201 protein-coding genes and 2 tRNA genes (2 of these 203 only partly in view) are annotated in these 230686 nt (G+C 33.2%); 87 read left to right on the forward strand and 116 right to left on the reverse strand.

Features of this window, described 5'->3' with window-relative positions; genetic code table 11:
• Both WN975_RS17135 and leuS read right to left on the reverse strand, forming a co-directional pair.
• Positions 1–467, reverse strand: the 5' portion of a protein-coding gene (locus tag WN975_RS17135; RefSeq protein WP_337967566.1) for an alpha/beta hydrolase. It extends 382 nt beyond the left edge of the window; the window shows 467 of its 849 coding nt (coding positions 1–467); its start codon is at positions 465–467; the stop codon falls past the left edge of the window.
• 353 nt (positions 468–820) lie between these two features.
• A complete protein-coding gene (gene leuS / locus WN975_RS17140; protein WP_337967567.1) occupies positions 821–3688 on the reverse strand; it encodes a leucine--tRNA ligase in 2868 nt (955 codons plus the stop codon).
• Positions 3689–3958: 270 nt separating this feature from the next.
• Here leuS and WN975_RS17145 point away from each other — a divergent pair, with 270 nt between their 5' ends.
• The 7 genes from WN975_RS17145 to truB all read left to right on the forward strand — a co-directional run bounded on the left by WN975_RS17145 (position 3959) and on the right by truB (position 10915).
• Complete coding sequence (locus WN975_RS17145; RefSeq protein ID WP_337967568.1) at positions 3959–4306, forward strand: LysR family transcriptional regulator; 348 nt, start codon at positions 3959–3961, stop codon at positions 4304–4306.
• A 255-nt stretch (positions 4307–4561) separates the two neighbouring features.
• The gene (locus WN975_RS17150) at positions 4562–7123 is read left to right on the forward strand and encodes a TonB-dependent receptor (protein ID WP_337967569.1); all 2562 of its coding nucleotides are present in this window, start codon (positions 4562–4564) and stop codon (positions 7121–7123) included.
• Between the two features lie 19 nt (positions 7124–7142).
• Entirely contained in the window at positions 7143–7733 is a 591-nt protein-coding gene (locus WN975_RS17155; RefSeq protein ID WP_337967570.1) for a molybdopterin-dependent oxidoreductase, read from the forward strand.
• A 368-nt stretch (positions 7734–8101) separates the two neighbouring features.
• Entirely contained in the window at positions 8102–8977 is an 876-nt protein-coding gene (locus WN975_RS17160) for a permease-like cell division protein FtsX (RefSeq protein WP_099709724.1), read from the forward strand.
• 74 nt (positions 8978–9051) lie between these two features.
• Positions 9052–9306, forward strand: coding sequence for a DUF3098 domain-containing protein (locus WN975_RS17165; RefSeq protein ID WP_121328675.1), 255 nt, complete (start codon positions 9052–9054; stop codon positions 9304–9306).
• A gap of 107 nt (positions 9307–9413) precedes the next feature.
• Positions 9414–10220: an undecaprenyl-diphosphate phosphatase gene (locus WN975_RS17170; RefSeq protein WP_337967571.1), complete on the forward strand. Its 807-nt coding sequence runs from the start codon at positions 9414–9416 to the stop codon at positions 10218–10220.
• Complete coding sequence (gene truB, locus WN975_RS17175) at positions 10220–10915, forward strand: tRNA pseudouridine(55) synthase TruB (protein WP_121328673.1); 696 nt, start codon at positions 10220–10222, stop codon at positions 10913–10915. Before WN975_RS17170 ends, truB begins: the two co-directional genes overlap by 1 nt.
• A gap of 378 nt (positions 10916–11293) precedes the next feature.
• On the opposite strand, the gene WN975_RS17180 is transcribed toward truB, so the two are convergent.
• Positions 11294–11911, reverse strand: coding sequence for a thioredoxin family protein (locus WN975_RS17180; protein WP_337967572.1), 618 nt, complete (start codon positions 11909–11911; stop codon positions 11294–11296).
• Positions 11912–12102: 191 nt separating this feature from the next.
• On the opposite strand from WN975_RS17180, the gene pyrH reads away from it, so the two are divergent.
• The 3 genes from pyrH (at position 12103) to WN975_RS17195 (ending at position 16129) form a co-directional block, all read left to right on the forward strand.
• The gene (gene pyrH / locus WN975_RS17185; RefSeq protein ID WP_099709729.1) at positions 12103–12810 is read left to right on the forward strand and encodes a UMP kinase; all 708 of its coding nucleotides are present in this window, start codon (positions 12103–12105) and stop codon (positions 12808–12810) included.
• 140 nt (positions 12811–12950) lie between these two features.
• A complete protein-coding gene (gene frr / locus WN975_RS17190; RefSeq protein ID WP_099709730.1) occupies positions 12951–13514 on the forward strand; it encodes a ribosome recycling factor in 564 nt (187 codons plus the stop codon).
• A gap of 119 nt (positions 13515–13633) precedes the next feature.
• Complete coding sequence (locus WN975_RS17195) at positions 13634–16129, forward strand: DUF5686 family protein (protein WP_337967573.1); 2496 nt, start codon at positions 13634–13636, stop codon at positions 16127–16129.
• A 62-nt stretch (positions 16130–16191) separates the two neighbouring features.
• Here WN975_RS17195 and WN975_RS17200 read toward each other — a convergent pair whose 3' ends face one another.
• From WN975_RS17200 to WN975_RS17215, 4 genes are all read right to left on the reverse strand, one after another.
• Positions 16192–17673, reverse strand: a complete 1482-nt coding sequence (locus tag WN975_RS17200) for a serine hydrolase domain-containing protein (protein WP_337967574.1) — start codon at positions 17671–17673, stop codon at positions 16192–16194.
• 156 nt (positions 17674–17829) lie between these two features.
• A complete protein-coding gene (locus WN975_RS17205) occupies positions 17830–18972 on the reverse strand; it encodes a helix-turn-helix domain-containing protein (protein ID WP_337967575.1) in 1143 nt (380 codons plus the stop codon).
• 292 nt (positions 18973–19264) lie between these two features.
• Positions 19265–19513: a GIY-YIG nuclease family protein gene (locus WN975_RS17210; protein WP_337967576.1), complete on the reverse strand. Its 249-nt coding sequence runs from the start codon at positions 19511–19513 to the stop codon at positions 19265–19267.
• 69 nt (positions 19514–19582) lie between these two features.
• Positions 19583–19656 (reverse strand) — tRNA-Ala (locus WN975_RS17215).
• Between the two features lie 188 nt (positions 19657–19844).
• Between WN975_RS17215 and WN975_RS17220 the strand changes: the two genes are divergently transcribed.
• The 4 genes from WN975_RS17220 to WN975_RS17235 all read left to right on the forward strand — a co-directional run bounded on the left by WN975_RS17220 (position 19845) and on the right by WN975_RS17235 (position 22185).
• A complete protein-coding gene (locus WN975_RS17220) occupies positions 19845–20609 on the forward strand; it encodes an enoyl-CoA hydratase/isomerase family protein (RefSeq protein WP_337967577.1) in 765 nt (254 codons plus the stop codon).
• Between the two features lie 84 nt (positions 20610–20693).
• A complete protein-coding gene (locus tag WN975_RS17225) occupies positions 20694–20870 on the forward strand; it encodes a hypothetical protein (protein WP_165877235.1) in 177 nt (58 codons plus the stop codon).
• Positions 20871–20901: 31 nt separating this feature from the next.
• Positions 20902–21354, forward strand: coding sequence for a 6-carboxytetrahydropterin synthase (locus WN975_RS17230; protein WP_337967578.1), 453 nt, complete (start codon positions 20902–20904; stop codon positions 21352–21354).
• A gap of 87 nt (positions 21355–21441) precedes the next feature.
• Positions 21442–22185: a UDP-2,3-diacylglucosamine diphosphatase gene (locus tag WN975_RS17235; protein WP_337967579.1), complete on the forward strand. Its 744-nt coding sequence runs from the start codon at positions 21442–21444 to the stop codon at positions 22183–22185.
• Here the strand turns inward: WN975_RS17235 and WN975_RS17240 are convergent, their stop codons facing one another.
• The 9 genes from WN975_RS17240 to WN975_RS17280 all read right to left on the reverse strand — a co-directional run bounded on the left by WN975_RS17240 (position 22186) and on the right by WN975_RS17280 (position 30961).
• A complete protein-coding gene (locus WN975_RS17240; RefSeq protein WP_337967580.1) occupies positions 22186–23397 on the reverse strand; it encodes a cytochrome c3 family protein in 1212 nt (403 codons plus the stop codon).
• A gap of 83 nt (positions 23398–23480) precedes the next feature.
• Positions 23481–23837 carry a hypothetical protein gene (locus WN975_RS17245; protein WP_099709738.1) on the reverse strand — a complete coding sequence of 119 codons (357 nt, stop codon included), beginning with the start codon at positions 23835–23837 and terminating at the stop codon, positions 23481–23483.
• A 161-nt stretch (positions 23838–23998) separates the two neighbouring features.
• Entirely contained in the window at positions 23999–24919 is a 921-nt protein-coding gene (locus tag WN975_RS17250; RefSeq protein WP_337967581.1) for an alpha/beta hydrolase, read from the reverse strand.
• Between the two features lie 12 nt (positions 24920–24931).
• Positions 24932–25513: a hypothetical protein gene (locus WN975_RS17255; RefSeq protein WP_337967582.1), complete on the reverse strand. Its 582-nt coding sequence runs from the start codon at positions 25511–25513 to the stop codon at positions 24932–24934.
• Entirely contained in the window at positions 25514–26794 is a 1281-nt protein-coding gene (locus tag WN975_RS17260) for an MFS transporter (RefSeq protein WP_099709741.1), read from the reverse strand.
• Positions 26784–28484 (reverse strand): single-stranded-DNA-specific exonuclease RecJ, encoded by a 1701-nt coding sequence (gene recJ / locus WN975_RS17265; RefSeq protein ID WP_337967583.1) that lies wholly within the window; start codon positions 28482–28484, stop codon positions 26784–26786. The genes WN975_RS17260 and recJ overlap by 11 nt, the downstream gene beginning before the upstream one ends.
• A gap of 179 nt (positions 28485–28663) precedes the next feature.
• Complete coding sequence (locus WN975_RS17270; RefSeq protein ID WP_337967584.1) at positions 28664–29008, reverse strand: HopJ type III effector protein; 345 nt, start codon at positions 29006–29008, stop codon at positions 28664–28666.
• Between the two features lie 102 nt (positions 29009–29110).
• Positions 29111–29839 (reverse strand): 16S rRNA (cytidine(1402)-2'-O)-methyltransferase, encoded by a 729-nt coding sequence (gene rsmI, locus WN975_RS17275; protein WP_337967585.1) that lies wholly within the window; start codon positions 29837–29839, stop codon positions 29111–29113.
• Positions 29840–29941: 102 nt separating this feature from the next.
• Positions 29942–30961, reverse strand: a complete 1020-nt coding sequence (locus tag WN975_RS17280) for a hypothetical protein (protein WP_337967586.1) — start codon at positions 30959–30961, stop codon at positions 29942–29944.
• A gap of 236 nt (positions 30962–31197) precedes the next feature.
• On the opposite strand from WN975_RS17280, the gene WN975_RS17285 reads away from it, so the two are divergent.
• On the forward strand, positions 31198–31788 hold the full coding sequence (locus WN975_RS17285) for a thymidine kinase (RefSeq protein WP_121328652.1): 591 nt from the start codon (positions 31198–31200) through the stop codon (positions 31786–31788).
• Positions 31789–31823: 35 nt separating this feature from the next.
• On the forward strand, positions 31824–32252 hold the full coding sequence (locus WN975_RS17290) for a hypothetical protein (protein ID WP_337967587.1): 429 nt from the start codon (positions 31824–31826) through the stop codon (positions 32250–32252).
• Between the two features lie 585 nt (positions 32253–32837).
• Here WN975_RS17290 and rpoN read toward each other — a convergent pair.
• From rpoN to WN975_RS17305, 3 genes are all read right to left on the reverse strand, one after another.
• Positions 32838–34298 (reverse strand): RNA polymerase factor sigma-54, encoded by a 1461-nt coding sequence (gene rpoN, locus WN975_RS17295; protein ID WP_089353249.1) that lies wholly within the window; start codon positions 34296–34298, stop codon positions 32838–32840.
• A 128-nt stretch (positions 34299–34426) separates the two neighbouring features.
• Positions 34427–35872 carry an asparagine--tRNA ligase gene (asnS, locus tag WN975_RS17300; RefSeq protein ID WP_099709748.1) on the reverse strand — a complete coding sequence of 482 codons (1446 nt, stop codon included), beginning with the start codon at positions 35870–35872 and terminating at the stop codon, positions 34427–34429.
• A gap of 379 nt (positions 35873–36251) precedes the next feature.
• Positions 36252–38618: an MMPL family transporter gene (locus tag WN975_RS17305; RefSeq protein WP_337967588.1), complete on the reverse strand. Its 2367-nt coding sequence runs from the start codon at positions 38616–38618 to the stop codon at positions 36252–36254.
• Between the two features lie 178 nt (positions 38619–38796).
• Between WN975_RS17305 and WN975_RS17310 the strand changes: the two genes are divergently transcribed.
• From WN975_RS17310 to WN975_RS17325, 4 genes are all read left to right on the forward strand, one after another.
• Positions 38797–39126, forward strand: coding sequence for a multidrug efflux SMR transporter (locus tag WN975_RS17310; RefSeq protein ID WP_121328650.1), 330 nt, complete (start codon positions 38797–38799; stop codon positions 39124–39126).
• 273 nt (positions 39127–39399) lie between these two features.
• Complete coding sequence (locus tag WN975_RS17315; RefSeq protein WP_099709751.1) at positions 39400–40158, forward strand: histidine kinase; 759 nt, start codon at positions 39400–39402, stop codon at positions 40156–40158.
• Positions 40121–40840, forward strand: coding sequence for a response regulator transcription factor (locus tag WN975_RS17320; RefSeq protein ID WP_337967589.1), 720 nt, complete (start codon positions 40121–40123; stop codon positions 40838–40840). Before WN975_RS17315 ends, WN975_RS17320 begins: the two co-directional genes overlap by 38 nt.
• Before the next feature lie 365 nt (positions 40841–41205).
• On the forward strand, positions 41206–43476 hold the full coding sequence (locus WN975_RS17325; RefSeq protein WP_337967590.1) for a cation:proton antiporter: 2271 nt from the start codon (positions 41206–41208) through the stop codon (positions 43474–43476).
• A gap of 280 nt (positions 43477–43756) precedes the next feature.
• On the opposite strand, the gene WN975_RS17330 is transcribed toward WN975_RS17325, so the two are convergent.
• The 4 genes from WN975_RS17330 to WN975_RS17345 are packed head-to-tail and all read right to left on the reverse strand — an operon-like array spanning position 43757 to position 51598.
• Positions 43757–44716, reverse strand: a complete 960-nt coding sequence (locus WN975_RS17330; protein ID WP_337967591.1) for a lipid A deacylase LpxR family protein — start codon at positions 44714–44716, stop codon at positions 43757–43759.
• Entirely contained in the window at positions 44706–45488 is a 783-nt protein-coding gene (gene mtgA, locus WN975_RS17335; RefSeq protein ID WP_337969002.1) for a monofunctional biosynthetic peptidoglycan transglycosylase, read from the reverse strand. The genes WN975_RS17330 and mtgA overlap by 11 nt, the downstream gene beginning before the upstream one ends.
• Positions 45489–45543: 55 nt before the next feature.
• Positions 45544–50436: a T9SS type A sorting domain-containing protein gene (locus WN975_RS17340; RefSeq protein WP_337967592.1), complete on the reverse strand. Its 4893-nt coding sequence runs from the start codon at positions 50434–50436 to the stop codon at positions 45544–45546.
• Positions 50437–50485: 49 nt separating this feature from the next.
• Entirely contained in the window at positions 50486–51598 is a 1113-nt protein-coding gene (locus tag WN975_RS17345; RefSeq protein WP_337967593.1) for an FAD-dependent oxidoreductase, read from the reverse strand.
• A gap of 374 nt (positions 51599–51972) precedes the next feature.
• Between WN975_RS17345 and WN975_RS17350 the strand changes: the two genes are divergently transcribed.
• Together WN975_RS17350 and WN975_RS17355 are read left to right on the forward strand one after the other, a co-directional pair.
• Positions 51973–53874, forward strand: coding sequence for a S9 family peptidase (locus tag WN975_RS17350; protein WP_337967594.1), 1902 nt, complete (start codon positions 51973–51975; stop codon positions 53872–53874).
• A gap of 178 nt (positions 53875–54052) precedes the next feature.
• A complete protein-coding gene (locus WN975_RS17355; protein WP_337967595.1) occupies positions 54053–56491 on the forward strand; it encodes an ATP-binding protein in 2439 nt (812 codons plus the stop codon).
• Here WN975_RS17355 and WN975_RS17360 read toward each other — a convergent pair.
• The 12 genes from WN975_RS17360 to pdxA form a co-directional block, all read right to left on the reverse strand.
• Positions 56488–57831 carry a sigma-54 dependent transcriptional regulator gene (locus tag WN975_RS17360; RefSeq protein WP_337967596.1) on the reverse strand — a complete coding sequence of 448 codons (1344 nt, stop codon included), beginning with the start codon at positions 57829–57831 and terminating at the stop codon, positions 56488–56490. The genes WN975_RS17355 and WN975_RS17360 overlap by 4 nt on opposite strands.
• A gap of 128 nt (positions 57832–57959) precedes the next feature.
• Positions 57960–58256 carry a hypothetical protein gene (locus WN975_RS17365; RefSeq protein WP_099709760.1) on the reverse strand — a complete coding sequence of 99 codons (297 nt, stop codon included), beginning with the start codon at positions 58254–58256 and terminating at the stop codon, positions 57960–57962.
• Between the two features lie 14 nt (positions 58257–58270).
• The gene (locus WN975_RS17370; protein WP_099709761.1) at positions 58271–58567 is read right to left on the reverse strand and encodes a PepSY-like domain-containing protein; all 297 of its coding nucleotides are present in this window, start codon (positions 58565–58567) and stop codon (positions 58271–58273) included.
• Positions 58568–58595: 28 nt separating this feature from the next.
• Positions 58596–58886 carry a hypothetical protein gene (locus WN975_RS17375; RefSeq protein ID WP_337967597.1) on the reverse strand — a complete coding sequence of 97 codons (291 nt, stop codon included), beginning with the start codon at positions 58884–58886 and terminating at the stop codon, positions 58596–58598.
• Between the two features lie 34 nt (positions 58887–58920).
• The gene (locus WN975_RS17380; RefSeq protein WP_337967598.1) at positions 58921–59217 is read right to left on the reverse strand and encodes a hypothetical protein; all 297 of its coding nucleotides are present in this window, start codon (positions 59215–59217) and stop codon (positions 58921–58923) included.
• Between the two features lie 85 nt (positions 59218–59302).
• The gene (locus tag WN975_RS17385) at positions 59303–59599 is read right to left on the reverse strand and encodes a hypothetical protein (protein ID WP_337967599.1); all 297 of its coding nucleotides are present in this window, start codon (positions 59597–59599) and stop codon (positions 59303–59305) included.
• A gap of 544 nt (positions 59600–60143) precedes the next feature.
• On the reverse strand, positions 60144–61490 hold the full coding sequence (gene accC / locus WN975_RS17390; protein ID WP_026983588.1) for an acetyl-CoA carboxylase biotin carboxylase subunit: 1347 nt from the start codon (positions 61488–61490) through the stop codon (positions 60144–60146).
• Positions 61491–61600: 110 nt separating this feature from the next.
• The gene (accB, locus tag WN975_RS17395; RefSeq protein WP_099709765.1) at positions 61601–62089 is read right to left on the reverse strand and encodes an acetyl-CoA carboxylase biotin carboxyl carrier protein; all 489 of its coding nucleotides are present in this window, start codon (positions 62087–62089) and stop codon (positions 61601–61603) included.
• 23 nt (positions 62090–62112) lie between these two features.
• Positions 62113–63111: a beta-ketoacyl-ACP synthase III gene (locus WN975_RS17400; RefSeq protein WP_121328627.1), complete on the reverse strand. Its 999-nt coding sequence runs from the start codon at positions 63109–63111 to the stop codon at positions 62113–62115.
• A gap of 173 nt (positions 63112–63284) precedes the next feature.
• Positions 63285–63479, reverse strand: a complete 195-nt coding sequence (rpmF, locus tag WN975_RS17405) for a 50S ribosomal protein L32 (protein ID WP_007137315.1) — start codon at positions 63477–63479, stop codon at positions 63285–63287.
• A 9-nt stretch (positions 63480–63488) separates the two neighbouring features.
• Positions 63489–64031 (reverse strand): DUF177 domain-containing protein, encoded by a 543-nt coding sequence (locus tag WN975_RS17410; protein WP_121330022.1) that lies wholly within the window; start codon positions 64029–64031, stop codon positions 63489–63491.
• Positions 64032–64137: 106 nt separating this feature from the next.
• Positions 64138–65187 (reverse strand): 4-hydroxythreonine-4-phosphate dehydrogenase PdxA, encoded by a 1050-nt coding sequence (gene pdxA, locus WN975_RS17415; protein ID WP_337967600.1) that lies wholly within the window; start codon positions 65185–65187, stop codon positions 64138–64140.
• A 57-nt stretch (positions 65188–65244) separates the two neighbouring features.
• On the opposite strand from pdxA, the gene WN975_RS17420 reads away from it, so the two are divergent.
• Positions 65245–65835 (forward strand): riboflavin synthase, encoded by a 591-nt coding sequence (locus WN975_RS17420; protein ID WP_337967601.1) that lies wholly within the window; start codon positions 65245–65247, stop codon positions 65833–65835.
• Positions 65836–65870: 35 nt separating this feature from the next.
• Here the strand turns inward: WN975_RS17420 and WN975_RS17425 are convergent, their stop codons facing one another.
• From WN975_RS17425 to WN975_RS17445, 5 genes are all read right to left on the reverse strand, one after another.
• Entirely contained in the window at positions 65871–66119 is a 249-nt protein-coding gene (locus WN975_RS17425) for a hypothetical protein (protein ID WP_337967602.1), read from the reverse strand.
• Between the two features lie 175 nt (positions 66120–66294).
• Positions 66295–66368, reverse strand: a tRNA-Ile gene (locus tag WN975_RS17430).
• Between the two features lie 148 nt (positions 66369–66516).
• A complete protein-coding gene (gene mce / locus WN975_RS17435; protein WP_099709771.1) occupies positions 66517–66921 on the reverse strand; it encodes a methylmalonyl-CoA epimerase in 405 nt (134 codons plus the stop codon).
• Positions 66922–66953: 32 nt separating this feature from the next.
• Positions 66954–69329 (reverse strand): hypothetical protein, encoded by a 2376-nt coding sequence (locus WN975_RS17440; protein ID WP_337967603.1) that lies wholly within the window; start codon positions 69327–69329, stop codon positions 66954–66956.
• A complete protein-coding gene (locus tag WN975_RS17445; RefSeq protein WP_337967604.1) occupies positions 69289–70293 on the reverse strand; it encodes a hypothetical protein in 1005 nt (334 codons plus the stop codon). The genes WN975_RS17440 and WN975_RS17445 overlap by 41 nt, the downstream gene beginning before the upstream one ends.
• A gap of 170 nt (positions 70294–70463) precedes the next feature.
• Between WN975_RS17445 and WN975_RS17450 the strand changes: the two genes are divergently transcribed.
• Positions 70464–72152, forward strand: coding sequence for an Ig-like domain-containing protein (locus WN975_RS17450; protein WP_337967605.1), 1689 nt, complete (start codon positions 70464–70466; stop codon positions 72150–72152).
• Here the strand turns inward: WN975_RS17450 and WN975_RS17455 are convergent.
• The gene (locus WN975_RS17455; protein ID WP_337967606.1) at positions 72149–72916 is read right to left on the reverse strand and encodes an amidohydrolase; all 768 of its coding nucleotides are present in this window, start codon (positions 72914–72916) and stop codon (positions 72149–72151) included. The two genes, WN975_RS17450 and WN975_RS17455, sit on opposite strands and share 4 nt — an antisense overlap.
• 233 nt (positions 72917–73149) lie before the next feature.
• Here WN975_RS17455 and WN975_RS17460 point away from each other — a divergent pair, with 233 nt between their 5' ends.
• From WN975_RS17460 to WN975_RS17495, 8 genes are all read left to right on the forward strand, one after another.
• A complete protein-coding gene (locus WN975_RS17460; RefSeq protein WP_337967607.1) occupies positions 73150–76305 on the forward strand; it encodes a SusC/RagA family TonB-linked outer membrane protein in 3156 nt (1051 codons plus the stop codon).
• A 33-nt stretch (positions 76306–76338) separates the two neighbouring features.
• Positions 76339–77868, forward strand: a complete 1530-nt coding sequence (locus tag WN975_RS17465) for a SusD/RagB family nutrient-binding outer membrane lipoprotein (RefSeq protein ID WP_337967608.1) — start codon at positions 76339–76341, stop codon at positions 77866–77868.
• 200 nt (positions 77869–78068) lie between these two features.
• Positions 78069–79388, forward strand: a complete 1320-nt coding sequence (locus tag WN975_RS17470; protein ID WP_099709778.1) for a gluconate:H+ symporter — start codon at positions 78069–78071, stop codon at positions 79386–79388.
• Positions 79389–79392: 4 nt separating this feature from the next.
• On the forward strand, positions 79393–79860 hold the full coding sequence (locus WN975_RS17475; protein WP_337967609.1) for a RidA family protein: 468 nt from the start codon (positions 79393–79395) through the stop codon (positions 79858–79860).
• Between the two features lie 362 nt (positions 79861–80222).
• Positions 80223–81251 carry a sugar kinase gene (locus WN975_RS17480; RefSeq protein WP_337967610.1) on the forward strand — a complete coding sequence of 343 codons (1029 nt, stop codon included), beginning with the start codon at positions 80223–80225 and terminating at the stop codon, positions 81249–81251.
• A gap of 9 nt (positions 81252–81260) precedes the next feature.
• Entirely contained in the window at positions 81261–81908 is a 648-nt protein-coding gene (locus WN975_RS17485) for an aldolase (RefSeq protein WP_337967611.1), read from the forward strand.
• A gap of 4 nt (positions 81909–81912) precedes the next feature.
• Positions 81913–83028, forward strand: coding sequence for a D-TA family PLP-dependent enzyme (locus WN975_RS17490; RefSeq protein ID WP_337967612.1), 1116 nt, complete (start codon positions 81913–81915; stop codon positions 83026–83028).
• A gap of 129 nt (positions 83029–83157) precedes the next feature.
• The gene (locus WN975_RS17495) at positions 83158–84228 is read left to right on the forward strand and encodes a membrane dipeptidase (protein ID WP_337967613.1); all 1071 of its coding nucleotides are present in this window, start codon (positions 83158–83160) and stop codon (positions 84226–84228) included.
• On the opposite strand, the gene WN975_RS17500 is transcribed toward WN975_RS17495, so the two are convergent.
• Positions 84225–85004, reverse strand: coding sequence for a DeoR/GlpR family DNA-binding transcription regulator (locus tag WN975_RS17500; protein WP_099709781.1), 780 nt, complete (start codon positions 85002–85004; stop codon positions 84225–84227). The genes WN975_RS17495 and WN975_RS17500 overlap by 4 nt on opposite strands.
• A 188-nt stretch (positions 85005–85192) precedes the next feature.
• Here WN975_RS17500 and WN975_RS17505 point away from each other — a divergent pair, with 188 nt between their 5' ends.
• Positions 85193–87496 (forward strand): family 20 glycosylhydrolase, encoded by a 2304-nt coding sequence (locus tag WN975_RS17505; protein WP_337967614.1) that lies wholly within the window; start codon positions 85193–85195, stop codon positions 87494–87496.
• Positions 87497–87561: 65 nt separating this feature from the next.
• Here WN975_RS17505 and WN975_RS17510 read toward each other — a convergent pair whose 3' ends face one another.
• From WN975_RS17510 to WN975_RS17520, 3 genes are all read right to left on the reverse strand, one after another.
• A complete protein-coding gene (locus WN975_RS17510; RefSeq protein WP_083692564.1) occupies positions 87562–88308 on the reverse strand; it encodes a succinate dehydrogenase/fumarate reductase iron-sulfur subunit in 747 nt (248 codons plus the stop codon).
• A 77-nt stretch (positions 88309–88385) separates the two neighbouring features.
• Positions 88386–90386: a fumarate reductase/succinate dehydrogenase flavoprotein subunit gene (locus WN975_RS17515; RefSeq protein ID WP_337967615.1), complete on the reverse strand. Its 2001-nt coding sequence runs from the start codon at positions 90384–90386 to the stop codon at positions 88386–88388.
• Between the two features lie 11 nt (positions 90387–90397).
• Positions 90398–91063, reverse strand: coding sequence for a succinate dehydrogenase cytochrome b subunit (locus WN975_RS17520; protein WP_337967616.1), 666 nt, complete (start codon positions 91061–91063; stop codon positions 90398–90400).
• Positions 91064–91384: 321 nt separating this feature from the next.
• Here WN975_RS17520 and WN975_RS17525 point away from each other — a divergent pair, with 321 nt between their 5' ends.
• Positions 91385–92746 (forward strand): hydroxymethylglutaryl-CoA synthase, encoded by a 1362-nt coding sequence (locus tag WN975_RS17525; protein ID WP_337967617.1) that lies wholly within the window; start codon positions 91385–91387, stop codon positions 92744–92746.
• Between the two features lie 85 nt (positions 92747–92831).
• Here the strand turns inward: WN975_RS17525 and WN975_RS17530 are convergent, their stop codons facing one another.
• The 5 genes from WN975_RS17530 to WN975_RS17550 form a co-directional block, all read right to left on the reverse strand.
• Positions 92832–94136, reverse strand: a complete 1305-nt coding sequence (locus tag WN975_RS17530; RefSeq protein ID WP_337967618.1) for a hypothetical protein — start codon at positions 94134–94136, stop codon at positions 92832–92834.
• Positions 94137–94352: 216 nt separating this feature from the next.
• The gene (locus tag WN975_RS17535) at positions 94353–94532 is read right to left on the reverse strand and encodes a hypothetical protein (RefSeq protein WP_337967619.1); all 180 of its coding nucleotides are present in this window, start codon (positions 94530–94532) and stop codon (positions 94353–94355) included.
• A gap of 71 nt (positions 94533–94603) precedes the next feature.
• A complete protein-coding gene (locus WN975_RS17540; RefSeq protein ID WP_337967620.1) occupies positions 94604–94975 on the reverse strand; it encodes a hypothetical protein in 372 nt (123 codons plus the stop codon).
• A 69-nt stretch (positions 94976–95044) separates the two neighbouring features.
• Positions 95045–95617 (reverse strand): hypothetical protein, encoded by a 573-nt coding sequence (locus WN975_RS17545; protein WP_337967621.1) that lies wholly within the window; start codon positions 95615–95617, stop codon positions 95045–95047.
• Between the two features lie 101 nt (positions 95618–95718).
• On the reverse strand, positions 95719–96459 hold the full coding sequence (locus tag WN975_RS17550; protein WP_337967622.1) for a LytTR family DNA-binding domain-containing protein: 741 nt from the start codon (positions 96457–96459) through the stop codon (positions 95719–95721).
• A 217-nt stretch (positions 96460–96676) separates the two neighbouring features.
• Between WN975_RS17550 and WN975_RS17555 the strand changes: the two genes are divergently transcribed.
• Positions 96677–96946, forward strand: coding sequence for a hypothetical protein (locus WN975_RS17555; RefSeq protein ID WP_337967623.1), 270 nt, complete (start codon positions 96677–96679; stop codon positions 96944–96946).
• A gap of 86 nt (positions 96947–97032) precedes the next feature.
• Entirely contained in the window at positions 97033–97230 is a 198-nt protein-coding gene (locus WN975_RS17560) for a hypothetical protein (protein WP_337967624.1), read from the forward strand.
• An 83-nt stretch (positions 97231–97313) separates the two neighbouring features.
• On the opposite strand, the gene WN975_RS17565 is transcribed toward WN975_RS17560, so the two are convergent.
• The 6 genes from WN975_RS17565 to WN975_RS17590 all read right to left on the reverse strand — a co-directional run bounded on the left by WN975_RS17565 (position 97314) and on the right by WN975_RS17590 (position 101343).
• A complete protein-coding gene (locus tag WN975_RS17565; RefSeq protein WP_337967625.1) occupies positions 97314–97751 on the reverse strand; it encodes a GNAT family N-acetyltransferase in 438 nt (145 codons plus the stop codon).
• Between the two features lie 24 nt (positions 97752–97775).
• Positions 97776–98153, reverse strand: coding sequence for a nuclear transport factor 2 family protein (locus WN975_RS17570; RefSeq protein WP_337967626.1), 378 nt, complete (start codon positions 98151–98153; stop codon positions 97776–97778).
• Positions 98154–98166: 13 nt separating this feature from the next.
• Positions 98167–99525, reverse strand: coding sequence for a polymer-forming cytoskeletal protein (locus WN975_RS17575; protein WP_337967627.1), 1359 nt, complete (start codon positions 99523–99525; stop codon positions 98167–98169).
• Positions 99526–99669: 144 nt separating this feature from the next.
• Entirely contained in the window at positions 99670–100251 is a 582-nt protein-coding gene (locus tag WN975_RS17580; protein ID WP_337967628.1) for a hypothetical protein, read from the reverse strand.
• 7 nt (positions 100252–100258) lie between these two features.
• Positions 100259–100840: a hypothetical protein gene (locus WN975_RS17585; RefSeq protein ID WP_337967629.1), complete on the reverse strand. Its 582-nt coding sequence runs from the start codon at positions 100838–100840 to the stop codon at positions 100259–100261.
• 44 nt (positions 100841–100884) lie between these two features.
• A complete protein-coding gene (locus tag WN975_RS17590; RefSeq protein WP_337967630.1) occupies positions 100885–101343 on the reverse strand; it encodes a GNAT family N-acetyltransferase in 459 nt (152 codons plus the stop codon).
• Positions 101344–101558: 215 nt separating this feature from the next.
• Here WN975_RS17590 and WN975_RS17595 point away from each other — a divergent pair, with 215 nt between their 5' ends.
• A complete protein-coding gene (locus WN975_RS17595) occupies positions 101559–101975 on the forward strand; it encodes a helix-turn-helix transcriptional regulator (RefSeq protein WP_337967631.1) in 417 nt (138 codons plus the stop codon).
• Between the two features lie 121 nt (positions 101976–102096).
• Here the strand turns inward: WN975_RS17595 and WN975_RS17600 are convergent, their stop codons facing one another.
• Positions 102097–102921, reverse strand: a complete 825-nt coding sequence (locus WN975_RS17600; protein WP_337967632.1) for a hypothetical protein — start codon at positions 102919–102921, stop codon at positions 102097–102099.
• A gap of 927 nt (positions 102922–103848) precedes the next feature.
• Between WN975_RS17600 and WN975_RS17605 the strand changes: the two genes are divergently transcribed.
• Positions 103849–105141 carry an aminopeptidase P family protein gene (locus WN975_RS17605; RefSeq protein WP_099709805.1) on the forward strand — a complete coding sequence of 431 codons (1293 nt, stop codon included), beginning with the start codon at positions 103849–103851 and terminating at the stop codon, positions 105139–105141.
• A gap of 7 nt (positions 105142–105148) precedes the next feature.
• Positions 105149–106048 (forward strand): alpha/beta fold hydrolase, encoded by a 900-nt coding sequence (locus WN975_RS17610; protein WP_337967633.1) that lies wholly within the window; start codon positions 105149–105151, stop codon positions 106046–106048.
• A 58-nt stretch (positions 106049–106106) separates the two neighbouring features.
• On the opposite strand, the gene WN975_RS17615 is transcribed toward WN975_RS17610, so the two are convergent.
• Positions 106107–106625: a ferritin gene (locus tag WN975_RS17615; protein WP_099709807.1), complete on the reverse strand. Its 519-nt coding sequence runs from the start codon at positions 106623–106625 to the stop codon at positions 106107–106109.
• Positions 106626–106713: 88 nt separating this feature from the next.
• Positions 106714–107070 carry a hypothetical protein gene (locus tag WN975_RS17620; RefSeq protein WP_337967634.1) on the reverse strand — a complete coding sequence of 119 codons (357 nt, stop codon included), beginning with the start codon at positions 107068–107070 and terminating at the stop codon, positions 106714–106716.
• Between the two features lie 177 nt (positions 107071–107247).
• Between WN975_RS17620 and WN975_RS17625 the strand changes: the two genes are divergently transcribed.
• Entirely contained in the window at positions 107248–108051 is an 804-nt protein-coding gene (locus WN975_RS17625; RefSeq protein ID WP_337967635.1) for a TIGR00266 family protein, read from the forward strand.
• Positions 108052–108184: 133 nt separating this feature from the next.
• Complete coding sequence (locus tag WN975_RS17630; protein WP_337967636.1) at positions 108185–108961, forward strand: alpha/beta hydrolase; 777 nt, start codon at positions 108185–108187, stop codon at positions 108959–108961.
• A 68-nt stretch (positions 108962–109029) separates the two neighbouring features.
• On the opposite strand, the gene WN975_RS17635 is transcribed toward WN975_RS17630, so the two are convergent.
• Together WN975_RS17635 and WN975_RS17640 are read right to left on the reverse strand one after the other, a co-directional pair.
• Positions 109030–109404 (reverse strand): hypothetical protein, encoded by a 375-nt coding sequence (locus WN975_RS17635; RefSeq protein WP_337967637.1) that lies wholly within the window; start codon positions 109402–109404, stop codon positions 109030–109032.
• A gap of 19 nt (positions 109405–109423) precedes the next feature.
• Complete coding sequence (locus tag WN975_RS17640) at positions 109424–109744, reverse strand: hypothetical protein (protein ID WP_337967638.1); 321 nt, start codon at positions 109742–109744, stop codon at positions 109424–109426.
• Positions 109745–110031: 287 nt separating this feature from the next.
• Here WN975_RS17640 and WN975_RS17645 point away from each other — a divergent pair, with 287 nt between their 5' ends.
• The gene (locus WN975_RS17645; RefSeq protein WP_337967639.1) at positions 110032–110175 is read left to right on the forward strand and encodes a hypothetical protein; all 144 of its coding nucleotides are present in this window, start codon (positions 110032–110034) and stop codon (positions 110173–110175) included.
• Positions 110176–110182: 7 nt separating this feature from the next.
• On the opposite strand, the gene WN975_RS17650 is transcribed toward WN975_RS17645, so the two are convergent.
• From WN975_RS17650 to WN975_RS17680, 7 genes are all read right to left on the reverse strand, one after another.
• A complete protein-coding gene (locus WN975_RS17650; RefSeq protein WP_337967640.1) occupies positions 110183–110857 on the reverse strand; it encodes an ATP-binding cassette domain-containing protein in 675 nt (224 codons plus the stop codon).
• Between the two features lie 292 nt (positions 110858–111149).
• Entirely contained in the window at positions 111150–113915 is a 2766-nt protein-coding gene (locus WN975_RS17655; protein WP_337967641.1) for a PD-(D/E)XK nuclease family protein, read from the reverse strand.
• Positions 113916–113978: 63 nt separating this feature from the next.
• Positions 113979–115430 (reverse strand): OmpA family protein, encoded by a 1452-nt coding sequence (locus WN975_RS17660; protein WP_337967642.1) that lies wholly within the window; start codon positions 115428–115430, stop codon positions 113979–113981.
• A 113-nt stretch (positions 115431–115543) separates the two neighbouring features.
• Complete coding sequence (gene kbl / locus WN975_RS17665; RefSeq protein ID WP_337967643.1) at positions 115544–116737, reverse strand: glycine C-acetyltransferase; 1194 nt, start codon at positions 116735–116737, stop codon at positions 115544–115546.
• An 81-nt stretch (positions 116738–116818) separates the two neighbouring features.
• Positions 116819–119974: a UvrD-helicase domain-containing protein gene (locus WN975_RS17670; protein ID WP_337967644.1), complete on the reverse strand. Its 3156-nt coding sequence runs from the start codon at positions 119972–119974 to the stop codon at positions 116819–116821.
• A 143-nt stretch (positions 119975–120117) separates the two neighbouring features.
• Positions 120118–120717: a lipoprotein signal peptidase gene (locus tag WN975_RS17675; RefSeq protein ID WP_099709819.1), complete on the reverse strand. Its 600-nt coding sequence runs from the start codon at positions 120715–120717 to the stop codon at positions 120118–120120.
• A gap of 121 nt (positions 120718–120838) precedes the next feature.
• Positions 120839–121054 carry a hypothetical protein gene (locus tag WN975_RS17680; RefSeq protein ID WP_337967645.1) on the reverse strand — a complete coding sequence of 72 codons (216 nt, stop codon included), beginning with the start codon at positions 121052–121054 and terminating at the stop codon, positions 120839–120841.
• A gap of 180 nt (positions 121055–121234) precedes the next feature.
• On the opposite strand from WN975_RS17680, the gene WN975_RS17685 reads away from it, so the two are divergent.
• Positions 121235–121591, forward strand: coding sequence for a roadblock/LC7 domain-containing protein (locus tag WN975_RS17685; RefSeq protein ID WP_099709821.1), 357 nt, complete (start codon positions 121235–121237; stop codon positions 121589–121591).
• Between the two features lie 34 nt (positions 121592–121625).
• On the forward strand, positions 121626–122006 hold the full coding sequence (locus WN975_RS17690) for a hypothetical protein (RefSeq protein WP_099709822.1): 381 nt from the start codon (positions 121626–121628) through the stop codon (positions 122004–122006).
• A gap of 249 nt (positions 122007–122255) precedes the next feature.
• Here WN975_RS17690 and WN975_RS17695 read toward each other — a convergent pair whose 3' ends face one another.
• The 7 genes from WN975_RS17695 to gdhA form a co-directional block, all read right to left on the reverse strand.
• A complete protein-coding gene (locus tag WN975_RS17695; protein WP_089352199.1) occupies positions 122256–122636 on the reverse strand; it encodes a TraR/DksA C4-type zinc finger protein in 381 nt (126 codons plus the stop codon).
• Positions 122637–122646: 10 nt separating this feature from the next.
• Complete coding sequence (ileS, locus tag WN975_RS17700; RefSeq protein ID WP_337967646.1) at positions 122647–126066, reverse strand: isoleucine--tRNA ligase; 3420 nt, start codon at positions 126064–126066, stop codon at positions 122647–122649.
• A gap of 203 nt (positions 126067–126269) precedes the next feature.
• Positions 126270–128189: a hypothetical protein gene (locus tag WN975_RS17705; protein WP_337967647.1), complete on the reverse strand. Its 1920-nt coding sequence runs from the start codon at positions 128187–128189 to the stop codon at positions 126270–126272.
• A gap of 56 nt (positions 128190–128245) precedes the next feature.
• The gene (locus tag WN975_RS17710) at positions 128246–130138 is read right to left on the reverse strand and encodes a PQQ-binding-like beta-propeller repeat protein (RefSeq protein ID WP_337967648.1); all 1893 of its coding nucleotides are present in this window, start codon (positions 130136–130138) and stop codon (positions 128246–128248) included.
• A gap of 129 nt (positions 130139–130267) precedes the next feature.
• The gene (gene recO / locus WN975_RS17715) at positions 130268–130981 is read right to left on the reverse strand and encodes a DNA repair protein RecO (protein WP_337967649.1); all 714 of its coding nucleotides are present in this window, start codon (positions 130979–130981) and stop codon (positions 130268–130270) included.
• A 121-nt stretch (positions 130982–131102) separates the two neighbouring features.
• Positions 131103–133385, reverse strand: a complete 2283-nt coding sequence (locus WN975_RS17720) for a T9SS type A sorting domain-containing protein (RefSeq protein WP_337967650.1) — start codon at positions 133383–133385, stop codon at positions 131103–131105.
• A gap of 224 nt (positions 133386–133609) precedes the next feature.
• Positions 133610–134953, reverse strand: coding sequence for an NADP-specific glutamate dehydrogenase (gdhA, locus tag WN975_RS17725; RefSeq protein WP_337967651.1), 1344 nt, complete (start codon positions 134951–134953; stop codon positions 133610–133612).
• A 301-nt stretch (positions 134954–135254) separates the two neighbouring features.
• On the opposite strand from gdhA, the gene WN975_RS17730 reads away from it, so the two are divergent.
• Positions 135255–136046: a glutamate dehydrogenase gene (locus WN975_RS17730; protein ID WP_337967652.1), complete on the forward strand. Its 792-nt coding sequence runs from the start codon at positions 135255–135257 to the stop codon at positions 136044–136046.
• 82 nt (positions 136047–136128) lie between these two features.
• Here WN975_RS17730 and WN975_RS17735 read toward each other — a convergent pair whose 3' ends face one another.
• Entirely contained in the window at positions 136129–137271 is a 1143-nt protein-coding gene (locus WN975_RS17735) for a cystathionine gamma-synthase (protein ID WP_337967653.1), read from the reverse strand.
• Between the two features lie 105 nt (positions 137272–137376).
• On the opposite strand from WN975_RS17735, the gene WN975_RS17740 reads away from it, so the two are divergent.
• The 3 genes from WN975_RS17740 to WN975_RS17750 all read left to right on the forward strand — a co-directional run bounded on the left by WN975_RS17740 (position 137377) and on the right by WN975_RS17750 (position 138999).
• Positions 137377–138120, forward strand: a complete 744-nt coding sequence (locus tag WN975_RS17740) for a DUF4163 domain-containing protein (RefSeq protein WP_337967654.1) — start codon at positions 137377–137379, stop codon at positions 138118–138120.
• Between the two features lie 83 nt (positions 138121–138203).
• On the forward strand, positions 138204–138680 hold the full coding sequence (locus WN975_RS17745; protein ID WP_337967655.1) for a hypothetical protein: 477 nt from the start codon (positions 138204–138206) through the stop codon (positions 138678–138680).
• A 10-nt stretch (positions 138681–138690) separates the two neighbouring features.
• Positions 138691–138999, forward strand: coding sequence for a hypothetical protein (locus tag WN975_RS17750; RefSeq protein WP_337967656.1), 309 nt, complete (start codon positions 138691–138693; stop codon positions 138997–138999).
• Positions 139000–139091: 92 nt separating this feature from the next.
• On the opposite strand, the gene WN975_RS17755 is transcribed toward WN975_RS17750, so the two are convergent.
• The 3 genes from WN975_RS17755 to WN975_RS17765 form a co-directional block, all read right to left on the reverse strand.
• Positions 139092–140243: an ATP-binding protein gene (locus tag WN975_RS17755; RefSeq protein ID WP_337967657.1), complete on the reverse strand. Its 1152-nt coding sequence runs from the start codon at positions 140241–140243 to the stop codon at positions 139092–139094.
• Between the two features lie 111 nt (positions 140244–140354).
• On the reverse strand, positions 140355–141110 hold the full coding sequence (locus tag WN975_RS17760; protein ID WP_337967658.1) for an SDR family NAD(P)-dependent oxidoreductase: 756 nt from the start codon (positions 141108–141110) through the stop codon (positions 140355–140357).
• A gap of 151 nt (positions 141111–141261) precedes the next feature.
• On the reverse strand, positions 141262–142137 hold the full coding sequence (locus tag WN975_RS17765) for an aldo/keto reductase (RefSeq protein WP_337967659.1): 876 nt from the start codon (positions 142135–142137) through the stop codon (positions 141262–141264).
• Between the two features lie 223 nt (positions 142138–142360).
• On the opposite strand from WN975_RS17765, the gene WN975_RS17770 reads away from it, so the two are divergent.
• From WN975_RS17770 to WN975_RS17805, 8 genes are all read left to right on the forward strand, one after another.
• Entirely contained in the window at positions 142361–143365 is a 1005-nt protein-coding gene (locus WN975_RS17770; protein ID WP_007807095.1) for a MoxR family ATPase, read from the forward strand.
• A gap of 82 nt (positions 143366–143447) precedes the next feature.
• Positions 143448–144311, forward strand: a complete 864-nt coding sequence (locus WN975_RS17775; protein WP_099709836.1) for a DUF58 domain-containing protein — start codon at positions 143448–143450, stop codon at positions 144309–144311.
• A 159-nt stretch (positions 144312–144470) separates the two neighbouring features.
• Positions 144471–146105: a hypothetical protein gene (locus tag WN975_RS17780; protein ID WP_337967660.1), complete on the forward strand. Its 1635-nt coding sequence runs from the start codon at positions 144471–144473 to the stop codon at positions 146103–146105.
• Positions 146105–147106, forward strand: a complete 1002-nt coding sequence (locus WN975_RS17785; protein ID WP_337967661.1) for a VWA domain-containing protein — start codon at positions 146105–146107, stop codon at positions 147104–147106. The genes WN975_RS17780 and WN975_RS17785 overlap by 1 nt, the downstream gene beginning before the upstream one ends.
• Before the next feature lie 76 nt (positions 147107–147182).
• Positions 147183–148217 carry a VWA domain-containing protein gene (locus WN975_RS17790; RefSeq protein WP_337967662.1) on the forward strand — a complete coding sequence of 345 codons (1035 nt, stop codon included), beginning with the start codon at positions 147183–147185 and terminating at the stop codon, positions 148215–148217.
• Between the two features lie 43 nt (positions 148218–148260).
• A complete protein-coding gene (locus WN975_RS17795; RefSeq protein ID WP_337967663.1) occupies positions 148261–149031 on the forward strand; it encodes a tetratricopeptide repeat protein in 771 nt (256 codons plus the stop codon).
• A 104-nt stretch (positions 149032–149135) separates the two neighbouring features.
• Positions 149136–150890 carry a BatD family protein gene (locus WN975_RS17800; protein ID WP_337967664.1) on the forward strand — a complete coding sequence of 585 codons (1755 nt, stop codon included), beginning with the start codon at positions 149136–149138 and terminating at the stop codon, positions 150888–150890.
• A 58-nt stretch (positions 150891–150948) separates the two neighbouring features.
• Positions 150949–151695, forward strand: a complete 747-nt coding sequence (locus WN975_RS17805; RefSeq protein ID WP_337967665.1) for a tetratricopeptide repeat protein — start codon at positions 150949–150951, stop codon at positions 151693–151695.
• An 82-nt stretch (positions 151696–151777) separates the two neighbouring features.
• Here the strand turns inward: WN975_RS17805 and WN975_RS17810 are convergent, their stop codons facing one another.
• From WN975_RS17810 to WN975_RS17820, 3 genes are all read right to left on the reverse strand, one after another.
• On the reverse strand, positions 151778–153319 hold the full coding sequence (locus tag WN975_RS17810) for a VWA domain-containing protein (protein ID WP_338140822.1): 1542 nt from the start codon (positions 153317–153319) through the stop codon (positions 151778–151780).
• Between the two features lie 310 nt (positions 153320–153629).
• Positions 153630–154199: a 5-formyltetrahydrofolate cyclo-ligase gene (locus WN975_RS17815; protein ID WP_337967666.1), complete on the reverse strand. Its 570-nt coding sequence runs from the start codon at positions 154197–154199 to the stop codon at positions 153630–153632.
• Positions 154186–155166 carry a succinylglutamate desuccinylase/aspartoacylase family protein gene (locus tag WN975_RS17820; protein ID WP_099709844.1) on the reverse strand — a complete coding sequence of 327 codons (981 nt, stop codon included), beginning with the start codon at positions 155164–155166 and terminating at the stop codon, positions 154186–154188. Before WN975_RS17820 ends, WN975_RS17815 begins: the two co-directional genes overlap by 14 nt.
• A gap of 136 nt (positions 155167–155302) precedes the next feature.
• Between WN975_RS17820 and uvrC the strand changes: the two genes are divergently transcribed.
• From uvrC to WN975_RS17915, 19 genes are all read left to right on the forward strand, one after another.
• Complete coding sequence (uvrC, locus tag WN975_RS17825) at positions 155303–157096, forward strand: excinuclease ABC subunit UvrC (RefSeq protein ID WP_337967667.1); 1794 nt, start codon at positions 155303–155305, stop codon at positions 157094–157096.
• 5 nt (positions 157097–157101) lie between these two features.
• A complete protein-coding gene (locus tag WN975_RS17830) occupies positions 157102–159459 on the forward strand; it encodes a patatin-like phospholipase family protein (RefSeq protein ID WP_337967668.1) in 2358 nt (785 codons plus the stop codon).
• Positions 159460–159776: 317 nt separating this feature from the next.
• The gene (locus WN975_RS17835) at positions 159777–160934 is read left to right on the forward strand and encodes a homogentisate 1,2-dioxygenase (protein WP_099709846.1); all 1158 of its coding nucleotides are present in this window, start codon (positions 159777–159779) and stop codon (positions 160932–160934) included.
• A 201-nt stretch (positions 160935–161135) separates the two neighbouring features.
• A complete protein-coding gene (locus tag WN975_RS17840) occupies positions 161136–161495 on the forward strand; it encodes a four helix bundle protein (protein WP_337967669.1) in 360 nt (119 codons plus the stop codon).
• A 93-nt stretch (positions 161496–161588) separates the two neighbouring features.
• On the forward strand, positions 161589–162749 hold the full coding sequence (gene hppD, locus WN975_RS17845; protein ID WP_099709847.1) for a 4-hydroxyphenylpyruvate dioxygenase: 1161 nt from the start codon (positions 161589–161591) through the stop codon (positions 162747–162749).
• Positions 162750–163048: 299 nt separating this feature from the next.
• Positions 163049–163819 carry a DUF3108 domain-containing protein gene (locus tag WN975_RS17850; protein WP_337967670.1) on the forward strand — a complete coding sequence of 257 codons (771 nt, stop codon included), beginning with the start codon at positions 163049–163051 and terminating at the stop codon, positions 163817–163819.
• On the forward strand, positions 163819–164760 hold the full coding sequence (locus tag WN975_RS17855) for a tryptophan 2,3-dioxygenase family protein (RefSeq protein WP_337967671.1): 942 nt from the start codon (positions 163819–163821) through the stop codon (positions 164758–164760). Before WN975_RS17850 ends, WN975_RS17855 begins: the two co-directional genes overlap by 1 nt.
• A 21-nt stretch (positions 164761–164781) precedes the next feature.
• Positions 164782–166002: a peptidoglycan DD-metalloendopeptidase family protein gene (locus WN975_RS17860; protein WP_337967672.1), complete on the forward strand. Its 1221-nt coding sequence runs from the start codon at positions 164782–164784 to the stop codon at positions 166000–166002.
• A 37-nt stretch (positions 166003–166039) separates the two neighbouring features.
• Positions 166040–166660, forward strand: a complete 621-nt coding sequence (locus tag WN975_RS17865) for a hypothetical protein (protein WP_337967673.1) — start codon at positions 166040–166042, stop codon at positions 166658–166660.
• A 47-nt stretch (positions 166661–166707) separates the two neighbouring features.
• Entirely contained in the window at positions 166708–167034 is a 327-nt protein-coding gene (locus WN975_RS17870; RefSeq protein WP_337967674.1) for a hypothetical protein, read from the forward strand.
• A gap of 122 nt (positions 167035–167156) precedes the next feature.
• On the forward strand, positions 167157–168800 hold the full coding sequence (gene pgi / locus WN975_RS17875; RefSeq protein ID WP_337967675.1) for a glucose-6-phosphate isomerase: 1644 nt from the start codon (positions 167157–167159) through the stop codon (positions 168798–168800).
• A gap of 332 nt (positions 168801–169132) precedes the next feature.
• Positions 169133–171943, forward strand: a complete 2811-nt coding sequence (locus WN975_RS17880) for a TonB-dependent receptor (protein ID WP_338140823.1) — start codon at positions 169133–169135, stop codon at positions 171941–171943.
• A gap of 105 nt (positions 171944–172048) precedes the next feature.
• The gene (locus tag WN975_RS17885; protein ID WP_337967677.1) at positions 172049–172471 is read left to right on the forward strand and encodes a hypothetical protein; all 423 of its coding nucleotides are present in this window, start codon (positions 172049–172051) and stop codon (positions 172469–172471) included.
• A gap of 90 nt (positions 172472–172561) precedes the next feature.
• Positions 172562–173056 (forward strand): septal ring lytic transglycosylase RlpA family protein, encoded by a 495-nt coding sequence (locus WN975_RS17890; protein ID WP_337967678.1) that lies wholly within the window; start codon positions 172562–172564, stop codon positions 173054–173056.
• Between the two features lie 217 nt (positions 173057–173273).
• Positions 173274–174020, forward strand: coding sequence for a nucleotidyltransferase domain-containing protein (locus WN975_RS17895; protein WP_337967679.1), 747 nt, complete (start codon positions 173274–173276; stop codon positions 174018–174020).
• 48 nt (positions 174021–174068) lie between these two features.
• Positions 174069–174359 carry a hypothetical protein gene (locus tag WN975_RS17900; protein ID WP_337967680.1) on the forward strand — a complete coding sequence of 97 codons (291 nt, stop codon included), beginning with the start codon at positions 174069–174071 and terminating at the stop codon, positions 174357–174359.
• A gap of 74 nt (positions 174360–174433) precedes the next feature.
• The gene (locus tag WN975_RS17905; protein ID WP_337967681.1) at positions 174434–175591 is read left to right on the forward strand and encodes a lanthionine synthetase LanC family protein; all 1158 of its coding nucleotides are present in this window, start codon (positions 174434–174436) and stop codon (positions 175589–175591) included.
• 70 nt (positions 175592–175661) lie between these two features.
• Positions 175662–177893, forward strand: coding sequence for a lantibiotic dehydratase family protein (locus WN975_RS17910; RefSeq protein WP_337967682.1), 2232 nt, complete (start codon positions 175662–175664; stop codon positions 177891–177893).
• A 5-nt stretch (positions 177894–177898) separates the two neighbouring features.
• Positions 177899–178771 carry a thiopeptide-type bacteriocin biosynthesis protein gene (locus WN975_RS17915; RefSeq protein ID WP_337967683.1) on the forward strand — a complete coding sequence of 291 codons (873 nt, stop codon included), beginning with the start codon at positions 177899–177901 and terminating at the stop codon, positions 178769–178771.
• Between the two features lie 76 nt (positions 178772–178847).
• Here the strand turns inward: WN975_RS17915 and WN975_RS17920 are convergent, their stop codons facing one another.
• A complete protein-coding gene (locus WN975_RS17920) occupies positions 178848–179303 on the reverse strand; it encodes a DinB family protein (protein ID WP_337967684.1) in 456 nt (151 codons plus the stop codon).
• A gap of 78 nt (positions 179304–179381) precedes the next feature.
• Here WN975_RS17920 and WN975_RS17925 point away from each other — a divergent pair, with 78 nt between their 5' ends.
• The 5 genes from WN975_RS17925 (at position 179382) to nadD (ending at position 182704) form a co-directional block, all read left to right on the forward strand.
• On the forward strand, positions 179382–179735 hold the full coding sequence (locus tag WN975_RS17925; RefSeq protein ID WP_099709866.1) for an ArsC/Spx/MgsR family protein: 354 nt from the start codon (positions 179382–179384) through the stop codon (positions 179733–179735).
• Between the two features lie 292 nt (positions 179736–180027).
• Positions 180028–180888 carry a YicC/YloC family endoribonuclease gene (locus tag WN975_RS17930; RefSeq protein ID WP_089352238.1) on the forward strand — a complete coding sequence of 287 codons (861 nt, stop codon included), beginning with the start codon at positions 180028–180030 and terminating at the stop codon, positions 180886–180888.
• A gap of 91 nt (positions 180889–180979) precedes the next feature.
• On the forward strand, positions 180980–181555 hold the full coding sequence (gmk, locus tag WN975_RS17935) for a guanylate kinase (RefSeq protein ID WP_099709867.1): 576 nt from the start codon (positions 180980–180982) through the stop codon (positions 181553–181555).
• Between the two features lie 74 nt (positions 181556–181629).
• Positions 181630–182052, forward strand: a complete 423-nt coding sequence (locus WN975_RS17940) for a DoxX family protein (protein ID WP_337967685.1) — start codon at positions 181630–181632, stop codon at positions 182050–182052.
• A gap of 70 nt (positions 182053–182122) precedes the next feature.
• The gene (gene nadD / locus WN975_RS17945; protein WP_099709869.1) at positions 182123–182704 is read left to right on the forward strand and encodes a nicotinate (nicotinamide) nucleotide adenylyltransferase; all 582 of its coding nucleotides are present in this window, start codon (positions 182123–182125) and stop codon (positions 182702–182704) included.
• Between the two features lie 680 nt (positions 182705–183384).
• Here nadD and WN975_RS17950 read toward each other — a convergent pair.
• From WN975_RS17950 to WN975_RS18025, 16 genes are all read right to left on the reverse strand, one after another.
• Entirely contained in the window at positions 183385–184854 is a 1470-nt protein-coding gene (locus WN975_RS17950) for a nicotinate phosphoribosyltransferase (protein WP_337967686.1), read from the reverse strand.
• 6 nt (positions 184855–184860) lie between these two features.
• Entirely contained in the window at positions 184861–185313 is a 453-nt protein-coding gene (locus WN975_RS17955; RefSeq protein WP_337967687.1) for a nucleoside 2-deoxyribosyltransferase domain-containing protein, read from the reverse strand.
• Between the two features lie 4 nt (positions 185314–185317).
• Entirely contained in the window at positions 185318–186049 is a 732-nt protein-coding gene (locus WN975_RS17960; protein ID WP_337969003.1) for a metallophosphoesterase family protein, read from the reverse strand.
• A gap of 33 nt (positions 186050–186082) precedes the next feature.
• Entirely contained in the window at positions 186083–186685 is a 603-nt protein-coding gene (locus WN975_RS17965) for a macro domain-containing protein (protein ID WP_337967688.1), read from the reverse strand.
• Positions 186686–186808: 123 nt separating this feature from the next.
• The gene (locus tag WN975_RS17970; RefSeq protein WP_337967689.1) at positions 186809–187363 is read right to left on the reverse strand and encodes a 2OG-Fe(II) oxygenase; all 555 of its coding nucleotides are present in this window, start codon (positions 187361–187363) and stop codon (positions 186809–186811) included.
• A gap of 15 nt (positions 187364–187378) precedes the next feature.
• Positions 187379–188218: an ADP-ribosylglycohydrolase family protein gene (locus tag WN975_RS17975; protein WP_337967690.1), complete on the reverse strand. Its 840-nt coding sequence runs from the start codon at positions 188216–188218 to the stop codon at positions 187379–187381.
• A gap of 42 nt (positions 188219–188260) precedes the next feature.
• A complete protein-coding gene (locus WN975_RS17980; protein ID WP_337967691.1) occupies positions 188261–188815 on the reverse strand; it encodes an RNA 2'-phosphotransferase in 555 nt (184 codons plus the stop codon).
• Positions 188808–189455, reverse strand: a complete 648-nt coding sequence (locus WN975_RS17985; protein ID WP_337967692.1) for a DUF4291 domain-containing protein — start codon at positions 189453–189455, stop codon at positions 188808–188810. Before WN975_RS17985 ends, WN975_RS17980 begins: the two co-directional genes overlap by 8 nt.
• A gap of 70 nt (positions 189456–189525) precedes the next feature.
• Positions 189526–189996 carry a macro domain-containing protein gene (locus WN975_RS17990; RefSeq protein ID WP_337967693.1) on the reverse strand — a complete coding sequence of 157 codons (471 nt, stop codon included), beginning with the start codon at positions 189994–189996 and terminating at the stop codon, positions 189526–189528.
• A 106-nt stretch (positions 189997–190102) separates the two neighbouring features.
• A complete protein-coding gene (locus tag WN975_RS17995) occupies positions 190103–191044 on the reverse strand; it encodes an ADP-ribosylglycohydrolase family protein (protein ID WP_337967694.1) in 942 nt (313 codons plus the stop codon).
• Positions 191045–191051: 7 nt separating this feature from the next.
• Positions 191052–191579: an NADAR family protein gene (locus WN975_RS18000; RefSeq protein WP_337967695.1), complete on the reverse strand. Its 528-nt coding sequence runs from the start codon at positions 191577–191579 to the stop codon at positions 191052–191054.
• Between the two features lie 76 nt (positions 191580–191655).
• Positions 191656–192486: a TIGR02452 family protein gene (locus WN975_RS18005; RefSeq protein ID WP_337967696.1), complete on the reverse strand. Its 831-nt coding sequence runs from the start codon at positions 192484–192486 to the stop codon at positions 191656–191658.
• Entirely contained in the window at positions 192483–193310 is an 828-nt protein-coding gene (gene prs, locus WN975_RS18010; protein WP_337967697.1) for a ribose-phosphate diphosphokinase, read from the reverse strand. Before prs ends, WN975_RS18005 begins: the two co-directional genes overlap by 4 nt.
• A gap of 75 nt (positions 193311–193385) precedes the next feature.
• Positions 193386–194078: an NUDIX domain-containing protein gene (locus WN975_RS18015; protein WP_337967698.1), complete on the reverse strand. Its 693-nt coding sequence runs from the start codon at positions 194076–194078 to the stop codon at positions 193386–193388.
• Between the two features lie 111 nt (positions 194079–194189).
• Positions 194190–194561, reverse strand: a complete 372-nt coding sequence (locus tag WN975_RS18020; protein WP_337967699.1) for a PKD domain-containing protein — start codon at positions 194559–194561, stop codon at positions 194190–194192.
• Between the two features lie 121 nt (positions 194562–194682).
• Positions 194683–195588 (reverse strand): LysR family transcriptional regulator, encoded by a 906-nt coding sequence (locus WN975_RS18025; protein WP_099709880.1) that lies wholly within the window; start codon positions 195586–195588, stop codon positions 194683–194685.
• Positions 195589–195673: 85 nt separating this feature from the next.
• Between WN975_RS18025 and WN975_RS18030 the strand changes: the two genes are divergently transcribed.
• From WN975_RS18030 to WN975_RS18040, 3 genes are all read left to right on the forward strand, one after another.
• On the forward strand, positions 195674–196438 hold the full coding sequence (locus WN975_RS18030) for a type 1 glutamine amidotransferase domain-containing protein (protein ID WP_337967700.1): 765 nt from the start codon (positions 195674–195676) through the stop codon (positions 196436–196438).
• Between the two features lie 94 nt (positions 196439–196532).
• Positions 196533–197690 carry an iron-containing alcohol dehydrogenase gene (locus WN975_RS18035; protein WP_337967701.1) on the forward strand — a complete coding sequence of 386 codons (1158 nt, stop codon included), beginning with the start codon at positions 196533–196535 and terminating at the stop codon, positions 197688–197690.
• Positions 197691–198039: 349 nt separating this feature from the next.
• Positions 198040–199035, forward strand: coding sequence for an NAD(P)H-dependent glycerol-3-phosphate dehydrogenase (locus WN975_RS18040; RefSeq protein ID WP_337967702.1), 996 nt, complete (start codon positions 198040–198042; stop codon positions 199033–199035).
• Positions 199036–199115: 80 nt separating this feature from the next.
• Here WN975_RS18040 and WN975_RS18045 read toward each other — a convergent pair whose 3' ends face one another.
• The 5 genes from WN975_RS18045 to WN975_RS18065 all read right to left on the reverse strand — a co-directional run bounded on the left by WN975_RS18045 (position 199116) and on the right by WN975_RS18065 (position 201958).
• Positions 199116–199370 carry a hypothetical protein gene (locus WN975_RS18045; protein ID WP_337967703.1) on the reverse strand — a complete coding sequence of 85 codons (255 nt, stop codon included), beginning with the start codon at positions 199368–199370 and terminating at the stop codon, positions 199116–199118.
• A 19-nt stretch (positions 199371–199389) separates the two neighbouring features.
• Complete coding sequence (locus WN975_RS18050; protein ID WP_099709883.1) at positions 199390–199797, reverse strand: hypothetical protein; 408 nt, start codon at positions 199795–199797, stop codon at positions 199390–199392.
• Between the two features lie 78 nt (positions 199798–199875).
• Positions 199876–200895: a phenylalanine--tRNA ligase subunit alpha gene (gene pheS, locus WN975_RS18055; protein ID WP_099709884.1), complete on the reverse strand. Its 1020-nt coding sequence runs from the start codon at positions 200893–200895 to the stop codon at positions 199876–199878.
• A gap of 99 nt (positions 200896–200994) precedes the next feature.
• Positions 200995–201522, reverse strand: coding sequence for a hypothetical protein (locus WN975_RS18060; protein WP_337967704.1), 528 nt, complete (start codon positions 201520–201522; stop codon positions 200995–200997).
• 79 nt (positions 201523–201601) lie between these two features.
• Positions 201602–201958: a hypothetical protein gene (locus WN975_RS18065; RefSeq protein ID WP_337967705.1), complete on the reverse strand. Its 357-nt coding sequence runs from the start codon at positions 201956–201958 to the stop codon at positions 201602–201604.
• A 340-nt stretch (positions 201959–202298) separates the two neighbouring features.
• On the opposite strand from WN975_RS18065, the gene WN975_RS18070 reads away from it, so the two are divergent.
• The 4 genes from WN975_RS18070 to WN975_RS18085 all read left to right on the forward strand — a co-directional run bounded on the left by WN975_RS18070 (position 202299) and on the right by WN975_RS18085 (position 206086).
• On the forward strand, positions 202299–202865 hold the full coding sequence (locus WN975_RS18070; RefSeq protein WP_337967706.1) for a CvpA family protein: 567 nt from the start codon (positions 202299–202301) through the stop codon (positions 202863–202865).
• A 154-nt stretch (positions 202866–203019) separates the two neighbouring features.
• Positions 203020–204120, forward strand: a complete 1101-nt coding sequence (locus tag WN975_RS18075) for a helix-turn-helix domain-containing protein (RefSeq protein ID WP_337967707.1) — start codon at positions 203020–203022, stop codon at positions 204118–204120.
• Between the two features lie 294 nt (positions 204121–204414).
• Positions 204415–205407 carry an alpha/beta hydrolase gene (locus WN975_RS18080; RefSeq protein ID WP_337967708.1) on the forward strand — a complete coding sequence of 331 codons (993 nt, stop codon included), beginning with the start codon at positions 204415–204417 and terminating at the stop codon, positions 205405–205407.
• Between the two features lie 7 nt (positions 205408–205414).
• Positions 205415–206086: a hypothetical protein gene (locus WN975_RS18085; RefSeq protein WP_337967709.1), complete on the forward strand. Its 672-nt coding sequence runs from the start codon at positions 205415–205417 to the stop codon at positions 206084–206086.
• Positions 206087–206193: 107 nt separating this feature from the next.
• Here the strand turns inward: WN975_RS18085 and WN975_RS18090 are convergent, their stop codons facing one another.
• The 12 genes from WN975_RS18090 to WN975_RS18145 all read right to left on the reverse strand — a co-directional run.
• The gene (locus WN975_RS18090) at positions 206194–208623 is read right to left on the reverse strand and encodes a glycoside hydrolase family 95 protein (protein WP_337967710.1); all 2430 of its coding nucleotides are present in this window, start codon (positions 208621–208623) and stop codon (positions 206194–206196) included.
• A 510-nt stretch (positions 208624–209133) separates the two neighbouring features.
• Complete coding sequence (locus tag WN975_RS18095; protein WP_337967711.1) at positions 209134–210636, reverse strand: family 43 glycosylhydrolase; 1503 nt, start codon at positions 210634–210636, stop codon at positions 209134–209136.
• A gap of 6 nt (positions 210637–210642) precedes the next feature.
• Positions 210643–212589, reverse strand: a complete 1947-nt coding sequence (locus WN975_RS18100; RefSeq protein WP_337967712.1) for a sialate O-acetylesterase — start codon at positions 212587–212589, stop codon at positions 210643–210645.
• A 105-nt stretch (positions 212590–212694) separates the two neighbouring features.
• Positions 212695–214206 (reverse strand): cellulase family glycosylhydrolase, encoded by a 1512-nt coding sequence (locus WN975_RS18105; protein ID WP_337967713.1) that lies wholly within the window; start codon positions 214204–214206, stop codon positions 212695–212697.
• A 13-nt stretch (positions 214207–214219) separates the two neighbouring features.
• Positions 214220–216469: a glycoside hydrolase family 3 C-terminal domain-containing protein gene (locus WN975_RS18110; RefSeq protein ID WP_337967714.1), complete on the reverse strand. Its 2250-nt coding sequence runs from the start codon at positions 216467–216469 to the stop codon at positions 214220–214222.
• A 45-nt stretch (positions 216470–216514) separates the two neighbouring features.
• Positions 216515–218095 (reverse strand): glycoside hydrolase, encoded by a 1581-nt coding sequence (locus WN975_RS18115; protein ID WP_337967715.1) that lies wholly within the window; start codon positions 218093–218095, stop codon positions 216515–216517.
• 5 nt (positions 218096–218100) lie between these two features.
• Positions 218101–220257 (reverse strand): glycoside hydrolase family 3 C-terminal domain-containing protein, encoded by a 2157-nt coding sequence (locus WN975_RS18120; protein WP_337967716.1) that lies wholly within the window; start codon positions 220255–220257, stop codon positions 218101–218103.
• Between the two features lie 158 nt (positions 220258–220415).
• Positions 220416–222422 (reverse strand): glycoside hydrolase family 97 protein, encoded by a 2007-nt coding sequence (locus WN975_RS18125; protein WP_337967717.1) that lies wholly within the window; start codon positions 222420–222422, stop codon positions 220416–220418.
• A gap of 435 nt (positions 222423–222857) precedes the next feature.
• On the reverse strand, positions 222858–225257 hold the full coding sequence (locus tag WN975_RS18130; protein ID WP_337967718.1) for a glycoside hydrolase family 31 protein: 2400 nt from the start codon (positions 225255–225257) through the stop codon (positions 222858–222860).
• Between the two features lie 123 nt (positions 225258–225380).
• Positions 225381–227870 carry a glycoside hydrolase family 2 TIM barrel-domain containing protein gene (locus tag WN975_RS18135; RefSeq protein WP_337967719.1) on the reverse strand — a complete coding sequence of 830 codons (2490 nt, stop codon included), beginning with the start codon at positions 227868–227870 and terminating at the stop codon, positions 225381–225383.
• A 129-nt stretch (positions 227871–227999) separates the two neighbouring features.
• A complete protein-coding gene (locus WN975_RS18140; RefSeq protein ID WP_337967720.1) occupies positions 228000–229370 on the reverse strand; it encodes a hypothetical protein in 1371 nt (456 codons plus the stop codon).
• A gap of 22 nt (positions 229371–229392) precedes the next feature.
• A protein-coding gene (locus WN975_RS18145) for a RagB/SusD family nutrient uptake outer membrane protein (protein WP_337967721.1) crosses the window boundary here: on the reverse strand, positions 229393–230686 show its 3' portion. It continues 281 nt past the right edge of the window; only the last 1294 of its 1575 coding nucleotides appear in the window; its start codon lies beyond the right edge, outside the window; the stop codon is at positions 229393–229395.

Here is a 230686-nt window from a genome sequence, read left to right on the forward strand (position 1 = left end):
CAATCATTATTTTCTTTTGCTTCAAAAGAAGGATCCATCAGTGCGCTTAAACATGGTAATGCATCTACAACAATAATTTTACTAATCAAATCCGGATAATCTGCAGCAATTGCCAATGCTAATCCGCCGCCCATACTGTGACCGATTACAATTGGTTTTTCAATTTTATTATCTTTTATATAATTGGCAATTTCGTTTTCCCAATTTTTGAATGTTGCGTTTCCTTGTGGTTTTACTCCGGCAAAACCTGCCATTGTAAGTGTATAACAAGTATAATCTTTTTCGAAGTTAACTTTTGTTTCTTTCCAAACATCTCCGGAAGAAGCAAATCCGGGAATGAATACAATAGCTTTTTTTCCTTTTCCGGTTTTAGTAACCTCAAACGGATATTGTTTTGTTTGTGCAAATACATTTAAACATAATGCTGAAAATAATAAGGCGATAACCAAGATGATATACTTTTTCATTTTTAATAGTTTTAAGTTGTTAAATGATTTAATTCGCCTTTTGGATACGAGCGCTTTTAAAATGTTACAACTAAAATGAAAAAATTAATAAAAAAGTTTAAAACCTCAGGAGTTATGGATGTTTTTTAACCGCAAAGTGCGCGAAGATTTACGCAAAGTACGCAAGGTTTTCCTCAACATTGTCATTGCGAGGAACGAAGCAACCACACTACAATAAGACACAAAGCTTGATCCAACAAGTGAGATTGCTTCGTTCCTCGCAAAGACACAAAATGAGGTAATTATAAAAAAAATTCCAAACCCCAATCGTAAAATTGGAATTTGGATTTTTAAATATTGGAATTTTAAAATTATTAACCTACCAGGTTAATGATTTTACCAGGAACAATAATTACTTTATTTGGTGTTTTACCATCTAATTGTTTTTGTGTTCTTTCGTCTTTCATGATGATTTCTTCGATTTGTTCTTTGGTTAAATCCAAAGGCAATTCGATTGTGAAACGCATTTTTCCGTTGAAAGAAACTGGATATTCTTTATTGGTTTCAACCAAATGTTTAGCTTCAAAAATCGGGAAAGGAACTTCAGAAATAGAAGTTGTGTTTCCTAATTGCGACCATAATTCCTCAGCAATATGTGGCGCGTAAGGCGAAACCAAAATTGCTAAAGGTTCTAAGATTGCTCTTGAATGACAATTTTGAGTTGACAATTCATTCACACAAATCATAAATTGAGAAACTGATGTATTAAAAGAGAAACTCTCAATATCTTCAGCTACTTTTTTGATCGTTTTGTGTAATGATTTTAAGTTGTCTTTTGTTGGTTCGTCGTTATTTACAATTAAACCGTTATTTTCATCAAAATACAATCTCCATAATTTTTTCAAGAAACCAAATACTCCAGAAATTCCAGCAGTATTCCAAGGTTTAGCTTGTTCCAATGGTCCTAAAAACATTTCGTACAAACGTAATGTATCAGCTCCATATTCATTACAAATATCATCTGGAGTAACTACGTTATAATATGATTTCGACATTTTTTCGACTTCACGACCTACAACATACTTTCCGTTTTCATCTAAAATAAATTCTGCAGTATTAAAATCTTCTCTCCAAGCTTTGAATTTTTCGATATTTAATTCATCTGAAGAATTCACAAAATGAACATCAACGCGAATTGGCTGTACATTTTGACCTTCAATTTTATTTTTAGATACAAAAGTATTCGTTCCTTCCAATCTGTAAACATAAGCTGTCGTTCCCAAAATCATTCCCTGATTAATCAGTTTTTTGAATGGTTCTTCAGTTGGAGCAAAACCTTTGTCTTTTAAGAATTTATTCCAAAAACGAGAATACAATAAATGTCCGGTTGCATGTTCGCTTCCTCCAATATACAAATCAACGCTTTCCCAATATGCTAAAGCTTCTTTGCTTGCAAATTCGTTTTCGTTATGTGCATCCATGTAACGCATCCAATACCATGAACTTCCCGCCCAACCTGGCATTGTGTTCAATTCTAATGGAAAAATCGTTGCATGATCTACTAAATCTGTATTGACAACTTTATTATTTTTTGTGTCCCAAGCCCAAACAGCTGCGTTTCCTAACGGAGGCAAACCATCTTCGGTTGGTAAATATTTCTCTACTTCAGGCAAGATAATTGGCAAATGCTGCGCATCAATCATCTTTGGCAAACCATTTACATAATAAACCGGAAAAGGTTCTCCCCAATAACGCTGACGAGAAAAAACAGCATCGCGCAAGCGGTAATTTATTTTTCCGCTTCCTTGTCCTATTTTCTCTAAAGCCGTAATTGCAGCCTGAGTTGCTTCTTTATAATTTAATCCGTTTAAGAAATCAGAATTTGCGATTTCGACATTATCTTTAGAACCATAAGCTGCTTCAGAAATATCAACGTTTGCAAAAATATTCTTGATTTCCTGCATTCCTTTTTCGGCTTTAAAGAAATTAGCAAAAGCATAATCTCTTTCGTCTCCACAAGGAACCGCCATTACAGCACCAGTTCCATAACCTGCCAAAACGTAATCTCCAATCCAAACCGGAATTGCTTCTTTTGTAAAAGGATGTTCTGCATAAGCTCCGGTAAATACTCCCGAAATAGTTTTTACATCGGCCATACGCTCACGCTCTGAACGTTTTGCTGTTTTTTCGATATAAGCTTCAACTGCTTCTTTTTGTTCCGGAGTTGTAATTTTAGCAACCAAATCATGCTCTGGCGCCAAAGTCATAAAAGTTACGCCATAGATTGTATCAGGACGAGTTGTGAAAACTTCGATTACTTCATCATGATCTTTCACATTAAATTTCACTAAAGCACCAACAGATTTTCCAATCCAGTTTCTTTGTGATTCTTTTATAGATTCGCTCCAGTCGATATCATTTAAACCTTGCAACAAACGTTCTGCATAAGCAGAAATTCGCATGCTCCATTGTGTCATTTTTTTACGAATAACAGGATATCCACCTCGCTCAGAAACTCCGTTTACAATTTCGTCATTTGCCAAAACAGTTCCTAAACCAGGACACCAGTTTACTTCTGTTTCTGCCAAATAAGTCATTCTGTATTGCAAAAGGATTTTCTCTTTTTGATCTTCAGAATAAGAATTCCATTCAGCTGCAGTAAAAATTGCAACATTATCGTCGCAAACTGCTTCAACTAACTCGTTTCCTTCTCCTTCAAAAACTTTTACAAGCTCTGAAATTTCAAAAGCCTGTCCTTGTTTTTTGCAATACCAGGAATTAAATAATTGGATAAAAATCCATTGTGTATGTTTGTAATAATCAGGATTTGAAGTTCTCACTTCGCGGCTCCAATCAAATGAAAAACCAATTTTATCTAATTGCTTTCTATATCCGGCAATTTGTTTTCCTTCTTTATCAACTCCACCGTCAATATTTACGCGTGTTGTATCTTCAGGACGTTGCCCGGTTTGTATTGCATATTGTTCAGCAGGCAATCCAAAACTGTCGTATCCCATTGGGTGCAAAACATTGAATCCCTGATGTCTTTTGAAACGAGAATATACATCTGAAGCAATATAACCCAGCGGATGCCCAACGTGAAGTCCTGCTCCTGACGGATAAGGAAACATGTCTAAAACATAATGCTTCGGTTTTTCAGAATTATTACTTGCAGCAAAAGTTTGGTTTTCAGCCCAATATTTTTGCCATTTCTCTTCGATTTCGTTTGGATTGTATTTCATTTCTAAGGTTCAAAGGTTCAGAGTGACAAAGGTTCAAAGGTTTATCACCGAATTAAGTTTGCAAATTTACATTTATTACAGATTGTACCAAAGCTATTTCGTTGACAAACAAATAAAATAACAAAATACTTATTTTTAATTAAGTAAAAATACTTATATTTGTATTTTAATACGTAGGCGAAATGTTCTTTCGATTTTAAACAATCACGATAATGAAAGAATATTTTTACGTAAAAATAGCTATTTTTACATGTTCATAAACAGAATCAAATGAGTAATACTAAAAAATATTCAATTGAAGTTCGCCTTTGGATTGAAGAAACTGAAGGTCCATTTTTAGGAATTGGAAAAATCTGGTTGCTCGAAAATATTCGGAAAACGGGATCTATTACAAACGCTGCAAAAGAAATGAAAATGGCTTACAGACAAGCCTGGCAATTAGTTGAAGAAATGAATCAACGCGCCGAAAGTCCTTTGGTAGAAAAATTACTTGGCGGAAAAGGCGGCGGCGGCGCAAAACTGACAGAAGCCGGAGAAAAAGCAATAACCATTTTCTATGAAGTCGAAAAACGCATTAAAGATTTTGCTTTAAAAGAAACCCAGAATTTGAAATTTTAAAAAGATTAAGTTTTGCAAAGATTTATTTTAATTATGAATCTATTAATGCATGATTTTAGTCATATTTTATATTTAAAAATTACGTTTGTTTTGTGAAATAGAAATGGATATTTTTTATTTCCGAAAGAAAAAGAATCAAAAAGCAGTATTCCCAAAAAAACACATTGATTTTCTTTATAAAATAAATTAACCAAAAACCAACCTTTTAACCATCAGTATTCATTTTAAAACATACTGAAAAAATTTATTCTAATTATGAAGTTACAACTTTACATATTACTGCTTTTTATAAGTTTTAAAAGCTTTTCTCAAGCAAAAGATTCTATAAAAGATCCCGATAACATTAAAAAAGAAGAATTAAATGAAGTCGTAATTACAGCTTCACGCAGATCCGAAAAAATAATGCGTTCTCCTATAAGTATCGAGCAATTAAAATCGGCGGAAGCCAAAAAAATGGGTTCGCCAAGTATTTATGAAGCGCTTGAAAATGTAAAAGGAGTTCAGATTATAACACCAAGTTTGGGTTTTAAAGTGATTAATACGAGAGGTTTTGCTAACTCAACAAACGTTCGTTTTGCACAATTGGTTGACGGAATTGATAATCAGGCGCCACATTTGGGCGCTCCAATTGCCAACGCACTTGGCGCAAATGATCTCGATATTGACAAAATAGAAATTATTCCGGGAACTGCGGCGGCTTTGTACGGAATGAACGCCATTAATGGTTTGGCAAATATTCAGACCAAAAATCCTTTTGAATATCAAGGTATCAGTATTCAGCAATTGACTGGCGTAAATCATATTGGAAATATTGATCGGTTTTCACCGAAATTATATTCGCAATTTAATTTGCGTATTGCAAAAGCTTTCAATGAAAAATTAGCTTTCAAAATAAATGCTTCAGCTACCGGAGGAACAGATTGGGTTGCAGATGACAGAACTGATTTGGCTCCAAATGCAAATGCTTCAACCAATTTATATGGAGCAAATAATCCGGCTTACGACGAAGTGAATGGTTATGGAAATGAATCGGCAAACAGAAAAACCCTGAACTTAAACGGTAAAAATTATGTTGTTGCCAGAACTGGTTATCGCGAAACTGATATTTCTGATTATGATATTAAAAACTACAAGGCTGACGTTGGGTTTTATTTCCGACCAAAACAAGGAAACGAATTAGCAGTAACTTATAAAACGGCCTTAATCAATACGATTTATCAACGTTCAAATCGTTTTAGATTAGACAATTATACTTTAAATCAATTTGCGGTTGATTATCATACGCCAATTTTCCAGGTAAAAGCTTATGCAACAACCGAAAATACCGGAGATTCATACAACATGCGTTCATTGGCAGAAAATATGGATCGCGCTTATAAATCTGACGATAAATGGTTTGCAGATTATTCAACAGCTTATAAAAACGCCATTACAAATGGAGCTTCTGTAGCTGATGCACACAAAATTGCCAGAACATCATCTGATCAAGGAAGATTTCAGCCTGGAACTCCTGCTTATGAAGAAAAGAAAAACGAATTGGTCAATATAAACAATTGGGATATTGGCGCCGCTTTACGCGTAAAATCGACTTTGGTTCACGGCGAAGGATTAATTAATTGGGACAAAGCTTTCTCTTCTTTTTTCGAAAAAATAGAAACAAAATTATTGAGTGGTTTTGATTACAGAAACTACATTATTGTTCCTGACGGAAACTATTTTATCAATCCTGTAAGTGCTTCTAAAAACTTAACGTATCAAAAAACAGGCGCTTTTACACAGTTAACTAAAGATTTCTTTCAGGAAAAATTACGTTTAGGAGCCACAATAAGAATGGACAAATCGGATTATTTTGATGTGAAATTTACTCCGCAATTTACAGCGGTTTATTCGCCAAAAGAAACTATTAGCTTGAGAGCGTCTTATCAAAACGGATATCGTTTTCCGAGTATTTTCGAAGGCTTTTCAAATGTAAATAGCGGCGGCGTTAAACGTGTTGGCGGATTACGAATTATGTCCGATGGTATTTTTGAAAACTCTTATACCAAAGCTTCGATCGATAAATTTCAGTCGCAGGTAAATAGCGATGTAAATACTCTTGGAATAACTCAGGCGCAAGCCATTGAAAAGAATAAAAATACGATTCAAAAAAATCCGTACACTTATCTGCAACCGGAATTTGTAAAATCTTTCGAATTTGGTTTTAAAGCAATTACATTAAATAAAAATCTTTTTATCGATGCTGATTTTTATTACAACTCTTATAAAAATTTCATTGCTCAAGTCGAAGCCAGTATTCCAAATACAACAGATCCTGATAAGATTCCGACAGCTTTATATTCAAAAAACACGCAAAATAGATATCGTTTATGGACTAATTCTAAAAGTAAAATTTATAATTACGGAGGAAGTTTAGGTTTGAAATATCGAATCGACGAAACTTTCACAGCGCTAACAAATTTAACGTACACCAAACTTGACAGAACTGACGATAAAGATGGCTTAGAAGACGGTTTTAATACTCCCGAATTTAATGTAAACGGAACTTTAATTGCTCAAAATATCTGGCGAAATCTTGGCGCAAGTGCAACAGCACGATATCAGACTAATTTTGATTATGTATCTTTTTTGGTTTCAGGAACTGTTCCTGCTTATTGGTCAATGGATGCGCAGGTAAATTATAATTTTAGAAAAACGGGTTTGACAACTAAATTAGGAGGAACCAATATTCTAAACAAACCTTATACTTCAATACTTGGCGGACCATCAATTGGCGGATTATATTATTTATCTTTAGTTTGGGAATCTAAGAAAATCTAAAAAAACAAACCTTCTTCATATGAAAACAAAAAACTATTTCTTCGTTCTCTTCATTGCATTTACTTGTGTAATGTGTAATTCTTCAAAAAAAGAAGATAAAATTATTATCGAAAAAACTACTTCTACAGAAAAAGAACATCATCACGCACTTTCTGCCGCTGATAGTCTAAAGCTTGTAAATCATGAAATCGAAGTAAAAGGCGATGTTGAATTTCCGCTACATTTAACGGTTGATTCTTTGCAAAAAATGAAAGTTGCCACAATTTCAAATTTCAAAATAATTGGAAAAGATGGTTCTGTAAAAAAAGACGATAAAATTTGTAAAGGTGTTCTATTGAAAGATATTTTAGAGAAAGCCAAAATCAAACAAAACGGTCATAAAGATCGAAATTTCTATATTGTCGCAAGAGCTTCAGACGATTATAAAGCGACATTTTCGTGGGCAGAAATTTTCAATAATCCAACCGGAGAAAACACTTATGTTCTTTTTGAAGAAAACGGAAAACCGGTTAAAAATGGAGAAATGATTTTGATTTGTAAAAACGATATTAAAACTGGGCCACGTCATGTTTATTGGCTCAAAACTATTGAAGTTTATAAGGTCAAATAGCTTTTTTTAAGATACAAAGGTTCAAAGCAACATAGGCTCAAAGACTTTGTGTTTAAAAATTTTAACCGCAAAGCACGCAAAGTTTTTTTTTGCTGTGGATTACAATTAGTAAACACAAAGTTCGCAAAGCTTTATCAACAAAAAGCTTTGCGAACTTTGCGTTAGTATAAAACAATCTATAAAAAAATCTTTGCGTGCTTTGCGGTTAAATCAAATTTCAAAGCTCAAAATCGCAAAAGTTCAAAGCTACAAAGGGTTTTAATGTTGATTCTTTTGATCTTTAATTGTACATTTATGGGATAAAAGTTCGTTATTAACTTTAAATAAAGAAATACTTTATTATTTTTACCACATAATTTAAGCAAACTATGAGTTCTAACTTTGATAAATTTCAAAAGCGCAGGTTAATTTCCTCTTATTTTTCGGTTGTATTAAGTGTTTTCTTGGTTTTATTCCTTTTGGGAGTACTAGGATTATTCATTATCAATTCTAAAAAATTGGCAAATGATTTTAAAGAAAAAATCGCAATGACGGTTTTCTTTAAAAATGAAGCCAATGATAGTGTGATAAAAGCATTCAACACTGAATTAAAAAGGGCGCCTTTTGCAAGATCTTATGCTTATGTTTCTAAAGAAAAAGCTGCAAAAGAGCACACAGATATCATTGGAGAAGATTTCTTAACCTTTTTGGGAGAAAATCCATTATTGAATTCATATGACATTCACTTAAAAGCTGATTATGTTGAAAGAGATAGTATTTCGAAAATCGAAAGCACTCTGAGACAAAACACCATGATTGAAGATATTGTTTATGACAAACAATTGGTAAATCTGGTAAACGACAACATCAAAAAAGTAAGTATGTGGATTTTGATTATAAGCGGTTTCCTTGCGATAATTGCGGTTTTATTAATCAATAGTTCATTACGTTTATCAATTCACTCCAATCGTTTTATCATTAAAACCATGCAAATGGTTGGCGCAACAAAATCGTTTATCCGTAAACCTTTTGTAATGCGTAGCGTAAAATTAGGAATGTTAGGTGCCGGATTAGCTATCATCGCTTTAATTGCACTTTTACTTTATGTAGAATCAAATTTCCCGGGATTAGGAATCTTAGAAGATAAAGCATTAATTGGATTGGTATTATTAGCTGTATTTGGTTTAGGTGTTTTAATTACCTGGGTAAGTACACACTTTGCAACACAACGTTTCTTGAATTTAAGAACTGACGATTTATACTAATTTCAGATTTTAGATTAAAATATAAACTCATATAAAATAGAGGATAAGATCGCTTCGTTCCTCGCAATGACAAAATGAAAAACAATACTAATACTACAGAACAACCGCAAAAACAAGAATTCCTTTTTGACGGTATCAACTACAAAATTCTTTTAATTGGAATTGGAGTTATCGCCTTAGGTTTCATCCTAATGTCTGGCGGAGGAAGCGATAATCCGAATGTTTTTAATGAAGATGTTTTTAGTTTTAGACGTATTCGTTTAGCTCCAACAACTGTTTTGATTGGTTTTGGAATCACTATTTATTCTATTTTCAAAAAATCTAAATAGACTTTCTTTAGACTGCTTAGACAACTTAGATCTTTAGATTATTAGATTAATCTCTTTAAAAAAGTCTGACATTTAAGAAGTTTAATTAATCTAACAATCTAAATTAAATGAATACATTACAAGCTATCATTCTAGCCATTATTGAAGGAATTACAGAATTTTTACCTGTTTCTTCAACTGGTCACATGGTTATTGCGTCTTCCTTTATGGGAATTGCAAAAGACGATTTTACAAAACTTTTCGAAATAGTGATTCAATTGGCAGCAATTTTATCTGTTGTCGTTATCTATTGGAAAAAATTCTTTGACTTTAGCAGAATACAATTTTACATCAAATTAATTATTGCCGTTATTCCAGCTTTAATTATTGGTGGGCTTTTCAAAAAACATATTGAAGCAATGTTAGAAACGCCTATTTTTATTGCAGTTATACTTTTACTAGGTGGAGTTATTTTGATTTTTGTAGATAAATGGTTTACGAATCCGACTATAAATGATGACGTAGAAATAAGCAATAAAAAAGCTTTTTTAATTGGCTGCTATCAAACACTAGCCGTTATTTTTCCAGGATTAAGCCGAAGTGCTGCAACAATAATTGGTGGAATGCAACAAGGATTAACCCGAAAAACAGCAGCAGAATTTTCATTTTTCCTAGCTGTTCCAACGATGATGGCTGCAACCGTAAAAAGCATTTATGATGTTTATAAAGATTCCCCAGAAGTTTTAAGTACAGATAATTTAGGAATATTAGCTATCGGAAACATTGTTGCTTTTATAGTAGCTTACGCGTCAATAAAATTTTTCATTGGATTTCTAACTAAAAATGGCTTTAAATTTTTCGGATATTATCGTATAATTCTTGGTATTGCATTATTGATAATTCACTTTTTCATACACCCTTTATCAGTAAGCTAATGACACCTGAAGAATATTTAGAAGGACAAGTTTTATTGATTGACAAACCTTTAAAATGGAGTTCGTTTCAAGCTGTCAATAAATTAAAATACCTTTTGATTAATAAAGTTGGACTTCCAAAAAAGTTCAAAATTGGTCACGCCGGAACTTTAGATCCTTTGGCAACCGGATTATTATTGATTTGTACAGGAAAATTTACCAAAAGAATTTCGGAACTTCAAGGTCAAGCCAAAGAATATACGGGAACTTTTTATATTGGAGCCACTACTCCATCTTATGATTTGGAAACTGAAATCGATGAGACTTTTCCAACTTCTCATATTGATGAAGCTTTAATTCACGAAACGGTAAAACAATTTCTAGGCGAAATTGATCAAAAACCACCTATTTTTTCTGCGATTAAAAAAGATGGCGTTCGTTTATACGAACATGCCCGCGCAGGAGAAACGGTAGAAATTGCAAGCAGAAAAACAACCATACACGAATTTGAAATTACCCGAATTGCATTACCCGAAATTGATTTTAGAGTAGTTTGCAGTAAAGGAACTTATATTCGCTCTCTGGCTTTTGATTTTGGAAAAGCGATGAATTCAGGTTCGCACTTAACGGTTTTACGCCGAACTAAAATTGGCGATTATGACGTAAAAAATGCAATTGATATTACTTTATTTGAAGAAAGTCTGAATCTGAAATAAAAAAACAAAAGCACATTACAAAATAAGACAATAGTATAATGTGCTCACTTCTTAACTAAAGTACAGTTATTCCACGCTTGACCCTTTTGGAATTAATAGTGAGGTATGTTTTTTCCGCCAAACAATAAACCTGAAATAAAATCGTAAAACTTGTCGAATAACTTTTTCATGATAGTGTATTTTTAATTGTTAGATATTAAATAAACACCAATAAAAAGAGCAAGTCAAATAGTAAATAGTAGAAGTGGGATTATATCAGCAAGTTACAAAATATTTATCCCACAGAAAAACATTTTAATACATTTTTTACTGTCAAAATACTTATTTTCAGTCAATTGCCCGAAAAATATAGCGTTTCAACGATTTTTTTTCTATAAATTATAATCGATTATATTTGATATTCTCCATTATTTCAACCAATTCTTTCTGAACAGAAACTCCTTTATCTGCCAAATACCATAATTGTAAGTCGGTTTTGATTTTTTCGTCAATAACTCCAAACTCTTTTTTATAGTTTGTGATTAATTCAGTTGCGCCTTTTGGTCTTGGTCCCCAATCTGCACGAACAATTCCGGCTTCTTTACAAATTACGATAAGTTTTGGTATCGCTCTTCCGCCATTCGTTAGATAATGATTCATTAAATCGTCATTCTGATCGCGAAGTACAATTCTAAGATCTATCTTTTTATTCGATTCATGCGCCATTTTCTCAATAATAGGTAATATTTGAGCAGCGTCGCCACACCAACCTTCAGATATTACGAGCCAAATGTAATGGTTGTCTAAGTTTTGTAGTTTTGAAATTACTTCTTCAGAAATCTTGATTGTTTTTTCTAACCGATTCATTCTGACTTCATTCAGGCTTGTATAATGCGTTAAACTTTCAGATTGTTCGCTTCCTGTTGATTTTCCTTCAGACAATAAATCAGTAACTAATTTTCTATATTCTGCATAAGAATAACTGTGGAATAATGCTTTGGCTACAATACTTTTCATACCTGTTTCGTTTTGAATATGATAAATTTACAAATTAAAAGTAAACGCAAGAATGACATTTATCAGATTCAACTGAAATAAATTACAAAAGCTTTATTTCCTTAAAAAGAAAAGAGCAATTAATTTTTTGTAAACATTATTTTTAAAAATCAGAATATGTCTATATTTGCACAAATTAACGCAACACAAACATGAAATATAAAAGAATTCTTCTAAAACTTAGCGGCGAAGCCTTAATGGGTGATTTACAATACGGAATTGACCCTAAAAGATTAGCCGAATATGCTGAAGAAATTAAGCAAATTCACAGTAAAGGAGTAGAAATTGCTATTGTTATTGGAGGAGGAAATATTTTTAGAGGCGTTGCAGGTGCAAGCGCAGGTATGGATAGAGTACAAGGCGATTATATGGGAATGCTTGCAACCGTAATTAACGGAATGGCTTTACAAGGCGCACTTGAAGACAGAGGAATGAAAACGCGTTTACAAACTGCTTTGAAAATGGAATCTATTGCAGAACCATATATTAAAAGAAGAGCAGATCGTCACCTTGAAAAAGGAAGAATCGTAATTTTTGGAGCCGGAACCGGAAATCCATATTTCACAACTGATACTGCAGCGGTTTTAAGAGGAATCGAAATCAATGCTGATGTAATCCTAAAAGGAACTCGTGTTGATGGTGTTTACGATTGTGATCCGGAGAAAAATGCTTCGGCAGTAAAATTTGATTTCATTTCGTTTGACGATGTTCTTAAAAAAGGACTTAACGTAATGGATACAACTGCTTTCACTCTAAGCCAGGAAAACAAATTGCCAATCGTTGTTTTTGATATGAACAAAATTGGTAACCTTTTGAAAATCTGTGAAGGCGAAAACATAGGAACAGTAGTTAACGTATAAACTGCTTTGATTGTTAGATTTCTATAAATTTTGACAATCATTTTACATTCAAAAAAAAAACAAAAAAACATATTAGTTAGTAAATTAGAGGAATCATTTTTTAAAAACGAATCGTCTAAAAATCTAAAAATCTAAAAAAAATGACTGAAGAAATAGAATTTATATTAGATAGTACAGAAGAATCAATGAATGGTTCTATTGCGCATTTAGAGAAAGAATTCCTTAATATTCGTGCAGGAAAAGCTTCTCCGGCAATGTTAGGAAGTGTTTTTGTAGATTACTACGGTTCTGCAACACCACTTTCGCAAGTGTCAAAAATTAGCGTTCCTGATGCAAGAACAATTACTTTACAGCCTTTTGAAAAAAATATGCTGCAGGTTATTGAAAAAGCAATTATGATTGCAAACATTGGTTTTAACCCAATGAATAATGGTGATGTAATTATCATCAGCGTTCCGCCTTTGACAGAAGAACGTCGTAGAGATCTTGCTAAACAAGCAAAATCTGAGGCTGAAGATGCAAAAATTGGTGTTCGTAACGTACGTAAAGATGCAAATACTGACATTAAAAAATTAGAAAAAGAAGGAACTTCAGAAGATATCTGTAAATCTGCAGAAGAAGAAGTTCAGAACTTAACGAATACTTATATCAAAAAAATTGACGAATTGTTAGCAGCAAAAGAAGCTGAAATCATGAAAGTATAATTTTTGTAACAACAAATTAAAAATCCGTTTGGTTAAAATACTACCAGACGGATTTTTTTATTCTTATTTTTGCATACCAAAAATGCATTGTTTTCGTTTTTGAATCTATAATCTCCTTTATGAAACTATTTTGTTTTTTGACTTTGTTCTTCACGCTTAGCATTCAGGCGCAATTTCAAATAAACGGAATTGTAACAGATTCCAACAACAAGCCTCTTCCTTTTGCTACAATTACAACTTCAGACAACATTAACACAATTACAGATGTTGATGGAAAATTTGATTTTAAAATAGCCGAAAAAACAACCACTTTTGCTGTTTCATACATTGGTTTTCAAACTAAAATCATTGCCATTATAGCAAACAAAAAATTTTATGCCATCTCGCTTTCGCAAAAAACAGATGATTTAAAAGAAGTTGTTGTTTCTAATGAAAATCCTGCTTTGACCATTATAAAAAAGGTTATCGCCAATAAAAACAAAAACAATCCGCAAAAAAGGCTCAATAGTTTTGAATATAAAACCTATAACAAACTTATTGTAACTGCCAATCCGGATTCTATCGATGGCAGAATTGATTCTTCTGCAGCTTATAAAGATTTAAATAAAAAAGAAATCAACATCGATTCATCCGATTATAAGTTTAAAGAAATTATAAGCAAACAGCATTTATTTCAAACCGAAAAAGTTTCTCAATATCAATTTGGAGATCATAAACTCAAAGAAACTGTTCTGGGAACCAAAATTGCAGGTTTTAAACAGCCTATTTATGAAATCATAGCATTCAATTTGCAATCAATTTCTATTTATGATTCGAAATATGAATTGTTTGAAACCAAATACGAAAACCCGATTTCGAACAGCGCAACTTCAAATTACAATTATAAATTACTGGATACGGTAAACATAAAAGGTCGCGAGACTTATATGATTTACTTTAAAAACAAACAAAAAAGAAGATCATCAGGTTTAGAAGGTGTTTTGTATATCGATCAGGAAAATTTTGCTGTCGCCAAAGCTGTAATGCGAATAAAAGGCGTTCTGGACATTAGCGGAATTCATGAATTTGAATATGTTCCAGAAGAAAAAATCTGGTTTCAAAGCAACACGACTTTCAAAATCGTAAAAGGAAAGAATGATGATGATATTAAAATTTTAGGCGGAACTATTCAGTTTGATGGTGACGTTGAAGATAATTTTGAACCGAGAAAAAAATCGGCTTCTGATTTTACCTATTTACTTTCTGAAAGTAATAATTTCGACATTCATTACAACACAACCAATCCTATAAAAAATCCGGCGCTTTATATCGAAATAAAGGACGATGCGAGCAAAAAACCGGAAGAATTCTGGAATACTTATCGAAAAGAAAGTTTGGACTTAAAAAGCCAAAAAACATACTTATTATTAGACAGTCTTTCTGTTAAGAAAAGAATCGAAAAACGTTTAGGTCTCGGACGAAAAATTATCAACGGTTATTTCCCAATTGGACCTGTTGATTTGGATTTGAAAAAAATAATCAGTTATAATAATTACGAAGGTTTTCGTCTTGGTTTAGGCGGAATCACGAATGATCGTTTTTCTAAAAATTTCAGAATCGAAGGATATTCGGCTTACGGAACCAAAGATGGCGAAGTTAAATACAGTATAGGTTCCGGAGTTTTACTTGACAAAAGTACCAATACCTGGATAAACGGATCGTATACAGATGATGTTCGGGAGATTGCGAGTACCGTTTTTGCAGTTGATAAACGTGTCTTTAAAATTTACGATCCACGACCAATCAACATTAGTACTTTTTACCAATACAGTAGCTGGAAAGCGAATGTTCAGACTAAAATTATTCCGAAAACCGAAGCTATTTTAGAATTATCCCGAACTTTTGTTCAGCCCGAATTTGATTATCTTTTTAATCTAAACGGAAAATTATACTCCAACTATATCATGACTACGGCAATGGTTTCGATAGTTTGGGCGCCTTTTAGTGATTTCATGCAAACACCAACCGGAAGAAATGAATCTGAAAAAAGATTTCCTAGATTTACTTTTCAGTACACACAATCACTGCCAAATGTTCTGGAAAACGATTTTAACTTTGGCAAAATAGATTTCAAAACGGAGTATGAAAAAAAATATCTAAACGGTCAAAAAACCAGTTTACTTCTTCAAGGAGGTTACGCAATGGGCGATGTTCCAATTACGCACTTGTACAACACAATGCCGAATAACCTTACCAAAGAAACCGTTATTCAGCGTATTACTTTTGCAGGTAGAAACAGTTTTGAAACCATGTATTTTAATGAGTTTTTCTCAAGCCAATATATATTTTTCCAAATCAAACATGGCTTTGACCGAATTACAATATTCAAAAAAGTACGTCCATCTTTAGTTTTAGTAACCAGAATGGCGTGGGGAAATATGGAAAATCCGCAACAACATGTTGGACCAACGTACAAAACCCTAGACAAAGGTTTCTTTGAATCCGGAATTGAATTAAACAAGATTTTTAAAGGTTTTGGTCTCGGCGGATTTTATCGCTATGGTCCAAATCAACTCTTAAAATTTGAAGATAATATTGCTGTCAAAATATCTTATGTTCTTGATTTAGGATTGTAGTATAAAAATAACCTTTGTCAAAGTTTAAAACTTTGACAAAGGTGAAAATCTAAAGAATCTTGCTAGCTTTTTGTAACTTCTTTTTTATCATTAAGTTGAACTTCAGTCTCCATATTACCTCTTATCAAGATTACAGAACTTGGTTTTCCGTTACTGAAATTGATTTTCAATAAGTTTGGATAATCTACAATTCTAAATAATCCGTTTTTAAGATACACCAACTCATTATCATTTTTCCCTTTAAAATGTTCCAATAACATCGATTCAACATAAAGGCGATTATTCTTTTCTACGATTTTAGTTTCTACTCCTTGTCCATAAAGAAAATCATCATAAGTCCCAATTAATTTTTCTTTTAGACTTGCAGGGATTTCCTGAATTTCCTCATTAGATATCTTATTATTCCAGTCCATTAAAGTCAAAAGCTTTCTTTGAGTGCTTGCCATTACAGGAAAACGATTCGGTTTTTCGCCATTGGTTAAAAACGCAAAACCGTTTCCGTCTGTCATCGTAGCAAAAATGCTTCCTCCAACTCCTGTATTTGAACCATTGCATATAAACCATTCGTAATTATTGTAACCAAAAGACTTTTGCCATCCGTAACTCCATCCGCCAACAGCATCTTTTAAGGCCGTTACTTCTGTTACTTTTTTTGCAACATCATAAGAAATCACTTTATTGTTTTTATTGCGCAAAGCATTTTGCATTTCAATAGCAATCTTAGCCAAATCAGTTGGCGTAGACCACATTCCTGATGGCCCAACTTGTGGCGTGATTGGCAAACCTGTTCTAATAACCTTTTCGTTTTCATCGTGAACAAGCGCTACATTTGTTGGAAATCCTTTTTCATTTGGCTGTATCATTGTAGTATTTTTTAAACCAAGAGGTGAAAAAATATACTGTTTTACTAATTCCTGGATAGGCTTCTTAAAAGTATCTTCTAATGCCATTTGAACAATCACATAACCTCCACCACTATATGACCAACCTGTTCCTGGCGTGAACAAAAATTCAATTTCTTTATCATAACGCGGAATTTGCCCTAAAAGGCTTTGTTTTATTGTTGGGATTGTATCACCTTCGTAGTAATCTGCAAATCCGCCTTGAGTTGTACCAGCCGTATGATTAAGAAATTGTCTCCAGGTTGGACTATTGTTTTCGGTAAATTTACTCTTTGGCAAATGCCAGCGTTTTAAATAACCACCTATCGGATCACCTAAATTAAGCAATCCTTTTTCTTCAAGTATAAAACAAAGAAGCGCAGTTATTGGTTTTGAAATAGAAGCTGTAGAAAAAGCAGTATTCTTGTCTATTTTCTCTTTTGAATCTATTGATTTAACACCAAATTGGTTTGAATAGACTATTTCGTAGTTTTCAAAAACAACAAGACTAAATCCAGCAAGTTTGTATTTTTCTAGTTGCTTATCAATATTTAAACTGTCCGTTAGAAAGCTATAATCTCTTTCTTTTGATACTGTTTTTTTGTTTGTCTGAGCACTTGCAACGGTTACTATAAGAAGTAATAAATAAATAGTGGTTTTCATCGTATCGTAATTTTTAGGTTAAAAATTTATTTCGATACAAAGATGTGGGAGAAACGAAACCTGTGCGACCGAATAAACTTAGTCGAACGCATTTGTCTTGAAAAATAAGTATGAATAATTAGAACTACGAGTACGAGTAATTACAAAATGTTGATTTTAAGCACTTTTTCGATAAACAGTTGGAGTATCTCCGGTATGTTTTTTAAAAGCAGTATTAAAAGAAGATTTCGAATTAAAACCTACTTCGTATAAAATTTCTAAAACTGTCATCTTACTTTTTGTAGAATCTTTTAAAATTTCCATAGCTTCTTCGATACGATACGTATTCACAAAATCATAAAAATGTTGCTGTAGTTTATGATTAATTAAAAGCGATAAATCACGAACAGGAATTTGGATAGTTGCAGAAACATCCTGAATTGTTAAAGAAGGATCTAGAAATGGTTTTTCTTCGGCCATATATTGCTGCAATTTCAACAACTCTTCAGAATATTCTTTTTCATTTACAGTTGATTCCTCTTTATTTTTTTCTTCTAAAACAATATCCGAAACCAGTTTTAATTTTGAATCAATACTTCGAAATAAACCAGGATTATTTAATGCTTTAAATAAGTACCAACAAACTATAAATAGCTGAAATACCAAAAGACCAATTTTTATCCATTCAGAAATATAAGGATAATCAGAGAACTTGAAAACATTTTTTAAAAGAGCAACGGAATACAAAATAGTTAGCACAACTGTAAACTGAAACAACCAATTATAAGAACTAATACTTGTACCTGCACAATTTTCGAGATATAGTTTCTTAGCTTTTCTTAAAACCATAAAAACAGCAATGATATAGGCAATTAGCTGAACATGTATAAGAATATGATTGAACTGAATCTCAACCATACTTTGATAATTCTTAATAAAATTAATTTTAGAAGCTTCATCTACGGCATAAAAACGAGGTATCATAATTGCATTTGCAATTACAAACGGAAGCAAATGCAATAAGTGTTTTGGCTTAAGCTTAAAATCCGAATAACAAACAGATAATACATATAGATAAAAAACAGGAATTTGCAAGAAAGCAAACAAACCTCTTATCATTCCAAAATTAGAAGGTTTATCAATTATTAAATCAAATAAAGTTTGACTGGTATCTATTGCGCATAATATTAAAAAAGCAGCAAAAAGATAATTACTTATCTTATGCTTTGTCTTAACTGCAAACAAAAAAAATGCAAGAAATAATGATATAAACAAGGAAACTACAGTTACAATAACCAATAAATCAATCTTAACATTCATTATATTCTTTTGGTATTATTTAGGGTTTACAAATAACTATGACGTTCTTAAATACAAAACAAAGATGCGATCGTCTATTCAAAAATAACAAAATATTCGTTGGTTATACAATTGTATTTGAAGGTTTAAATAAATTTGATTTCTTTATTTAAAAAAAACAATCGGACATAAAAAAAGCCTATAAATAAAAATCCCCAAACAGAAAGTTGATCTGTTTGGGGATTTTTTGTTGAAAATGTTTGTGGAGAATACCGGATTCGAACCGGTCACCCTCCCGATGCATCGGGATACTCTAGCCTTTTGTCTCGATTAGATTTTCAATATATTTTCTGCTTTTCATTTTTTTGATTTTCAATTCCCGTTGACAAGCTTCGCTTCGAGTAAGAAAAGTTTCGAAATATTTTAATTCCCAATCTTTTGCTACTTTAGTATATTTACTTCTGCTATTCAAATGATCTTGTAAACGTTGTTCAATATCTTGACATGAACCAACATAGTATTTATTAATCGTATTTGAGTACAAAATATAAGTAAAAAACATAGGTGTTATAAATTAAAATACCCAAACAGAAATTGATCTGTTTGGGTATTTTTTTGTTGAAAATATTTGTGGAGAATACCGGATTCGAACCGGTCACCCCTTGCCTGCCAGGCAAGTACTCTAGCCAAATGAGCTAATCCCCCTTTTTTATGACTTTAGAATTTGCATTCGAACCGTTACCTTCCCGATTGCATCGGGACACTCTAGCCAAATGAGCTAATCCCCCAAAGCGTTAGCAAATAAAGTCAATTAATTATCAAAAAACAAATTTCAAATCGCTTCAGGTAAAAATAGTTGCCAAAACCGTAACTTTACGATCAAATCAATTTTTATGAGTTCAGAAAATCAAAACGGTTCTTTACAAACCACTTTAAATAATGCAATTGCAACAGTACAATTTGGTCATCCGGCCAGTAATTCTTTTCCTCGCGAACTATTAAATCGCTTAACGGCAGAGATTAGTTTATTGAGTAAAAAAGAATCGGTTTCGGTTATTGTTTTGCAAAGCGAAGGTTCGAAAGTATTTTGTTCAGGTGCTTCTTTTGATGAACTTCTTGCAGTAGAAAATGAAGAACAAGGGAAAGAATTCTTCTCAGGATTTGCTCATTTGCTAAACGCAATGCGCTCTTGTTCTAAAATTATTATTGGTCGCGTTCAAGGTAAAGCTGTTGGCGGTGGAGTTGGTATTATTTCGGCTTGTGATTATGTTTTGGCTACGCCGGAAAGCGCTATAAAATTATCTGAATTAGCAATTGGAATTGGTCCGTTTGTAATTGAACCGGCTGTTACCCGAAAAATTGGAAAAACGGCAATGACCGAAATGACGCTTGCTGCACACGAATGGAAATCGGCAAACTGGGCGCTTCAAAACGGACTTTATGCATCGCTTCATAATGCAGAAGAATTGGATATTGAAGTCGAGAAATTCGCCCAAAAACTAAGTTCATACAATCCGGAAGCTTTATTCGAAATGAAAAAAATTATCTGGGAAGGAACAGAACATTGGCAATCGTTACTTCTTGAACGTGCTGCAATTACAGGAAAATTAGTTTTATCCGATTTCAGCAGAAATGCTTTGACACAATTTAAGAAGTAAAGTTTTCAGTTTGCGGCAACTTTGTCAAAGTTTAAAACTTTGACAAAGTTCTAGGTACTTTAAAAAAATTAAAATTTCACTAATATGTATATCATTTCATTATTCCAGAAAGTCGATGTTGCAGAGAAACTTAAGACCGCTCCGGACAGCAGTTATCAAATTGGTGTATTGATTGGATCATTTCTTCCTTTTGTAGTTTTAGTAGGAATTGCTTACTGGATGTATAACCGTGCTAAAAAAAGAGATAAAAACGGTTATTAATTCGTAAATTTGCAACCTAAAATTCAAATCGATGAGTAATATCAGAATTACAAAACAATTTAGTTTCGAAACCGGTCACGCCTTATATGGTTACGACGGAAAATGCAAAAACGTTCACGGCCACAGTTATAAATTGTCGGTTACCGTGATTGGTTCGCCAATTATGGATCGATCAAATGTAAAATTCGGAATGGTAATTGATTTTTCGGATCTAAAGAAAATTGTAAAAGAAGAAATCGTTGATCAGTTTGATCATGCAACGGTTTTTAACGAAACAACTCCGCATATCGAATTGGCAAATGAATTAAAAAATCGTGGCCATCACGTTATCTTAGTTGATTATCAGCCTACAAGCGAAAACATGGTTGTAGATTTTGCTGACAGAATCATTGCGCGTTTACCAAAAGATATTTCTCTTTTTTCACTAAAACTTCAGGAAACAGAATCTTCATTTGCAGAATGGTACGCATCTGATAATATCTAAAATTAAATCCCAATCCTTCGACTTCGCTCAGGATGACAATGAATTTAAAGTCTAATATTCTAAGAAGTCTAACAATCTAATAATCTAATGAAAAAAGTATATTTCGCTTCTGATCAGCATTTTGGAGCTCCAACTCCTGAATTGAGTTTGCCACGCGAACAAAAATTTGTAGCTTGGTTAGATGTTGTAAAACAAGATGCAGAAGCTATTTTTTTATTAGGAGATTTATTTGACTTTTGGTTCGAATACAAAACGGTTGTTCCTAAAGGATTTGTTCGTGTATTAGGAAAACTAGCAGAACTTCGTGATAGCGGAATTCCGATTTACTTTTTTGTGGGAAATCATGATTTATGGATGAATGATTATTTTCAAACCGAATTGAATATTCCTGTTTATCACGATAATAAAGAATTTACTTTTAACGGAAAAACGTTCCTAATTGGTCATGGCGACGGAAAAGGTCCTGGCGATAAAGGTTATAAAAGAATGAAAAAGGTATTTACAAATCCGTTTTCAAAATGGCTTTTCCGTTGGTTACATCCGGATGTTGGCGTGAGTTTAGCACAATATTTATCGGTTAAAAACAAACTGATTTCAGGCGACGAAGATGTAAAATTCTTAGGCGAAGAAAACGAATGGCTAGTTTTGTATGCAAAACGTAAACTCGAAACCAAACATTATAATTATTTCATTTTCGGACACCGCCATTTACCAATGATTATTCCTGTTGGAGAAGAATCTAAATATGTAAATCTGGGTGACTGGATTGGCTATTTTACCTATGGAGTTTTTGACGGAGAAACTTTTGAACTTCAAAAATTCGAACAATAATTACTTTTTATTCGTTGGATAAATTCCAATTTTGTGTGTTCTCAAGATATAATTCGACATTTGTTTCGTGTTCGAAAGCTGGAATTTAATTGCGCCAGATGATTGTTTAGGCATATGACATTCAACGCAATTACTAGCCAATAAACTTCCTGACATCGTTTTTAAAGTCGTTTCATTGTGCTTGAAATCCTGATGACAACTCATGCATATTTTAGAATAAGAAGCCAGATTCTTAGAAGCATTTTCATGCGGATTGTGGCATGTAATACAATCCATTTTTTCACTTTTGACAAAACATTTGCTTTGCGACATCAAACGAAATTGATTTCCGTGTACATCAAATTTTGCTGTATCGGTAATACTCCGAGTTTCTCTGTAAAAGTCAGATAAAACACTTCCGGGTTTAAAATCAAAACGAGATTTTATTTTCATTCCGTCATTTCCGGCGTGACAAAGCGCGCACGCATCGAGTTTTTGTTGTCGGTTTAATGTTTTATAACTTGTTATACTATTTGCAACTTTTACGTTTGGATTTTTAATATGAAATTCAGCATGCGCTTTCGCTGGACCGTGGCAACGCTCGCAATCAATTCCGTAAACGATGGTTTTACGATCAATAATATCTTCAACATCCATAGACATGAAGTTTTTTTCTGTCGATTTCTGTCCAACATTTCGGCTGCTAATATTTGAAGCGTGACAAGAATAACAATCCTTCATCACCATTCGATCAAAATAAGGTTTATCAGCAGGAAATCCAGGACTTGTTGCCCAATTATTTATAGAATTATAATAAGAAACAGGTAATTCATAAGTATTATTCTCACGCCAGTAAACTGAAGTCTGTGCATGTTTAACACCAAAAACGATCTCAAAACGATGCGCTTCGACTTCTTTTCCGTTTTTATACAAAACCTGATAAAGACTATCATTGCGTTGCTCCATCACCAATTTGGTATTCTTATCATAGATAAAAACATGATTTTTTGCATCAAAATCACCCAGAACATTCCCTAAAATTGCAGGAGCAGTTGCTTTAAAATGAGAACTTTGCAAAGCCATGTCATATTGAGTTTTATGACAATCAATGCAACTTTCAGAACCTGCGTAATCAGTACCGCGAGGATCAATATATTCATCAGATTTGTTTGTGCAATTTGACAGAAAAACTGCTAAAACAAGTATAGCAAAAAGAATGCGTGTTTTTTTCATTGCTGTAAATATACTTTTTTTTGTATAAAATCAAAATATATTTCAATAATGAAAAATTGTTGTTAAAATATTTAGAATGTTTCTTAATTCATCCCAACTCCATAAACATATTCATCTAAATCAATTCGGAATAAAGAACCTTCAACCAAATCTTTTATCGATTTTAATTCTGTCATTGAAACTGCCAAATCTATAGAAGAACAAGGTGTTTTCAATAAAAATTTATGGCATGAATATTTTAATTCGCAAGCTTCGCAACAAGCATTTTCAATCATACTATCTTCAATTAAATCACAAAAATGATTCAATTCCTGAACTGTAAAATAAAACCCAGTTTCCTTAAATACTAACTGAACTTTATCTAATATAGTTTCATTTTGCTTTTTCCAGTAAAAAGCTATGCCGAAGTTATTATGATATATTTGCTCTATTTCTCTCATCGTAAATCGTTTTATTCCAACAAATATAAATATTATTTATATTAATTCTAAATAAAAAAATCATAAAAAAGATAAAAATTTAGGCAATTTAGATGCAATAAACTCATTTATACATAACTGAATTAAAATTCTCTTATACCATCTATAGTTTCTATAAAGATTTACTTATACCAATGCTTAATTTTAGATAAAAACTCTTGTTGTTGATCAACGAACAAATAGTGAGAACAATTATTCAAAAAGGCAAAATTATTTTTACCAACCAAATCTTTAATTGAAGTAATTTGTGCCGATGAAAAAATCCCATCGTCTTTACCATAAATTGCATAAATAGAAATTCCTTCAGCCTTTATCTTTTTTAAAGATGATCTTGTGTCGATATTATTTTGCTTTTCGTTTTGGTAAAAAAGTAAAGGAGCATTTTTATTTCGAATATTAGTTTTAAAAAATTCACTTGCTTCGTAATCCGCATATAACTTTTTTGATTCTTTGGTTGGCTTTGGTATTTTAAAATAATTATTATCACTTGCCAGATCAAAACAATGTTTTCTATATCCTGCCGAATTTTTGTCGAGTTTTTCTACGTAAAATATTTTATTAAGGTTTTTAGAATCCGCAATTTTTAAATATTTATTCTTCAAAGAATTTAAAATGTGATCATACGTTTCTTGCTGCGAAAATAAAGCTCCTGCCAAAATAAGCTTACTCACATTCTGAGGATATTTTTCGGTATAAAGCGTTGCAACCAATCCGCCAAAACTATGTGCAAGAAGAGTGGCTTTCTTTAAATCATACTTTTTATAAATGGCATTTAAATCCTGAAAAGCTTCTGCATAAGTAAATTTTGCATCAGGATCTGAAGATCTTCCCTCACCTCTTCGATCGTAAACAATTACATAAAACCCAAGATTAGCCAGTTTTTGAGCCGTTGTGCCTTCAAATAAAGTCGAATTACCACTTGGTCCTCCGTGAATAAAAATGATGCATTTATCTTTTTTATTTCCGTATGTTTTGATGTAGAGAGTTTGTCCGTTTGCAAAAAAGGATATTGCTAAAACGAAAACAAGAAGAAATGATTTCATCTATTTGAAAAGTTAGTGTTTTAAAACGGCATAAATAGTAGTATCCTTTGTGATGTAACCATCTTTTACTTCATCATAATCTTTTAAAACAAGATGCATTTGCAAAATATTATCCTGAATTTTAACGCCTTCTTTTTTAAAATAAAGATCGCTTTCAAATTGAAATTCACCAATCTTTCTTTCGAACAAAAAATACTTTTTTTCGATGACTTCATATTTACAGCACATTCCTAAAAGACCTTGAAATTTTGTGTTGATTTGAATTTGATCATTCTCAAATCTGGTATCATTTGGAACAAAGAAAAAAAGAAAAGCAGATCCTAAAATAGCACCAAAAATCCCATCAATTAACCAACTTATAAAAATCAAAAAAGGTGAAAAGATATAAATAGAAAAATATAAAGCTCTTTTTTTAAAAGGCTTCACATAATAAAAGAACAAAATACAGGCTGAAACATAAAATAGAATTTTAAGAATTAGGCGTAAATTAGCAATTAAGCCAATTTCGAAAACAGCATTAATTATAAAATTGATTAAAAGTATAATAAATGTTACCGCATGAATCCTTAAAAATATCTTTTTGAATTTGTTCATTTATTCCATATTCTGATGATCATCCATATCTTTCTTAAGATCTAATTTTCTAAATGTTGGTGATTTTAATGCCGTTACAATGACAGTTAAAAGAGTAATACTTCCTCCAAAAACAACAGAAGTTACAGTTCCCATTAATTTAGCAGTTGCACCACTTTCAAAAGCACCTAATTCATTAGAAGATCCCACAAAAATTGAATTTACAGCGCCAACTCTTCCACGCATATGATCTGGAGTTTTAAGTTGTAAAATCGTTTGACGAATTACTACAGAAATTCCGTCAGCAAGACCGCTCAAAAATAAGGCAAAAACCGAAAGCCAGAATGAAGTAGAAAGTCCAAATAAGATGATCGATAATCCGAAAACAAATATGGCAATTAAAAGTTTTTTTCCTGCATTTTTATATAAAGGCACATAAGCAGAAACGAGCATCGTAATGAAAGCTCCTACTGCAGGCGCAGCTCTTAATATACCAAAACCTTCGGCTCCGACTTTTAAAATATCCTGTGCAAAAACTGGCAATAATGCTACAGCTCCACCAAAAAGTACTGCAATCATATCAAGCGATAAAGCGCCTAAAACAATTTGGTTTTTAAAGACAAAATTCAAACCTTCTGCAAGACTATCTTTTATCGATTCTCCAATCTTTGGATTTGTAATTGGTTTTTTACTAATTTGTGATAAGGCAATTAAGGAAAGAATTGAGAATCCAAAAACCAGACACATTGACCAGTGAACGCCAATCCAGTTAATTGAGAATCCTGCTAAAGCCGGTCCCATAACGGCTCCGATTTGCCAAACCGAACTACTCCAAGTAGCAGCATTTGGATATGCTTTTTTAGGAATAATCAACGATAGAAGAGAGAAAATAGTTGGCCCAAGAAAAGCTCTGACTAATCCGCCTAAAAAAACTAATGTATAAATTGAATATAAAACTATAGTTGGAGATAAATCGCCGACAACTTTTGGCCAGGTCAATAAAAACAATCCAAAGCTAATTACAGAAAATCCCAGAATACATTTTACTAATAATCCCTTCTTTTCCTTTTGATCGACAATATGTCCGGCAAATAAAGCCATACCAACGGCGGGAATAACTTCCATTAAACCAATAATTCCAAGTGAAAGTGGGTTTTTAGTCAAACTGTAAACTTCCCATTCGATCACGATAAATTGCATCGCCCAGGCAAAAACCATAGCAAAACGCAATAATAAAAAAACATTAAATTCTCTGTAGCGCAATGCCTGATAAGGATCTCGCTTTTCTGTTTTATTCGTCATTTGTTCTAATATCTTTTAGCATAAGTTGAGTCGAAACGGTTCCGTTCCACTCGTTTTCAGCCAATGAATACGCTAGCTGAAAAGTATTTTGATTTTTTGTAATGTCTAATTTTTTTCCAAGTCCAAAACCTATTGCAGCAATTCCATCTGAATTATATTGCTTCACAAAAAGTCTCAAATGCTCTTCCTCTGCGCCTAAAGTTTTGGCATAACCTGTATCTTTCACCTCTTTGGTCATAAAAACAGGCGTCATATTCAGAGGTCCAAAAGGTTCAAATTGTTTTAAAATTCGAATTAACTTTGGAGTAATATCTGTAAAGTTAATTTCGGCATCTACTTCTATTTCCGGCGTTCGCATTTCGGGCAAAATAGTTTCCTGTACTTGTTTTTCAAATGCATCTTTGAAGGTTTTATAATTCTCCGCTTTCAAAGTCATTCCTGCCGCATACATATGTCCTCCAAATTGCTCTAAATGCTCAGAACAAGCATCAAGAGCATTGTAAACATCAAATCCTTTGACAGATCTGGCAGAAGCGGCATATTTATCACCACTTTTAGTAAAAACTAAAGTCGGACGATAATAAGTCTCAATAAGTCGTGAAGCTACAATTCCGATAACGCCTTTGTGCCAGTCTTCCTGAAAAACAACTGTCGAAAATCGATCTTGTTCGTTATTAGTCAGGATTTGCTGAAAAGCTTCTTTGGTAATTTGTTTGTCCAAATCTTTTCGATCTGAATTGTATTGTTCTATTTCTGAAGCAAATTGTTGCGCTTGTTCAAAATTGAATTCTGTTAATAATTCAACTGCATGATTACCGTGTTTAATTCTTCCGGCAGCATTTATTCGAGGAGAAATAATAAAAACAACATCGGTAATATCAAGGGTTTTCTTTTTTACCTGATGTACCAAAGCTTTAATTCCCGGTCTTGGATCTGAATTAATAACTTGCAATCCGTAATAAGCCAAAACTCTGTTTTCGCCTGTTATCGGTACAATATCCGCAGCAATTGCTGTTGCAACTAAATCCAGATACGGAATTAAATCTTCGATCGTTTCGTTTCTATTTGTTCCTAAAGCCTGAATTAATTTAAAACCAACGCCACAACCACATAATTCATCATAAGGATATGAGCAATCTTCTCTTTTTGGATCTAAAATCGCAACCGCATCGGGAAGAAATTCTCCTGGTCTGTGGTGATCACAAATAATAAAGTCGATGTTTTTTTCTTTCGCATAAGCGATATGATCAATGGATTTAATACCACAATCGAGCGCGATAATTAAAGAAAATCCGTTATCATCGGCAAAGTCAATCCCTTTAAAAGAAATCCCATAACCTTCCAGATAACGATCCGGAATATAAGTGGCAATATTAGGATAATGCGATTTTAGATACGCCGAAACCAAAGAAACTGCCGTTGTTCCATCTACATCGTAATCGCCAAAAACCAAAATGTTTTCCTGATTTTTAATCGCCAATTCAATTCGGGAAACGGCTTTATCCATGTCTTTCATCAGGAACGGATCATGAAGATGTTCTAGTGAAGGACGAAAGAAATTCTTGGCATCTTCAAAAGTTTCAATGCCACGCTGAATCAAAAGTGTTGCTACAAAATCTTCTACATTCAAGGCTTGCGCCAAATGTTTGATTTTATCTTGAGAAGGTCTTGTTTTTAATGTCCAACGCATTTTTTTATTGTAGATTTTTGATCTTAGATTTTAGACTGAAAAAATCTGAAATCGTTTAATCTATAGTAGAAATATTCTGTTTTTATCTTTGTCAAAGTTTAAAACTTTGACAAAGATTTTTTGTATTTTAAAATAAGCAGACTTCAGGAAACCTAAAATCTACACTCTAAAATCTAAAATTATTTTGCTTCTAAAGCGTTTCCTTCAAACTTAACTCCGTCCCAACCTAAGTTGATGAAGTTTCTAATGTTTTGGTGATTTGTTCCGTTTGGATCGCCTAAAACTTCTTCAAAATAAAAAGCTCCAAAACAAGCTAAAGTTTCTTCTTTGCTTAAGTTTTGCAATTTCGCGAAAGAAAATAATTTGCAAGAACCTGAGTTTTCTCCGGCAGCATTATGTTGTGTTCCGTTTTGAAAAGCTGTTGGCGTGAAGTTGTAATTTTCTTCGATTACAGCAATAGTTTCAGGAAATGTTATTTCGGTTGGAGTTTGTTTTAGTTTTTCTAAAAAGGCTTGTATGCTCATGATTTTTATTTTTTTTGCCACGAATTTCACTAATTGAACACGAATTTTAATTTAAGTTCGAGCTCTAATTCGGGAAATTAGTGAAATTCGTGGCGAAAATTATTATTCTTCTATTTCTTCTTCATCCTTCGAAAACTTACTTTTCTTAGGTTCTTTTGTTATTGTTTTTCCGGCAACGACTACTACAATTTCGCCTCGTGGCGCTGTTTTTTCAAAATGGGCTAAAACTTCTCTTGCTGTTCCACGTACGTTTTCTTCGTGTAGTTTTGATAATTCGCGTGAAACACAAACTTGTCTGTCTTCGCCAAAATACTGAATAAACTCAGCTAAAGTTTTAACGAGTTTATGTGGCGAAACGTATAAAATCATTGTTCGGGTTTCTTCGGCTAAAGCCAAAAATCGAGTTTGACGTCCTTTTTTATCAGGCAGGAAACCTTCGAAAATAAATTTGTCGTTTGGTAATCCGCTGTTTACTAAAGCAGGAACAAAAGCTGTTGCACCAGGCAAACATTCGACTTCAATTTTATTTTCGACACAAGCGCGCGTCAATAAAAATCCAGGATCTGAAATCGCCGGAGTTCCCGCATCCGAAATCAAGGCAATAGTTTCACCAGCTTTCAAACGCGCAATTAAATTTTCGGTTGTTTTGTGTTCGTTGTGCATATGATGGCTGTGCATGTGTGTGCCAATTTCAAAATGCTTCAACAATTTTCCACTCGTTCTGGTATCTTCCGCCAAGATCAAATCGACTTCTTTCAAAATCCGAATGGCACGAAAAGTCATGTCTTCAAGATTGCCAATTGGCGTTGGAACGATATATAATTTAGACATAATAAGTTTAATATTTAAACACAGATTGCACGAATTAACACGAATGTTTAAAGTGCTAAAATTTCACAAAAATGAATTAGTGTTAATCTGTGAAATTCGTGTTTATGAGAATTTTTTCTCTACAATTCCTAAGAAGCGTTCTGCGTAATCGTCTTTTCCAACCCAATTATTATAATCCGGTTTCACCATATTTTCTATAAAATCTAATGCTTCAGTATAAGAATCAAAAGTCAGTAATTGGTTTAAAACGCGGCTGTAATCTTCAGAACTATTTCCGAAAAGATTCTTGGTAAAAGCAATTCGGTCATTTAAATCAATATGAAAACCTTTTGCCAGTTTTTCATTCAAAGTAACCACTTTTGGTTCCGCCGGAGTTTCTAAAACTACGGTTTCTACAATTTTCTTCTCTTTAAATTCGCTGATTACCGGAGTTGGCGAAACGGCTTCAAAACTGTCTACTTTTACAAATTCAGCATCAGCATAATTGATTCCGAAATCTTCAAATAAGATAGAAACAGGTTCTGGTTTTGTCGTAACTTCTACCTTTTCCTCTACTTTGTCTTCTATTTTATCCTCTATTTTCGCTTCTTCTCTATCTAATTCAAAAGCTGGAATAAAATTCGGAATTGGTTTTAGATCGCTAATTGTTGTAAAAGAAATTTCTTCAAATGAAGCTTTCTCTTCTTTCACAGGTTCAGCTTCTTTAATTGCTTCAAGTTCCTCTATTTTTTCAATAACAGGTTCTTCTATAACTTCCTCTTCAACTTCTTCAATTGGTTCCGGAGCTGTTTCTATTGAAGTTTCAGCAATTATTTCTTCAACAATTACAGGTTCAGCGATTTTTTCTTCTGCAATTTCTTCTGCCACAATTGGAGTTTCAATTACAGCTTCTACCGTAGCGACATCTTCTTTTTCGAAGATTGCTTCAACTTCAGCACTAATTTCACTATGCGTGATTGTTGGTTTTACAGTATCAAAGTTTTCGTCTACAAACTTCAACACCGCTAATTTTTCATATAATTTCTGTGTTTCAAGATACAATTGATTGATATCGGATTTATTTTTAAGCTTTAAAATTCGATGTGCAATGCTGATTAAATCGGCTTCCAATTTTTTTTTCATAACTGTTGAAATTATAGTGAATAGGGTATTTTAGTATATTTTGTATTCGAATGTTTTTATTCTGGGATGAAATTCGCAGAACTATTTTTTATTTCTGTTAATAAGCGTTTGCGAATCTCCGATTTGATAAAAATTTTCTACTTTTGAAAAAACGTAAAACATCAAAATTTTGCGTCAATTTATTACCAGTACAAAGTAATAAAAACTATTCATTTTTAAAGGTAGAAAAATACAAAATGTTTCTCGAAAATACAGTAAATCACAAAGAACAATTTGGTTGGATTGAAGTTATTTGTGGATCAATGTTTTCGGGTAAAACCGAGGAGTTAATCCGCAGATTAAAACGCGCCCAATTTGCCAAACAAAGAGTCGAAATCTTTAAACCTGCCATTGATACCCGCTATCATGACGAAATGGTGGTATCGCATGATTCCAACGAAATTCGTTCAACTCCGGTTCCCGCCGCGGCAAATATTTCTATTTTAGCACAAGGTTGCGACGTTGTTGGTATTGACGAAGCTCAGTTTTTTGATGACGAAATTGTTACGGTTTGTAATGATCTTGCTAATCAGGGAATTCGTGTGATAGTTGCAGGGCTTGATATGGATTTTAAAGGAAATCCTTTTGGACCAATGCCAGCGCTTATGGCAACAGCCGAGTATGTGACTAAAGTTCACGCCGTTTGCACCAGAACAGGAAATCTTGCCAATTACAGTTTCCGTAAAACCGATAATGATAAATTAGTAATGCTTGGCGAAACCGAAGAATATGAGCCATTAAGTCGCGCTGCATATTATAATGCCATGAAAAAGATTCAGGATAAATAAAAGTTGCTTTTCCTTCACAACAAAACAAACTACAAATGCAGAAACCTACAACAAAAAAGAATTTAATTATTTTAGTAATAAGTGCAATTGTAGCATTATCATTGGTTTTTGTCTTTTATTATTCTTTTAAAGAACCTGTTACTGACAAAGAAATGGTCGAATTAGTAGCGAAGTACAACAAGAATTGTCCTTTAGTTATTCAGGAAGGAATACGTCTCGACAATGTTACTTTGCCAAAAGATAAAATCGTTCAATACAATTTGACTTTACTCAATGTTGAAAAAGAAACTGCAGAAATCGAAACGATAAAGAAAAATATCGAAGAAAGTCTTCTTAGCACCGTTAAAGCAAATCCAGGACTTCAAACATTTCGAGATAATAATTTCACCTTGATTTATAATTATGATGATAAAAAGGAAAATTATTTGTTTGAGATCACGATAACGCCTGAACAATATAAATAATTTAGAAGTTCCATTATAACAACAAACCCAACAGATTTAAAAAATCTGTTGGGTTTGTTTTTTAAAAAAGATTGGTCATTCCGTAGGAATGTTTCATCGGTAGACATTTAAATTGGTGGATAAAAATACGTTCCGTTAGGAACGTTTGATCGGTAGTAGTTTGAATAATCGAATGGATATTTTGTGGTTAATTCCATGAAAAAACAAGTGTCCCTACAGGACACGATTCGGGAATCGTAATATTTTTTTTTCTACCGATCAAATATTCCTACGGAATAATAAATGATACAACAATTCTATTATTGCTATCTTAAAAAAACTACATCTAAACTGGACTAAAGTCCAGCTCTACAATATAAATCGTTCCTTCGGAACTTTAAAGAACCTTTGGCTCGAACTATTTTTTGGGGCAAAACTTTAATCCGTTTAATATGCGATTTCATGCAAAAAAATCAATTCGATACGTTTCGAATTCATTTAGTTTAATATAGAAAAATGTATAAAAAAAACCGACAGGTTTTTGAAACCTGTCGGGGTTGTTCTTTTAAATGAACTTATATTTCTTATATGGCTTAAAAAAGAAACCTAAATTTTCTTTCTCATTCTTGCTACCGGAATATCAAGTTGTTCACGATATTTTGCAATTGTTCTTCTAGCAATTGGATATCCTTTTTCTTTTAAGATTTCTGCCAATTGATCATCAGGTAAAGGCTTCTTTTTATCTTCTTCTTCGATTGTATTCTGAAGAATTTTTTTGATTTCTAAAGTCGAAACATCTTCACCCTGATCATTTTTCATGGCTTCAGAGAAAAACTCTTTAATTAATTTTGTTCCGTATGGTGTTTCAACATATTTACTATTGGCAACACGCGAAATCGTCGAAATATCCAAACCAACCATATCCGCAATGTCTTTTAAGATCATTGGTTTTAGTTTCGTTTCATCGCCGTCTAAAAAGTATTCTTCCTGATAATGCATAATTGCATTCATGGTTACAAAAAGAGTTTCCTGACGTTGTCTTATCGCGTCGATAAACCATTTTGCCGAATCCAGTTTCTGTTTGATAAACTGAACCGCATCTTTTTGTGCCGACGATTTATCACGTGAATCTTTATACGTCTGCATCATTTCCTGATAATCTTTAGAAACGTGCAAAGACGGAGCATTTCTTCCGTTTAAGGTCAATTCTAATTCTCCATCAACAATTCTGATGGCGAAATCAGGAACTACATTTTCTGTTACTTTGTTGTTTCCTGTATAAGATCCGCCCGGTTTTGGATTTAGTCTTTCGATTTCGTGAATCGCTTTTTTAAGCTGTTCATTCGAAACCCCGTATTTTTGAAGCAGTTTATCGTAATGTTTTTTGGTAAAAGCATCAAACTGATTTTCGATAATATCGATTGCTAAATCAACATATTCTGTTGGCGTTTTGTGTTTCAATTGCAACAATAAACATTCCTGTAAATCACGCGCTCCAACTCCCGAAGGTTCTAGTTCATGAATCACCTGAAGCATTTTTTCGACCATTTTCTCATCCGTATAAATACCTTGAGTGAAAGCCATATCATCTACAATATCCGGAACGCTTCTGCGGATATAACCCATATCATCAATACTTCCAACAAGGAATTCAGCGATTTCGCGCTCTTCATCATTCAAAATAAAAGTATTCAACTGATTGATTAAATCCTGATGAAAACTTATCGGAGAAGCAAAAGGCGTTTCTCTTTCTTCATCTTCACTATAATTATTCACCTGAGTTTTATAATCCGGAGTATCATCGTCGCTTAAATATTCGTCGATATTAATGTCGTCTGCTTCGATTCTGTCAGATTCTGCATCATCATAATCGTCATAGTCTTCATTTGCGAATTCATCAGCTTCGTATTCTTCTTCTTTTCCAGCTTCTAATGCCGGATTTTCGTTCATTTCTTCTAATAAACGTTGCTCAAAAGCTTGCGTAGGCAATTGAATTAACTTCATCAGCTGAATTTGCTGTGGAGATAATTTTTGGGATAATTTTAAATTTAAAAATTGCTTTAGCATATAAAAAGGTGCTAAGATGCTAAGTTCCTAAGGCTCTGAGCATCTTATATTGACGAATTAATTCGATTTAAATTATTTATATTTTAAAAACTTAGAACCTTAGTACCTCAGTTCCTTAGAATCTCAGATTAAAACTCAGCACTTCCAGGAGTTCTTGGGAAAGGAATTACGTCTCTAATATTTGTCATTCCAGTTACAAACAATACCAAACGCTCAAATCCTAAACCGAAACCTGCGTGAGTTGCTGATCCAAATCTTCTGGTATCTAAATACCATGATAATTCTTCTTCGTCTATTTCTAAGGCTTTCATTTTTTCGATCAAAACGTCATAACGCTCTTCTCTTTCAGAACCACCAACGATTTCTCCAATTCCAGGGAAAAGGATATCCATTGCACGAACAGTTTCTTTTCCAGGTTCTGTATTATCGTTCAAACGCATGTAAAACGCTTTGATATTTGCTGGGTAATCATATAAAATTACCGGACATTTAAAGTGTTTTTCCACTAAATAACGCTCGTGTTCTGATTGTAAATCAGCTCCCCATTCGTTAATCAAATAGCTGAATTTTTTCTTTTTATTTGGAGTCGAATCTCTCAAAATATCAATTGCTTCAGTATAAGAAACACGTTTGAAGTTGTTCTCCAATACGAAGTTTAGTTTCTCTAACAAAGCCATTTCGCTTCTGTCAGCCTGAGGTTTTGATTTTTCTTCTTCAAGAAGTCTTCCTTCTAAAAACGCCAAATCATCTTTACAATTGTCTAAAGCATATTTAATTACGTACTGAATAAAATCTTCAGCCAAATCCATGTTATCATCAAGATCGTTGAAAGCAACTTCCGGCTCGATCATCCAAAATTCTGCAAGGTGACGAGAAGTATTAGAATTTTCTGCTCTAAAAGTTGGTCCAAAAGTATAAATCTGACCCAAAGCCATTGCAAAAGTTTCCCCTTCTAATTGTCCCGAAACCGTTAAGTTCGTATGTTTTCCGAAGAAATCTTTTTTGAAATCAATTTCTCCCTCTTCCGTTTTTGGCAAGTTATCCAAAGGAAGTGAAGTTACCTGAAACATTTCTCCGGCACCTTCAGCATCAGCTCCAGTAATAATTGGAGTGTTTACATACACGAAACCTTTTTCCTGAAAATATTTATGAACCGCAAATGACAATACCGAACGTACACGCATAATTGCTCCAAAAGCATTAGTACGAACACGTAAATGTGCATTCTCACGTAAAAATTCTAAAGAGTGTTTTTTAGGCTGCATTGGGAATTTCTCCGCATCAGAATCTCCAAGGATTTCAAGTTTGTTCACCTGAATTTCATATTTCTGACCTGCACCTTTACTTTCAACCAAAGTTCCAATTACAGAAACTGCAGCTCCGGTCGTGATTCTTTTTAAAGTTTCTTCCGGTGTATTTTCAAAATCAACAACACATTGTATATTATTAATGGTAGAACCGTCATTAAGAGCGATGAACTGATTATTTCTAAAAGTTCTCACCCACCCTTTTGCATTAACCTCCTGAAGCGTCGTCGTACTGTTTAATAAGTCTTTAACTTTTGTGTGTTTCATTTTATATATAATATTGAAATTAAATTATTTGTTGTGTAATAACTGCAAATATAAACGATAATAATTAAAATTAGAAGCTGTTTCCTGCTATCCGCTATATCTTTTTCTTACTAAAGAAGTAAGAAAAAGGATACCGCTGCTATCAGGGCTAGGGTTTTCGTTTTTAATAAGAAGCAATTGTTTCTTATTTTTTGTCCTTGCGAGGAACGAAGCAATCACACTAACAAAATAATTAGTTGATTTAGCAAATGAGATTGCTTCGTTCCTCGCAAGGACTAAACTTTGTGTAAAAAGAATATTGTCTATCAATCTTTGTCAAAGTTTTGAACTTTGACAAAGATTCAAACTATCAATTCGTGCTAATTAGTGTAATTCGTGTTTACCCTTCCAAATTCTCCAAATCCTCTTTCTTAGCCTTCTTCTTTTCAAAAGTCAAAACTAAGGCCGGTAAAACCAATAGATTTGCAAACATTGCAAACGCCAAAGTACAAGAAATTAATCCTCCAAGCGCAATTGTTCCGCTAAAGCTTGAAAGCGTGAAAGTAGCAAATCCTAAAATTAAAACTACCGAAGTATAAAAAGTACTAATTCCAGTTTCTCTCAAAGCGCTGAAAACAGATCTTTTGACTTTTCCGTTGCTTTGAATCAAATCGTGTTTGTACTTCGCCATAAACTGAATCGCATTATCAACCGAGATTCCAAACGCAATACTGAATACTAAAATTGTCGAAGGTTTCAACGGAATTCCAAAATAACCCATCAATCCGGACGTAATACAAAGCGGTAAAATATTCGTAATTACCGATGCCATTACCATTTTGAACGATCTGAATAAATAAAGCATCAAAATGGCAATTACCAAAATGGCAAAAATCAACGATTCTATTAAGTTGTCAACCAAATATGATGTCCCTTTCTGGAAAACCAATGCTTTTCCGGTAATGGTAACTTCGTAACGATCTTTTGGAAAAATTTCAGCAATTTTTGAATGCAGTTTTTTCTCCACTTTCGCCATTTCATCCGTACCAATATCTCTCATAAAAGTGGTGATTCGGGCATATTGTCCAGTCGAATCAACGTAACTTTTCATTAAATTGTCTTTGCTGTTTTTTGTTGCATTTTTAGCATACGACAAAATAAAAGCCTGTTCTTGCGAAGTTGGTAATTGGTAATATTCCGGATTTCCGTTATAAAAAGCCTGTTTCGAATATTTGACCAAATTCACAATAGAAACCGGTTTTGACAATTCAGGAAGACTTGCAATTGTATTTTGCAATTCATCCATTTTGCGCATCGTCGACAATTTCATAACACCTTTTTTATGTTTGGTGTCAATCATAATTTCGAGAGGCATTACACCGTTAAACTCTTTTTCGTAGAATAAAATATCTTTAAAGAAAGAAGCACTTTTTGGCATTTCGCCAATTAAACTTCCTGAAACTTTCATTTGAGAAACTCCAATAACACTAAAAACCAATAACAAACCATAAATCGTATAAATTACTTTTCGCTTGTTTTTTACCACATTTTCGACAAAATCCAATAAAGTCGAAATATAGGTTTTAGTCAAATGGTATAAATGTTTTTCTCCAGGAACATCCATAAAACTGTATACAATTGGCACAATTAAAAGCGTCAATAAATAAACCGAAATCACATTTATCGAAGTCACTAAACCAAACTCAAAAAGCAGGTCGTTTCCTGTAATCATGAATGTTGCAAAACCAATCGCCGTTGTTAAATTCGTCATTAAAGTCGAAACTCCAATTTTAGAAATAATACGTTGCAAAGCCTTTGCCTGATTGTTGTGCAGTTTAATTTCCTGCTGGTATTTATTGATCAGGAAAATACAATTCGTAATCCCAATTACGATAATCAATGGCGGAATAATAGCCGTTAAAATCGTGATTTTATAATGAAATAATCCGAGTGTTCCAAAAGACCAGATTACACCAACAATTAAAATACAAATCGAAATAAATGTCGCTCTGAAAGAACGAAAAAAGAAAAAGAAAATCAATGAAACCGTAAATAAAGCCGCGCCAATAAAGAGCCCGATTTCACCTTTCATATTATCAGCATTGATTGTTCTGATGTATGGCATTCCCGAAACTTTCAAATCGATTCCGGTAGTTTTTTCGAATTTATCGATTTTTGGAACCAGATTTTCAAGGATAAAAGTTTTTCTTTCAGCTGTATTTACAAGCTCTTTATTGATATAAATTGCTGAACGAATACTTCCGCTTTCTTTATTGAAAAGCAAACCTTCGTAAAAAGGTAAATTATGAAATAAATCGTATTGTATCTTTTTTAAATACTCAGGATCCGTCGCTTTACTTTGATTGATAAACGGCTCGAGAACAAATTTTTCGTTAACGGTATCTTTTTCTAATTTTTTCAAATCATTTAAAGACACAACCAAATCTACTTCTTTAGAATTCTTTAAACCTGTCATTAATTCATTCCAGGCAGCATAATTTTTAGGCGTGAAAAATTTCGGATCCTGAAACCCAATTACTACTAAATTTCCTTCTTCACCAAATTTACTTAGGAACTTTTGATAATCTTTATTTGCAGTATGATTTTTAGGAAGCAAATTTGCTTCAGTATAAGTCATAGCAAGGTTTTTCCATTGATAACCAAGGAAAATTGTCAAGGCCGAAACCCCAACGAGTATCGCAATTCTATTTTTAAGTATGATTCTGGCCAGTTTTTCCCAAAATCCAACTTGTACAGCGTTTTTCATAAATTCTTTAAAATGGATGCAAATGTAGTGAAAAGTGCTCGAAATCATAAATAATCAGTTCGTTTTTACTGTTTGTTAACATAATTGATATTGTGATTTTTAGGAAAAATTAGATGATTTGTACAATCCTACGTTAGCTTTTCTCATATTTGTACTTAATTTAAAAAAGGAATGGAAAATGAATTGGATTTTATTAATAATTGCAGGACTTTTTGAAGTTGGATTCGCTTCTTGTTTAGGCAAAGCCAAAGAAACAACAGGAATTCTATCAACTTACTGGATGATTGGTTTTTTTGTTTGTCTTTCGATAAGTATGCTTTTATTATACAAAGCCACTCAGGTTTTACCAATTGGAACCGCTTATGCCGTTTGGACAGGAATTGGCGCCGTTGGAACTGTTTTGGTTGGAATTTTAATTTTTAAAGAACCGGCAACTTTCTGGAGAATATTTTTTCTTTCGACTTTAATCGCTTCAATTATTGGGTTGAAGTTTGTTTCTAGTCATTAAAGAATGTTGGCCCGCGGATTTTACGGATAAAACGGATTTACACTGATTGGTTTATTTTAATTAAATAAAAAAAATGTTCTCGCAGATTTTGCAGATTAAGCAGATATTATAATTCGTGGAATTCTTGGCAAAAAAAATAGCACACGGATTTCGCTGATTAAGCGGATTTAAGCAGATAATTTTATTTATTGAAATAGTATAAAAAGAAAATCTGTAACAACCCGTTTAATCTGTAAAATCCGTGGGCAAAAAAACTTTTAACTTTACATAACAATGCAAGACAACACAATAACTTTTATATTTCTGGCAATTCTTTTATTGCTAATCGCTATTATCTGCTTTTTGTTTTATCAATTGATGCAATTCAAAAAAGCAAAAGATGATGCCGAAAAAAGTTTTTATGCGCTCGAAATGAAAGTTAACGATTTGCAGTTAGAAACTTTAGAATCAAAACTGAATCCGCATTTGTTTAAGAATATTCTAAACTCAATTCAATCGCATGCTTATCAAACGTATTTTGCATTGGATAAATTGGCGAATGTTTTGGACTATATTTTATACGAAAGCAAAAAGAAATTTGTCACAGCAAAAGAGGAAATTGATTTTGCTTTGAATCTTATCGAAATCAATAAAATCAAGATTAGTCCACTTTTTGAATTAAAGATCAAAACCAACATTAATAAAGACGATAAATTATACGAGCAACCTTTATTGGCGCCTTTAATTTCTATTGATTTAATCGAAAATGCCTTTAAACACGCTGATTTGCAAAGTGCCGATGCTTTTATTTCGGTGGTTTTTGAGTTTAGAGACAATAGCTTTTTTATGACAGTTTCGAATAAAATTTCGGATAAAAAAGTATTAAAAAAAGAACGAAGCGGTTTTGGTCACGCTACTTTAGAGCACAGATTACGCATCATATATAAGAATAATTTCAAACTCGATAAATTTGTCGAAAACGACATTTATATTGCTCATCTAAAAATAGATTTACTTGAATACAAAACTGAAATGCTTGCTTCTGGACGATGAGTTACCGGGATTAATGTACCTGAAAATGCTTTGCGAACAAATTCCGGAAGTCGAAATCGTAAAGACATTCAATAATCCAGAAAAACTCCTTGCAGAAATTCCCAATCTCGATTTTGATTTACTGATTTCAGATATCGAAATGCCGGGAATGGACGGTTTGCATCTGGCAGAAATGCTGAATAATAAATTGGTTATTTTTTGCACTGCTTATAAAGAATACGCCGCCGATGCCTTTAATATCGACGCAGTAGATTACATCACAAAACCGGTAAAACTGGAACGTTTGCAAAAAGCAATCTCAAAAGCTTTTGAACGTTTTGACAAACCTGATTCGTCCAAAAAATTCATTCAGTTAAATACTGACAAAGGAAAAACCTTATTGTATTTTAATCAGATTCAGTATATCAAAACTGCTATTAGTGATAGTCGCGATAAAACAGTTCTCCTGACTGACGGAAGTTTTCTAAACCTGAAAAACGTCAAATTCGACACGCTTTTAAACGAATTACCTGACGCTGATTTTTGCCGAATAAACAAAAAAGAAATTGTCGCTGTAAAAGCAATTAAATTCTTCAATCATAACGAAATTGTTTTATATCATTTAGAAAAAAATGAAAAAAACAGTACTTTAATTTTAAGCGAAACCTATCGTTCTGATTTTTTAAAAAAGGTGAAACTTTAGAAATTTTAACACATAGAAACATAGATTTGATGCGCTGAAAAAAGGCGTTTCACTTATCTAAATACACAGAGTATGGTATGTAAAAGAAATGTGTTTATTTTTGCATTCTTTTTGAGAAGTAAAATCTATGTTTCTATGTGTTGAAAATGACTTTTAAATTATACTCAATATTTGTCAGGCTGAGCGAAATCGAAGCCCTTTTTTTCACAATTAGCTTTCGACTTCCCTCAGGAAAACAATCATTTTCATAACTTATTACAAAGTTTTTCGGACTTGTTACATACATTGAAAATTAGGTTTAAAATTCCTTTTTCACTTAATTCTCAGTTCTGATATTTGCAGCATTAAAATCTAAAAAACGAGTTATGAATAACATAAAAAACTCCTTATTTTACATTACAGTTATTGGCGGTTTTACAGCTCTCATATATTGGGTAATTTCAAAAGGTGCCGCTCTGGAAGTAGGACGCGGAATCGTACATAAACAAATAGCAAGTAATCACTGGAATGATTTTCTTCATTCTATGGTCGAAAACCTGCAACATCCTTTAGCAATTTTATTGGCTCAGATCGTTACTATTATTTTGGTTGCACGTTTATTCGGGTGGTTTTTTAGAAAAATAGGACAACCGTCTGTAATTGGCGAAATGATTGCCGGAATCGTTCTTGGACCATCATTGGTCGGGATGTATTTTCCGGAATTCTCACACGCTTTATTTCCAAAAGAATCTTTAGGAAACCTACAGTTTTTAAGTCAGATTGGTTTAATTCTTTTCATGTTCGTGATTGGAATGGAACTAGATTTGAAAGTATTAAAAAACAAAGCACACGATGCTGTGGTAATTAGTCACGCCAGTATTGTAATTCCGTTTGCGTTGGGATTAACTCTGGCTTATTTTATCTATCATACTTTTGCTCCCGTTGGCGTTGAGTTTGCTTCTTTTGGATTATTTATGGGAATCGCAATGAGTATTACTGCTTTTCCGGTTCTCGCGAGAATTGTACAGGAACGCGGCATGCAAAAAACAAAATTAGGAACCATTGCCATAACTTGTGCTGCTGCCGATGATATTACAGCTTGGTGTATTCTTGCCGTTGTAATTGCTATTGTAAAAGCAGGTTCATTTACAAGTGCTTTATATGTAATAGGTTTGGCTATTTTATATGTAATTGTAATGCTAAAAATAGTTCGCCCTTTCTTAAAACGTGTTGGAGATTTAAATTCAACTCGCGAAAGTTTGAACAAACCGGTTGTGGCGATCTTTTTCATCACACTTTTATTTTCTGCTTACGCTTCTGAATTAATCGGAATTCATGCTTTATTTGGTGCTTTCTTAGCCGGAGCAATTATGCCGGAAAACAACAAATTCAGAAATATTTTTATCGAAAAAGTTGAAGACGTTGCAATCATCGTTTTATTGCCTTTATTCTTTGTATTTACAGGTTTACGTACACAAATAGGTTTATTGAATGATCCTTATTTATGGAAAGTAACCGGAGTAATTATTGCCGTTGCCGTAGTTGGAAAATTCTTTGGAAGTGCTTTTGCCGCAAAATTTGTCGGACAAAGCTGGAAAGACAGTTTAGCCATTGGAGCTTTAATGAATACCAGAGGTTTAATGGAATTGGTAGTTCTAAATATTGGTTATGATTTAGGAGTTTTATCTACAGAAATTTTTACCATGATGGTTATTATGGCTTTGGTAACTACTTTTATGACCGGTCCCGCGCTTGATTTTATCGGATTTATTTTTAAAGATAAAATGACTGCAGTTCCTCATGAAATTGGAAACAAAAGCAAATACAAAATCCTGCTTTCTTTTGCAACGCCTGAAAAAGGAAAGAAACTACTTTTGATCGCAAATAGTTTAGTCAAAAAACAAGGAGACAATTCGATTGTAACTGCGATGCATCTTTCTCTAAGTACCGAAATACATTCGTTTGACGTTAAAGATCACGAGCGAAAAATGCTGGTTCCGGTTATTGAAGAATCAGAACGATTGAATCAAAATATGTTAAGCGTTTTTAAAGTAACCAATGATATTGACACTGATATTATTGACACGGCAAATCAAGGCGAATACGATTTATTGTTAGTTGGTTTAGGTCAGTCTATTTTTGACGGAACTTTACTGGGAAAAATCCTTGGTTTCACAACCCGAATCGTAAATCCGGATCGTTTAATTGATAAGTTTACAGGAAAAGAAGGTTTGTTCGAAAACTCTCCTTTTGACGAAAGAACGCGTCATATAATTGCAAAAAGCAAAATGCCTGTCGGAATTTTTATTGATAAAGATCTGGAAGAAGTAAATCAGGTTTTCATGCCAATTTTCAGTAAAGAAGATGCTTTTTTAATAGAATATGCTAAAAAGTTAATCAATAATAATGGTTCGCAAATTACAGTTCTTGACGCAAGCGGCGAAGTAAAAAGTACTCGCGATATTCAGGAAACAATTCGCTCGATAGAACAAATTGCGCCAAATCATATTATGATTATGCACGACAGAACTCTAAAAAAGGAATTTTTAGAAAGTCAAAACTTGATGATTATAAGTCTTGAAAGCTGGAAAAAACTAATAGAATCTCAAAGTACATGGTTAAACAACACGCCATCCGTTTTGATCTTGAAACCATAAACGGAAAATAAATTCCAATATTTTAAATCCCAAATTCTAAATCTGTTTTGATTGGAATTTGGGATTTTTGATTTTTAATATTGATTTACTTTGCGCTTCCAACGGATTAAAATCCGTTGCTACAAAATAGATCATTCCTTCGGAATTTTTATTCAGAGAGTTCCAAAGGAACAAAACATATTGTAGGGATGGATTTTAATCCATCCAACGCAATCATAATCACAATCCATAAAACCTCAGCACCTTAGCACCTTAGTATCTTAGAACCTTTAAAAAAAAACTACTTCAACAAATATCCCAATCGAATCGATCCGAAAAAATAACCTGCGCTTGTATTTGTAATTTCGTTAGGTTCTACTTCTCTGCCTCGGTAAATAAAGGAATAGGATAAATTCCAATTGTTATGGCGGTATTTTAGTCCAAATTCGGCATTGAAACGCCAATGCGTTATATCAAATGTTAACGGACTTGTATTGTTGAACATGCTTCCCTGAATCGTTGCGTCGTAAAATTGGTAATTAACACTTGGAATAGCATAAAAATAAAACTCCCGAATATTATATTGCGGTTCTGAACTTACAGAAGCATCGTACATATTTGAATCGTAAATTGGCAATAATCTCTTAAAACCAATTCGGGCTAGAAATCCTGCGGAAACTCCCGTAAAAATAGTTCCCAAATTACCTTCTGACTGAAAATGAAGATCTACAAAATCATTGTGTTTATTTGGAAACAATTTCTTTGAATATAAAGCGTGCGCCTGAGCGCCAAAAGCATTATGAAGTTGATTTTCCCAACCATAAACTGTTTTGTAACCTATAAGATGATGGAAACTTTCTTGCGTTTGTCTTCCAAAAGCATTTGGCCCCATAAAACCCAATTGAAAATCAGTTTTTAAAACCGACTCACTTTTATAAAAAAAACTTCGTCCGGCTTCGGCAAAAAGATAAGCGGTAAACGGACGATCATTTTCACCTACGGCTTCTGCATTAATAAATCTTGGATTATAGATATATTGCCCAATGCGAAACTCGGTTATCTTTTTATTGATTTTTTCGTTATTATTCTCCGACAGAAAACGGTAGAAAAGCTCTAAACCGTTGGTATAATACATATCATTTTTTGATGATGTGTATAAATCATTATCGGTAATAAGACCAATTTCTTTTGTTTTTGCCTGTCCAAAAATCAAAGTCGATGACAATATCAGAAATGCAAAAAGGACTTTTTTATTTCGCATTATAATTTATTTTTCCAACAGCACGCATTTCACGAACGATTCTTTCTTTACGTCTGTTGATATAACTTGAAGATCCTGTTGCTTTAAACTTTCTCGGATTTGGTAATATTGCAGCAATTCCGGCAGCTTGCATTGGCGTTAAGCTCGAAGCATCTCTACGATACCAATGTTCTGTTGCAGCGTATGCGCCGTAAACGCCATCGCCCATTTCGATACTATTCAGATAAACTTCCATGATGCGTTCTTTACCCCAGATAATTTCGATCAAAACAGTAAAATAAGCTTCCAAACCTTTTCGCAAATAACTTTTTCCCTGCCATAAAAAAACATTTTTGGCGGTTTGTTGCGAGATCGTACTTCCGCCTCGAATTCGGCGTCCGCGTTCGTTGCTTTTATATGCTTTTTGCAATGCTTTAAAATCGAATCCGTTGTGGGTTAAAAAAGTTCCGTCTTCACTTGCAATCACGGCTTTCTGAAGATTCATCGAAATCTTTTCGATTGGTTCCCAGTCGTGATCAAAATAAACTTCCTTTCCATCCAATTTATTTTCGATGGCACGAATGATCATTAAAGGCGTAAACGGGACCGGAACATATTTAAAAAATACGACGGACGCAATCGAAAGTCCAAAAAACCACAAACAAGCTTTTATTAAAAACCATTTCACTTTTTCACCAAAAGAACGATTCGTCTTATTCGTCTTCTTTGAAACTGGTTTTGGTTTACTTGCTGTTGTTGCTTTTTTTGGTGCTGGTTTTTTGGTTGCCATTATATTAAATCTGCTAATTCTATTTTCTAAAAGTAGTCTTAACAATTCAGTTATACTACTATTTTTTTATCACTTTAAAAGTTTCTTTTTTATCATCTTGTTTTAAAACGACCAAATAAACTCCTGTCGAATAATTTTTAAGATCGACTGTTATTTTTGCATCTGAATATTTACTTTCAAAAAGCAATTGTCCGTTTAGATTATAAACTTCTAAATTCGAAATTATCGAATTACTTTCTATATTTAAAATATTTTCGATTGGATTTGGATAATATTTAAAATCTGTAATCTTATTCTCCACAACTGACAAGCTTTCTACTGTTTTTGCAAAGCTCAAATTGTCTAATAATGCTGTGTCTTCATAAGCCGTTTTCCCGATATGCTGGAACGAAATTCTAATTTCTGAACCAACATAAGGGGTTAAATCAAACATATATTTCTGAAATTTATCTTCTTTCTTTGTTACCGGTTTAATGATATCTCCCAACACGTTTCCATTTACAATAACTCTAAACATAGACTCATTATTATGATCAGCAAATCTTTGTTTCAATTCAAAACTCATAAATAAAGTAGTGGCATTTTTAGCATCAACTTTAGTGTTTATTTTCGAAATATTACTTTGATTCAATTCCCAAATCGAAGTTGAATTTTCATTCATTTTTGCAGAATTTGAAGCACTTGGAGCCGTCAACCACGCATTTCCTGTTGAAGCCTTACTCATTACAACCACTTTATTCGCAGCCGATTGATCATCAAAACCTATTTCGGAACTTGCATCAAACGTATCTTCAAGAATAATATCATCTGTTATTCCTTTTTCAAAATCATAAACTGTCGAATTTTTATTTCCGTCAACGGATACTTTATATCCTTCTTTTAATTCAAAATTATCAGCCAATAAATTTGGTGAACCTGAATTTGAGAAATCCATTAAAAAACTATAATCTCCAGAAACGATCGGTGTAAAATAAGACACTAACTCACTATAATGATATTCTGTAAGTCTGCCAGTTCCTCCCAATCTGGTTTCCATATTATAGGCATTTTGTCCTCTTCCTACAGATAATCCAATTCCTTGTGTTCTGTATTCGTAACTATTTCTGCCTTGTACACTAAATTTATAAGTTGTTCCCGCTTCCAAGTGAAACATCGGAGCCATAAAATCAGTCCAAAATTCTCCTTTTACATAGAGATAACTATGATCGTCAAAACCATCTCGCAAATAATCCGGACTATAATTGCTGTATGTTTCTTCTTGAGCTTTATTTTCGAGAGTTAAATTCCCATGTAATAATTTGAAACAATCCGGAAGTACATTATTTCCGTAAGCACTTAAATTGCTAAATTTCTCGATCCAAGGTAAAGTTTTAACACTGCAAGTTGTTTCAATTTTCTTTGGCCCAACCACTATTGAATTTCCGGAATCACATTTCGTTTTTAGATAAAACTGATAAGAAATTCCAGCCTGTAAATTCGAAACTTTTATTTCGTTTGCGGTTGTATTTAAAATAGTTCCCGTTCCCGGCGTAAATCCTGTTACGCCATATTCTATTTCAACTTTTTCTGCAACTGCATTTTTTGAAGTCCAATTTATCTGAACTGAACTATTATTGATATTTGAAAAAACAACATCTATTGGTTCATAACAAGACAAAGTTTGATTATAATTAAAATCATCAATCAAGACTCTGTTGGTTCCACTCCATTGATCATCATTCTGTTTAAACATAAATGCAATCTGTTTATTTGAACCTCTGTATTCAGAAAAATCAATATTTACTTCTTTTCCATACTTTGGTAAATTTCTTAATTCTTCTAATAAAATAGTTTGATAAGGCTCGAATGTCGAAGCATCCAGCGGATTTTTTATAGTTCCAATTACCAAATCTCCCGCTTTTACATTATTACTGTTTAATTGTGCATTAAGCCAAAATTTAATTTTCTTGTCTTTATCGAAATCTTCCAAATATGGCGAAACTAAAAGTGCATCAGCAGGATTATTTTGCAGATAAAAAACATTTGGAGCACTATTAATATTGGTTAAATAATATTCTAAAAGTTGCGTATCCATATAGCTGTTTTTAGTCCAGCAAAAACCAGGAATTTCGTTACGAATCTGATATTGATCGAAGTTTTCTACAAAAGGAGCTTTTTCGGTACAGCCAATTTTAAAAGTATAACGGCTTGACCAATCACTTGCAATCGCAGCTTCGCAATAAGATCTTACTCGGCAATCGTAAATTCCCTGCGCTAAACCAGTCAAATTTGCCGGGTTTGTTTTTACATTTACAATTGTTCCAGATCCATCGACAAATCCTTTTGGTCCGTATTCAATATCCCAACTTTCAGATGGTTTTTTGGTGTTATTATCTCTCCAATCTAAAGTTGCAGTATCAATTCCCGATTGTCTTGCGCCTAATAATCCCGGTTTTGTACATTCGTTTTGATTGTATTCGAAATCATCAATATAAAAATCAGTCAGTCGAACATTTACTTTACTTTGTTTGAAAGCAATAAACTTATCTGTTCCGTAATAATCAGAAAACTCTATTTCGTATTTTATGTTTTTCTCCAGATTTTCAACCGGAATAGTAATTACTCGATAAGGCGTAAAAGTATTGTAGTCTTCCGGATCTGACATTGTACCAACGATCAACTCTGCTGTAGCTTGTGAACTTTGTTGTCTTGTTGCCATCCAAAAACTGATTTTTTTGTAATGGTCAAAATCTTTTAATCTCGGCGAAACAAGAACTATTTTATCTGAATTACCTTCTGTTTTTGGTTCCCCGGGAAAAAGTACATCAGGTGCATTCAACAAAGCAATAGATCTCAAACCACTATGCACTAAATAATTTGGCTTCGATTGTTTTACCGAAGCTATAAAATCATTCTTGGTATAATAACTTTCCACTGTAAAATTAGGCACAATTCTAGTCCAACATCCTATTTTTTCGAAAGCTAAAGTTTCAAAATCCTCTTTGTATCCAACCGTCATTCCCTCGCATTTGGTTCTGAAATAACCTCTATCTGACCATCCGCTGTAATCATTTCCACATTTATTGCGCACATAAAAATCATACTCGACGTCGTCTAAAACATTTTCGGTAATTTTAAAAGGAAATGAAGTTGCCGTTACAACAGTTCCACTTCCGTGTGCAAAACCTTTTGGTCCGTATTCAACTTGCCATTCTGTTGCAGGTTTGTAATTATCCCACGTTACAGTTGCAAAATCATAACCATAATTAAGTGTTCTTGGATTAAGCGGCTCTAAACAAGATGGCGTTTTTTCATATACAAAATCATCAATGCTAAATACTGATCCCGCTTCATTATTATCTCTTATAGCGATATAATGATGATTGTTACTTTTTTGATAATTGTCTAAATAAACCGTATGTTCTTTCCAAGCCGATGATTTATTTAAGTTCGCCAATTCATTCATTTCTGATGGCAAAATTGTTTTCAGAGGAATAAACGTACTTGCATCTTTAGGATCTGACATTGTACCAATAGTTATCGAAGCTGTATTGTATTTGTAACTATCACTGTAGGATATAAGACTAAATTTTATTCTTTTATCAGCATCCAGATCCGCAATATATGGCGTGATTAAATAGGCTTTATCAATATTTAATTTCCCTACAAAAGTTGACATTAAAACTGTTGCGGTACCAGTTTTGGCTGCAGGTTTTTTGGGCCAGTCCGGATCTTGCAAACTGCTTTGAACTAAAAGATTGTTTGAAATTACGCTCCAACAAGGATCAATATAATTTGTTCCTTCAAAAGATGTACTGTAATTATCCGAAATAACGGTACAAGGTGTTTTGAAAGTAATCGTTTTTGTCCAATTCGAAAATAAATCGTCGATACAATTCGCTCGTACTTTTACCTCATATTCCGTATTTCCAACCAAATTGGTTAACGTAAAAGGACTGCTTTGGATATTAATAATTTCAGTTGTATGCTTAAGAACATTGGTTAAACTTACCTGAAAATTATTCTGATTAGGAGCATCAAAACTTATTTGAGCTGTCTTTTGCTCCACATTGGTTACCGAAAAATTAGTCTGATCAAAACAATCTGAGGCTTTTTCGTAACTAAAATCATCTATGTAAACCTCATTATTTCCACTGTAATTTTTTCTCTTAAAGAAGAAGACCACATATTGATCTGTGCCTTTATAATTATTAAAATAAATGGTCTGTTGCTGCCAGCCACTACCTGTTTTTACTTCGACCGGATTAAGTAAATGAAAAGTATTATAATCATTAGGATCTGTCATTGTACCAACCAATAACTCTGTATCTGAAGCATATCCATAGGTCCAGAATTTTATTTTTCTGTCTGTTGCCAAATCATTAAACTTAGGAGAAATAAAAGCAATGTGAGAGTTCGTCTGATAATTATAATTTGACATAAACGCACATGAACCCGCTGCACCACTTGAACTATGATTTTCATTTGTAGCAAGACCTACATATGCAGAACTTGTAGAATTGCCATAGATCAAACCTCGCCATTCCAGATTTGTTTCCTTTTGATTATCGAAATTAGTGGTATATCCCACCGAAAAAACTTTATCGCTTGTAGCAAATATCGTTTTTGGCTGCGACCAATCTGTCCAGATAAGGGCATTATTTACCAAACGATTTTCTCTAACTCTAAAATCATAACCTTTTAAAGGATCGAGTTTAAAATTGTAATATGGCCAGCCAGAAACCGTTATGGTTTTACCTTGACCAGTTTTAAATCCTATTGGGCCATATTCAAATTGCCATTCATAAGTTGCTGTAAAATTATAATCCTTATAATCGACCGTAACTTCGCCAATTAGTGATACTGTAACCTCAAAATTTGCATCAAAAGCATTGGTTTCCGGTTTGTTATTTGCTCGTAAAAAAAATAAGTTAAAAAAAGAAAAAAGAACAATTAATGTAGTTTTTTGCATGTTTTGGATTGGTTTTGGTTTAATTATTTTGGTTCTGTTACTTTATATTTTATACTAAATCTGCTAATTCTGTTCCTATTAAACTTCCAATTGCTACGCCCATTCCGCCAAGACGAACTCCGCAAAACACGTTTTGTGACAATTGTGTAACAACAGGATTTTTACTATTTCCTACTCCCATAATTCCGCTCCAGCGATGCGCAATCCTGAAATCCTGATTGGGTAAAATTATATTCTTAAGTAAGTCTTCGAGTTTATTTTGGATGATTTCGGTCTGGCCGAATTCAGTTGTATTTTCAGTTTCAAAGTCCAGATTTCTTCCGCCTCCAAGCAAGATTCTGTCATCTATATTTCTGAAATAATAATATCCTTTATCTAAATGAAAAGTCCCTTTTATGTCTAAACCCGGAATTGGTTCTGTAATTAAAACTTGCGCTCTTGCAGGCTGAACGGCGCCTTTTGTCAAAGTATTTGCAAAACCATTTGTAGCAAAAAGCATTTTATTTGATTTAAAACTGAAATCATTCAAAACTATTTCGACCTGATTGCCTAAATCAGAATATGCTGTAACTATTTGTTGATTGAGAATTAAAATATTATCCGAAACGGCTTGTCGCAACAATTCCTGCATCATATTTCCGGTATCGATTTGGGCTTCAAACGGATTAAAAACTAAGTAATCCTGAATATCTCCAAACCCGAATCTATCTGTTTCTTTGGTAAAAACATCGGCTTTGAAAAGTGGCTTTAGAATTTCGTTTATAAAAGGTAATTTCGAAATGCATTCGCTAAAACCAAGTTCGTCATCTTTCAAAAACAATTCATATCCGCCGTGAGGTTTAAAATCAATTGCAGAATCTCCTAATCTTTTTCGGAGTAATTGCAAACCTTTCCAACGTTTCTCGATAAGATTGATAACATCTTCTTCTGAATGTGTTTTTAAATCTTCCATAATTTCAGAAAGACTTCCAAAACAGGCAAAACCGGCATTTTTAGTGCTCGCGCCTTGTGGCAGCATTCCTTTTTCTAACACTAGAATTTTTGCAGTTGGGAATCTTTCGCGTAAGCGCAATGCTGCGTGCAATCCTACAATTCCGCTTCCAACGATTGTATAGTCAACATTGGTAAACCAGTTTTTAAGTTCCCAGTAACTTAATTCCATTTGTTAAATTTTTTATAAAAATAATATTTTTTTAACCATATTAGTATTATAAGTTAATTTAAATTTTCACGTATTTAACTCTCTGTCAAGCTTAATTAAATAGAAGTTTTTTTTAACCATATAAGTGATGTAAGATAATTTAAGCTTAACGTATTAAACTTTTTGTCACGCTCAACCAAATGAACTTTTTCTAAACCATATAAGTGATATAAGATAATTTAAGCTTTGCGCATTAAACTCTTTATCAGACTGAGCGAACTTAATTGTGATTCCCAATTAAATGAACTTAAATCACTTACATGGTTTAAATCTTTTAACATTTAGTTGCTGAAATATATTTGTACTTTTAGCTCCACGAATATTAGAATTTTATTATGAAAAAAGTATTATTTACAACCTTAATAATGATGAGTTTAAACGCCATTGGACAGAATGTAATGTCTCCTGAATTGTTATGGAAATTAGGAAGAGTGAGTACTCTTGGTCTTTCAAAAGATGCAAAAAATGTTGTTTTTAAAGTTTCTACTCCTTCTGTAGAAGAAAACAAATCGCATTCTAAATTTTATATTGTACCTGTAAATGGTGGAAACGCAACTGAAATTAAGGATACAAAAGAAATTTTGGCCGATAAAAACATTTCGCCTGACGGAAAATTTTTAGTGTATAATGAAGAGGTGAAAATCGACAAAGTTTTAGGTAAAGATTTTTATCCAAAGTTAGACAAATCAGAAGTTCAGATTTATGACGGTTTAGATTATCGTCATTGGGATACTTGGAACGAAGGTAAATTTAACCACGTTTTTTATAAAGAAAACAAAGATGGCGCAACTGGAATTGACATCTTAAAAGGTGAAAATTTCGATTCTCCGCAAAAACCTTTTGGTGGCGACGAAGATTATATCTGGTCTCCTGACGGAAAAAGTATCTTGTATGTTTGCAAGAAAAAAGCAGGAACACAATATGCGATTTCTACAAACACTGATATTTATGAGTACAATTTAGAGACTCAAAAAACAGTAAACAGAACCGAAGGTAATTTGGGTTACGACACTGCTCCGCAATTTTCTCCAACAGGAAACCTGACTTGGTTGCAAATGAAACGTGACGGTTATGAAGCGGATAAAAATGATATTATTGTTGAGTTTAAAGGTATCAAAACAAACTTAACGGCAAATTGGGACGGAACTGTAGATAATTTTATCTGGAGTAAAGATGGTAAAAATGTATTTTTTGTTGCTCCGGTTGATGGTACAAAACAACTTTTTACGGTAAACTTTCCAGGATTAACAAGAATTGCAATTCAGGTTCGTCAATTGACAAACGGAGATTTTGATGTTAATGATTTAGTTGGTTTTGCTGGCGACGATATTATCGTTACCAGAAATGACATGAATCATGCTCCGGAGATTTTTTCTTATAATTTGAAGAAAAACACCTGGAAACAATTGTCTAATGTAAACACCGAAACATACAAAACTATAGCGGTTAGCAAAACCGAAAAACGTTATGTTACAACTACTGACGGCAAAAAAATGTTGGTTTGGGTGATTTTACCTCCAAATTTTGATGCTTCAAAAAAATATCCAACTTTATTATTTTGCCAGGGCGGACCACAATCTGCGTTGACACAATCGTATTCTTTCCGTTGGAATTTTCAATTAATGGCTGCTAAAGGCTATGTTGTTGTTGCACCAAACCGTCGCGGAATGCCTGGACATGGTGTTGAATGGAACGAGCAAATTAGTAAAGATTGGGGCGGACAGGTTATGGACGATTACCTTTCTGCAATTGACGATGTGTCTAAAGAAAACTATGTTGACAAATCTCGTTTAGGTTGCGTTGGTGCAAGTTACGGAGGATATTCAGTGTTTTATTTAGCTGGAATTCATAAAAACCGTTTCAAAACTTTTATCGCTCACGATGGTGTTTTCAACACGGTAAGTATGTTGGGAACTACTGAAGAAGTTTTCTTTAACAACTGGGATTTTGGTGGCGCTTATTGGGAAAAAGACAATGCTGTGGCTCAAAAAGCGTATACTACTTTTAATCCTGCAACTTTAGTTCAAAACTGGAACAAACCTATTTTAATTGTTCAGGGTGGAAAAGATTTCCGTGTGCCAATTGGACAAGGACAAGAGGCTTTTCAGGCTGCTCAATTAAGAGGAATCAAGAGCCGTTTGGTTTATTTCCCTGATGAAAATCACTGGGTTTTAAAACCACAAAATGCTCAGGTTTGGCAAGGTGAATTTTTTAAATGGTTAGAAGAAACACTTTAACTAAACAAATTACAATAAAAAAAGCCGCGGATTTTATATAATCTGCGGCTTTTTTGTTTTTCAGAAGTTTGAATTATGTAAGACATTAGCATTAATTTATCTTTTTAAAACAGTTTTTTTTAAATAAATTGCAGTTGATTACATAATAAAAGAACTTCCAAATCCTACTAATACATTTATGGAGAGCAAAAAAAGTTACACAGCGTTAAAAGTCCTCTTCAGTTATGTTGCATTATTGGCTTTGGTTGTTACTGTGGGATGGTTTTTATATTCTGAAAATGTAGTTTATAATAAATTAGAAGATAAAATTGCATTCGAAAAAACCAAAATATTAAGAGTTAGTAAATTATTCTCTAATGTCTATAAAACAGAAAGTCTTGCCAGAAAAACAATTCAGACAAACTCTGAAGAAGATTTCAAAAGTTATCTCGTTGAAACTGATTCTTTAAGATCCCGAATCGATACTTTAAAACAAATTGTTACAACTCAATATCAAAAAACATTATTAGATAGTGTTACTTATTACTTGTCTGAAAAAACCAAAAACATTCAACAATTAAAAACGATAAAAAACAAAGCTGACGACGAAGTTTCTGTAAATACTGCAATTGATGAAATTACAAAAATGGAGTTTAAACTTCGGAAATTAGAACTTCAGGATTTCACTAAAAACCCAAACCAATTAGGAAGTTATCAAAAAAATGTACTTCAGAAATATGTTGATTATCTCAATCAAAATATTCCTGACGATAGTACAAACACATTAAGTAAACAAGCTTCGGATTCTATTTTGGCGAATTCGAAAAAGCTTTTGAGCTCTGTAAAATTGAGAGCCGAAAAGAAAAAGGAATCTCTGAATTTTCAGGAAAATAAATTATTAAAGAATGAAATTGCAATCTCTGAACAACTTCGAAAAGTTCTTCGAATTATCGAAAGAGAAATCATTATCAACTCGATAAAAAATAACTCCTTAAAAGAAAAATCTCTTAAAAAAGTCAACGAAATTGTAACGGCTTCGGCTATTATTGGTTTGGTATTGACTTTATTTTTCTCTATTTTAATTGTGAGCGATTACTCTAAATCGCAATTGTATAAAAAACAGCTTGAAATCGCCAATTTTAAAACTAAAAACCTGCTTAAAAGTCGCGAACAATTAATTTCAACAGTTAGTCATGATTTAAAAACGCCGTTGAGTACAATTGTAGGTTATTCGGAGCTTTTGGGCAATTCTGATGTCAATACGAAACAGTCTTATTTCATTAAAAACATCAAAAATTCTTCTGAATATATTACACAATTGGTTCAGGATTTACTGGATTTTTCTCAGATTGAAGCCGGAAAAATTTCGATAGAAAAAGTTCCATTTCTCTTGCCTGAAATTATCGATGAAGTTGCCAAAAGTATTCAGACAGTTTACAAACAAAAGAATATCGATCTTATTATTAATGTCGACGAAAAACTGAATTCAAGAATTGTTGGTGATCCATTTCGATTGAAACAAATTCTGAGCAATATTATTGGAAACGCTTATAAATTTACGGAAGAAGGTTTTATAAAAATCAGCGCTTATATTAGTGAAGAAAACTTTTTTACGATTACAATTGAAGACACGGGAATTGGAATTGAAAAATCGAATCAGAAATTAGTTTTTGAAGAATTTGCTCAGGCGAATGAAGGTATCGAAAAAAAATACGGAGGAACTGGTTTAGGCTTATCTATCTGTCAGAAGATAATCTCTATTTTAGGTGGAAATTTACAGCTTGAAAGTACTTTTGGAAAAGGAAGTACTTTTGAAATTCAACTTCCATTATTATTTGATACTAGTCAAAATTCTATTTCTGATGTTAAAAAAACAATTTCGGGAGATATTAAAAAACAAACTTTTATTGTTCTTGATGACGATATTAATCTTCTGAATTTAACTAGCGGTGTTTTAAGACAGGAAGGTCATAATGTTCTATCTTTTAATAGTGCGATTAAAGCTCTTGAAGCAATTAAAAGTACTTCTTTTGACTTTGTGATTACAGATATTCAAATGCCGGAAATGGATGGTTTTGCTTTTCTTGAAAAATTAAAAAATTCAGGAAATGCAACTTATAAAAATCAGCCTGTAATTGCGTTAACCGGAAGAACTGATTTAGATTTTTCGGTTTATTCTAACGCCGGATTTACAACCGTAATTAAGAAACCATATTCGCCTAAAGTATTATTGGAAACGATTGGTCATATTCTTAAAAATGACGAATTGCCTAATACTGAAATCATAGGAAATGACGAAAATACTTCGTCGCAATTGTATTCGTTAAAAACGCTGAATGAATTTCTGGGGAACGACAATGAAGCTTTGAAAGAAGTTATAAAGTCGTTTATAGAAAGTAGCGTCGAAAATCTAACTTTTCTGGAGAATGCAATTAATGAAGAAAACAGAGATGAAATCAAGTCAATTGCGCACAGAATCGCTCCAATGTTCAAACAAATTGAAGCACGAGAAATTGGTGATATTCTAAAAAAACTGGAGAAAAACGATTTTGAAATTTCCGAAATGAAAAGCGTTTTTAATGATTTACAAGAAAAAACCAATTCACTTTTTGAAGTCTTAAAACAAGAAGTTCTTTAATCGATATTATATTGCTTCAATTTATTGTAAAGTGTCTTTCTGGTAATCTTTAATAATTTTGCCGCTTCAGATTTATTATTCTTTGCTTTTGACAAGGCGTGAATAATTGCTTCTTTTTCGTTTTCGGATAATGAAAAATTACCGTTGCCATTTTGTTGCTTTTGAATCTGAAAAAATTCTACCGGTAAAACATCGCTTTCAATATAATCTCCCTGAGATAAAAGTGTCGCACGTTTAACGCAATTTTGTAATTCACGTAAATTTCCAGGCCAATTGTAATTTTGGAAAATCGTAACGACTTCCGGAGAGAATCCAATAATATCTTTATTCAATTGCTGATTGGCTTTTTCCAGAAAATAGTCTGCAAAAACCATCAAATCTTCGTCACGATCTTTTAATGATGGAGAAAGAATTGAAAATTCATTGATTCTATGATATAAATCTTCTCTAAAATCGCCGTTTTTTACTGCTTCGCGCAAATCTTCGTTTGTTGCAGTAATAATCCTTATATCGACGTTAATTTCTTTGTTGCTTCCAACTGGTTTTATTTTTCGCTCCTGAAGTGCTCTCAATAACTGAATTTGATTTTCGTACGAAAGGTTTCCTATTTCATCTAAAAATATAGTTCCTCCATTTGCTGCTTCAAAATAACCAATCTTATCACTTATTGCGCCTGTAAAAGATCCTTTTAAATGTCCGAAAAATTCACTTGCCGCCAATTCTTTCGGAATCGCTCCACAATCGACTGCAATAAAATTATTGTTTTTTCTGGTACTTTGCTGATGAATACTTTTGGCAATAATTTCTTTTCCTGTTCCGCTTTCGCCAATAATCAAAACCGACATATCCGTAGGACTTACCAAATGAATATGATCCAATAATTTTTTTGAAGCGACAGAAATTCCTTTTACAAATTCATTTTCTGCTGCAACCGGCTTTTTATTTGATTTCTTTTCTTTTACGGGAGTTTCTTCAACTTCAGAATTTTGCAATGCATTAGTAATAACGAGCAAAACCTCATCTGGATTAAATGGTTTCGAAATATAATCTGCAGCACCGTTTTTAATCGCTTTTACGGCTGTATTAACATCTGAATAACCTGTCATGAGAATAACAGGAATATGAGGGTGAGAAATTTTAAATTCGGACATAAGTCCAATACCATCAGAATCAGGCAAACGAAGATCTGTCAAAATCAAATCAAAGGATTCGTTTTTGATTGCTATTTTGGCTTCTGCAGCTGAGAAAGCTATAGTTACTTCGAATGCTTTTTTTACTAGAAATTTCTCTAATAATTTACAAAACGAAATATCATCTTCTATCAGTAATATCTTTGGCATTTGTTTTTAGGGACTTTTTTGCTAAAATAATACTAATAAAATTGTCTTTTCACAAAATTATGCAAAAAAAAAGAGATTGCTCGAAGCAATCTCTTTTTCACCAAAAACATAAATCTAATTTCACCTAATTATATCTTCAACCAGTTGCCATTGACATCTGAGTACACAGTAGCCTTTTGGTCACCAACCGATATTTCTAATTTGTATTCTTTCTTTTCGTTAACAAACGCTTTGTCCAGTTTTGCACCTGGATAAGCAGTTTGTAAAGCGGTTTTTACAGCAGCGGGTACAGCATCTGCACTAACTTCAGTATATTCGGCTTGAATAGAAATAGTCATTTTTGCTTGTTCAGGAGTTGTCGGTGTACTTGCGTAAATTGACAAACTTCCCAGAACGATCGCTGCTGATAAGATTAACTTTTTCATAGTGCTCTTTTTAATTATTTTTTAATGATGTTTCCTGAAGCATCTGTAAATACAGTATACTTTTTGTCTCCGCTTGAAATTTCAAGTTTGTATTGATTCTTGTCGTTTTTGTACGCTTTTTCAAGTTTCGTGTTCGGAAAAGATTTTTCGATAGTCGATTTTACAGCTGCCGGAACAGCATCAGCAGCTACTTCAGTATATTCGTCCTGAATAGTTACTGATTGCGTCATTGAAGTTTTTACAGCAGGCGTGGTTGCCTGAACTGATAATCCTCCTAAAATGATTGCTGCAGATAAGATTAGCTTTTTCATAATAAATAGTTTTTATAGTTAGTTTAAATTATTTCTTAAGAATGTTCCCTGAAGCGTCTGTATAAACTATAGATTTTTCGCCTCGAACAGTAATTTCAACTTTATACTCTTTTTTTGAATTTACATATGCTTTTTCCAGTTTTACACCTGGATATGCATTGTCAAGAGCTGTTTTTATTGCTGCCGGAACAGCGTCTACTTCTTTATAATCATCCTGAACATTTACTGATCGTAGCACTGTGTTGGTTACGATACTATTTCCTGCTTGCATTGACAAACTTCCTAAAACGATAGCTGCCGATAAGATTAACTTTTTCATAGTGATATTTTTTAAGGGTTAGCCCTGATTTTTATTATTTTTTGATCCAAGATCCATCTGCGTTCGCATAAAGAGAACCTACTTTGTCTCCTACTGTAACACTTAATTTATATTCTGAACTTGCATTTTTGAATGCTTTTGATAGAATTGCGTCCGGATATGCTTTTTTAAGAGCATCAGTTACTGCAACTGGAACTTCTTCTAACTTAATTTCAGTGTATTCCTCTTGAATTGAGATTGTTTTTACGATTGTATTTGAAATTGGAGAAGTTGATGCAAATGATGTTAAACCTCCCAAAACGATTGCGGCTGATAAAAATAAATTTTTCATGATAGTTGTAATTTAGTGTTGTTAATTTGAGTCTGATATTGCTAATTTGAATCTTCACGAGAATCGATTTAGATTAATTATTTGATTATTTTTTAATCCAAGATCCATCTGCATTAGCAAAAAGATTTCCTACTTTGTCACCAACTGTTACGTCTAATTTATATTCTGATTTTTCGTTTTTATATGCTTTTGTAATAACTGCTGTTGGATATGCTTTTTTCAAAGCTTCTGCAATTGGAGCTGGTAATTCTTCCAATTTAATTTCTGTGTATTCGTCTGAAACTACAATAGATTTTACAATAGTATTTGTTATTGGAGCTGTTGAAGCGAATGAAGTTAAACCTCCTAAAACAATTGCGGCTGATAAAAATAGATTTTTCATAATAGTATATTTTAATTATTTAATAGTTTGTTTACGCTTTAGGTAATGAAATTATTATGCCGTTACTTAAATATGACGTGCCAAAACCATTAAATCCTTATAAAACAAGACTTTAATTAAAAATTACTATTGTTTAAAATTACAAAAAAGTGTGTAATGTGTTCGAAAAGTGTGTAAAAAATATACACTAAAAGTGTATACATGATGTATTTAACAATAAAACCCGATAAGATTTAAAGTGTATCAGGTCAGTTTACAAAATAATCATTCCGTAGGAATGTCTCGTTGGTAGATTAGATTTTGTTCATGGCGATACGTTCCGTAGGAACCTTTGATTAGCAGAAACAGATTCCGTTGTGATTAATTTCAATGAAACAAGTGTCCTTACAGGACACAACGCAAAAAATTGTATTATTTTTTTTTCTACCGATCAAATATTCCTGCGGAATATTAAATAGCTTAACATACAATTTGATATCGACTAGATAAACGACAAAACCATATATAACAAAAAAGGCTGTCAAAATTGACAGCCTTTTTATAATTATTCTATTGGATTCATTTTAAAAGTATCCATAAATGCAGTTGTATAATCTCCTGCAATATATCTTGGATCATCCATTAATTGTCTATGGAAAGGTATTGTAGTTTTCACACCTTCGATAACGAATTCATCAAGAGCTCTACGCATTTTACTAATAGCTTCTTCACGAGATTGTGCTGTAGTAATTAACTTAGCGATCATTGAATCGTAATTTGGCGGAATACTATAGCCTGAATAAACGTGAGTATCTAAACGAACTCCGTGTCCACCTGGCATATGAAGCGTAGTAATTTTTCCTGGTGAAGGGCGAAAATCGTTATAAGGATCTTCAGCATTAATACGACATTCGATTGCGTGTAATTGTGGTAAATAGTTTTTTCCTGAAATTGGAATTCCGGCAGCAACCATAATTTGCTCACGAATCAAATCATAATCAATAACTTGTTCTGTGATTGGGTGCTCAACCTGAATACGTGTATTCATTTCCATGAAATAGAAGTTTCTGTGTTTGTCCACTAAAAACTCTACTGTTCCAGCTCCTTCGTACTTAATGAATTCCGCCGCTTTTACAGCAGCTTCTCCCATTGCAGCACGCAATTCGTCTGTCATGAATGGTGAAGGTGTTTCTTCAGTTAATTTTTGATGACGACGTTGTACTGAACAGTCTCTTTCAGAAAGGTGACATGCTTTTCCGTATGAATCTCCAACAACCTGAATTTCGATATGACGTGGCTCTTCGATAAGTTTCTCCATGTACATTCCGTCATTTCCAAATGCAGCAGCAGCTTCCTGACGTGCACTTTCCCATGCTTTCAATAATTCATCTTCTTTCCATACAGCACGCATTCCTTTTCCACCACCACCAGCGGTAGCTTTAAGCATAACTGGGTAACCAAATTCTTTAGCTAATTTTTGTGTTTGTTCGAAAGATTCTAATAATCCGTCAGAACCTGGTACACATGGAACTCCTGCAGCTTTCATTGTAGCTTTTGCAGAAGCTTTATCTCCCATTTTATCAATCATTTCAGGAGCGGCACCAATAAATTTGATTCCGTGCTCTTGACAAATTTTTGAGAATTTAGCATTCTCAGAAAGAAATCCATATCCTGGATGTATTGCGTCTGCGTTTGTAATTTCTGCAGCAGCAATAATATTTGACATTTTCAAATACGATAAGTTACTTGGAGGGGGACCAATACAAACCGCTTCATCAGCAAACTTAACATGTAAACTCTCCGCATCGGCTGTAGAGTAAACTGCTACAGTTTTGATTCCCATTTCCTTACATGTACGAATTACACGAAGTGCAATTTCTCCTCTATTCGCAATTAATATTTTTTTAAACATCTTATTTTAATTAGATAATTAGACAATTTGATAATTAGATAATTTTAGATGATTAACAAAATTTCGATTGTGAATCCTTCTAAAATCTAAAATCTAAAATCTAAATTTATTTATGATGGATCAACTAAGAATAAAGGTTGGTCAAATTCTACAGGAGACATATCGTCAACAAGAATTTTTACAATTTTACCTGAAACTTCTGATTCAATTTCGTTGAATAATTTCATTGCTTCAATTACACAAAGAACATCACCTTTTGCAATAGTACTTCCTACTTCAGTGAAAACTGGTTTGTCCGGAGATGGTTTTCTATAAAAAGTTCCAATAATTGGAGATTTTATAGTAATGAATTTAGAATCTTCAGCTGGAGCTGCCGCTTCACTATTTACATTTACAACAACCGGAGCAGTTTGTTGTGGAGCAACTGCTTGAGGCAACGCAGCCTGAGCTGGCAATTGTTGTACATAAGTCGTTTCAGTTACATTTCCTTCTAAAGTAGTTCTGATAGTGATTTTTACATCATCCATTTCTAACTTTACTTCTGCAACTCCCGAATTTGCTACAAATTTAATTAGGTTTTGAATTTCTTTTAAATCCATAATGATTTGATTTTAGTTTTAATTTATTTCTTATCGTAAGCCCATTTTAGGTAAATAGATCCCCAAGTGAATCCACCACCAAAAGCAGCAAAAATAATATTATCTCCTTTTTTAAGTAGGTGTTCAAAGTCATTTAACACTAAAGGCAAGGTTGCTGAAGTGGTATTGCCATATTTTTCAATATTCACTAATACTTTTGAATCTTCAAGCTCCATTCTGCTAGCAGTAGCATCTATAATACGTCTATTAGCCTGATGTGGCACTAACCAGTTAACATCTTCATTAGTCAAATTGTTTCTTTTTAGAATCAATTCGCTTGCATCAGCCATATTGGTAACAGCAAATTTAAAAACGGTTTTTCCGTCCTGAACAATATTGTGTAATTTATTTTTTACGGTCTCTTCAGTAGTTGGTATTAGAGAACCTCCGGCAGATATTTTAAGAAAATCGCGTCCTACACCATCGCTTCGTAAGTATTCGTCTTGTAAGCCTAAGCCTTCATAATTTGGTTCGAATAAAACAGCTCCTGCTCCATCTCCAAAAATAATACAAGTTGCTCTGTCTGTATAATCTACAATTGATGACATTTTATCAGCACCAATTAATAATACTTTTTTGTATCGTCCTGACTGCACATAAGCTGCAGCAGTAGACATACCATATAAGAAACTTGAGCACGCCGCTTGCAAATCATATGCAAATGCATTTGTGGCGCCAATTTGTGTTGCAACAAAAACTCCTGTAGAAGCCACAGGCATATCTGCAGTAGCTGTTGCCATTATAATCATATCAATCTCTAACGGATCAATATTAGCTTTTGCTATTAAATCCTGTGCTGCTTTTATAGCAAGAAACGATGTTCCTTTATCAGCATCTTTAAGAATTCTTCTTTCTTTAATTCCGGTACGAGTAGTAATCCATTCGTCATTGGTATCGACCATTGTTTCTAAAACCTTGTTCGAAAGTACAAAGTCTGGAACGTATCCTCCAACAGCGGTAATTGCGGCTGTGATTGTATTCATTATATTCTATTATTTCGTTTCAAACACATAGTATTTGAAAAATTTTTAAAAGACTTGAAAATTACAAAAAAAAACGAAATGAATTTGTATGCATTTTCTTAAAAAAAGAAAATTATAACCAACAAAAAAAACTCTCACTATGTGAGAGTTCTAGTATCATTTACGAAAACGTATTAAGCAACCGCTACAGATTTATCGATAACAACTTGCCCTCTGTAATACATTTTACCTTCATGCCAGTAAGCTCTGTGGTATAAATGTGCTTCTCCAGTAATAGGACATGTAGCGATTTGAGCTACAGTAGCTTTATAATGTGTTCTTCTCTTATCTCTTCTTGTTTTCGAGATTTTTCTCTTAGGATGTGCCATTTTACTATATTATTTATCCGTTAATAGTTTCTTTAATTTGTCCCAACGCGGGTCAATATCTTCTTCTTGTTTACTCTCTTCTTTTACTTCTTTGACTTTTAACTCATTCAGTTTTGATAAAGCTTCACTTTGTAAAGTTCCGTCTTTTACTCCTGGATGAACTCGTTTTAGCGGTACCGAAAGTGCAATCATTTCATAAATGTACTGTATTACATCTATTTCATGCTCTCCGTGTGGCAGGATCAACAACTCTTCGTTATCATTATTGAATTCATCTCCAAAACGAACAATTAATTTCATTTTCCCTTTTATAGGAAGATCAAAATCTTCGCCTGTTAGATCACAAGGCACATTTACAGTTCCTTTGTGTTTGAATTCCAACTCTAACATGTTGCTTTTCTTATCTAAAACTAAACCTACTTTGATATCCGAACTTTGAAATTCGTCGTAATCAAAGTTCTCAAAGAACGTGTTACTTATTTGATACTCAAAATGGTGTTTTCCTAGTTTTAATCCTATGAAAGGAATTAAAAATTCTTTTGTTTTGCTCATTTCAACATCAATTTGACCAATCGCTATCTAAAACTCAGATACCTGAATTGGGGTGCAAAGATATAAAATTATTATAAAACTAATAATCTTATTCACCTTTTTTTGTTTATAACTGTTTTTCTTTTATTTTAAGAGGTTTTTTACTAATCTCCTCATACTGATTACGCGAGTTAAAAATATCAATCGCAAGATAAACTGCTTCTTTAAATGAATTAAAATCTGCCATGTCTTTTCCAGCAATATCGTAGGCTGTACCGTGATCCGGCGAAGTTCTTACTTTATTTAAACCTGCTGTATAATTAACTCCTTTTCCAAAAGACAAAGTCTTAAAAGGAATTAACCCCTGATCGTGATAAGTTGCTACAATCGCATCATATTTTTCATATTGACCGCTTCCAAAAAATCCATCTGCAGGAAATGGTCCAAAAACCATTGTTCCGGCATCAAATATTTTCTTTAAAGTAGGCTTCAAAATCAAATCGTCTTCTTTTCCTATAACACCGCCATCTCCAGCATGTGGATTTAATCCTAAAACCGCAATTTTTGGTTTTACAATACTAAAATCCTGAATTAAAGATTTTCTAACGGTTTCGATTTTTCTTGTAATCAATTTTTCTGTCAAATGCGATGAAACTTCACTTAACGGAACATGATCTGTCAATAAACCAACTCTTAGATTATCCTGCACCATCATCATTAATGCATTTCCTTCTAATTCCTGATCCAGATAATCTGTATGTCCCGGAAATTTAAATCCTTCTGACTGAATATTATATTTATTTATTGGAGCTGTAACAAGTACATCAATCGTACCTTCTTTCAAAGCTTTGGTTGCAGCCACAAAAGACTTTATTGCATATTCTCCAATTTTCTCATCATTTTTACCCAAATTAATATCGACACCTTCTTTCCAAAGGTTAAATACATTTACTTTTCCCGGTAAAACCTGATCTAATTTATCAACGCCATGAAATTGAACTGTCGAAGTAAAGCTTTTCTTAACGAAAGAAAGTATTTTGGCGTTTGCAAAAATAACTGGCGTACACATTTCTAACATACGTGAATCCTCGAATGTTTTAAGTATAACTTCGCTTCCAATACCGTTTAAATCTCCAATTGAAATTCCAACAATTATATTTTCTGCTTTTTTATTCATGAGCTCAGCTTATTTATTACTAATTTTGATGTGCAAATTTAGTAAAATAAAACAACAATGTTTACAGGAATTATAGAAACCCTAGGAAGGATTCACGAAATACAGAAAGAGCAAGGTAATCTTCACATAACTGTTGATTCTTCTATCACAAATGAATTAAAAATTGACCAAAGTGTTTCGCACAACGGAATATGCTTAACGGTCGTAGCAATAAAAGATTCGTTTTATACCGTAACCGCTATTGACGAAACTATTTTGAAAACAAATATTGGAGACTGGAAAACCGGAGATATTGTAAATCTGGAAAGAGGAATGAAGCTTGGAGATCGTCTTGACGGACATATTGTTCAAGGTCACGTAGACCAAACTGGAACCTGCATCAAAATCGAAGAAGCAAACGGAAGCTGGAATTACACTTTTGAATACGACAAAAACCTCAGCAACATTACTATAGAAAAAGGTTCTATAACTGTTAACGGAGTTAGCCTTACAGTTGTAAATTCTAAAACAAATGAATTTAGTGTCTCAATTATTCCTTATACGTATGAACATACCAATTTTAAGGATTTTAAAACTGGAACTAAAATAAACTTAGAATTTGATGTAGTAGGAAAATACATTTCGAGACTTTATTCAATAAACAAATAAATCCCTACAATATTTTACATAAAAAAGGCTTCAATTTACATTGAAGCCTTTTTTATTTTATTTCTATATATAAATACCGTTCCTAACGCTAATCCAGCAACCATCAAAAAAACAAGATCCTGATTAATTGGCGCACCATCTACAACTGGCGTACCCGGATCGTCCTGGACTGTATTTGTTTCAGCTCCTCTAGCTGTTGGCGCAGGCATATCCTTTGGCCCAGCATAAGTAAAATCGACCATTAGCAAAACAATAGCTAAAAAAATAGTTCTTATTATTTTCATAATTTTAACATGCTCTAAAACAAGCACAATATATTAAGTTAGACTTGGGGTCTTTTGTTGAAAATTCGCACAAAACCATGGTTTACAGCGACATTCCTTGACAAATGTATAAGTTTTTTGCACAAATACAATGTTTAAAACAAAAAAAAGCCTCATAAAATTATGAGGCTTTTTGTGGTCCCACCTGGGCTCGAACCAGGGACCACCTGATTATGAGTCAGGTGCTCTAACCAGCTGAGCTATAGGACCGGTTTGAGGATGCAATATTACTACTATTTTTCATTCACTCCAAATATTTTGAGACATGATTTGTATTTAATTTCAAATAATAACTGGTCTCAACAAAAAATTAATTGATTTTCAATGTCTTATTTAAAAATAAAATTTTCAAATTTCTTTACTGAATTTCCTGACAAAGCTCAACTAAGACTCCATTTGTGTTTTTTGGATGCAAAAAAACAACCAATTTATTGTCCGCTCCTTTTTTAGGCACTTCATTAATCAATACAAAACCTTCGTTTTTCAATCGTTCAATTTCTGCATATATATCTGTTACGTCAAAAGCAATATGATGAATACCTTCTCCTTTTTTTTCTAAAAACTTAGCAATTGGACTTTCGGGATTTGTTGCCATCAAAAGTTCAATTTTATTTGTACCTGTTTGAAAAAAAGAAGTCAGAACACCTTCACTTTCTACTTTTTCTTCTTTATAGGACGGAACTCCCAAAAGTTTTTCGAACAATACATTTGCATCGTCCATATTTTTTACCGCAATTCCTATATGTTCTATTTTATTTACCATCTCTTTAATATATATTAAGACACCTTTTTAGTTTATTGATTGATATACGTATTAAAATAACCACATTCTGCTATTACATCCTGATAATACTTCGTATCCGAATAGTCTTTTTTCAATGCTTTGAAACCATTCCAAGCAGCAAAATTGACTTTATCATCTTCAACACTCCACCAATTCGTTACATTACTATACTTATTATTATAAAATTCGTTTCGTTCGCATTTTGACAATAAGTAAACACATTTTGCTTTTTGTTCTTTTGTAGTTGCCGCTTCAAATGCTTTTTGATAATACATTTTTGGAAGATCACAATTCGTAATCATCTTTTTCATCGAATCTCTAAAAGAATACGGACTAGAACCATAACCTACAATACTTATTTCGTAAAAAGTTCTGCCGTTTCCAAAATGAGTAATATTATAGAATGCATTTCCTAGCAATAAACTATTCGTAAAAACATCTTCTTTTTGAGCCAATTTATCCTGCATCGCTTTTATTGTAGTTAAAAACTCAAGCTGAGAATATTTCTTTTTTTGATAAGCTGCATGTTCACAATCGTGACAATCCTTAATGTTTCCGTTGAACGGATTTCCTAAAAATTGATAATTCTGAACAGAATCTGTTTGCTGAATAAAAGCAATCGCTTCAGGAATCTTATTTTTAAAAGTTGCCTGAACTGCCTGAAAATTATTAATGTCTTTCAAGTTCAAACTATAAATTCCGGATGCAATTTTCTCGATTTCGGTTTTATTTGGCTTAGCCAAAAAAGTTTTCATGTCCAACAAATTTTTTTCATTATCATAAAATGAATTTCCTCCGCCCCAATAATAAGAATTAGAATGAGAATCTCCACCAAACAATTCCACCATTACAGGATTTGCTTTGGCTTTGTAAAGTGCTGCCAAATAATTCTTGCTCCATGAAACTGCATTTTGATAACGAAACTCCTCTCCTTTGTACGTTTTTGGAATTTCGTAATAAAGCCAATTCAAATCTGCCAGAATTGTTTTCTCATTTTTATCTGTAAGCTTATCAATTTTACTCATATTGTTTACAAAACGAAGCAACCTCAACTGATATGCTGCCAACTCTGTTTTAGGTAAAGTTTTTTCGGCTTTGTCAAAATTAGTATCTGCATTGGCAAAATCTCCTTTTAATGTTTGAAGATATCCCAATGAAATATCCCATAAATAAGGTTTCTCTGTATTTCCTGCAGCTGCAATTTTCGCAACTAAATCAAATGCTTTTTTATCGAATTTAGCTTGATTTTCGGCTCTGTTCTCTGCAACCGTTTGACTGACAGAAGGCGAATTATAATCATCTGGCTTTGTTTTCACCGCAAATGAATTATTAATATTCTGTTCTTGTTTGTTTATTAATCTTGTCAGCAAATAATTCAAATGCTCGCTTTTAGGATCTAATTCGTAGATTTTTTCAATTGCTTGTCTTTCATCTTTATAATATCCATGAACTGCCCAAAGTGCCGCTTTTTCCTTATTGTTTTTGGCCATAGCCAAAGACTTAGTCCAATCAGCTTCGTTTTTTGGATGAAAACTATAAGCCGTAACAACTCTCATTTCCGGACATTTATCAAAAACCAAAGCATACAAATAATTAGAAGTTGCATACTTTTTTTGCTGATAATTAATTCCTGCTACATAAGCTAATGCACGATAATACAACGTATTCTTTGCAACTGAATTCTCGGTTTTATTAAAAAACAAAATCGCTTTTTGTTTGTTATTACTATAAAAATAAGCCTTCATGGTCAAGAACCAATATCTGTTTTTAAGGAATGAATCTGATGTTGTATTGTATACATTTTCGATCGACTGAATCATCTTCAAATCCTTAAAAGTTTTTGCAACAACCGGATCATAACTCCAATATTGGTCTCCAATTGAAACGGTTTCTATCTTTTGAGCCAGATACAAAAACTCTACAAAACTTTTTACTTTAGGATCTTTCAAACTTATTTTCTTTCCCCATTTTAGAGAAGTTTGATTCTCTTTTTTAGTTTTATAGAAAACATGAAGTTGCGTAATTTCGGTTTTGTTTGCCGAAACTTTGTCTTTGTTAGCATAATAATCCTTGATTTCATCTCCAATCAAGAAATGACTTACCGTTGCCGCATCTACTTTGCCTTTCAAGTAATTTTCCCAATCAGATTTTATGTCTTCATTAAATCTTGAATTGTGTTCTCTATCAAATCCAATTCCATAAAAAATAGCGCCTGACAAGAAAAGTGGCGAATAAGATTTATCTGCGAATGTTTCTGGTGTAAAATTTGAATTATAACCAAAATAATCCCAATCGTCACCATCGGCGCAAGCATAAATTATTCCGCAAACCGATAATAAAGCAACGCTAGAAACAAGAAATAACTTGCTCAAAAATATTCTTTTCATAGTTTTTTAAATTGAATTCGTCTAAATCGTAAAATATAATTTCTTTTGGTTTTTGATCCAAATTTTCGTCTAATTCATCTGCCATTTCCAACAGATCTTCTGGCGAAATCTCTTCTATTTTCAGTAAATCATTCTCTTCATAAAATATACCATTTTTATAATTCGATTGTTTTACTTTAAAGAAAATAGCATTTATCTGCTCAAAATTTTGATCTTTTTTAAGTTCGCTCTCGTTTATTTTAGAACGCAAACCAATTACTTTTTGATTCCTGATATGAACTCCCCAGGAATATATTGGCAAAGCCAAATCAAGATGCAACGGATATTTCTTTAAACTTTTGAGATAGCGATCTGCAACTTTTTTATTGTAGATCGAGTTCAAAGAATCCGGCGCAATTGTTCCCATATTATAATACATTAAAACTCCGGAATCAACATTAGGGATTTTTGTCTTCTTGAAATATTTCACTTGGTGCAATCGAATTGTTGCCGAAAGTTTCTTCTGCGAAAGTTTCTTAAATCGTTCAATAAACTTGAGATAATTTTCTTTGCTATTTAAACTCCAATCGCAATCAATTTGAATTTCGTTACATTGAATTTTATTTGTAGCATTAATCTTTTCAACCAATGAAAAAGTTTTTTGCGCTAAATCATCAATATCTAAATCGGGCGACAACATGACTTTATTTTGTATAAAAACGACCGGAACAATATTAAAATTATTCACGTTTTGCTGAAAACGAATTGGACTTAACGGAATTGGCTGTTGATTTTCTGGATTTAAACTAATATCAAAATACCTTATATAGAGTTTATTGACATTATTATCCTTTAGAATTGCGGTTTCTTTTTCGGATAATTTAAAGATGGTTTTCCAATAATAAAAGGCAATTATTGGTTTCTCGTTTTTACAGCAAGCTATCAGTAAAAAAACTAATAAGAACCAGAAAAACCTTTTTATCAAAACTAAGAGAAATTAAATTTAAGCTCAAAAGTAAGAAATTATATCATTCTGACGATTTCAAATTCAAAAAAACAGCACAACCACACTGCTAAATATCCTAATAAATGGATAAAAAGTTTCAATTAAAGCAAATATAATCGTTATTTTGTGCAATCAAATTCAAATTAATTATGTTGAAAAACAACTTTAAATATATTCCTTTTTTACTGCTATTTTTAATGATGAGTTGCGCCAAAAGAGGCAGCATCACTGGTGGATTAAAAGATACTTTGCCGCCTGTTTTAACAAGAAGCACACCAAAAAATTACACTACAGACTTTAAAGGAGATCAATTTGTATTGGAGTTTGATGAATTTATAAAACTAAAAAACTTAAACAAACAGCTGATCATTTCGCCTCCAATGAAACACGAGCCGTTGATTACGCCAACATCTGTAAGTAAAATTATCACGGTAAAAATCAAAGATACTTTACAGCCAAATACGACTTATAGTTTTAATTTTGGTCAAAGTATTGCGGACAATAACGAAGGAAATGCATTAAATCAATTTAAGTATGTTTTCTCGACGGGTCCATATATTGATTCTCTTTCGCTTACCGGAAAAATCAAAGATTCATACAATAAAAATGTCGACAACTTTGTATCTGTAATGCTTTATGAAGCAAATGATAAATACAAGGATTCTGTTATTTATAAGGATCTTCCAAGATATATTACCAATACTTTGGATAGTATGCGTGTTTTTAAATTAGAAAATTTAAAGGCTGGAAAATATATGTTGGTTGCAATGAAAGACAAAGGTGGAAACAATAAATTTAATCCAAAAGATGATAAAATAGGATTCATTAAACATTTTATTACAATACCAAATGATACTGTTTATGAATTGGAATTATTTAAGGAAACACTTCCGTTAAAAATGTTTAAACCTATTCAGGCTTCCGGAAACAGACTTCTTCTTCCATATGATGGGAAACAAAATATAAAACTTCTGAAACCTAAGATTGTTTTAAGAAACAATACCGAAGTTATGGAATCTATTGTAACGCAATTTCCTAAAAAGGACTCTTTGCAGATTTGGTATAAACCTATTAAAGTTGATTCTCTAAACCTACAAGTTACATCTGGCAATTACGACAAGAAATTTTCTTTTAAGATTAAAGATCTAAAAAAAGACACTTTGAATATTACCGCAGTACAAAACGGAACAATAAATTTTAGAGATAGATTTACTTTAGAAAGTGCTACTCCGCTAGTGAAATTTGATAAGTCAAAAATCAAATTGATCAATAAGGATTCTGTCGCTGTTGATTTTACGACTGAATATGATGAATTCGAACAAAAACTATATGTAGATTTCAAGAAATTACCGGTTGAAAAATATCATTTTCAATTTTTACCGGGAGCTTTAACGGACTTCTATGACAAAACAAATGATACTTTGTCGTATAAATTAACGACAAAAGAACTTGAAGATTACGGGAATATAGTTTTAAATTTAAAGAACGTAAAACGATTTCCTATAATTGTTGAATTGACCAATAAAAAAGGAGATATGGTTCTTGCGAGTCAATATTCTGAAAAAGAAACGAGGTTTGTATTTGATCTCGTTGAACCGAATTCGTTTACTGTAAGAGTTATTTACGACGATAATAAAAATAAAATCTACGACGCCGGAAACTTTTTAAAGAAAGAATACGCCGAAGAAGTCAACTATTATCAGGAAGAATTTGATGTTAGATCAAACTGGGATCGAGAAGAAACCGTTGATTTAAGCATTCAATATAATCCTGAAGTCGAGAAAAAACAGGACAAGAAAAAGAAAAAAGAGGAAGAGAAAAAACGAAAAGCTTTCTAAATCTTAATTTCAAAAAAATCTTTATCACTCAAAAAATCGAGTTTTTTTCGAGTTTCCAACATTACATTTTTATCTAATTCGACCACAAAAACACCCGCTGTTTCTTGTGGTTGAAGAATGTAATTTCCTAAAAAATCTACAACTTGCGAATGTCCAATATGTTCGTAATTGTTAGCGTCCAACCCTATTCTATTTACTCCAACTACATAACTTAAGTTTTCGATTGCGCGGGCTTTCAATAATGAATCCCAAGCATTTGTTCTGACTTTTGGCCAATTGGCAACATATAAAAGCAGGTCGTAATTTTCGACATTTCTGGCAAAAACAGGAAATCTTAAGTCGTAACAAATCTGCAGACAAATTTTCCAGCCTAAATAATCTACAATTACTTTTTGAGTTCCTGAGGTATAAAATTGATTTTCTCCCGCAAGTGAAAACAAATGACGTTTGTCATAATACTGCATTTCGCCTGACGGAAAAACAAACAACATTCGATTGTAATAATTTCCGTTTTCTATAATTATCAAACTTCCCGTTAAGGCACAATTTTTCTGCTTTGCGATTGATTGCATCCACAAAACTGTTTCTCCTTGCATAGTTTCTGCAACTTGGGAAGCATTCATCGTAAATCCTGTCGAAAACATTTCAGGAAGTACAATCAAATTTGTGCTTGAATCGATTTGATTTATAATCGATTCGAAGTTTTTTTTGTTCTGAGAAGCGTCTTCCCAATATAGATCTGATTGAATAAGTGCAATTTTCATATTTCAAAAATACGAATTTTAAGATTAAAATAGATTTTTCCAAAAAAACGAGTTTCTGCAAAAATTTCTCAAAAAACGGCTAGAAAGCGCATTTTTTTTGGATTAGAAAAATGCTTCAGGAAAAAATATTGCAAAAAATATGCATTTTGTGCAAAAAAAATGCAGACGTTTGAAATAAATATTTATATTTGATCGCCAATAAAAACCAAAAAAAACATGAAAACCAAAGTATTATGAAAACAAAGCTAATTTCATTAGTGTTTATTGGGGGAATTATTTTCTCAGCAAACGCAAAAGAGGTTGCAATTAACAAGCACCTTTTTGAACAAAAAAGCAGTCAGATTGAAATTACTGGCCAGATTATCGGTCAGGACGACGGAATGCCAATTGCCGGAGCAACTATTTATGCAAAAAGCAATAATAAACTAGCCACAATTTCTGATGAATCCGGAAAATTCAAACTAACTGTTCCGGAAAACGAAACTCACATCATCATCACTTACATGGGTTACGGAACTTTAGAATATAAATTAGACAACATACAAAACTTAGTTATTAGCCTTAAACCAGCCGAAAATGTTTTAGATCAGGTTTTGGTAACGGCTTTAGGAGTTAAAAAAAGCAGTAAAGCAATTTCATACGCTGTAACAGAACTTAAAGGAACTGAATTCACAAAGGCAAAAGAAACGAATATTGCTAATGCTTTGGTTGGAAAAATTGCAGGTGTAAACGTGAGCAGCACTGCAACAGGACCAAACGGATCAACGAGAGTTGTAATTCGTGGAAACGGTTCCCTTAACGGAAACAACCAACCGATGTATGTTGTAAATGATTTACCAATTGACAATACTCAGCTTAACCTACCGGGTATTGGAAATGGTCCGGGATCTACAAGAATCAACGTCGATCGTGGTGACGGAACTTCTGTTATAAATCCTGATGATATCAAAACAATTACGGTATTAAAAGGAGGAACAGCGGCGGCACTTTATGGTGCAAATGCTGCAAATGGTGTTATCTTAATTCAAACTAAAAGAGGTGCGGCTCAAAAAGGAATTGGAGTAGAATACAATACTTCATTTACTTTTGAAACGCCATCGATCATACCAGATTGGCAGTATGAATACGGTTCTGGAGCAAACGGAAAAAAACCAACTACTCAAGCCGAAGCAGTTGCTGCAGGACGTTGGTCTTGGGGAGCAAAAATGGACGGAACAGATGTTATTCAGTTTGACGGTGTTGCAAGACCTTATGTTGCACAAAAAAATAACATCAAGAATTTTTACGAAACCGGAACGACATTTATAAACTCTATCGCTTTGTCTGGAGGAACTGAAAAAGCTACAGGCCGTCTTTCGTTCTCGAATACAGACAATCAAGGTGTTGTACCAAATAATGATTTTAATCGCAAAACCCTTAACATCGCCAGTAATGTTAATATGACAGATTGGTTAAAATTTGATGTTGTAGCACAATATAATGTGGAGAAATCAAATAATAGAGTTACGGTTTCTGATGCTGAAGCGAATCCAAACTGGGGAACTTATATGATTGCCAATACTGTTGATATTCGAAATCTTGCCCCAGGTTATGATGCAAACGGTGTTGAAGAAGCATGGAATCCAGTTGCAGTGGCAACAAACCCTTATTTTGTCGTAAATAAAATCAAAAACAGCGATACTAAAAACCGCTTTCTTGGAATGGTAAATGTAAAATTGAACTTTACGCCTGAGTTATTCCTTCAAGGTAGAATTGGACAAGATTTTACGAATTATGATTTCTTTGGATACATCCCAAAAACAACTTTAAACAATCCTGTAGGATATGCTCAAGGTTCAAGAGTTAAATTATCAAACCTGAACTCTGAGGCAATTCTTAATTATACTAAGAAAAATATCTACGAAAATTTCTCATTAAACGCTTTAGTTGGTGTAAACTCCCGTACTACCTTAAGAGACGAAACAAGAGTTGAAGGTTCAAACTTTGTATTAGACGATTTTTATGCCTTAAGTAATTTATCTACATTGACTTACACTTATCCATACGGAAAAACAAAAACAAACTCTGTTTATGGAGCCGTAGATTTAGATTATAAAAACGTAGTATTTTTAAACCTAACAGGACGTCAGGATTGGTTTTCGACACTTTCAAAAGATAACAATACAGTATTTTATCCATCTGTTGGAACAAGTATTATTGTTTCGGATATCTTAAAAATGCCAGAATTTGTTTCATTTGCTAAGCTAAGAACTTCTTGGGCTCAGGTTGGTGGAGCAACTCCAGATCCTTACGCATTAAATCAATCTTACACGATGGTTCAAGGCGGACATAATGGTCAACAATTACAAACGCCAACAGGTACGAGAGTACCAAATGCTACTTTAAGTCCGCTAACTTCTACAACATTTGAAATTGGAACCGACTTAGGATTTTTCAACAATCGTTTAAATCTTGATTTTGCATATTACAATCGTGCAACAACAAATGATATTGTCGAAACTACAATTTCAAACGCTTCTGGAGCCAGTACAGCTTTATTGAATCTTGGAAAAATGAGAAATAAAGGGGTTGAATTATTATTAAGCGGAAAAATTATTAATTCTGAAAATTTCTCCTGGGATGCAAGTTTCAACGGATCTTATAATGAAAATACAGTTGAGGCACTTACAGATCAGTTGAACTCAATTACAATGGCAACTTCTGTAAACGGATATGTTACTATAACAAGTGATGTTGGTCGTCCGTACAGTATCATAAAAGGGTACAAACCACGTAAAGATGCAAACGGAAATACAGTTTATAATGTAAGTGGCGGTTCTGCAACTATAGCACAAGGTCCGCTTCAGGAATTAGGTCAGGGAGTTCATCCTTGGGCAGCTGGTATTACCAATGATTTTAAATACAAAAACATATCATTCAGCTTCTTGATTGACGGTAAATTTGGCGGAAGCTTATATTCCGGAACTGATTTATACGGAACTCGTATGGGTTTAACAAAACTAACATTGGATGGTCGTGAAACTGGTTTACCAATTAAAGGTGTTGACACAAACGGAAATCCTGTTGATATGGTTATCGCTCCGGAAAACCTTAGAACGTATTATGATGGTTTAAGAAACATTTCATCAACATTTGTTTACGATGCAAGTTTTATAAAACTAAGACAAGTAATTATTGGATATTCATTGCCTCTTGAAAAGATCAAAAGTTTATCAAAACTTCAGGGAGCTTCGATCTCATTTGTGGCAAGAAACTTATTCATTCTTTACAAGAAAACACCAAACGTAGATCCGGAATCTGTATTTAGTGCAGGAAATGCTCAAGGTGTAGAACAATTTGGAGTGCCAAAAACCAGAAGTTTCGGTTTAAGTTTAAATGTTAAATTTTAAACGCATTTATCTCTAATTTTTAAATTAAAAGACATGAAAAAGCTAACCCTATTATATATCACAGGCGTACTTTTAGGAAGTATGACATCCTGTACAAAAGATTTCGAAGAAATCAATACAAACCCTAATGTTGTCGAAAAACCAAATGCAAATTTTCTTTTCAGCCGTGCACAATTGGACGGTTTAAACAATAATTATTTTGCAACCAATATCCTGGAATGTGGTGGAATGCTACAACATTATGCTACTTATAAAGAAGCATCTGGTGTGGGAGATAAATATTTGAGCAATGAAGTTTACTATTCTGCATACTTTAATCAAATATATCCAACAGCTTTAAACGAAACAGAAATTGTAATTAATACCGTAAAAGCCACTCCAAATGACAGCAATAAACTAAATATTGCCAGAATCTGGAAAGCTTATTTATACCACAGAATCACTGATTTGTATGGAGATATTCCGTATTCTGACGCGGCAAAAGCAAATAGTTCTCAAATTTTTCTTCCAAAATATGATACTCAGGAATTCATATACAAAGATTTATTAAAAGAACTTGACGAAGCTGCAACCGCGTTAGATCCTGCGAAACCAAGTTTTGGCAAAGCCGATTTTATCTATGACGGAGATGTTGCAAAATGGAAAAAATTCTCTTATTCTTTAATGCTTCGTTTAGGATTGAGATTAAGCAAAGTTGATCCGGCATTATCAAAAACATGGGTTACAAAAGCGATTGCCGGAGGAGTTATCCTTAACGGAAGTGACAATGCGATCATGAAATATACAGATGGTCCAAATGATTTTAACAGAAATCCTGTTGGTCTTGATTCCAGAAGACAAGATTTTACAGCAGGTTCTTACGGTCAAAAAAATGTCGAAGGCGGAAAATTGGCTAAAACATTCATCGATTTATTAAAAAATACTGCCGATCCAAGAATTAGTGTTTATGCCGGAGTTTGGGAAGGAACAACACAAAATACAACTCTTGCGATACAAAAAGGTTTTCCTAACGGAACTAAAACTGCTCCAACACCAGTTGAACAAGCAACTTATTCTGAGCCTAATCAAAATACAATATTTAAATACGATGCACCACTTGTACTTTTGAGCAATGCCGAAACTAATTTATATCTAGCCGAAGCTGCCGTAAGAGGATGGTATTCTGGTGAAACAGATAAAGATTTATATGAAAAAGGTGTAAAAGCTTCTTTCTTAAACATGGGAATTTACGGAGCGGCTTATGCAATTCCAGATGCAACACCATATTTAACTCTAAATCCATATAATTCAGCAGGATCGACAGAGGCAAAAATGAATCAGATTCACACTCAGATTTATGTTGCTTTATTTGTAGACGAACAAGAAATTTATGCCAACTGGAGAAGAACCGGTTATCCTGTTTTAGTTCCGGTAAATTTCCCTGGAAACGTTACAAACGGCACGATTCCAAGACGTTTCAAATATTCAACAAGTGAATATTCAGTGAATTCAACTAACTTAGCTGAAGCGATTAAACGTCAGGGCGAAGACACTTTTACAACCAAAATCTGGTGGGATAAATAAAATATGAAACAAGAGTTGAAATGTGCCTTTAGGCACTTAATGTTGGTAATTATAAAGTTTCAAATTCGTTGGCGTGCCGTAGGTACGCAACAAAACGATAAGTATTGCGTACCTACGGCACGCTAGATATTGTTAACTTATGTTTTTACCAATATTAAGTGTCTAACGACACAAATTAAAACTCTTAATACAAAAGATAAATGAGCATTTTAATTCTTACGGCATGCATTGCATTTTTAATCATTCAGATAGCTTGGCTTAAAATCAATCCGTTTATTGCCTTTATCATAACAGCTCTATTAGCAGGTTTATTTTTAGGCCTGCCAATAGAAACTTTGTCTCAAACCGTGCAAAAAGGTTTAGGCGAAATGTTAGGATCTATCACTTTGATTATTGTTTTTGGAACCTGTATTGGTAAACTCACCGTTTCATCAGGCGCCGCCAATGTCATTGCCAAAACAGTTATGGGATGGACGGGCAAAAAATATGTTCGTCTTGGCTTAATGATTACCGGATTTATTGTTGGGATACCTCTATTTTATAGTGTTGGATTTGTTTTGTTAGTTCCATTAATCTTTTCAGTAGCCCATCAATTTAAGCTTTCAAAAGTATATCTCGGTATTCCAATGCTGGCGTCGCTTTCAGTAGCACACGGTTTTTTGCCTCCACATCCGTCTCCAATGGCTTTAAGCAGTATTTTAAAAGCTGATATTGGACTCGTTTTAGTCTACGGAATCATCATTGCGATTCCAACAATTTTTATTGCGGGTTTATTGTTTTCGAATTTATTAAAAAACATCAAAACCGAATCGGATCATGAAATTCTGAATGTCGAAGAAATCATAAACGAAGGAAAACAACCAAGTTTTTCATTGAGTTTATTCTCTGCTTTATTTCCGGTTTTCGGATTAACAATTACTTCGATATTACCAATGATTTCTAAAAATGAAACTTTAGTTAATATCTGCAAAACAGTCGGGGAACCAAGTATGATTATGCTAATTTCTCTATTGATTTGTACGTATACTTTAGGAATCAGAATGAACAGAAGCATCACATCAGTTATGGACGATTATGCCGTTGCCATAAAAGATGTTGCTTTGATAGTTTTAATCGTTGGAGGAGCCGGCGGATTAAAAGAGGTTATGATTGTAAGCGGTGTAAACGAAACCATTGTAGCATCATTAACACAAACAAACATTCATCCGTATTTATTGGCCTGGATGATGGCGGCAATCATACGCGTTTGTGTTGGATCTGCAACAGCGGCAGGATTAATGACTGCCAGCGTTTTACTACCTTTGTTACAGACTACCGGCCTCGATCCCAATCTGTTAGTTCTATCTGTTGGAGCCGGAAGCTTAATGTGCTCACACGTAAACGATCCAAGTTTTTGGATGTTCAAAGAATATTTTAATATCAGCCTGAAAGATACATTCAAATCATGGACCGTCATGGAATCTCTAGTATCTGTTTTAGGAATCATTTTCGTTTTTATTTTAAACTCTATAATACATTAATATCATGAATTTATTACCACAAGAAAAATTTGAAACATTAGGCTTATCATTACCGCCGGCGCCTCAGCCTCTTGGTATCTATAAACCTTATTTAGTTGATGGTAAATATTTATACCTTTCAGGTCATGGACCTGTTAATGACGACAAATCCTTAATCATTGGCCGAATTGGTGATGATATGGATATCGAACAAGGAAAATTAGCAGCAAGACAAGTCGGATTAACAATGCTTTCTACAATTGTAACCAATTTTGGAAGCCTGAATAAAGTAAAACGTGTTATAAAAGTTTTAGGAATGGTCAATTGCAATGGCGAATTCTTGAGACATCCGTATGTAATAAACGGTTGTAGCGAATTGTTTGCTGAAGTTTGGGGACAAGAAAACGGAATTGGAGTAAGAAGCGCAGTAGGAATGGGTTCTTTACCGGACAATATTCCTGTTGAAGTTGAAGCTGTTTTCGAATTATTTTAGATTAAAGAATTTAGCCCACAGATTTTACGGATTAAACGGATTCGCACAGATTTTTTTTTATTTTTTGCCACGAATTTCACGAATCAGCACGAATTATTTTTACGCAGCGAATTAGTGAAAATTCGTGAAATTCGTGGCGAGAAAAAATCTTTGGCAAAATATTTAAACACATAGAAACATAGATTTTTTACTTGAGTAAGGAAGTAAAAAAAGCTAGCTTTCACACATAGCTATGTTCATTAATGCAAGTGAAACGCCTTTTTTCAACACTTTCAAAACTATGTTTCTATGCGTTTAAAGAATTAACCGCTACGTTTATAAATCATTTTACCCCGTGGAATCCGTGAAAAAAAAACAAAAATATGAATACAACACCACAAACTAGAATTGCAACTTTTGGAGAATTATTACTTCGGATGAATGTTGCTGATGGAAACCGATTTACGCAAGCCAATGAAATAAAAATTCATGTTGGCGGTGCCGAAGCAAATGTTTGTGTTTTACTTTCTCAACTCGGGATTCAAACCGATTATATTACACGATTACCCGAAAATGATTTGGCACAACTAGCTTTAAACGAACTTCAGAAATACAAAGTAAATACTTCAAAATGTGTTTATGGCGGAGAACGTTTGGGATTGTATTTTGTCGAAGCCGGAAATCAAATCAGGCAATCACAAGTTATTTACGATCGAAGTAATTCCTCTTTCGCAACGATTCAAAAAGATCAAATCAATTGGGATTTGGCTTTAGCCGATGTTACGCATTTTCATTGGTCAGGAATAAGTCCGGGAGTTTCAAACGAAGCAGGTTTAGCTTGTAAAGAAGCAATTCTTGTCGCGCATAAAAAAGGTTTACCGATTTCTTCCGATTTTAATTACCGATCAAAATTGTGGCAATACGGAAAACATCCTTCTGAAATTATGCCTGATTTGCTTCAATACAGTACAATTACTGTTGCAGATTTAGACGCAATTGAAATTTATTTCGGAATCAAAACCGATAAAAATGAATCGGATGAAAATCGTTTTCAGAAAACATTCGAATTATTGAAAGTAAAAATGCCTTTTCTAAAAACATTAGCAATGAGTTTTAGAAAATCAGATGGACCGGCGCATTTATACAAAGGATTATTGATTCATGAAGATAATTTTTACCAAACCCAAGAACACAAAATACACGTTGTAACCGACCAAATTGGTTCGGGAGATGCTTTCAACGCAGGATTATTATACGGATTATCGAATAAATTTTCTGGACAAGAATCCATCGAATGGGCAACAGCTTGTGGCGTAATCAAACAAAGTATTCACGGAGACTTTGCCATCACAAATGAAAACGAAATAAGTCATTTCATCAAAAATGGCTCAAGTAATAGAATTAATAGATAAAATAAGAAAATGTACAGCATATTAAAAACGCAAGGTGTACTTCCGTTAGTAACCCAAATCAACATTGAAACAGCCCAAATAGTATTGCAATCAGCGGCTGATGCTGGCATTAAAATTATAGAGTTTGCTGCTCGTGCAGATAATGCTAAAGAAGTTTTTAGCCAAATGATAGCCTTTAAAAAAGCAAATAATTTAGATGTAAAAATCGCCGTTGGATCTATTTTAAGCGTAGATGATGCCGAAACTTTTCATCTTCTTGGAGCAGATTGCATCGTTTGCCCGCATACAGATCTGGAAATTGGAAATTATTGCTTCAAAAATAATATCTATTGGATTCCCGGAGCTGCGACATTAAACGAAATACTTCAGGCAAATAAATTAGGAGCCGAGATTGTAAAGCTTTTTCCAGCTGATAAAATTGGTGGTCCCGGATATGTAAAAGCAATTAGAGCGCCATTCCCAAATTTGAAAATAATGCCAACCGGAGGCGTAACGCTCGAAGAAAGCAATTTAAAATCATGGTTCAAATCCGGAGTAGTTTGCGTGGGAATTGGCTCTAATTTATTTTCTAAAGAAATGCTTTTGAACTTAAATTATGAGCAATCTTTAAAGGCATTTCAAAATTTAATTGAAGTTGTAGAAAAAACAAGAAACTAAAGTTATGCAAAACAATTGGTGGAAAATTAATTCCGAACTCCGCATTGATACGCCATTTTTAGCCGTTTACGAAGATCGTATTCAGGCAAATATTGAGCGTTTGATTGAAGCAGTAAATGGCGAAACTCAAAAATTAAGACCTCACATCAAGACGCATAAAATAGGTGAAATTCTGGATTTGTTTAAAACCTACAACATCAATAAAATAAAATGCGCGACAATTGCCGAAGCGGAATTGGCTGCAATGCATGAAATTCAAGATGTACTTCTCGCCTATCAACCTGTTGGCGCTAAAAAAGACAGATTGATTTCATTAATTCAGAAATATCCAAACATTACTTTTTCGACTATTGTTGACAATTTAGATTCGGCGAAAGCCTTAAATGAAAGTGCCGAGAAAAACAATCTGAAACTTACGGTTTATCTGGATTTAAATACCGGAATGAACAGAACCGGAATTTCGGTTTCTAAAAACTGGAAAGGTTTAATTGATGAAATTGTGCTACTGAAAAACATTGATTTTGCAGGAATTCACATTTACGACGGTCATTTAAAAGGAGATTTAGAACATCGATTTGATACCGCTTCCAATTTATTTTTTAGCATCAACGAAGAAATTCAGGCGATTAATAAAAAACTTGGTTACGAATTAAAAATTGTCGCTGGCGGATCGAATACATTTCCGTTTTATGCGACTCAGAAAAGCGTAGAATGCAGTCCCGGGACTTTTGTTTTTTGGGATTCAAATTACCAGATTCATTTACCGGAACAACATTTTGAACCGGCTTTAGTTATCGTTGGAACCATAATTTCAAAACCAACGAGTTCTACATTTTGTATTGATATAGGATACAAAGCCGTAGCTTCTGAAAACCCAATCGATAAAAGATTAGTGATTTTAAATGATGAAAATCTAATCCCGACGGCACATTCAGAAGAACATTTAATTATAGAAAACAAAGGAAAAAACGAATATGCTATTGGCGATACCATTTATGCCGAGCCGTATCATGTTTGCCCAACTTGTGCGCTTTACGATTCGGTTCAGGTCGTGAATTCGGAACATGAAATTTGCGATCAATGGCTGGTTGTTGCCCGCAGCAGAAAAATTAATATCTAGTAGCAGAAAAAGTAGAATAAAGAAAAAAGAATAGAAAATAGAGCGAAGAAGAAAGAGAATAGACCTCATAATAACACTTATCTAGAGAATCTCTGCGCCTTTGGACCTTTGTGCCTTAAAAAAAATAATATGTTTATAATAGACGCCCATTTAGACCTGAGCATGAATGCAATGGAATGGAATCGAGATTTAAGAAATGACGTACCAACTTTGCGTCATCTCGAAAAAGGAATGACGGACAAACCTGATCGCGAACGCGCAACGGTTTCGTTTCCGGATTTACGACGCGGCAATATTGGTATTGTGGTCGCGACTCAAATTGCAAGATTTGTAAAACCAGACAGTATTATTCCCGGTTGGAATTCTCCTGAACAAGCCTGGGCACAAACTCAAGGTCAGCTTGCGTGGTACAAAGCCATGGAAGAAGCCGGAGAAATCACAGCAATTACCGATAAAAAATCACTTCTAAAACAAATTGATTTATGGAATAATGGAACGCCAAACGATAAAAAACCTATTGGTTATATTTTGAGTTTGGAAGGTGCAGATTCTATTATTGATGTTTCATATTTAGAAAAAGCATACAATTACGGATTGCGCGCTATTGGACCTGCACATTACGGACCCGGACGTTACGCAAACGGAACAGACGCAACTGGAAAAATGAACCAAAACGGTCTTGATTTATTAAAAGAAATGGAACGTTTGAACATCATTCTGGATGCAACACATTTATGCGATGATGCTTTTTGGCAAGCTTTAGATCATTATCACGGGCCAGTTTGGGCAAGTCATAACAATTGCAGAAGTTTGGTTGATCATAATCGTCAATATAGTGATGAAATGATCAAAGCTTTAATTTCTCGTGGAGCCGTAATTGGCGGTGCTTTAGATGCGTGGATGTTGGTTCCAAATTGGGAAAGAGGCGTTTCAACACCAAAAGGAACAAATTGCAATCTCGAAACCGTTTTCAAACACATGGATCACATTTGTCAATTGGCCGGAAATGCCAATCATATTGGTGTAGGTTCAGATTTGGATGGTGCTTTCGGTACAGAACAAGGTCCGTATGATTTAGATACAATTGCCGATTTACAAAAATTGGTTTTGATCTTTAAAAGCAACGGATATTCTGATGAAGATTTAGATAAAATCTTTCACCAAAACTGGATCAATTTCTTAATGAAAAATTGGGATTAAATAAAGACTAAACTTGGAACTGCCTTCTTATACGACTGTAATTTTTCGTCGGTTGGATCAACTTCTGTAACCACATAATCAACCTCGGATAAGTTGGCAATTTTCATTTTTAGAACCGTGTCTAGTTTTTCAGAAATAGTCAAAATCGCTGTTTTTTCAGAAGCCTGAATCATAGCTTTTTTTACCTGAACAGTTTCCCAATCAGAATCTGAAAAACCACCTTCGATATCCAAAGCATTTGTTCCTAATATTAATAAATCGACTTTAATATTAGCCAATTGATTGTAGACATCGCCGCTCACACACATTTGGCTGTAAGATGAAATGCTTCCGCCAATCATGATAATTTTGACATTAGGTTTATCCAGAAGTTCAACTGCTGACAAAACCGTAACCGTAAAAATAGTTAGATTCATATCGTCAGGAATCAATCGGATGAATTCGCGAATTGTAGTTCCTCCGCCAATTAACAAAACCATTCCGTCGCGAAGTAAACCTAAAGTTTTTTGCGCAATAATTTGTTTTGATTCGCCTGCATAAGTCTGATTGTTAGTCGAAGAATGGTGATATGCTTTGGTCATCGCACCACCTTTTACCTTAATCAATAAAGATTCTGATTCAAGTTCGTTAATATCACGTCTCACCGTATCTTCTGAAACAAATAATTTAGCCGAAAGCGTTTCAAAACTTACACGAGTATGCAAGTTAATCTCTTTTAAAATAAGACTTTTACGTTCTTCCTTGGTGTAATTAACTACTTCATTATCATTATTCATGCGAATTCTTTTTAAGTAAAGCAAATGTAAACAATAAATGCAATATTATTGCGAAACAAATTATAACACAATGTAATAAAAAAGTTAATTCACCTATTTTAAAGACATCTATGCCTAAATAAGTTTTGCAAAAAAAATGCAAATCCATTACAAACCTTAAATTTGTTTAACAAACCAAGAAAGCAACCATGCAAAAAAGTATATTTCTCTTATTGATATTTTGGTATTCTTTTGGAAGCGCTCAAACTTCCGTTAATAATAATTCGATTATTCCTGCTCCAAATTCATACAAAGCAAACGGAGACAGTATTCGTTTAAACGGACAAATTAAAGTTATTTTCGAAAAGAATAAATTTAGTGCGAAAGAACAAAAAACAGCAAACATTTTTGAAGCTGCTATTAACAAAAATGTATCTTCAAAAAAGAGTGCTATTGAAGTTTTATTCATTACTAAAAATCCATCCGCTTCCTTAAAAAAAGAAGCGTATAAAATCAATATTACCTCAAAAAAAATAACCGTTACCGGAAGTGAAGAAGGATTATTTTATGGAGTTCAGAGTTTATTGCAAATGCTTCCGAACAAAACTACGAATCAAGAAGTAAAATTACCTTGCGTTACCATCGAAGATGAGCCTAGATACAACTACCGCGGGCTTCACCTCGATGTTTGCCGTCATTTTTTCTCTGTCAATGTTATAAAAGATTTTATCGCACAAATGTCCAGTTATAAATTAAATAATTTCCATTGGCACTTAACAGACGATCAAGGGTGGAGAATTGAGATAAAAAAGTATCCAAAATTAACTGAAGTCGGTTCGAAAAGAGCACAGACTTTAGTGGGAAATAAATTCGAAAGATCACCGTATTTTTTTGACGGAAATCCATACGGAGGATTTTATACGCAGGAAGAAATTAAAGATGTTGTAAAATTTGCCGAAGAACATTATGTGAATATTATTCCGGAAATCGAAATGCCCGGTCATGCAACTGCAGCAGTTACAGCTTATCCAAATTTATCTTGTTTTCCGGATCGCCAATATAAAGTTATTGAAAGTTGGGGCGTTTTTGAAGACATTTTCTGTGCCGGAAAAGAAGAGACTTTTACTTTTCTCGAAGATGTTTTGACGGAAATTATGGCTTTGTTCCCGAGTACTTATATTCATATTGGCGGAGACGAATGTCCAAAAGCAAGATGGAAAGAATGTCCGAATTGCCAAAAAAGAATCAAAGAATTAGGTTTGAAAAACGAACACGAATTACAAAGTTACCTCACAACCCGAATCGAAAAATTCCTAAATGCAAACGGAAGACAAATTTTAGGCTGGGATGAAATGCTCGAAGGCGGGCTTGCGCCAAATGCCGCTGTAATGTCATGGCGAGGCGAAGCCGGCGGAATTAGCGCTGCAAGACAAAAACATAATGTAATCATGAATCCGGAGCAAGTCTTGTATCTCGATTATAATCAAGGTTATTCGCCACAAGAACCTTTAACAATTGGGAGATTAACTACAGTTGAAAAAATCTACAATTACAACCCAACTCCCGTTGATAGTTTGACCGTTGAGGAACAAAAATACATTATGGGCGTGCAATCTAATCTTTGGTCTGAATATTTAACAAGTCCGGCGAAATTAAACTACATGATTTATCCGCGTGTATTTGCTTTAGCAGAAATTGCATGGACAGAACCTCAAAACAAAAATTACAATCAGTTTATTTTGAATCAAATTCCGCATCATTTAGAAAAACTAGAAACACAAAAAAGATTGTATAAAGTTCCGAATCCTTTTGGTTGTAATGAAACGGCATTAATCGGATCAAAATATGTTTTGGATTTAAAACCAACGATCAAAAGCGGACAAATTTTTTATACAATTGATGGATATAATCCAGATGAAACAGCTGAACTTTATACAAAACCTGTAACAATAAATATCCCAAAAGGAGAATTTCGAATTATAAAAACCGTTCAGATTAGTCCAAGCGGAAGAAGAAGTTCTATTAGCAAAATATTGGTTAGAAATCCGGAATTAAAATCGGCTTTAGCCATAAAACCAACTAAGAAAGGTTTGAAATTCGATTATTATACCGGAACCTTATTTCAGCAAGTTCAGGATTTAGAATTAGCAAAACCTGTTAATTCAGGCATTTTTGAAGGCGCCATAAGCAGCGAAAAATGGAAAACGAAAACAGAGCGTTATATTGGCTTAAAATTCGACGGATACATCTTTATTCCGGAAACGGCAAATTATACAATTTCGACGCTTTCAGATGACGGATCGAAGCTTTTTATCGATAATGAATTAGTTGTGAATAACGATGGAATTCATTGGCTTAACGAAGCGTATGGAGCTGTAAAACTCGAAAAAGGTTTCCATAAAATCAACATTGGTTATTTTGACCAGATAGGCGGAACTACTTTAACGTGTTTCATTCAGCAAGAAGGAAAAGAAAAACAAGAAATAAGTGCTTCGCAATTGTATTACGAATAAGAGCATAAAAAAAGGATCAGCTACAACTGATCCTTTTTTTTATTTAAAACTAAAAGTAATTTAGATTATCCTTTCAAACTTGCAGATAAATACTCACGGTTCATACGTGCGATATTTTCAAGTGAAATTCCTTTTGGACATTCGATTTCACAAGCTCCTGTATTTGTACAGTTACCAAAACCTTCTAAATCCATTTGGTGTACCATGTTTAAAACACGATCAACTGCTTCAACTTTACCTTGAGGTAATAATGCATATTGAGATACTTTTGCTCCAACGAACAACATTGCTGATCCGTTTTTACAAGTTGCAACACAAGCTCCACAACCAATACAAGCTGCAGCATCAAATGATTTATCTGCATCGTGTTTGTTAATCGGAATTGTATTTGCATCGATAGTATTTCCTGAAGTATTTACCGAGATAAATCCTCCTGCGTGTTGAATTCTGTCAAAAGAACTTCTGTCAACAACTAAATCTTTAATTACCGGGAAAGCTTTTGCTCTAAATGGCTCGATAAAAATCGTATCACCATCTTTAAACATACGCATGTGCAACTGACAAGTAGTTACTCCTCTGTCTGGTCCGTGCGCTTCTCCGTTGATGAATAATGAACACATTCCGCAGATTCCTTCACGACAATCGTGGTCAAATGCTACTGGCTCTTCTCCTTTGTTGATTAATTGTTCGTTAAGAACATCAAGCATTTCAAGGAAAGACATATCTGGTTCGATTCCGTCGATTGGGTAATCAACAATTCCCCCTTTATCTTGGGCGTTTTTCTGACGCCATATTTTTAATGTAAGTTTCATACTGTTTTAGTTTGAAGGTCATAAAGTCGAAAGTCGAAAGCCATTAGACTTTAAGACTTTAGTCTTTTGACTAATTGCTATTTGTAGCTTCTTTGTACTAATTTAATGTTTTCGTAAACCAGAGGTTCTTTGTGTAATACTGCATCACTTGGTTTTCCTTTGTATTCCCAAGCTGCAACATATGCAAAGTTTTCATCATCACGAAGTGCTTCTCCTTCTTCTGTTTGGTATTCTTCACGGAAGTGACCTCCACAAGATTCATTACGGTGTAATGCATCTTTCGCGAACAATTCTCCTAACTCTAAGAAATCGGCAACACGTGTCGCTTTCTCTAATTCCTGATTAAATTCGTTAGCGCTTCCAGGAACTTTTACATCTTTATAAAACTCTTCACGTAAAGCGGCAATTTCTTCGATCGCTTCAGCTAAACCTGTAGCATTACGAGCCATACCAACTTTATCCCACATGATTTTTCCTAATTTCTTATGGAAATAATCTACAGAATGAGTTCCTTTATTATTGATAAATCTATCGATTTGATCTTTTACTTCTTTTTCTGCGGCAATGAATTCTGGTAAATCTGTAGAAATTTCTCCCATTTTAATATCCGGAGCTAAATAATCTCCAATAGTATAAGGTAATACGAAATATCCATCAGCTAAACCTTGCATCAAAGCAGAAGCTCCAAGTCTGTTTGCTCCGTGATCAGAGAAGTTAGATTCTCCAATTGAGAAACATCCAGGAATTGTAGTCATTAAGTTATAATCAACCCAAGTTCCACCCATTGTGTAGTGAACCGCTGGGTAAATCATCATTGGTGTTGTATAAGGATCTTCGTCAACGATTTTGTAATACATTTGGAATAAGTTTCCGTATTTACTTTTCACGATTTCAGCTCCTAATTTAGTTACCAAAGTTGCATCGTTAGCATCTAAACCTTTTACGAAAGCTTCTTCAGTTCCGTAACGTTTGATCGCTGCTGCGAAATCCAAGTAAACAGCTTCTCCAGTTTTGTTAACACCAAAACCAGCATCACATCTTTCTTTTGCAGCACGAGACGCAACGTCACGAGGTACTAGGTTACCAAAAGCAGGATATCTTCTTTCTAAGAAATAATCTCTTTCTGCTTCAGATAAATCTGTTGCTTTTTTCTTTCCTTCACGAATTGCTTTTGCATCTTCTTCTTTTGCAGGAACCCAAATACGACCGTCATTACGTAACGATTCAGACATCAAAGTCAGTTTTGACTGGTGATCTCCTGAAACCGGAATACAAGTTGGGTGAATTTGTGTGTAGCAAGGATTTGCGAAAAACGCTCCTTTTTTATGTATTTTCCAAGCTGCTGTTGCGTTACTTCCCATAGCATTTGTTGACAAGAAAAATACGTTTCCGTATCCTCCAGAACCAACTACTACCGCGTGAGCAGAATGTCTTTCTATTTCTCCAGTGATTAAGTTACGAGCAATAATACCTCTCGCTTTTCCGTTCACGATAACAATGTCTAACATTTCGTGACGGTTGTACATTTTTACTTTTCCACGACCAATCTGACGGTTCATTGCAGAATAAGCTCCTAACAATAATTGTTGTCCAGTTTGTCCTTGTGCGTAAAAAGTACGAGAAACCAAAGTTCCTCCAAAAGAACGGTTATCTAATAATCCACCATATTCACGAGCCAATGGAACTCCTTGAGCCACACACTGGTCAATAATATTAGCAGAAACTTCAGCCAAACGGTGAACGTTTGCCTCACGTGCACGGTAATCTCCTCCTTTTACAGTATCATAAAATAATCTGTAAACTGAGTCACCGTCACCTTTATAATTTTTTGCTGCATTGATACCACCTTGTGCTGCAATAGAGTGCGCACGACGAGGTGAATCCTGAAAACAAAATGCTTTTACGTTATATCCCTGCTCAGCCAAAGTAGCCGCAGCTGAACCTCCAGCCAAACCTGTACCAACAATGATAATATCTAAATTACGTTTGTTAGCCGGATTTACTAAATTAATATGATCTTTATAATCTGTCCATTTGTCCGATATTGGGCCATGTGGAATTTTTGAATCTAATGCCATTATAATTTATATTAATTATTGAAATGATGAAATAATGCGATTATGATGAAAAGTGCTGGTACTACAACCGCAAAAGCATAACCGATTTTGTTTAAAAAACGAGAATATTTATTGTTCATTCCCACAGATTGTAAAGAAGAACCGAATCCGTGCCAAAGGTGAAAACCTAATAACACAAAAGCCACACAATATAATCCTGTACGGATTGGATCGTGAAATTTATGCACTAACTCTCCATAATACCTAGTTGCATCTGGCGCAGTACCTACTATATATTTATAGGTAACTTCAGGAAACCAAAAATCATAGAAATGCAATCCTAAGAAAGCCAAAATAACCAATCCAGAAATAATCATATTTCTTGAACTCCAAGAAGCATTAGCCGCTCCATTGTATTTTGCATAAGCAATTGGTCTTGCAGCGCTATTTTGTGCAGTCAAAACAAATCCCATAACGAAATGGAAAATTACTCCGATTGCCAAAACTGGTTGCATTACATACTGAATTAGCGGATTGTATCCCATAAAGTGAGAAGCTTCGTTAAAAACATCTTCACTAATAATAGAAATGAAATTTAAGGAAACATGCAGCGCTAAAAACGTGATTAAGAATATTCCCGAAAGAGCCATAGCCACTTTCTTTAAGATGGAAGCATTCAATAGTGCAGATTGTGCCATAAGTGTTTAAGTAGTTTGTTTTAAAAAATTACACAAAAATAAAGCAATTAGACATGAACTACAACCATTTCGTTGTTATTTATAATGATTTTAAAGAGCTTTCTTCAATTTTATTGCAAATTATTTAAAAACAATAAAATAGAAATCTTTCGCATGCCATTTTAACGAAATCCTGTTTTTTATATAATTACCAAATTGCTATTTTTCTCCTTGTTTTGACTTATTTTCCTCAAAAATAAAATCATCCTGAATTTTATTGAACTAAAACAAGTGAATTTTAACAGCATAATTTTACCTTTATCGGCTTCAAAAAAAATCAGAATGAAAACAGGAATCGACGCTATATCTTTTGATGTTGCCAACATACATTTACCCATAAAAACTTTGGCTGTTGCCAGAAATATTGAACCCGAAAAATTAGAGAAAGGTCTTGGATTAATTAAAATGACTTTGCCTGACGTTCATCAGGATGCGGTTGTTTTTGGAGCTAATGCATTAACCAAACTTATTCTTGAAAACGAAATAAACCTAAACGAAATCAGCCGGATTTATGTTGGTACCGAAAGCGGAATCGACAGTTCGAAACCAATCAGTTCTTTCTTAATTAGTTTAATGGAGCAAAAATTTGGCGAAGATGTTTTGGCTGAATGTGATGTTGTTGATTTTACTTTTGCTTGTATTGGAGGCGTTGACGCTTTGCAAAACTGTATTGATTTTGTAAAATTGAATCCAACGAAAAAAGCAATTGTCGTTACAACTGATTTTGCAAAATACGATCTAAACTCAACTGGAGAATACACCCAAGGCGCCGGAGCTCTTGCTATGCTTGTGACTTCGAACCCAAGAATTATTACTTTTGATGAAAATTGGGCAACATCTACAAAAGGTGTTTTCGATTTTTTCAAACCCTACAGAACTATCTCTAAAGAAGCGATTACTCAAAACGAAAACAACGATCCTTGGTTTGATAATTTAGAAGCTGAAATCGAAATTCATAAAGATCAACCGGTTTTTGACGGACAATATTCGAATCAATGTTATATGGATCGTACGCGAAATGCTTATTTTTCGTTCAAGAAATTAAAAAACACAACCGAAACTTTATACAATACCTGGAATAGTATTATCATGCACCTTCCCTATTCTTTTCAGGGACGCAGAATGTTATCTGAGATTTATGCTTTAGATCACGCTGATAAAATCATTTCAGAAAATATCGAACCTGCAGATTACCAAAACAAAATTAAAGAGGTTGGGAAATCTGATGAATATAAAAAGTTTGTAACCGAGAAACTACAACCGGCAGAATTGGCTTCATCGCTAATTGGGAATCTTTATACAGGATCTATTTTCATGGGATTATTATCAACTTTGGCTCATTATTACGATACAAAGCAAGAAGTTTCGGGAACAAAATTTGGATTCTTAGCTTACGGAAGCGGATCGAAATCAAAAGTATTCGAAGGAACAATTCAACCGGAATGGCAATCGGCTTTAGCCAAAATCAAACTTTTTGAAAACTTAGAAGAAAGTACAGAAATTGGTTTTGAAACTTACGAAAGCCTTCACAAAAAAGAACAAAAACAAAGCATCAGAACTCCTAAAAACGAATGGATTTTAGATAGAATCGAAAAAGATATTCCTAATTTAATTGGAGCGAGATATTATAAATGGGTTGAGTAGAAGTTAAATTCCAACAAAAAAATTCTAAATTCCAATAAATAAAAAACCGAAGCAAATTGCTTCGGTTTTTTTTATTATCAGTTAATTAATCTTCATTATAATGCTCTTGTATATCTTTTAAAACCTTATAAACCACATCTATATTACCTTCCTTTTTTCTTCTTGCCCAAAAACTATAAACCCACACAATATCTGAATTGTGCTTAAAAAAAACTTTATTTTTACTAATCTTTTTTAGTGCATCAGGAGAGCCATAATTTTTAATTCGCGGAAAAAATTTTCCAATATTTTGCTCATCGGCATCTATATTGTTTTGCATAATCTCATAAATTCTATCTAGATTTAAGTCATCTTTACCTACATCATCATAAGCTAATAACAACGCATCTACTACTTGATCAAAATGATTACTACGATATAATTCTGTTGAAATTGTACTAAAGAGAATCAATTTATAACTTTCAAGTCCATCATGAAACTGCACGGGATGATTTCTTAAATCCGAAATAAAATTAACCACATGGTAATCAGTAGTATTTAAATTTTCGTCTAAATATCCGCTAAAAATAACCGACACATAAAATCGAAGTCCTACAAAGTCATCTGAATTGCCATTCTTTTTTACAAAAAAATCCTCCCTAATTGACTTCCATGAATCAATAATAATTGACTCATCCATTATCTGAAGCTCTTCGTTTTGTTCATCACCACTTCCTTCTTCAGTATCCTTATTATTATACCTATCATAATCAACAAGTTGTTGTTCTTCCTTTGCTGGTATCTTTTTTTCGTTTTTAGCCATTTTATAGCTTTCAGATGCATCATTAAATTTTCTCACAAAAAAAACGTCGCCAAAGATTGAAGCACCTATACTAAAAAAGCTAAAAATTAATATCGCAACAGCAAGTGCTTTATTAGTTTTCCAGTTTATCCCAACAGCCAATAAAAAAGATGCAACCACCAAACTGATTATAAGAACGAGCACGGATCTTGAAAATACCAAACTATAAAATGACACTGGATCATCTATGATAATTGAATTTCCAAGAGAAATCATTATCAAAAAAACAGCACTGACTACCACAAGAAAAACATTACAATAAAAGGCAAATTTCCAGAAATTCTGTCTGCGTTTTATTTTCAAAATTTCTGATTCATCAACCAAGACATCTTCTTGTTTTGAAAACAAACTAAAAAGCGCAAGAACTAAACCTATACCAAAAACAAATAATGGAATCGCATAACCATAATTAAACTCATACGGATGCAGCTGTCTAATTCTAAGTGTTTTTTGTTCTCTGAAATTTGATAAGATTAAAATACCGATTAAAACAACGGCAATAAATTGAAGCAGTAAAACGTTTTTAAAAAACTTAGTTTTTTTATTCATAAACAGGATTAAGAGTTGCATAGGAATTTGCTCAAAACTATTAAAAATAAAATTAACATTTTAATATTTAAACCGAATTATTAGCAAAAAAACAGCACTTATTTCAAACTTCAGAATGATAAATCCAGAACTATTTAATTTCTCCAATTATCACAAACAAAAAATCTTTGTCAAAGTTTAAAACTTTGACAAAGATCACGCACAACAATAACGAAATCAATCCTTTTTATGCTGTTCCGTATAATTTTGATTTCCTTTAAGAGCTTCGTCGTGCACATTCATTCCGTTTGACATTCCGAGCATGAAAGCGGTTATTATTAAAATTAATTTTCTTTTTATCCAATGAAGTGGTCGCTTAGATTGCTCTAAACGTTTTTTATTATTTTGTTTATACATTTTGAAAATGATAAATGATTAGACATTATTTTATCATCGTATGCGTTGAAGCGCATAAAAGCTTAGAAAAATTAAGCTATGTATAAACTTGTTTTGAAATTACCGGAATGAATTGTTTCATTTACAAAAACAGATTGTTTTATAAATGAACTTAATTTCTGAAAAAGAAGTATTTGTAAATTTTGAATTACCCGAATTTGAAAACTAAAAACATCTTTATTAGAAAGATAATTTAGAACAATCGAAAATATCGTTTTTGTTAGGGAAGTTGATTGTGTAAACTTGTATAATCGAGAACTTACAAAATCCAATTCTCGCCTTAAAATCACAAACGAAGATTGATAATAATCTGCTGATTTTGACTGAGAAACCAAAGTACCATCACTCACAATCACGACAAAAGCCAGAAAGAGCGAGATTAGATATTTTAGATATTTATTCAATTTTATTTGTTTAGATTATTAAAAAATTTCAATCATGCGAAAATACGAATTAAAACAAAACCTACAATTTCAGAACTCCTTTTGTTTATCTATTACTTCTCCTGTTTCATTCTTACAAAGAAGCAATCCTAATCCTAAAGCAAAAAACAGGCAACTCAGCAACATATAAATTCCGTTTTTTAATATAAAAAAAGAAAAACCAATTGCCAATGAACCAATAATAACCATTAATGAACTTATCATATTTGTTTTGAAAAAGTTCAACGCGTGAAGTGCCAAACCTATAAAAAGCAAAGAAGGACCAACTATAATAAACGGATACAAAATCGCTGGCGTATTACTGATATGCTTACTTAATTCTTCTTTGGCAAATTCATTATTACCAAAACTCGACATTATCAAATCGATTGTACAAAGTCCAATATGCGCAATAACTCCTAAAGTTGTAATAACTGAAGCTACAGAATTTAATCTGTTTTTGGGAAATGCATCATTAAACGATAATAAAAAACAGGCGCCAATTAAGTTGAACCAATGTCCAAAATCTATTGGATTTTGATCGTTTGGTAAAACGTGCGAAAAGAATAAATAACTGATGACAAAAAATAATAATCCGATAAGGCAAAGGTGTTTTGTTTTCATAATTTAGTTTAAAATTGATGAAACAAAACTAAAATCAAAAACTTACGCAAAGCCCAATTTTATTGGCTTAGGTACAAAACATATTATTTTAGGTACGAAAATTACAACGCCAATAAAGTTTCTTTGTAGTTTTTAGAAACCGGAAGTTCGATTTGGGTTAAACTAATCGTATTTTGATTTCTCCAGGATTTAAAATGCATTGGATTTATTAAATGCGATCGATGAATTTGCATTAAAAAATCAAAATCTTCCTGAATTTTTCTGAGCGAAGTCCGAAGCAGTTTTGAGGTAAGTTTGTCGTTTTCGATATAAAAAATCTCAACATAATTCTGAGCATTCGAAATACAAACCAAATCGGCTTTATTGATTTTTAAAATATCCAGTTTATTCTCTCCTCTAATTGTTAGAATATCAGTCTTTATCGGAATTAATTTGATCAAATATCTTCTTGCAAGAATAATTACCGGAGTTAGAATCAAAGCAACTCGGCTAAATATGATCAAAAAGAATTCTGTAAAATTATATCCGCCTTTGAGAATTGGGCTTTTATAATAGAAGTAAATTCCAATTAAATAAATCAAGTAAAAAAACAGAAGACTTATTATTTCCAACTTTAGATTCCATTTTGAGGTTTTTATGAAAACCCGTTTTTGAACAAAAGCCAAAATGGAATAACACAAAAATGCTAAAACACTAAAACCTAAACTTATTAAAAGCCAGGATTTAAAATCTATAGTTCCGTCGTCAAAAGGTCTTATGATAAATGCAAAAACAAAAATCCATAATGCGATAAGTAAACCTACTATCAGATTGTGTTTTATGGATATGTTTAGTTGTTTCATTTTTCCTTAAAGCGATTATTAAGATACAATATTACACTTTAATCCAATTTGTAAGAAGTAAGATTCGCCAGTTTTTCACTTATTTTTAAGATCAGCAAAAGCATAAAAAAGAAAGAAATTACAACGTACTTATCTTAAAAACCGAAGAATATTACATAATATTATAAAAACAAATTAGAAGCACAAGTATTTTTGTAAGTTTTTATTTAAAATTAATTTGTATTTTTATCAAAGTCGTATCCGAAAAACTTATAGAGTAGGAAATCCAAAAAACAAATTACCTATGAAAAAATTACAAGAATTATCAAATTCACAAAAATTATCCAAAGAAGAATTGAAATCAATTAATGCCGGTAATGGTACTCCATGCATACCATGGCCGCTATGTAATGGTCAGGAAGCTACTTTTGAAACCATAAACTCATGTGGTTGGTATTTATACAGAACAGCATCAAATAGCATTTGTATGGAATACGGAGCTGTATAATCAACAGCTTAAAAAAAAATAGCTTTTATATCAAAGTGGCATCCGAAAAACTTATAGAGTAGGAAAATCCAAAAAACAAATTACCTATGAAAAATTTACAAAATGTATCAAAAATGCAAAAATTATCAAAAGAAGAATTGAAATCAATTAACGCCGGAGCTGTAAACTGCGTACCATATCCGATATGTGGCGGTGACGAAGTTTCGTATTACGGAAGAAACATTTGTGGTTGGTATTTATACAAAACAGCAACAGGTAGTATCTGTATGGAATATCTGCCATAATAACAACATAAATCAAGTTATTAAAACTGCTATCTTATCAATAGCAGTTTTTTTTATGTTCGATCTTTACATCGTTGGAAAGCTTATTTATAAATCGTAAACTTATTATGCGTTAAACCAAAACCAAGATTTTCGTAAATCAATACGTTTTCTACTCGTCTTTTATTTGTGGTAACTTCTATGCTTTTCAGGTTATTTTGATCAGCATAATTCATGATTTTTTTGATCAATTGTTTACCAACGCCTTGACCACGATATTTTTGATGGATAAAAAACTCCTGAATTTCGCCAACTAATCCGCAATGATGTAAAAGATTTTGAGTGTGAAAACTAATAAAACCTAAACCTTCGTTTTCATTTTCGGCAATTAGATAAACATTCTTTGGATTCGAAATGTTTTCATCGAATATTTGCTTGAAAACTTCAAAATCCAAAACTTCATTTTCGAGTTCGCAGATTGCTTTGTACACAAAATCTAAGTCTTGTTTTTCTACTTTTCTTATTTCAATTTTTGATTCCATTTAGAATTTATGCCTATTTTATAATTAGCTAATATCAGTCAATTTCAAAATTTTACCTTCTGAAATCTCAAAGACAGATTTTCCTTTCAAGTTTAATTCATCACCCTTTTTCATTCCGTTAGGAAAATCCGTTGCCAAAACCGCATAATAATTAATTTCTACCTCGGTTTTGGAATCAAAATGATGGAATGCAGTAATAGTTTGAGATCTGATCGAAAAATACGTTTTTGCTTTTTCTGCCTGTTCTATAAATTCATCTATTCCGGTCAAAGTCATATTTACTTCACCATTCTGAATGTTTTCAAAAACAATAATATCACTAAAATCAGCTGTCATTTTATTAATATCAAATGTATTGTAACCTTCAACGTAATTCTTAATTACTCTTTCTCTTTCAATCATAATATAATGTGTTTTATACCAAATAATTATTCAAATCAAGACGTTCGAATTTAACTTTATATTTTCGAACATAACTATTCCATTGCTCTATATTTTCTTCATTATTATAAACAGAAGCAGCATAATCAGCAACTTCTTTACTAAAATGATTTCCAAAAACTGAATCTAAATTTTCTAATCCAGAATCGATTACACGTTTTAAAATAGTAAGTTTATCAATTCCGTTTTCTTTACAAACTTTATCCAGCCATAATCCTTTGCCTATTTTTACATATTCTTCGAGCAAATTTTCCGTAATAAAGTCAGAAGGAACATCAATTATATTCGGTTCGTGTTTTCCGTTTTTAAATGTTGTTAAAATCAATTCTTCCGAATAAAACTCCTTTGGAATAAGCGAAATTAAGGTTCCGCTTTTCGCCGCTTTTAAGCAAAGTTCTTTTGTTATAAAGTCATCCGGAATTTTCTGAATCGCAAATCCGTCTTTATCGACTAATCTTTCGCAAAGTTCCTGTGTAATAAATTCCTGATTGACAAAAGGCAAAGCATGAAATGTACTATTCAAAGCCAAATCGCACAATTCTTTGTTTTTAAATTCAGGCGGAACTAACTTCAAATCTCTATAATTTGATTCAACTCTATATTCCCAATATGCAAAAGTTTTGGCAGCAGGATTACTTTGTTTTAAAACCAATTCGCCTTTTTCTAATTCACGTTTTAATTCTTCGAAAGTTTCAATTAATGGATTATTCAGATGTTTGCGCAATTCTACCGAAATAATATCTTCATCAGAATCATCATCATATTCGCAATCATTTTTTGAGTCAAAATCATTCGCTCTGTCATTATAATAAAACAAATCGTTTTTTCGCTCAGCAAAAGTGGTATAATGATCTTCGACTATAAAAACCGGAGAATCGATAACGCCGGAACATTTAAATTTTCCGTGATTGTACGAAGTCATCACCACTTCTTTGGCTTTTACATTTCCATTTATTTCGACGTAAGAACCTCCTAATAATAAACTTTTGCAAGTTACATTTCCGCTAATAAAAACATAAGGTCCGTAATCTCCTTCAGCATTTATGATGGTTCCGTTTGTGAAGATATTTCCATTTACCAAAATTCCTTCGATTCTTAAATCTTCAATAATTTTAAAGGGTAAATTAAAGATATTGATAAACCATTTTTTCACTTTATCCTCATAAACATCCAGTAAAAAATTACCATCAAAATAGACATCTTCGTTTGCGACAAAAAAGAAATCGTCGTCATTCCATTCTTCAAAATAATCAAATCCTTCACGATCCAATAGAAACGGATATTGCGATTTGACTTCTTTTATTGTAACTAATTTAAAAACTGAATTATGCATTTTAATTTTTTATTGAAGTGAATTACTTCATTTTTTTATTGTTTTGTATTAATTGACCTCTTTCTGCAAAAAAAATAATTAAATACTAAAAATCAACTACATACATTTTATTGCTATTATTTTTTTTATATCAAAAGAAGATTGTTATTTCAAAAACGGTATCCTTTCGGCTCTTATATACTTTGTGCAATCTTTTTTTAGATGATTTTCCCACTCAATTAATAAAGCCGATCCGTCGTTTTTAATTTCTTCTTTAACGATTTCTGCCGCATGTTCTATTCCTTGAAAATCTTGTGCAGCCAGATCAAAAATTATATTATTTGTTTTTGATAATACAGAATACAAGGTGAGCAATCTTCTTGGATTTCCTGCCAATGTATTGATTTTTGTATTTTTATTAATCCAATCCGTTTCATAAATCTTTTTTGCAAACTTATTGTTGGGATTTACGTTTCTAAATAAATATTCACCGACAGTTGTTGGAAAATATCTGCTTCTGAATTTTGATTCTCGAAAATGCTTTACATAAGTAAGAGATTTATAGACAATAACATTTTCATGTTTTACTTTTCCTGTAAAAATAGCAATCATTTTTTCTTCGATATCTATAGAATCAATGTGGTTATCTAAATGAATTAATACTAATTCGCCTTTTCTTAATTCAAATGGCGGTATAAAATATCGGTCAGTTTTTATTCCTTTACTTTCGATTATTAGCTCGTTCATTTTGATTTTATTCTTCGATAATTACTCTTTGACTTTCTCTGCAAAGTATTGCAATTGCGATAAAAACAAAACTTAGATAAATCGCAATTGGAAATCCAAGACCTAACTCATAACTAACAATACTATCATAAAAAGGCAATATTTTTAAGATTATCGCCGTCAGAATTGGCAATGAAAATAACACCCAAAATGCCACAAAATTATCCGGAAAAGAAAACAATCGCCTAAGAATAAAAAACAATAAAAACCCAGTTGCCGTTAGCGGAACTATAAAACCTATCCAATCCAATTTGGTAATTGCCGAAATAATAAGTCCAATTGTCATGGAAAGTATGAAAACTATTAAAATTCCGAAACTGAGAAAAAAGAATGTTGCCAAATATTCTCCCGATTTCGCTTTTGCAAAGAATTGTACCAATATAAAAGTCAAAATTACTATTGTACCAAAACTAGTCATCAATCCGCGATCATTTCCTCTGTCAATTTTGGATGTAATAAACATCCAACTCCAAAAAAGTGAAAGCGAAACCAACAAAAAAATGGCACTTTGTTTAATTGTTAAATACTTAACTTCTGTATTTAGTTTCATCTTTTATAACTTTAAAATTTATTCTAAAATCTCTATTCTCGGTTTTAAACTTTTTCTAATAACAACTCCATTATTGGCATAAATCGATCTTTAATCGAAGTTTCTATTTGTCCAACTTTCACAAATCCGAATTTAGAATAAAAGACTTCTGCATTTGGTTCCGAATTAAGAATCACTTTTTGAACGTCTTCGTTTTTTATTCGAATAAGAAAATCATCCATTAAAACTTTCCCGAATCCTTTGCCAATAGAATCTGGTAAAACAAAAAGATTATCGAGTTTTATAATATTTTCACTTTCGTGGAAGAATGAATAATAACCAATAATTTTATCGTTATCGACTAAATTAAAAACCGAATTCTTCTCGATATATCCTTTGGAAACCGTCAGAAATTGCGACCAATTTTGGATTTGCTCGTTCGAATATCCCCAATATGCTTTTGACTTTTTGGTTATTTCGGTTAAGATTTCGTGGTCGTTTGGGTTTGCTTTTTGTATGGTCATTGCTTAATTACAATCTTTTTTTAGTTATCTCAAACTCTAATTTATCTTTAAGCTTCTAAACCCGACAGGTTTTAAAAACCTGTCGGGTTTAACGTGACAGTTAGAAAAATCATGTTTTATAATATCGGAAACAATTTACAAAATGTATCTCACAAACCAAGACTTGTTTTCTACCAAAACCAAAATGGTAACAGAATTTTAAATATCTTTGAACTATGAGCACAGAAATAAAACCAAAACATATTGGGCGAAATATAAGCCGAATCAGAGAGCTTAGAGATATGAAACAGGAAGCACTTGCGATTTCGATTGGCGTAAGTCAACAAACCATCTCGAGTATTGAAGGAAGTGAAAGCGTTGACGAAGAAAAACTTAAAGCAATTGCCGAAGCTTTGGGCGTTACGCCTGAAATAATAAAAAACTTTTCTGAAGATGCTGTTTTTAATATTATTGGAAATACTTTCGACATTGAAAACAATAATGGTTCTTCTCTGATTAGTTATGGATGTACATTTAATCCATTTGACAAGCTTTTGGAAGTTCTTGACAAAAATGAAAAACTTTATGAAAGATTGGTTGAAGCTGAAAAAGAAAAAGTGGCTCTTTTAGAGAAATTGTTGAGTCAGAAATAATTTCTTAGAAAGATATATTTATAGAAAAAACCGAAGTTTTATGGCTTCGGTTTTTTTTATGGGTTTTGATTATTGTTGTAAGTTATGAATTGGAAATTTGCGTTGTTTGAGTTTATCCCTTCTACTTATGAAAATAACAAAAATGCATTTCAGTATTAACATTTATACCTTGATATTTTGCAGGAATCCATTTTACTTTTTTTATAAAATCTTCTGCCTTAGTTTTAAAATATCCTGCAAACTTCTCATTCTCTGAATTTGCAAAAGAACAATCTGTTTCTATTTTTGATATTTTTCCGTCTTTAGTCAAAACAAAACTCACATCTGTACTTGAAAAATTCTTTTCCTTTTTATATTGATATCCTTTTGGATAAACAAAATTTCTTGAGAAATCTTCTTCCGATTTCTTATAATAATCCCTATATTCTTTTGTATCAGGATAACTAGAAACTGTATCACATTCAGCATATTGGAATATCTTGTCTGGATGATTTTTCACGTATTGCTTTTCTGCAACAACCCTTAAAGAATCTATAAATTTATTTCCATATTTTTTATCAATTTCCTTATTCATTATCATTACGTAACAGTTCCTTTTAAATCCCTTAGGCATTGGAATACAATATGTAAAAACCGAATCAATTTGGATATTATATTTGAAAAGAATTTGTTTCATTTCTTCATTGCTTTTAAACATTTCGGTCATTCCTATAAAACAATAATATACTAATTTCCCTTTTTTAATATCAGACAAAGCTCTCTTTTCCTCATTCATACAAAATGTATCAATTACTTTTACATTTTTTCCTTCATACTTAGATAATTCGTTAACGTTGTAGATAACAATTGTATCGTTATTCTTTTCGCCCTTTTTTTCTTCTTGCTTTTTATTACAAGATATTAAGAGTGAACAAAAAATGATTAAAATTACTTTAAAGGATTTCATAAGTTTTTCTGATTTAATAAATAATAACTTCACTTTAAGACAATTATTATCTTAGCTAAAGTATCAAAAAAGTTCTTACGAAACCGAGTTCGCATGAGGGATTGAGTTTCTAAGGTCCTGAGATTCTAAGTTACTGAGATTTTCGCAATCTTGTGCAAAAAATGGATCTACGACAAACCTGACAGGTTTTTAAAACCTGTCAGGTTTACTTTGCGGAACTATTAATGGAGATTCTTCGTCTTTTTGAGTGACAATATTGTGCAAAAAACGAATCAGCGACAAACCTGACAGGTTTTAAAAACCTGTCAGGTTTACTTTGCGAAACTACGAACGGAGATTCTTCGTCTTTTTGAGTGACAATATTGTGCAAAAATGCATTCGACAAACCCGACAGGTTTTAAAAACCTGTCGGGTTTACTTTGCGGAAATGCTTACGGAGATTCTTCGTCTTTTTTTCAAATCTTTGTCGAGTTGCTTGTGGAGATTTCTCATTCTTCGAAATGACAAGATTGTGCAAAAAATGGATCAGCAGCAAACCTGACAGGTTTTAAAAACCTGTCAGGTTTACTTTGCGGAACTATTAATGGAGATTCTTCGTCCTTTTGAGTGACAAGATTGAGCAAAAAATGCATTCGACAAACCCGACAGGTTTTAAAAACCTGTCGGGTTTACTTTACGGAAATACTTACGGAGATTCTTCGTCTTTTTTTCAAATCTTTGTCGAGTTGCTTGTGGAGATTTCTCATTCTTCGAAATGACAAGATTACGATGAAAAAATAATGAAATAAAAAGAATAAATCTGCTTAATCTGCCAAATCTGCGAGAGAAAAAATCTCCAACAAATAAGAAAACTTTAATAAAGCAACTGTACGCCACTTATTCAAAAATCACTAATTTTGAAATTCGAAGTTCAAAACTCACATTATTATGAAATATCATCAAATAAACAGCGCTCTTTTTGTAAAAAATCGCAGAAAATTCACGGCAGAAATGAAACCTAATTCGGTTGCCGTTTTCAATTCAAATGACATTTACCCAGTTAGCGCAGATAGTACTTTGCCGTTTGCACAACACAGAGATATTTTTTATCTGAGCGGTGTTGATCAGGAAGAAAGTATTTTGCTTTTGTTTCCGGATGCGCCTTATGAAAACCAAAAAGAAATTCTTTTCCTGAAAGAAACTAACGATCATATCGCGGTTTGGGAAGGTGAAAAACTAAGTAAAGAACGTGCTTTTCAGGTTTCGGGAATTAGAACGGTTTATTGGTTGCAGGATTTTCATAAAGTTTTGAACGAAATGATGACGTATGCAGATACGATGTATATTAATACAAACGAACATTATCGTGCAACTGTTGAAACTGAAACTCGCGAAGCTCGTTTTGTAAAATGGTGGAAAGAGCGTTATCCAGCGCATAATGTGGCAAAAAGTAATCCGATTTTGCAACGCATTCGTTCTGTAAAAGAAAGCGAAGAAATCGATTTGATTCAGCAAGCTTGTGATATTACGGAGAAAGGTTTCCGCAGATTATTATCGTTCGTGAAACCAAATGTTACTGAATATGAAATCGAAGCCGAATTGATTCACGAATTCATCCGTAACCGTTCTAAAGGTTTTGCTTATACACCAATTATTGCTTCGGGAAATAATGCGAATGTTTTGCATTACATCGAAAACAATCAGCAATGTAAAGCCGGAGATTTAATTTTGTTAGACGTTGCGGCAGAATATGCTAATTATTCAAGCGATATGACGAGAACAATTCCGGTTTCGGGAAGATTTTCTGAGCGTCAAAAAGCAGTTTATAATGCTGTTTTGAGAGTTAAAAATGAAGCTACAAAAATGTTGGCTCCGGGAACTCTTTGGAAACAATATCATATTGAAGTTGGTAAAATCATGACTTCGGAATTACTTGGTTTAGGATTAATCGATAAAGCCGATGTTCAGAACGAAAATCCGGAATGGCCAGCTTACAAAAAATATTTCATGCACGGAACTTCTCACCACATGGGACTTGACACGCACGATTATGGTTTACTTCACGAACCTATGAAAGCGAATATGGTTTTTACGGTTGAACCTGGAATTTATATTCCGGAGGAGAAATTCGGAATCCGTTTAGAAGATAATGTTGTGGTTCAGGAAAAAGGAGAACCTTTTAACTTGATGCGCAATATTCCGATTGAAGTTGATGAAATCGAAAGCTTAATGAACTCATAATTTCATAATGAAAAAGATTTTTCTATTGGTTTTCCTAATGGTTTTAGGAAACACTTTTGCTCAAACCGAAGGTTATTCGACAAACAATGATTCGAGTAAAACGTATTATAAAGTATTCGGAAAAGGCGAACCGCTTTTGATTATTAACGGTGGTCCGGGAATGAATAGTAATGGTTTTGAAAGCATGGCTAAAACATTGGCCGAAACGCAGGAAACTATTATTTATGATCAACGCGGAACCGGAAATTCAAAGTTGGCTGAATTGGATTCCAAAACTATTTCGATGAAAATAATGGCGGATGATATTGAGTCTTTAAGAAAACATCTGAAAATTAAAAAATGGAATATTCTGGGTCATTCTTTTGGCGGAATGTTGGCTTCGTATTACGCTACAATATATCCAAACAGCATTAATAAATTGATTTTGTCATCGTCTGGCGGAGTTGATTTGACTTTGTTGAAAACAGAAAATCTTATCGAAAGAAATTTAACTAAAGTCGAAAAAGATTCTTTGGATTATTGGAATGCTAAAATTGCAAAAGGCGATACTTCGCATGAAGCACGTTTAGGTCGCGGAAGAGCTTTGGCGCCAGCCTATGTTTACGACCAAAAATATGTTCCTATTATTGCCGAAAGATTAACTCAGGGAAATTCTAAAATAAACGGATTGCTTTGGGACGATATGCAAAAGATCAAATTTGATTGTAAAGCAAAACTGAAAACATTCAAAAATCCTGTTCTGATTATTCAGGGAAAACAAGATGTAATCAGCAATCAAATTGGAGAATTGGCTAATAAAACTTTTCCAAATTCAAAACTGATCTTGCTTGAAAACTGCAGGCATTATGGATGGCTTGATGCAAAAGAAAAATATTTTACGGATGTTAATTCCTTTTTAAAATCATAATAAAAAACAAAGCCCTTAAATAATATTAAGGGCTTTGTTTTTTTATATAAATCGATATTTATCCGATTTTTGAAATCTGAACATCCAATTGGAATTTGCCGTCAGCTTCGTTTCCGTTGATCAATTCAAAAAGCTCTAAAGCTCTTCTTGCATTTTTCTCCTCTTCTCTTTGCTCAGCCACATACCACATCATAAAATCTTCTGTAGCATAATCATTCTCAGCTCTACATTTTGCGATTACTTTATTGATTGCCTGAGTAACTGCAATTTCGTTTTGCAAAGCAATTTCAAATACTTCTCTAAAAGAAGCAAATTCTTGCTGCACTTCCGGAACAGATGGCGTAACTGCAATCCCTCCCATATCTGTAATATATTTGAAAACTTTTAGAAAATGCTCTCTTTCTTCTTCGGCTTGCTTGTACATATAAGATGCTGTATTTGCATACCCATTTCTATCTAACCATGCAGCCATAGCTAAATATTTATTAGAAGCGTCGCTTTCTAATTTTGCCTGTAAGTTCAATATATTTTCGATTCCTTCAACTAATGAAGTACTTGTTCTTAGTAAATCTTTCATAATCTTTGTTTTTATCTATGTAAAATTACAAAAATTAAAGAAAGAAGCCCTAAACGTCTGAAAATTTGGATTTAATCTAAGTAAGAATCTAAATAAGCTCTATATTGACAGTATTACAAAGTAAAGAATGTAAAGTAAGGGTGAATTTTGTTCCGTTTAATAGATCTCTTAACTGCACTATTTCGCAGATAGTAAGGTTTCTGGAAAAATTTCTTTTGGTAGTTTCAATCAACTGTGCATCTGACTGATCAGATAAGTCATAAAGCATGTTAAGAATGTCAACGCTATTAACCTTTCTTTGAAAAATCAAAAAATCATGAATTTTATAACTTGACACCGTATCAACAAAATTGATAATTATACTATTGGTCAAATCACATTGATAACTGTATCCTTTTTCGGTTTCAAATAATACTTTGGTGGTCAAATCACTAATTAATGCCATTCTGATAAAATATATAACGATGCAAAAATATAGAATTTAAAGCAATAAAAAACATAATTAAGACTAATTTAAAATAACAAAATCTTTTAATGTTCTTAAAAACAGTTCAAGTACACTAAAAGCTGTAACATTCTTCAGCATTATTAGTCTAATTTTAAAACAAAAAACTTAGAAATTATGCAGGCACACGAAATAGATTATCAGATTTTTGGAGAAGAAATGCAGTATGTTGAAATAGAACTGGACCCACAGGAAATTGTAATTGCCGAAGCTGGCAGTTTTATGATGATGGAAAACAATATCCAAATGGAAACCATATTTGGAGACGGTTCTCAGCAACAGGAATCAGGTTTGTTTGGCAAACTTTTAAATGCAGGTAAAAGAGTTCTTACCGGCGAAAGCTTGTTTATGACAGCATTTTTAAACCAAGGCAACAGCAAAAGTAAAGTTTCATTTGCATCGCCATATCCTGGAAAAATCCTTCCGATTGATTTAAGAGAATTTCAAGGTAAATTTATCTGCCAAAAAAGCTCCTTCTTATGTGCTGCCAAAGGCGTTTCTGTCGGAGTAGAATTTTCGCAGAAATTAGGACGCGGTTTATTTGGCGGAGAAGGTTTTATCATGCAGAAACTCGAAGGAGACGGAATGGCATTTGTACATTCTGGCGGAACAATGGCAAAAAAAGTATTAGGTCATGGCGAAGTCCTTAAAGTAGATACGGGATGTATTATTGGTTTTACCAAAGATGTAGATTATGATATTGAATTTATTGGCGGAATCAAGAATTCTATTTTTGGCGGCGAAGGATTATTTTATGCCTCTTTAAAAGGTCCGGGAACGGTTTACATACAATCGTTGCCATTCTCCAGACTGGCTGACCGCATTATTGCATCGGCACCAAGATCTGGCGGAAACAGCCGGGACGAAGGCAGTCTTCTTGGCGGATTAGGAAATCTTTTGGATGGCGATAACCGATTTTAATTTTTATAGAACGGCTTTCAGAAATGGAAGCCGTTTTTCTTTATAAACCGTTAAAGTAATCCTTAAAACTGCCTGAGATTTCTTATATAGTTTAAGCTTTCTTATCTTCGCATTTCATAATTAAAATACCATTTTGAAAAACATTCTATACAAAAACACAAAAATATCTTATACTGATTCAGGTTCCGGAACCGCAATTGTATTGCTTCATGGCTTTCTGGAGAACAAAAAAATGTGGCAGGAATATGTTACTTTATTCTCAGAAAAGCATCGCGTAATTACAATTGATTTATTAGGTCATGGCGAATCTGATTGTTTGGGATATGTTCATGCAATGGAAGATAATGCAAATGCTGTTCAGGAAGTTTTAAAACATTTAAAAATCGAAAAAGCGACTATTCTTGGACATTCTATGGGCGGATATGTTGGCTTGGCTTTCGCCGAATTATTCCCAAATAACATTCAGAAACTAGTTTTATTGAATTCAACTTCCAGAGAAGATACTCACGAAAAGAAACTAAACAGAACTCGCGCTATTAAAGCCGTTAAACAAAATGCTATAAACTTTGTAAGCCTTGCAATTGGGAATTTGTTTAGTAAAAACAACAGAACAAGATTGGCTGATGAAATCGAAAAGGTAAAAATTCAGGCGCTAAAAACTCCGCTACAAGGAATTGTTGCTTCGCTTGAAGGAATGAAAATCAGAAAAGACAGAGAAGCTCTTTTACAAAAAAATCTATTTCCGGTTTTGTTGATCTTAGGAAAAAAAGATCCTGTTTTAAACTACGACGAAAGCATTTCTCAAATAGAAGACACAACCGCTGAACTTGTTTCGTTTGAAGATGGACATATGAGTCACATTGAAAACAAGGAAGAATTGAAAGTTATCTTATTAGACTTTTTTCAATAGATCAAATAAGACAAAAAGGCCATTTCAAAATACTATTGAAACGGCCTTTTCTCATTTTGGGGGCAAAATTAAAGCTTTGAAATAATGTCTTTTTTAAATTTAGCCAACGTTGCTCTTGTTAAACCAAGATTCGCTTTTGTTGAATCAACCGCTAAATAAATAAAATATTTACCGTCTTCAGAAACATCGATAATATGTATTTGATCTGATAGAGTAATTAAGATATCATTGATTTTTTGATCTAATCCCAACGCTTTAATAGCGCTTAATTTTGCTTTTACAACTTCCAGATTATAAGCAGACGCTAGTTCCGGATCAAAATTTGGATTTAAAGAAAGTGAACAATAAGACATTCCTGTTTCAACTTCAGTTACTGAAACTGCAATGAATCCGTTAATGTTTTCTTTTAAGTCATTTTGAAAATTCTGTAAAAAATCTGACATGTTTAAATTATGGTTTAAATTAATTATTGAAAACAGTATCCATCTTGCGAAGCAAAAGGCCCATTTTACTTATATCTTTAGAAAGCAAGGCTATACAATTATCCTCTTCGTCTTTATTAGCAACCACAATACCTTCACGGTTCTTAATCATAACTTGTTTAAGATCGCCATTATTAACATCTTCAGACATTTCTAAACACATTTTTAAGATCATTCCAATCATTGCAGCAACATTTCCGTCATACTCCAAATTAACCGATTCAAGCAAAACTCCATCTATATTAAAACTCAATCCAGACTCGGCTCCGGTCTCTTCTACAAGTGTATTTAGATCCACCATATTGTTATTTTATTTTTTAAGGAATGACCAAAGATATTTTTAAATAATATAATTGTCCGATAAACACTTGTTAAAAAAAAAGCACACGTAACCATTTGAACCACTTTTGTTTATCACATAATGTTTCTTTATTTTTAAAACAAAAAACACAATAAATCCCAAGAAAAAAAGAATATTTATCTAAAAACGGAAGAATCTGATTGAGATAATTGAATTTTTATTGGAGCAATTATCTTAACCCTTGTTTAGCGTAAGTTTTTCATAGATTTGCAAAAAAATATAATCTAATGAAAACTGTTGACGAATTACGCTTTGACTTAAATGTAAAACTGATGAAGTTTAGAAGATTTCGTTTTGAAAACGGAAGCATAAACACATCGAATACACCAGAAAACCAAAAGAAAGGTTTCTTCAAAAAAATGTTTAGCTAAGAACTTTTTATAAAAAAGCAGAAGTTGTCAAATAACCTTTATCTACAAGCTCACTTTTTTCTTTTAAAACATGCGTCTTACCTTCTTTAACCAAAATTAGCTGAGTCGCAATTTGAATGGTACTTTGATAATTATGATCTGTTATTATAATTCCTTTTCTAAGTGAATTTTCTTTGATCATTTCATTTACAACTTCAATCATTAAAGGAGATAATCCGTTGTATGGTTCGTCAAGTAAAATGAATTTTGCAGGATTAAAAAGTACTATTTTAATTTCAAGATATCGGAGTTCTCCACCTGATAAATGCCGAATTTTCTTTTCTAAAAGAGATTGAATAAATTCATCTTCGTAAAAACTATCTCTATTTTGTTTATCGATTGATAACAAAATTGCCTTCTTTACAGACAAATGATTCGGTATATATTGCTCCTGATGCAAATAACTAATTTCGTTAGACAAATTCCCCGAATTATTTTTTGAAACGCCATCGATTCTTATACACTTTCCGGGAGCTGAAATAAGGCCAAAAATAATCTTCAGCAAAGTAGATTTCCCCGAACCATTTCGACCAAACAAACCAATAATATCTGAAGTTTCGCATTTTAGATAAACATCAGAAAGCACTACTTTTTCATTAAATCTTTTTTGGATTCCATCAACTTCTAGAATATGTTTTTTCAAAATAATTTCTTTATTAAAAATACAAGAAGAGCCAACAAAACCGCTGTACAGAAAGTAAAAAAGTAAGTTATTACCAAAAGAGAAATCTTCGCAATACCATTATTTGTGTAAAACAAATAGTCCGTTTTTCGATACAATTCCTTAAAACCAATACTCATCAAAAAACCAAAACTCAAAAAATAAATATAGAAATAATCAAAACCACCGAGCAAAACGGCCACAGCGCAAACAACCAAATTAATTATTAAAGTGGTCTTAAAGAATTCGAATATGTTATGGAGCTTTCTGATAATTATTCTGTTTTTTCTTCAAAAGGAATATTCATATCAAAAATCTCCTTCAACAATAATACAATTTCTTCGATGTAATTGTTTAAGATCTCTTTTCCAACAACGGAGTTTAATTCTTTATCTTCTTTAAACCCAAATGGTAAAAATCCAGATTTCAAATTCTTAAAAGAAATAATTCCAACTTCAACAGGAACTTCTCCAGCTTCTTGTTCAAACATAAAAGCATAAGCCAGAACCTGAATAATTTTATCGTTTTTAAGCTCCTGAGTTAATCCATTCCATGATTTCAGTATAACATTCGTCTTTTCTACTTTTCCTGTCTTATAATCGATGATTCTTATTTTTCCGTTGCGTAACTCAATTCTGTCAACATTTCCTTTTATAAGAACCGGAAAAGGCAATTTTGGATGATTTAGTTCTCGTTCGAAAGTTTTCTCTAAAGCTATGATTTTAATTGCATCACCATTCTTGATTTCTTCTAATTCCATTCTCAGGAAATTTGAAACATTTCGTTTTGCAACTTCAAAAGCCAAAAGATTACGTCCTTTCTTGATTTCACCTTCTTTGTATACCAATTTAAACTGTCTTAAAACTTCGTCATCTAATAATTTAAAACAATTCGAAATATCACTTTCCGAGATAAATTTCCCAACAAAAGGATCATACAACGATTTTAAAGTTTCGTGAATTATGGTTCCCAAAGTGTTTAACGCAATATTCTCTTCAACTTCTTCAACTTCCCGGATTCGAAGTATTTTTTGAAAATAAAAATCAATCGGATTCCGAATATAACTCGTCAATGCAGAAGGTGAAAAACCGGCAGTAGCAATTTCTTTTAAACGTTCCATCACCGCATCCGACTTCGGAATTATCATAGGCTGATATGCCATTGTTGGCAAAATCGGATTATAAATATCAAAAGTAAGATTATGATTTCTTTGCTTTTCTACTTCCAACTGCGTGATAAAACGGCTTCGTTCTCCCGCATCCAATCCATCATTTTCAGTATTATAGATAAGAAAAATATTTTTTGCTCTTTGCAGCAAATGATAAAAGTGATAGGTATAAATGGCATCTTTTTCTTTAAAAGTTGGCAAACCTAATTCGCGTTTTACATCATATGGAATAAATGAATTCTGAGATTTTCCGGCAGGAAATTTCCCTTCATTCATAGAAGTTACAATAACGGTATCAAAATCCAGAACACGACTTTCCAGAACTCCCATAATCTGCAAACCATGCAAAGGTTCTCCTTCAAAAGAAACTTCAGCTACATCTATAATTTGTTTGTAAATGGCATGCAGCGTATCAATATTATCAATATAATGATGCTGCGAATAATAATTAATAAGCTTATTAATCACTTTGAAAACAGAGAAAACAAATGCTTTTGCAATTTTCTCTTCTTCATTATCATTGCTGAAATTTTCTTTTATCAAAAGTAAAAGTGCAGAGATATTTTCTAAAACCGCCATTGATCCATTTTCCCATTTCTGGAACAATACACCAAACAAAACCGAAGGACTTGAATTGAGTTCTACAATCCTATTATGAGTAATAAATGTGTAGTTATTCTCTTTGATAATCTTTACCAGATTATTTGCTTTCGCGTAAGGTTCTATTAAAGGATGCGTCAAAATATCCAATACATCTTTATAATAAAAAACATAACTATCTCCTTTTCTGGAAAGTGCGTTTGTATGCATTTTAAACAATTTTGCAATTAATATTTGCGATGGATTATTCTTCCCGGAATATCCCATTGTAATATTCAATGCTCCAACCGAAGCCGGCAATCCGTACAAAACCGGCAATAAAAGATTTTCTTCACCAAGTACAATAGCAACTTTATCAAGAGAAGTCGACGGATCATTATTGATTATATTTTCAATAATGCTTCCTGCCAACTTTGCCTGACCAATAGTTTTTGGAGTTCCAATAACCTGAATATTTTTAGATTGCGAAAAGTCATCTACAATCCATTCAAAAGGATTTGATTTATAATGTTTCCAACTTTCTTTAAAACGACGAACAAATAATCCTGCATCGTGATATGGATCATTTAGAAAAGTCTGATCAACGTCCCAATAAATTTTCGCCTGATCAAGCGCTAAAAGATGTTGTACAATTCTTTCTTCGGCAGCATTTAAAGCATTAAATCCCGCAAAAATAAAAGTCTTATTTGAAACGGTATCCGAAAAATGATTCAAATTATTTACAGCTTCTCTGTAAATCAAACCTTGATATCCAATTGCTTTATTCAGCAAATGATTGTATAGTGAATCATAATACAAAGGCAAAAGTTTCCAGAAGTCAATATAATTCTCCAGAAGTTGTGTTTTGTTTTCGACCTCAATGCCCCACTTTTTAATATCTTCTATGTCTTTTAGGTAAGACAAAACATGTGAAGGCTCTAAAAGATAACGATCAATCTCGTTAAAATCCTGCAAAAGTGTTTTAGCCCAATTTGCAAATAACTCAAATGATTGTTGATGTTGTTTTTCTGTAATGGAAAGATAAACTTCGTAAAACTCAAATAAAAGTTCAATCGAGTCTATTGATCTAATCGATGCGACATCTTGCACAAAATCTTCAATACTAACAATTTCAGGAGCAAGAATTGTTCTTTTAGTTTCTTTTTTCAATGCTTCTATTAAAAAAACTTTAGCTCTTTTATTTGGCAAAATAATAGTTGTATCAGCAAGTTTTGCAGAATAATCCTGAATTACAACGGCAGCAATTTTTTCGAGAAAAGAAGTATTTATCATTTGATAAAAATAAAAAAAGCCATTCAATTAAGAATGGCTTTTAGTATTTATTTAGAAAGTAAATTAGATTTTACCTTGGTATTTAGAACCAATGTGTCTAATTTCTGTTCTTCTGTTTTGTGCTTTACCTGCAGCAGTTTTGTTACTTGCAACTGGTTGAGAAGATCCAAATCCTTTAGACTCTAAGTTTTCTGCGTTAACACCTCTTTCGATCAAAGCGTTTTTAACAGCAGCAGCTCTATCTTCAGAAAGTTTTTGGTTGATTTTTGCAGAACCTGTACTATCTGTGTGTCCTTCAATAGAGAATTTCGCGTTTGGATAGTTTTTAAGGATTTCTTTAATCGCATCTAATCTAGCTGGAGTTTCTTTGTCTCCTGTTTTGAAAGTAGCTTTTCCTGAGTTAAAGTAAACCGCTCTAGCTTGAACTTTAAGATCTTCTAAAGCCTCAGAAGTTACTTCTGGACATCCTCTGTTTGAAGCAGGACCGTAAACTGTAGGACAATCATCATCTTTATCAGCAACACCGTCTTTGTCAGCGTCTAAGAAAGGACAACCACCATTTTCTTTAGGACCAGCAACTGTAGGACATTTGTCATCTTTGTCAGCGATACCATCACCGTCAGTATCAGGACAACCTTTTAAAGCAGCTAAACCAGCAACATCTGGACAAGCATCATCTTTATCAGCAATTCCGTCTCCGTCAGTATCAGGACATCCGTTTAATGCAGCTAAACCAAATACATCTGGACAAGCGTCAGAAGCGTCAACGATTCCGTCTCCGTCAGTATCAGGACATCCGTTGAATTGTTTTAAACCAGCAACATCTGGACAAGCATCATCTTTATCGTAGATTCCGTCTCCGTCAGTATCTTTACCTCCGAATTTGAAAACTAGACCAGCAGTATGTTGGAAAACAGATCTGTCATAAGTTTTATCTTCATTAGCAGCTACAGCCCATTTGTATTTTGTAGCAAGTTCAAGACCAATAGCATCAGTAAACCAGAAAGTAATACCAGCACCTGGGTTAACAGTTCCAAAACTGTTATCTCCGAAGAAAGTATAACCTCCACCAACAGATAACGAAGGATCGATTACTTTAGATTTGATTAATTCTTGGAAGCTATACTTTACAGTAGCATCAATACCATAATACATCAAGTCACCAGGATTACTAACAACATTACCTCTGTTATCATGTGCTGGATTAGTTGGATCAAAAACAACGAATTTATCAATTTTGTTTACAGAACCTTGTAAACCAACAGAGAAACCGTGTCCAACATATCTATTTACACCGATGTAAGATAAAGAAGGAAGGATGTTCCAGTTGTCTTTTACAGCGAATGGCTGAGAAAAGTGTTGATCAAAGAATCCGCTTCCGGCACCAGAACTGGTTCTTGTATCAACTGCATTAACTCCAAATGAGATAGCCCATGGATTGTTACTGTCTTGTGCGTGAGAACTTAAACCCATCACCATCATCACAGCAACTAAAAGTTTGTTAAGATGTTTCATACTTAATTTTTTTAATTACAATTTAGTTAATTACAAGCAAAAGTAACACCAAATTTTTTAAATACAAAATGAAATGTTAAAAAAAACCTACAAAAATTTCACCAAAGTGGGAATTATATAACTTTTAACATTTGTCCCACTGATACAAAGGCGTTTATAGCCTTGTCCAAATGTTCTTTTGTATGGGCCGCTGACAGCTGAACTCTGATTCTTGCCTTTTCTTTTGGTACAACCGGAAAAAAGAATCCTATTACATAAATTCCTTGTTTCAAAAGTTCGTTTGCCATTGTTTGCGACAATTTTGCATCATATAACATAACAGGTACAATTGCAGAATCTCCGTCAATAATATCAAATCCGGCTTTTTTCATTCCTTCTTTAAAGTAGTTTGTATTCCACTCTAATTTATCTCTTAATGTTGTGTCTTTTTCTAAAAGCTCAAAAACCTTAATAGAAGCACCAACAATTGCAGGCGCAAGTGAGTTCGAAAACAAATATGGCCTAGAACGCTGACGCAACAACTCAATAATTTCTTTCTTTGCTGTAGTATAACCTCCCATAGCGCCACCAAGAGCTTTACCAAGAGTTCCTGTAATAATGTCTACGCGTCCCATTACACCTTTCGCTTCAAGCGTACCTTTACCAGTAGCACCTATAAATCCGGCTGCGTGACATTCATCAACCATAACCATTGCATCATATTTATCAGCCAGGTCACAAATTTTATCCAATGGCGCTACAAGACCGTCCATAGAGAAAACTCCATCAGTAACAATTAATTTAAAACGTGATCCAGCTTCATTAGCTTTAATAAGCTGCTGTTCCAAGTCTTCCATGTTGCTGTTTTCGTATCTGTAACGAGCCGCTTTACACAAACGAACACCATCTATAATAGAAGCATGATTTAAACTATCTGAAATAATAGCATCATTTTCTCCTAATAAAGGCTCGAAAACTCCACCATTTGCATCAAATGCAGCTGCATAAAGAATCGTATCTTCTGTACCATAAAAATCAGAAATCTTTTTCTCCAAAATTTTATGAATATCCTGCGTTCCACAAATAAAACGAACTGAAGACATTCCGAAACCGTGCGTATCCATAGCGTCTTTAGCCGCCTGAATAACTTCTGGGTGAGAAGAAAGTCCTAAATAATTATTAGCACAAAAGTTCAAAACCTTCTCTCCTGTAGAAATCGTAATTTCAGCATCTTGTGCAGATGTTATGATACGTTCTTTTTTGAAAATTCCATTTTCTTCAATAGTTTGCAACTCACTTTGCAAATGCTCTTTAATTTTACCGTACATTTTACTATATTTAAAACGTTAAATATTAACACTTTAAGGCATCAAAAACCCTGTTAATCCTTTAACATCTGATTAATTTTTTCACAAATTTACTACATCGATTTCTGTTCCTATATACACCAGCGCTTTTTTTAACACTTTGTACCCTAAATCTTCAATAGCATCCTGATATTCCTGAAGTTGCTGTGCATATTTAGAATTAACTGCTCCGGTTTTATAATCCAAAAGATAAGCTTCATTATTCTTCGTCAACACAATTCTGTCCGGTTTTAAAATCTTCCCTTCCTTTTGAACTATTGTCTGTTCGTTTAAAATCGAATAATTTCCATCAAAACAAAAACTCAATTCAGCGTGATTTACAATTTCCTGAAGTGTTTTTGAAACCATTTCTACCTGATCAACTTTAATCAAACCATTTTCAAGCGCTTTTGTAATTGCCAAATCCACATCAGATTTATCTTTAACAAAAGCCAAAATCTCATGCACAACATTTCCGTAAGATATCGCTTCTTGCTGATGCGTTCCCCACATTAAAGCCTCTCGCTGTGCAATTTTTATATTCTTCGGATTTAAAACTTCTGAAACTACAGGAATCGGTTTTACTAAATCAACAGATTTACTTGAAGCCGAAAGTCTTGTTTTATTTCCGAAATCGTATTCTAACTTTTCAGGATCGTAAACTCCTTCACTAATTAAATATTTAATAAAGAAAGAAGCCATATTATATGGAAAATCACCATCTTTTCGTTCTTTTATCGATTGAGAAATCACATACAATTGTTCTTCTGCCCGAGTCAACGCAACGTACAAAACATTGACATTATCAAGCAATTCCTCTTGTTTCTTTAGATTAAAAACTGCCGACGCACTTTCTCCAAAACCTTCAACCGCGCTACTATTGTCTATTAAAGCTTTTGGAATATCCAAACCTGAATCTTCTGTATCCAGCCACAATTTATCTTTTGGCTTTCGATTATAATCTTCTTCAGCAAAAGGCATAATAACCACAGGAAACTCCAAACCTTTTGACTTATGAATGGTCATAATTCGAACAGCATTATTCCCTTCTGGGGAAGGAATACTAAATCGCTCTCCGTTTTTATCCCAAAAATATAAAAAATCAGCTATTCCGGCCTGATTTCTAATATCTCTTTCCAGAACTATATCCAGAAAAAACTGAATATATGCATTTCCTTCTGACGGAAGTACAAACTTCGAAATGATAATCTCAACTGCTTCGTACAATGATTTTTTACGAACATCTTCAAAAGAAAGCGAAACATCAAAAGTCAAAAGCCATTTTTCGAAATCAGCTTCAAACTTCTTTGCCATTCCCATCGCAATAAAGTCGTGGATTGGCATATTCGTTTCTTTATGTGTTGCCAAAAAATGCAAAAAGTTAGCTTTCGATTCCAGATCGGCGCTATTATTTAGATATTTCAATAAGTAAACAATCAATCGAACTTCTGTTGCATTTTGAATCATCAAGGTTTCTGAAGACAAAAGCGGAATATTCTGCTCTGTCAAATAATTCGCAATTGCAATTCCCTGATCTCTTTTTCGAGTCAGAATCACAATGTCTTTATATTCAAAACCTTCCCGAATTACTTTTTGAATTGTATTTAAAGTTGCCAAAACATACAAATCTGATTTTTCAACCACTTCTTCGTCGTCTCCTTCGCTTTTTTCAATTATTGGCAGAAAAGAAATATTTACAAAACCACCTTTTTTTGAATTTGAATTCTGAAAACTATGATTTTCATACAAATCCTTATAATCTTCATTGGAGAATTCGGCTGCAATTAACTTAAAAAAGGCATTATTAAAATCAATTACTTCACTGTAACTTCTATAATTTGTATCGAGATGTTTAACTACTTTTTCGTGATTAAAAAAAGAAGCTTCTTCTTTTCCTAATTCGATAAACTGCTCAGCCTTTCCTCCTCTCCATCTGTAAATAGATTGTTTTGGATCTCCAACGATCATCAAAGTACCTTTGTTTCCAAAATCATCTTCACCGGAAAGTGAATTATGTATAAGCGGAATCAAATTTTGCCATTGCATCTCTGAAGTATCCTGAAATTCATCTATAAAAAAATGACGATACTTTTCACCTAAACGCTCATAAATAAAAGGCGCAGGCTGATTCTGAATTTCACGATGTATGATCGCATTAAATTCAGAAATTGACAAAACGTTTTGTTCTGATTGAATTTTCGCCAACTCATTACTAACAGTATTCAGAAGAGAAAGTGGCGTTATGTTTTTCAGAAAGGCTTTATAAAAATCTCTCTTTTCGAAGTTTTTATAAATTTTCTCCAGAATCTGAAGCAGTTCCGGAATTATGTTTTCGATTAAAGCTATGTCTTTAGCCGTTTTATTAATCGCAATATCATCGAATTCATGAAATGTTTTATTTCGTGGATTAAATTTTCCATCACGAATACTTTCTAAATGATTCGGAAAAGTTCCTCGGGAAAATGATTTTAAATCAATTCCGTTTTTATCAATTAAAGAAAGTGCTTCTGTTGCAAAAGTTTCATTTTCAGACTCCAGATCTTTACAAAGAACCAGCATTTTCTTTTTTATTTCAACAAACTCTTCGATCGATTTATCCTGAAAATGCAAAATCTCATTTCGATTATTTTCATTTAAAACCAATCTTCCTGTTTCTAAAATTTCACGCGAAACATCCCAACTTTTATCGTCATCGGTTTTTTCCATTGTGAAATCAATCAGCAACTTTGTCAAAGTTTCATCTTGTCCGGCCTGAGCGATAATTGCATCCACAGCTTCGATTAGTAAATTTTCAGTATCCAATGTAACTTCAAAAGTCATTGGCAAATTTAGATCGTGCGCAAAAGCACGTATTACTTTGTGCGTGAATTTGTCGATTGTAGAAATATCAAAAGCAGCATAATTATGAATAAGATGCTTTATAATACTTTGCGATTTTGTTTTGATTTTAATTACCGAAAGTCCTGTATCGCGAGACAAGTCTTCCATTAAATCGACTGCTTTCGCAGAAGGCTGTTCTTTGGCAAACTCAGACAAACTTCCAACAATACGGCTTTTCATTTCATGAACCGCTTTGTTGGTAAAAGTTATGGCGAGAATATTTCGATAAGCATCATTTTTGGGAGACGAAAGAATAATTTTGAGATATTCCTTAACCAATGTATAGGTCTTTCCCGATCCTGCAGATGCATCATATATAGAGAAAGACGGACTTTGCATAAGTTTGGTTTTTCGTACGGTAAAAATAACACAATAAATATTAAAACCCAATTATGTAAAATTCCAAATTCCAATATCTGCAAGCAATGAACGCTTCAAATATTGGAATTTGGAATTTATGTTTTGGAATTTTAAAACCTAAATTATGCTGTTTTTGGAAATGCTCTTTTATTAAAAACTAATAAGATTCCAACTCCTGTTGAAATTGCCATATCGGCTACATTGAAGATTGCATTGAAAAAAGCAAAATGTTTACCTCCAAAAATTGGCAACCAAGTTGGCAGATTTCCTTCCCAAATAGGAAAATAAAACATATCTACAACCAATCCATGAAACCATGATCCGTATGGAGTTGGCGAGAAAAGTGTTGCTAAACTATGTGTACTGTCGTCAAAAATCACTCCGTAAAATACCGAATCAATAATATTTCCTGCGGCACCGGCAAAGATTAACGCAATCGCAACTATCAAATAAGTAGAATGACGTTTCTTTATTGCATCAGCTAACCAATATCCAATTCCGAAAACGGCGAAAATTCTAAAAACTGTCAAAATCAATTTACCGTATTCACCAGGAATCTTTGTTCCCCAAGCCATTCCTTCATTTTCAATAAAATGAATTCTGAACCAATCAGCAATAACAACTTCTTCTCCTAAAACAAAGTTTGTTTTTACATAGATTTTTGAAAGCTGATCAACAATTAAAACTAAGAATATAAGGAAATACGCTTTTCGTAATGTCATTTTAAATTTTTTTGATGCGCAAAAGTAACAATTTAATCAAAAAAAACGCCCCTTATGGAGCGTTAATTCTTTTGTAATAAAACCAAACCTATATTGTTCAGGCTTAATTCTATACTATATTCTATTTTTTTACAACTGCTTTAGCTGGTGCTTTTGGACTATCTGCAAAGAAATCCGATATCGACTTAAGCAATCCCTTACCTTCTTTTCCAGCAGTTGCTTTTTTGGCCTCAGCCTTTTTTACATCAGCTTTGAACTTGATTCGTAATTTTTCAAATTCTTTCATTCTACTCTCAACATCAGAGTTAACCTCTTTAAATTTCAATACTTTAGCCATAGTACAAGTTGTTTATAGTGAATAAATAAAATCATTCATAATTGGGTATTACAATAATACATAAATTAATTTAAATTTGTTAATAAAAATTAACATTTGTTTAGCTAAAAAAGCTATATTTATCACACCAAACATACAAAAACGAATTATTTTTAATCACTCTCCTAAATCCTACAAATTATGAATGAAATCACAACCACCTTGAACGATTTTTTAGTGAACACAAAATCCAGCGCTGCATTAATTCTAAATGGAAAAGGAAAACTAATCACTTCTCTTCATTTGGATTATGGAGACAGCATTGCAGCAATGAGCGCAGCAATCTTATCTATGAGCGAGAAATTCTTAATCGACTTGGATAAGGGAGCACTAAAACAACTCTTCCTGAAAACCTCTGAAGGAGTTGTAATTGGAAATAAAATAAGCGGCACAAATTTTATAATTGCTTTTTCCAGAGATGGAAGCAATCTGGGCTTGTTAATGCGTTCAACAGATGAAGTAGCAGCCGAACTAAGTAAGAATTCCCTATTAAAATAACATAAATCTATTAACCCAACAAACCCACTAAACTATGAGTAACGACTTCTTAAACGTGTTTTTAAATGAAATGAAAACTAACGTAAACGGCTTTATTGCAGTAGCTGTAACCGAAATTGAATCAGGACTAAGCTTTGGAAATCTAACAATAGATCCAGGTTTTGACCCTGAACTTGCTGCAGCTTACAACCTTGAAGTTGTAAAAGCAAAATTAAGCGCTGTAAAAGCCTTAAATCTAAACCAGGAAATCGAAGATATCTTGATCACATTATCAAATCAAATCCATATTATCGACATTTCTCCTAACAAAAAATTCATGATTTATCTTGCGGCAGATTCTACTAAAGCAAATTTAGGAATGACGAGAGCCATTTTAAGAAAACACAAATTAGACTTAGAAAAAAACCTAGCATAATAAACTTCGTTTTTATTAATTAGAACTGTTCAGATTATGAGCAGTTCTAATTAAAATATACCCTTCCAACCTCAATCTTCCTGCTTTTCGATCTTCTTACAAAAACAAACAGTCTATATTTTGGCTTATTTGTAATAATTATAGATAATTTCTTTCAAAACAAAAACACCCAATCTTTAAACAGTTTCGCAAAACATTAAACAAAAAAAACGCCCCTAAAAGGAGCGCTTATTTGTATTTAGAAGTAGATTATCGTTGCAAGTTTTTAGCTTCGATACTCATTGTAGCATGAGGAACGATTTTAAGCCTTTCTTTGCCAATTAATTTACCTGTTACTTTGCAAATACCATACGTTTTGTTTTCAACACGGAATAGAGCGTTTTTTAGGTCGCGTATAAACTTTTCTTGTCTAATTGCTAACTGAGAGTTTGCTTCTTTAGACATTGTTTCGCTTCCTTCTTCAAATGCTTTGAAAGTTGGAGAAGTATCATCTGTTCCGTTATTCAAATCGTTCATGTAAGCACTTTTTATTAAATCCAGATCGGCTTGTGCTTTTTGTATTTTAACTTGAATTATTTCTTTGAACTCTGCTAAGTCAGCATCAGAGTATCTTGTAATTTCATCTATCATGGTATTTATATTATTTTGAAATTAATATCAATGTTTTAATATCATCAAACTCAATTTCTGTGCCGTTTTCTAAAGCGTCCACAAAAACCAAATCATCTGTTAATGTCTCAGACTTAACATAGTCTTCATTTTTCAGAATTGCATCTTCTAAGATACCGCTTCTCATTATTTGAATTTTTATCTTATCAGTAACTTCAAATCCAGAATCCTTACGGATATTTTGAATCCTGTTTACCAATTCTCTTGCGATACCTTCGTTTTTCAATTCTTCAGAGATTGTAATATCAAGCGCAACCGTAATTCCGTTTGAATTTGCAACCAACCAACCTTCAATATCCTGCGATGTTATTTCGACGTCTTCTAGTGATAAAGTTACATTATTTCCAGCAATAACAATATCTAACGTGCCTTGCTTGTCTAACTGATTAATCTGATCTGCCGAAAAAGATTGTATTTCTTTGGAAATCAGACCCATATCTTTACCAAAACGTGGTCCCAGCGCTTTAAAATTAGGTTTAATTTGTTTTACTAAAATACCAGAATCATCGTCTAAAAGTATAATTTCTTTAACGTTTACTTCGGCTTTTACAAGGTCAGAAATAGCTAAAATTTCAGCTCTCTGATTCTCGTCAAGTACTGGAATCATTACCTTTTGCAAAGGTTGACGCACTTTAATCATTTCCTTTTTACGAAGCGATAAAACCAAAGAGGAGATGGTTTGCGCTTTCTGCATTTTGCTCTCTAACGTTTTATTAACAAAGTTTTCGACAAATTTTGGAAACTCAGCCAAGTGAACACTGCTATATTGCTCAGATTCTGTCGAACTTGTCAAATCTCGGTACAATTTGTCCATGAAAAAAGGAGCGATCGGAGCGCTTAATTTACTGATCGTTAACAGACAAGTATAAAGCGTTTGATAAGCTGCAATTTTATCGTGAGCATATTCACCTTTCCAGAAACGACGACGACATAAACGAACGTACCAGTTACTTAAGTTTTCCTGAACGAAGTCAGAAATAGCTCTCGCCGCTTTTGTTGGTTCGTAATCTTCGTAGCATTCGTCAACAAATTTTATTAAAGAATGTAATTCAGATATGATCCATTGATCGATTTCCGGTCTTTCGTTTAACGGAATTTCCGCTTCAGCGTATTTAAACCCATCAATGTTCGCATATAACGAAAAGAATGAATAGGTATTATATAAAGTTCCGAAGAATTTACGACGAACCTCAGCAATTCCTTCAAGGTCAAACTTCAAGTTATCCCAAGGATTTGCATTCATAATCATATACCAACGTGTGGCATCCGGACCAAATTCTGCAATGGTTTTAAAAGGATCAATCGTGTTCCCTTTACTTTTAGACATTTTTATTCCGTCTTTATCTAAAACTAAACCATTAGAAACTACATTTTTATAAGCTACTTTATCAAAAACCAAAGTTCCGATTGCGTGCAAGGTATAAAACCATCCACGAGTCTGATCGACACCTTCAGCGATAAAGTTCGCCGGAAAATCTTTATTCTCGTCAATTTTATCTTTGTTTTCAAAAGGATAATGCCATTGTGCATAAGGCATTGCTCCAGAATCGAACCAAACATCAATTAAATCACTTTCGCGTTTCATTGGTTGTCCAGAAGCCGAAACTAAAGTAATTTGATCTACTACATTTTTATGTAAGTCGATTAAATCATAATTTGATTCAGCCATATTTCCGATTTCAAAACCTTTAAACGGATTTTCTTTTTGAAAACCTGCTTCGATAGATTTTTCGATCGCATTGTACAATTCTTCTACAGAACCAATAAGAACTTCTTCTTTTTTGTCTTCAGTTCTCCAAATTGGCAACGGAATACCCCAATATCTAGAACGAGATAAGTTCCAGTCGTTAGCATTTTTAAGCCAATTTCCAAAACGTCCTTCACCAGTAGACTTAGGCTTCCAATTGATAGTTTCGTTCAGGTCGAACATTCTATCTTTTACATCGGTTACTTTTATGAACCAAGAGTCTAGTGGATAATATAATAACGGCTCATCAGTTCTCCAACTGTGTGGATAACTATGTACGTATTTTTCAACCTTAAAGGCTTTATTTTCTTCTTTTAATCGAATAGCAATTTCAACATCAACAGAACGCTCTGGCGCCTGTCCTGCATCATAATACTCGTTTTTCACGTATTTACCAGCCAATTCACCTAAATGTGAAGTGAATTTTCCTTGTAAATCTACTAATGGAACTGGTGTTCCGCTTTCGTCAAGAACCAACATTGGCGGCACTTCCGGCTTAGCTTCTTTTGCAACTTTAGCATCATCAGCACCAAAAGTTGGAGCAGTATGTACAACTCCGGTTCCGTCTTCTGTAGTAACGAAATCTCCGGCAATTACTCTAAATGCGTTCTCAGCATTTTCGTAAGGTAATACATATGGTAATAATTGCTCGTAACGAATCTCTACTAAGTCAGCTCCTTTAAACTCAGCAAGAATTTCATACGGAATAGTAGCGACTTTCCCATCATAAGTCCCAACAGGAAATCCTTTCCCATCACTACTAGCCGCTGCAAATGGAGCAAATTTTTTCCCTAATTGCTTTTCGACTAATTTTTTAGCAAGAATAACATTTACCGGTTCAAAAGTATATTGATTGAATGTTTTTATTAAAACATAATCGATTTTTGGTCCAACTGTCAAAGCTGTATTCGACGGCAATGTCCAAGGAGTTGTCGTCCAAGCCAAAATATGAATATCACCAAAACCTTGTAAAAAGCTTGGCAAAGTTTCCGGCAAAGTTTTGAATTGTGCTACAATCGTAGTATCTGTAACATCTCTATAAGCTCCAGGCTGATTTACTTCGTGAGAAGATAATCCTGTTCCTGCTTTTGGAGAATATGGCTGAATTGTGTATCCTTTATACAACAAACCTTTATCATAGATTTGTTTCAAAAGCCACCAAACAGACTCCATATATTTTGGTTTATAAGTAACATATGGATCTTCCATATCTACCCAATATCCCATTTTTTCAGTCAAATCATTCCATACGTCGGTATAACGCATTACGGTTTTTTTACACGCTTCGTTATATTCTTCGATAGAAATTGTTTTACCAATATCTTCTTTTGTAATTCCAAGTTCTTTCTCAGTACCTAATTCTACAGGTAAACCGTGAGTATCCCAGCCGGCTTTTCTTTTTACCTGAAAACCTTTTTGAGTTTTATATCTGCAAAAAATATCTTTAATCGCACGTGCCATCACGTGGTGAATTCCCGGTAAACCATTTGCTGAAGGCGGACCTTCAAAAAATACGAAAGGCTCTGCTCCTTCGCGAGTAGTTACACTCTTTTCAAATATATTTTCTTTCTTCCAAAAATCAAGTACTTCTGACGCTACTGTTGGCAAGTCAAGTCCTTTGTATTCAGTAAATTTTGTGCTCATTTTATCCTTTTCTTAAACGAGGTGCGAAAGTAAGGAATTTTGGATTATTGACCATCAATTTCTTGAAATTTCACAAACTTTTGTTGAGATTATAGATACAAAAACAAAAGAATTGATTAGTTTCCGGTACTTATCTCAAATTTTTGAGTAAATAATCCTAAAACTAACCAATTCTCTTTATTCTTTTTTTCTAATGTAAAAAACTATTTAAATCCTCCGAAATAAACTTCTTTCATGAAAATTCTATTTCCAAAAATAGCATTTACCTCAACTTTTTCACGGCTTTCCTGATAGAAAGTATCTCCGTAAAAATCTTCAATTTCGTAATTTATTTTATGCGGAATCTTTCCTGAATTTAAAGCTGCTATCGGGCGATAATCTTTAAATAGCTTTCGCTCGAAAAAACTTTTGTTTCCGTCATCAAATTCTGTTCTTTCTGTTGCAACAATCGAAAAATTCTCTTTGTCTACAAAAAGATGGTAATCTGTTTTAGGAATCGTTCTGTTACTTGCGTTCAAAGTTTTTTCGAAATAATTAAAATGATAACACAATTTTCCGTCAACCATTTCATCTTGCTGAAGCTCTAATTTATTCCATAAATCAAGCCTTAAAGCACTTAAAAAATTAACCGGATCCAGATTTGTCGAAAGATTACCGTAAGTGTACATTGGTAATTTTGCCCATTTTGCCTCAACTCCACTTTCGCGATCGCTATGACTCCAGGCTTCCGGTCCGTTTACAATTTCATAATAAGCTTCAGGCATTTTCTTTTTCAAAAGATAATTTGTCGTTGTCGCCCATCTTTCTTCTGTCTGAGGAATATTACTTTCTTCTAAAGTTAGTTTCGATAACAAATGTGTTTTCTCCACTTTTTTCAAAACATCGCTTCCGCCTAAATTAGCAATGATTTTTGCCAGCAAATCCGGATTAGATTGATACGCGATAGAATCAAGCATATTCTCACGCTGAATTTTGCTTTTTTCTAAAGCTGCGGCTCTATTTTCTTTTTCAATATTCCAATCTGCTTCCTGACGATCAATTTTTTCAAAAAATGCCAATCTCAATTCTTCTTTTTCTTCGGCAATTTTTAACCCCAGCTTTTTAAGATCTGCAAAACGAGTGGTGTGATTTCTTATTTTCTTATCTACAAAATTGGCTTTATTAACTCTTTCGATAATTGTCGATCCTCTTGAATCTAGTTTATCATTTTCGATCAATAAATTAGCAAACTGCAAAGCTTTTTCTTTGTTTTCAAGTAAAAAATAAGTTTCAGCCAAATTGTTGGTAACGATAAAACGAATGTCTTCATTTGCCGGAGAAAGCGGATATTTAACCAACAAACTTTCTAAATACAATAAATGTGGCGCCAATAACTTTTCGTCCAAACCTTTTTCAAGAGTTACTTTCTCCATTTGAGCCGTAATTTCGGTCTCAAAAGCAAGCATTTGTTTGTATTCCGAATGTCCTTTTGAAGTTACAAATTCGAATTTTTCTTTAGAAATATCAGTTGTATATCCGAATTTATAATCTAAAAATTCCTGAATTCTTCCTGCAGCCTGATAAATAACATTATCAAATCCAAGTCCTACACTACTATAATCCGATTCTTTGACTGCGGCTCTTATTTTTTTGTCATTTTCTGAAGCTGCAATTTTCATAGATCCCAGACTACTTCCCACGCTAATAGAATAGGATTCTGAACCTCCAAAATCTTTAGTCAATAGAATTTTATCTCCATACTTAACATCGAGTTTTACATTCGTCAAATAATTAGAACGCGCACTATAAATCCATTTGTTTTCTTTCTTATCAAATGTACTATCAATATTCATTTGCGTATATCTGGGCATCGCAAAGGTCAGATACAACTTAAGCTTCCCATTTACAGGATCTTTTATAAAACCATTAATATTAAAGTAGTTCTTCTTTAAATTGGTTTCTTCTTCTTGCAAACCTTTATCCATTTGATAAAAAGCCGTTTGCGTTAATACATTGTCAAGAGCTTGAAATTCTGAATATCGAATTACCGGAATTTTAAATTTCTTCGTTTTTGAGCTTATTTTTTCTTGCGCCTGAATTGAACCAATTACAAGCAAAGCAATTAAGAGTAACGTTTTTTTCATAGGCAAAAAAAAAGCCATCAGAAACAACTTCTGATGGCTTTAGAGTTTTAATTTTCTTATTTTTTATTGAAGATTTGAATAGATTTATCAGACACATAAAAAATATTTTGTGTCGCAGGATCTACTTCATAAAGCGGTTTGTTGTTTGTAAAAATAATTTTATCAACCTCAACTCCGTCTACTTTACTCACTTTTACAAGAATTTTTTCTCCTGTTTCTGCTTTAGCAAAAATATAAGAGTAGTCTCTGTTTTGTTTCATTGCATTAAAACGAGAATTAAATTTAGCCGCTACAATTCCTAAAGCTGCTGATCCTGCTGCATAATTTTTTGCCTGATCCATATTCTTCTTATCTTCTGGCACTAAAACAGTAGTTCTCATATTTCCGCTAGAATCGCGATATGTCATTGTCACCTCAGAACCTTTAAATTCGCTTACTCCAGCTCCAACTCCTAAACCGATACTTCCAACAATGGCAGCACTTTTAAGAAGACGTCTTGTTCCTTCTCCAGGTTGTGAGTATGTAAGGTGATATTTAACTGTTCCATCCATATTAACTCCCATTACTTCAAGCGGACCAGAAAGCACAACTCCCCAAGGGAATAATTCGATACTGTTTAATTCTTTTTCTTTTTTGATATTTACTTTAGCAAACGGCTCTGGTTTGTCGCTAATGCTTGGATCAAATTTGTATAATTTCTCGTCATTATATACTAAGTAAGAATTTGTAGCTTCGTCATAAGTAGGCAAAACCGGACGATCTTTGTCAAACGAGATATTACGTTTCCAAAGTTTAACTCCTGTTTTATAATCTACCATATTTCCGTAAGTTCCAGTAAGGTACATTACTTTTTCACCAACTTTTCCTAAGTAGTAAATTGGATCTTCTTTATCATCAGAGATTTCGATGAATTTTTTCCAAAGTTTTTCTCCGTCTTTGTTGATCAACATCATTTCGTTTTCAGCAACATATAAGAAATCCTGATCGATAGGAATTACTCTTTTCAATCCGTCTCCACGTGCATCTTTTTTCCAGATTTTTTCTCCTGTTTTTAAGTCAAAAAAGTTAAATCCGCTGTAATGAGCTACCAATATTTTTGTTCCCCAATCTTCAAGATAAACAACTCTTTTTGTTTTGATAGATTCTTTCCAGATACTTTTTCCTGTTTCTGTATTCAAAACATTCAAATATTGTTTTGTCGAAAAAGTTCCAGTATTGTTAACTACAACAATGTTTTTATCGTTTTGAGTTAAAAAGAATTTAGAATAATCTTCTTCACCTTTCCAGTTTAACTTCCCTGTCGCTCTGTCAAAAGAATATAATTTTCCGTATAGTAAATAGTAAATTACTGATCCGTGAACTGTAGCAATGTTTGTGTTTACTGATTCCTTGAAAGAAAAGCTAAATAATGATTTTGCTTTGTCTACAGTAGTATTCCATTTTAATTCGCCAGTTGTCATATCCAACAATGCGATTGCCATATCTCCATCTTTTTTCAAAGTAAGCAAATACTCATTTGTTTCAGGAATAAAATCTGATTGCGTTACCCAAAAAGATTCTTTTGATGAATTGTAAACTACTTTACCAGTATCAGTATTAATGATCATGTACTTACTATTGATGTAAGCTTCAACATAAGGACTTCCGGCAACGTTTGTTAAAGAACTTTTATCTGCAAAAAGTTTTGTAAGATCTGTGTCAGCTATAATATCCGCTGCTGATTTACCTCCAAAATCCTCTTTGGTCAAAGTCCAAACCACTTTTTTAGTTTCAGGATCCAAACCTTTTATAGTTGCTCCTTCTTTAAAAACAACAATTCCTGTAATCCCGTTCTGTACCAAATCCTGTACAGCACTGTCTGTGTTTACGATTTCATCATATTTCCTTTGGGAAAATGCTGAAACGCAAACTAATAAAAGCAAAAAAATCGAGAATGTAATTTTCTTCATAGTAGTCTTTTTCTTAAAAAATTAATATTTTTGGATGTGGTTTTGTTTCTGAATTAACTTATTAAATGAGAAAAACATTAACATTTACTAAAAATTCAGCGCACAAATATATAAAAATAGGAATCGGTTTTAAGAAAATATTTCTTTCAAAACTTCTAAGGATTTTGGTCTTTTAAATCCGTCTAAATGGAAACTATAATAATCGATTAGAATCTTCAATAAAATTTGTCTTTCGGTCACATTAAATACTTTTTGGTCGTTGTCAAATTTTAAATCAATTAGTTTTTTAAACACATTGGTTTCGTGTTCTGTAAGTGCATTAAAACCATGAAAAGGTATAAAAACACCATCGATCATTTCGAAATAAGGTAAATCAATTTCCGAAACATCGGGATAAAAACCTAAATATTTGGTAGCTTCTAAAAGTAGAATTAAATGAAAATTAGAAATTTCGTCATGATGGTCAAGCCAAGTTAAAGCAGTTTCTAAAAAAATGAATAATGATTCGTTCTTTTCTTCTTCCTGAATGGAGTAATGCAACATTTCGGACAGAAACATTACCATTGTACTTTTTATCAAATCAGTATGAATGCTCTGAAACGGAACCGCAGATCTAATTTCTTTGAAGTTTTCTAATGTGCCTTTATTTTTATGAACGGCTTCGATCTCAAGAATAGATAAAGGCTGGAAATAAGCAATTTTCTGACTTGCTTTCCGACTCGAAAAAGCATCGCGCACAAAATAAGATTTCAAGCCATTTGAAAGTGTAAAACATTTTACGATCAAACTTTTCTCCTGAAATTTTAATGCCGAAATTACTATTGCTTTGGTTTTGACTAACAAATTTTTTTTTGTTTATTTTGTTTCAAGTTTCAGGTTTCAGGTTTCCATCTAAACTGAAAACTAATGAATAATCACGATTTCTTAGATTTTAAACAATTATCTAATTATCTCAATTGCCACATTATCTAATTATCATGACTTTTTTAACCTTAGTTTCACTTCCGTCTTGTGCAGAAATAAAAACCATATAAACTCCTGAAGCTACTTTATATCTTCCAAAAGCGGTTGTGTCCCATTCTATTGTTCCGCCTGTCGAAGTGATTTCATAAACGAGATTACCTTCGATATCTGTAATTTTCACATTGGCTTTATCAATTAATCCGGCCACTTTTACAGTTCCTGAATAAGTTGGGCGAACTGGATTTGGATAAATATAGACATTGTTCAAATCTTCATTTGCCTGTGTTGCAACTCCTTTAAAAGCGATCATTCCTTTGTTTGTTGCAATAAAAACTTCGCCTGATACACTATTAATTTTAATATCATTTACAGCATTACTTGGCAATGGCGAATTATTTATAGTAAAATGATATTTTGTTTCCTGACCATTTGACGAAACCATAAAAACTCCGGAATCGGCTGTTCCAATCCATTTATTATTTGATCCATCTACCGCAATAGAAGTGATAAATTGCTCATATAATAGTTCCTGAGCCAGATTATCTTCCATTATAATAATAGGATTCGCTTTTAATTGATTTTCTGATTGAAAACTTCCAACATTAGACAAAACTCTCAAACCATTTGTAGTTCCTATCCAAAGCTGATTTTTAGTATCAACCGCTACAGATCTGACATCTGCTGAAGGCAAATTTCCTGAATCAGCTCCCAAAGTCATTTTTTTGAATGTATTTGTACTTTCATTAAAAGCAATCACACCATCTCTATTGGTAGAAATCCATTTTGTATTATTCTTATCAATAGCAATATTTGAATAACTGACATCTTCCGGCTTAGCCAAAATTGTACTTGTATCATAACTTTGCCATTGACCATTGGCTTTAAAAACCTTTAAACCGTTTTTAATTCGGCTATTGGTTATCCAAAGATTTCCGGATTTATCAAAAGCATTTCCGTTAATACGAACATCTTTATAATCTGGTCCGGCATAAGTAAGACTTTCAAGACCGCTGTTTTTTTCATTATATAAAAAAGTAGGCACATCATCTTCAATCTTTACTAATCCCGAAAAGAAAGAACTTGCATAAACTTGTTTTTCATTCTTTGGATTAATCAAAATACGGGTTATCGATTTTGCATCATAAACTTCTGAATAAGGAATATTCAACCAACCAGAAGAATTATATCTACTAATTCCATAAGTATCTAATGGATATGGATCATAAGAAATGTTATAATCTCCATAAACAGCCCATAATACATTTGGAGAAACATCGAAAGAAAAGATATTATTTCGAACTGGTCCCGTAGGCGTATTATCTACAAAAGCCGAAACTCCTGAAAGCGTCGAAGAGAACAAACCTTTTTCTTTTGTTCCGATGAAAATCATATCGCCAACAGCAGTAGCACAAGTAAAATTCAGACTATTATCCAAAACCTGCGTATTTGAAATTTGACGATTCAGAACCATTTGATTGTTATAAACGTAAACCGAATTTGGTATTGTAATAAACAAATTGTGATTTTTTGCTCTCATATCTACAGTAGGCTGTGAAAGCTGCAGAAATCCAACAAATGTATTTGAGTTGAACCGATGAATATATCCCGCTGAATTTATTGCGATAAGTTCTGTATCAAAAGCTTCTACGCTTGACCAATCACCAGAATTTACAAGAAGCCATTGGTTGAAATCAATCAAATTTGCGTTTGTACTATCTGCTTTTTTAATTCCGGTTGCGGTTGCGGCGTAAATAAATCCATTGAAAAAAGTGGTTTGTTTTACGCTGGTTTCTGCGCCATTGTCTCCAATAAAATAAGTGTCTCCAAATTGCGAAGTTGTCAAATTGAATTGTACTATTCCAAAATCACACGAAACATAAAGCAAACCATTATGTTCCATAAAATGATTAATTCTTTTTATGCTTGGCGATAATTGTTTGTTAATGATATCGACAACTTTTAGCATACTTCCGTCAGTTTCGTTGATTACAATCATTAAACCGTTTTCATAACCAACAATAGTTTTTTTGAATGCATCGCTATGATAAACCGCCGAAATAGTCTGACCGGAAAGTCCATCGACCGTAGTTGTAGTTTTAACCACATTTGTAGCCGAGTTTTTAGAGAACAAAGCGTTCTCTGACGCAGCAAAAACTGTTGTTGAAGATTCTGAAATATCTTTTATTTCGTTAAACGAAAAATAGCCTTCCCAGGACAATTTATTCTGAGCGAAATTAAATTGAAACAGTAATAAAAATAAAATATACAGAAATCCTTTCTTCATTATTTGACATATTCAGATAGACAAATATACTACAAACGAAAGTATTTGATTTTTGTTCTACTTTAAAATAAAAATCATTTTCTTTCTATAAAGATTCGCCACGAATTCAAGAATTATTCTTTTCTTAATAATCAATAAACTGCATCTACGGATTTAACACAAAAATAAAAAAGCCTTCATCTTTCTTTACGAAAAATGAAGGCTTTTAAAATCTTCAATTAAAATTATACTACACCTTGTGCAAGCATAGCATCGGCAACTTTAACAAATCCGGCAATGTTAGCTCCTTTTACGTAGTTTACATAACCGTCTTCTCCAGCACCATATTTTTTACATTGGTTGTGAATTCCAACCATGATATCTTTTAATCTTAAATCAACTTCTTCACTCGTCCAGTTTAGACGAATAGAGTTTTGTGTCATTTCTAATCCAGATGCAGCAACTCCTCCAGCATTTGCAGCTTTTCCAGGAGCAAATAATACTTTATTATCAAGGAATAATTTAATAGCATCTAAAGTAGATGGCATATTTGCAGCTTCAGTCACACATAAAACTCCATTATCAATAAGTTTCTTGGCATCGTCACCATTTAACTCATTTTGAGTTGCACATGGAATGGCGATATCAACTTTTACTTCCCATGGACTTTTTCCTTTATGGAAAGTAGCATTTGGATATTTGTGAGTATAAACTTCAGCTCTGTTGTCTCCGGTTGCTCTCATTTCGACCATATGCTCGATTTTCTCTCCAGAGATACCTTCTTCATCAAGAATATAACCATCAGGACCAGAAATAGTAACTACTTTTCCTCCAAGTTCATTTATCTTTAAAGCAACTCCCCAAGCCACATTTCCAAAACCAGAAATTGCTACTCTTTTACCTTTAATTTCATGTCCGATAGTACGCAACATTTGATCTGTAAAATAAACAACTCCATATCCTGTAGCTTCAGGACGTATTAAAGAACCACCGTAAGCAAGACCTTTACCAGTTAAAACACCAGTAAATTCGTTTCTGATTCTTTTGTATTGACCAAATAAATAACCAATTTCTCTTGCACCAACACCAATATCTCCTGCAGGAACGTCTAAGTCAGGACCAATATGACGACATAATTCAGTCATAAATGATTGACAGAAACGCATTATTTCTCCGTCAGATTTTCCTTCCGGATCAAAATCAGAACCTCCTTTTCCACCACCCATTGGAAGTGTAGTAAGACTATTCTTAAAAACTTGTTCGAAAGCTAAAAATTTTAAAACTGATAAATTTACAGAATGATGAAATCTGATTCCACCTTTGTACGGTCCAATTGCAGAATTCATCTGAATTCTAAAACCTCTGTTTACAATTATCTCTCCTTTATCGTCCACCCATGGAACTCTGAATATTATAGAACGTTCTGGTTCAGCAATTCTAAGAAGTAAATTTTTACCATCGTATTTTTTTCTTTCTGCAATAAATGGAATTACCGTTTCTGCAAACTCTCTAACGGCTTGAAGAAACTCAGGCTCGTTTGGATTCTTTGACTCTACAAGAGCCATAAACTCATTTATTTTTTGTTCCATTTTGAAATAAATTATTTTATTTTTTTGCTCAATAATGTATTAAGATAACGTTTATAGAAAACGTTTTCGTAATAACACACAAAGATACAGTAAATTGTTATTTTTTTGCATCAGGGCAGTAGATTTGTTTATTTTTCAAACATTGATTGAAATAACATTTACACTTCTAAGTTTACATCAATTTAACATAGTTAAAGTTAGTAAATTAAGTATTTTATTACTTATTTTCTAATAGGCAAATTTAATGTTTTGAATCGAACTTGTTTTTTATATATTTGCCCTGATTAGAAAGCCCAAAACTATGCTCAAACCTGTAATTACCACATTATTTGCCATTTTTGGCATAACAACATTTGCGACTGCTCAGTCCAGTTTAGCACAAGAAGTAGGAATAGTATTCGGTCCCGTAGTTTTTCAATCTGATTACGGCCAAAGAAATAATTTTGATACAAATGTCGGTAATACTGGATTTGGTGTAGGAATTGTCCACTTTATAAATTTCTCAGCCAATAATAACAGAGAAAGTTTTTTTACAGAACATTTTAAAGTTAGATCTGAATTATCATTCAACCAAACTAATTTTCAACATTTTGGAAAATGGGTAGACAAAACTCCTGTAACTCCCGCTGTAAAGTTCCTTAAAGGTATGGATGGAAAGTCAAGTGTTTTAAACCTTGGTGCACAACTGGAATTTTCACCAATTAAAATACATTATTTCGAAAATTCTATTGGTTGTTTTAGTCCATATGCAAGTTTAGGTTTTTTAGCCAGCTATTACTCTACACAAACTGGCTCAACTTTAGGACTATTAGGTGATTCAGGAATTACTCCCGGAAAATACTTAACCCCATCTGATGGTCGCCCACATGGATTTTCTACCGAAGACGGCGTTGTATTATCAATAACAGCAGGTGTTGGAGTTCATTATAAACTAGCACAAATGAGTGATCTGATGTTCGAAGTCCGTTATCAGGGATTTAGTTCTGATTGGGTTGATGGTTTAAATCCTAATAAGAATCTTTACAAAGAAAACAAAGCAAACGATTCACAAATTTGGTTTAACGTAGGATACATTTACTACTTAGAATTCTAAAGAATCACAACATAAAAAAATCCCAAATTCCACAATCATTACGATTAGAATTTGGGATTTTTGCATTTTAGAATTTATTTTTTTATGCTAAAGCTTGCTCTAAATCTGCGATTAAATCTTCGGCATCTTCAATACCAACACTCAATCGAACAAGATCGTCTGTGATACCAACTTCTGCTCTTTTATCAGCCGGAATAGAAGCATGCGTCATTAAAGCTGGATGATTTGCCAATGATTCAACTCCTCCAAGAGATTCTGCCAAAGTAAAAACTTTTAGTTTCTCTAAAAACGCAATCGAATCTTCTTTTTTACCTGATTTAAAAGTAAAAGAAACCATTCCGCCAAAAGCTTTCATTTGCTTTTTAGCAATTTCATGAAACGGATGACTTTTTAAACCCGGATAATAAACTGTATTTATTTTTGGATGATTGCTTAGATATTCAACCACTTTTTCTCCGTTTTCGCAATGTCTTTGTACTCTTAACGAAAGTGTTTTAATTCCTCTCAAAACCAAGAAACTATCCATTGGTCCAAGTGTTCCTCCAGTTGCAAATTGCTGAAAGTGTAATTGTTCTCCTAAAGCTTCATCTTTTACAATTAAAGCTCCTGCAATAACATCAGAATGTCCGCCAAGATATTTTGTAGCAGAGTGCATAACAATATCAGCTCCAAGATCAAGAGGTTTTTGCAAATATGGAGTTGCAAAAGTATTGTCTACAGCAAACAAAATATTATTTGCTTTTGTAATTTTTGCCACTTCCTGAATGTCTGCCAATTTCATTAATGGATTTGTTGGTGTTTCTACCCAAACCAATTTTGTGTTTTCGTTGATTAATGATTTCAATTTTTCGATATCAGTCATATCAACAAAATGGAACTTAATTCCTGAATCTTTATAAATTCGAGAAAACATTCTGTAAGTTCCTCCATATAAATCATCCATAGCAATGATTTCATCTCCGGCTTTAAATGATCTTAAAACACAATCTGTCGCTGCCAAACCAGATGAAAATGCCAATCCGCGAGTACCATTTTCGATACTAGCCAAAGCATTTTCTAAAGCTGTACGAGTTGGATTTGAAGCTCGGCTATATTCATAATCAGCCAACGGTTTCCCTGGACTTGTCTGAACAAATGTTGAAGTTTGATACACCGGAGGCATAACTGCTCCTGTACTTGGATCATGATGTTGACCACCATGTATTACTTTAGTATTGAATTTCATATAGTTACAAATTTTAAATGCTTAATTGTGGTACAAATTTACCGTTTAATTTATTTTAATCCTGAAACAACTTCTTACCTTTGTATATAATTAACACTTTTTGATATGAGACATTACACTTTTTTAGCCTTTTTGCTTGTAATCCTGACAAGTTGTAGCAAAGAGCTTTCCTTTGAAAATGAAACATTTGAAAAAGAATCGACTATTCCTTGCAAAAAAGATTGTCCAAAAATTACCATAGATGTTCCTATCGCAAAAAATATTCCGATAGTAGCAGACAGCATCAATAAAAAAGTTTTTGCTGTAATAAAAGAGATTGTTTATTTTGGAGAAGATCATGCAAAAGTGAATGATTACAAAACATTAGCAACTTCTTTTATAGCTTCTTTTGAAGAAATGCACAAGAAATTTCCAAGCGAAACTTTTGGCTGGGAAGGAAAAATAAAAGGAGATGTTGTTTTTAAATCTGAACAAATCTTAAATATCAAAATCGATCATTATACTTTCACCGGTGGCGCACATGGTTATCAAGGATTAAGATCTTTGTTGTTTAACACTAAAACCGGAAAAACCATTTTTAGCGATCAGTTATTTACAGATGAAAAAGGATTTAAGGCTTTCGCCGAAAAGGAATTCAGAGCAAAATATCATATTCCGGCAAAAGCCAATATCAATGCAACGGGATTAATGTTTGAAAACGACAAGTTTCAATTGCCTCAGAATATTTTTTATACAGACGAAGGTTTACTTTTATATTACAACTCTTATGAAGCCGCTTCGTATGCAGATGGTTCAAAAGAACTTTTATTTCCATATGATAAAGTCAATAAGTATTTGAAATATCAATAGTTCGCTTACGTCAAAAACTCTGAAAACAAAAATTAAAAACAATAAATATTTTCTTACATTTATTGCTCTTTAATTTTTTCTATATGTTAACCTTTAATCATTCAGGATTATTAGTACCTGATAATAAAATTACTTCAACAATTCAAGAATTAGAAAATGAGTTTGTAATAAAAATTCCTTCCGATAAAAGGAAAGAAATTTTTCAAGCGTATGTTAAATATAATGAGGATTTCAAAAAAGTATGTAATTTAGACGGACTACATCAATGGATTAACGGATCTTATGTTACGCAAAAGAATAATCCGGGAGATATTGATTTAGTAACGTTTTTAGATTATAATATAGTTTCAAAATTGGGCTCAAAATTAGATGATTTTAAATATCCTAATTCAGAGATTATTTACGGTGTTGACGCCTATATTATTGAAGTTTATCCACAAAATCATAATAATAATTTTAGATATGTGAGTGACAAAGCATATTGGTTGGATCGGTTTACAAAAACAAGAAGAATTAGAGGAAATAGGTTATCGAAAGGCTTTTTGGAAATAAAATTTTAATTTACATCAAATGAAAGACAACAAGTTATATCATATTTTAGATCTAATAGAAGAAATAGATAAAGTTGACAAAATGCTTGCCTTACATAAAGACTCTGATTCTGATTTAATGTCAAGCCAATATAAAAATCAAAAACTAAAATTAAGTAATTATTTAGTTAAAGAACTTTTGACAAATAGTGATAACAGAACAGAAGTTATGTATATAATTAAACTTTTTATAGAGAAATTCTACAATAAAGAAATGAGTCATTTGCAATTTGAGGAAAATGACAACTTAAAGAAAATTGAAAACATATTTATTGAAAATTACGCTTAACAAAATCTCCAAACATCAATATGTTTTAGACACAATATTGTTCATTTCTAAATAAAACCTTTGTCGCTTTACATCTCTGAACCTTTGTTCCTCTATTTTAAACCTTCTTGAAAATCGTACTTCATTTTTCTTAAAATCCTCAACGCTTCTTTAAAAGATAAATAAATATTCCCAAAAGGTTTCAGGAGCAATTTTGCATCAATCAGTTTTTGTTTTGCATCATCAAAACCATTTAAATAACAAATCATAAAAGTCGACGGAAGATTCTCCAGATCTTTTAATTCGCGATCTGATAAAACGATGCCTTTTTGGAGTTTTTGAAGCAAGGCCGTATTTGCATTATAAATATGATACAACATTTTTCGGTTGAACTCTGGTGGCTGAAAAAGCATTTCACGATCAATTTTATAATATCCGTTATCGAAAAAATGAATCGTTTGTTTTTCTAAAGGATAATAACTTGTTTTGTCATTTAAACCCAACGGAACATATTCGGTTATCGTAAAACTATCGTCATCAAAAACAATCGTAACAACATCCTGAGCCGAATAAAAAAGTTTAATTTGTTCGTTGATTAACTCAATATCTACACGGGATAAAAAGGTTTTATCTCTGGATTTTTTAGGAACTCCCGCCCAACAAATCACAAACAATTCCTTAAAAACATGATATTTAGGCGACATATCTTTGTGCCTGAAATTCATAAAATCGATGACGCCGTCTAATGTATATTGAATACTATTTCGGGAACTATTTTCGATTCCAATAACGGTTTCTGTATTCTGATAATTCTTTTCGACTTCGCCTTCAACCGGAACTGAATTACTTCCTCGCCGAATAAAAACACTATTCGCAACAATCGTATGAATTCCTTTTTTGAAATAAGAGATTTTACTTTTGGGTTTAATCGTTACCAATCCAATCACTTTATCTTTTGGAAGATTCGGGAATGGTACATTTTCATATTGAATTTTAGGTGGATTTTCCAGAAAAGCATTGACCAGATTCTGAATTCGGCTATCGTCGAAAAAATCATCGCCTACAATTTCATTGTCGTGATCTTCTACTCCAACTACGATATAAGAATTATTTGTTGGATTTGAATTTGATAATGCGCAAATGTGTTTCAGGAACTTTCCTTTTCCCTCACGGGAATGCAAATTAAGCTGCCTTTTTTTATCATAAAAACTGCTCTCGTCATTATGAGCGAGGAGATTTTTTATTAAAAGGCGCTTATTGATCATTTATTCAGACTTCTTAGATTAATAGATTTTCAGACTTCTTAGATTGTTGAATTTCAGATTTCTAAATTAATCTAAAGTTTTAACTTTCTAAGAAGTCTAACAATCTAAATTTTAAATATTCTTCTTAACGATTGTTGCCGAAGCCTGAGCCGTTGGCAAGACAATTAAATCAGAAATATTTACGTGATATTTTCTTGAAACAACAAAATGAATTATATCTGCAATATCTTCAGCCTGTAATGCATCCCAACCTTTATATACAGAAGAAGCTCGTTCAGCATCACCTTTAAAGCGCACTTCGCTAAATTCCGTTTCTACCATTCCGGGATGAATTGCTCCAACTCTAATTCCAAACGGATTTAAATCCATTCGCATTCCGTTGCTGATTGCATCAACAGCATGTTTTGAAGCACAATATACATTTCCATTTGGATAAACCTCTTTTGCAGCAATTGAACCAATATTGATAATATGTCCAGATTTTCTTTCAACCATTTGCGGAATTATCGCTTTAGAAACATACAAAAGTCCTTTTACATTTATGTCAATCATCGCATCCCAATCATCAACATTTCCGGTTTGAATTGGATCTAAACCATGTGCATTTCCGGCATTATTAATTAGAACGTCAATTGTCGAAAACTCTTCCGGCAAATTATTAATACTATCAAAAGTTGCATTTTTATCACGAACATCAAAAGACAAAGAATGTACTTCTGTAAAAGCCGAAAGTTCTTTTTCTAATTCTTCTAAACGATCAATACGTCTTCCGCAAAGGACAACTTTATAGTTATTTTTAGCCATGATTTGTGCGGTTGCTTTTCCAATTCCGCTTGTGGCTCCAGTAATTAAAACTGTTTTTTTCATTCTTGTTTTTTATTTTTTTTTTAAGCCACAGATTAGAAAGATTTTAATGATTTAGAATCTTCATAAATCCGTTTAATCTGTAAAATCTGTGGCTAATATTTTTTAATTGCATTTAGCTGAATACTCAAAACTGTAAACTGAATACTAAAAATTAAGCTACATCGTCGCCCATACTTTCTGTCCAGATTGCAAACCAGTCTTCTTTGTCCATTTCTAATTCAACAGCTTTCATCAAGGATTGAATTCTGGCAACATTTACCGTTCCCGCAATTGGAATTACTCCTGCAGGATGTTTTAAAATCCAGGCTAATAAAAGCGTATCAGATCCAAAACCATATTTCTGAACCAATTCTGCAAATAGTTTTTTCAAACGACGTGTTTTTTTTGTGTCTTCTCTAAAAACTGTTCCAAGCGGATTCCATGACAACGGACGAATTCCGTGTGTTTGCATATAATCTAAACTTCCGTCAACCATTGCTTCATAATGTGTTGCCGAAAATTGTACCTGATTATAGCTAACTTCAGTTTTCTGACGAATCAATTCAGTTTGAGAACTTGTAAAATTTGAAAGTCCAAAATCAATAATTTTTCCTTCCGATTTTAATTTTTCAACTGCTTCAGCAATTTCATCAGCCTGCATTAATGGACTTGGTCTGTGCAATAAAAAAACATCAACATAATCTGTTTTTAGCTTTTTTAAAGATTCTTCAACAGACCAAATGATATAATCTTTAGAATAATCGTAATGCTTAATTTTGTTTTCAGGACGGTTTTCAGTAACCAACTGAATTCCGCATTTGGTAATTAATTGTAATTTTTCGCGTGCAATCTTGCTGGCTTGAAATGCTTTTCCAAAATCAGCTTCAGTAGTATAATCACCGTAAATGTCGGCGTGATCAAAAGTTGTAATTTTGTTTTCGATACTAATCTGTATCATATTTTCCATTTCTTTAAGCGTAAGGTTTTTATCCCAAACTCCCCAATTCATAGTGCCCGAAATTATAGGCGATAATGTTGTTTTACTCATGGTTTTTCTGCGTTATTTTTGGTAATAAATATGCTTTTCTGAAGCATAATCATCAAAGTTCTTAAAAATATAAAAATAGATTCCCAATTCGTCCTTAAAATTAGGTCTTTGGTCGAAGTTTTAACCATTCTTTAACATCTTACTTCTCAAAAAATATTCAATTTGCACTCTCAAAAGTAAGGCATAAAAATCAACGTTTTAAAAAGGTTTTAAAAATATTTATATGGAAGAAAATACAACGACTTTAGACATTAGAGCGATAAATGAGAAAATTGAAAGAGAAAGTGCTTTTATAGACCTTCTTACAATGGAGATGAACAAAGTTATTGTGGGCCAGAAACATATGGTCGAGCGTTTGTTAATTGGACTTCTTGGTCAAGGTCACATTTTGCTTGAAGGTGTTCCCGGATTAGCAAAAACTTTAGCGATAAATACTTTGTCACAAGCCGTTCAGGGTTCGTTCAGCCGTATTCAGTTTACTCCTGACTTATTGCCTGCCGATGTTGTTGGAACGATGATTTATAACATCAAAGCAAACGAGTTTTCAATTAAAAAAGGACCAATCTTCGCTAATTTCGTCCTTGCCGATGAGATTAACCGTGCTCCGGCAAAGGTTCAGTCAGCACTTTTGGAAGCCATGCAGGAAAAACAAGTTACTATTGGCGATACCACTTTCAAATTGGATCGTCCGTTTTTAGTACTTGCAACTCAAAACCCTGTTGAGCAAGAAGGAACATACCAACTTCCGGAAGCGCAAGTTGACCGTTTCATGCTTAAAACTGTAATTGATTACCCAAAAATTGACGAAGAGCGTTTTGTAATTCGTCAAAACTTAAAAGGATCTTACGAAAAAGTAAATCCTGTTGTTTCTGTAGAACAAATTTTACGTGCACAAGAAGCTGTTCGTGAAGTCTACATGGACGAAAAAATCGAAAAATATATTCTAGATATCATCTTTGCTACTCGTTATCCAGAGAAGTACAAACTTGCAGACTTAAAACCTCTTATTAGTTTTGGAGCATCACCTCGTGGAAGTATCAATCTTGCTAATGCAGCAAAATGTTACGCTTTCATCAAACGTCGTGGATATGTAATTCCAGAAGATGTTCGCGCAGTTGTACACGATGTTCTACGTCACAGAGTTGGGATAACATATGAGGCTGAAGCCGAAAATATTACTTCTGTAGACATTATCAACAAAATCGTAAACGAGATTGAAGTACCTTAAAAAAAGTTGATGGTTGATTGTTTTTTGTTGATGGATTTTAAACCATAAACTAACAACCAACAACCATAAACCAAATCAAGAAATGGATACAAAAGAGCTTTTAAAAAAAGTACGGAAAATAGAAATCAAAACCAAAAGATTGAGCAATCACATCTTTTCGGGAGAATACCACTCTTCATTTAAAGGGCGCGGGATGACTTTTAGTGAAGTACGTCAATACCAATATGGCGACGACATTCGTAACATCGATTGGAATGTAACTGCACGCTATAACGAAGCCCACGTAAAAGTTTTTGAAGAAGAACGTGAATTAACCATGGTTTTAATGGTAGATATTTCGGGTTCAGAGGGTTTTGGTTCAAAAAGTCAATTTAAAAAAGACATCGTCACCGAAATTGCGGCAACGATGGCTTTTTCGGCTACACAAAATAATGACAAAATTGGTTTAATATTATTTTCTGACAATGTAGAATTGTATATTCCACCAAAAAAAGGTCGTTCACACGTTTTACGTATCATTCGTGAATTAATCGAATTCGAACCAAAAAGCCATAAAACAGATGTTGGAGCAGCTTTAAAATTTTTATCAGGAACTCAGAAAAAGAAAGCAATTGTCTTTGTGATTTCTGATTTCATGTCCGAGAATTATGAGCAGACTTTAAAAATTGCTTCTAAAAAACATGATATTACAGGCGTTCGCGTTTATGATATCCGCGAAGAAAAAATTCCGAATTTAGGAATGGTTCCAATGCTTGATGCCGAAACCGGAAAAATTCAATTGGTTAATACAGGTTCGAAAACAGTTCGAATGAATTACGAAAAACACTATCAGGAAAGAGTAAATTATTTCAAAGATATTTTTAGTAAATCCGGCGCAGGTGTAGTAAACACAAGAGTTGACGAAAATTACGTAACCAAATTACTGGGATATTTTAAATCCCGCTAAGAATATTATTCCGAAGTTTCGGGATTAGATTGTTAGAATATTAGATTTTAAAAATATAAATATCCAGAAATAAAATCCGCTTAAATCTGTGCCATCCGCGTCATCCGCGTGCCATAATTAAGCATTCATTTTAGAATAAAATCTGAAATCAAAAATCAAATGAAATTAAAGTTTTACATATTTTTATTTTTACTTTCCTCTGCTATTTTTGCCCAGCAAAAACAAGTGGAGACGAGCATTGATACCACAAAAAATAAAATTGGAGCCGAATTTAAGTTAACGCTTAAAACGGTTGTCAGCTCAAAATCTAAAGTTGTTTTCCCTAAACTAAAAACTATTGGTCAGCTTGAAGTAATTCAATCTTATCCAATTGATACGGTTAAGAAAAATGATACTTATGAATTGATCAAAAAATATGGTTTAACGCAATTTGATTCTGGAAAATATACAATTCCAAGTATTAAGATTTTAATTGACAAAAAACCTTATCAAACTGATTCTATTCGCGTTGAAGTAGCAAATGTAAAAGTCGATACTTTGCAACAAAAAATGTACGACATCAAAGACATCACTGCTGCAGATAGCGGAATAGGAAATTGGTGGATTTATGTTTTGATTTTTATCGTTATTCTGGCAATTGGCGCATTTGTATATTGGTACGTTAAAAAACACCAATTGAAAAAAATTGAAGAAGAAGTTTATAAAACTCCTATCGAAAAAGCGACAAGTTTATTAAACAATCTGGAGTCAAAAGAACTGGTTCAAAAAGGCGAAATCAAAGAATATTATAGTGAATTAACAGATATTGCCCGTAATTATATCGAAGAAGCGATTCATATTCCTGCAATGGAAAGTACAACTTCTGAATTGATTCAGGCAATCAGAACCGCTTCTACAAAAAAGAAAATGACGCTGACTCCGGAAACTGTAGAGAATCTAGAGCGTGTTTTACGTCAGGCGGATTTAGTAAAATTTGCAAAATCTAAACCTTTAGAATTTGAAATTACCGAAGACAGAAATAAAATTCAAAGAGTAATTCTTACGCTTGATAATGCAATCCCAACTGAAGTTCCGGCCGAAGAGGAAGATCAATTATTAAATGAAGCTCAGAAACAAAAACAGATCAAACAACAATTATTAAAAAAACGCAACAAACGTATTGCAATTGCTGTAGGAACTGTTGTATTCTTAATATTTGCTACAACGACATTCTTTATTGTTACCAAAGGCTTCACTTATGTAAAAGATAATCTTATTGGACATCCGTCTAAAGAATTACTAGAAGGCGTTTGGGTAAAAAGTGCTTACGGAAATCCAGCTGTTTTAATTGAAACTCCAAAAGTTTTAAAACGAATGGATACTCAAAAAGTGTTACCAAAAGAAACTATGGCGCTGATTAAAGAGATGCAGCTTTTTGCTTACGGAAGCATGATTGACAACTTTTACGTAGCAGTTTCAACCAGTAAATTCAAAAATCCGGTAGAACTTGATTTAGCAAAAGCTCTGGAAGGATCTTTAAAAATAATGGAAGCTCAGGGCGCACAAAATATTATTGTAAAACAAGAAGATTTCCAGACAAATCAAGGTATTCAGGGATTAAAAGGATACGGAACAATGACAATCTTAAATCCGGTTGACAAATCGAGTTCAAAAGCATACTATGAAATTTTACTTTTCAAACAAGATCAGGGATTACAACAAATCGTGATTTTACATCAGGAAGGTGATACTTATGCAAATGATATTACAGAGCGTATTTTAAATTCTGTTGAACTTCAAAAAGCGAGTAACTAATGGATAAGATAACTTTTTTAAACCCAGAATTTTTTTGGTTGTTTCTTTTGATTCCAATTGCGATCGCCTGGTTCTTTTGGAAACGAAATCAACAATCAGCTACTTTAAAAATGAGTTCGACACAAGGTTTCAAAAATAGCGAATCACTATTAACGAAATTAAAACCTTGTTTATATGTTTTTAGAATCATTGCTTTATGTTCTTTGATTATTGCTTTGGCAAGACCAAGAACAGTTGATATTAGCAGTCAGACTAAAACCACAAAAGGAATTGATATTGTTCTTGCAATAGACGTTTCAGGAAGTATGCTTGCAAAAGATTTAAAGCCAAACCGTATGGAAGCTTTAAAAAGAGTAGCTTCGGATTTTGTTACAGAAAGACCTAATGACAGAGTTGGATTGGTTTTATACGCTTCTGAAGCTTATACTAAAACTCCTGTTACAAGTGATAAAGCAATTATTCTTGAAGCTATAAAAAGCATTAAATATGATACAGTTTTACAAGACGGAACCGGAATTGGAATGGGATTGGCAACGGCTGTAAACCGTCTTAAAGACAGTAAAGCAAAAAGCAGAATTATCATTTTAATGACTGACGGTGTAAATAATGCCGGATTTATTGAACCGGAAACTGCTTCTGACATCGCAAAACAATACGGAATAAAAGTGTACACGATTGGAATTGGTACAAACGGAATGGCGGAATCTCCATACGCTTATGCTCCAAACGGAGGATTTTTATATAAAATGCAAAAAGTAGAAATCGACGAACAATTAATGAAAAATATTGCTCGTAAAACAGATGGAACTTACTTTAGAGCAACAAGCAATGACAGATTAGCCGAAATATACAACGCGATTAATAAATTAGAAACTACTGAAATTCAAGAATTAAAATTCTATGATTATGACGAAAAATACAGAGGTTTTGTTTTATTGGCAGCCTTTTTATTATTGTTAGAAGTAGGTTTAAGAAATACAGTTTACAGAAGCTTTATTTAAAATATTTTAGTCTCAGTCTCAGTAATCAGTCCACAACTGAAAACTGCGACCGAAAACTGAAAACTAGAATTAAAAAATGGAATTAGACGAAAAAAAATATTTATATCTTTTATTATTACTCCCAATTGTGGTGTGTATTTTCCTTTTCAATATGTATTGGAAAAGAAAAAAACAACGCGAATTTGGAGATCTTGAAATGGTAAAAAGACTGAGTCCGGAGCGATCTGTTTTTAAACCTGTATTAAAATTATCAGTTCTCCTTTTGGCTCTTGCCTGTTTGATTATCGGATTAGTAAATCCGAAGATTGGAACAAAAATGGAAACTGTAAAACGCGAAGGAATTGATATTGTTTTTGCCGTTGACGTTTCTAAAAGTATGCTTGCCGAAGATGTTGCGCCAAGTCGTTTAGAAAAAAGTAAACAACTGGTTTCGCAAATCATCAATAATTTAGGAAATGACAGAATTGGAATTGTAGCTTATGCGGGAAGTGCTTTTCCGGTTTTGCCAATTACATCTGATTATAGTGTTGCCAAAATGTTTCTGCAAAGTATGACGCCTGATATGGTTTCATCACAAGGAACTTCGCTTGATGAAGCAATTCGATTATCATCTACTTATTTTGACGAAAAAAGCAAAACAAGTAAACTTTTAATCCTGATTTCTGATGGAGAAGATCATTCTGAAGGAGCTTCGGCTGCAGCAGAAGAAGCCAACAAAATGGGAATGAAAATCATTACGATTGGTGTTGGAACTGAAAAAGGAGGAACAATTCCGTTAAGAGAAAATGGCGTAATCAGAAGCTATCAACAAGATCAAAACGGTCAAACGGTTATTACAAAACTAAATCAGGAAGGTTTAAAAACCATTGCAAAAGCTACAAAAGGCGGTTATGTATATGGCGGAAACACGAAGGAAGTTTTAGATTATATCAAAAATGCTTTAAACAACATTCAGAAAACCGAATTTGAAGCTACTCAAATGGCCGATTTTCAATCGCAATTTCAATGGTTTATTGGCTTTGCTTTCTTGTTATTGTTTGTTGACATTTTCCTTTTAGAAAGAAAAACAAATTGGATAAAAGAGTTGAATTTATTTAACGAAAAGAAATAATTGTTCTGATTCAAAATTCAGAACAAAAAATAAAAAAATTAGAATGAAAAATTTACTTCTTTATATTTTACTAACGTTTTCTTTGGCGGTTTCGGCTCAGGAAAAAGATAAAACATTGCCTGATGCCAATGATGAATATAAGCAGAATAAATTTGTTGATGCTGAAGCAAACTATAGAATTTCAGAATCAAAATTTCCAAAACGTGCCGCTGCTCCTTATAATTTAGGAAATACTATCTATAAACAAAATCAGGTTTCGGAAGCTAAGTTTGCTTACGCGAAAGCAATAAAAAATGCTAAAACAAGACCTGAAAAACATAAAGCATTTCACAATTTAGGAAATGTCTTCATGAAAGAGAAAGATTATACGCAAGCGGTTGAAGCTTACAAAGAAGCATTACGTAACGATCCAACAGATGATGAAACTCGTTACAACTATGCTTTGGCAAAACAAAAGCTAAAAGAAAATCCTCCTAAAAACGATAAGAACAAAGACAAAAATAAAGATAAGGACAAGGATAAAAACAAAGACAAGGACAAAGACAAGGATAAAAATAAAGATAAAGACAAGGATAAGGACAAAAAAGACGACAAGGGCGATAAAGACAAAGATAAAAAAGATGGTAAAAACGATCCTAAGAAAGATGATAAGTCAGACAATAAAGGAGAGCCAAAACCACAGCCTGGAGGAATTTCTAAAGAACGAGTTCAGAATTTATTAGATGCTGTAAACAACGAAGAGAAGAAAATTCAGGATAAAGTAAACGCTCAAAAAGTAAAAGGTTCTCCTAAAAAAACAGAAAAAGACTGGTAAAAACATCGTTTAATCGTTTATTTGTTTAACCGTTAATTTGACTACGAGTAAACAATAAAAAAAACGATTAAACAGTTAAACTAAAACAACGATTAAACAATTTAATGAAAAGATATTTAATTCTATTCCTATTCACTTTTCAAGGGCTTTTGGCTCAAGTTCAATTTGAAGCCAGAGTAAGCAAAAACACGCTCGGACTGAACGAAAGATTCCGCATTGACTTTATGATGAATGTTGATGGAGACAACTTTGATCAGCCTTCATTTGAAGGTTTTAGAATCGTTGGTGGTCCAAGTCAACAAGTAAGTCAGTCTTGGGTAAACGGAAGAAGTTCTTTTCAAAAAATATATTCCTATATTCTACAGCCTGAGAAAAAGGGAACTTTTTACATCAAACAGGCTGCAATTGAATACAACGGTCAGATTTACAAAACAGCACCTATAAAAATTGTTGTTACAAATGCCGTTGCACAAGAAAGAGATCCTAATGATAGCGGCAGACCTCAGGGAACTTCTACCGGAGATGAAATGCTTAATCTTGTTGCCGAAATCTCTAAAACGAATCCTTATTTGAATGAGCCAATTACAGTGGTTTACAAACTGTATTTCAATTATATCAATGTTACCGGTTTTAAAGAATTGGCTAAGCCAAAATACAACGACTTCTGGAATCAGAATATTGACATCAAGCAATTGGCCGTTGAGCAAGGAACTTATCAGGGTCAAAGATGTTATTATGTAATCTTAAAGAAAACCATTTTATATCCTCAAAAATCAGGCAGACTTACTATTGAACCACTTTCGTTGGATATTGGCGTTCAATTGCCTTCGAATCGTCGTGATATGTTTGGTCAGATGATTGTAACTGATGGAAATAAAGTTGTTTCTGCCGGAGCAAAAACGATCAATGTAAGACCTCTTCCAGAAGCTACTAAACCGGAAGGTTTTGGCGGAGCGGTTGGTAAATTTGATTTTACGGTAACGCCTTCTAAAACAACATTAAAAAGCGGAGAAAGTCTTGATTTGATTGTTAGCGCTTCAGGAAACGGAAACATGAAATTGTTTACTTTGCCAAAACCTGTCGTTCCTAATGCATTAGAAATGTACGATCCTGTTCATGACGAAAAAGTGACAACTTCACTATCCGGAATGTCTGGGAAAATCACTGATAAATACACCATTGTTCCACAATACAAAGGGAAATATGCGATCAAACCAATGCAGTTTTCTTATTTTGATTTAAATACAGGTTCTTATAAAACTATAACGTCACCAGAAATCATGGTTGATGTTCTGGACGGACCAATGCAGGCTGAAGCAAATGCAACAGCGGCTAAAAATGTGATTTCGAAAACAGAACAATTCAAATATATCAAGTCTAAAACAACATTAACGGCAATTGCAAGAAATGATTTTTATGGTTCTGATTTGTATTACGCTTTATTGTTTTTACCGTTTGTAATTATACCAATTATTGTTCTGGCTAAGAAAAGAAAAGAAGCAATTGATGGTGACGTTACCGGAAACCGTATTAGAATGAACAACAAACTGGCGAAGAGATATTTATCTGAAGCTAAGAAACAACTCAACAACAAAGAGCCATTTTATATTGCTCTTGAAAAAGCAATGCATAATTTCCTGAAAGCAAAATTGCATATTGAAACCTCAGAAATGAGTAAAGACAATATTCGCGAATTGTTGCTTTCCCGAAATTCAAATCCTGAAACGGTTCAAAATTTCATTAATTTGACAGAAAACTGTGAGTTTGCACGTTATGCTCCGGCATCAAGCGCTTCGATTCAACAGGATTATGACAAAGCTGTTTTGATTATCTCAGAACTGGAAAAACAAATCGTTTAAATTATTAGAATCAAACCGGACAGGTTTTAAAAACCAGTCGGGTTTAACAAAGAATAAAATGAAACATATCGTATATCTTTTTTTATTAATCACGCAGGTTTTCTTTGCTCAAAGCAGCTTTGAAAAAGGAAATGCATTGTACCAAAAAGGACAATATCAGCAAGCTGTAGATGTTTATGAAAGTGTTATTAAAGAAGACAAACAACAATCTGCTGAATTGTATTTTAACCTGGCAAACAGTTATTATAAATTAAATAAAGTAGCACCTTCGATTTATAATTATGAGAAAGCTTTGGTTCTAAAACCTCATGATCCGGAGACTTTAAACAATTTAAAATTTGCCAAAAAACTAACAATCGACGAAATTAAAGAAGTTCCAAAAGTAGGTTTTGCAAAACTGATTCAGAACTTTACAGGTATTTTTGATTATAATACGTGGGCAAAAATCGCTGTTGGATTTGGATTCTTGTTTCTACTGGCATTTATTGGATATTACTTTTCAGAACTTACACTTACAAAAAGAATTTATTTCATTGGAATGTTTATTCTTTTGGTTGCTTTATTATTGAGTGTTTTTGCCGGAATGTCTGAGAAAAATCATTTTGACAACGATCGCCCTGCAATTGTTTTTTCAGAATTAAGCGAAGTTAGAAGCGAACCTCAAAAAGCGGGCGCAGCTATTTTCTTGTTGCACGAAGGATCAAAAGTCTACGTTACCGAAACCCTTGGAAAATGGAAAAAAATCGAATTAACTGACGGAACTGAAGGTTGGATCGATGGAACAACAATTAAAGAAGTAAAATAAAAAATCATAAAATTTCAAGCATAAAAAATCCCAAATTCCAATTATATATTGGAATTTGGGATTTTCTGTTTTTAGTTTTTCTCTAATTTACGGCATCAACCAATCTAATGAATTCGGCTTTATAACCGTCTTCGTCGTTTGATAAACCAGATTTAGCTAATCTTTTTATATCCGAAGTAGAACTGTTTGCTATAAATTTTGAATCTCTCAATTTTAATCCAAACCAGGCAACTGCGGTTGTAAATTTAAAGTCGGAAGAACTTTCGTCTAAAGCTACTTTTTTGGTTCCGATTGTACTTACCATTTCGATACTTTTATCGCCATCAGGTTTTTTATATCTAAATTTAATCGTCGCCAATTCATTACCATTCCCAGAATCATTTTGACTTACTTTTATGTATTTTAAATCTGAAGGAACATAATCGCTTTCAACGCCTGTTGGAATAATTTCGTATAAAGCCGTAACAGTATGACCGCTTCCTAATTCTCCGGCATCGATTTTATCATTTTTAAAATCCTCCGCATTTAATTTTCTGTTTTCATATCCAATTAATCGGTAAGCCTGAACGTGCTTCGGATTAAATTCGATTTGAATCTTCACATCTTTAGCAATGGCAAACATCGAACCTTTGAATTCTTTCCCAAGAAAACGATTAGCTTCCTGAATATTATCTATATAAGCATAATTCCCGTTTCCTTTGTCGGCAAGAATTTCCATTTTACTGTCTTTGTAATTTCCCATTCCATATCCTAAAACAGTTAAGAAAACACCTGATTTTCTTTTCTCTTCGATTAGTTTTTCCATTTCCACATCAGAAGATGCTCCAACATTAAAATCTCCATCTGTTGCGATAACAACACGGTTATTTCCTTCTTTTATAAAGTTTTCCTGAGCAAGTTTATAAGCAAGTTCAATTCCTTCTCCTCCAGCTGTACTTCCGCCAGCGCTTAAATTATCAAAAGCTGCTAAAATCTCCTCTTTTTCATCGCCCGAAGTCGGTTCTAAAACAACACCGGCAGAACCGGCATAAACTACTATCGAAACTTTATCCTGTGGACGAAGTTCTTTTACCAAAATCTTCATCGATTCTTTTAATAACGGAAGTTTATTAGATTCATCCATGGAACCCGAAACATCAATTAGAAAAACAAGATTTGAAGCGGGCAAATTAGTCATTGGAATATTTTTTCCTTGTAAGCCAATTTTCAATAATTGACAGTTTTTATTCCACGGACTATCACTTAATTCCGTGTTAATCGAAAACGGATGTTGTCCTTCTGGCTGTGGATAATTGTATTTGAAGAAATTCATCATTTCCTCGACACGAACAGCATCTTTAGGAACCTTTTGTCCTTCGTTAATAAATCGGCGAATATTGGTATATGATGCATTGTCAACATCAATAGAAAAAGTAGAAAGTGGTGATTTTTGTGGAGACTCAAAAGGGTTTTCTTCAAGTCCGGCGTAACTTTCAGTATTGGGATCTGAAATATTTTCTTCTGGAAGTTCATCGGTCGAAACAACTGTCATATCCATTGTCTCTACAGCTGCGGCATCTTCTTTTTTACAACTAACTAAAATAAGTAAAAGGAATGCCATCAAATAAAAAGCTTTATTTTTCATTTAAAATAAATTTTAGAAATTAGTGAATGATTTACTCTCAAATAACGACCAGCATTCCGGATGTACTAGTGAAGATTATCTGCGATTTTCGCCAATCCAAATTTGGTGCCAAGAATTTTCTTAAATTTTGGCTAATGAAAAAATAAAGTTTTCTAAAATAAAAAAGTGCGCATTTTTAAAGGCTTTATCAAATGATAAAATTTTATTTGAGACGCATATTTTTTTCTAAACCATATAAGTGATATAAGTTCATTTTAGACTAAACACGCGAATAGCTTAAATTTACTTATATCACTTATATGGTTAAAAATTAAAAAGTATATGTTTTTTGAGGTGTAATACAATAATTCAGTTTTACATCAGATTCAAAAATATCTTCGATTTGTTCTTCGGATTCAAAAAAGGAAAGTCCAATTTTAATGGTTTCAGGTTTGCATTCTGCTAGAAATTTATCATAAAAACCTTTTCCGTAACCAACTCTGTTTCCCAAAATATCAAAAGCCAAAAGCGGAACAAAAACTACATCGATAGTTTCTGATGGAACTGGCAAACCATTTACAGGTTCGGGAATATTGTATTCGTTTTTCTTGATTTTAGTATTATCCGTCAATAAAAAATGAGACATTCCGCGGGTTTCAAAATCACTTTTAGAAACCACAATTTCTTTATCTTTTCCGGATAATAAATGTAAAATGTATTCGGTATTTACTTCTTTTTGTTCTTCGATAGGAAGAAAAACATGATAATAGGTTTTATCCCAAATAGGCAAAGTGATTAAATTATTGGCTATAGCCAAACTTTTTTCTTCGATATCATTTTCAGAAAGTTGTTTTCGAAGATTTTTATAGTGTAGTCGTAATTCTTTTTTATTCGTCGGCATTATCGAGGCTATTTTTAGACATATGATAAATCGCATCACCTTCGTACACAATTGGCGAATGATTAGCGTTGATCACAAATCCGTCGTGAGGTGCTTTTACTTTTTGTTCAAATTTACCAAACGGATCTGTTATAATTGCCAAAATAGTTCCTTTGGTCACAAAACGTCCAATTCTATTATAATCATGCAATAAACCGGAACATTTTGCACGCAGCCAAACCGAGTTTTTAATATATATCGAAGGATCTTCTGCTTCTTCAACGATATGTTTTGGGTCAAGCATTTTTAGATAATTCAATAAACGCTTCACTCCCATCACGCCTTCATTTGCAACTAAATCATTAATATCTAATGATTTTCCGCCTTCAAAAAGAAGCATTTTTACGTTTGCTTTTTCGCAGGTATTTCTAAAAGAGCCACCAATATTTTTAGAATAAAGTGTAAACGGCGCATTAAAAACATCTGCCAGAAGTTTCAATTCGGGATTATTCTCTGTTATTCTTATTTGTGGCGCATTAAATCGGCTTGCTCCTCCGGCATGAAAATCGACAGCATAATCTATAATTGGTAAAACCTGCGCAACAATATGATAGGCAAATCTACTTGCCAAAGATCCTTTTTTACTTCCGGGAAAAACACGATTTAAATCTCTTCCGTCAGGAAACTCACGTGATTTATTGACAAAACCGTACATATTGATAATCGGAATACAAATAATAGTTCCTCTTGCCGGACGATTAATTTTTTTGCTGATGATCTGTCTGACGATTTCGACTCCGTTAATTTCGTCTCCATGAATTCCGGCGGAGAATAAAACTACCGGACCTTCAATTTTTGAACGGCGTACAATAACCGGAATATTAAGTTTTGTAGTGGTATGCAAACGAGCAATTTCGACGTTTATCGTTTTGCTTTCTCCGGGCAAAATGGCTTCGTCAAAAATAACCAGGGGCGTATTATTTTTCATATGGAATTATAAAATCTAAATATAGAAATTATTCTTTGGATTTCGTAAATTTGAAACTAAATCAATGTTAAGCTTTTTACAGAAATCGGAATGGTTTTTGAAAACGCTTTTCAGTTATCTTCAGAAACAAAACAGAATGCAAAAACCGTCCTTAGATCTTCAAATCCAAACCTTGCCGGACAATCCCGGCGTGTATCAATATTATGATAAAGACGGGAAGATCTTATATGTTGGAAAAGCCAAAAATCTTAAAAAAAGAGTTTCCTCTTATTTCAATAAAATCCACGATACTGCCAAAACGAATGTTCTGGTAAAAAAAATTGTGACCATAAAACACATCGTCGTTCCTACCGAAACCGATGCGCTTTTATTAGAAAACAATTTAATCAAAACTTTACAGCCGCGTTATAATGTATTGTTGCGTGATGACAAAAGTTACCCTTGGATTTGTATCAAAAGAGAACCTTTTTCGAGAATATTTTCGACCCGAAGAATGGTCAAAGATGGTTCTGAATATTTTGGACCTTACACAAGTTTCAAAACCGTACATACAATTTTAGATCTAATCAAAGAGTTGTATCCGTTGCGAACTTGTAATTACGATTTAAGTAAATCAAATATAGATTCAGGAAAGTTCAAAGTTTGTCTGGAATATCATATTGGCAATTGCAAAGGTCCATGCGAAGGCTTTGAATCTCTGGAAGATTATCAAAAACAAGTCGATGCGATTCGCGAAATTCTGAAAGGAAATTTCAAAGAAAGCATGAAAGACTTCAAGCGTTTAATGACACAATATGCGCAGAATTTACAATTTGAAGAAGCACAAAAAATCAAAGAAAAAATTGAAGTTCTTGAAAATTATCAATCAAGATCTACGATTGTAAATCCGAAAATCACCAATATTGATGTTTTCTCGATTGTTTCTGATGAAAGTGCGGCTTATGTAAACTTCCTGCAAATATCACACGGATCGATTATTCGTTCGCATACTTTAGAAATGAAGAAAAAACTGGACGAAACTGACGAAGAACTTTTAGAACTGGCAATTATAGAACTTCGCGAGCGTTTTCAGTTATTATCAAAAGAAATTATTGTTCCGTTTGAAATTGATTTGGGCGAAAACATCAAAACAACCGTTCCTCAACTGGGAGACAAAAAACAGATTTTAGATTTATCGATTCGAAATGCTAAGTTTTACCGAATCGAACAACTGAAACAATTGCAAATTGTAGATCCTGATCGACACACGAATCGAATCATGGCTCAAATGCAAAAAGATTTACGTTTACATGTTGAACCGCGACATATCGAATGTTTTGATAACTCGAATATTCAGGGAACAAATCCGGTTGCGGCTTGCGTGGTTTTTAAAGATGGAAAAGCAAGTAAAAAAGATTATCGCCATTTTAATGTAAAAACGGTCGAAGGTCCGGACGATTTTGCTTCGATGACCGAAATTGTATATCGCCGTTACAAAAGATTATTAGACGAAAATCAACCTCTTCCGCAATTGATTATTATTGATGGTGGAAAAGGTCAATTATCTGCTGCTTTAAAAAGTATCGATGAATTGGGTTTACGCGGAAAAATTGCCATTATCGGAATTGCAAAACGACTCGAAGAACTTTTTTATCCCGGAGATTCCATTCCATTATATTTGGATAAAAAATCAGAAACATTAAAAGTAATTCAGCAACTGCGAAATGAAGCGCACCGTTTTGGAATCACTTTTCATAGAGACAAACGTAGCAAAGCTGCGCTGAATTCGTCTGTAGAAAGCATTCCCGGAATTGGAGAAAAAACCATGCTAACGTTAATACAACATTTCAAAAGTGTTAAAAGATTGAAACTAGCATCAGAAAAAGAAATTTCGGATGTAATTGGAGTATCAAAAGCCAAAAAAATTGTCGACTTTTACAAAACCAACTAGCTATTATGCGCCTAATCCAGCTGTTCATTACAAATACTCGGTCAAAACGATTTTTTTCTACTCCAATAAAAGGAGCTTCTAAAGTCGCTCTTTTTTTGCAGGAAAAAATATCGTTTTGTCACTCGCCATTTTCCATTTCCATCTGGGGCGTGACAGCCGTTTTTTCAGCGCTTTTATTATTCAGTACACAAAATACTTTTTCACAAGATAAAAAACAAGACAGCATTAAAAGACCAAAAATTGGTTTGGTTTTAAGTGGCGGAGGCGCAAAAGGATTTGCACATATTGGCGTTCTGAAAGTTCTGGAAGAAGCCGGAATCAAAATCGATTATATTGGCGGAACCAGTATGGGATCTGTCATTGGCGGGCTTTATGCTTCTGGTTATAATGCTTCACAAATTGATTCTATTTTTAAAAAAACCAATTTCGACGAATTAATAAACGATTATATTCCGCGTTCGTCTAAAAACTTTTACGGTAAAAAAAATGATGAATTGTATGCAATCGTTTTGCCGTTTAGTAATTTTAAAGTTGGAATTCCCGAAGCACTTTCAAAAGGAATGTACAATTATAATTTACTGAGTAGTTTAACTAGAAATGTGCGTCATGTTCGCGATTTCAATAAACTCCCAACTCCGTTTTTATGCATTGGAACCAATATCGAAACCGGCGAAGAAGTTTTACTGAACAAAGGAAATCTGGTTCAGGCAATGATGGCGAGTGCGGCATTTCCGTCGTTATTTACTCCCGTCGAAATTGATGGAAACTTATTAGTTGATGGAGGCGTTGTCAACAATTATCCTATAAAAGAAGTGCGCAATCTTGGCGCTGATATAATTATTGGTGTTGATGTTCAGGACGATTTAATGAATCGTAAAAATCTTAAAAATGCTACCCGAATTTTGGTTCAAATTACCAATCTACAATCGATTGATAAAATGAAAAGCAAAATAAAAGACACTGATATTTACATCAAACCGGACATTCGGGATTATGGAGTAATCTCTTTTGACAAAGGCGAGGAAATCATCCGAAAAGGTGAAGAAGCTGCTTTTGCCGTTTATGAAAAAATTAAATCATTGGTCAATGAAGATAATTTCTACAAAAAACCAAAGCTAAAACTTAGCTCAGATACTCTTGAAATTAATAAAATAAACAGTGATAAATTAGACAATTATACCAAAGAATACATCAATGGTAAATTGCGTTTCAAACCCGGAAGTACCATAACTTATGACGATTTAAAAGCGGGAATCAATAATATTAATGCAACTCAAAACTTTAGCACGATTTCATATTGCCTTCAACCGGACGGTAATAATGACGATCTTGATCTTGTATTAAAAGAAAATCCAACGCAAACATTTTTAAAACTTGGATTGCATTATGATGGTCTTTACAAAAGTGGAATTCTACTGAATCTTACGCATAAAAAAACATTCTTAAAAAATGATATTACTTCGCTTGACATTATTTTAGGTGATAATTTTAGATATGATTTGAATTATTATGTCGAAAATGGTTTTAATATCAGCTTTGGATTCCGATCTCGATTGAATCAGTTTAACCGAAATGTTACAACAAGTATTAGCAATTTAACCGGAGCAAATCCTAACGTTAATCTAATAAATGTTGACTTTCTGGATTTGACGAATCAGGCGTATTTTCAAACCATTTTTGTGCAAAAGTTTTTAATGGGCGGAGGTGTCGAATACAAATATTTGAAGATAAACTCTCCTACTCTTTCCAATGCAGAAAACATTATTGATAAGAGTAATTATTTTAGCGTATTTGGATATTTAAAATATGATTCTTTCGATAAAAAAACCTTTCCGCATTCGGGATTGTATTTCTCTACGGATTTACAAACCTATTTAGCATCATCAGATTATACCAAAAACTTCAAACCTTTTTCGATCGCAAAAGCCGAAATTGCTTTTGCAAGAACTTTATTCAGAAGAGCTACGATAAAAATTGGTGCAGATGCCGGATTTAATATTGGCAGTGACAGCGTACCTTTCTTCGATTTTATATTGGGTGGTTACGGTTACAACAAAATCAATAATTTCAATTATTTCTACGGATATGATTTCTTAAGTATTGCAGGAAACAGTTTTATAAAAACCGATATTACTTTAGATTATGAAATTTTTAAAAAGAATCACGTTAACCTTTCGGCAAATTTTGCCAACTTAGGCGATGATATTTTCACTACGGTAGATTGGGTTTCAATGCCCAAATATTCAGGTTATGCTGTAGGTTACGGATTAGAAACTATTATTGGCCCAATCGAAGTTAAGCAATCGTGGTCTCCGGAACTTTCAAAAAGTTTTACATGGTTTAGTATCGGGTTTTCATTTTAATACTCTATTAACTAATAGTGCAATAAAAATCTACTATTTTTATACTCTGTAAAATTTATATCAAAAAAAATTGAAATATGTTAGGTTTATAAATGATATAATTTATAATTTTACTCAATAAAAATTACGACATTTGTTATAATGAAAACAAAATGGACAGGTTTATTAGAATATCTTCAATTCCTCATCAAGAGAAATCCTGAGTGAAGCTATCGAATTGAGATGATTAGGCAATTTTAAGAATTGAACTAATTATCTGTTCACACAATTCAAATTTTTCGAATTATCTAATTTACAAATTATCTAATAGAAAAGCCATGCCATTATATCATAAACTTGGAGATTTCCCTCAAAAAAGACACACCCAATTCGAAAAACCAAACGGAGGTTTCTACTACGAACAATTATTTGGAACCGAAGGTTTTCACGGACATTCGTCACTTTCTTATCATGTTCACAGACCAACGCAGGTTAAAGAAATTTTAAACTCTTATTCGGTTGAACCAAAAATTGCAATCGGAAAAAATATAAAATCATTACTCTTTAAAGGTTTTGAATTAAAACCTGAAAATGATTTTCTGGACAGCCGCAAACCAATGTTAGTCAACAAAGACTGCATTATAGGATTGGCAGCTCCAAAAGAATCTCTTAGAAATTATTTCTACAAAAATGCCGATGCCGATGAAATGCTTTTCATCCATAAAGGAAAAGGAAAATTAAGAACCATGCTTGGGAACATTCCATTTGAATATGGTGATTATTTAATTATTCCACGAGGCATTATTTACCAAATAGAATTTGAAACCGAGGAAAATCGTCTTTTCTACGTCGAATCTTATTCTCCTTTTTATACTCCAAAACGTTATAAAAACCAATCTGGACAACATTTAGAACATTCGCCATTTTGCGAACGTGATTTTATTTTGCCAAACGAATTGGAAACACATGACGAAAAAGGTGATTTTTTAATTAAAATCAAAAAAGAAGGAATGATTCACGAAGTCGTTTATGCCACACATCCTTTTGACGTTGTGGGTTGGGACGGTTACAATTTTCCATACGGATTTTCGATTCATAATTTCGAACCAATAACGGGACGTGTTCACCAACCGCCTCCGGTACATCAAACTTTCGAAACGGCAACTTTTGTCGTTTGTTCATTCTGCCCTAGACTTTACGATTATCACCCGAAAGCAATTCCGGCGCCATACAATCACAGCAATATAGATTCTGACGAAGTACTATATTATGTTGATGGCGATTTTATGAGTCGTAACAATATAGAGCAAGGTCACATCACTTTACACCCAAAAGGAATTCCGCATGGTCCAGCGCCAGGCGCAATGGAACGCAGTATTGGTCATAAAGAAACTCATGAATTAGCCGTTATGGTTGATACTTTCCGCCCATTAATGGTAACGGAAGAAGCAATGGGACTTGACGATGGTCAGTATTATAAGTCTTGGACTGAGTAATTAGTCAATGTGCCAATTTGATAATTAGATAATTTTTTAATTAGAAAATGTGGCAATTAGATAATTAGAAAATGCTCTTGAAACCGCATAAATTATTTAATGTGCCTTTTTATAATGACATTTCATTTATTAATTTGTAAATTTAAACCTACAATATAATAATTATCTCATTATCAAATTTTCTAATTATCACATTATAAAATGACTTTCAACGAAAAATATAAAGACAACGCTCTTTTAATAAAAACATTCAATTTCGCATTAAACATAATTGATTACACCAGCGAACTTCAGGCACAAAAGAAATTCGTAATCGCTAATCAGTTATTAAAAAGTGGAACTTCAATTGGAGCAAACTCAAAAGAATCACAAAACGCAGAAAGTAAAGCAGATTTTATTCATAAATTAAAAATTGCAATTAAAGAAGCAGACGAAACAGAATATTGGTTGTTTTTATGCGATGCACATAGCGAATATCCAAAGTGCATTCGTTTATTAAATGATCTCTCAGAAATTTTAAAAATTTTAAATAAAATAATATCAACATCTAAGAGGAATTAGAAAATTAGAAAATGTGTCAATTAGAAAATTATTTTTAATTATAAGCATTTCAAAAATTATCTTATTTTCTCATTATCAAATTATCTAATTATCATGAGCAAAGAAGTAAAATCAGTAGAATACGGATTAGAAAAAATCTTTGAAGGAGCGCAAGATTTCCTTCCATTATTAGGAACAGATTATGTAGAATTCTATGTAGGAAATGCAAAACAATCTGCACATTATTACAAAACAGCTTTCGGATATCAGTCATTAGCTTACGCCGGATTAGAAACCGGAGTAAAAGACAAAGCATCTTATGTTTTGAAACAAGATAAAATCAGAATCGTTTTAACTACGCCATTAACACAAGATTCTCCAATTCATGCACATCTTCAAAAACATGGAGACGGTGTAAAAGTTGCTGCACTTTGGGTTGAAGACGCCAGAAGCGCTTACGAAGAAACTATGAAACGTGGCGCACGTTCGTTCATGGAACCAACTGTAGAATCAGATGAATTTGGAGAAGTAGTTCGTTCCGGAATTTACACTTACGGAGAAACTGTTCATATTTTTGTAGAAAGAAAAAACTATAACGGAGTTTTCCTTCCAGGTTACAAAGAATGGAAATCAGATTACAATCCAGCACCAACAGGATTAAAATATATTGATCACATGGTTGGAAATGTGGGTTGGAACGAAATGAATACTTGGGTAAAATTCTACGAAGAAGTTATGGGATTTGTAAATTTCCTATCATTCGATGACAAACAAATCAACACTGAATATTCGGCTTTGATGAGCAAAGTAATGTCAAACGGAAACGGAAGAATTAAATTCCCAATCAACGAACCAGCTGAGGGAAAGAAAAAATCACAAATCGAGGAATATTTAGATTTCTACGGTGGACCTGGAATTCAGCATATTGCTATTGCAACAGACGATATTATCAAAACAGTTTCTGACTTAAAATCTCGTGGAGTTGAGTTTTTATCTGCTCCGCCTCACACTTATTACCAAGCGATCCCAGAAAGATTAGGTGTTCACATGGATATGATGAAAGAAGATTTGAACGAAATTGAGAAACTTGCTATCATGGTCGATGCAGACGAAGATGGATATTTATTACAGATATTTACTAAGCCAGTTCAGGACAGACCAACGCTATTTTTCGAAATTATTCAACGAATGGGAGCAAAAGGATTCGGCGCAGGGAACTTTAAAGCCCTTTTTGAGTCGATTGAGAGAGAGCAAGAATTGAGAGGAACATTGTAAAAACGCAATATTTTTACATTATACAGAGGAATTCTCTGAAAAAGCATGCTTTTTATGCAAATGTTATGTTAAACTTACCTTTTGCTATATCTTTATTGAACTTTCTGTATATCTTTGCACTCGCAAATCAAGAAGGGGTGGTTTCCTTCTGAATTGATATAAATTTCATAATTTATAGTTTTTTGGTTAGTTAATAGCATAAAAACTCAGTCATTCCTTGACTGAGTTTTTTTGTTTTGGTACATTTGGAATAGAATTTGCATTTATTTACCTTTATAATGAAATGTAAAAATTGTACTATGAAAAAGCTCATCCTCATCATATTAATTCTAACGACACTTTCCTTCGACACCTACAAAGAAGATGCTTTTGGCACGGGTGAATATTTTAAATTTAGAATTCACTACGGAATTGTTAATGCCGGATATGCAACTCTCGAAATAAAAGATGCCACTGTAAACAATAAAAAAGTCCATCACGCTGTCGGAAAAGGATATACAACCGGAATGTCAAAATTTTTCTTTAAGGTAGAAGATCTTTACGAAAGTTATTTTGACAAAGAAACCGGATCTCCTTATCGCTATGTCAGGAAAATTGACGAAGGCGGTTATACTAAAAACCAAGAAGGTTTTTTTAATCAGGCTGAAAACAGAGTTTTGGTAAAAGACTACAAACGAAATACCGAAAAAACTATTGTTATTACTGATAACGTGCAAGATATCGTTTCTGCATTTTACTATTTGAGAAATCATCCAAGTATTGACAAATTAAAATCTGGCGAAGCGATTACAATCGACATGTTTTTTGACGACGAAATCACAAAATTTAAGTTAAAATATGTAGGCCGTCAAGATATTACGACTAAATTTGGCACCGTTTCTACAATGGTCTTCAAGCCACTTGTACAAACCGGAAGAGTCTTTAAAGAAAAAGAAAGTTTAACACTCTGGATAACAGACGACGACAACAAAGTTCCAATTAGAATCAAAGCAGATCTTGCTGTAGGATCACTAAAAGCAGATCTTGACGAATATAAAGGATTAAAGAATCCATTTAAAGTAAAAAAATAATGAATATCACTGATAATTCAGAATCAATTTTAAAAGAAATTGACCTTAAATTCCAAGCTATAAATCAAAAAACTGATGTTCAATTAGAAGGATTACTTTGGTCTAAACCAATTACTTATTGGGATTACATTCAAACTGACGCATTACTAAGTTTACAAACACAACGCACAACACTTCCTGATGAAATGGTTTTTATCATGTATCATCAGGTAAATGAATTAATTTTTAAAATGATTTTGTGGGAAATCGATCAGATTGCCGATGCACAAAACATTCAGGTTGATTTTTTCAGCGAAAGATTATCAAGAATCACGCGCTATTTTGATATGCTTACCAATTCTTTCAGTATTATGGAAAACGGAATGGAAGTAGATCAATATATGAAGTTCAGAAACACGCTTACTCCGGCAAGTGGTTTTCAGAGCGCACAATATAGATTGATAGAATTTGCTTCGACTGATGTCATCAATTTAACAGATCGCAGATACAAAGCAAACTTTGACGAAAACACTGATCTGGAAACTACATTCGAACATTTGTATTGGCAAGCTGCCGGAAAAGATTATCAAACGGGAGAAAAATCATATTTACTTCAAGAATTTGAGAACAAATACAAAGTTCCCTTTTTGAGACAGATGTCTACTTTTAAAACTAAAAATATCTGGCAAAAATTTACTCAATTACCAGAAGAAGATCAGCAAAATACTTCATTAATTAAAGCAATGCGTCATTATGACAAAACTGTAAACATTACTTGGGTAATGCAACACCTTAATACTGCAAGAAAATACATATTAGAAAGCGGAAAAGGAAACGGGGAAGCCACTGGTGGCAGCGATTGGCAAAAATATATGCATCCAAAATACCAAAGACGCATCTTTTTTCCTAAATTGTGGACCGAAGAAGAATTGTCCAATTGGGGAAATGAAACAACTACTTAATTTCCTAAAAAATTTAAAAGTTTGAAAAAAGCATTCGTACTTATAATACTATTATTCTCTGTATTTTCTTGTAATAAAATCGAGGAGAAAGTAGAAACTAAGATTAGTAAACCAAAAACTAAAAAGGTAGAATTTGGATTTAATTACGCTGACTTTAATATTGTAAATGACACTATAAAAAAAGGAGATTCTTTTGGTTCTATCATCCAAAGTCAAAATATTGGAGACAAAAAAGTCTATGATATTGTTGAACAGGTAAAAGATTCGTTTGATGTTAGAACAATTCGATACAACAAACCTTATACGATTCTTCGCTCTAAAAATAAAACAAACAAAATACAGGTTTTCATTTACCAACCTGACGCTTTAACTTATTATGTAGTCGATTTAAGAGACAGCATCGCTAAAGCATACAAAAAAGTAAAACCGGTAACATTAAAACGTAAAATTATTGGCGGCGTTTTAAAAACTTCATTATCTGAAACTTTAGGAGATGAAGATGTAGAAACTGCTCTTGCCAGCCGAATTACCAAAGTATTTTCATGGTCTATCGATTTCTTTAAACTTAAAAAAGGAGATCGTTACGGATTAATTTTCACTGAACGCTTTATAAACGGAAAAACTTATGACGGCGTTGAAGATCTTGAAGCTGCATTTTTTGAATATAAAGGTAAAATCGTTTATGCTTTTCCGTTTGAGAAAGATACTATTTCTGGTAAAGTAGAATATTATGATGATGAAGGAAAAACACTGAAAAATTTCTTTCTAAAAACACCAATTAAGTTCAGCCGAATCACTTCTCGATTTACTGCAAACAGATTTCACCCGGTTCAACATACCTGGAAAGCACACAAAGGAACTGATTATGCTGCACCAACCGGAACTCCAATTTCAACAACTGCTTCCGGAGTTGTAGAAGCAACGGGATATACAGCAGGAAACGGAAACTTTGTAAAAGTAAAACACAACGGAACTTATTCTACGCAATATTTACACATGTCGAGAATTTTGGTTCGCCGCGGACAACGTGTAACTCAAGGACAAACTATTGGATTAGTTGGAAGCACAGGACTTGCAACCGGACCTCACGTTTGTTACCGTTTCTGGAAAAACGGTGTTCAGGTTGATGCGCTTAGACTGAACTTACCAACTGGAGAATCTTTGACCGGATCTGACAAAACTCGTTTCTTAAAACAAATGGAGCCTTTGAAAAGAGAATTGGATAGTATTGGGAATTTGTAATTTTCTGATTTCATTTCGTATTTTAAAATAGAAAAACATGAAAAATGCACGTCTTAAAACAATTTATAACGAAACATTTTCAGGCTTAAGACTATTTTACAGAGACACAAATCTTCCGGAAAATTTAATTTTGAATTATAAAGTTGGTCAAATTATTCAGGAAAGAGGCTTTACTGATATGTCTTCTATTGGCGGCGGCTTATCTGGAAATGTTAGATATTTAATTGCAAGTGCGCACCCAAAAGATTTATCAAAATTCAATCCTGATTCAGCAAAGATTGGTCATTTCCTTTTAGACTCAATTGCTTATTTTAAAGTTCTGGACATTCAGAAAATTGAAAACAAAACACAAATTTTTCTGTTGAACATTCCCGATAATTCGATTTCGCTTTTCAAGAACTCATCTTCAAACCTTGAGGAAGAAATCATAGAAAAAGCAAGAAAAAAGTTTAGAGATAAGCTCAATTCAGACTTAATTCCATCATTGCAAACCGCAGAATGGAAACAAAGAACCGAATCTCCACTTGGAATGAGTATTAATGGAGAACTATTTTTTGATGATTCGAAAATCAAAATTGAAGAACCAAAAAGAATTGAAATTGATATAAACAATAAAACTATCGAGGTTAATAAAAAACCCTGGTGGAAAATTTGGTAATTCTTTTTTTTTATTCGAAATAATATCTTCCTAAATAATAGCAATCGATGAAATCTGCTTTATTAATAATTTTATCTGCAACACTATTTGGTTGTTCTCATCCACACGCTTTTGTTTTAAATGACACAGAGAAAAACAGATATTACGTTTCAGAAATGGTCAATAAAGTTTTTGAAGAAAATCAAATTAACGAATCGCCTTTAATTGTCATAAACGGAATTCCTTTTGAATACGACAAGAAACAAGACACCATATTATTACCTCTCAAAAAATCTGACATCAAAAGCTTAAACTTTTTAAATCAAAATAGTAGTCGCATTATATATAATGAAAAAGAAAATGGTGGCGCAATCATAATAACCACCAAAATCTGAAATAAACAAGCTCATAAAACGTTTTCGTAACTAATTGTTATATAATTGTGAAGCTTAAAGCTATTAAAAGTAATTTCAGTATTTTTGTGTTTTTATAACCAAATTTTCAATTAAACTATAAAATGGCTTTAAACACAACAAACCCAACCGGGACTGAAGCGTGGAAAAATCTACAAAACCACTATAACGCAATTCACGAAACTACGATACAAGAATTGTTTCAACAAGACAATGCTCGTGTTGAGAAATTCAACTTGCAATGGAATGATTTTTTAGTAGACTATTCTAAAAATAATATTACTCCTGAAACGATCTCTCTTTTATTAGAATTGGCAAATTCAATTGGATTAAAAGATGCGATTTCTCAATATTTTGACGGAGCAATTATCAACCAAACTGAAAACAGAGCTGTTTTGCATACTGCTTTGCGCGCTCCGGAATCGGCAGTTATTAAAGTTGATGGCGAAAATGTAATTCCTGAAGTTTACGAAGTAAAAAACAAAATCAAACAATTCAGCAACGAAGTTATTTCTGGAGAAAGAAAAGGTTTCACCGGAAAAGCTTTTACTGATGTTGTAAATATAGGAATTGGAGGTTCTGATCTTGGACCTGTTATGGCGGTTGAAGCTTTACAATTCTACAAAAATCAATTGAACTTACATTTTGTTTCTAACGTTGATGGTGATCACGTTAACGAAATAATCAAAAAACTGAATCCTGAAACAACTCTTTTCCTGATTGTTTCTAAAACTTTTACAACTCAGGAAACTTTATCAAATTCTGAAACTATCAAAGAATGGTTTTTGAAATCGGCATCTCAGGAAGATATCGCAAAACATTTTGTGGCAGTTTCAACAAATATTCAGAAAGTAACAGAATTTGGAATTAATCCTGACAATGTTTTCCCAATGTGGGATTGGGTTGGAGGAAGATTCTCTTTGTGGAGTGCAGTTGGATTAAGCATTAGTTTAGCGATTGGATTTGATAATTATAATGAAATGCTAAAAGGCGCGAATGAAATGGATGAACATTTCAAATCGGCTGAATTTGACAAAAACATTCCAGTAACACTTGCTTTATTAAGCGTTTGGTACAATAATTTCTTTGGTGCCGAAAGTGAAGCTTTAATTCCATACACTCAATATTTACAAAAACTTGCTCCGTATTTGCAACAAGCAACTATGGAAAGTAACGGAAAAAGTGTTGGTCGCGACGGAAAACCTGTAAACTACCAAACCGGAACTATTATCTGGGGAGAGCCAGGAACAAATTCGCAACATGCTTTTTTCCAATTAATCCACCAAGGAACAAAGTTAATTCCGACTGATTTTATTGGATTCGTAAAACCACTTTACGGAAATGAAGATCATCATGATAAATTAATGTCAAACTTTTTTGCTCAAACTGAAGCTTTATTAAACGGAAAAACTCCAGCACAAGTTCAGGCAGAATTTGACAAACAAGGACTTTCTGCAGAAAAAGCTGCTTACTTATTACCTTTTAAAGTTTTTACAGGAAACAAACCAACTAATACAATTTTAATCCAAAAACTGACTCCAAAAAGCTTAGGATCTTTGATTGCATTATATGAACATAAAATTTTTGTTCAGGGTGTTATCTGGAACATTTTTAGCTTTGATCAATGGGGTGTAGAATTAGGAAAACAACTGGCAAACTCTATTTTGGATGAAATTAACACAAAGACTGTTAAAAATCATGACAGCTCGACTTCATTTTTGCTAAATCATTTCTTGAAGAACAAATAAAAAACTTAAATAAAAAGTTTTCTTAACTATTTGAAACGCCTTAATTTAACACAAATTAAGGCGTTTTTTCGTATAAAGAAGTATATTTTAACAGTAAAAACGTTTATTATTGCAAGTTTTAACTTACGCAGTAGTTATTATCGTTACACTTTTAACAAAAAACACTATTCAAAATTCAATAAAACATTATTTTCTTTAACGAAAAAACGAAAAATCATTTTAATGCGCAACACATTAGATAAAACTAGTTTTTCTTAACATTTTGATAACACTATCTGATTTAATTGTTATAATTTTGCCAAAAACAATAAACTAAATAACAAATGAAGACAATGAAAAATTGGTTACTTACTGGACTATTGTTCATGATAGTTTCAACCGCATTTTCTCAAGGAAAAATTACCGGTACTATTACCGACGGCGTGGGTTCATTGCCGGGAGCAAATGTTGCGATCAAAGGATCCTCTGCTGCTACTTCTACAGATTTTGATGGTAAATTTATTATCGATGCTACAACTAGCACAGGAGAAATCGTTATTTCTTACTTAGGTTACGAAAATCAAACTATCAAATTTGCTGTATCTAACGGTGCAACTACAAATTTAGGAAAGATCGTTTTATTATCTAATTCTAACGAATTAAGCGAAATTGTTGTAAAAAGTAGCGTTGTAGATATCGCAAGAGACAGAAAAACTCCTGTTGCTGTTTCTACTATTAAAGCTGCTGAAATTCAAGAAAAATTAGGTTCTCAGGAATTTCCAGAAATCTTAAAAAGCACACCTTCTGTGTATGCTTCAAAAGCAGGTGGTGGATACGGAGATTCAAGAATTGCTATTCGTGGATTTGACCAAAAAAACATTGCTATTATGGTTAATGGAGTGCCAATCAACGACATGGAAAACAGTGCTGTTTTCTGGAGTAACTGGGCTGGTATCTCTGATGTAACTTCTGCAATGCAAGTACAAAGAGGTTTAGGAGCATCAAAATTGGCTATTTCTTCTGTTGGAGGAACAATCAATATTGTTACAAAATCTTCTGATGTTAAAGAAGGTGGATCACTTTCTTCTAGCTTTGGTAATGATAACTACTTAAAAGCTCAAGCTTCTTATAGTACAGGATTAATGAAAAATGGACTTTCTGCTTCTGTTTTATTTAGCAGAACTGAAGGAAACGGATATGTTGACGGAACTAAATTTGAAGGATATAACTACTTCATGGCTTTTGGATACAAAATCAATGACAAACACAGTTTAGAATTCACATTTACAGGAGCTCCTCAATGGCACGACCAAAGAAACACTTCTCCACTATTAAGTGATTTCTTAAAATACGGAAGTGATGGTAAAACACCAAACATTAAATATAACTCTGATTGGGGATATAGAGATGGTCAGGAATATAATTTAAGAACAAATTATTACCACAAACCAGTTATGTCTTTAAACTGGGATTACAAAATCAATGAAACTACAAAATTATCTACTGTAGCTTACGGTTCTTGGGGTCGTGGTGGAGGAACTACTTCAACAGGTGGTATAAAAGGTCAAAACCCTTATACTGTAGGAACTGCTACTGTACCTAACAACTTAAGAGATGCTAATGGATTAATCAATTTTGATTTAATTCAAGCTTACAACTCTGGACAAGTAACTGCAATAGGACAAAGACAAGCTGTAAACAGAACTGTTAATGGAACTGTAGTTGCTGAATACCAAAATACTTCAAGCTCAGCTGGTAATACTGCTGGTCTTTCTGAAATTGCTTCAGTTAACTCACACAACTGGTATGGTGCTGTAATCAATTTAGATAAAAAACTTACTGACAACTTAACTTGGGATATAGGTGTTGAAGGAAGAACTTACAAAGGTATTCACTACCAAAACTTAATTGATTTATTTGGAGCTACAAACTATAAAAATACTGCTGACGTAAACAACAACCCTGGATACTTTAGTACTACTTATGCTCCAAGACCAAGCGGAAATCCTTTCGTAAGTACTGATTACCAAGAAAGAATCAACTACTGGAATGATAGTGAAGTAAACTATTATGGTGCTTTTACACAATTTGAATATACTATTGGTAAATTAACAGCTTTCCTTCAAGGTGCTGTATCTCAACAAGGATACAAAAGAATTGATCACATGAAGTATTTAGCTTCTAACCCACTTTCTGAAACTGAATTCAAAAACATCGCTGGTGGAGACGTTAAAGCTGGAGCAAACTATAACATTAATGATCAACATAATGTATTTGTAAATGCTGGTTTTTACTCAAAACAACCATTTTTCAATGCTGTTTATCCAAACAATGCTTCTATCATCAATGATAACTTAACTAACGAGAAAGTTAAAGCTGTTGAAGTAGGATACGGTTTCCGTTCAGGAATCTTCAATGCTAACTTAAACGGATACTACACTCAATGGAATGACAGATTCACACCTGGAACTGATTCTGACCAAGCTAACAACCCTGGAGGATACTATACTTTCCAAGGTGTAAACGAAACACATACAGGAGTAGAATTAGATGTAACAGCAAAAGTGCTTACTAAATTGAAACTTAATGGTATGATCTCTATTGGTGACTACAAATATGATGGAAATGCTACAAGTAATCGTTTTGATGCTTCTAACAACCCATTCCCAGGCGGAACTGCTCAAACATTATACTTAGACGGAGTAAAAGTTGGAAACAACGCTCAAACTACAATGGCAATTGGTGCAGCTTACGAAATCTTAGACGGTCTTAATGTAGATGCTAACCTTAACTATTCTGAAAAATTATATGGTAACATCTCACCTGTTAACTTCTTAAGTGCTACTAACAAAGGAGCATTAGAATTACCTGGTTTTGCTACTACTGATGCTGGTGTATCATACAAATTCTTCTTCGGACAAGGAAAAGGAAATGCTTTAAACTTCAGATTAAACGTAAACAACGTTTTTGATAAAGTTTTCATCAACGAATCATTTACAAATATTTTTGCAAGTGACAACGTTCCTGTTGCAGCTGGACAGCCAGCTGGTTCAAAAGGAACTTACGCTTCTAACGGACTACTTTACAAAGGACTTGCAACTGATAACAAAGTTTACTTTGGTTACGGAAGAACTTGGAACTTTACATTACGTTACGATTTCTAAGAATTTAGAATCTTAATAAATAATAAAAACGGCATTGACTTTTAGTTTAATGCCGTTTTTTTATACCCTTTTTTGCTATATTTGTTTTAACAAAAAATAAAATTTATGTACCATTTTCTACAAAAATTCCATTCCGGTTGGGCTTATTTAGCTTTATTACTTTTATTAATTGCAGTGGTAAATTCAATTATCGGATTAACTTCAAAGAAAGAATTCACCGCTAAAGATCGCAAAATTGCTTTATTTGCTTTAATAGGCACACATACTCAATTATTGATTGGTATAATCCTTTATTTTGTTTCTCCTTTAGGAAAAGCAGCTTTTGGACAAATGTCTAATGCAGAACTTAGACTTACATCATTAGAACACCCTCTTATTAATATTATTGCTATCATTTTGATAACTATCGGATGGTCAAAACATAAAAAATTAATCAATAGCGAAGCTAAATTTAAAACTTTTGCTACTTTTTACGGATTAGGATTATTGCTTATATTAAGCAGAATCCCGTGGAACCTATGGTTCTAAAAAAACCAATTAAAGCCCTAAAATTCTAGGGCTTTTTTTATCTCGGCATATTATTTGTACAAACTCCCCAAGTCTGAAAAAAAATAAAAAATGAGAAATAAAAAACATATTTTACTCACAACACTTACTATAACCTTTTTAAGCTGTTTTACTTATGTCATAAGTCAGACAAAACCAGTAATCGAATCTAAACCACCTCAACAGGACACGGTAAAAACGGTAAGACCAAACTTAATTGCAATACCTACAGATTCTGTTTTTACTGACAAAGGTTTAAAACTAAAACCATACAAGAAAAATGCACATGCCTCCTACTACGCTGATCGTTTTAATGGTAAAAAAACAGCAAACGGAAGCAGATTCAGCAACAGCGCATATACTGCCGCACACAAGAAACTTCCATTTGGAACAAGAATAAAAGTAACAAATGAAGCCAACGGAAAATTTGTAATCGTAAAAGTTACCGATCGTGGTCCGTTTGTAAAAACAAGAGAACTTGATTTATCTAAAAGAGCCTTTATGGAAATCACCAAAAGCAAAGGAAGCGGTGCCATGAAAGTGACAATAGAAACAATAGTAGAATAATAAAAAAAATCCCGTCCGAAATTCGAGACGGGATTTTTTTTGCACATTACTTAATTTCCCGAAGACTTCACTTCACATTTTAAACAACTTCCCTTTCCGCAGAAAACTCACTTTTTCGAATCTGGAATACATCAAAATAGTAGGAAATTATTTTACTTTTTTCTTCCGTCTTTTTAAATTTTATTTTACTTTAGTAGTATTATATGCATATAAATAAATGAAAGAAGCTCTTGATAATTTTTTAGAAAGTTGGCGTAATAATAACGATGTTGTTGGAATACTTTTAACCGGAAGTCATGCAATTGAGATGAACCATAAAACTTCGGATATTGATATTCGAATATTCGTGACTGAAGGTTTTAAAACAACCAAAGGTTTAACAGAAATCGATGGATTCAAAATTTCATATTTGGTAAGGAGTCATAATATTATAGAAAATATATTAAAAAGAGAATTCTCCAGAAATAGTAGATTTGAAGCAACTACAATCTCTATGGGTAAAATTATCTTTGAAAAAGACGGTATACTTTCTGAATTACAAAAACTTGCTCACCATTATCAGGGAAGCGACTTTGCTAAAAGAGATATTGATGATGAATCTCTAAAATCAAACATATATCTTTTATATAACTACAAAAGTTACTTAGAAACTCTGGAAGAAGACTCTCCTTATTTTACTTACACCTATATGCTGTTTATGAAAATAAGCTTGAATTTCTATTCTCATTTTTTAAATTTTGAAATAGTTTCAGATTTAAAAACCGAAAAACTATTTACAAATGACTTATTCAGAGACAAATGTAATTGGAGTAAATTTCCTGATGAAGAGTTTGTAATACTTTGGCAAAACTGCATTTCAACAGGAAAAATCAACAAACCTAATATTACTAAAATGTTTAATTTTCTTCAAGATAAAGTCGTAAAATTTAACATAAAAAACCACACGTTTTCTTGGCAAGAATAGTATTATCGAATATATTTGTAATACTATACACTAAAAAAAGTTTGATTTATGAAAACTAATCTTAAGTTAACTAAAATTACGATTTCAAAACTTGACAATCTTAATCTTAGACCATTACAAAATGATGAATTGCAAAATCTAAAAGGTGGAGGCGAAGTACCATCTTTTACTAGTACACTTCAGCCAACTACTAATCCAACTGACACAAGTGGACCAAGTGGAACAACTTCTACCGGAGGCGTTGATATTATAACAATTGGAGGAGGATGGAATGATACTTCATCTTATACCAGCTGTATCGTTTCTGAAGGTGGAACTTGCATGACCAAACTATCGTAATTATTTTTATTAATAATTAAGTGAAAAATCCAAAACTTAACAGTTTTGGATTTTTTATTCAATACATTCTATTTATGGATTTCATAGAGTCAAAGATTCATTTAATCAATGATCTAATTAGCTCAAACTATCAAAAAACAAACGAAATTGGAGTTCTGGCAGGTCTTTCTGGTCTTGCTTTATTTAATTTTCATTATTCGCGAGTATTTAATAAAGAAACTACAATTGGAAGCACTATTCTTGAAAAATGCATTTTAAAAATTAACGAAGGATATTCAAAACCAACTTACTGCAACGGAATCGTTGGATTTGCGTGGATAATAAACTATCTAATAAAAGAAAATTTTATAGACGATAGTAATAATGAAGTCCTTTATGAGATCGACGACTATAATCATGAATGGATAGATTTTTCAATAAAAGACAACAATTTTGATTTTTTTCATGGTGCCATTGGATATCTAAATTATTCTATTGATCGCTATAATAGTTTAACCAATTCTGAAAACTTAGAAAAAATTGAAAAATCAATTAGACTTTTATTAAACTATTTATCAGAATTACTTCCGGAAATTGAGTTATATCCAAATGGTTCAAAAAAACACATTATTAAAATGGGTTTTGAAAACAATGTATTTTTTGGCTCAGCACATGGAATTTCGAATATCATATTCATTCTCAATAAAATCTCCACAATCCCGAAATTCAATTCAAAAGCACAATTATTATCTGATCAATATATTGCTTATTTGTTAAAGTACAAGAATGATAAAAATTCAGACATATCTCTTTTTCCGAATTTTTTAAGCAAAAAAGGAGTTGTAAAATATGAGAGCGCTCTTAGCTGGTGTTCCGGGGATCTTGGTATCGGTATTAATCTATTAAATACAGCTGTACGTTACAATCATAATGAAAATTATAAACTAACCGGAATCGAAATCTTAGAACATGCTTCACAAAGATCTTCATTAGATAAAACATCTTTGAAATTAGACTGTGTTTGCCACGGTTATTTTGGAGCGTATAAAATTTTCTCAGACGCATATAAAATCACACAAAAAGAAGATTTCCTTAAAGCAAGCAATTACTGGCTGGATCTTGGAATAAAAAACCTTACGATAAATAATGATTCAGATTTAACCATTTTAAATGGACTGTCAGGCATTGGCCTTTCATTATTAGACCATATAGATTCAAAAAAACTAAACTGGGGCGAATGCTTGTTTTTATAAAAATCAATTAAAATAAACTAGCAAAATGAGTTTTTACAACCACTTTTAAATTCCTTAAGCACTAAAAATAATGAACCATTTCCCTTATAAATTATTTCCCAACTACGTCCTAAGAACACCTTTATATCCCATATCTGATTTATTTTCATTTTTAGACGAAATAAAAGATGATGATTCCGCTTTCAAGAAAAAATTCAGTGAAAGTTTAATACAAGAAGCCATTTATGTGGCATCTCCAAACTTATATGTTATTTTGAAAAAATGGCTGGATGGAGAGTTAGAAGATGTCAAAAAAACAGAAAAATTAAAAACCTCACTTCTCAAATATTTAACTCGTATGTCTTCAAGGTGTACGCCTTTCGGACTTTACGCCGGATATTCGATAGGTTCATTTGCAGATGAAAATAATATTTTAGTAAGTAATAATACTGAGCATAGAAAGTACACAAAACTCGATATGTTTTATTTAGTTTCTCTAACTAATAACTTAATTAAGAACGAAAAAATTAAGAATAGCGTTCGTTTCTACGCTAACTCAACTATATATTCCTATCATAATGAACTTAGATATATTGAATATAAATATTATGGCTTAAAAAGAAGTCATGAAATTGTTTCGGTCGAAAAATCAGAAGTACTGGACTTTTTACTTGATTTTTCTAAAGAAGGCTATTTAATTACTGAAATTGCAAATAAACTGATTGCAAAATATAGCGATGTAGAATATCACGAAGCTTTAGATTATATAAATCAAATAATAGAAAATCAATTACTAGTAAGCGAATTAGAACCGCTAGTTGTGGGATTGGATTATTTTACTCATTTACGACAAATAATATCCAAGATCGAAGATATCGATGAAATAAAGAACATAATTGAAGATGTTGCAGAGAAGATTGAAAAATTAGATCTAAAAATTGAAAGTCAAATCTCTAGTTATAATGAAATAACAACACTTTTAGAGGAACTCAATACGAGATTTGATAAAAAATTTCTATTTCAAACGGATTTAAAAATCGCAGTCCAGACAAATACATTGGATAAAAAAGCGATAAAAGATATCAGAGAAGGGATTATCATCTTAAATCAAATATCTCCTTACATGGAGAACTATTTCTTGCACAATTTTAAGAAAAAATTTATTGAAAAATTCGGAGAATCAGAAATACCTTTATCAATAGCTTTAGATTCAGATTCTGGAATTTTATATACAGAAAGTCCATATCATAACATTCTTCCTGATGATTCTTTTATAAATCAAATTTTATTAAATAAAAAAAATACAAATAATGACGTTCGGTTAAATAAACTTGACTTGCTCTTGCATGAAAAAATCTTGAAGTCATATAAAAAAGACAGCCAAAGCATTATTATAGATAAAGATGAGCTACCTCATCTTAATGACAAATGGGACGATCTTCCTGAAACAATGTCATTCCTAACCGAATTTGTAATTAAAGATGGCAAACAAAAAATACTATTAAACGCAGGTGGAAATTCAACTGGTGCAAATCTATTTGGAAGATTTTCATTAGCTGATGATGAGATTGATCACTTTTGCAAACAAATAACTGAGGCTGATAAAAGAAACAGCGAAAATGTTATTCTAGCTGACATTGGCCACTTACCTGAAGCAAGAATTGGAAATGTCTCTTCAAGATCAAAATTTTACGATTATGAAATACCATACCTTGCAAAATCAATTCAAAAATTTAGCAATCAAATCCCCGTTAGCGATTTAGCCGTATCAGTTAATCATTTAGGAGAAATTGTTCTTCGTTCCGTATCTAAAAACAAAAAAGTCATTCCCAGATTAATAAACGCTCACAATTTTAACAACAATAGTACTCCGATATATCATTTCTTATGTGATTTACAAACACAAGGCAAAAGAAATGGAATGCGTCTGGAAATAAATAGTCTCACAAAAATATTTAAACATATACCGCGAATAGAATATAAAAATATCATATTAAAAAAAGCAAATTGGACTTTTACCCAACAAGACATTTCATTATTCTTTAAAAAAGTTCCTTTTGACCAACTAAAAAATGATATACAAGCTTTTAGAGAAGAGTGGAAAATTCCACGTTATATAAATATAGTCGAAGGAGATCACCAGCTCTTAGTTGATTTTGAAAATAGCACATCATTTGCTATGATGTTAGATCTTATTTCGAAAAAAGACTCAATCCTCTTTGAAGAATTTCTCTTCTCTGATGAAGATCAAATAGTAAAAAGAGGAGAAAGTAATTTTACCAATCAGGTAATCATTTCAATTTATAAAAACCACACAAACTAATTATAATGGTTGAAAAAATAAAAAGTCGCTTTTTTCCTGGCGACGATTGGCTGTACCTTAAGATATATTGTGGCTACAAAGTATCTGATGTTTTATTAACTGAAATCATTAAGCCTTTTACAGAAAAGCTTATCAGAGAAAATTATATTAAAAAATGGTTTTTCATCAGATATACAGACCCGAATTATCATATCAGATTCCGAGTTGAACTTACTGATAAAAAAAACATTGGACACGTAATACATGAATTCAATAATCTATTACAAGACTATATAGAGTCAAAATCTGTTTGGTTGCTACAAATAGATTGTTACGATAGAGAAATTGAACGTTATGGTTCAAATACAATGGAACTAGCGGAAGAAGTTTTTTTTAATGATAGTGTCGAAATAATTAATTTTCTATCTACTTCAAAAAGCGAAGACACCGATATTGTTTCAGAATCTAAACCTATATTTAGTTTAAAACTAATTGATTTTTATTTGACTCATTTTGGATTAACTGATTCTCAAAAATTAAGTTTTATGGAAAGGCTTAGAGATTCCTTTTACAAAGAGTTTGACATTAACAAAGACAATAAAAAACAAATTGAAAAAGTCTACAACAAACATAAAGAATCAATCTATCAGCAATTATTAGATACAAATAATGCTATTATAAATACTGCAATAAAACAGAATATAGACGAAATTTTAAAAGTTGCAAAACAGGAATCAACACCTGAAAACAAAGTGACTTATTTAATTTCAAGCTTTGTGCATATGTCTCTTAACAGATTATACTATTCTAATAATCGAATTCATGAATTAGTATGTTATGATGTTTTATGGAAATTCTACAAATCTAAAGTCAGCCGAAATCCTCAAAATCAACATTAGATAAAATACTTTTCAGACAAAAAAACACCAGCTTAAAAACTGGTGTTTTTTTTTAATCTATTATTATTTTTTAATCTTAAACGAACTTTCTAATACTCATTATAATTCCGGTATGGATTCCTTCGTGGTAATTATTGAAGCTCAAAGCTCCGTCAATATTTTTGAGTGTAAAACCCATACTTGTTAGATATTCGGTATAAGAAACAAAGATATTATTAGCAAAATCTTTTTGAACCTGATCTAATGTAGACGAAAGTAATTCTCTGATTTCATCAACTTCGGCTTGTGAAACGTCACCTTCCGGTTTGGTTCCTTTTCTGTATTTGGCAACAAATTCTTCTGAAACCAACATTGGTAAACCTGACAACTTGTAGATTAAAACCTGTTGTGAAGCGACACAATGTGCAATGTTCCAAATTAAATTATTACTAAATCCCACTGGAATTTTATTCAATTGTTCTAATGAATGGTTATCTAAAACCTTCAATAAAACTTCTCTAATGGTTTTTTGTACTTCAAAAACTGAATTCATAATTTTATTTTTTTTCTAAAATTAGGCATTTTTCAGTTTTAAATGAATTTTCTTTGTAGTCTCTTAAATTTAAAAATCATGAACAAAATATACTACTTAGCTTCTTGCGATACGTGCCGAAAAATCATCAAAAGTCTTCCAAAAGACAATAACCTGGTTTTTCATGATATTAAACAAAACCCAATTACAGAAGCTGAACTTGACGAAATGTACAAGCTTGCCGGAAGTTATGAGGCTTTGTTTAGCAAGAAAGCTCAGTTATACAAATCAATGGATTTAAAAAACAAATCTCTGACGGAGGACGATTATAAAAAATACATTCTGGAGCATTATACATTCATAAGTCGTCCGGTTTTTATTATTGATGAAAAAATCTACATTGGTAATACACAACCTGTGACTTTGCAGGTTCAGAAAGCTTTGGAAAAATAATACCGTAAAGTTCTAAGGAATCGGGGTTTGCGTTAGGGATAGAAGTCGAAATCCTTTTTTTGAGCTTTTTCTGCTCAAAAAAAGATTGGAGCGAATAGCCCGACCGAAGGGAACGCCCAAATTAAAATTCTAATTCTAAAAAATTAGCCACGAATTAAAAAGTTTCAAATTAATGTAAATTCGTGAAAATCGTGGCAAAAAAACTTTAAGTAGTTCCGAATAAAACAGATTAGCGAATTACAGCGCAACACAGCAAAGTTTTATTTATCTTTGCGCCTTTATACTCAATTATATGATACAATCTATGACAGGGTTTGGCAAAGCTTCTTTGCAATTGCCTACAAAAAAAATTACCGTTGAAGTAAAATCCTTAAATAGTAAAGGTTTAGATTTAAACGTAAGAATGCCGTCGCTTTATCGCGAAATGGAATTAGGTTTAAGAACCCAAATCTCTACGAAACTTGAAAGAGGAAAAATTGATTTTGGAATTTACATCGAAAGTACTTCTGAACAAACTTCAACTAAAGTAAATGTTCCTGTTGTAAAAAACTATATCGCGCAGCTTAAAGAAGTTTATCCTGATGCCGATGAAACTGAATTAATGAAAATGGCCGTTCGTATGCCTGATACGCTAAAAACGGAACGTGAGGAAATCGATGAAAACGATTGGGAACAAATTCAGGTTATAATTGAAGAAGCGCTTCAAAATATCTTAACTTTTAGAAAAGACGAAGGTGAATCTCTTGAAAAAGAATTCAACTTAAGAATTGGGAATATCCGCCAATATATGAATGACGCTTTGGCTCTTGATCCGGAACGCGTTCAGGCTATAAAAGATCGTTTGCAAACTGCTATTTCGGAATTACAGGTTAATGTTGATGAAAATCGTTTTGAACAAGAACTGATTTATTATTTAGAGAAACTGGATATTACCGAAGAAAAAGTTCGTTTGACAAATCATTTAGACTATTTCTTAGAAACTATAAAAGGTACTGAAGCTAATGGTCGTAAACTTGGTTTTATAACTCAGGAAATGGGTCGCGAGATCAATACAATGGGTTCTAAATCAAATCACGCTCAAATGCAAAAATTGGTTGTGATGATGAAAGATGAATTGGAAAAGATTAAGGAACAGGTATTAAATGTTTTGTAAACGCATTAAGCTTTAAGCTGTAGGCTATAAGCAGAAAAACGAAACGAATAAAAAGCTTAAAGCATATTGCTTAAAGCCTAAAGCATACATAATGAACAAAGGAAAATTAATTGTTTTCTCAGCTCCTTCAGGATCGGGAAAAACAACTATAGTAAGACATTTACTTGGGAAAGAAGATTTAAACTTAGAATTTTCGATCTCAGCGGCTTCACGCGACCCACGCGGAGAAGAAGAACACGGAAAAGATTATTATTTTATTTCGTTAGAAGAATTCAAAAAACACATTAAAGCCGAGAATTTCCTGGAATGGGAAGAAGTTTATCGTGATAATTTTTACGGTACTCTAAAAGCCGAAATTGAACGCATTTGGGCTTTAGGCAAAAACGTGATTTTTGATATTGATGTTGCCGGAGGATTGCGTATTAAACATAAATTCCCGGATCAGACTTTGGCTGTTTTTGTAAAACCTCCAAGTGTTGACGAATTAAAACGCCGACTAAAAGAACGCTCTACAGAAACTGATGACAAAATAAATATGCGTATCGCAAAAGCTTCTGTTGAATTGGCTACAGCTCCGCAATTTGACACGATCATCAAAAATTATGATTTGGATACTGCAAAAGAAGAAGCCTATCAATTGGTAAAAGCTTTTGTAAACAAAGACTAGAAACTTCATAAACCAATACTATTTTACAATAAGAGCCGTTAGCATTGATGTAAACCGCTATTAATATTTGTATTATGATTAATTTATTTGAAATAAAAAGAAACGAGAATTATCTGAGCATTATTATTCTTATCATTAGAATAGCAATTGCAACATTGATGATTTCGCACGGATTATCTAAACTGAATATGCTTTTAGCCGGAGGTAAAATTGATTTTCCTGATCCGCTTGGAGTAGGAAATACAGCGTCTTTAGCTCTTGCAGTTTTTGCAGAAGTAATATGTTCTTTCTTTATTTTTATTGGTCTTGCCACAAGATTAGCTACTGTACCATTAATCATTACAATGCTGGTCGCTGTATTTATTATTCATGGCGCTGATCCAATCGATGTTAAAGAAATGGGAATTCTATATTTGTTATTTTATGTACTTCTTTTGGTTACCGGAAGTGGTAAATTCTCAGTTGACAATTTAATTTCGAAAAAGAATCGTTACTAAGCTATTTTTAAATACCATAGATTAATTTGAATGTAATAATTACGATTTGAATTATGAAAAAAACTCTTTTATGAAGATAGGCCTTTATTTCGGAACTTATAATCCCATTCATGTTGGCCACTTAATCATTGCCAATCATATGGCTGAGTTTGCCGATTTAGATCAAATTTGGATGGTCGTTACGCCACATAATCCGCTTAAAAAGAAAGCCACTTTATTAGACGATCATCAACGTTTGGAAATGGTTTTTCTGGCAACAGAAGATTATCCAAAAATTAAACCTTCGGATATTGAATTCAAATTACCGCAGCCTAATTATACCGTAAATACGTTGGTTCATTTACATGAAAAATATCCAACTCATGACTTTTCATTAATTATGGGCGAAGACAATTTGAAAACGCTTCATAAATGGAAAAACTACGAAGTGCTTCTGGATCATTATGATATTTATGTGTACCCAAGGATTTCTGATGAAGAGGAAAATATCGAATTAAAATCGCATCCAAAAGTTCATGTTATTGATGCGCCAATTGTAGAGATTTCTTCAACTTTTATTCGAAATAGTATTAAAGAAGGAAAAAATATCCAACCACTTTTACCTCCAAAAGTTTGGGAATATATTGATCATAATAATTTTTATAAGAAGTAAAAAAATACAATCTTGTCATTTCGACGAAGGAGAAATCTCCACGAGAAGCTCGACAAAGATTAACAAATTTAAGTTGCCTTCAGTTTTAACTGGAGGTTTTTTATTTTCAAAAAACATCATTCCATAGGAATGTCTGCTCGGTAGAATTAAATTTGAATTACGATTATACGTTCCATAGGAACGTTTGATTAATGGTCCAGATATTTCACCATAAAGACAGGTGTCCTTACAGGACACAACGCAAAATGCTCTTATTATTTTTTACCAATGAGAGATTCCTACGGAATAAAAACAGAATAAAAAAAGCCTGAATTTTACAATTCAGGCTTTTTTTTATAATTATGCTTCAACATTAATATCGCTTTTAACTCGAGATCTGATATCACTTTTATAAGAAGTAAACTCATATTTTCAATAGCCTTCAGTTTTTACTGGAGGTTTTTTATTTTCAAAAAACATCATTCCATAGGAATGTCTGCTCGGTAGAATTAAATTTGAATTACGATTATACGTTCCATAGGAACGTTTGATTAATGGTCCAGATATTTCACCATAAAAACAGGTGTCCCTACAGGACACAACCCAAAATGCTCTTATTATTTTTACCAATGAGATATTCCTACGGAATATAAAACAGAATAAAAAAAGCCTGAATTTTACAATTCAGGCTTTCATTTTAATTATGCTTCAACATTAATATCACTTTTAACTCGAGATCTAATATCACTTAAAGATTGATTTGCTAAAAGTTTTCCATCTCTAAAAACCTCCTTCAATTCACCTTGTTTTTCTTCTTCCCAAGAAACATTATCGGTTAAATGATATATTCCATCAACTAAATCAATTTTCATTAATCCTTTAGCAGATTTTTTAGTTCCGTCGTCTGTAATTGGATCTTTAAAAATAGCTCTTCCTTCGCCATCAACTTCTCCATAAGTAGCTTTCATAGCAAATCCAAAAGTATCTCTTGTGTTATATTGATACGTAAAAGATCCAATTCCAAGAACAACATTTGTAGATGCAAAACCTTTTGCTTTTAATCTTTCGCAAATTTGGATAGATCTCGCAACAGTAATACTATCGCCGTAAATAGCTCCAATTTGAGGTATAAGCTCTTTATATCCTTTTGCGTTAGTTGCACCTCCAAAAACATCCCAAAGAAGCTCAATTACACCTTTTTTCTCTTCTTCTGTTTTTCCGTTTGGATTTCCGCAGATAATATCAACCGGATCTCCACTATCAGGACGAATCACGACTTTACCTTCTCTGGCAACAATATCTTCTTTTAGACGTGGCAAATAATCAGTTAAAACTTTCCATAAATCCCAAGTATCAGAAACGATAGAAACAATTCCTTTTGGATAAACCTCCGTAACTAATCTTTTGAAAGTTTCACATTCACCTTCAGTAGTTCCCATACACATTACAGAATGCTCAGTTGCTGCAACAGAACCTGCGATTAATTCAGTATCAGAATTTGCATTGTAATAATCTTCGAAGAAATCAATTACAGGAATTGTATCAGAACCTGTAAAACTCAACAAATGTCCCGCTGCAGAAGTTATCGCTGCTTCGATTCCGCCCATTCCTCTCATTGAGAAATCGTGCGCCTGCCAATCTACAAATTCTGGAACAGATGAAGTTTCATCAGCATATTTGTCTAATACTTTTCTATATTCTCTCGCAATTGTAGCCGAATTACAAGGCAACCAAATCACCGCAGAAAGTAATGTTTCGAAATAATTCGTCAACCAGAAAAATTCCGGAAGCGTATTGTACATCGTAAACATTGGCACTCTCAAAGGTACACTCGCGCCTTCTGGCAAAGCTTTAAAAACCATCGGAATATATCCTAAATCATGAAGATCTTCGATATGTTTTGTACCGACTTGATTTTCGCCTAAATAATTATTGATTCTTCTTGCGTATTTTTTAACCACTTCTTCTTTTGGTTGTTTGAAGAAATCAGCATCAAAATCATGAATAATGTATTTTTTGATGAAATATTGCAATCCAAAAAACACTACTTCATCAAGACCTTCAATTCTTGATTTTCTTGGTGTCCAGTTAGAATATACTAATGTGGTTTTGTCTGGATATTGTCTTCTGTGGTCAACTTTGTAACCGTCGGTTAATAATAATGGGTTCATATTTTGTTATTTAAGTAAATTTTGTATTAACTCTTCCAATGTTTTAAACTGTTCTATTGCATATCTTTCACATACAATATCAATATTGCCTTTGCGCCAAAAATTTTCTTCAACAACGACTTTCATTTTATTCGATTGTGCATAAAGTCCAAACTCAAGCAAAGATATTGGCGACATTGTATCTCCGGCAAAATACATAATAACAATATCTGCATTTTCTAATGCGCCAAGTTCCCAATTTACTTGCTCCTTGAAATCGCTATTTTCTATCGTTTGTGACCAACTGCTATCCCATTCATTTCTTCTTGGGTTAAAAATAATATAATCGTTTTGTAGCAATTCTTCACATTTTTTCTGCCAGTTTACAGCTTTATCCATTTCGATAGAACCAGCAAGAAAAATTGTTTTGAAATCATTTTGCAAAGGAATTGTTTCTGGTGCTTTATAAACTCTTTTCATACTTCTATTTGTTTCTGCCTTTTTCTTTTGGATAAAAGGATTGCACTATTTCACTTTGCCAAAATGCTTTTGTTTCAACATCAATACAACTTAATTTTCCGCAAAAACCTGCTCCGGTATCAATATTCCAAATATTACAACCTTGCATTGGAATATCAATATTATAATGAAGTGTTGGCGTATGACCAATATAAATCTCATTATAAAGCAATAATCTTTTAGGATATGAAAGTGAATCTTTCTGGATTCTCTTGTCCATCGTCAAAGCCATTTCCCAAAGTGTTCTGTCCCAGGAATAATTTGTTTTGTAATGTTCTTTTTCCGGACCATGCATAGACGAAAAACCTGCGTGAATAAACAAATTATTATCCTCATCTACAAAATAATCTTTCATATTGTCAAAAAACTCAAGATGCTTTTCTTTAGACAACTGATCAATATTCTGATAACTTTCGATAGTTGATTTTCCTCCATGCAAAAACCAAATATCATTTATTACATCATTCATCAGCCATTCGTGACACCAAACATCATGATTTCCTCTTATAAAAATGCAATCTTGTCTTTGAGATAATTCGATAAGAAAATCAACAACTTGAGCTGATTCGCTCCAACCATCGACATAATCGCCAAGAAAAATAAGTCTGTCAGTTTCTGTCATCTCAACTCTCTCCAACAATTGAACTAAAGCTTGCAAACCTCCGTGAATATCTCCAATAACTAATGTTCTCATTATATTTATTTATAAATGAAGTAGTGTTTTTGTTATTTAATAATCCCAGATTAGTCCTTTTTCGTTTAGTCTATATTGGTACTTTTGGGTATCGCCGAAAGTTTCATATTCTTTATAATTTCTATTTATAATTTCATCATAAGCCAAAAACATTTGATTAGAAGCAATATGAAAAGGCATTCTTCCGCATCCGGTACATAAACCCGGAATTGTGACTGTTTCTATTTTAGGATTATTTATACAAGCTATCAAAATTGCTTTCATAGCTAAAAAAGCATTTACTGAAGTTGCAATATTAAAGCTCATCGGAACTCGCATAGTTGGAGCTGAAATTAAAAAAGGAACTTCATTATCTCCTGTTTCTAATGTGATTGACCTTCCAATTAACAGTTCTCTTTCATCAAGTTGAGCAATTTTTGCTTGTAGTTCATCCTGCAAATGCCATCCAAATCTTTCTGACAAATGCCAATCTAATCCGCCGTCCATGAATCCAAATGAATTTGCCGGACTTACAACTGCGTCAGATTTTATTTTTGTAATATCTCCTTTTATTATACTGACATTCTCACATTCTGAAAAATCATTTCTCCATGAATTGCCAAGTTCATCCTCTAAGTAAACTAATTTTATATGCAGCATATTTTTTGAATTAAAATTGAATGTATTTTTCGATCAATTCCTCAACTCTCTCCAACAATTGAACTAAAGCTTGCAAACCTCCGTGAATATCTCCAATAACTAAAGTTCGTTCATCAATTAAATCTAATCTTTAAGTTTATACATAATATCACTTCTTAAAACATACTTTATCCCCGAAATCAGAGCCGTTCCTTCATGACGCTGACTATGTTCAAAAATAAGCGCAGTTCCTGTTTTAGGCGTAATAATTTCACCCGAAGCAAATTTTGTTTCTCCGCCCTCATATATTTCATTCAAATAAATGAGAAATGTATAATAACTAAATTCCGACTCACTTCGTTTATAGCTTCCATCGCGGTGCATTTTAAAACGCTGACCTGGATTATACTTGTAAAACCTGAACATTTCATTTAATCCCGTGGCTGTAGTGTTTGCCACTTCAGACTTAACATAAGGCTTCAGTTTTTGCCAAAAGAAAGATGCATATTCATTATCCTGATACATGATACGTTCGTTATTACGCACCATTTTCATCATTTTCTGTGCTCCGTCAATATTTACTCCAGCTTCTTCAAAACCAATTTGCTCACTTTTCTCTATTAATTCATTACATTCATCAACAGTAAGAAAATTGTCGATCGTATAAATTTCCAGTGTATCATTAATAATGTTTAGCATAATTATACATTTGAATTAATTAAACTTATTATCTAGAGCTGTATCTAATTTTATCAGAAAATCTTTCCCGAATTTATCATTCTCTAAACCTTCGTATAAGAAAGTAGGCAACGTTTTATCACAATTTTGTTTATGACTTAAAATTGCCATACACAAAGCAGCGACAGTATCAGTATCTCCGCCATAATCTATACTTGTTTTTAAACAATCGCTCATAGAATTCGCTTCCGAAACAATTTTAATAACAGATTGCGTCGTTGGATATCCGTGCATATCTATTGGCGAAGTAATCTTATAGGTTTCGTTTTCCTTCAAAGTTTCATTCAAAAACGGAATCAAAGTTGTTCCATCACCTAAATTATATTTAAAATAATGAACCGCCAAAGCAATACGTTTCGCACAACTAATTCCTTCGATTGTATGATGAGAAGTTTTTGCCTGAATTTCGCAAAACTCCATTAACTGATTAATATCTTTTAAATATCCTATAGAATACGCTCGCATTGCAGAACCGTTTCCGTTACTGCCATTATCTATTATTTTGATAAAATCAGCTCCATTTTTACTTGCGTCCAAAGCATTGTAAACCCGATCTGAATATCCTCTTCTTTTATCTCTGTGAAAAACTTCGACAAACTTATCTCCAACTTTAATCTCGTTCCAATTATCATCTTCTAATAACAATTCCGAAATTGCAATTGCCATTTGAGTATCGTCTGTATATCTTTTATAAATCTCCGTATAAAGTCCGTGTTTATGATATTGAGTCAAATCGTTATTTTGAATAATAAAATCTAAATCTCGAAATTCAAAACCTGCACCATATGCATCGCCTATTGCTGCTTCTAGTATCATAATTATTGTTTTTGGTTGTTAATTTGAATGTGGTAATTCTGTTTAAGATTTAAACTCAATGTATTTTGAAGGAACTTCGTCTGTCAACCACACATTATTTTCGGATAAATAAAACTTAAATCCGTCTCTATACATATCGCCACTTCTTACGGTTAGAATTTGAGGAACTCCCCTTCTTCCTCCTACTTTAATCGCAGTTTCACGATCTTTCGAAAGATGAACATGTTGACGACTCATTTTTTGTAAACCTTCTTTTTTAATGTCTTCTAAAAATTTTGCAACCGTTCCGTGATATAAAAATTCCGAAGGTTCTGCTTCATTCAGGTTTAATTCTACCGAAATTGAATGTCCCTGACTTGCTCTTATTTTCGTTTTATCTTCATTAAAAGCAAAACGTTTTTTATCATTATTTTCTACAACGTAATCTAAAAGTTCTACAGTCATTTGATTTTGACTTCCTCTATTATTGCATTTTTCAATTAGTTCTTCAACATCAGCCCAACCATTTTCGTCTAATTTTAATCCGATGGTTTCTGGTGAATGTCTTAAAACCAGACTTAGAAATTTGCTTACGCTCTTTGCTATTTTCTCATTCATGATTTCCAGAGATTTGTAATTTCTTATTCAATTCTTCATCTTTAAAAAGAAAAGGTTTTTCAACGGGAACTAACAAATTTTCCAATTGTTGATTCTGCACAAAATAGTATTGCTCTTTTACAAAATCTGTAATATTTTCAATTAATATTATATCTTCTTTGACAAAAGTTTTTACAAAATCATCTCTTAAGCCAATCTGAATAGCTCTTCTTTCAAGCTTATTTCCGTAAGGATCATGATCAGGATCCCATTGCAATCTTACAGAAGATGTTTTGACCTCATTTTGCCATTCTTCCCGACTCATTCCAAGTGAATCATCATAAGTGGAATAAACTGCATTTTGTAAATACTTATTGAATGCTGAAATTTTAAGATGAATTGCCAAAACAACTTCTTGTCCTTCTTTAGTTCCCCATCCGTTTCGATACATCATCCAAAGAAAATTAGGTTTAATCCAAGTCATTCTGCTAAGACTAAATTCTCCTCCAAAAAACTGATTATTCGCCGCAAATTCGCCGATTTCTTTTCTATAAGATTGATAAACTATTATTTCTTCCTCGTCATATTGAGCCATAATGTGATAGCCTGATTTTGGCCATTCTGTTATTTGCTCATCATATTTTTTTAATTCTATTTTCATTATATTTTGTACACAATATCTTCATTGTGTTATTTTTATTTTTAACTAAACAGTTTGATTTTTATTCTTTCTAAAAATCATAAACGGTTACTTCAACATCATTATTAGAAAGTGTTTCCAAAATAATAGGTTCTACCATCTCCCACTTTCCGCCTGCTAAACCACAACCAATTCTAGGCATATGAATAGTCGCTTTGTTATCTTGCGCAAAAAGAGCAACTTGTTTTAAACCTTCTTCAATAGCATCATATCTAATTGGCGCATTTCCATTCTCGTCCTTGTTAATTTTGTGTTGGCCAATTAAATTTGCTACCCAAAGATCTTCTTCAACCTGAACGAATTGAACTTTCCCCAATTCAAAATCATCCTTTGATTTAAACCATTCTCTATATTGATTTTCTGGTTTTTTCCATCTTTTAGAAATAGCTATTACAAATCCTTTTCCCCAACCTCCAATGTCATTGCAAACGTGAACGATTAACTTATTTTCTGATGCTTGAGGAGATGTCGCATCACCTTTTATATATTTAATATCTTTCATTTATCTATTTTTATCAAACGTTCCTACGGAACGTAAACAAAACTCCTTACTATTAGTTCTACCGATGAAATGTTCCTATGGAACAAAAAAAATGTATTTAGAATTTTTAATTTTTCAATTCTAAAGACAATCGTTTGCACAAATCATCAATATCATTTTTTCTTGCTAATACCGAAATCCACTTTTCAGGAATATTTTCAATTCCGTAATAAATACCGGATAAACCTCCAGCAATTGCTGCAGTTGTATCTGTATCTTCACCTAAGTTTACTGCTTTCAAAACAGTTTCTTCATAAGAATTACTATTCAAAAAACACCAAAAACTAGCTTGTAAACTATCAAGTACATATCCTGATGAGTGAATATTAATTTCTGGATAAGTCGAAATATCATGAAGCAAAACTCTATCAAACAATTGAATTTCTATTGGATTAAATTTCTTATCGCTTAAAAAATCAGAAACAATCTTTTGCATTCTTGTATATGCTTCTACCTTATCATTTCCATTTAAAATTTCTAAGCAATAAACGACATATATAAAACAAGCAAATACGGAACGAAAATGTGCGTGAGTAATAGACGATACTTCCTTTACTTTTTTGTAAATAACCTCAATATCTCTTTCATTTTGCAGATAAAAAGCTAAAGGTAAAATTCTCATCAAAGAACCATTTCCGTTATCTTCTTCATAAAAACCACCACATAATTCCGGTTCATATCCTTTCCCAATATTATGAATTGCATGTCTGGTCGCAATTCCAATATCAAAAACTTGTCCGTGTGGCGTCCATAATTCTGCATTATACCATTTCACAAAATTTCTGGCAATATCAAATAAATCAAAGCCTTTACACAAACTTTCGGCTAAACAAAAAGCAAGTGAACTATCATCGCTCCATGTTCCTGCTGGTTGGTGATGTGTTCCAAAACCTATCATTTCAGAAACAGGATTTTCTTTTAACTCAGATCTTGAATAGAACTCAACCGGAACACCCAAAGCATCTCCAACCGCTAATCCAAACAAACCTGATTTTATTTTGGTTTCCATAATTCAATTATTCCAATTCATCCCTAACTTCCATCAAGGCAAAACCTAACAAATTCAAGCCTTTCCATTTCTTCGGATTCAAAACATCCGAATGATCACTTGCCATACCAATTCCCCAAATTGCATCAACTGGACTTGCTTCTACAATAACTCTGTCGTTTGTATTTAGTAGAAAGGTTTTTAGCTCTGGATTCTGACTGAATTTATGAAAATTACCTTCTTTCACAATTTCAAATCTCGCGGCTAACCAAAGAGTTTCATTATAATTCTTCACTTCTCTTCCTAATTTTTTGGCTTCGGCAGGAGATTTAGCCAAAAGGATTTTCTTCAAAACTTCATCATCTTTAAACAATTCGGCTTTCTTGGCCATCATCCAGTGTTCTGCAGTTTTATAAGTCACTTTATCAACTTCAAAAGAACTTAACCACCATTGACTGAAACAGGTTTTAGAAATACTTCCGTCTTTATTTGGTTGATGTCCCCAGAAAAGCAAAAACTTACTTTCCGGAGCTATATTATCTATGTTATATTTCATTTTTCTAATTTTTAAATTAAGATTCTAATCCATCTCACAATTCCAAAATATCATTTTCCTTGTCAACTGATTTCATCTAAATAGTTTGTTCTCTAAAAGCACTTTCAAAATACTTAAAACTTGATTTTTTTTCAGAACTGCTCAACACAGCAAAAACTATTTTTTTAAAAGCTCCCGCATATTTTTCCGAAATAATTTCTTTGAATAAACTTGCTACATCATTTGGCTCATTTCTAAAAACACCACATCCCCAAGCTCCCAAAATCAGCGTATCAACTTTTTGCTTTGAAGCAATTGCCAATACTTTGTCCATTCTTTTTCTAAAGACCTCTTCTGTTTCAGCAATTTCTTCCTTTCTATTATGTTGCAACATCGCGCCTTTGTTTGGTGCCGGTGCTGTAATTATATCTACAACTAATGGTTTTTCAAAATAATCCCCATTATCATCATTCCAAAACAAAACATTCGGACTATAAATCATGTAATCTGAATATAAAAACGAAGACTGATTTTTATTAAAATCATACATTGCTTTGTCTTTGATTTGCGTTGCATAAAGATTTGAAGATCTGGCCAAACTTTCTTCTTGAGCAGAAGCGCCACCTAAAAATCCACCACCCGGATTTTTTGCAGAAGCGAAATTCAAAACACCAATTTTGCCATTCTTCTCTTGAAAAATTGCTTCAATTGTAGAACAATTTTTCGCAATAATCTCTGTTTCAAATTTATTTTCAATTGGAATATCTAAAATTGCATTCCAATCATTTGGTGCAATTGTAAACGTATTATTTAAGGATTCTTCTAATTCCTTTTCTATAGCAATCTTCTTTTCATTATACTTATAAAAACCATTTTTTATGATTTCTAAAGTGTTATTTGCTATTTCTACTCTATAATTTTTACTCATAATTTCAATTTTAGAACCTCGACATTTTCACCTTCGAAATCTTTTACTGAATTAGTTGTAAATATTTTATCAAAACAATTCAAAACTTCAAAACCTTTATTGAAAATTCCGTGGCTTACTGCCAAATACAATTTTCCGGCATTTTTCTTTTTTAATTCTTCGGCTAAGCCAACGAAAGTTCCTCCACCATCACAAATATCATCAACGATTAAACAATCGATTCCGTTTAAATCATCTTCATAAACTTTAAATCCAGATAATCTTCCGGTTTTTACATCACGACTTTTACTACATTCTACAACATCTACTCCGCCTAAAAACTCAGAAACTTTGTAGATTTTTTTCAAAGCGCCACCATCCGGAGAAATTAATTTTAGGTTTTCGCCAACGACTTTTAAAACATCTGCAATAAAAGTATGATTCGGAATCACCTCGCAATTGTTTACCAAAGCCGGAGTAACCTCAGAATGTGCATCAAAAACAAAAACTTTATTCAATTGAAGCGCATTGATAATATCAGCATACACTTTTACAGAAAGAGATTCGCCTTTGATCATCACACGATCTTGTCTTGCTGCCGGAAAATAAGGGATAAAAAGATCAATTACTTTAACATCCATTCTGCGCAAAGCATCTACCGTAATACACAACAATCCTAAATCGTTGAATGAATTTAATCGGTGTGTGATTGTTACTTTTTGATTGTGATCAAAATCAGGATTAATTTTAATGTGAGGTTCTCCTCCAGAAAATGTAAAACTTTGAAATTTGATTTCTTCCTGATTAGTTATAGGAGTGAATTTTGGGTCTAGGTTAAGTATCATAGTTTTTATAGTTTGCGTTAATTATACGCAAATGTAGAATATTCTTTTTAATAAACAATTTATTTTGTGTAAAAATTACGCAAACTTTATTTCGAAGTGAAAGCCTTTTTCAATTAACTGATTATATTTCAATTTATTAAACTTAAAAAGTTTTGCAGGACGACCGCTTTTTATTGGAGAAAAATGATCTGTTTCTTCTAAAAACCCATAACTGAGGATTTTTTTTCTGAAGTTTCGTCGGTCAATTTCTTTTTCTAAAATTGTACAATAGAGATTTTCAAGATCCGAAAAAAGAAATTCATCCGGAAGTAAATCAAATCCGATAGGTTCGTAAGTAAGTTTAGATTTCAATCTCGAGATTCCTTTTTCAAGTATTAAATTATGATCGAATGCTAAAGGTGGAATTTCATCAATTTTAAACCATTGTACTTTTTCGGCATCAGTATCCGCTTTTATTTCCAAATTTGAAGCATCGACCAAAGCATAATACGCAACCGAAATTACACGGTTTCTGGAATCTCTATAAATATCATCTCCAAACGTGTAAAGCTGTTCCATAAAAGTCAACTTTACATTGGTTTCTTCATGCAATTCTCTAATAACGGCATCGGTCAGAGATTCATCTTGTTTCACTAAACCGCCTGGTAAAGCCCAATATTTTTCGGCTGAACCAAATTGCTGTTCAATTAAAAGTACGTACAAATTGTTGTTTTTATATCCAAAAACAATGGCGTCAACAGCAATTCTAATATTTTGAAAATTTTCCATAGTCCTAAATCATATCAAACAAATATAACGAAGAAGAGCCAATTTTATAATCTATCACCAAGTAATAAATTATAAAATTGACTCTCTCAAAAATCCTTATTTTTTATCTTTTTAATTCACAGTAACACTTTTCTTTGGGCTTACAGTACAACTTCCTCCTCCTTTAGTAATATTTACATCGGCTTTAACTTCATATGTTCCTGCAGCCGCGTATGTATGAGCTACCGTTCCCGTCGCACTATTTACAGTTTGAGCCGGAGTTCCGTCGCCAAAAGTCCATTTTACAGAAGTTACAGTATTACTTCCGCTATATTGTATATGATAATTGATTATCTTAGAATTAGTTCCATCTGCTGAATGTTTTAATTCTGTCAAAATTGAATCTCCAAAACAATCTACTATCGCTTCATCATCGTGTTTACTACAAGAATTATTCATAAAAAACACTGTTACCAGAATTAAAACTGTTGTAATCTTTTTCATAATCATACATTTTTAGTGGTTTATCTCTCAAAAATATTCTTTTAAAAGGTAAAGTCAAAACAAAATGGAAGAAAATTCTACTATTTTTAAACGGTGTTTTATCGCTAATTATAAATTTAAACTACAATCTATTGCCAAAAAACAACTTTAATTCTTTAGAAATAATATCAAAAAACGAGTTCAAATTATTGTTTTTAGCGCTCAATAAATACACAAATTCTTCAGGTACGTGAAAACTATTCCACAATAGTTGTAATCTGTTCTCTTTAATATATTTTCTTGCATTACAATTCCAGGTTATCGCAACACCTTCATTATCGACCAACATTCTAAGCATTTCAGATTCTGACGGAATAATATAATTAGGAACCATCGCCGGACGTTTTTTATTAAAAGCATGCAACCAGAATAATTTTATATGCGGAATTCTGGCGTCATGACTGTACCACTTTTGCTCATTCAGCCACAATTCTATTTCAGTATAATTGTCGGCTTTTAATTTCTGACGGAAATCTGTTGCATCCAAACTTACTGGCGCAACCATTATCAGTTTAATTTTTCCGACGATTTCGTAAATCGTATCAAACGTATCAAATCTTTTTGTTGTGATGGCGAAATCAAGTTTTTTAGCATCAACAAGTGCAAAAAGCGCATCGTTGTCTGCAAAGGTAAAATCGATCAAATCAAATTTAGCAATCAACAAATTACCAACACAATTAAAAAGATCTTTAGAAATACCAACCGATATTAACCGGTTTGCATCTTCGGCTTTCGCCCGAAAAGTATTCTCAACATTCTCCAGTCGATCAAGTGCATCAATAATCAAATTATTGAGTAACTTAGCGTATTCGGTTGGTTCTACGCCTTTTGACTTTCGATTAAATAATTTATTTCCAACATGAGCCTCCAACATGGATATTTGCTGACTTACAGCAGGTTGACTCATAAATAACTCTTTTGCGGCAACAGAAAAATTTCCGTTTTTATAAACCGCTTTAAATGTTCTGTACCATTCGAGATTTACCATGACATAAATATATTTATAACAAACATAGTTTATTTTATTTTTACAAATATCACTTTAGCCGTAAATTTGACAAAAATTTAAACTTATGAAGAAAATAGCATTACTTACGATTATAGCATTCGCAGCTTTTAGCACATCAGCTACAGCTCAAAAATCAACTAAAAAAGGTATGAAAAAAGTATTATTTGTTGTTACCAGTAACGATAAACTGGGCAATACAGGCGAGAAAACAGGATTTTGGTCAGAAGAATTTGCTGCACCATATTATGAATTATTAGATAAAGGAATCGAAATTACAATTGCGTCGCCACTTGGAGGTCAACCGCCAATTGATCCAAAAAGTGTAGATCCTGCATCGGCAACTGAAGACACAAAACGTTTTGATGCTGATAAAGTTTTACAGGAAAAATTAAAAAACACACATAAACTTTCGACTATTAATCAAAAAGATTATGATGCAGTTTTCTATCCTGGAGGTCACGGACCACTTTGGGATTTAGTCGAAGATAAAAGTTCAATTGCTTTGATCGAATCTTTCTACACGCACAAAAAACCGGTAGCTTTTGTTTGTCATGCTCCGGCAGTTCTAAAAAATGTAAAAGTTAATGGTGAATTTTTGGTGAAAGGCAAAAAAGTAACCGGATTTACAAATGAAGAAGAAGAAGCTGTAGGATTAACTAAAGTTGTTCCGTTTTTATTGGAAGATGCTTTAACTCAAAATGGCGCTAAATTTTCTAAAATTGCAAACTGGCAGCCATATGCTGTTGAAGACGGACTTTTGATTACAGGTCAAAACCCAGCTTCTTCTAAATTAGTAGCAGGGAAATTATTAGAAAAATTGAATAAATAATAAAGGTACTAAGTTGCTAAAGTTCTAAGATTATAAATATCTTAAAAAAAACTCAGAACCTTAGCGTCTTAGGAACTTAGAAACTCTAAGAAAAATGTTAAACTTTGAATTATACAATCCGACGAATTTAATCTTCGGAAAAGGACAAATTGAAAAACTTTCGACTTTAGTACCAAAAGATGCTAAAATTTTATTGGCATATGGCGGTGGAAGTATTTTTAAAAATGGAGTACACGAACAAGTAATCAACAACTTAAAAGGTTTTGATATTGTAGAATTTGGTGGAATTGAACCAAATCCGCATTTTGAAACGTTGATGAAAGCGGTTGAAGTTATCAAGGCGGAAAAAATTGATTTCATTCTTGCTGTTGGTGGCGGATCTGTTATTGATGGTGTGAAATTTATTTCGGCAGCAGTAAACTTTGACGGAAATCCGATTGATATTTTACAAAAACGTATGTTGATTAAAGAAAATGCGGTGCCTTTTGGAACTGTTTTAACTTTGCCTGCAACAGGAAGTGAAATGAATTCGGGTTCTGTAGTTACGATTAAAGCTACTCAGGAAAAACTTGCTTTTGGCGGAAGCGCATTATTCCCAAAATTCTCTATTTGTGATCCAACTGTAATTGCGTCTTTACCAAAAAGACAATTGCAAAATGGTGTTGTTGATGCGTACACACACGTAATGGAACAATATTTAACATATCCTCATGAAGGTTATTTACAAGATAGAATTGCTGAGGGAATTTTACAAACTTTAATTGAAGTTGGTCCAAGCGTGGTTGAAAATCCAACAGATTATGCTTTGGCTTCTAATTTTATGTGGAGTTGTACAATGGCTTTAAACGGATTAATTCAAAAAGGTGTTCCATCTGATTGGGCAACGCACATGATTGGTCATGAATTAACGGCTTTATACGGAATCGATCACGCGAGAACTTTGGCGATTATAGGACCAAGTTTGTATAATGTGATGTTTGAAACTAAAAAAGGAAAACTGGCACAATACGGAAGAAGAATTTTCAACTTGACAGGTTCTGATGATGAAGTTGCAAAAGAAGCAATCAACAAAACAGTAGAATTTTTCCATACTATGGGAATGGATACTAAACTTTCGCAATACACAGATGATTATTCTGAAACTGCCGATTTTATCGTGAAACGTTTCGACGAAAGAGGCTGGAAAGGTCTTGGCGAAAACCAATTGGTAACTTTAGACAAAGTAAAATCAATTGTTGAAATGAGCTACTAGTTCATAGTCTCGGTATTTAGTCTCAGTTAAAAACTGAAAACTGCGACCGTAAACAGTTACTAAAATATTAAAATCAAAAAAGGCGTTCTTAAGTTATTTAGGAACGCCTTTTTAAAATACTAAAACAAAACTAACTAACTCAATTCTTATTAAACTCATTTAAAATTCTAATTTATAATCAGTTACAACGTAATAGTATAAATATTATTGTATAAATAGTAAATTATTTTTTTATTATTTTAAAACACCTTGAAAACCATCATAATTAAAGGGGTTTTGTAAATTTCTTAAATGAGATTTTGTATTATTACTACATTATTAAGTACTTTTGTTTTAAATTATTAAAATAATGAGTGAAAATTTAAAATTTGCAGTAATTGGAGGAGGAAGCTGGGCAACGGCAATTGCAAAAATGTTATGCGTTAATCTCTCCGAAATTGCGTGGTACATGCGTAACGACGCTGCAATCGAGCACATTCAGAAATACAAACACAATCCAAACTATTTAAGTTCAGTCGAATTCGACACTAACAAACTTAAATTGACCAATAATATAAACGAAGCGATTGAATATGCAGATTATGTAATCTTTGCTATTCCGTCTGCTTTTCTTGATGCCGAATTAAAAAACATGACTGTTTCATTGGCAGATAAGATTATATTTTCGGCTATTAAAGGAATTGTACCTGAAACGAGTTTAATTGTTGGAGAACATTTTCACATTCAATACGATATTCCATATTATAATATTGGTGTAATTACAGGTCCATGTCACGCTGAAGAAGTAGCGCTTGAAAGACTTTCTTACTTAACAATTGCTTGTGGCGATCCTGATAAAGCCAGAGTTGTTGCCAAATCACTTTCCGGAAACTATATCAAAGCCAAAATTTCAGATGATATTATTGGTACTGAATATGCTGCAATGCTTAAAAACATTTACGCAATCGCAGCCGGAATTGCTCACGGTTTAGGTTATGGAGATAACTTTCAATCAGTAATGATGAGTAACGGAATCCGCGAAATGAAGAAATTCATTAGAAAAGTCCACAAAATGAAACGTAACATTAATGATTCAGCTTATTTGGGCGATTTATTAGTTACAGGATATTCCGTATTCTCGAGAAACAGAATGTTCGGAAACATGATTGGAAAAGGCTACACGGTAAAAAGTGCAATGATGGAAATGAGCATGGTTGCCGAAGGTTATTACGCTACTAAAAGTGCTTATAAACTAAATCAGGGTTACGGAGCAAAAACTCCTATTATAGATGCCGTTTATGCTGTATTATACGAAGGAAAAGACGCGAAATCTGTATTTAAGAAACTAACTGAGTCGCTTGATTAAAGATTTTTTTTAGAAAATAGAACCAAGAATAAAGAAAATAGATTTCTATACTTTGAGAATAAAAAAAGAGTCAAGACTAATTAAATTTCGTCTTGACTCTTTTTTTTGAACCTTGATACTAAAAAATTAAATAATAAGTAATAAATCAGTTGAACGATTTTTATTAAAAAAGGTATAATTCCTATTATTATTCCTAAAACAACAACGCCTAGAAAGACTATTAACATTCCCTCTACATTATTATAGAAGAAACCTAAAGCAAGAAAAATTATTAGTCCAACTATTGTTGTAATAATTTCAGGGTTTTTCTTTATAAAAAGGAATCTTTTTTCCATTTAAAATATTACCTCGTACTTATTTTACCATAATTCCCTCTACAAAAAGAATCGGCACTTCTTCAGTATCGTTTTCGTTGATTAGGTTTGATTTGAAAATGAATTTCTTGTCGTATAAAGTATTTCCAATGAAGAAAGTCACCATGAATTCATTGTTCAAAGCCAACAAACTCTTTTCGACCATTTCGATTTTTACTACCGAAACTGCCGGAACTTCAACAAATGCATGACGTAAAACTGATGTTTTTTTCATTTCGCCATCAATAGTTCCAAAAGCTTTTGAAACTACCATAACGCTGTCTAAATTAAAGTCGCTATCGTTTACAAGATAAGCGTACCACACTTTTTCCATAAAATCGTCGCTCCATTCCTGCACGGCTGCAAGAAATACGTTTTCAACTTCGGGGATTGTTATATCTTTTTTCATATGTGTCAAAAGTTATAAAGTCAAAAGTCGAAAGTCCCATACTTTGAGACTTTCGACTTTATGACTTTTGACTTAAAATTAAATATTTGCTTTAAATTGCTCTAAGAAACGAACGTCATTTTCGTAAAACATACGAATATCACCAATTTGGTACAACAACATCGCGATACGCTCTACTCCCATTCCAAAGGCAAAACCGTTGTATTCGTCAGGATTGATGTCGCAGTTTTTAAGAACGTTTGGATCAACCATTCCGCAACCACCAATTTCTAACCAACCAGTTCCTTTTGTGATACGGTAATCAGTTTCGGTTTTTAAACCCCAATAAATATCAATTTCGGCACTTGGTTCTGTAAACGGAAAGTATGATGGACGCAAACGAATCTTAGATTTTCCGAACATTTCTTTTGTAAAATAAAGTAATGTTTGTTTCAAATCTGCAAACGAAACGTCTTTGTCAATGTACAATCCTTCCACTTGATGGAAAATACAGTGCGAACGTGACGAAATTGCTTCGTTACGAAATACACGTCCCGGAGAAATAGTACGAATTGGCGGTTTGTGATTTTCCATGTAACGCACCTGAACTGATGATGTATGTGTACGCAACAACACATCAGGATTTGTCTGAATGAAAAATGTATCCTGCATATCACGCGCCGGATGATATTCCGGTAAGTTCAATGCAGTAAAATTATGCCAATCGTCTTCGATTTCCGGACCTTCGGAAACGTTGAAACCAATGTTGGCAAAAATATCTATAATTTGATTTTTAACGATCGAAATCGGATGACGAGAACCAATAATTACCGGTTCTGCAGAACGAGTTAAATCACCAAAAACTCCTTTAATCTCTTCTTTACTTTCCAGTTCTTCCTGAATAAGTCTAACTTTTTCTTCGGCAACTGTTTTTAAAGTATTAATTACTTGTCCAAAATCTTTTTTCTGGTCGTTCGGAATGTTTTTGAACTCTGTAAAAAGTTCTTTCAACAAACCCTTGCTACCTAAATATTTAATACGGAATTGTTCTAAGGATTCTTTGTTTTTATCATTAAAGGCTTTAGCTTCCTCTATATGTTGTTTTATCTTATCTATCATTTTCCTTCAATAATTGAGAATACAAATTTACATAATTTGTTTCAAGTTTAAAGTCTAAAATTTAAAGTTTCCTTTGCAAGCTGTGATATTCCTTCACAACTATTTTATCAGACTTATTTTGCTTTCTATTTCCTGTACTTTTTTGAGCCAAAAATCTATTCCTTCCTGATTCTTAACAATCTCTTTTTTAAAGTTTGCCGAAATCGTATTTAATTTCCCCCAGTTTCTTTGACTGTCTTTATCATGCTCCACTTTGGTTGTTGGTTCTATTCTGGCTCTCCAAAAATCAATATTTTTAAGATAGTTTGTTTTTAAATCCTCAAAATATTCAACTAGCTTTTCTTTAGAATTAGGAATATAACCCGGACCGCTGCAACCGCAAGAATGAAAAGTAATTCCAACGGAATATAAACTTTTCAGATGTTCCCATTTTTTTAAATCATCCTTTTTTGGCGATTCAAAATCAAGTCCCATATTTGCCATTAAACCTTCACATTCCGGACATTTTGCTTCCTGGACAGATTGACTTCCTCTTTTTATATCGTTTATAAGTCTTCTTTTAAATGTTTTCCGACAATTAAAACAAGCGTAATGTGGCTTATAAGCGACCATTGCATATCTACACATTTTTTTAGTTTTTAGTGTTCAGGTTTTAGTGTTCAGTCTAAGTTCACAGCTCTGAACACTAAATACTGTAAACTGATCACTAATCAATAAGTTCTCTTTCTAAAAAGTAATTCACAATTGCTTCTTTCATCAAAACCGATTGTTCTCCTGCTTTCAACGCTGGCAATTCTTCTTTTACTTTGTAATGTGGCCATCCTTCGGCATCAAAAAAGTCGAATTCATAAAACCCGTAAGGTTCTAATAATCGACAAATAGCGATGTGCATCAGATTTAATTTTTCATCTTTTTTGAATTCACGGTGTACTTTTCCAAGTTCCTGAACTCCAATTAGGTAAATTATGGCATCTAAATCTAAATCTTCGCCTTGCGAAAACTGATTAGATAGTATATCGACGAGCTTTTCCCATCGCTCTTTTAGTATTGTATCTCTGGACATTTTTATAATTGTGAATTATGAATTGTGAATTATTAATTCAAAAAACGTAAAATTTAGCTTGCAAAGATACGGACTTCAAATTCAAAGACCTTAAAAAACGGAAACTTCCGTTTTATAGTATTGAAATGGCACGCAGATGACGCGGATTTTAACAGATTCGTGCTGATTAAAGTTTTATGCGATTTACAGTCAATGATTACAGAACAAAAAATAAAATCAGTGTAAATCCGCTAAATCAGTACAATCCGCGGGCAAAAAAAACCTCAGAACCTTAGAACCTTTACAACTCTGAACCTCAAAAAAAGATATATATTTGCGCCTCAATAAAACCAAAGAAAATATGAGTTTTTTAGACATGCTTTTTGGAGCACTTTTAGCTTTTAGTTTATATAAAGGAATTAAAAACGGGCTTTTTGTAGAAGTTGCTTCCTTTATTTCGTTATTGTTGGGAATTTATATTGCGATTAAATTTTCGTCTTTAATGAAAGAAATGATCATGAAGCACGTTTCCTGGAATCCAAACACGATTCAGGTTACCGCTTTTATTCTGACTTTTATTTTGGTGGTAATTGGTGTTTATTTTCTAGCCAAAATCCTTACCGGAATTGCCGATTTTGCTTTTCTGGGTTGGGCAAATAAACTTGGTGGAGGTTTTTTCAGAATCCTAAAAACGATCTTAATTCTGAGTATTTTTATTGCATTGTTCGAAAAAATCAACTTCAATGAAACTTTCGCTAAAAAAGAAACTTTAGATAAATCTATTTTTTATAATCCTGTAAAAAAAGTAGCTGCTTTCGTTTATCCTTCTATCGAAAAATGGTACGAAGAATTTAAAGAAAGTCGCGCTAAAGATTCCGAAGAGAAATCTAAAGAAACTCCCGAAAAAGAAACTACAAAGGACGAATAACATTCCTTACGAGCAAACCCGACAGGTTTTTAAAACCTGTCGGGTTTAATATGCTGTTTACCACAGAAAACAATTCACTTTCAGATAATTGAACAAAATAAATTATCTTGCCCAATATTTCCAACAACCGATTTAATTAAAAATCAAAAACCGTATGTTGTATTTAACAGGCATTATAATTACCTTTTTTCTGGTTCTTATATTGGCAAGCAAAAAAAACAAAACCGAGGCCGATAAAATTCTGGCACTTTGGCTATTTTTTACCGGATTTCATTTGTTTTTATTCTACCTTCATTTTAAGAATGACTACAGTGATTTTCCTTTTTTATTGGGTTTAGAACTTCCTATGCCATTGGTTCAGGGACCATTTTTGTTTTTATACACTTCTACTTTAACCAATCAGAATCGGCATAAAAAGTATAATCTCTTGCATTTTATTCCCTTTATAATTGCGATTTTAGTATTGCTTCCGTTTTATACTTTGCCTTTCGACGAAAAAATAAATATTTTCAATAATCAGGGAAAAGGTTACGAAGTTTTAATTACCATTTTGTACGCTGCGGTTTTATTTTCGGGAATAATTTATGCTTTGCTTTCGCTTCAAAAACTTTCAAAACATCGCAAAAACATCAACAATCAGTTTTCTTTTACCGAAGAAATTAATCTTGCGTGGCTCAGATACTTAATCATTGGATCGAGCATTATCTGGTTGGTTGTGATCTTTTTTGATGATCAGTATATCTTTTCTGTTGTTGTTTTTTATTTAATTTTCATTGGTTATTTCGGAATCAAACAAGTTGGAATTTTCACCAACAAATCTATTTCTGAAAACAACAATATTGAAACTTTACCTTTAGAAACAACTTCGATTAAAGATTCATCAGAAAAAATAAAATACGAAAAATCAGGATTAACTCCGACTGAACTTCAAGCGATTCATCAAAAGTTAACTCAAATTATGCAAGATGAAAAACTCTATAAAAATGCTGATTTAACACTAACCGAATTGGCGCAAAAGATAAACGTTCATCCTAATACGCTTTCGCAAGTAATTAATTCTGCTGAGCAAAAAAACTTTTACGATTATATCAATTTTCAACGCGTCGAAGAGTTTAAAAAAATTATTCGGCTTCCTGAAAATCAAAAATTCACTTTTCTTTCTGTTGCTTTTGAATGTGGTTTTAATTCGAAAACCGCTTTTAACCGAAACTTTAAAAAAGCAACAGGACTTTCTCCTTCAGAATATTTAAAATAACTCATTAGATCTAATTACTTCTTCTGTTTGCTTCGCTAATATCATAAAAAACATTAAACACATAGAAACATAGATTTTATGTGTAAAAAAGGTGACAAAAAGAAATACATTTCTTTCACACAGATAGATATGTGTATTTTAACTAAGTGAAACGCCTTTTATTAGTAAACAAAAACTATGTTTCTATGTGTTAAAAAATTACACTCAACAGATTAAAAGAGAACCACCTTACAAGTTGGAGCGACTGACAGTGCTTTGAAACACATCTTTGCAGAAATTTTAAAAATTTATGCAATGAAAAATAAACTATTCCAATCCGTTACAGTTGCCTTTTCTATTTTTCTTTTTTTTGGATGTGAAACAGAAAATGATATCAACAAACTTGGAAATTTAGTTCCAAAAACCGTCGATCAAGATGCAACATTACCTTCTATTTTTGTAAATGGAACACAATTACATGCGCAAACTTTTGGCAATCCAAATGATCCAATGTTGGTTTTTCTGCACGGTGGTCCGGGTTCAGATTACAGAAACGGACTCAATGTTCAACAACTTGCCAACGAAGGTTATTTTGTAGTTTTCTACGATCAAAGAGGTTCCGGATTGTCTAAAAGACACGACAAAAACACGTATTCGATTCAATTAGTTCTCGACGATCTTACCGAAGTAATTAAACATTATCGAACATCGGCTACACAAAAAATCTTTCTTTTCGGGCATTCCTGGGGCGCAATGTTGGCAACGGCTTACATTAATAAATATCCAACTTTAATAAACGGTGTTATTCTGGCAGAACCGGGCGGTCTCAACAAAAAATTATTAGACGATTATGGCGAAATGAGTCGGAAAATCGAATTGTTTTCTGAAGCAACAAGCAACTTATTATACGTAGATCAATTTTTGACAGGCAAAGAAAATCAGCATGAAATTCTGGATTATAAATTCGGTATTTCTACGAGTTTCTCTTATGCAAAAGGCAACAAAGAAGGAATTCCCGGACCATCGCCGTTTTGGAGAATTGGAACAACGGTTCTGGAAAGTTTTACCGATATCGCAGAAAATGACGGTTTTGATTTTACAACAAACTTAAGCCAATATAAAATCAACGTTTTGTTTCTATACGGAGAATTAAATCAGTCTTATGGTTTGTCTTTTGCACAAAAAGAAGCGGCTTTTTTTCCAAATTCGGCTATAGCCGAAATAAAAGGAACGGGACACGAAATGATTTATTTTAAATGGGAAAATGTCCATCCGCCAGTTTTGAATTATTTAAACTCTTTAAAATAACCAAGCGATGAAAGCAATACTATTAATTGTCACCTTAATCTTCTCGCTTTTTAGCTCAAAAAGCTATTCTCAAACCGCGAATTGGGAAAGTCTTAAAGAAGAACAAAAACACATTTTGAATATAAATACCGGCTGGGAATATAGTTTTGTTTTCGGACTTGGCTATGGTTATCATCTAAAAACTAAACTTCCAATTATTGTTGAAGCTTCATTTTCTCTTCCGTCAGGCGAAAATGTTCTTGATGATTTTAAAACCAAAATCGGCGGACAAATCAATCTTTATCAAATCAATCATTTTCGTTTTATCGCTTCTGTTCATGGAATTTATCGCCGATACGAAAATCCGTTAGTCACTTTGCAAAACTTTGGCGCCGATGCAACGGCAATTATCGGATATTATAAACCAAAATGGTTCGTTGCCGGAGAATTTGGTTTCGACAAAGCTATTGTAACTCATTTTAAAAACTCGGATATTTATAAAGAGGCTTATCCTGATGTACATGATGGCTGGTACGAACCTACAACCGGCGGCAATATTAATTATGGTTTACAGGGCGGATATTCTTTTAATCGAAGCGATATTACACTACGTTTAGGAAAAGTAATTACCCAGGATTTTAAAACAGAACCGTTGATTCCGTTTTATTTGCAATTGGGTTATAATTTAAAATTGAATTAAATCTTTATTTAAAGTAGTAAATCGGACGACAATCATTTTCAAAAGCAGTAAACCCGACAGGTTTTAAAAACCTGTCGGGTTTAACAATGATTGTGCTCAGAATTCTTTTACCAGTTTATTTCTTGACTTTCTCCTTTTTTTAAAGTGATAGTTTGTTTTTTATCTCCGAAAATCAAAGTTGTTTTTCCTCCAATTTTAGAAGAAATTGTCGTTTTCTGCAACTTTTTATTTTCCCAATTCATGGCGATTTCAAATCCGCCTCGAGCACAGATTCCTTTTATCGATCCGGTTTCCCAAGCGTCTGGTAAAGCTGGTAAAAGTCGGATTTCATTTTCATCAGATTGTACTAACATTTCAGCAACGGCTGCGGCTCCACCAAAGTTTCCATCAATTTGAAATGGAGGATGTGCGTCGAATAAATTCGGATAAGTTCCTCCGCCTCTTCTTGGTTTCTCGGTTTTCTTTCCGTCAGGATCTACATATCTAAGTAATTCTCTGTACATTTTATAAGCACGATTTCCATCCCAAAGTCTTGCCCAAAGATTAATTCTCCAGCCTTTTGACCAACCAGTTGTTTCATCGCCTTTTATTTCTAAAGTTTGTTTTGCAGCTTCGGCTAAATCCGGCGTTTTTAATGGCGTAATATGATCGCCGGGAAAAAGTCCAAATAAATGTGATTGATGACGATGTTGCGGTTCTTCGTCATTCCAATCAAAATACCATTCTTGCAAATTTCCTTTTTTACCAATTTGATACGGATGAAATTTAGAAAGTGCTTTTTCTAATTTTGCTCTGAAATCGGAATCAATATTTAAAACTTCTGACGCTTTGATTGTCTTTTCAAAACATTCTCTGATCATTGCCAAATCTGCGGTTCCACCATACATTGTTGCTCCAATAAAACCGTCTGGCGCGATATATTTATTCTCCGGCGAAGTGGAAGGCGACGTAATTAAATTTCCGTTTTTATCCGTAATCATCCATCCTAAAAAGAATTGTGAAGCGCCTTTCATAATTGGATATCCTTCGTTCTTTAGATATTTTTTGTCTTGCGTAAAAACGTAATGTTCCCAAATATGTGTACTTAACCAAGCGCCTGATAATGGCCAGCAAGCCCAACTTGGATCTTCTTTTCCAAATTGCCCAACTGGATTTGTCATTGCCCAAATATCAGAATTATGTGCCGAAGCCCAACCTTCATTTACACCATAAAAAGTCTTTGCGGTGATTTTTCCGGTTACCGAAAGGTTTTTGATAAAACTCAAAAGTGGTACGTGCATTTCTGAAAGATTGGTATTTTCGGCAAGCCAATAATTTTCTTCCAGATTGATGTTCATCGTATAATTACTGCTCCATGGTGGGTTTAAATACGGATTCCAAATTCCTTGTAAGTTTGCCGGAACGCCCAAAGTTCTCGAACTGCTTATTAGCAAATAACGTCCGTAGTTGAAATAGAGAATTTCTAAGTTTTTATCTTCTTTTCCGTCCGAATATCTTAATAAACGTTCATCTGTTGGTAAATCTGGCGCCGTTGTTTTTCCTAAATCTAATGAAACACGATTGTAGAATTTTTGATAATCTTTTGTATGACTTTCTTTTAATTTATCGAATGTCTTCGAAAATGCTTTATCTAAATTCTTTGCTGCAATTTCTTTATTATTTAATCCCGAAAGTGCAGGTTGCTTATCAAAACCATTGAAACTTGTTGCTATCGAAACAAAAATTATAGCTTCGGTTGCGTCTTTTACAATTAAGCCGTTTTTTGTATTTATTACTTGTCCATCTGTATTTTTGATTTTTATCAAAGTTGTAAATCGAGTTCCTGCGCCGTTTTCTTCTAAATCTTTCCAATTTTTAACTGAAAGATATGCTTGTGAACCAAGATAATTAGGTTGTTCAAGAATTGGAGCAGAACCATTCATCGCAAGCACATTATTGTCTGTTTCAACTTTTACTTTTAACAAACTGCTTGAATTAATATCAAAATTTAAACCTCCTTTTTTACTGCAAGTCAATTTAAAAACCATGATTTGGTCTGGCGCCGAAACAAAATATTCCCGAGTATATTTTACACCATCAATCTCATAACTTACTTTTGAAATTGCATTCGAAATATCCAGTTCTCTGTAATAATTTGAAACATTTCCTTTTGTGTGATTATTGATTTCAAGTGTTCCTAATGGTGCATATTTTTCCGAATTTTTCCCTTCAATTTTTTTATTTAATTCGTCGGCAAGTTTGTAATCTTCGTTTTTAAGTGCTTGGCGAATTGCAGGAATATTTTTGTACGCTTCGGGATTCATGTTTGCGTTTACAGGTTCTCCCGACCAAAGCGTAATGTCATTCAGATAAATTTTATCTGTGTTGACTCCGCCAAAAACAGTTGCTCCCATTTTTCCGTTTCCTAAAACTAAACTTTCTTCAAAAAAATCTGCCGGTTTATTATACCATAAAACATGACTGGATTGAGCGGTCATATTTAGGCAGAAAGAGGTAAATAGTAAAATGAAAAATGCTTTTTTGAGGTTTTGATTCATTTTTTGTGGCGTTTTAATGTTCGTTCAGATGTTCCTACGGAACATTATTAGACGTATTGTTTCTTTGTACCGATGAATTGTTCCTAACGGAACAACTTTTGGAATATTCATTTCTTATTAACGGATTTCATCCGTTGTTAACTATGAATTGTTCCTAACGGAACAACTTTTGGAATATTCATTTCTTATCAACGGATTTCATCCGTTGTTACCTATGAATTGTTCCTAACGGAACAACTTTGGAATATTCATTTTATAAACGGATTAAAATCCGTTGCTACAATATGGTTCGTTCCTCTTGAACTTTTAAGAGCTTTGGGCTCAGGATCATCTTATTTTTTTCCGCGTGAGGGATAGAAGCTGGCTACCGAAGTAGCGTGTATAGCCCGACCGTATTTGCGAAAGGCGCGCATAAGCGGTTTGTTAAATAGCGCCTTTTGTAAATACGGTCACGCCCTAATGATCATCGCTAATATTATTTTTTTGATTCTAAATATAATTCTTTAGAACTTAATTCGTCGGTTTATAAACGAAATTTTTGAACGTAACCTGACCTTCTCCAACGGAAGAAAGTCCTAATCGAAGGCTCATAAAACCGCTTAATACATTGTGATTAAACGATGAAACTTCGGCTGAATTTTCGATCTTGATCCAGTCTTTTCCGTCAAGGCTGTAAAACATATTTACGAGTTGTTCTTTCTTTTCGAGACGCAACAATAAATGGGTTTTGTTTATGCCTTTTTGAGTAGGAAACTGCCATGATCGCAATATGGCTAAAACATTTTCTTTATCAGCGGCAATTCCTGTGTACAATTTATTGTCATAAAAAAGAATAAGTCCTGCTGTGGCATTTCCTTCTATTTCGACCTCAACTTGAGCCGTATAAGAATGATCTGAAGGCGTACATAAAAGCGGAGAACTATTGCCAATGGAATTTCCTTTTGCTTTTATTTGAATCCCATTTGGAGTTAACTTAAATCTTTGATCGTCATAATGGTCAAAAAACTGCCATTGTGGTTGCAATTCTGATCCTGAAAAAGTATCTGAAAGTGTAAAATTACTTTTAGTCTCTTTTCCTGTCGGTTTTTTTATTGGTTCGTCGGTTTTTATATTTTCAGGACTTTTAAACCAACCGTCGTTTGTCCATTCTACAGGTTGCAAAAGCGTTTGGCGTCCCATGTTGTAATAGCCGTTTTCGTAACCGTGAAAAACCATCCACCATTTTCCGTTTACATCGTCGATTAATGTTGCGTGTCCTTTTGACCACCATTTTTCTGAACTGTCATTGGTTCTTAAAATTGGATTGTATGGCGAATTTTCCCAAGGTCCTAATGGCGATTTTGATCTTGCCGAAATAACCATATGACTTGTTGCGGGACCAGCGGTTCCACCTTCGGCAACGGTTAAATAATAATAATTTCCACGTTTTAGGACTTTTGGACCTTCCATACAAAAACATTCAATCGACCATTCTGATGGAATTTTCCAGCCGTCATAAACATGTTTGCTTGCGCCGGAAACTGAAAGTCCGTCTTTTGACAATGGAACATAATCGCCATTGCTAAAGTATAAATATCGATTGCCTTTTTCGTCTGTGAAATGTCCCGGATCGATATTCCCAATTTTTAAATCTACGGGATCACTCCAAGGTCCGTTGATATTGTCTGCCGATACTACATAATTGGTTTCATTTGCCGGAAAATAGATATAAAATCTATTGTTGAATTTTACTAAATCCGGGGCCCAAACTGAACCAACACTTTTTTTAAGTGCATGTGTTACGGGTTTCCAGTTTACCAAATCTTTTGAAGTCCAGATCAATAATCCGGGATAATAATTAAAGGAAGAATGTACAATATAATAATCTTCGCCGTCTCTAATAATTGACGGATCAGGATAATCGCCAGCAAATATTGGATTTTGATACGAGTCAGTACCAACTTTTGCTTTTTGTTGTTGCGCATTTAGCGTAAGCGAAATTATTCCTGCCAATAAGAAAAGTATCTTTTTCATAATTAATTATTTACTGACTTTGTAAATTTCATTTGCCGTAATCATTTCCCAATTATCTGTTCTGAAAGGCGACGCAGGAAATTTTTCTTTGTTGTAAAGATTGATTTCGGTATCGTCGTCTGCCCAACCGTAATGAACGGCAATTGGATTTTTTACTTCGCTACTTGAAACGATTATTTTGTTGTCTTTTATTATCGCTTTCGCAGAATGAAAAACTTTGTCAGCGCCAGCAATTTCGAATCCTTTTACGTTTTCTGTATTATCTGAACTTGATAATCCTGAACCAATATTTTCGAAAGTAAGAATGATTTGGTTTCCTTTTATTTCCTGAGATTTAAAAGTTGGTCCGCTATAAACTTGTTTTTTGCCGTAAACATTATTCAGCGCGATTGCCGCCAAACGCAAGCCAACATCTTTTTTATTGGTTGGATGTATGTCTTTTGCATTTCCGATATCTGTAGTAACCGCCATTCCGGTGTTTGGTAATTTTAATGTTTCAAGTTGTGCTTCGCGAAGTTCTGCCCAACGACTTCCTGTTTTACTATTTCCATTGAACTCATTGAAAGTCGATAATTGTACAAAATAGAATGGAAAATTACCTTGTTCCCATTTTGTTCGCCAATCTGTAATCATCAACGGAAATGCTTTTTTATACTCTTTTGCTCTCCAAACATTGGCTTCTCCCTGATACCATAAAACGCCTTCGATCGCATACGGAATCAACGGATTTACCATTGCATTGTATAATAATGACGGATAGCTATTTGGCGATAATGACGTTTTTACAACGATAACTTTGTATTTCCATTTTCCGTCAAGCGGAATAATTTTGCTTCCTAAAGTTAATTTTAAATCTGCTGAATCGCCATAGATTCCGCCGCCGCCGCTATTGTCTACAATTCTTACGGCAATAACATTTGTTCCTTCTTTTAATACATTTGCGGGAATTTCATAAACACGTTTTGCATCCCATTGGGTATTTTTACCAACTTCGATTCCGTTGATATAAGTAATGTCTTCATCATCGATTTTGGCAAGACTTAAAGTTGCTTTGTTTTTAATGTCTTCTGCTGAAAGTGTTATCGTTTTTCGCATCCAAACTACTCCGTCTAAATCTCCTAAAGGCTGATTTTCCCATAAACTTGGCGTATTTAATTCTCCCCAACTTTTATCATTAAACTCAGTTTCTTTAAAAGTAGTTTCATTTGCCGTAGTTACTTCTGTTCCCTGAATTTTTTCAACTCTTTCACGCATTCTTAAAGCGTATAATTTCGAAATAGAATCCATATTCAAAGTTGGAACATCGGCAATCATTGTTTTGAAATCATCACTTTTTTGAAATGCTTCACGACTTGTCCAGGTTTCGACACAGGTTCCGCCCCAAGATGTGTTGATTATACCAATTGGAATTTTTAATTCGCCATATAATTTCTTGGCAAAAAAGAAACCTACCGCTGTAAAATCACGAACGTTTTCTTTGTTGGCAACTAACCATTTTCCTGCTTTTAAATCTTCTTTTGGTAATCCGCTTAAATCTTGTGCAACGCCAAAATGACGAATCATTGGATAATCGGCATCAGCTATTTCTTTTTCGGAATTCAAGTTTTTATACATCTGAAATTCCATGTTTGATTGTCCGCTGCAAATCCAGACTTCACCAACCAAAACATCTTTTATGATAATTTTATTTTTTCCGATAATAATCAGTTCAAATGGTCCACCCGCTTTTTCGGCAGAAAGTTTAAGCATCCATTTTCCATTTTTATCGGCTTGAACCGTTTTGATTTGTTTGTTAAAATGAACTTCTACTTTTTCATTGGCATCAGCCCAACCCCAAACCGGAATTTCTTTGTTGCGCTGTAAAACCATTCCGTCAGAAAACAACAAAGGCATTTTGACATTTGCGTTTGCAATGCTACCGAATAGTAAAAAAAGAAAGATTATTTTTTTCATTGTGTTTGTTGTTTAAACCATATAAGTGATATAAGTTAATATAAGCGTTACGTATATTCTGTACTTATATTTTCTTATATCACTTATATGGTAAATTCATTATTTTTACTGTAATCCTTCGATCATTGCATTCAATGCTTGTGTATCGGAAACAGTATTATTGGTTCTGTTTATGATTCCAAAACTGTTGTCACCAAGACTTCCTTCATCCCAATAAAAAGGCAATAAACCATTTGCTTTGGCTTGTTTTACGACCGTTTTTAAATAATAAGCTCTTGAGTTTAAATGTAACGTTAACGCATCTCCGGTTAAACTTGTACGACGAATTGCTCCAAACTCTCCTAACAAAACTGGAATTCCTTTATCGACAAATTGGGTTTTCATTAATTTGAAGTTTTTCTCTAAATCAGCTTCTTCTCCATAAGTTGGGTTTCGATCAAGATCTGTTGCCGAATGATAATTTGCGCCCCAGTAATAGAACATTTTTCCCCATGATTCGTCTTTGGTTAAACCTGCAAAATTCCACGGAGCATAATAATGTACTTCGACCATCATACGGTTTGTTGCTGAATCTGTAGGCAAAGTGGTCATTAATTTATTTGTTTTTTCGATATCTGTTGTTGGTCCCTGAACTACTAATGTTCTGTAGGCATTTTTACCTCCAGTCGAACGAACAGCATCGATAAATGTTTGGTGATATGACGTTAAAACTGCCATTTGTGTCGCATCTTCAACTGCTGGTTCGTTTGCACTTGCAAAAAGTAAATGCTCATCGAATCCTCTTAAATGTGTTGCAATTTGTTCCCAAAATGCTTTTTGTTTGGCATTGTTTTCTACTTTTTTAGCTTCGGTAATATTGTTTTCTAACCATCCGCCGTCCCAGTGGATATTTACGACAACGTACATATTATTGTCTACACAATACTGAACAACTTCTTTTACTCTGTTTAACCAATCGGTTTTAATTTTGGCTGTAGCCGAATTTTCTAAATATTGATTCCAAGAACACGGAATTCTAATGGCATTAAATCCACTTGCTTTAACTGCATCGATCAATGCTTTTGTAACTTTTGGATTTCCCCAAGCAGTTTCACTTCCGGTTGCTTCCATTGTGTTTCCAATGTTCCATCCTAATTTTATTTTTGCCGCCAATTCTACAGCAGAACTTGACATTCCGGAATTATCTGCAGCAATTGGATTTGTATTATAACTTGGATACAAACCTGCAACTGGAGCTCCGCCTGCTTGCGAAACTGAAATTTGAATTGATGCTGCTTCAGGTGAACTTAGTGTTAAAGTAGCAGTTCTTGCTTCGGCAGCTGTATTTTCAGAAGCTGTTACTTTAACTATAACTGTTCCTGTAACTCCTGTTGTCTGACTTAATTGTATCCAATTTGCATTGGAACTGGCGATTGTCCATGTTTTTACTTCAGCCGTTATTTTTACAATAGCTTCACTCGCTTTATTGGCAAAATCAATTTTACTTGTATCTGCAAGCAGTAGTTTATCGATTGTCTTTGTATCTTCTGTATCTTTTTCTGAACTACAGGCCAAAAGGCTAAAAAAACACAAACATAAAATGGTGGTAAGCAGATAATTATTTACAAAATTTTTCATTTTATTTAATTTTTTACTTGATTGTTACTGAGATTTCTTTTTTGATATCTCTTGAAGAATTTCCTAATTTCAACGTGTATTTTCCTGGCTCAATTGTCCATTTTTTAGCCGTTACGTCATAATACGCTAATTCTTTTACCGGAATTTTTATTGTTACTGTATTTGAACTTCCTGCTTTTACTAATGTTTTTTGGAATCCTTTTAGTTCTTGTGCTGCACGTGTTATTTTTGAATCAGATTTTGAAGTGTATAATTGAACTACTTCTTTTCCATCAACTTTTCCTGTGTTTTTAACATCTACAGAAACTGAAATTGTTTCGTTTTGTGCGTATGAAGTTTTATCAGATTTTGCATTATCAAAAGCAAAAGTCGTATATGATAATCCGTATCCGAAAGGATATAATGGTGCAATATTTTTAGTGTCAAACCAACGATATCCAATCAAAATTCCTTCGGCGTAGTTTACTGTTTTTCCTCCAGGGAAACTGTTTGTTGCATGCGCAGGAGAATCCATAATGTTTTTTGGCATTGTCCAAGGTAATTTTCCTGACGGATTTACTTTTCCAAGGATTACATCGGCTAAAGCATTTCCTCCTTCTGAACCATTAAACCAACTCCACACTAATGCCGAAGTTTTTTTACTTACTGCATCAATATCAAAAGGCGCTCCGGCAATCATAACTACAATTGTTCTTGGATTTACGGCCAATACTTTCTGAATTAATTCTTCCTGACCAAATGGTAATTTTAAGTTTCTTCTGTCTGAAGCTTCTGTTTCATAATCACGATTTGAACCCGCAAAAATGATCGCAACATCAGATTTTTTAGCTGCTTCTACGGCTTCTAATACTTTTGCAGGATCTAATTGATCGATTGTTACCGGACCATTTAAAGTTATATCTCCTAATTTTCCTTTGTTTTTAACATCGTAACGCTCTAAATATCCTTCGGCGTAATTGATTTTTATCGATGATGGCAATCTGTTTTTTAAACCTTCAAGTGGCGTAACTTCTCTTTTTGTTTTTACACCTGCACCAAATCCGCCAAGAGCATTTTTCTTCGTTGCATTATTTCCAATTACAGCAATAGATTTTACTCCGTCTAGTTTTAATGGCAATGCATTGTTTTCATTTTTCAGTAAAACGATGTCTTCAGTTGCAATTTTATAAGCGTCCTGATAATGTGCTTCTGTCGAAATACTTCCTTTTACTCGGTCTTTGCTTTGGCTTCCCATTGCTTTTACCTGAAATAAAGTGCGTAAAATTCTTTTTACATGTTTGTCTAATTCTGCTTCTGAAATTTCTTTGTTTTTGGCAGCAACAATTAATTTATCGGCAAGAAAAAATTCGTTGAATGGTTTTGGAGTTCCCATTTCGATATCCAAACCACTTTCCAGAGATTTTACTGTAGAATGAACCGCAGCCCAATCTGAAACTACAACGCCTTTAAATCCCCATTCGTCACGAAGAATTTTATTTAGCATATAATCGTTTTCACATAAATATTCACCTCTGAACTTATTGTAAGCGCCCATTACTGCATATGCATGCGCTTCTTTTATCGAAGCTTCGAATGCCGGTAAATAAATTTCACGAAGTGTACGTTCGTCAATTTGAACGTCTACAAAATCACGATTTGTTTCCTGATTATTAGCGGCAAAATGTTTTACGCAAGCCATAACATCATTGTCTTGTAATCCAACAATTAACGGCACTGCAATTTTTTTATTCAAAAACGGGTCTTCAGACATGTATTCATAAGTACGTCCGCCAAGTGGAGTTCTCACCATATTAATTGCCGGCGAAAGCAACATATCTTTGTCACGCGCACGTAATTCTTGTCCAACACTATTTCCAAAAGTATAGGCCATTTCAGCATTCCAGGTTGCCGCCAAACCTCCGCCTGCCGGATAATACGTTGCAAAATCATTTGTTAATCCTGCCGGAGCCCAATTGTCACGCGAAATTTCCTCACGAACTCCTAACGGTCCGTCGGCCATTTTTAATTCAGGAATTCCTAAACGTTTTACGCCGCCGGAAGTAAACATACTATTACCGTGCAACATTCCAATTTTCTCTTCCAATGTCATTTGAGAAACCAACTTGTCGATTTCTGCGTCGTATTCTGAACCTATTTCTTTTCCTTGATATTCTTTCTGAACTGAATTTTCAGCATCAGAAACTGTACTTTGAGCGTCTTTTTTACAAGAAGTAAACGCTGCAAAAGCCAATGCTACTGAGAGGTATATAATTTTGTTTTTCATGCTTAATAAATTTATTTTTAGTTTTTGATAGTTCTTTTTAGAGGTTTATTGTTTTACAAAATTGAATAAGACTACATCATTTTCATTGATTTTATAGTCTTTGCTAAAAGTTCCGTTTCCGTTAATGGTTACTTTTTCTGTAGCAATCAAGGTTCCGTTATTTTTTTCTTTTATCTTATTTACTTGTTCGCGCGTTAACTGACTTGGTTTTCCCAAAGCTAAATAATCGGCGTAAGCATCATTAACTTTATAACCAACTTTGTAGATTTCTAACTTATAATTTCCTTTTTGTAAAGCTTGAAGTTCAATTTTTACAGTTCCTTTTGGTTTCGAAGGTAAATCTTGAATATAATAGCTTTGATTATTTACAGAATCTCCGGGATGTGTATTCGTAAAATCCCAAAATAACAACTGCACATTTCCTTTTGAATTTTTAGTTGCCCACGAAGAAGTGTCTTTATTTTGAAGTTCTGTTTCTCCCAATTTATTCAAAAAAGAATACGAGAAATACGCCGGTTTTTTAATTCCTTGTGTATTCAATAATCCAAAACCTCCATGAAAAGGGGTAAATCTTGGACCTGCTTCTTCAAAAATATCGGTGAAAACCCAATATGACATGGAGTTTGCGGCGTTGCCAACTTGTTTTAATTTTTGAAGAATATATGCTGCAGAATGATAACTATCGTGAACAGGATCTGCGGGCGTATATGATGTACTCCATTCGGTATAATGCAATTCAAGATTTGGCTTAGCCGAATTTAAAATTTGTTTACGGGAATTTATAACATCGCCGCTAATACTCGATTCTTCTTTATTGAGAACGGTTCCCGAAGTTCCAAATTCATCCAGAAATCCTTGTTTTACTCCGTAAGTATGTGTCGAAATAAAATCTAACGGAACATTATTTTTAGCACAAAAATCAATTGTTTCCGGAACCCAAGCTGCTCCCGCAGTTGCTGGTCCGCCAACTTTATAGGCTGGATTTACACTTTTGATTCCGCGAGCTGCGTATTCATATAATTTGAAATATTCTTGTTGACTTCCTGTCCAAAAACCCGGAGATAAATTTGGTTCGTTCCAAACTTCAAAATACCATGTTTTCACTTCTTCAGCTCCGTAACGTTCTGTAAAATGTTGGGTTAAATTTCGAACTAAATCTTCCCATTTTTTATAATCTTTCGGAGGTGTAACATTTCCTTTCCACCAAAAAATAGTCTGATTTCCACTTGCCAAAGCTGATGGCATAAAACCTAATTCGACAAAAGGTTTCATTTTTATGCTGATTAAAAAATCATACAAAGCATCAATATATTGGTAATTATATTCTGGATTTCCTTTTGAATCTTCGCGATAAACCGCCATATCATCAGACAATAAACCGTGTATTCTAATGTATTTAAAATCACATTCTTTTTTGGTCATTGCCAATTGTTGTTGCCAATCGGCGCGTAAACCTTCATTTGCTCTTCCGGCGCCAACACATTCTTTGAACATTGTGTTTAATGCTCCTGAAGTTTTCTTGAAATCTACTTTTATGATTCGGTTTTCAGCATTAGTATTTTGTCCAAACAATTTGACATTGATTAGACTTAGCAAAATAAATAGTAGGATTAGATTTCTTTTCATTGTAATTATTTCACGTTTATTTTCTTGTTCAGAAGAATATTATCCGATGCATTTCCTATTTGAATTTCAATTGTATTATTTTCTAATTCAAATTGTTGTTTGGCTGTATTCCAATATTCTAAATCTTTTGCTTTTAAAATTAAAGAAACGTTCTTGGTTTCTCCGGCTTTAAAGAAAACTCTCTGAAATGCTTTTAGTTCTTTTTCAGGACGTTCTACTTTTGAATTTAATTGTTTTACATACAATTGAATCACTTCGTCTCCGTCTTTATTTCCAGTATTTGTAATAGAAACTGTGACTTTTACTTCTCCGTTTTTAGTGATTGTTTCTGAATTGGTTTCAATTGAATTATATTTGAAAGTCGTATAACTCAATCCGTGGCCAAAAGCATACAATGGTTTTCCTTTGAAATACATATAAGTTCTGCCATTTCGAATATTATAATCTAATAACTCCGGTAAATCTGTAATTTCCTTAACCCAAGTTTGCGTTAATCTTCCGGCAGGATTGTAATCTCCAAATAAAACATCGGCTAAAGCTGTTCCTGTTTCCTGACTATTTTGTGTCATATGCAAAATTGCAGGAACGTGTTCTTGCGTCCAGTTTATCGCATATGGAAAACTGCTAATCAAGGCAACAACGGTTTTAGGATTTGCCTGATAAACGACTTTAATTAAATCTTCTTGTTCTAAAGTCAACGATTGGCGATCGACGGCTTCTTTGCCTTCGCTTGGAACGGGACAATTTGCCCAACCTGCATCACAAACCGGATGGTTTCCGACAATAACAATTACTACATCTGCTTTTTTAGCTATTTCTGCTGCTTTTCCGTCGATGTTGTTTTTAGCGTAAAGAATTTCAACATTGTTCCCCAATTTATTTTTAATTCCCTGTAAAGGTGTAATTGTATAAGGTGGAGTTCCGCTGTACCAATCCAAAAGTACTTGATCGGCACGCGGTCCGATTATGGCAATTGTCTTTAATTTATCCTTTTGCAAAGGCAATAATCCATTCTCATTTTTAAGTAAAACAATAGATTTTTGCGTTGCTTCAAGAGCGATTTTTTTATGCGCTTCGGTTTTCCACGGATCGATTGTATCGTTTTTTGTTCCAATTTTCGAATATGGATTTTCATCTGAAGTATCCAACATTCCAAGTTGAATCATCACTCTGTAATCACCGCGAATAACGGCATCAATATCTTTTTCTTTTAAATATCCATGCGAAAGTGCTCCATAAATACCTTCTGTATATTCATCTAAAAATTGATTAATTCCCGCTTTTATAGCTGCGGCAGCTCCAAGAAATTGATCTGCGTAATATTTATGATCTGAAAGCAATAATCTGAATGCGCCTCCATCTGTGCAGATAATTCCGTTTTGTCCCCATTCTTTTTGGGTAATGTCTTTTAGCATCGGGTGAACCATTGCCGGAATTCCGTTTACTTTATTATATGACGCCATATAAGCGCGAGAACCTCCTTCGACAACGCCCATCTGAAAAGGCAAAGAATAATATTCGCGCCAAAGTCTTTCGTCAAAATCAGATGATGTATAAGTTCTGCCGTCTTCATTGCTATTGGCTAAAAAGTGTTTCATTAACGAAGCCGTTTGCCAATATTTTGGATTATTTCCTTGCAATCCTTTTACAAATGCAACGGTCATTTTTCCGTTAAAAAAAGCATCTTCTCCGTAACTTTCTTCGGTACGTCCCCAACGCGGATCTCTTGCAATATCTGCATTTGGAGCACGAACAACTAATCCGCCGCGATGGTATTTCTGAAATGCATAACGGGTTTCATAACCTTCTACTTGTGCAACTTTTTGAAGTAAATCAACATCCCAAGTTTCTCCCAAACCATAAGCCTGTGGAAAAGTAGTTGTTGTAACGGGTTGTTTATTTTTTCCGCCCCATTCTCCTGGTCCGCCAAGTGCCAAACCGTGCAATCCTTCTACATGACCAGTTCCTACAACTCCCAATCTTTTTATGGATGGATTTGTGCTTAAAGCCTGAACTTTCTCGTCAAGCGTCATCAGCGATAACAAATTATCAATACGCTTTTCAGTATCTAATTTAGGATTCTGAAAAGGATATTGTTTTTGCTGCGACAACACCAAATTGATCGACAAAATAAAAACGATATGCAGAATGAGGTTTTTCATTTAAAAAAATTGTGGTTATTAAACCCGACAATTTTTTGAATCTATCGGGTTTGAAATTTTTATAAATTATATTTTTTTAATCTAATCGTTGAATCGTTGTGTTAGTAAACCCGACAGGTTTTTGAAACCTGTCGGGTTTGATAATCTACATCGAAAATCTATAGTTTTTTGAATCTAATTGCTGTTCCTCCAGCGCCGCCTAAATGTAATTTTAGTGAATCTGAAGCTTTAACGGTTTTCTTAGAAATCGCTACTGCTGATGGATTGTGTGTTTCGTCAGTTCCTTCGGCGTCAGCATAAATCTGTGCTTCGTAAGTAGCGCTTGGATCTAAGAATGATAAAGAAACATTTACGTCTCTTGCGTTTTCATTTGTGATTGTTCCTAAATACCAATCGGCGCTGTTTCTGTCTTTACGAGCTGTTGTGATGTATTCTCCAATTTTTCCGTCTAATACTTTTGTGTCTTCCCAATCTGTTGGAACATCTTTTAAGAATTGTAATGCTGGTTTTCCTTCGTAATTTTCAGGAAGATCTGCCATCATCTGGATTGGTGCGTAAATCGTAACGTACAATGCTAATTGTTGCGCTGTAGTTCCGTGAACTCTTTTTCCAGGATATCCTTGTTTTACCTCAACATCAAAAATTCCCGGTGTAAAATCCATTGGTCCCGAAAGTAATCTTGTGAATGGAAGAATCGTTAAGTGATTTGGCGGATTTCCTTCGCTCCAAGCGTTATATTCTTGTCCACGTGCTGCTTCTCTTGAAACCATGTTTGGAAAAGTTCTGCGTTCTCCTGTATCTTTTATCGATTCGTGGTATAAAACGGCTAAATCATATTGCGCTGCTTTTTCAAGAATATATCTGAAATAATTTACCCCAAATTGTCCGAAATGCATTTCTTTCATGTTTAATTTAGAACCTACGTGTCCAATTTTAACAGAGTGCATTCCTAACTTTTTGTACAATGCAAAACCTTCATCAACTTCTTTTAAATAGTTAATTAAGTTGGATCCTGTTTCGTGATATCCAATAAGTGCAACGCCTTTTTTGTTTCCGTATTCAACTACTTTTTCTAAGTCGAAATTGTCTGCACTTTTCGTGAAGCTAAACATATGCATATGATTTTCATACCATTGTGGCGTCCAACCTTTGTTCCAGCCTTCGATCAATAAATGATGAAATCCTTCTTTTGCTGTGAAATCAATATATTCTTCGGCGTGTTTTGTTGTTGCGCCTTGTTTGTCACTTTCCCAAAAAGTATATTTTCCAATGTGCATTCCCCACCAAATTCCGAAGTATTTGTATGGTTTGAAATAACTTGCTGTGTTTTTTAATTTGTTCGGATCGTTTAGATTTAAAATCAAATAAGAGGTAATCAAATCTGCTGGTTTCTCCCCAATTTGAAGCGTTCTCCATGAAGAAGTGAAAGTATCTTTTACACGAACTTTTACGCCATCAGACCACGGCACTAAATCAGATTTAAGTTGTGTTCCTGTTGTGTTTACCAAAGTCATACTGGCAAAATCAACCAAATTTGCTTCGTGAAAACTCAATGCTAATCCGCTTTTGCTTTCGATTGTAAGCGGCGTCAAAACGGTATCAAGCGTACTTACAGGCGCATCTTTAAAAAGATATTCGTCACGGTTTTCTCTGTTTGCCGGAATCCACCATGCTTTTCCATCTTCTTTTAAGTTAAAAGTCGTTTTTTCATCCATAATGAAAATACTGTCTTTTACATTTTGTTTTGGATATACATATCTAAAAGCGATTCCGTCATCAAACGCACGAAATTGAATTTCAAGTTTACGTTTGTTTCCTGCTTTTTGTTGTAATTGAACCGAAAGCTGATTGTAATGATTTCTAATGTTTTTCTTTTCTCCCCAAACTTGTTCCCAGGTTTCATCAAATGTGGAGTTTTTCACACTTTTGATTTCGAAATCAGAACTTAAGTTTTCATTTCCTTTTAATAAAAATCCCATATCTGATGGTGTAATCACTTCGGTTTTTCCGTGTGAAACAGCATATTTTGGAGCATTTTTTACTAATTCGAATTTAATTTTGTTTTGCCCGTTTGGCGATGCCAATTCATAAGCATTTTTACTTTTCTGACTGTATCCAATCGAAACTGAAAGGATTAAAGCGGGAAGAATGAGGTAATTTTTCATGATATTTTTCTTAATTCATTTTATTAAATCGGGTGTTGCTTATGAGACTTCACCCGATTTAGAAACTCAACAAAAACTTATTTTTATCCTAATTGGGATTATTTTTTGCCACCGATTAAAAGATTCCAAAAGATTTTTCTAACTAATTAACCATGATATAATCCATTAGAATTCTTTAAATCTGTGGCATATATTTTTCTAATCTGTGACTTATTTTTCTCTCGCAGATTTGGCAGATTGAGCAGATTTTTAATTCTTTTCTCTATTTTATCCCGTAGGGATTTAATATTGGTAAAAAACAGAAAACCCGTTTCAATGTCCCGTCAGGGACTATACATGTTCTTATTTTGTGTATTCCCTAACGGGAAAAATGACTACAACACTTGATATTTATTGCTACCGATATTAAATCCCTACGGGATAAAAGCAACAGATTTATTTTATCCACTCTGTTTTAAGAGTTGTTTTTCCTTGTAATGGGTTTGAAGTTACGTCAAAATTGTTTCCGTTTTTGGTCACTTTTATTTCTTTTACTGAATCTCCGTCTGGCAAAAATACTTTGGCTGTAGCCGAAGTTGTTTTATCACTTGCATAAACCTTCAAAGTTAATTTGCTCCAATCCATATCTTTTGTAGATTGTGCCAAAGCGATGTGAGGCAATGCGGTTCCGTCTTTTACTAAAACTACGATTGGTACTTCGCCTGCTTTAATTTTATGCCATCCAGATTGGTATACTTTTTTGGTTTGGTAATCAATCCATGTTCCTTCCGGAAGGTAAACGTCTCTTTCTGTAACTTCTTCAAAAAGTGGCGCCACCAACATACTTGATCCAAATAAATATTCGTTGTCTACCAACCAAGCGCCCGGATCATTTGGATATTCTACAAATAAAGCTCGCATCATTGGTAATCCTTTTTGTGAACTTTCTTTCGCCTGAGCGTAGATATATGGCATTAATTCGTAACGCATATTATCTGCTTTTCTAAATCCTTCAAGGAAATCTTTGCTGTACAACCAAGGTTCGCGCGGAGGTTCGCCGTGGCTTCTTACGTGTGAAGTAAACATCCCGAAAGGTGCCCATCTTCTGTATAAATTCTCTGGTGATTTTGTTGCAAATCCTCCAACATCATGACTCCAGAAACTGAATCCGCTTAATCCTAATGAAAGTCCACCACGTAATTCTGCCGACATTGCTCCGTTTGAAGTTTCTGCATCTCCACCCCAATGTAACGGATAACGTTGAGATCCTGCCCAAGTACTTCTTGCCCAGATTAAAGTGTATCCTTTTTCTTTCTGAGTAATTTCGGCGACAGCCTTATTGTATCTTAACGGATATAAATTATGTTCGTAAAATCCTGTTCTTCCTGAATGGTAAATTCCGTCTGGCGGAGCTGCTTCTCCAAAATCTACTTTGAAAACCGAAACTCCTTGGTCGAATAAATGTTTCAATTTTGCCTGATACCAAGTTACGGTTTCTGGATTTGAGAAATCAAGAACGGCATCTTCATACGGAAGATTTCCTTTACGATCTCTTACGGCTAAATTCTTATCCATGATTTCGTTAAACAAGGTATTCTTTGGTGAGAAATACGGCAATTGCCATAAACACACATGAAAACCATCGTCTTTTAAATCTGACATCATTTTTTCGGCATCTGGAAAACGTGCTTTTGCAAACTCATAATTGTTTCTCCAATCTACATCAAACCAACCTGTATCAAAGTGAATTACATCTGTTGGAATTTTATATTTACGTAAATCTTTTGCTACTTCTCTTCCTTCTTTTTCAGAGAAATAAGTGATTCGGCTCATCCAGAAACCAAATGACCAAAGTGGTGGCATTGCTGCTTTTCCGGTTAAATCTGTGTATTGATCTAAAACGTCTTTTGGTTCTCCGATAAAGAAAAACAAATCGGCTTCGTCGTCACCAATATACATTTCGTTTGCACTTGAATAATATCTACCAAAGTCAACTGTAATTGGTGTCGAATGGTGCATGAAAACTCCGTAACCACGGCTACTCATATAAAATGGAACGGGTTTGTACATCGTTTCATTCTGAATTCCGTTTGCATCATCTGTCCATAAAACAACTTTTTGTCCGCGTTTGTTGAATTGTGTGAATGATTCTCCACAACCAAATATTTTTTCGTCTGGTTCTAAACTAAAAGCAGCTCCCATACTTCTTGAATAATCGCTGTTTCTGCGCACATACGAAAACGGAAGTGTTGGTGTATAGGTGTTTTTGAAATCGGAATCGTGAAGTGTACTTGTCAACAATTTTCCGGTTTCATCGTAAATTTTTACGTGCCACGGTTTTGTCAAAATTTCTACTCTTCCGTGTTTGCTGGTATAACTGTGACCGCCTTCGATTTTAGAATATTTCCATAATTCAGGATGATTTGGCGCAACGCCGTTAATCAACATTAGAGATTCTTTTTCAGGGTGAAATTGTGGTCCTGAAGTAGTTTTGATTCGGATGGTTCTGTCTGAAACAAACTGAATTTGAAACGGCAATTCCGGTGAAGCCTGATATTCTGTTGTTGGAAATTCGTTTGCTTCAACAACATCAGGTTTCATCATCATATTGTTGAATGCCTGACGTGTTTTATAATTATATCTCAGATATTTTATGGTTCCTTTTCCTGTTGCAGGATCAAAATTTGTCAATTCATCTGCAAAATAAAAGGTGTTCAGATAATTCTGAAAATCCTTGCTGATATCTATCGGAGCATTTAGCACATCTGCGTTCTGAATTTGTGCAGTCGCTTTTGGCGAAAGCAGCAATCCAAAGATAAAGGCTGAAAACAATGTGGTTAGTTGTGAGTTTTTCATTAGTTTAGTTTTTGTATTTCCTTCCTGCAAGGTTTTCAAAACCTTGTAGGTCTCTTGTTTTTATTCTATACTTTACTATTTATACCTACAAGGTTTTGAAAACCTTGCAGGAAAGACGCGTCGTTATTCTGCTGTAATTACAATTGTTGCTGGTTTTAGTCCATTCGCTTTAGCGGTTAATTCTAATCTTCCTGTTTTATTTTCCGATTGAACTATAACTAAACATTTTCCGTTAAGTGCCGTGTGTTTTGAACCTTTGAACGGTTCGTGACTTACTGGATCTCCGCTGCAAACGCCTACAATTTTTCCGTTTCCTTTTAATGAAAAGTTGATTTCGTTATTGGCATTTGGAGCCAAAGTTCCTTTTGCATCGAGAATATCTACAGTTACAAAAGACAAATCATTTCCGTCTGCTTTGATGTTGCTTCTGTCTGCTGTAAGTTTTAAATTATCAGGATTTCCGGCTGTTTTGATTTCGGTTTCCAGAACTGTTTTTCCATTTTTACGAGAGATTGCTTTTAGTGTTCCGGGTTGAAAAGGAATTCTCCACATTACGTGCAAATCTTCTCCTTTTTTACTACGAACTCCAACTGATTTTCCGTTAAGGAAAAGTTCAACCTCATCTGCTTTATTATAATATGCCCAAACATCTACGGTTTGTCCCACTTTCCAATTCCAATGTGGAAAAATATGCAGAACGGTTTTGTCTGTCCATTCGCTTTGGTACATATAATAAACGTCTTTTGGGAAACCGGCTAAATCGACAATTCCGAAATATGAACTTACTGATGGCCATTCATATGGAGTTGGTTCTCCAATATAATCGAAACCTGTCCAGATATACATTCCGGAAAGGAAATCGTATTTTTTAATTACTTTCCAAGTTGCTTCGTGTGTTGAACCCCAAGGTGTTTGAACCTGATCGTAAGCCGAAACGGTATTTCCAGGATTTCCTTTTGTGAATTTTTGATCCCAACTTACCGGCCATTTTTTTATAGTATCTGAAACATTATCATAATAACCGCGAGTTTGTAATCCCGAAGTAGTTTCGGTTGCGATGAAAGGAATTCCAGGGAAATTTTCTTTATGATGTGCATAAGTCTGATGTGCATAATTATATCCGATAAGATCTAAAACTCCAGATTTTGCAAGTGGATTGAATTGTACATTCTTTTTTTCGAATTGTAATGTTACGTCATCAATATTCATATTTACCGGCGGATTCATCGCTGCGGTTAATGGACGCGTTTTATCATATTGACGTGTTATTGCGGCTAATTCTTTGGCTATAGCCACACCATTTTCGTTCCATTGTTCCGGAATTTCATTTCCAATACTCCAAACAAAAATACTTGGATGATTTCGGTCGCGAAGCAATTGATCTGTCAAATCTTTTTTGTGCCATTTGTCCCAATCATTTGCGTAATCGTATTTGGTTTTGTTTTGTTTCCACATGTCAAAAGCTTCATCCATTACAATGAAACCCATTTTATCACAAAGGTCTAAAAGTTCCGGAGCAGGCGGATTATGTGAAGTTCTGATTCCGTTTACGCCCATTTCCTTCAGGATTTCAAGCTGACGTTCGATGGCGCGTGTATTGATTGCTGAACCTAAAGGTCCTAAATCATGGTGCATACAAACTCCCTTGATTTTGACTTGTTTTCCGTTAAGAATGAAACCTTTATCGACATCAAATTTAAAATCTCTGATTCCGAAATTGGTTTTATATTGATCTACAATTTTATCGTCAAGCGAAATTTCTGTAACTGCTGTATACAATTCAGGTTTTTCAACTGACCATAAAATTGGCGTTTCAACTTCTGCCGATTGTTTTATGATTTGATTGGCGTTTGCACCAATTGTTATATTTTGGGTAACCGATGTTACTTTGGTATCTTCTTTAAAAATAGTGGTTGTTACTGTTGCTTTTTTTGAAGCTGTATTTTGGTTTTGAATGGTAGTTTCAAAACTTACCGAAGCTTTTTCAGCAGTAACTTTTGGTGTTGTCACATAAGTTCCCCATTGTGCAACATGCAATTTATCCGTAGTTTCTATCCAGACATTTCTAAAAATTCCTGATCCTGAATACCAACGTGAATTTGGTTGTTTTGAATTGTCAACCTTTACAATAATTTCGTTGTTTTTGTCTCCGTAATTTAAGTACGGTGTCATGTTATATTGAAAACCTATATATCCATTTGGACGTTTTCCTAAATAATGTCCGTTTACCCAGATTTCGCTGTTTCTGTAAACGCCATCAAAGATTACTGATATTACTTTACTACTATCAGAAGCATTTATTTTGAAAGTTTTCTTATACCAACCTAAGCCTCCGTTAAGAGATCCGCCTCCATATCCGGCAGGGCTTTTTTCATCAAACTTTCCTTCTATACTCCAATCATGCGGAACATTTAGGGTTCTCCATTTGGTTGAAATTCCAATAGTATCTTTGTCTGTTATACTATCATTTAAATGAAAACTCCAATCTGAATTAAAAGAAACTTTTCTATTATCGAAAGTATCTTCTTTTTTACTGCAAGAGTTCAAAAGGATAATTCCGAATAGTAATAATAATGATAAACCTCTACTTAAATATTCTTTTATGCTATTCATATTCATAGGATTTTGTTGTTTTGAAAAACAAATATAAACATACCGATAGGTGACTCTTTAAATCCCCTACCGGTTGTTTACTAGTTTGAGGTAATTATGATTTTATTCTAAAACAAAACCGTAAAAACTTTATGGAACTATGTAATGGAAAACAAACCATTCGTCTTTTCCTGCATCATATGATGTTCCAAGCCAGATTCCTTTTTGAAGAAAATCTTTATTGTATGCTTTTACTACTTTAATAACACTTGTTGTTGGATTCATCCAGCTTGTCGCATTTTGAAGAAGTTTTTCTCCTCCTAAATTAATTTCGTTTGTTGCTGCATTTATCGTAAAAGTTCCAGTTGTGATTACGCCATTTTGATTGCGTGTATAATTAAGAGTTCCTCCCCATTGATCAAAACGTATTGATGAATTTCCTGCAATTGTTGCCCAATCATCATTCCATCCCCAATTATACGAACTTGTTGAATTAACTGTCCAGCCTTTTCCTTTTCCAACCCAGTCAACAGGATTACCGCCTGCATCCAGTTTCCAAACTCTTCCTGCTCCGGCACCACCAGTTAACATGGTCAATAATTCTCCCGGTGCAAAAGTTGGATTGAAACCTTCGTCAACAACTGGTTCTGTAACCGGAGGAACATAATTATCTGCATAATCTTTAGAAACAAAATTCCAGATGTACCACCAAGGACCTTCACTGTTGGTTCTTTTTACAGCAATTCTTAACTGATTCTCTGTTAATTTTAATACTTTAATATTGTCGCTCCAGTTACTTGCATTTGCAATATAATTGTCTGGTCTAAGGATTGTTGTTCCTGTTGTTGTTAAAGTATGTGCGTTGATGTCTAAGAAATAAGATCCGTTTTCGATCGTTGTTCCATCAGCTTCATGAACGGTCATAAATGGTCCTCCTTCAAGGCTGAATGTCATGTATCTTCCCCAATGCATATCTGCATCTGTACTTGAATTCGCGTTTCCTTCAGGTTCCCAGTTTGGAGTAAAGTTCCCCCATTCTACTGTTGTGCTTGGATCTGCATAAGACATTGCGCCCGGAGCTAATCCGTATTTACCATTGTCTGCTACCCAAGATTTCTTTTTACCAACTCCGCCTGATAACGCTGTCCAAAGTGGATCATTAACATAGTTTAAGTTGTCTGTATTTACTGTAATTGTTACCGGATCTAATGCAACAATACCACCACCGGTTACTGCAGAAATCTTAATGGTGTAACTTCCTTTAAAGGCATATTTTACAGTTTCAACAGCTTTACTGGATTTTCCTGTTCCATAATCCCAGTTCAGTACAACTCCCGGAGTTGTGTTTTTCATTATTACGGTATTTCCGCCCGGATCTGCGACTAAATCCTGAGTAATTTCAAAATGTATATCCGCTTTATCCATTGGCGTGTCCAAAGAATACGTTTCCGGAGAACAAGATGATACTAGCATTAGCGCAAGCATCAAAAATGATGTAACTAATAATTTAATATTTTTCATTTCTTTCCTTTTTTAGTTAAGATTACCAACCTGCATTTTGTTTCAAAACTCCTCCAGATAATGTGATCTGTGTATTCGGAATTTGTTGTAGTCCTTTTGTAGCTTGGATTTTAGCTGCAGAAATTGTTTTTGTTCCGGCAACTCCACCACTTAATAATGTTGTAGTTTCTGCAATTGTAGTAGAAGCTTTTCCAACACCCTGACGTAATAAATCCCAATATCTAATTCCTTCAAGAGCAAATTCCAAATGTCTTTCGTTCAGTATATTATCAGCATTTACCGGTAAAGCTGTAAAATTCTCTTTGTAAGCTCTTCTTCTCACATCATCAAAATAAGTCTGCGCACTTCCGCTTCCTAATTCAGCAGCCATTAACAAAACATCTGCATATCTTAACACAACATAATCCTGAAATTGTCCGATATCCCAATATTGACTTCCCATAACAAGTGGCATATCTTTTCCGTTTTTGTCAACCATTGGAGAATATTTCTTGTTATAGTAACCTGTGTATTCTCTTTGATTATTGATTTTATCGAATTTTATTTTTTCTTCATCGATTCCAATTACACTTGCTACACGTCTTGTATCTGTTGCGCTGTAGGCTTTCCATAATTTAGAGTTTACTGTAACTCCCCAACCACGTCCGTATGGGTAAGATGAAAATTCTCTCATACCGAACATTACCATCCAATGGTTTCCGTCTGTGTTTCCGCTATAATCACTTGTATAAGAGTATTTCACAGAGAACACTATTTCTTTATTTCCTTCTCCGGCATATTTATCAACTGAAGCTGCTGGCCATAAAGTAGAAAAGTCATCTACTAAGCCGTGACCACTTGATGCGATAACATCTTCCAGGTTTGCTAAAGCTTGTGTTTTAGTTACTACTCCTGCTAAATCTGTTTTTCCGTAATATCCTGTGTAGTATAAATAAACACGTCCAAGTAAAGATTTTGCTGCCCATTTTGTAATACGTCCACTTGTTGTAGCATTATAGGCAACGGCAGGCAAATTGTTTGAAGCGAATACTAAATCTTCTGCGATTACTTTGTAGATTTCTTCAGGAGCTGCTTGTGGTATATTATCAGAAGAAGGTGCTGTTAACAATGGTACACTTCCCCATAAACGTGCCATTTCAAAATATAAATAGGCTCTGATAAATCTAGTTTCTGATGTATATGTATTTTTTAAAGCTGTATCGCCTTTCCAGTCAATCTGATCCATTTTCGATAAGAAAACATTACAACGATAAATTGCTTTGTAATAACCAATCCAGTTACCGTTAAGCATATCAACATCTGAAGGTGAACGTGAA

It is taken from the genome of uncultured Flavobacterium sp., assembly GCF_951805225.1.
Lineage (GTDB): Bacteria > Bacteroidota > Bacteroidia > Flavobacteriales > Flavobacteriaceae > Flavobacterium.

Coding starts and splice junctions, on each gene's coding strand:
- WN975_RS17350 (WP_337967594.1), top strand. CDS start 51,973: ATGAAAAAAGTATTATTTACAACCTTAATAATGATGAGTTTAAACGCC.
- WN975_RS18000 (WP_337967695.1), bottom strand. CDS start 191,579: ATGAAATATAACATAGATAATATAGCTCCGGAAAGTAAGTTTTTGCTT.
- accC (WP_026983588.1), bottom strand. CDS start 61,490: ATGTTTAAAAAAATATTAATTGCGAATAGAGGAGAAATTGCACTTCGT.
- WN975_RS18035 (WP_337967701.1), top strand. CDS start 196,533: ATGTTAAACTTTGAATTATACAATCCGACGAATTTAATCTTCGGAAAA.
- WN975_RS17210 (WP_337967576.1), bottom strand. CDS start 19,513: ATGTTTTTTACTTATATTTTGTACTCAAATACGATTAATAAATACTAT.
- WN975_RS17515 (WP_337967615.1), bottom strand. CDS start 90,386: ATGGCATTAGATTCAAAAATTCCACATGGCCCAATATCGGACAAATGG.
- WN975_RS17525 (WP_337967617.1), top strand. CDS start 91,385: ATGAAAACAGGAATCGACGCTATATCTTTTGATGTTGCCAACATACAT.
- WN975_RS17995 (WP_337967694.1), bottom strand. CDS start 191,044: ATGGAAACCAAAATAAAATCAGGTTTGTTTGGATTAGCGGTTGGAGAT.
- WN975_RS17980 (WP_337967691.1), bottom strand. CDS start 188,815: ATGAATGAGAAAATAGCAAAGAGCGTAAGCAAATTTCTAAGTCTGGTT.
- WN975_RS17480 (WP_337967610.1), top strand. CDS start 80,223: ATGAATACAACACCACAAACTAGAATTGCAACTTTTGGAGAATTATTA.
- WN975_RS17735 (WP_337967653.1), bottom strand. CDS start 137,271: ATGAAATTCAATACTAAAGTAATACATGGTGGTCAACATCATGATCCA.
- WN975_RS18015 (WP_337967698.1), bottom strand. CDS start 194,078: ATGGAAAATTTTCAAAATATTAGAATTGCTGTTGACGCCATTGTTTTT.
- accB (WP_099709765.1), bottom strand. CDS start 62,089: ATGGATTTAAAAGAAATTCAAAACCTAATTAAATTTGTAGCAAATTCG.
- WN975_RS17485 (WP_337967611.1), top strand. CDS start 81,261: ATGTACAGCATATTAAAAACGCAAGGTGTACTTCCGTTAGTAACCCAA.
- WN975_RS17955 (WP_337967687.1), bottom strand. CDS start 185,313: ATGAAAAGAGTTTATAAAGCACCAGAAACAATTCCTTTGCAAAATGAT.
- WN975_RS17360 (WP_337967596.1), bottom strand. CDS start 57,831: ATGCCAAAGATATTACTGATAGAAGATGATATTTCGTTTTGTAAATTA.
- WN975_RS17345 (WP_337967593.1), bottom strand. CDS start 51,598: ATGGAATTAAGTTACTGGGAACTTAAAAACTGGTTTACCAATGTTGAC.
- WN975_RS17420 (WP_337967601.1), top strand. CDS start 65,245: ATGTTTACAGGAATTATAGAAACCCTAGGAAGGATTCACGAAATACAG.
- WN975_RS17490 (WP_337967612.1), top strand. CDS start 81,913: ATGCAAAACAATTGGTGGAAAATTAATTCCGAACTCCGCATTGATACG.
- WN975_RS18105 (WP_337967713.1), bottom strand. CDS start 214,206: ATGAAAAATTTTGTAAATAATTATCTGCTTACCACCATTTTATGTTTG.
- WN975_RS18065 (WP_337967705.1), bottom strand. CDS start 201,958: ATGTCCAGAGATACAATACTAAAAGAGCGATGGGAAAAGCTCGTCGAT.
- pyrH (WP_099709729.1), top strand. CDS start 12,103: ATGAAATATAAAAGAATTCTTCTAAAACTTAGCGGCGAAGCCTTAATG.
- WN975_RS17750 (WP_337967656.1), top strand. CDS start 138,691: ATGAAAGACAACAAGTTATATCATATTTTAGATCTAATAGAAGAAATA.
- WN975_RS17150 (WP_337967569.1), top strand. CDS start 4,562: ATGAAGTTACAACTTTACATATTACTGCTTTTTATAAGTTTTAAAAGC.
- WN975_RS17365 (WP_099709760.1), bottom strand. CDS start 58,256: ATGAAAAAGTTAATCTTATCAGCAGCGATCGTTCTGGGAAGTTTGTCA.
- WN975_RS18100 (WP_337967712.1), bottom strand. CDS start 212,589: ATGAAAAAAATAATCTTTCTTTTTTTACTATTCGGTAGCATTGCAAAC.
- WN975_RS17160 (WP_099709724.1), top strand. CDS start 8,102: ATGAGTTCTAACTTTGATAAATTTCAAAAGCGCAGGTTAATTTCCTCT.
- WN975_RS17425 (WP_337967602.1), bottom strand. CDS start 66,119: ATGAAAATAATAAGAACTATTTTTTTAGCTATTGTTTTGCTAATGGTC.
- WN975_RS17370 (WP_099709761.1), bottom strand. CDS start 58,567: ATGAAAAAGCTAATCTTATCTGCAGCAATCATTTTAGGAGGATTATCA.
- WN975_RS17975 (WP_337967690.1), bottom strand. CDS start 188,218: ATGATACTAGAAGCAGCAATAGGCGATGCATATGGTGCAGGTTTTGAA.
- WN975_RS17915 (WP_337967683.1), top strand. CDS start 177,899: ATGGTTGAAAAAATAAAAAGTCGCTTTTTTCCTGGCGACGATTGGCTG.
- WN975_RS17225 (WP_165877235.1), top strand. CDS start 20,694: ATGTATATCATTTCATTATTCCAGAAAGTCGATGTTGCAGAGAAACTT.
- WN975_RS17545 (WP_337967621.1), bottom strand. CDS start 95,617: ATGAAAACAAAACACCTTTGCCTTATCGGATTATTATTTTTTGTCATC.
- WN975_RS17520 (WP_337967616.1), bottom strand. CDS start 91,063: ATGGCACAATCTGCACTATTGAATGCTTCCATCTTAAAGAAAGTGGCT.
- WN975_RS18005 (WP_337967696.1), bottom strand. CDS start 192,486: ATGAGTAAAAATTATAGAGTAGAAATAGCAAATAACACTTTAGAAATC.
- uvrC (WP_337967667.1), top strand. CDS start 155,303: ATGCAAAAACCGTCCTTAGATCTTCAAATCCAAACCTTGCCGGACAAT.
- WN975_RS17765 (WP_337967659.1), bottom strand. CDS start 142,137: ATGAGTAAAACAACATTATCGCCTATAATTTCGGGCACTATGAATTGG.
- WN975_RS18125 (WP_337967717.1), bottom strand. CDS start 222,422: ATGAAAAATTACCTCATTCTTCCCGCTTTAATCCTTTCAGTTTCGATT.
- WN975_RS17460 (WP_337967607.1), top strand. CDS start 73,150: ATGAAAACAAAGCTAATTTCATTAGTGTTTATTGGGGGAATTATTTTC.
- WN975_RS17805 (WP_337967665.1), top strand. CDS start 150,949: ATGAAACATATCGTATATCTTTTTTTATTAATCACGCAGGTTTTCTTT.
- WN975_RS18040 (WP_337967702.1), top strand. CDS start 198,040: ATGAGTGAAAATTTAAAATTTGCAGTAATTGGAGGAGGAAGCTGGGCA.
- WN975_RS18110 (WP_337967714.1), bottom strand. CDS start 216,469: ATGAAAAACAAAATTATATACCTCTCAGTAGCATTGGCTTTTGCAGCG.
- WN975_RS17475 (WP_337967609.1), top strand. CDS start 79,393: ATGAATTTATTACCACAAGAAAAATTTGAAACATTAGGCTTATCATTA.
- WN975_RS17785 (WP_337967661.1), top strand. CDS start 146,105: ATGGATAAGATAACTTTTTTAAACCCAGAATTTTTTTGGTTGTTTCTT.
- WN975_RS17195 (WP_337967573.1), top strand. CDS start 13,634: ATGAAACTATTTTGTTTTTTGACTTTGTTCTTCACGCTTAGCATTCAG.
- WN975_RS17305 (WP_337967588.1), bottom strand. CDS start 38,618: ATGAAAAACGCTGTACAAGTTGGATTTTGGGAAAAACTGGCCAGAATC.
- WN975_RS17280 (WP_337967586.1), bottom strand. CDS start 30,961: ATGAAAAAAAAATTGGAAGCCGATTTAATCAGCATTGCACATCGAATT.
- WN975_RS17470 (WP_099709778.1), top strand. CDS start 78,069: ATGAGCATTTTAATTCTTACGGCATGCATTGCATTTTTAATCATTCAG.
- WN975_RS17530 (WP_337967618.1), bottom strand. CDS start 94,136: ATGAATAAAAAAACTAAGTTTTTTAAAAACGTTTTACTGCTTCAATTT.
- WN975_RS17550 (WP_337967622.1), bottom strand. CDS start 96,459: ATGAAACAACTAAACATATCCATAAAACACAATCTGATAGTAGGTTTA.
- WN975_RS18120 (WP_337967716.1), bottom strand. CDS start 220,257: ATGAAAAACCTCATTCTGCATATCGTTTTTATTTTGTCGATCAATTTG.
- WN975_RS17930 (WP_089352238.1), top strand. CDS start 180,028: ATGATACAATCTATGACAGGGTTTGGCAAAGCTTCTTTGCAATTGCCT.
- WN975_RS17885 (WP_337967677.1), top strand. CDS start 172,049: ATGTACCATTTTCTACAAAAATTCCATTCCGGTTGGGCTTATTTAGCT.
- WN975_RS17745 (WP_337967655.1), top strand. CDS start 138,204: ATGTTAACCTTTAATCATTCAGGATTATTAGTACCTGATAATAAAATT.
- gdhA (WP_337967651.1), bottom strand. CDS start 134,953: ATGGAACAAAAAATAAATGAGTTTATGGCTCTTGTAGAGTCAAAGAAT.
- WN975_RS18060 (WP_337967704.1), bottom strand. CDS start 201,522: ATGTGTAGATATGCAATGGTCGCTTATAAGCCACATTACGCTTGTTTT.
- WN975_RS17635 (WP_337967637.1), bottom strand. CDS start 109,404: ATGTCAGATTTTTTACAGAATTTTCAAAATGACTTAAAAGAAAACATT.
- WN975_RS18020 (WP_337967699.1), bottom strand. CDS start 194,561: ATGAAAAAGATTACAACAGTTTTAATTCTGGTAACAGTGTTTTTTATG.
- WN975_RS17220 (WP_337967577.1), top strand. CDS start 19,845: ATGAGTTCAGAAAATCAAAACGGTTCTTTACAAACCACTTTAAATAAT.
- hppD (WP_099709847.1), top strand. CDS start 161,589: ATGAGCAAAGAAGTAAAATCAGTAGAATACGGATTAGAAAAAATCTTT.
- WN975_RS17565 (WP_337967625.1), bottom strand. CDS start 97,751: ATGGAATCAAAAATTGAAATAAGAAAAGTAGAAAAACAAGACTTAGAT.
- WN975_RS17675 (WP_099709819.1), bottom strand. CDS start 120,717: ATGACATTACGAAAAGCGTATTTCCTTATATTCTTAGTTTTAATTGTT.
- WN975_RS17880 (WP_338140823.1), top strand. CDS start 169,133: ATGAAAAATTGGTTACTTACTGGACTATTGTTCATGATAGTTTCAACC.
- nadD (WP_099709869.1), top strand. CDS start 182,123: ATGAAGATAGGCCTTTATTTCGGAACTTATAATCCCATTCATGTTGGC.
- rsmI (WP_337967585.1), bottom strand. CDS start 29,839: ATGTCTAAATTATATATCGTTCCAACGCCAATTGGCAATCTTGAAGAC.
- WN975_RS17940 (WP_337967685.1), top strand. CDS start 181,630: ATGATTAATTTATTTGAAATAAAAAGAAACGAGAATTATCTGAGCATT.
- WN975_RS17440 (WP_337967603.1), bottom strand. CDS start 69,329: ATGAAAAGAATATTTTTGAGCAAGTTATTTCTTGTTTCTAGCGTTGCT.
- WN975_RS17645 (WP_337967639.1), top strand. CDS start 110,032: ATGAAAACTGTTGACGAATTACGCTTTGACTTAAATGTAAAACTGATG.
- WN975_RS17655 (WP_337967641.1), bottom strand. CDS start 113,915: ATGATAAATACTTCTTTTCTCGAAAAAATTGCTGCCGTTGTAATTCAG.
- WN975_RS17770 (WP_007807095.1), top strand. CDS start 142,361: ATGGAAGAAAATACAACGACTTTAGACATTAGAGCGATAAATGAGAAA.
- WN975_RS17900 (WP_337967680.1), top strand. CDS start 174,069: ATGAAAACTAATCTTAAGTTAACTAAAATTACGATTTCAAAACTTGAC.
- truB (WP_121328673.1), top strand. CDS start 10,220: ATGACACCTGAAGAATATTTAGAAGGACAAGTTTTATTGATTGACAAA.
- WN975_RS17575 (WP_337967627.1), bottom strand. CDS start 99,525: ATGCATAATTCAGTTTTTAAATTAGTTACAATAAAAGAAGTCAAATCG.
- rpoN (WP_089353249.1), bottom strand. CDS start 34,298: ATGCTAAAGCAATTTTTAAATTTAAAATTATCCCAAAAATTATCTCCA.
- WN975_RS17205 (WP_337967575.1), bottom strand. CDS start 18,972: ATGAATGTTAAGATTGATTTATTGGTTATTGTAACTGTAGTTTCCTTG.
- WN975_RS17830 (WP_337967668.1), top strand. CDS start 157,102: ATGCGCCTAATCCAGCTGTTCATTACAAATACTCGGTCAAAACGATTT.
- WN975_RS18095 (WP_337967711.1), bottom strand. CDS start 210,636: ATGAAAAAGATACTTTTCTTATTGGCAGGAATAATTTCGCTTACGCTA.
- WN975_RS17600 (WP_337967632.1), bottom strand. CDS start 102,921: ATGAAATCCTTTAAAGTAATTTTAATCATTTTTTGTTCACTCTTAATA.
- WN975_RS17740 (WP_337967654.1), top strand. CDS start 137,377: ATGAGACATTACACTTTTTTAGCCTTTTTGCTTGTAATCCTGACAAGT.
- WN975_RS17165 (WP_121328675.1), top strand. CDS start 9,052: ATGAAAAACAATACTAATACTACAGAACAACCGCAAAAACAAGAATTC.
- WN975_RS18025 (WP_099709880.1), bottom strand. CDS start 195,588: ATGGTAAATCTCGAATGGTACAGAACATTTAAAGCGGTTTATAAAAAC.
- WN975_RS18030 (WP_337967700.1), top strand. CDS start 195,674: ATGAAGAAAATAGCATTACTTACGATTATAGCATTCGCAGCTTTTAGC.
- WN975_RS17285 (WP_121328652.1), top strand. CDS start 31,198: ATGTTTCTCGAAAATACAGTAAATCACAAAGAACAATTTGGTTGGATT.
- WN975_RS17615 (WP_099709807.1), bottom strand. CDS start 106,625: ATGAAAGATTTACTAAGAACAAGTACTTCATTAGTTGAAGGAATCGAA.
- WN975_RS17755 (WP_337967657.1), bottom strand. CDS start 140,243: ATGATCAATAAGCGCCTTTTAATAAAAAATCTCCTCGCTCATAATGAC.
- WN975_RS17325 (WP_337967590.1), top strand. CDS start 41,206: ATGAATAACATAAAAAACTCCTTATTTTACATTACAGTTATTGGCGGT.
- ileS (WP_337967646.1), bottom strand. CDS start 126,066: ATGAGCACAAAATTTACTGAATACAAAGGACTTGACTTGCCAACAGTA.
- WN975_RS18090 (WP_337967710.1), bottom strand. CDS start 208,623: ATGAATCAAAACCTCAAAAAAGCATTTTTCATTTTACTATTTACCTCT.
- gmk (WP_099709867.1), top strand. CDS start 180,980: ATGAACAAAGGAAAATTAATTGTTTTCTCAGCTCCTTCAGGATCGGGA.
- WN975_RS17920 (WP_337967684.1), bottom strand. CDS start 179,303: ATGAATTCAGTTTTTGAAGTACAAAAAACCATTAGAGAAGTTTTATTG.
- WN975_RS18135 (WP_337967719.1), bottom strand. CDS start 227,870: ATGAATAGCATAAAAGAATATTTAAGTAGAGGTTTATCATTATTATTA.
- WN975_RS17330 (WP_337967591.1), bottom strand. CDS start 44,716: ATGCGAAATAAAAAAGTCCTTTTTGCATTTCTGATATTGTCATCGACT.
- WN975_RS17410 (WP_121330022.1), bottom strand. CDS start 64,031: ATGAGCAAAACAAAAGAATTTTTAATTCCTTTCATAGGATTAAAACTA.
- WN975_RS17340 (WP_337967592.1), bottom strand. CDS start 50,436: ATGCAAAAAACTACATTAATTGTTCTTTTTTCTTTTTTTAACTTATTT.
- WN975_RS17505 (WP_337967614.1), top strand. CDS start 85,193: ATGCAAAAAAGTATATTTCTCTTATTGATATTTTGGTATTCTTTTGGA.
- WN975_RS17680 (WP_337967645.1), bottom strand. CDS start 121,054: ATGGCTAAAGTATTGAAATTTAAAGAGGTTAACTCTGATGTTGAGAGT.
- WN975_RS17605 (WP_099709805.1), top strand. CDS start 103,849: ATGAAATATCATCAAATAAACAGCGCTCTTTTTGTAAAAAATCGCAGA.
- WN975_RS17595 (WP_337967631.1), top strand. CDS start 101,559: ATGAGCACAGAAATAAAACCAAAACATATTGGGCGAAATATAAGCCGA.
- WN975_RS18115 (WP_337967715.1), bottom strand. CDS start 218,095: ATGAAAAGAAATCTAATCCTACTATTTATTTTGCTAAGTCTAATCAAT.
- WN975_RS17685 (WP_099709821.1), top strand. CDS start 121,235: ATGAATGAAATCACAACCACCTTGAACGATTTTTTAGTGAACACAAAA.
- leuS (WP_337967567.1), bottom strand. CDS start 3,688: ATGAAATACAATCCAAACGAAATCGAAGAGAAATGGCAAAAATATTGG.
- WN975_RS17310 (WP_121328650.1), top strand. CDS start 38,797: ATGAATTGGATTTTATTAATAATTGCAGGACTTTTTGAAGTTGGATTC.
- WN975_RS17560 (WP_337967624.1), top strand. CDS start 97,033: ATGAAAAATTTACAAAATGTATCAAAAATGCAAAAATTATCAAAAGAA.
- pdxA (WP_337967600.1), bottom strand. CDS start 65,187: ATGAATAAAAAAGCAGAAAATATAATTGTTGGAATTTCAATTGGAGAT.
- WN975_RS17450 (WP_337967605.1), top strand. CDS start 70,464: ATGTTGAAAAACAACTTTAAATATATTCCTTTTTTACTGCTATTTTTA.
- prs (WP_337967697.1), bottom strand. CDS start 193,310: ATGATACTTAACCTAGACCCAAAATTCACTCCTATAACTAATCAGGAA.
- WN975_RS17865 (WP_337967673.1), top strand. CDS start 166,040: ATGAAAAATGCACGTCTTAAAACAATTTATAACGAAACATTTTCAGGC.
- WN975_RS17870 (WP_337967674.1), top strand. CDS start 166,708: ATGAAATCTGCTTTATTAATAATTTTATCTGCAACACTATTTGGTTGT.
- WN975_RS18140 (WP_337967720.1), bottom strand. CDS start 229,370: ATGAAAAATATTAAATTATTAGTTACATCATTTTTGATGCTTGCGCTA.
- WN975_RS18080 (WP_337967708.1), top strand. CDS start 204,415: ATGAAAAATAAACTATTCCAATCCGTTACAGTTGCCTTTTCTATTTTT.
- WN975_RS17840 (WP_337967669.1), top strand. CDS start 161,136: ATGACTTTCAACGAAAAATATAAAGACAACGCTCTTTTAATAAAAACA.
- recJ (WP_337967583.1), bottom strand. CDS start 28,484: ATGCGTTGGACATTAAAAACAAGACCTTCTCAAGATAAAATCAAACAT.
- WN975_RS17465 (WP_337967608.1), top strand. CDS start 76,339: ATGAAAAAGCTAACCCTATTATATATCACAGGCGTACTTTTAGGAAGT.
- WN975_RS17910 (WP_337967682.1), top strand. CDS start 175,662: ATGAACCATTTCCCTTATAAATTATTTCCCAACTACGTCCTAAGAACA.
- WN975_RS17385 (WP_337967599.1), bottom strand. CDS start 59,599: ATGAAAAATCTATTTTTATCAGCCGCAATTGTTTTAGGAGGTTTAACT.
- WN975_RS18050 (WP_099709883.1), bottom strand. CDS start 199,797: ATGAAAAAAGATATAACAATCCCCGAAGTTGAAAACGTATTTCTTGCA.
- WN975_RS17180 (WP_337967572.1), bottom strand. CDS start 11,911: ATGAAAAGTATTGTAGCCAAAGCATTATTCCACAGTTATTCTTATGCA.
- WN975_RS17730 (WP_337967652.1), top strand. CDS start 135,255: ATGCTCAAACCTGTAATTACCACATTATTTGCCATTTTTGGCATAACA.
- WN975_RS17380 (WP_337967598.1), bottom strand. CDS start 59,217: ATGAAAAATTTATTTTTATCAGCCGCAATCGTTTTGGGAGGTTTAACA.
- WN975_RS17970 (WP_337967689.1), bottom strand. CDS start 187,363: ATGCTAAACATTATTAATGATACACTGGAAATTTATACGATCGACAAT.
- WN975_RS17375 (WP_337967597.1), bottom strand. CDS start 58,886: ATGAAAAAGTTAATCTTATCGGCAGCTATCGTTTTAGGAAGTTTGTCA.
- WN975_RS17270 (WP_337967584.1), bottom strand. CDS start 29,008: ATGAGCATACAAGCCTTTTTAGAAAAACTAAAACAAACTCCAACCGAA.
- WN975_RS17315 (WP_099709751.1), top strand. CDS start 39,400: ATGCAAGACAACACAATAACTTTTATATTTCTGGCAATTCTTTTATTG.
- WN975_RS17355 (WP_337967595.1), top strand. CDS start 54,053: ATGGAGAGCAAAAAAAGTTACACAGCGTTAAAAGTCCTCTTCAGTTAT.
- WN975_RS18085 (WP_337967709.1), top strand. CDS start 205,415: ATGAAAGCAATACTATTAATTGTCACCTTAATCTTCTCGCTTTTTAGC.
- mce (WP_099709771.1), bottom strand. CDS start 66,921: ATGGTAAATAAAATAGAACATATAGGAATTGCGGTAAAAAATATGGAC.
- WN975_RS17580 (WP_337967628.1), bottom strand. CDS start 100,251: ATGAACGAGCTAATAATCGAAAGTAAAGGAATAAAAACTGACCGATAT.
- WN975_RS17200 (WP_337967574.1), bottom strand. CDS start 17,673: ATGAAAACCACTATTTATTTATTACTTCTTATAGTAACCGTTGCAAGT.
- WN975_RS17245 (WP_099709738.1), bottom strand. CDS start 23,837: ATGAGAGAAATAGAGCAAATATATCATAATAACTTCGGCATAGCTTTT.
- WN975_RS17760 (WP_337967658.1), bottom strand. CDS start 141,110: ATGAAAAAAACAGTTTTAATTACTGGAGCCACAAGCGGAATTGGAAAA.
- WN975_RS17780 (WP_337967660.1), top strand. CDS start 144,471: ATGAAATTAAAGTTTTACATATTTTTATTTTTACTTTCCTCTGCTATT.
- WN975_RS17590 (WP_337967630.1), bottom strand. CDS start 101,343: ATGACCATACAAAAAGCAAACCCAAACGACCACGAAATCTTAACCGAA.
- WN975_RS17965 (WP_337967688.1), bottom strand. CDS start 186,685: ATGCTGCATATAAAATTAGTTTACTTAGAGGATGAACTTGGCAATTCA.
- WN975_RS17720 (WP_337967650.1), bottom strand. CDS start 133,385: ATGAAGAAAGGATTTCTGTATATTTTATTTTTATTACTGTTTCAATTT.
- WN975_RS18130 (WP_337967718.1), bottom strand. CDS start 225,257: ATGAAAAACTCACAACTAACCACATTGTTTTCAGCCTTTATCTTTGGA.
- WN975_RS17985 (WP_337967692.1), bottom strand. CDS start 189,455: ATGAAAATAGAATTAAAAAAATATGATGAGCAAATAACAGAATGGCCA.
- asnS (WP_099709748.1), bottom strand. CDS start 35,872: ATGAAACACACAAAAGTTAAAGACTTATTAAACAGTACGACGACGCTT.
- WN975_RS17640 (WP_337967638.1), bottom strand. CDS start 109,744: ATGGTGGATCTAAATACACTTGTAGAAGAGACCGGAGCCGAGTCTGGA.
- WN975_RS18070 (WP_337967706.1), top strand. CDS start 202,299: ATGAGTTTTTTAGACATGCTTTTTGGAGCACTTTTAGCTTTTAGTTTA.
- WN975_RS17690 (WP_099709822.1), top strand. CDS start 121,626: ATGAGTAACGACTTCTTAAACGTGTTTTTAAATGAAATGAAAACTAAC.
- WN975_RS17610 (WP_337967633.1), top strand. CDS start 105,149: ATGAAAAAGATTTTTCTATTGGTTTTCCTAATGGTTTTAGGAAACACT.
- WN975_RS17235 (WP_337967579.1), top strand. CDS start 21,442: ATGAAAAAAGTATATTTCGCTTCTGATCAGCATTTTGGAGCTCCAACT.
- WN975_RS17835 (WP_099709846.1), top strand. CDS start 159,777: ATGCCATTATATCATAAACTTGGAGATTTCCCTCAAAAAAGACACACC.
- WN975_RS17790 (WP_337967662.1), top strand. CDS start 147,183: ATGGAATTAGACGAAAAAAAATATTTATATCTTTTATTATTACTCCCA.
- WN975_RS17810 (WP_338140822.1), bottom strand. CDS start 153,319: ATGAAAAATAAAGCTTTTTATTTGATGGCATTCCTTTTACTTATTTTA.
- WN975_RS17820 (WP_099709844.1), bottom strand. CDS start 155,166: ATGAAAAATAATACGCCCCTGGTTATTTTTGACGAAGCCATTTTGCCC.
- WN975_RS17535 (WP_337967619.1), bottom strand. CDS start 94,532: ATGTATAAACAAAATAATAAAAAACGTTTAGAGCAATCTAAGCGACCA.
- WN975_RS17670 (WP_337967644.1), bottom strand. CDS start 119,974: ATGCAAAGTCCGTCTTTCTCTATATATGATGCATCTGCAGGATCGGGA.
- WN975_RS17260 (WP_099709741.1), bottom strand. CDS start 26,794: ATGACGAATAAAACAGAAAAGCGAGATCCTTATCAGGCATTGCGCTAC.
- WN975_RS17230 (WP_337967578.1), top strand. CDS start 20,902: ATGAGTAATATCAGAATTACAAAACAATTTAGTTTCGAAACCGGTCAC.
- WN975_RS17290 (WP_337967587.1), top strand. CDS start 31,824: ATGCAGAAACCTACAACAAAAAAGAATTTAATTATTTTAGTAATAAGT.
- WN975_RS17890 (WP_337967678.1), top strand. CDS start 172,562: ATGAGAAATAAAAAACATATTTTACTCACAACACTTACTATAACCTTT.
- WN975_RS17620 (WP_337967634.1), bottom strand. CDS start 107,070: ATGGCATTAATTAGTGATTTGACCACCAAAGTATTATTTGAAACCGAA.
- WN975_RS17455 (WP_337967606.1), bottom strand. CDS start 72,916: ATGAAAATTGCACTTATTCAATCAGATCTATATTGGGAAGACGCTTCT.
- WN975_RS17850 (WP_337967670.1), top strand. CDS start 163,049: ATGAAAAAGCTCATCCTCATCATATTAATTCTAACGACACTTTCCTTC.
- WN975_RS17925 (WP_099709866.1), top strand. CDS start 179,382: ATGAACAAAATATACTACTTAGCTTCTTGCGATACGTGCCGAAAAATC.
- WN975_RS17255 (WP_337967582.1), bottom strand. CDS start 25,513: ATGAACAAATTCAAAAAGATATTTTTAAGGATTCATGCGGTAACATTT.
- WN975_RS17145 (WP_337967568.1), top strand. CDS start 3,959: ATGAGTAATACTAAAAAATATTCAATTGAAGTTCGCCTTTGGATTGAA.
- WN975_RS17585 (WP_337967629.1), bottom strand. CDS start 100,840: ATGAAACTAAATACAGAAGTTAAGTATTTAACAATTAAACAAAGTGCC.
- WN975_RS17905 (WP_337967681.1), top strand. CDS start 174,434: ATGGATTTCATAGAGTCAAAGATTCATTTAATCAATGATCTAATTAGC.
- WN975_RS17170 (WP_337967571.1), top strand. CDS start 9,414: ATGAATACATTACAAGCTATCATTCTAGCCATTATTGAAGGAATTACA.
- WN975_RS17710 (WP_337967648.1), bottom strand. CDS start 130,138: ATGAAGAAAATTACATTCTCGATTTTTTTGCTTTTATTAGTTTGCGTT.
- WN975_RS17155 (WP_337967570.1), top strand. CDS start 7,143: ATGAAAACAAAAAACTATTTCTTCGTTCTCTTCATTGCATTTACTTGT.
- WN975_RS17695 (WP_089352199.1), bottom strand. CDS start 122,636: ATGATAGATGAAATTACAAGATACTCTGATGCTGACTTAGCAGAGTTC.
- WN975_RS17815 (WP_337967666.1), bottom strand. CDS start 154,199: ATGCCGACGAATAAAAAAGAATTACGACTACACTATAAAAATCTTCGA.
- WN975_RS17855 (WP_337967671.1), top strand. CDS start 163,819: ATGAATATCACTGATAATTCAGAATCAATTTTAAAAGAAATTGACCTT.
- frr (WP_099709730.1), top strand. CDS start 12,951: ATGACTGAAGAAATAGAATTTATATTAGATAGTACAGAAGAATCAATG.
- pgi (WP_337967675.1), top strand. CDS start 167,157: ATGGCTTTAAACACAACAAACCCAACCGGGACTGAAGCGTGGAAAAAT.
- WN975_RS17250 (WP_337967581.1), bottom strand. CDS start 24,919: ATGAAATCATTTCTTCTTGTTTTCGTTTTAGCAATATCCTTTTTTGCA.
- WN975_RS17240 (WP_337967580.1), bottom strand. CDS start 23,397: ATGAAAAAAACACGCATTCTTTTTGCTATACTTGTTTTAGCAGTTTTT.
- WN975_RS17800 (WP_337967664.1), top strand. CDS start 149,136: ATGAAAAGATATTTAATTCTATTCCTATTCACTTTTCAAGGGCTTTTG.
- rpmF (WP_007137315.1), bottom strand. CDS start 63,479: ATGGCACATCCTAAGAGAAAAATCTCGAAAACAAGAAGAGATAAGAGA.
- WN975_RS18075 (WP_337967707.1), top strand. CDS start 203,020: ATGTTGTATTTAACAGGCATTATAATTACCTTTTTTCTGGTTCTTATA.
- WN975_RS17950 (WP_337967686.1), bottom strand. CDS start 184,854: ATGAACCCATTATTATTAACCGACGGTTACAAAGTTGACCACAGAAGA.
- WN975_RS17895 (WP_337967679.1), top strand. CDS start 173,274: ATGAAAGAAGCTCTTGATAATTTTTTAGAAAGTTGGCGTAATAATAAC.
- kbl (WP_337967643.1), bottom strand. CDS start 116,737: ATGTACGGTAAAATTAAAGAGCATTTGCAAAGTGAGTTGCAAACTATT.
- WN975_RS17400 (WP_121328627.1), bottom strand. CDS start 63,111: ATGAATACAATCACAGCCGCAATTACCGCTGTTGGAGGATACGTTCCA.
- WN975_RS17795 (WP_337967663.1), top strand. CDS start 148,261: ATGAAAAATTTACTTCTTTATATTTTACTAACGTTTTCTTTGGCGGTT.
- WN975_RS18045 (WP_337967703.1), bottom strand. CDS start 199,370: ATGGAAAAAAGATTCCTTTTTATAAAGAAAAACCCTGAAATTATTACA.
- WN975_RS17775 (WP_099709836.1), top strand. CDS start 143,448: ATGGATACAAAAGAGCTTTTAAAAAAAGTACGGAAAATAGAAATCAAA.
- WN975_RS17990 (WP_337967693.1), bottom strand. CDS start 189,996: ATGAAAGATATTAAATATATAAAAGGTGATGCGACATCTCCTCAAGCA.
- WN975_RS17500 (WP_099709781.1), bottom strand. CDS start 85,004: ATGAATAATGATAATGAAGTAGTTAATTACACCAAGGAAGAACGTAAA.
- WN975_RS17625 (WP_337967635.1), top strand. CDS start 107,248: ATGCAGGCACACGAAATAGATTATCAGATTTTTGGAGAAGAAATGCAG.
- WN975_RS17495 (WP_337967613.1), top strand. CDS start 83,158: ATGTTTATAATAGACGCCCATTTAGACCTGAGCATGAATGCAATGGAA.
- WN975_RS17660 (WP_337967642.1), bottom strand. CDS start 115,430: ATGAAACATCTTAACAAACTTTTAGTTGCTGTGATGATGGTGATGGGT.
- WN975_RS17705 (WP_337967647.1), bottom strand. CDS start 128,189: ATGAAAAAAACGTTACTCTTAATTGCTTTGCTTGTAATTGGTTCAATT.
- WN975_RS17510 (WP_083692564.1), bottom strand. CDS start 88,308: ATGAAACTTACATTAAAAATATGGCGTCAGAAAAACGCCCAAGATAAA.
- pheS (WP_099709884.1), bottom strand. CDS start 200,895: ATGATAGATAAGATAAAACAACATATAGAGGAAGCTAAAGCCTTTAAT.
- WN975_RS17570 (WP_337967626.1), bottom strand. CDS start 98,153: ATGATTGAAAGAGAAAGAGTAATTAAGAATTACGTTGAAGGTTACAAT.